This is a genomic window from Lacrimispora sphenoides JCM 1415, assembly GCF_900105615.1.
In the GTDB taxonomy this organism is placed as follows: Bacteria; Bacillota; Clostridia; order Lachnospirales; family Lachnospiraceae; genus Lacrimispora; species Lacrimispora sphenoides.
The window spans coordinates 1,730,142-1,960,827 of the sequence record NZ_LT630003.1; the positions used below are offsets into that span (position 1 = coordinate 1,730,142).

Here is a 230,686-nt window from a genome sequence, read left to right on the forward strand (position 1 = left end):
TCAGAGCCGGTAACAAGAAGAGGCCACATATACATGTTCCAGGCATTGATAAAGGTATAGACTGCCATGGCCCCGATTGCTGATTTGGTAAGAGGAATCAGGAGGCTGTAAATAAATCTTAAGTTGGAACAACCGTCAATTCTTGCGGACTCATATAAGGATACAGGAAAAGATTTATAAAACTGCCGGAATAGAAAAATTCCCATGGCTGAGGTAAGATAAGGAATAATCAGCACCTTATAGCTGTCAAGCCATTGTAACCCGCTTACGGTCAAATAATTAGAGATGATGGTGGCCTCTCCCGGGATCATCATAGTTGCCATGACAATCATGAACAGCAGATTTTTCCCCTTAAAGTCCAGAAAGGAAAAAGAAAATGCCGCCAGGGAACAGGATAAGATCTGTCCGAATGTGATACAGCCTGCCACAAAAAAGGAATTGACAATAAACCGGTTTAAGGGGATTTTAACCATGGCCTGACGAAAGTTCTCAAGGGTCGGATTCCCTGGGATTAAGTTCATATCAGTTGTGAACAGTTCACTGGAAGGCATGAATGCAATGCTCACCGCATACAAGAGCGGAAGCAAAACAAAGATGGACACGGCCAGGTTTATGATTACAAGAGCCAGCTTACCCGCCCTTCTGCGGAAAAGGGCCTTCTGATTGGCAGACTGTTTCAGTTTTTCCAGCTCATCCCGGTTCATATCTTTGGAGGCTGCGGTGATAATGGATTCCATCAATAGCTTACCCCCTTCTTTTCCAGGCGGAACATACATAAGGTGAGGATCATGATGAGGAGGAACAACAGCACGGACTGAGCGGCTGCGCTGCCGAAGCGGTAGTTAAAAAAGGCATCCCGGTAAATGGAGTAAACGATCAAATTGGTAGATTCTCCGGGCCCGCCCTGAGTCAGGACCTTCACCTGGCCAAAGGACTGGAATGCCTGAATGATGTTGACTACCAGGGTGTAAAACATGATAGGGCTTAAGCCAGGGAGTGTCAGGAAGAAAAATCTCTGAACAGCATTTGCTCCATCCACAGAGGCTCTTTCATAAATGGTCTCATCAATGTTGCTGAGCCCGGCGCTGAAATAAAGAAAGTTGATTCCGCTGTTCAGCCAGGCGGTCAACAGGGCGACACAGACCAGGGCATACTTGGGATCACTGATCCAGTTGATATGGAATTCCAGGATCTTATTAACGATTCCGATGGAAGGATGAAGCATGATTTTAAATATCATGGCAGCGGAACTGGAAGCAATGGCCATTGGGAGTGCGTAAGCAGTGCTGAAGATCCGGATCCCGGGAAAGGTTTTGCTGCAAAGAACTGCGGCAACGAGCCCTAAAAGCATGCTCACTGACACGACAATTATGACAAATACTGCGGTTACCAGAAGGCTGTTGAAAAAAGACGGGGAATTTAAAAGGTCCTTATAGTTTAAAAGACCTACAAAAAGCTTGGCCTGGCCCATTTTATTGGTTTTATATAGACTTAAATATATCGTTTTGAAAAACGGGAAAAACAGGAATACAGCAAATACTGCCATTGCCGGGACCATATAGGCATAAGGCCCTGCTTTCTTTACAATTGTTCTTAGGTTCATAAGAAGGCTCCTTAAACGTATAATATATTTTGCTCCGTATCCATATCGAACAGCTTGATTCGGTCCATATCCGCATAAACCGGTAAACGGCCGCCGGATTCTGCTTTAACATTGGGACTTAACCGTACACATATCTCCTCCCTGCTAATTCGGCCATGGAAAAGTATTTCCGCCCCAAGGACTTCTTTCATATCCACATCCAAAAGAAGCTTCTGTTCTTCTGGTCCTTCTTCATGGAAATCCTCAGGCCGGATTCCCAGGTACACACGCCTTCCCACATAACCGCCTTCCACCAGCCGCTTCGCGCAGATTTCATTGGCAAAGAGTTTGTTTTTGCCAAATTCCAGGCAGATCTTCTCTGCTCTCCGCTCTACCCAGACAGGCAGGAAGTTCATGGAGGGGGAACCGATAAAGCCTGCCACAAATTTATTGACCGGATTCTGGTAAATGTCATTTGGAGCTGCGGCCTGCTGGATCACCCCGCTGTTCATGACTACGATCCTGGTACCAAGGGTCATTGCCTCCACCTGGTCATGGGTAACGTAAATGATGGTTGCACCCAGTTCTCTGTGGATTTTAGCAAGCTCTACACGCATCTGTACCCGCAGCTTTGCATCCAGATTGGATAGAGGTTCGTCCATCAGATATGCTTTGGGCTGGCGGACAATAACGCTTCCGATGGCAACCCGCTGCTTCTGCCCTCCAGATAAGGCAGAAGGCTTCCGGTCAAGCAAGTGGCTGATATGAAGGATTTCCGCCGCGCGGCCGACTCGTTTCTCTATTTCTTCCTTCGGGACTTTATGTACTTTTAAGCCGAAGGCCATATTCTGGTAGACCGTTAAGTGGGGATAAAGAGCGTAAGACTGGAATACCATGGATAAGTCCCTGCTTTGGGGGCTTGTCATATTCATGAGCTGTCCGTCTATCCACAACTCACCGGAAGAAATGTCTTCAAGCCCTGCGATCATGCGAAGTGTCGTAGACTTCCCGCAGCCGGATGGTCCGACCAGGATCAAAAATTCCCTGTCTTTAATATCAAGATTAAAATCCTTTACAACGGTGAGTCCGTTTTTATAGGTTTTGCACACATTTACAAAAGACAAACTTGCCATAGATCACGATTCCTTTCTGTATATCTAAAACTCATTTTATAGAATTGATGTAAAATGAAAAAGAAGCTTTTCGTAAAATGAATGTAAATCATAGTATTGACGCACAAACGATCAAAGGCTATAATAAACTAGATTTATGAAGGAGGCATAAATAACAATAGCAAAGCTAAGCGCCATGCACCAGTTGATGCGATCGTGAACATTTTTCCATGGAAAAATGGCATCAAGGGTTGACGAGGTGAAGGGTTATCGAATATTCGGCGGATGCCCTTCCATGCCCTCCGGGCGTGTATCCTACGTGAAATATGCAGGTAACTGCAAAACAAACGCGTTGGAACCGGGGACTTAAAACAGAATGTAATAAAACAGCTGCCGTTTTTAAAATTTGGAGCCAGACGGCTTGTTTTTTGTTTACCATTTTTAAGGACGAGTGCAGACATAAAATGAAAATTTAAGGAGATTGTGAAACTATGTGTGGAATTATTGGATATACAGGACCATTAGACTCTAAAAGAATATTGCTTGATGGATTGTCCCAGCTGGAATACCGGGGGTATGACAGCGCAGGTATTGCTCTTTTTATGGAGAATTCTCATACCCGTCTGATCAGACATATAGGAAAAGTATCTAATTTAAAGGAAGAATGCAAAGGAATCACAGAGGTATCCCATTGCGGTCTTGGACATACCAGGTGGGCAACCCACGGAGGTGTAACGACCCAGAATACCCATCCCCATCAGGCCGGGCGGATTACCCTCGTTCATAATGGCATTATAGAAAATTATCATCAGCTCACTCTGGATTTTCATCTTGAAGGAAAACTCCGCTCTGAAACAGACAGCGAGGTGGCTGCCTGGGTTCTGGAGAGCATTTATCAGGGAGATCCGGTGGAAGCTATTTCAAAATTTGCTGCTTATTTAAAAGGCTCTTACAGCTTTTGCGTGATGTTTGAGGATCATCCCGGTGATATCTTTGCAATCCGTAACATCAGCCCCCTGGTAGTTGCCTATACAAGATCCGGTTCATTTGTAGCTTCGGATTTAACTGCCCTCATTCCATATACCAGGCAGTATTTCGTGGTTCCTGAGAATCATATTGTAAAACTCACCTCCTATAAGGTACATCTCTATAACCTGGAACAGCAGGAAGAAGTACCGGAGCTGATGGAGGTAAACTGGAACATGGATGCAGCCATGAAGAACGGATTCCCCCATTTCATGCTGAAAGAGATCCACGAACAGCCGGAGGCCCTAAAGAACACCATATTGCCGCGCCTGGTTAAGGGGCTGCCGGACTTTGGCGATGACGGCATACCGGATACAGTGCTGAAACAGTGTAATCAGGTTCATATCGTGGCCTGCGGCACCGCCATGCACGCAGGGATGGTGGCAAGGGCTCTTATGGAGCCGCTTCTTCGGATCCCTGTTACAGTTTCCATTGCTTCTGAATTCCGATATGAAGATCCGCTCATTGATCGTAACACTCTGGTCATCATCATATCCCAGTCAGGGGAGACCATTGATACCCTGGCGGCTTTGCGGCTGGCGAAGGCCTGCGGTGCTGCTACTCTTTCTGTGGTCAATGTAAAAGGATCTACCATTGCCAGGGAAAGCGATTATGTTCTATATACTCATGCAGGCCCGGAAATTGCGGTTGCCAGCACCAAAGCATATTCTGTTCAGCTTGCAGCCCTTTATATGGTATGCTGCCGGATGGCCTTTGTCCGGGGAAATTATGACCATGAGGAAGCCGAAGACTTTATAAAAAAGCTGCTTGATGCCATACCGGCCATGGAGGCTATGATTGAAAAAAGGGAAGAGGTAAAGGCCTTAGTAACACACTTAATCAATAAGCCGGACGCCTTTTTTATCGGGCGTGGCCTTGACTACGCCTTCTCATTGGAAGGGGCCTTGAAATTAAAAGAAATTTCCTATATTCATGCGGAAGCCTATGCTGCAGGGGAATTAAAACACGGGACTATCGCTCTTATAACAGATCAGATTCCGGTTATAGCCATTGCAACACAGGAGAAGATTTTTTCAAAAACCATCTCCAATATCCGGGAAGTAAAAGCAAGAGGTGCATTTGTGATTTTATTAACAAAGGAGAGATCAAAGATTGAGCCTGGGATTGCTGATGTTCAGATCAATATTCCGGAGATCGGCGACCGGTTCACGGTATTTCCAATCGCAGTTGTTCTTCAGCTTATAGCGTATTATGCTTCTGTAGGAAAGGATCTGGATGTGGATCAGCCTAGGAATCTGGCGAAGTCTGTGACGGTTGAGTAATCTCATGGGAAAAGAAAAAAACATGAGGGGTGCGGCCTTAGCCGTATCCCTCATGTTTTTATGGAGTTAATCTAATATTTACAACATGATAAAGCTAAATTCTTTCCCATCAGTTTTTAAGAACCGGCAGAAAGGATTCACCGTTTTGCGGAGCGTCTGTGCTAAAATAATCACATACGGTTGCGCCAATATCAGACAGAGTTTTTCTCCTTCCCAGCCTTCTTCCTGTTATTCCTTTTTTATAAACGAGAAGGGGGACGCACTCCCTGGTATGCTTACTGTGACCGATACTGGGATCATTTCCATGGTCGGCCATGATCACCAGAATGTCCTGGGAAGTCAGCTCCGGTATAAGCCTGCTGATTCCCTGGTCTGCGATTTCTAAGATCTTTTTATAAACCATGGTGGACTGGGAATGTCCGGCTAAGTCTGTTTCCTGCACATTGGTGCATAAAAAGCCCTGATTCATGGCTACTGTTTCCCGAAAGGTAAGGTCCATCACTTCCTGTGTTGGTACGCCGGAAATGCTCAGCCCTCTGTCATTGGATACAATGTCCGCTACTTTTCCAATCAGAGTACAGTCATACCCTGCTTTTGTGAGAATCGTGGGGGCCTGTACATTTTGATCCACTCCATAGCCTAAGTGTCTGCACTGGTAGCCATGGTCGTAGGACTTAGATTTTGCAGATGCAATACCGATGAAACGGCCTTCTTTCACCTCTTCGGCATTCCAGAGGTCCTCCATGGTATTTCCGGTTCCGCCAAACACAATCACACGGCCTACGGTTACTACTTCCCTTACCTTTTTGGCTATGGCATACTCCTCTTCAAAGGAGATCAGATCCAAAGGAGCCGTTACATTGTAACACATCCCTAAATCCGCTTCCAGATTATCTGCTACGGTTACGTAATGGTCTACCAGTAAATAGCGCAGCCCCTGCCGTTCTATGACCTGTACCTGATGTCCATTTGACTCCAGGTGTGCTTTTACTGTATCTGCTTTCTCCTGAAAGGGATGGACTTCTGGTTTCTTTGGAAGTGTTCCCATTATTTCCTGATGGCCCATAAACGTATCTGCCCCAAAATGCATGAGCTCGCAGCTTCCGAAATTGGCTTCAGGTGAGAATTTCATGAAGGCACTTTCCTCTCCGTAGGCATTCATGAGCCCCAGCCTTTCCAGTGCCGGGAGTTTTAGATCAGGGTAGTCTTTCAGAATGCTTCTAAGGGTATCAGCCTTTTCATCTCCCGGCCTGGCAAGACGTGCATCTTCCATAGCTCCAATGCCGAATCCATCCAAAACGATGACAATCAATCTTTTTTTCATAACTTTTTCCCCATGCTGTCATATATTCCAACAATTTGCGGTTTTTTCTTTTTCAATCCTTCTATCAGCACCACATCCGACCGGGTGACAAAGATCTGATAACGGAATGCCATGACCACAGTATCTCCTACCGTTCCTTCATTCGTCAGGCCGAAATGGTAATCAATGCTTTCATTGGAAGGCGGAATAACATCCATTTTTGTATAACTATCAAAAGAGGTCCCAACCAGAGCAGACGTTACATGGGAACGCCGGTAATAGCCGCCGCCGTAACAATAAGCCTGCCCGTTAAAATTATGGGATATCTCACTTACATAAGTAACACACGGGATTTCCTCCAGCATATGGTATGCATGTATAGGAGTTGTACCGGTCAGGCCATGGCCCGGTTCTGCACAGTTTCCTCCCATTTCTTTGATCTTGCTTAGAGCGTAGGTACAGGTGCCGGAAGGCGTATTGATGATGGTTACGGGAACTCCGCACTCCTTTAAAATATTAGCTGCATGTATTACGGTATCCATGTTATTGGTAGGGATCAGGTCATGGGCGGCTTCTTCATATAAAAAGCAGGGGAAAGATGTGACACCTGCAATTTTTACACAGGGATACTGCGTTTCGACCCGTTCTGTAAGATCTTTTAACACATCAATATGGAACCCTGCAGTCTGCCCCGAATAGATCATATCCGAATCGTTAGTAACACGGAGAATGATCTCCTGGGAAAGCCCCAGTTTCTTTGCCGCCTGATGGATCTGACTGATTTTTTCTTCGGAATATACCGTGATCATCTGAGGCTGGTATGCTACGATCTCCTCTACCTGGGCAGTAGGAATCTGTACCAGATGCCCGACGTTTGCGATCGGGATCTGGTGATCCATCATAACTTTAGCTTCTTTATAATCCACTACAACGGCCCCTTCGTAGCCCAGTTCTACCAGTTTCCCTGCCAGATAGGGATTTCTTCCGGCCTGCTTCAGCATGAAGAACAACCGGACCTCCTTCTCCTTTGCTTCTTTTAACATGAAAGATGCATTATCCAGAAAGGTATCCACGTCTATCACATAAGAATCCGGTTGGATCAGCCCGCTCTGATGAAGCTCAAAGGAGGCTTTGATCAGTTCCGGGTTTCGCTTTAAGGTCTGCTCTAAAAACATTTATATCACTCTTTCTACAGCTTCTTTTATAATGTGCATAATGGTATCCGCCCCGGACCGCATCGGGTTGATCCGGATCATGCGGCTTTCCAGTGTTGGATCCGCACTCCGGAAGGTACCGGATACCCGGTAAAACATGGGAACCAGCTCATATTTTGATTCTGCTCCCACTGGATTCGGTGCTGCTCCCAGCTTTTCGGCTTCCCTAAGTACTTTTTCTGCAATGTTTTCATAAAACTCAACCAAAAGTACTTTTGACTGGGCATTTGCCAGAAATGCCTGTTTTACCTGAGGAATCTCACCTGCGTTCAGCCGTTTTACACATGCTTCATTTACCTGGGCCTGGATGGCCAGGGCCACAGGCGCATAGACAAGGCCGTGGAGCACATCCAGGGCTTCATGACCCTGAACCTTCATGCCTCCCGAATAACTTTCTTTCACTAACTTTTCAATATAACATGCCTTTCCTACGATAATGCCTACGCCTTCCGGGCCCAACAGCTTAAATGAGGAAAAGCAGGAAAGGTCCGCGCCGCACTGGATGCCGATCCGGCTCACTTTCATAGCGGCATAGTTATCATCGGTTAATATGGGAATATCAATGCATTCCTTAATTGTTTCGATCACCTGGGCTATGTCATAACTGTCATCCGGCTTTTGCCTTGTGTATTGGATGAGAGCGCCTTTCATATCATTGTTTTCTTTTATCACCCGGCGGATATCGTCCGGATCATTATAATCTGCCTCTACAGTCGGAATGTATAACATTTCCAGAGATGTGGCAGTCGTGCTGTAAACAGGAGCCTTGTGTACCAGGATTTTTTCTGCCGGTTTTAATATGCTGTGGAGTCCCATTCTTATAGCCCCGCTTCCGGCTCCTCTTACCAGGATACAGGCTTCCCCATCAAACAGATCCGCAATCACCCGTTCCGCTTTTTTTGTGGTTAACGGCTTATTAAGCCCCGGAACAACCCCTAAATCTCCACGATTTAAAATCTCGCGGCCGCTGAATGATTTTGTGATACAATCAATTACTTTAAACTGCAGTCTGGCGGCCTCCTCTACTGAGATGCTGGATAACGGATAGGTCTGCATTTTATCTTCCTCCTTATTTCAAAATCCGGTCCGGATTATTAATCAGCAGCATATCGATTTGTTCCTCGGATAATCCATAATCCCGAAGCATGGGAAGAAAGGTTTCAAACAGATAAGCATAACCCAAACCTCCCCATGCCTTTAAATGAGATTTTCTGGTAATATCCATAGATAAAACCACCTGCCCCAGGAAACCTTCTTTTGTGATTCGCTTTAACGTTTCTGCGCGGAACCGGTCTGGACAGTAATTATTTTTTCCTACAGTATCAAATCCGATATTGACGCCTTCCTTCAGAACAGAAAGAATGTAATCCGTGTCCTGGGAAAGGTCTAAATGGCCGATAATAATCTTTTCCGGCCGTATCCCGGCATTTTTTAAATATATGGCCTGTTCCAAAGCCATTGTTCCAAGGGTTGTATGGGTAGTTACTACGGAACCGGTGCGCACCGCTGCCAAAGCCATGGAATGAAACACCTTTTTTTCCATATCCGTCATGGTGCTTTTGCTGGTCCCAAACTCTCCTATGACCCTTGCTTTGATGCCGGAATCCCCTATTCCTTCCGTCAATTCCTTCTCTGCCATTGTGGCAAGCTCTGTTTCCGACATGGAATACACAAAATCCGGAAGAAACGGCTCTTTATAAAAACCGGTCGACTGCAGGATCCGGATGCCGGTGGCTTTTTCCATACGGCTCACGTATTCCGGATTCCTTCCCATACCCATATTCGTCACATCCAGAATGCGCCTGACTCCTAGCTGATACAGACAGCAAAGCTCGCTTTTCGTTTCCTCAAAACAGTCCAGCCGGCAATCCTGGTCTTTTTTTACCCCGGATAAGTCTATGGTAATGTGTTCATGCATCAAAGTATAACCTTTTTCCATGTTTTGTCTCCTAATGATTCAAGGGGATATGCTTGCATATCCAGTTGATACCCAGTTAAGCGGGGCAAGCTGTTCATAAACGCAAGGTTGAAAGACATTTTTCTTTTAACCTTTGCCTTAAAGGGACAAAGGGAGAATTACTCTCACTTTTGGCCCGTCGTTTCTTCACTAGAAATACATATCAAAATTCATAAAGTACCGTTCGATCAGCTGGGATCTTTTACAGACCAGCAATCTTACCTTTCGGAACATTGCTTCAATGTCCTCCTTTTTACTTTCACAGATCAGAACGGTACAGCACCCCAATTCAGTGGAAGGAACGGTCAGTGCGGATTTTCCGCACATATTGACCACCCGCATCAGCCCTTTTCCTGAACGAGCCTGGCATTTTTCTGTTTCCTTATCAAAATGGCCGTAAATGCTGTCTCCCATGGCATTCACATCCACCGGTCCTTCCCTTGAGATCAGGATGGTTCCCGGCCTTATGATTCCGTTTAAGTATTGGATCAATGGTTCCCGGCCCCCATAAATATCCGGCTGGCCATCGTTTGGTACCTCTTTCCATTCCCAACCGGCATTCTTATCATCGGAATCCTCTGTCAGGCTTATTCCAAGCAATGGGTCCAAAACCTGTTCCAGGGTCTTTAAATCTCTGGTAATGGCCCCAATGCTGGGGGAAAATAGGATTCCATCAGTGGAAGCTTTGGAATGCTGCCTCATATGATCCTGCTCAATTAACGGAGAGATAAATCCATAAAGATTGAGCGCAGCGGCAGGTGCCAGTACACTGCCGCCGCCGTCTGTTCCGATTCCGGCATCATTGATTCCATAGAATACATTGAGGGCCGTACCGCTGCTGGAGCCGGTCATCCATTTTCCTGTAATGGGATTGATAAGCTGTAAATCCACCGCTCTTCCGCCTAAAGCCATTTTATCGGCGGTATGAAATAAAAAGCCATTTTCATTAAGACGTTCTTTTAGTTTCCCGGGAATGACCGGAGTATCCTTGATACCGGTATACCAGGCAAACCCATATTTTTTCTGAGCTGGAGCAACCAGGTCAATGACGCGGGGATTTACCTTGTTTACAGTGCAATAGGGATTTTTAAGTGCCAAAAATGTTTTCTTTGCATATGTTTCAAGTCTTTCCATATCAATTCCCAGCTACTTTGCCACCGGGACTGCAATGAGACCGATAATGAGAAGCAGGTTCAGCAGCACTCCGAATGCGATACAGGCCACAGGACCGACCGCCAGGTCAACAATCGGTTTTTTCGCTTTCTTATTTAAAAGGAAGGCCCCGATTACAAACAGTGCTCCGATTCCAGTGTACCCGGAAGAGGAAACAGCCATTTTTTCAGCAGCAACGATACCGCCTGCAAGCAAAGAAATTTCCAGAACCTTGTTCATGGATGTTCTCACATACTCTCCCATATCTTTGACTCCCGGGAATTTATCCATGTATTTTGCAAAAATGTTGATCAGGAAAATCTCTGCCACCATGACTGCAAATCCGAGTACAAAGGCAAAAAACGGGTTTCCATGGAGGAACAGTCCGACTACAAATACAAAGGTACAGCCAGCCGCACCATACACACCTGTCACAATGGCTGTAGTAAATACCAGAGGTATGAAACCAATGGCTCTTGCGAGTGCGGTTAATCCGGCGTTGCTGTATTCCTGGTTAGCTAAAAGGGCCAGGGAAGCGGGATCGCCGGCGATAATGGCAAGGCTGGTTCCGGATGCGATCAGACCGCCCATAACAGCCAGCAGCAGCCAGTTTTTACGAATTCGTAAAATGTTGCCCTCAAAACCCTGGATCAGCCCTTCATTGGCATGCTCCGTACCTTTCTGCTGAGCAGCATAAACGATCATCATTATCATACCTGCAAGCATTGCCATGCCTTCTGCATTTAAAGAAACCTTGCCTGCTCCAATAGGAAAGGTACCGAATTTTTTTACAAGGAAATATACAAGTAAGGTTATAATTGCGGCGGTCAATCCTTTTTTAAAGCCATGCTGGTAAGCGATGCCCACTGCCGGGAATATGGCAAATGCAACTGTTATATAGCCGGAAACACTTCCTAAGTCACTGGTGAAGTTATATGGCATATAGCTGAACAGTTTTACAACAAACTCAAGACCGGCCAGAATCGCCAGGCCGTAAGCGGCTCCAATGACAGCGGAAAGGATCATCCCGTTCCTGCTGTTATTGCAGAAAGATCCGATGATATCAGTAGTTAACAGCAGGCAGTGGATCAAAATAATGCTTGCTGCAATGGATGTCGGTATACCAAAACCGATGACCAGGCCGAAACTGATGGCAAAACTCATGGCCGCCAATTCTTTTCGGTTGATCTCGCCGTTAAAATACTGCCCCACAATTGGCCGGAAACCGTCATTAAATACTGCAATCCCCTGATTGGATAAAACGGAAGCCAGCGCCCCAATTAATGCAATAACTATGTATTTCATACCTATGAAACCTCCTCTTTCTCAATGATTGCCTGAAGCAAAATAGGAAGGACCTCTTCTTTGTGCTGTGCTGTAAATCCAAATGCTTTTTTCCCCTTTTGTACCTCTTCCCTGATAAAATCTCCGCTCTTTACATTTCCTGGCATGGAAATCGTAGAACAAAGCCCGGAACCCAGCATGGCCATAGCCATAGCCAGCGCTCCGCCGCCGCCAGTATTACAGGCACCTACATAATAATCATACGTTCCGTTTTTCACGCCCAGTGCAGCATCCAGATCCCCCTTGATCTCGATTTCTGCCCGGCCGTTCATCTGCAGGGATACCAGTCTGGCAATTTCTTCCTTGTCAATCTGACCACCAACCACAATCTTCATTGCTTCTATCCTCCTTTTATCCTTGTATCATTTCTTAAAAAGACCATTCGGCCCTGATACCTTATTATGAAAGCAGATTGCATAGATGAACGGTCAGGAAATTCCGCTCTGCTTCCGGGAACTGGATATCTGTTTCCTTTAACAGTTCCTCTTTTAACACTTCCGCTCTTTGGTAAACCGGCTCCTTTTTTATTCCATCGAGGAGCGTATTATCCAGAGGGTGCTCCACAACCCCGTCTAAAACTCTTTGTCCTGCCATGGCCAGATGGGTAATGAACATTGCCGCCTTATCTTCCTCTGTGTCAGGTTTTTCTTCCAGGATCCGTTCCACTGCTTTTCTGGAATAATCCGCAACCTTTTTGCAGATCACATGATTTTCCTCCAGAATGTCCAGACGCTGGTTTAACATATCTCTTAAATCCATTGGATTCCCTCCCAATCTCAATATACATTATTTTGTACTTTGCTTTAAAAAAGACAACTTTTAAAAATATGGTTCTCTTTTTTTCTCCCTTACCTCCCGGATGATCTCCACAACCTTCGGTACACTGACATACTTTTCTAATAGTGCCTTTAGATATTCATCCTCCTTTCTGATAACCATTACAGCCGTTGAAAACAGGTTGTTATAATCAGATTCGTCTAAGAAAACTACGTTCAGCGATTTGTACTTATGCTCCAGAATATCGTCATAGTTCCATACACCTGCATCTATGATACCATCCATCAAGGCGCCTACGGTCTGCTGGGTCCGGATTGGAACCAGAGTAACCTTTTTGCCGTGTATAATATTTTTAGTAATGCAGCTCTGGTCAATGGAGCTGCTGTCATATGCGACCCGCATACCATCCTGAATGCTTTCATATTTGGAATCCCCTAAAAGAAGCACGTGCCTGGAAAGAAAGCTGCCCGGGCCAAAATTAATTGCCGCTTCAATCTGCTTTCCTTCTCTTATGGATTGTTCCGCCGCATACTGGGAGCAGATAGCAAACTGGTAGGTTCCTGATTCCACCAGATCAATACGTCCTACTGCACCTCTGGCGTAAGCCATATTAAAGTTAAGCGGTGCAAACTGGGTATACATGGCCGTGGCGAAACCTTCATAAGTCACGGAATAGGGAAGAGGCATGATCCCTAGAATTTCTTTGCGCATACAGTTTTCCTGCAGCTTCTTGTAATCAATCTCTTTGATGCAGGTTCCCTGATGCCCATGATTCTCCAATGTCACAGCATTGCACTCTTTTAAACAGGCAAATGCGTTCTGAATGGTCCCCCTGGATACCCCGAATTTATCCTGATACTCTGAGATCGGCAGAATCCGGTCTCCTGCATTCCGGGACATTAAATCCAACGCCAACAGATTTTTTACCAGACCTATTTTTTGATATAGGTTTCCTGCTTCTAAACAATTGTTTTTCATGAGTTCACTCGCTTTTACCAATTTACATTATTTTGTATATTCAAACAATATCATATGATATGTGCAATGTCAACAATATTATTTCTTGTATTTTTATTTTATGTACAGAAAACACAAATCAAGGTACAAAAAAGGCGGGCATTTCCGTTGTATCATAGAAATGTCCGCCTTTATTCAATTCAATAATAATACATCTGCTATAAAAGGAGATTAATCCGTTAACGGTTCGCCTTATTCCATTCCATTTTTGCATCAACAAAATTGTGGATCAGCTTAACGGTTCCATCTATCCCTACGGAGCTTCGATTAATGCATAAATCGTAGCTTCTTACATCTCCCCATTTTTTATTGGAATAGTAATTATAATAGCTGGAACGTTTTTTGTCCGTTTTGACCATAATATCCTTGGCTTTGGTATCGTCAACATGATAAAGTTCTTTTAAGGACTTAACCTTGTCTTCTTCATCGGCAGTAATAAACACGGAAACAAGGTTGGGATAATCCGCCAGAGCATAATCGGCACATCTTCCAACGATTACACAGGATTCTTCATCCGCCAGCTGTTTGATGGTATCAAACTGTGCTAAAAAGATCTTATGATTAATTGGCATATCCATGTAACCAGAGGTCGTGAATCCCATGGAATATGTATCCATCACAAGGGAATACAGAAAACTGTTGGTTGGCTTTTCATCATGGGTCTTGAATAATTCTTCACATAACCCACTGTTTTTTGCTGCAAGTGCCAAAAGCTCCTTGTCATAGCATTTAATGCCCAGTTCTTCTGCCAATTTCTGTCCGATGATTTTTCCAGAACTTCCGCATTGTCTTCCAATTGCAATTACTAAATTTCCACTCATATAGACAGCTCCTTCCGGTATCTTATAGTTATATTATACCTTAAAATTTCTGAAAAATCTAGATTTATATTTCGATTTAACTGTTTTTTAGAAGATGTCTTATGGTTAGCCTGTTAAGTTAACCGCAGTTTTCTCAATAGTTCTTCAAAATAGTCGGGAAGAGGCGCTGTAAATTCCATATATTCACCGCTTCTGGGATGGATGATTCCCAATACGCCGGCATGAAGCGTCTGTCCGGTAAGACGGAATGGGCACTTTGCGGGGCCATAGACAGAATCACCTAAAAGAGGATGGCCTATGCTTGCCATATGGACGCGGATCTGATGAGTCCGGCCCGTCTCAAGCTGGCATTCAATATAGGTAAACTGCCGAAACCGTTCAAGGACGCGGTAATGGGTTACCGCTTCTCTTCCATTTTTCTCATTGATGCTCATCTTTTTCCGGTCTATGGGATGGCGGCCAATGGGGGCGTTGATCGTCCCCTCGTCATCCTTTAGGACTCCGTGTACGATTGCAGCATATTTTCTGGTAATAGAATGTTCCTTCAGCTGCTCGGAAATGGAATTGTGAGCCATGTCATTTTTACATACAATAAGAACCCCGGTGGTATCCATATCGATCCGATGGACGATACCAGGGCGCATAACTCCGTTTATTCCGGATAACTCACTGCGGCAATGAAACATCAGTCCATTGACCAGTGTTCCGCTGTAATGGCCTGCAGCGGGATGAACTACCATCCCTTTTGGTTTATTAATGAGAATGATATCCTTATCCTCATAGACAATATCAAGGGGGATTTCCTCCGGCATGATTTCCGGTTCCCTTATTTCAGGAAGGGTCAGGGAAATCCGGTCCCCTGCATTTACTTTATAATTGCTTTTTACCGGTTTTTCTTCAACCAGCACGGATTGTTCCTTTAAAAGCTTCTGAAGATAGGAACGGGAAATGTCCTGGCATTGGTCGGATAAATACCGGTCGATCCGGACACCGGCTTCCTCAGGAGCGACAACAAACTCTTGACTCAACCCAGCTCCTCCTTTTTATGAAAGGAAAGACAGGATAAGTCCTCCTCTTTGTAATAAAACAGAAACAGGAGCATGAAGGCGAACATGGAAACCGTAACGTAACAATCCGCAACATTAAAAATCGGAAAATCGATCAGCTTGAAATATAAAAAGTCTACCACATAGCCTCTTAAAAAGCGGTCGATCATATTTCCCACCGCTCCTGCCGAAAGAAACATGGCAATAAGGTGCAGCGGCAGGTATTTTCTATCAGCAGGCATACGGCTGACCGCAAAAGCCGCTGCTGAAAGCACTAACAAGGCAACCAGCAGGAAAAACGCCTGTTTTCCCTGAAGCATTCCAAACGCTGCCCCCCGGTTTTCGGAATAATAAAGTTCAAATACTCCATTCCAGATGACTAAGGGAGGACGATTCATGAGATGCTTAACAACAAGAAGCTTTGTCCATTGATCCAGTCCAATGGAAAGAAAGAAGCCGATGATCATCCCAATGATCAGTTTTGTTTTTTGATTCATGAAAATCTCCTTAAGTTAAGATATGGCGAAGCGATTCTGCCATTTCCGTATCAGTGACAGTCTTGCAGGTGAAGGCTTTACCAATCTGTTCTAACAGAATAAACCGGATGGTGCCGGAATCCATTTTTTTATCACTTTTTGTTGTGAGTACAATAGTTTCAGCAGAAAGCCCGCTTACAGAAACAGGCATGGCAAATTGCTCCATAACTGTTAAAAGTTTTGGAAGTTCTTCTGAACGGATCATTCCTCTATTGATGGAAATCGCCATGGCAGCGATGCAGCCAAGTCCTACACAGTGGCCGTGCACAAGCCGAAAATCCGAAAGCTTTTCAATGGCGTGTCCCAGGGTATGGCCCAGATTTAAAAGAGCGCGCTCTCCCTGTTCTGTTGGATCCTTTTCCACCACATCCCGCTTGATCTTGTTGCTCACAAGAACCATTTCGCTTAACACTGTTAAATCCCTGCTATGGATTTCAGCGGCATGCTCCATAAGCCATTGGTAATAGGAGGCATCTTTGATCAGTCCATGCTTGATTACCTCTCCCATTCCTGAGGAAAATTGTTCTTCTGAAAGAGTTTTTAAGGTGGCGGTACTTGAATATACCAGCTTCGGCATATGGAAGGCTCCTACCATATTTTTGTAGGAATCAAAATCAACGCCGGTTTTTCCGCCGATGCTGGAGTCAACTTGAGACAGCAGGGTTGTAGGCACCTGAATAAAGGATATTCCCCGCAGATAGGTGGCCGCCCCAAAACCGCATAAATCTCCCACAACTCCTCCGCCCAAAGCAAGCAGATAGTCATGGCGGTCAAATTGTTTTACAATAAGGGCTTCATATAAGTTCCTGACGGTATCCAGATTTTTGTTTTCTTCTCCGGCAGGGAAAATAAAATGTTCTGCTTTTTTGCAGCAGGCAGAAACAATCGATTCTACTTCCTCAAGGTAAAGAGGTGCCACATTGGAATCCGTGACAATACAAACCTTGCGTTCTCCCAGGTTAAGCTTTTTCAGTTCTTCTTTTAGTCCGTCAAACCCAGTTTCCATGACAATCTCATAAATGAAGGCACCGTTCATGTGTACCGGAATTCTATATCCCATGGTATTTTCCTCTTTTCTGACTGTTTTTTGAACATCCAGGTATGCTGCAGGCGTTCCTCTTTTCTGTCCATGTTTTTTGACATCCGGGTATGCCCGCAGGACATTTTACTGCTGTATTATTTTTCTCCTATATCATGGAAGAAAGCAAACAATCTTCCGTCCCGTTTCCTGCATTGCAATGCTGCAACGATTTGAGGAAACGTGTGATGTGGAAAATCGTCTGCTTGTACCATTCAAAGAAATGTATGATGTCTTGTACGGAACATCTGTTATAGGCGTAAATTCATTCCGCCCATATCCAGGCTTCCATTATTTAACAGATCTTGAAAATCACCGGAGAGCTCTACGGATTCCGGGGTCGCTATGAATATGTAATTTGATATTTTCTGTAAATTACCATTCATGGAATAAGTGGCGCCTGAGGTAAAGTCGATGATTCTCTGGGCGACTTCTGTATGGATGCCTTCCATATTGAGGACAACAGCCTTTCCGGCCAGCATATGATCGCAAATTTCCTTAGCATCTTCAATGGAGGTTGGTTTCACCATGGATACCTCCATAATGCGGGACTGCTTCATGGGCACTACTTTAGGGGACCGGGATAGGAAACGAGGCTTTTGATCAAGCTCGTCCTCTTCCTCGTAGTAATCCTCTTCATTCTTTTTTGAGAAAAGGGTTCTCTTAGCAGGTTTATCGCTTTCATCCTCGTAGTCGTCATCTAAATAGTAATCGTCATCATCTGTATCGTTTAAGCGCATGCTATCCATCAGTTTGCCTAAAATGCTCATACTTTATTCTCTCCAATCTTATACCATAGTTCCTGAGTGAAAAAAAATCTTTTCAGGGCCCAGGCATATATTCTCACTTAATTCATGCCCAATCGTGCGGGTAAACGTTACTTCGCATCTCCTTCAATCATTAAGTGTTCATATAATATCTTGTACCGAAAATTCCGGTACCGACTCTTACCAGAGTAGCACCTTCTTCTATGGCAATCTCATAGTCTCCGGTCATACCCATTGAGAGCATATTCATACTAACATTATCAACGTTTTTGCTTTGCATGTCAACATAAAATTGTCTTAATTTTTTAAAAACGGGACGATTTTCCTCAGATTTTTCTACAAAAGGTGCAATAGTCATAAGACCTTTTATCTTTACATGGGGAAGGCTGGCGATTCTACGAAGCGCGCTTTCCGTCTCCCCCAATTTAAACCCATATTTGCTTTCCTCTTCTGCCACATTCACTTCCAAAAGGATGTCCACAATTAAGTTTTTTCTGGCTGCTTCTTCTTCGATCTGCTCCGCCAGGCGGATAGAGTCTACACTGTGGATCAGCACAGTTTTGTCAATAACCTGCTTGACTTTGTTTCTCTGCAAATGTCCAATCATATGCCAGCGGATATCTTCCGGAAGGGCAAGGTGCTTTTCACAAAGTTCCTGCACTTTATTTTCTCCAAAATCCCGGGCACCGGCAGAATATGCTTCTGAAATCATGACAGCGGGTTTTGTTTTGCTTACTGCTATCAGTGTTACTTCTTCCGGATTTCTTCCTGCCCTCTTACAGGCGGCTAATATCCGGTTATTTACTTCTTCCAGATTTTCCCTAACCAAATCAATCACCTCTTATCGATAAATTAATTCCCCTTCATTGACAGTTTCTGCATTGAGAACGATATGATCATATACCGCCAATCCATAGGTCATGTTCTTTTTCACTGTGTAATATTCATCATTGGAAGCCTGCACATCAATCTGTTTAAAGACAGCGTACCCTTTGTTTATATTATAGACGCCCTGAAGGGAAGCGCTTGTCCCAATTTGATAACGTTCCGTGGAATTAGGCTTTACAATATAATCTCCGGCTTTAAAGCCGTCTTCCGTTCCCATTTCGATATAGTAATTATCCCCTTCGGAATAGTAAATCTCGGTAGGGACAAAAACGACTGAGGTCCCGGACCCGGAATACACTTCTTTGTTGAAACCGGTGGACTGGCTGTCTCCGCCCTGGGTAATATAGTCCATGGGGACCAGGTAAAAATCTTTTTTTGTAACAGATGTTACTGGAATCTTTAATCCATCTACCCGGTCGGACACGATTTCAAAATCAACGTACCGGTCGGATGCAAATTGAACCATATATTTATCAAAGTCCAATTTTCCAAAAGATTTTCCATCTGTTCCGGAAAACACGGAAAAGTTTCCAGAAGCTTTTAAATCCCGTCCGGAAAATTCTACGGTTAGGTTTGTTTTGTCTCCATAAGATTTGGCATCTTCTTCCGCCATTGGGAACACAATCGACCATAAATCGGAAGTAATGACTTTATAAACTGGCGAGCCCTTTTCTATAAGGTTTCCTGATTTTGTAAAGGTTTTCGTATAGTTGCTGCGGTTAAACACGGCTTCTGAAACTCCCGATGGCTGAAGTCCTTCATAAGAATCCACTCCATAGGAGACGATGCCTGCCCGGTCTGCTTTTACCTGCTCAAAATTAATACCTGCCTGATCCATCTGGGCTCCAAGGTTGTCCAAAGCATTAAAATTCATATATTCCATGACCTCGGCCTCTAAAGCGTATTTGGCATCATATACAGATCGAAACTGGTCATTGTCATAAGTAAGGCTGAATGTGGTCAGCTGCTTTTTCAGCTCAGCAAGATTTTCCGGGGTCAGTGTAATCTTATCCTCTGAATTCTCCGCCAGAAATGAAGTGAGATTTCCTGTCTCATCAATGGAATAGACCCGGGTGCCGTTCGAAGCCCGTTTTCCTTCCCTTACGTAGTAATTAACATAGCCGGATCGGTCTGCATTTTTAACTTCTTCCTGCCGGAGGATAATTCCTGTGTAATTTTTATTATTGACGATGCTGCCTTCTTGTACTTCATAAAATTGTATCTTATCTCTACGAACATAGGCGAATACACTGAACACCATATAAACAAAGATCAACGCAAAGATGATCATGCCAACATTAATATTCAGAGGCCGCCGGTACCGGATGATTTTTTTATTCTTCTTTGGATGTGCAGCCCGTTTTAATGGCTGCGCTGCCTTTTGTTTAGCCAACCTGACGCCTCCTTTCCTTATTACTGCCCATGCACTCTGGGCATAAAGGTATGCCTTAGGGCGTTTCTTTTAGTATTATAAGAGGAAATACCAAAAAATTCAAGCAAAACAAAGGGGACTGCCGTGCAGCCCCCTTATCTTCATGTATGATTATAATGAAACAACCACATTAGCCCTGGCATTCTCAGGCATATTCTCCGCATCTATGGAAACACTGAGAACAAAGGTTACGTGATACTTTTCACCGATTTTTTCCAAAGTTGCAATGGTTTCAGATATATCTTCCCCTTCAAGGCAGGCCAGCTTTAAAAAGCTATCAAAGAACATCATCTCTAAATCATGATCTTGAGATATAATACCACAGATAAAACCTATAAATCCTTCGCTTGATGTAATCGGATACTCATTGACATTAATGAGGCGGATCTTGTTGCTTAATTCGTACATGTGCTTGGAACTTTTGTCCAGGTAGGCAATAGAACCTGTTGATTCTTTAACAATAGAATTGGCTCTGTCTAACAAATGTTTTGTTTTCCCCTTACCCTTTTTTCCTGCTATTATCTGCACCATAGCAATCTCCTCCTTGCGTTATATAATTTGTATAAAAAGTCTATTCGGATTAATATAATTATAGTACAAATCCATAAGAAAGGCAATGACTATTCTACAATTTTATTCAATATATTTGTCATATTATCGTAAAGGCCTGCATGATTCGGTGCCTTTAAAACAACGGTAATATATTCCCGCTTAGAGGAATCCGAGCTTCCCATGATCAGGCAGCTTCCGGCCGCCTTAGTCGTACCTGTTTTTCCGCCCAGGACGGTAAGTCCTTCCGGCATCTGGCGCTCTCCTGTCATATACCAGTTGGTGCCTTTCCAGGTTGCATTTACTGGTTTTCCCGCTCCATCCTGATAGGTGGTGGTGTACTCAGTTGTACCAACGATCTTGCGAAATTCGGGATACTTTAAAGCTTCATTAAAGATTAAATACAGGTCATAAGCTGTGGTATAGTGATCATCATCGCTTAAACCGTGAGGATTAAGGAAATGAGTGCCTGTAGCTCCAACATTCAACGCTTCATCATTCATCATCTGTGCAAACTGGTCTATCCCTCCGGCCATATGGGTTGCAATGGCAGACCCGGCATCATTTCCGGATGGGAGCATAAGACCATATAAAAGCTGTTCCATAGTCAGCTTGTCTCCTGGCTTTATCCCACATAAAGTAGCCCCGGCTTCCGTAATGACAGCATCTTTGGTCACCGTGACTTCATCTGTTAAATTTCCGTATTTTAAGGCAATAAGAGCTGTCATGGTTTTTGTGATGCTTGCAGGATATAAACGCTCAAAAGGATTCTTTGCAAACAGGACTTTCTTATCCGTTAAGTCAAAGACTGCGGCAGCTTCGGCAGTGACCGCATTGTCCTGGCTGGAAGGATCCTCTGAAACGATACAGAGATCATGAGCAAAGGGTTCTGCTCTGCCAGATACTGCACTGGACTGGTAAAGGGCGGTTCTTTCCGAATACACATAAGGATTGTCCAGTCCCTTCAGACCGGCGCAGCCTGTCAGAAATACGGTACATAAGGCTATGCAGCCTGATTTTACAAAAACTCTTTTTTTCACGGAATCTACCTCTGCTATTTATACATCTCACGCCATTCCATGTCACCGCGCTCCAGAGACTTGATCAAAAGCTCTGCGGTAGCCAGATTGGTTGCAAGAGGAATGTTGTGCATATCACAGGTGCTCATGATGTTTACGATATCCGGTTCATGGGACTTGGGTGTAAGAGGATCCCTTAAAAAGATAACCAGATCGATCTCATTGTGTTCAATCTGGGATCCCAACTGCTGCTCCCCGCCCAGGTGTCCGGCCAGATATTTATGAACATTTAAGTTTGTCACCTCTTCGATCAGACGTCCGGTGGTTCCGGTAGCATATAACATGTGTTTACTTAAAATTCCCCTGTAGGCAATGCAGAAGTTCTGCATAAGTTTTTTCTTTGAATCGTGTGCAACTAGTCCTATATTCATGACGATATACCTCCTTATTAATTACCGATTTTGCGCTGCAGTCCAACATTTAGCACCAGTCCCATACCCATAAAGATGCTGATGAGCGAACTGACTCCCGAGCTGATAAAGGGGAGAGGAAGGCCTGTATTGGGAAATATCTGCGTTGCCACGGCGATATTGGCAAAGGCCTGGAAGCCGATCAAGGCTGCCATGCCGGTACAAATCAGTTTTCCTGACATATCTTTGGTCTTGGATGCCAAATAAAGGCATTCAAATACAACCAAACCAATAAGAACAATGACGATAACGCTGCCTCGAAATCCCATTTCTTCGCCGATAATGGCGAAAATAAAGTCGGTTTCCCCGGCTGATAAGAAGTTTCCATCTTTCACCGATGCAATGGTTGTATTAAAAAGTCCTTTCCCTTGAAGCTGTCCGGAACTGATTGCCATAATTGAATTTTTTTGCTGATACAGATTCTCCGCATACTGCTCTGCATGGGGATAAATCCATGCAAGGATCCGCCGCGCTTGATAATCGTGTATAAAAGGGATCAGTCCTTTGGTCAGCAGAAATATGAAAAGCGCTCCTGCCGGTATTGCAACGGCAAGGACGCCCCCGATCCAGCGGTAACTGATTCCTGCGGAAAATACCATACACAGGATAATAATGGAAACCACAAGGCTGGTGGATAAATTCGGCTCTGCAAAAATAAGGCCGATGGGTATGGCCGCAAGCAAAGCGGCCAGCCCTATCATAATCGGTGTGTTTAACCTTTCCTGGTATTTGTTCCAATACCAGGAAAAGAACACAATTAAACCGATCTTTACGAATTCAGATGGCTGTATCCGTCCGATACCAGGAATATTGATCCATCTGGTGGCTCCTCCAGCCGTATGTCCCATAACAAGAACAGCTCCCAGCAAAATAATGCAGCCCGCATAAATCAGAGCATAAAGCTTGATAATTCTATGATAGTCTATGATGGAAAGCCCAATAGCCAGGGCAAATCCCACCATTACGCCGATAATCTGTTTTGTCACTGTACTGGAATCCTGGTTGGAGGCGCTGGCCACCACAAGAATTCCGATAACGGACAGCGACATCATGTACAAAACTAACCGGTAATTATAGTATTTAAAATTGTAATCAGAAAACATAATCAGTATATCCCCTTATCAGGTACGTCGCGAATAGGGATGTTTGCATAAAGAACCGGAATAAAGCGTTCGCAATCCGGCTGTTTAAGCTTCTTCATCTGTATCTCTATTCTGTCGGAATCTATATCCATGTATCTTGAAACAACACGGACCATATCGTCTTTTATCATCTGCATGATCTCAGGAGAACAATCTGCCTTGTCCGCAACCAGCAAAAGTTTCAGACGATTTCTTGCAATTTCTCCTGAATTCTTCTTGCGGAATACAGGAAGCAGGCTCATGTCACACCCTCCTATGCTCTCTTTAAGAGATGGGAGAGTTTAAAGAACAGGCCTTCACGTACTGCTGGGTTCTGAAGCGGTACGTTTTCCCCGGTAATCCGCCTGCAGATATCCATATAGGCCTGTCCGGCCGGGGTTCCCATACCAACGAGAGGTTCTCCCTGGTTTGTGGAAATGACGATGTCCTCGTCATCCGGCACAGCGCCGATAATATCAACGGCAAGGATGTCCATGACATCGTCCAGAGACATCATGTCTCCCCTTTTCACCATATCCGCACGGATCCGGTTTACGATGAGTTCAATGGCTCCCATGTCAGCGGCATCTAAAAGCCCGATGATCCGGTCCGCATCCCGGATTGCAGAAACTTCCGGAGTGGTAACAACAATAGCTCTGTCAGCGCCTGCAATGGCGTTTTGAAAGCCTTGTTCAATTCCTGCAGGGCAATCCAGCAGGATGTAATCAAACTCTTCTCTTAAATCATCAACCAGTTTTACCATTTGCTCGGGAGTGACTGCCGTCTTGTCCCTGGTCTGGGCTGAAGGAAGTAAAAATAAGTTCGGGTATCTTTTGTCTTTTATCAGGGCCTGCTTCATACGGCAGTTGCCCTCTACCACGTCTACTAAATTGTAGACAATGCGGTTTTCCAGACCCATAACAACATCCAGGTTCCGAAGTCCTATATCAGTATCGATCAGGACTACTTTTTTACCCAGAATCGCAAGTCCGGTACCAACATTGGCAGAGGTTGTTGTCTTGCCTACCCCGCCTTTTCCAGAAGTGATTACGATAATCTCGCTCATACCATATCCTCCTGATTTTTAGGGATAACTTCCTTTTTATATTCTACCTTAGTTTTTGGAATATTTCCACACTTTTTTTCATTGGTTTAATTATGACCTTGTTATTTTCCATGTAAGCCTTCATAGGACCTCTTCCCAGGCGCTTTCCTCTTCCGTCAAGGCCTGAGGTGCAATCTGCGATGCGCAGCTGGATTGGAGCCATATCCAGGGCAGTAATGAGCGCTCCCCGGTTGCCTGCTACACCTGCACATACCGTTCCGGAAAGTTTTCCAAGAACGATCACATTGCCTTTTGCCAAAACCTTTGCACCTTTGTATACATCACCGATGATCACAATGCTGGCTTCGGATTCCAAAGTCTCTCCGCTTTGTAGATTGCCCTTGAAGAACTGCCCTGTCTGGCAGGACAGCTCCATGAGTTTCTCGTTCAGTGCTTTTTCGCAGCGCTCCATACGGTTTATATCCGTATCAACCAGGCAGATGATCTCCACATTGGAGTTTTCCGTGATCTGGTTGATGATTGCGAACTCTTCCTCGGAATTCAGTTCCCGCCCTTCCAGGGTCAGGGTCATTTGTACGGATCCCCAGAATTTCGCATGATCCCCGAATTTTTTCCCAATATCAGATAGAAGCTGAGGGAAGGGGGTGTCTGGGTCCAGGATGACAGTCATACCTGCTCTGTTGCTTTTAATTACTACGGTATTATGCATCATATCACCTCTTATCCTAGTTAATCGCGAATGTTGACCTTCGCTGCATCCAGGGCACCGGCATTTATAATGGATTCTAAGTCCGTATAGCCGTAATAATACTTATAGACGTTCTTCGCAATATTGGCGGCGTTGGATGATGAATAGCCATACGGAATATTCACGGTTACACAGATTTCCGGATTGTCATATGGCGCATAAGAAATAAAGAATGCGTGATTGGGCTTGTTGCGGGCCTCCTGTGCAGTACCGGTTTTAGCGGCAATTTCCACTTCAAGGTCGGTAAACAACCTTTTACTTGAACCGTTTGCAATCACTTCTCTCATCCCCTGTTGTACAGTATCCCACGTTGAAGCCGCCGCGTCAATATGAGAAGAAATCTTAGGGGTATAATCTTGTATCAGATTACCTTCAGAATCGGTTGTTTTGTCCAATAAGCTGAGTTCAAATACAGTTCCCCTGTTTGCGATGGCAGACACGTATCTGGAAAGCTGGACATTGGTGTAAGCATGGCTTCCCTGTCCCATTGCAGAACGCTCTGGCGCTTCCTTTGAAATCTGTGGATCAAGCTCTGCGATCTCTACCCCGGACTTATGATCCAGTCCAAACATGGTTGCATATTTCCGCAAAACTTCTAGTCCCTGGTCAGGAGAATATACTCCATTGGCATCCATTGACAAGCGGTGCCCCAGATCCGCAAAGAAATAGTTACAGGAGTTCCCAATTCCTCCTACAATGTTTAGAGGTCCATGCTGGCCTGGATAAATCCAGCACTTAATGGGCGGTTCTACATCCGTATAAATACCGGTACAGGTAATGGTTTCATCCATTGTGACGACATGCTCTTCCAGAGCTGCTACCGCAGTAATGGGTTTAAAGGTGGAACCAGGTGCTTTTCTTGTCTGGGTCGCATTGTTGTATAACGGAAGGGACATGTCTGCCTGCAGCTGGCTGAAATAGGTTCCGTCACCAATCCTGTTGTTGTCATATCCAGGATAGGATACCAGAGCAAGCACTTCTCCTGTTTTGTCGTTAGTAACCACTACTCCTGCATTACAGGGGGATAATGCCAGCTGGGCTGGAGTGATCTCCAGGGATGATAGCTTTTTAATCAAGAAGGAGTAAGCATCACCTGTTGCCCTTAAATCTGCCGCATCCTGACCGTTGTCTATTAAAACTCCCTGGTCATATAAAGCAAGGCATAGCTCCTGCCCTGTAATGACATCGTCATTAATCAGATACCGGTATATTTTTTTCGTAAAATTCCGGTCATCTTTAAGCTTGTCCAGAGCATAAGCCACAAGGGCTTCAAAGGTGTCATCCGCATTTGAATATTTGGAACCGGTTCCCAGCTTGGTGGTGTCCACCCAGCCATTGGCGATTCCATAATACAGATAGTCTCTTAAACTGATTTCATCCGCTTTCCATGCCTGATATTCCCCGCTGGAGGTATCAATGGCATCTTCCTTAATAATTCCCACGGTAGGACCGGAAAGATAAGTATATATATAAAACATATAGGCCTTTAAGTCTTCTGAAAGATCCTTCATTGGCGTGGCGTGGGCGCTCATCAGCTCATTGTTTAAATTGGTAAAGATCTGCTGTTGGGAAGACATATATTTCCGGTATATGTTTTTTTCGGTTTCAGAGGCATCCTCCCCTTCCATTTCCTTCAGGGAAAGGACATTGTTGTTGATCAGCTGGTAATAGGCATCCTTAACAGGTATCTTCATATTGGAGCCATCTGTGGAGCCGCTTGTATTGAAATCACTATTTACAATGGTCTTAATGAGAACTCCGGCTAACGATTGTTCAATCAGATGGTAAATGCCCTTCTGAAGATCCGCATCCAGGGTCAGATACACATCGTTTCCTGCGGAAGCATCGGTTTCATCTTTTGTTTCCCGTACTCGTCCTACACTGTCCTTGTAAATCGTTTTTTTTCCTTTTGTCCCCTGAAGCTCGTGTTCCATGGTATATTCAATTCCAGCCCGTCCTACGATGTCATTAATGTCGTAGTCGTCTTTCCTCTTTTGAAGGCCCTCTAACTGATCCTCCGGGACCTTTCCGGTATAGCCAATGACCGGAGCTAAGGAAATGCTGTCGTTGTAAGCGCGGATTGTTGTTTCCTCCACATTTACACCCTGCATTTCACCGATATGCTCCAAAATATCCGCTACGGTTTCATCGGCTACCTGGCTGGCAACCGTAGTGGCTTCATATTTGCGGTAGGACATGAGACGAAGGGCGTACTTGATATTGATGATATCAAGGGCTTCCTGGTCTGTCAGGGCAACAGGCTTACCATTCTGATCTTTCATATCTGTAAGGCCATTGTCCTTGCAGGCCTTCTCAAACAGCTCCCTTGCACTTAAATTAGAGGGATAGGCACCTTTTTCATCATCTAAGTCTTCCACCTTTTTCAGACCATAATAGTCCCGCAGAAAGCGTTTTCTGGAGGACTCGGAGGAGGAGGTGTATACGATGTCACCGTTGGAATCAATAGCGACTTCAAATTTTCCCTGTATGGTTTCCCCGTGCTTTTCAAGAATCTGTACCAGCCTTAAATACATGTTATTTCTGGCGGCTGCATTCTTGTACACGCCGGTATCCTGTACCGTAACGGAATAAGCCAGCTTGTTATAAGCCAGGACTTTGCCGTTACGATCATAGATATTACCTCTTGTTCCGGCGGTTGTAATGGTCTGCTCCGTAAGCTGCATGTATTCGTTAAGGGCTTTCTCTCCATTAACGATCTGCATGTTAAAAAGTTTATTAATTAATCCGGCATACATGAAAAAGCAAATGATTCCAAGTATAAAAAGCCGTGATGATATGGTTTTTTTCAAAAATTCCTTTAAAATGTCAAACAAATCACTAAACAATTGCCGAATCACCTCTTTTTCCTATCTCCTCCAAGTGCCGGTTCAAAATCAGGAATACCCGATAAAGAAGCAGGGTCGTTACAACGGTAAAAATGATTTCCGGAAGCATCAGATTGATAAAATAATACCCAACTCTGATTTTCTGACGAATCAGGAACCGGAAAACATAAATATACAGATTGTAAGCCAATTCATTCAGTACACTTAGGATCAAGGGCAGCGTAATGTAATCTTCATAATAATATTTCGTACAGATTCCGTTGATATAGCCTACATAGATAAAAATCAGGGTGTAAAAGCCAAAAGGCCCGCTGTAAAATAAATCCATGAGAAGCCCGGCCAAAAGCCCGTAATACATCCCGGCCTCTTTTCCATGCATAAAGCCAAAGGAAAAGGTGAGGATTAAGAGCAGGTTGGGAGAAGCCGACAAAAACGGCAGCAACGGAAAAAGGCAATTTTGAATCGTAAATGCAAGAATTATCATCAGCACATTAAAAAGTATCCGTCTCATGTTACTCCTTTCCTCTTTCTTGTCCATGGTTTCTGGACATAAAGGTATACCCGCAGGGTGTTACCTCTTTCCTGTCCATGCTTTTTTGGACACAAAGGTATACCCGCAGGGTGTTACCTCTTATTGAGAAGCGCTTTCTGCTGTTTCTGTTTCAGAGGAATTCGTCTCCTGGGGAGCGGTTTCCTCCTGAGAAGCTTCTTCCTTCATCATATCAGCTTTCAGTTTTGTGATAACCAGAACCTCCTGCAGGCTGTCAAACTTTGCTGCCGGAATTAAATACCCTGATTTGGTAACGTTATTGGTATCATTGGTAATGCCGGAGGCATAACCAACCAGGATGCCGGGCAGGAATACGGAGCTGATGTTGGATGTTACGATCTTATCTCCGTCTTTTACATCGCTTTCCTTTAACACGTTGGTGATCCGGAGCCTTCCCTCTTTAAACAGGGTCAAGTCGCCGGCAACGATACAGCTGTTTCCGGACTGCATGGCCATGCCGCTCACACGGCTGGAATCATCAATAATGGAACGGACGGTTGCATAATTCGCTCCCACATCCGTGACAATGCCCACCAGACCGCCTCCGGCCACAACATTCATATCCGGGGCAATCCCATCCTTTGAGCCTTTGTCGATTCGGAATATCTGGAACCAGTTGCTTGAGTCATTGGCAATGACCCTGGCTCCCACCTTTGTATACTGACCATAATCCTGATCCAGGCTGTAAAGCTGGCGAAGCCGTTTTAACTCAAATTCTTCCGCCTGAAGCCTGGTGTTTTCCTCGGTCAGCTGTGTGATGATTTCTTTCATCTCTTTATTCTCATTCAGTGCGTCATGAAGCTTTGTATAATCAATAATTTCATCATAAATGGCCGAACCAACCGCATTGACACCCGATTGCACCGGAATCAGAAAATATCCTACCCCGGTCCTAAGGGGCGTAAGCCATTCGTCATGAATGGAGGTCAACCCGATTAACAGGACACAAAATACTGTTAAGGCAATAAGAACATATTTGCTGCGTTTTGATTCCATCTATAAAATTCCCCGTTCCTTCAAACTGATATAGGAATTATCTCCTATGATAATGTGGTCCAATAACCGGATGCCAACCAGATCTCCTGCTTCCCTTACCCTACGGGTAAAGCTTAAATCTTCCCTGCTGGGAGACGGATCTCCGCTTGGATGGTTATGAACCAGTACCAGACTTACGGCATGATATTTCATAGCCTCAATGAAAATCTCCCTGGGAGAAACAGCGGATGTGTTCACTGTTCCCTGAGAGATCAAAATGTCCCTTATCAGGGCTCCTTTTGTATTCAGGAGCACGATATAAACCAGCTCCTGTTCTTTATGGCGCATGTCCTCCACAAAGTAATTAACAATATCAAGGGGGTTACGGAATGACACCCCATCGGAGCGGGCGGTTCTTTTCCAGATACGTCTGGAAAGCTCTCCCACGCATAAAAGCTGGGCGCCCTTTACGGTCCCGATTCCCTTAACCTGCATAAGTTCCGGCATTGAAAGATGCAAAAGCCCTAAAATACCCTCTTTGGGATAATTTAAGGCCAGTATCTTCTGTGCCAGCGTCAGGGAATTATTCTCCCTGGAACCTGTGCGGATGATAATAGATAAAAGCTCCGCATCGCTTAAGCCTTCCGGACCTTCCTTTAAACACTTTTCATAGGGCCGTTCATCCGCAGGAATGTCTTTCATCGTTATTCGTTTCATATGCCTCCTGACCGTTACTCTCCAGGCACGTTAAAAAGGACATATGTATGGCAGAGCGGATATTGAACGCATGCGTTCAAATTAACCGATATGTAATGAGGGCTGCTGCCACTCCTATAATGCCAGCCATGGTAATTTTAATGTTAATGCCAAAGGTAATTACCAGAATGCCTAGATTGACGATCAGCGGGGTATCAAATCCAAAGGATTGTCCCGCGTTCAGCCAGGACAGCCAGGAAATTCCCCGGGTCAGATCTCCGACAAAGCCCCCGAGAACTACGCCGGCCAGCATTAGAAGAAGCAGTACCCAGCAGTTTTTGTATTTCATCTGCTTTGCTACCCCTTTTGTTTTATGACAGGATTGTCCATACCTATCAAATCATTCTAACATAGTTTTGCAGTTGTGTATACCGTTTTTTATAATTTGCCTTCAAGGGAAAAACGCAAGAGCTTATTCTTTCATTAGCCCCTAGCACGATTGTGAAAAATTTATTTATCAAAAACGGATCAAACTGGCCTCCAAGAGCTTTTGTGCCGACATTAATATTCCCAGCTTTGCGTGGTACCAGGTAAGACCTCCCTGGAAATAAACCGCATAAGGCGGTTTGATAGGACCATCTGCGCTCAGCTCAATGGATGAACCTTGTACAAACGCACCGGCTGCCATGATGACAGGGGCGTCATACCCCGGCATATCCCAAGGTTCCGGTGTAACAAAGCTGTCAACAGGGGCAGCCGCCTGAATTCCCTGGCAGAAGGCAATGACTCCTTCCGGCTTTCCAAAGGTAACGGCCTGAATAATATCATGGCGGGACTGGGAACCGTCAGGTACCACAGAAAAGCCCAGCTTTTCATAGACATTGGCAGCGAATACAGCACCTTTTAAAGCCCCTGCCACTACGGTAGGAGATAAAAACAATCCCTGGAAAAAGGACTGGTTAAGGCCCAGAGTGGCCCCGACTTCCTTTCCAAGACCAGGTGCTGTCAACCGGTAGGAAGCACGGTCAATGCAGTCTGCCCTTCCCGCAATGTAGCCGCCGATGGGGGCAATGCCTCCTCCTGGATTCTTTATGAGAGAGCCTACCACCATATCGGCTCCCACTTCTGACGGTTCAATTCTTTCAACGAATTCCCCGTAGCAGTTGTCAACCATACAGATCACATCCGGCTTTATCTTTTTCACGAAGGAGATCAGCTCGCCGATCTGGGAAACGGAAAAGGTAGGGCGGGTATCGTATCCTTTGGAACGTTGGATCGTAACCAGCTTTGTTTTTTCATTCACCGCTTTTCCAATGGATTCGTAGTCAAAGGTTCCATCGTCAAGAAGGTCCACCTGCCGGTATACGACTCCGTATTCTTTTAAAGAACCTGCACTGTCCCTGATGCCGATCACTTCTTCCAGGGTATCATAAGGCTTTCCCACCGGTGATAGAAGTTCATCCCCTGGGCGGAGATTCCCGGAAAGGGCAACGTTCAGGGCATGGGTTCCGCTGATCAGGTTCGGTCTTACGAGAGCGCTTTCCGTATGGAATACGCTGGCATAAACTGCTTCCAAAGTATCACGGCCCAGGTCGTTGTAGCCATAGCCAGTAGTTGCCGCAAAATGGATGTCACTGACCCGGTTATCCTGCATGGCCTTAATGACCTTCATCTGATTAAATTCGGCCGTTTCATCGATTTCTTTAAAACGTTCCATTAAAGCCTCTTCGATTTCTTTCCCGAAATCCATTACCTGTCTGCTGATTCCCAGGCTTTCGTACATTTCATTTATTTCCATTGTTTATTATTCTCCAATTCGTACATCTCATTTATGTCCTGCAACATTTTTATAAGCATCTGATCCAGGTCATTGTTAAAATCCGGAAGATCCAGCCATCTTACATCACGTTCCCGTTTAAACCAGGTGATCTGTCGTTTTGCAAAATGCCTGGTGTCGCGCTTTAAAACATAAATGGCCTCTTCCAGTGTATATATTCCCTGTAAATAATCCAGGATTTCCTTATACCCAAGGCCCTGCATAGAAACCATGTCCCTGGTTAAGCCCATATCCTTTAAGTGCATTACCTCTTCCACAAGCCCCTGCTTAAGCATTAAATCCACACGCCGGTCAATTCGTTCATAAAGGCGGGCCCGGTCTGTATTTACTACATAATAGAGGAAATCATAAGGAGATTTCTTTTGTCTTTCCCGTTTGTTGTGCTCAGAGATCCGTTCACCGGTCTGCCGGTAATATTCAATTGCGCGGATTACCCGTTTCATATTATTTTCATGGATCTCATCCGCGGAATCCGGGTCAATGTCCCGAAGAAGGTTATGGAGAAACTCCGCTCCCCTCTCCTGGCCCAATTTTTCCAGTTCCATACGTATGGAGGTGTCTTCTCCATTTTCCGTAAAATCAATATCATAAAGAAGGGCCTGGATATAAAAACCGGTTCCGCCGGCCACAATGGGAATATGACCGTGGGAATAAATCTCTTCCACGGCCTCTTTCGCCATTTTCTGAAAAACTGTCACATTAAATTCCTCTTCCGGATCAAGGACATCGATCAGGTAATGAGGAACTCCGTCCATTTCTTCCTTTTTGATCTTTGCTGAACCGATATCCATATGGCGGTATACCTGCATGGAATCAGCACTTATAATTTCTCCCCCGATAGCCTTCGCAAGACGGACCGACAAGGCGGTCTTTCCCACTGCCGTCGGCCCGGTAATAATAATCAGCGGTCTCATCACACGATCCTCTTAAATTTCTTTTCTAACTCATATTTGCTCATGGAAATGATCGTTGGCCTTCCGTGAGGGCAGGCATAGGGATTTTCCAGGCTTAAAAGCTGGTCAATAAGCTCGTTGGCTTCCGCTGCTGATAAGCGATGTCCTCCTTTGACCGCTGCCTTGCAGGATAAGGATGCGACCCGTTCATAAATCATATCCGGGTTATGGGAAGAGCCATCCTCTGACAACCCATCGATCATCTCAATCAGAAGTTCTTTTTTGGCAATGGAAAAAAGATTGGCTGGAACTCCTCTGACCGCATATTCCTTGCCGCCAAAGGGTTCGATTTCAAAACCCATATCTGTAAAATATTTTAAGTGGCGTTTTAATAAAATTTCTTCATTCTGGTTTAAAGTCAGGATAATGGGAGGACTTACCAGCTGGGAAATAGATTCCATCGTCTTAAGTGTTCCCATGGTTTTTTCATATAAAACCTTTTCATGGGCCGCATGTTGGTCAATAATAAAAAGCTGTTCATTAAATTCAACCAGCCAGTAAGTATCAAACAGCTGTCCAATGAGCTTGTGCATGGACCGGGCCTTTGGTTCCAGTAGTTTTCCATCAAACAAATCCAGTTGTTCCGGCCCCTTTTCCACCTTGGAAACCTCATTACTTATTGGAACTTCCGGCAGTTTTTCCATGGCTGGGACCTGATGCTTTAGCCAGTTATCCGCCAGATCATCCCTTTCTTTTACAAAGGAAGGCTGGGGCGGAGTTAATCTTTTAGGAAAAGCATAGGCCGTATCTTTCTTTTCTTCTGTGGCAGCCTGCTGCTCCATAGCCATAAGCCTGCGTCTTTCAAAAGGCTCTGGGCTGGGCCCGTGTCTTTTTTCGGAAAAGTTCTGCTTTACCTCTTCCTTTTTCTCTAACTCCACCTCAGGGATCAGTTCTTTGTGGGCCAAAGCGCTTGATACTGCCTGATACACCATGTGATAGACCATTTCCCCATCCCGGAACCGAAGCTCCATCTTGGTGGGGTGGACATTTACATCAAGCATCTCTGATTCAATGGAGAAATGAAGCATGGTAAAGGGATATTTATGCTGCATCATAAATGGCCGGTAGGCTTCTTCTATAGCCCTGGAAATAATGCTGCTCTTTATGTACCTGCCATTGATGAAATAGTTTTCGTAATTCCGGTTGCCTCTGGCGATCACCGGTTTTCCGATGTAGCCATGAATGGAAACCTGAGGCTTATTCACCGTAACCTCCAAAAGGTTTGATGCGATTTCCCGGCCAAATACTGTGTATACAATATCCTTTAAATTGTGATTTCCGGAGGTATGAAGCTTGTTCTGGTTGTTCTGGATAAAGCGGATGGATACTTCCGGATGAGACAGAGCCAGCTTTTCCACCAGCTCAGCCACATGTGCACCTTCCGTGGAAGGTGTTTTTAAAAACTTCTTCCTGGCCGGAGTATTGTAAAATAAGTTTCTGGCGATAAAGGTGGTTCCTTCAGGCGCTCCGATCTCTTCCAGGGACCGTTCTTCACCACCCTCAATCTGAAATCTGGTACCGGTAAGCCCAACGCTGGTCTTAGTAATCAGCTCTACCTGAGAGACAGCGGCGATGCTTGCAAGAGCTTCTCCCCGGAATCCAAGAGAGGAAATGGTAAACAGATCCTCTACGGATTTGATTTTGCTAGTAGAATGACGCAGAAAAGCCAGAGGGACTTCCTCTTTGGGAATCCCGCATCCATTGTCGGTCACCCGGATAAAAGAGGTTCCACCTTCTTTGATCTCCACAGTAACTGCGGTGGATTTGGCATCAATGGCGTTTTCTAAGAGCTCCTTTACAACGGAGGCCGGACGTTCTATGACCTCACCTGCCGCTATTTTATTGATGGTATTTTGATCCAGTACGGTTATATTCGGCATAGCACCTGCTCCTTTCCACTATCTTGCCCATGCTTATTTCTACTGCCAACGGTTCTTTAGCTTTGTCTGCAGACGGTACAGGGTATTGAGCGCATCAATGGGAGTCATATTCCCCAGCTCTAAATCACCCAATTCCTTGATGATATCATCATCCTTTACAGTATCAAAGATGGACATCTGCTGTAAATCCACTTCGTCTGGCTTTGGAACAGCCGTTCTATGGGTGATATTGGCGTTGATTTCGGCAATTTCCCGGGCTTTGGCTGTGATATCCGCGTCCCTTAATTCTTCCAGCAGCTCCTTGGCCCTGATAATGACGGAGTCCGGGACGCCGGCCAGCTTTGCCACCTGTATGCCGTAGCTTTTATCGGCTCCGCCCTTTATGATCTTTCTTAAGAAAACAATGTCATCGCCCTGTTCTTTTACTGCGATGCAGTAATTATTTACACCGCTCATGGTCCCTTCCAGCTCGGTCAGCTCATGATAGTGTGTCGCAAACAGGGTTTTTGCTCCCAGGATCTTCGGATTGCTGATATGCTCTACCACAGCCCAGGCAATGCTGAGTCCGTCAAAAGTGCTGGTACCGCGTCCGATTTCATCTAAGACAATCAAACTGTTTCTTGTGGCGTTCCGAAGGATGTTGGCAACCTCCGTCATCTCCACCATAAAAGTACTCTGGCCGGATGCCAGATCATCGGATGCACCTACCCGGGTAAAAATCCGATCGCAGATTCCAATGCTTGCTTCCTCTGCAGGAACAAAGCTTCCGATCTGGGCCATCAGAACAATTAACGCAGTCTGGCGCATGTAGGTAGACTTTCCTGCCATGTTTGGGCCGGTGATAATGGAAACCCGGTTTTTCCCGTTGTCCAGATAGGTATCATTGGAAACAAACAGATCATCCCGCATCATTTTTTCCACTACCGGATGGCGTCCGTTCTTAATATCGATCAGTCCCTTTTCATTAACCTGGGGCTTTACATAGTTATTTCTTGTGGCAACAGAGGATAAGGAGGCAAGGACATCGATCCCTGCTATGGCCCTGGCAGTCTTCTGAATCCGGAGAACCTGGTCTGCCACAGAATCCCGGACCTGACAAAATAAACTGTATTCCAGAGAAAACAGCTTGTCCTCAGCTCCCAGTATTATATTTTCAAGTTCCTTTAACTCGTCTGTGGTATAGCGCTCTGCATTGGCAAGTGTCTGTTTACGGATAAAGTAATCGGGTACAAGATCCTTAAAGGAATTGGTCACTTCAAAATAATAGCCGAATACCTTATTAAATTTTACCTTCAGGTTTTTGATCCCTGTTTTTTCTTTTTCCCGTAATTCCAAGTCAGCAAGCCAGTTTTTTCCCTCTGTTTTGGCACTTCTCAGCTTGTCGGCTTCTTCATGAAAACCATCCTTAATGATCCCGCCGTCCCTTAAGGTGATAGGCGGATCGTCAATAATGGCACGGTCAATCAATTCCCTGACATCCTCTAAGGGATCCAGTTCCCCCCACAAGTCCTTTAGCATGTCGCTGGTGAATTCTGCTAAAAGATTCTTGATGTGCGGAAGCATTTCCAAGGAGCTTTTAAATGCGATCATATCTCTTGGATTGGCTGTCTTATAACTGATCCGTCCGATCAGACGCTCTAAGTCATAAATCGGGTTTAAATATTCACAGATCTCTTCCCTTGATATGAAATTCATATTCAGCTCTTCAATGGCGTTCTGACGTTTTATAATCTCTGATTTATGGATCAAAGGCTGCTCTATGTAGGTGCGCAGCATTCTTGCGCCCATGGCTGTTTTCGTCCGGTCCAGGACCCAGAGAAGGCTTCCCCTCTTCTGCTTTTCCCTTAAGGTCTCCAAAAGCTCCAGATTCCGCCTGGTAGAAGTGTCAATAATCATGAACTGCCCGGTGGAATAAGGAGTGATGGTGGTTATATGGGAAAGGCTGTTTTTCTGGGTCTCGTACATGTACTCCATAACTGCCCCGGCAGCTATGACTCCGGTGTCATAATCTTCCAGCCCGAGTCCTGTGAGTGCGCCTACCTTGAAGTGTTCTTTTAGAATTTTCCGGCAGACTTCATCGGAAAAGAAATGATGATCCAAAGATGAAATAACCGCATGGTGACGGTTCTTTATTTCTTCCACATCCACTCCAGAAACATAAAATGCTTCGTTGCAGATGATTTCAGAGGGGGTAAACTTATTGATCTCATCCATCAGTTCCCGCTCCGATTCTACCTCTGTTACAAGAAAATCGCCGGTGCTGATATCCGCTACTGCGATTCCAAAGGTTTCACCGATATAGACAATTCCCATCAGGTAATTATTCTTTGTTTCATCAAGAGCCTGTGCGCTTGTGATGGTTCCAGGTGTTACCACACGAATAACCTCACGCTTTACCAGTCCCTTGGCAAGCCTGGGGTCTTCCATCTGTTCGGCAATGGCAACTTTAAAGCCTTTCTGAACAAGACGGTTTAAATATGTATCAACGGCATGATAGGGAACACCGCACATAGGTGCCCGTTCCTCCAGTCCGCATTCTTTTCCGGTTAAGGTGATTTCCAGCTCTCTTGATACGGTAACCGCATCTTCAAAAAACATTTCGTAAAAGTCTCCCAGCCTGTAAAATAAGATACAGTCCGGGTATTCCTTCTTTGTTTCCATGTAATGAGCCATCATTGGTGATAATCCAGCCATGCTCTTTTACTTCCTCTTTTCTGTATACCGCCCATGTTTTTTGGCAGAGCCCACCGCATTACCAGGTGTAATGGTATGCCTGCAGGGCGTTTCTTTTGTAATTATCGGAAGTAAAGAATACTTCCGATAATTGGATGGACGGGCTAAAAAGCAGCCCATACTATGGTCTTAAAGTTCCCATGTAGTAAAATCCTTTGGATTCATCCAGATATACGTCCACAATTTTTCCGATGAGAGAAGAATCTCCCTTAAAGTGAACGGTAGTGTTATTACTTAAGCGACCGGTTAAAAGGCCTTCCTCATGATCATTCACTTCTTCTACAAGTACCTTTTGAACGGTGTGTTCCTCTCTTCCGCAGACTTCGGAGGAGATTTTCTGGACTTCAGCCAGCAGACGGTCAAAGCGGTTCTTTATCGCATCTTCCGGGACCTGCTCCTCCATCTTTGCTGCCGGTGTTCCGGTACGTTTGGAGTAGATAAAGGTAAAAGCGCTGTCAAAACGAACCTTTTTTACCACATCAAGAGTTTCGTTAAAATCTTCTTCTGTCTCTCCGGGGAAGCCTACAATAATATCTGTGGTCAGGGAAATATCCGGCATGGCTGTCCGGATTTTTTCTACAAGTTCCAGATACTGCTCCTTGGTGTATCTCCGGTTCATGATTTTTAAAATCCGGCTGCTGCCTGACTGAAGAGGCAGGTGAAGATGCCGGCACACCTTTTTGGAATTTTTCATAGCTTCGATCAGATCGTCTGACAAATCCTTAGGATGAGAAGTCATAAAACGAATCCGCTCCAGTCCTTCCACGTGATCGATCTGGGTCAGAAGTTCTGCAAAGCTTACGGGTGTTTCCAGAGTCTTTCCATAGGAATTGACATTCTGCCCTAAAAGCATAATCTCCACAACTCCGTCATCTGCAAGCTGTTTTACCTCTTCCAGAATATCTTTTGGGCTGCGGCTCCGTTCCCTGCCCCGCACATATGGTACGATGCAGTAGCTGCAGAAATTGTTGCAGCCAAACATAATATTAACGCCGGATTTAAAAGGGTATTTCCGATCCGTAGGGAGATCCTCCACAATCCGGTCCGTTCCTTCCCAAATATCTACAACCATCTTTTTCTCTTCCAGGCGTTCATACATAAGCTCTGCCAGTTTAAAGATATTATGAGTACCAAAAATAATATCCACAAAGCGATAGCTCTTTTTAATCTTTGCAACTACTTCTTCTTCCTGCATCATGCAGCCGCAAAGAGCGATCATCATATGGGGATTTTTCTTTTTTAAACTGTTTAAATATCCAAGACGTCCGTAGACTCTGTCATTGGCATTTTCCCTGACGGTACAAGTATTATAAAGAACAAAGTCAGCCTCTTCCGTGTCATGTTCCACAAATCCGATGGCTTCTAAGATCCCTTGAAGCTTTTCGGAATCTCTGGAATTCATCTGGCAGCCGAAGGTGGCAATATGAAAGGTAAATTGCTCCTTTCCTGAGGCTTCCTTTAATTTTTCCAGAATATCCTGGCAACGTTCTATAAAAAAGTATTGTCTTGCAGGTTCTTCCTGGGGGGCATGGCTGAGTGCTTCTTCATAAGTCATATTTATATCATTCATTTACATAACCTCTTAATTTTTTGATTGTTGCATATATCCGCAGTGAACAGTATATCATAAATCCTTTTTATTGCAAATACCAAAAAAATTTACCAGGGTAGCTTGCTCCTATCTAAAATAATCTTCCTGTTCCGAAACAATTTCTATTGGCTGCTGAGAATCAAACTCCTTCATCTTCTGAATAGCAAGTACAATGTACAACACGGAAAGACCGAAATTAATGATTCCAAACATCGGTAAGGTAAACGGCAGAAATGACATAATTGCTTTAATCAATAAAGGTAATGTCCTTGCGTAGACTCCCAATAGATACAATTGGCCAAAAGTTAGTTTATACTTCATGCAGGAAGCGGCTATCATCCCAAGAAGAGCTACAATCAGTACCCCAAAGAAAAAGAATGCTGTCATGAATATAAAGGCCGCAACCATAACCCCCGCTACGATTAAGTAAGCCTGCGGTACGTACTCCATAAGTTTATTTCTGCTGAATTCTATGCCTAGATCCGAAAAATATTGGCCCTGAATTTGGCCTTTGTTCTTCACAATGACTTTTTCTGAATCTATGAGGAATACTTGGTAATAATCCGAAATATATTTACCGATTTCATCTGTATCATAAAAAATGTTATCCGGTTCTGAAGTGATATGAATATAGGTACCATCTCCCTCATATTCAATCGGTTTCTCAATCCAAAACACTCCATTACTCAGCTTAAAGTCAGGAATATAATCCTCTATAATCTTTACAAATCCGCCTGTTTTAACCTGAAATTGAACGAACGGAACGATCATGGTCAGAGCAAAGTATATAACCATAAGAATAAATCCTGCTAAAAAAACTTTTCGGCGTTTATTATTTAAAAATTCCCTATAACTTTTAAAATCGTAAACCGATATTATAAGTTCCTTGAATACATTCATAAGTTTACCTCCCATCTCATTCTCTTTTCCGTTTCTTCATTAACAAGGATCTTGCTTGAATTCAGCTTAATCTGATACTCCTTTTTTTCAACTTTTACATACCATACTTTACCCATTTACTTATATCCTTTCTCTTAAGTATTTTTAATACAAATTAAGCTTATCATATGGCTGTATTTAAGTAAAATATTATTTTATATCGGCTTATGTGATATACTCTGGACCAAAACGGCTTTTAAGTTCTTTTTTTCAATGGAAAAGAGCCGCTGTGCCATAGGTGATTACATTCCTATTTACAACGACCCTTTTATGAAAATCAAGTAAAGTCTTCTCCGTTTGCTTCAATTACGTCTTTAAACCAATCAAAGGAATCTTTTTTTACCCGTTCCATAGTTCCTTCCCCATGATCATCCAGGTCGACGTAAACAAATCCATAACGCTTACTCATTTGTCCTGTTGTGGCACTGACAAGGTCAATTGGTGCCCATGTCAAATAACCAAAACAATCTACCTGATCGATTTCAACTGCTTTTTTTAGCTGGGTAATGTGTTTTTTTAAATAATCAATGCGATATTCATCATGGATTTTTCTATCTTCCGTTAATTGGTCTACCGCACCGAGTCCATTCTCTGTAATGATAATAGGGATGCCATATTTACGGTAAGTATAATTTAGTAAATACCGAAGGCCCACAGGGTCAATGGTCCAGCCCCATTTGCTTGCTTTCAGATAAGGATTTTGCAAGCCGCCAAACAGGGCACTTTTTCCTTCTTCTGCCCCTTCATATTCGGCAACTGACGATGCGTAATAATTCATCCCTATGAAATCAATGGTTCCATCGTGAAAAGCCTGGCTATCTTCCTCGCTGACAGCAATTTCAATTCCTTGAGATTGGTATTCCTGGATTTTATAAACCGGAAACAGGCCGTTGCACATGGCGTCAATCTGATAAAAATCCCGGTCCATTTGTTTAAATGCATTCATCACATTGATAGGATTGCAATCGACAGGATAAACCGGTTCGATTCCAAACACGCATCCGATCTGGTTGAGCGGGTCTATGGTGTGGCCCAGCTTAACAGCTAAACAGCTTGCAAGTGTCATGTTGTAACCGATTGTCGCAAGGGTCTGCTTTTTATTCTCCAATTCAGAGTATTTTAATCCGGCAATAATATAGGTAAAGATATCACTTGCTTCTGTCTGTGGATCCAGATGGTTCATTTCATTAAAAGTGACCCAATATCTTACTTTTCCTTTCAATGCTTCAAACATTGTCCGACAGAATGTTAAATAACAATCAATAACCGTCCTATTCACCCAGGAACCGTAGGTCTTTACCAGATGAACAGGCATTTCAAAATGATACAACGTTACAATAGGCTCTATTCCATATTTTATTAATTCATCCACAACATTTTGATAGAAGCGGATTCCTTCCTGATTTGGGATTTCCTCATCTCCATTGGGATAAATCCTTGACCAGTCGATGGATAGCCGCAAGGCTTTAAATCCCATTTCCGCAAAAAGAGCAATATCCTCTTTGTATCGGTGATAAAAATCAATTCCCTGATGAGAAGGATAATGGGCAGATCCGGATAACTGTTTATGGATTTCCCTTGGTTTTCCATAGGCTCCCACTGTCACAAGATCCATGATCCCTAAACCTTTACGTCCCTCATCATAAGCACCTTCGCATTGGTGGGCGGCAATGCTGCCGCCCCATAAAAAATCATCCTTTATTCTCATAGTTATTTACTTTGCTCCTGTTCCAAGACAATATTCATAATCAGATCATCTATATGAACTTGTTTACTTCCTTCAGGAATTACATCTAAATAATCATTGGTATTTGTTATGATAACAATTACAGTGGGATCATAACCATCATCTACGATGCTTTCAAAGTCTACGGTCGCCAGCTTTTGTCCTCTTTTAACAACGTCTCCCTGATTAACCATTACCTCGAAATGTTTTCCTTCAAGTTTCACAGTATCAATGCCGATATGAATCAAAACTTCTTCGCCCTGGTCACCTTTAATTCCTATCGCATGTTTTGTAGGAAAAACGGCAGCAACTTCCCCGTCAACTGGTGCATAGATGGTATCCTTTTTCGGGATGATTCCCACCCCTTTCCCTAAAGCCCCAGTGGAGAATGCCTGATCCTTTACTTCTGTTAATTGTACTAATTGGCCTTCGGCGGCAGTTGATAAAGAAATTGTTCGAAAATTAGGGTTCTCGCCTGTTATTTCACTTGGACTTTCTTTTTCAGCACTATCATCTTCAGATGGCACGCCTAATATATAGGAAACAATCGCTGCTCCCACGAAACTAATAATAACTGCTGAGACCATCAGCCATAAATTTTTGAAATCTCCGGTACCAATGTAAGCTGGTAAGCCAAACAGGCCCCATGCGATGGAATAAGCCTTAACGCCTGTAATTCCTGCAAACAGTCCGCCTAAACCGCCGCCGATCATAACCGCTACAAACGGCCGGCGAAATTTAACAAAAACACCATAAATAGCAGGTTCCGTCACGCCTAAGATAGCAGACAGTGTCACAGTTCCGAACAGCTGTTTTTGCTTGCTGTTTTTTGTCCGTAAAAAGTACCCTAGCATCGCACCGCCAACAGCTATATCAGAGATCGTACAAGAAGAAATAAACGCAGGATCATAACCATTAGAAGCAATAAGGGAAGCGACAACCGGCATAATAAAATTACCTGCCCCCAGCATGATAATAAATGGCTGCAATGCAGAGTAAAGCATCATAACAAACCAGCTGCCCACGTATTTCATCAAAAGATTAAAGAACGCAATGATTCCTTCTCCCAGATAAAATCCTAAAGGTCCAAAGACCAACAAGGTTGCCGGAAGCATAACAATCATAATCAGCAAAGGCGTTAAAAAGTACTGTAAGGCAGTTGGAACTATCCTTTTTACAAATTTCGTTACATATCCCATAAACCAAACAGCTAATAAAATAGGTATAAAACTATTGGAGTACGTAATTTGAGGCAATGGAATGGTGAATAAGCTCAGTCCTTCTACTCCATTAATTGATCCGGATAAAATAGTTGCCGCTAAAGCCACTGCCAGGTAAGGGCTTACCCCTAATCTTTTGGCACAGCTCATTGCCATAAAAATAGGCAGGAAATAGAAAACGGCATTTCGTAATGCATCAAAAATTTGATATGTGGGACTCTCAGGTGAAATCAGTCCTGTAAGGGAAACAATGGATAAAAACGCAGCCAGTAATCCTGCACAAATAATTGGTTCCAATATCGGGTTCATCGATTCAGAAACAACATCCAAAGCAGCCTTCACAAAATTTTTATTTTTGCGTTTTTGGGAATCCTCTTCGCCAGTACTGATGCCTAGCATATCGATCAGTTCTTTGTATACGTCATTTACGTGAGTTCCCACTATAATCTGATAAGCAACATTGTTATCAACTACATCGATAACACCCTTTAAATTTTTAATTTCCTCTGTCTTAGCTTTCCTTTTATCTTTTAAAGTAAAACGTAAACGTGTCATACAGTGTACAACTGCCTGTATGTTGTTTTTGCCGCCGATTAAGTCAATAATCTGCTGGTTAAACTCTTGGTATTTCATGATTCATTTTCCTTTCTTTCCAAAATGCGATTAATGTGTATCATTAAATACGCATATTCATCTTGCGATAAATACTGATTAAACTTTTTCTTTACGTAAATATCAATTTTTTCTACTGCGGTATAAGCATAGGGGTAAATCTCCTTTACCTGCTGATATAAAATTGAATCACTTTGTCCATGATTTTTTTCTTTTCTTAAGCGTTCAATAAAATACTGAAGATGGGTTACTAACCGCATATAGTTCATTGAAGATTCATCAAAAGAGATGTTAAAATGATATTTAATAATGTTCAGAATATCCTGCAGCGTTTCCATATCTTTAATTTTTTCATCCAGAAGAGATTTTTCTTCCTGGATATTCACAAAGTGTAAGGCGATAGAAACGGCTTCATCATCAGGAAAATCAATTTGATAGCACTCCCTCATCATCTGCAGAGTATGGAGGCCGATTTTATAACAAACCGGATAAAACTTTTGAACCTCCCAGGATAAAGGACTTCGGATAAACTGATTTTTCTTTCCCCGTTTCCAGGCAAAAGTAATATGGTCGAGCAAGGCCAGATATAAATAATCATTCGCTTTTTGTTCCAATACTGTTTCACCATAATGAACCAGATCATTGATCAGTCCAATGGTTTTCTCATCGGTATTGGTGAGTAAATAGCTTAAATGCTCAAGGCGGTCTTTTGAATCTAATACATACGTCTTTTCAATTTCGGAATCTGTAATTTGTTGGCCAACTTTTTTTTTGAACGAAATTCCTGTTGAATAGACGATTGATTCATGGCCACCTTTTTCAACTATAGCAATGTTATTATTCAGGATCTTTTTTACCCGCACCGTGTACTCCTTTCAAGAAAAAAAACTCAGATTACATACCAATTAACCCAGTAAAAATGGGCTGATTAATATGGAATCTGAGTTCTGCCTGCTTATCAGTAACATAACTCAAGAAATAACTACTTTGTTATTCCTGATTTTTTCTTTCTTACACTACAGGTATAATATCACTAATTTATTCCTATGTCAACGCCTATTTTTTGTATAAATAGAGCAATTTATAACTCTACTGCTCCAGTTGCCACCTTCCTGGTAAATGCATCATCATGTTCCACAAGCAGCATGGTCGGCTGGAACTTAAGGATCAGATCCTCGATTTGGATCCTGGAATAAACATCAATGAAATTAAGCGGTTCATCCCAGATATACAGATGGGCCTGCTCACAAAGACTGCGGGCAATAAGAACCTTTTTCTTCTGTCCTTCACTATAAGATTCCATCGGTTTTTCCAGCTGCTCCCTGGAAAAGTCCAGCTTGCGCAGGAGTGCCTTGAACAGTGAATCTTCGATACCGTTTTCCCTGGAGTATTCCGTCAGGCTGCCTTTTAAAAATGAAGTATCCTGAGATACATAGGATATCTTAATACCGCTTGATAATTCCATGTGCCCTTCAAAGGAAATATTCTCTCCAGTAAGATCACTGCCAACCACCAGCTTCAATATGCTGGATTTTCCGCAGCCATTTTTCCCCTGCAAAGATATCCTCTGTTCCTGTTCCAGTGTGAAGCTGACGGGCTTACAGACAGGTCCTTCATAGTAAGGAACAACATCTTTTAATGAAAGAATTCTGGATGAACGGTATTTTAAAGGATAGAGCTTAAGATCTTCAGCCTCTTCTATATTTTTCAAAAGCCCTTTTTTATTCTCAATGGCATGGTTCTGCCTGTTTTCCAGATTCTTTCTGCGCATCTGCATCCGCCTGGACTTTTCGCCTACATAAGCCCGTGTGTCAATGGATTTTTCGCGGTTCATGGATTTTTTCCCGATCTTTGTGGACTCCACCTGGTCCGCCCATTCCCCTGACTGTCTTGCGGCTGCCTCCAGATGACGGATGTCCTTTTTTAACCGCTCATTTTCGGACCGTTCATACTGATCCTGCATTTGTTTATTTTCATACCAGGAGGTAAAATTGCCTCTCTGAACTTCAATACTTGTTTTGTTTATGGACAGGATATGGTCCACGGATGCATCCAGGAACTTCCGGTCATGAGACACCAGGATAAATCCCTTTTTGCTATTTAGATACTGACTTACCAGTTCTCTGGCCTCCCGGTCAAGGTGGTTGGTGGGTTCATCGATCAGCAGGAAGTGGCCTTCTCTTAAGAACAGGGCTGCTAAAAGAACCTTCGTCCTCTCTCCGTTTGAAAGTGTATAATAAGGCCGGTATAGCACATCCTCAGAAACCTTTAATTTAGACAGCTCTCTTTGAAGTTCCCAAAACGGATATTCCCCAAGAATGGAATTCAGAATTTCCAGAGTATCCAATTCTTCATCCGGCACAGGAAAAGGGAAATAGTCAAACATGACATTTGAAATAATAGTTCCTGTGTAGTTATAACGGTTCATCAATAAATTTAAAAAAGTGGTTTTTCCTCTCCCGTTTCTTCCTGTAAAGCCCAGTTTCCAATCCGTATCAATCTGAAAGGAAACGTGTTCGAAAACGGGATCTGGGCTTCCTTCATAGGTAAATGATAAATCAGTGACTTGTATTAATGACATAGAGATTCCTCCATTCAGGCAGAAAATAAAATTTCCGCACAAAAAAACGACTGCAAGAATCCTTTATCTCACAGCCGTTCGCATAAAATAAGCCCATAGGGCTAATAGTTTGCATGATCCATGTCATTTTATGACATAAATAGAGCTTGAGAATGAAATACTATTCTTGCAAAAACAGGCATGACAAAAAAAAGACAATGTCTCTTTTCCTTCTCGTCATGCAGTTACCTTAGCAAGAATTATTATTTCATCCTTTCACCTCATTTCGTTTCATATATCCGTAGCCTATCATAAATAGATAATATTGTCAAATAATCATCATCGGAATATGGGAGTTTTCCAAAGTATGTACGATTCCTCCCTAATTAGCCCGTCCCGTTATGGTAATTTCTACCCGGCGGTTTTTTGCCCTTCCATCTTCCGTATCATTGGAGGCAATGGGATTGTAATGAGAATTCCCCTCAATGGACATTTTAGACGGTTCCAATCCCATAACGGTCATCTGGTTTAAAACTGCTACTGCCCGGTTTACGGACAGCTGCCAGGAATCCGCCTCATTGGCCGCATCATAGTGGCCTAAATCCGCTGTATTGCCTGTAATCGTAATGTGGTTGATGTCGCCGTAAATGGCCTCAAGACTGCTGCTGATTTCCTGAATGACCGGCTTGCTGTCCGGAAGCAGGATTGCTGTATCCGGTTTGAACAGCATAGCATCTTTTAAATGTATGCTTACAGCGGAACCGCTGGAAGAAACATCGATCATGTTCCCCAGGTCACGCTCTGCAATATAAGCTTTCAAAGCCAGATAAACATTGTCCAGATTATCTGCAGAAACGGAAATATTGTCTCCTATGACAGAACTGTCTGCCTGGCCTGTATGGTTTAAAACCTTCTCCAGACCATGGGACATCTCTTTTAGCTTCATCGTATCAACCGAGCTCATGCCGTACAGGATGATAAACAAAGCCAAAAGCAATGTAATCATATCAGAATATGTAAGAAGCCAGCGCTCCGAATTGTCTTTTTCTCCTTCTGTTTCCAGGATTCTTCTGCGCATCCTTTGTTCCTCCCAATTTTAGTTTTCAATACCCTGTTTGTACCGTTTGGCTCCATCTGAAAAAGCCTGGAAATAAAGGGCGAGTTCATTTTCAATATTTCGGGAGGTATTACCGCTGGCAATCATGCATACTCCGTCCACGATCATTTCTTTTTGGATATGCTTTCTCTTAAGCTGTGTTTTTAATTTGTTCGCAATTGGCATGTAAATGAGATTGGCGAAACACACACCGTAAAGGGTTGCCACAAACGCAGTACCGATGGAACCTGCAAGCTCTGAAGGATCCTCAAATCCGGAAGCAAGTACCATGATCAGTCCCATAACGGTACCGATAACTCCCATGGTAGGAGAAAATCCCGCAGCGGCCTCAAATACACTTGCCTCAATGCTTTTTTGCTGAACATAGGCTCTGATATCAGATTCCAGGGTGTACTGGATGGATTCCGGTGTCTTCATTTCCTGTATAAGAACCAGGCCTTCCTTAAGAAGCAGATATTCCTCCTGATTCAGTTCCGGATCCCTGCTTATATTTTCCAGGCAAGTGACTCCTTCCGTCCGGTATCGGGTCGCGATCATTGATATCTTGGCAATCATTTTTTCCATACTGGCGGAATGGGGATGTTTAAAACTTCGAAACATGGCCCGCAAAGCCATTGCTATGTCATTGAGGGAATAAGATGCAATGACAGCGCCAAAGGTTCCTCCTACCACGATGATGAAAGGGCTTAAAAGGAACAGAGAGTATATGGCACCTTTTTCCAAAACAAAACCTGTTAAAAGAGCACCGACTCCGATTATGATACCAATAAGCAGTGAAAAATCCATAACTTTTCTCCTTTGTAACTAATATTTGTAACATCATAATTCTATCATATAATAATGAATTTCTGATGCTAAAAAAATGCTAATATTACAATGAGATTTAGTTATGGATTTTTGTATGATAATGCTGCAATGCCTTAGGATAGATGTATCTGGCTACTTTTCATTTTACCGCTCATTGATTAGTTTGATGAAATTCAGTGCCTCATCGGCCGGAACCATCTGGGCCGTAATTGCAACTCCCCGTTCCGACAGATACAGAAAATCTGCAATATCTTCTTCTGATACACTTACGGCTTTCTTTAACATTCGGGTGTTCTGCTTTCCTCCCATATTTCCCACATTTACCTGATCCATGTGGAAGCCCGCATCATAAAGCCTGCATATGGTTTTTGGGCTTTTGGCAACCAGGAAGACCCTTTCCCCTTCGTATTTTTCAGCGCACAGATTCGCAGCAGCCTTTTCTACGGTAAGAATTGAAAGCTTGCACTGCTTCGGACATGCCAGCTTGAGAGCCTCCTTATTGATTGTATCCTTTACAACCTGATCATCAACCACCATAATCCTGGTTGCTCCTGTAACCTGGCTCCAGACAGTAGCTACCTGTCCATGAATCAGACGGTCATCAATCCGGACATTTACAATCTCCATCATTAAATAGTCCCCTTTCCTTATTCTTTTACAGTTATAAACACAGGTGAGGTCCAGGCGGCATCTCCATTTTTCTGCCAGATGCGAAGCCGTAAATTTCCGCTTTGCTCCATCCGGATCTTTCTTTTCCCGGTGAGTTTATAGGAGCTTTCAGGATATGCCTTGCCAATGCGGATTTTATAGGCATTGTGCCACCATGGATCATTCCGGTAATGTGTAATCTCACCCCAGTTTTCCTTTGTCAGGCAGTTCACTTCATCCCAAAGTGCCATAACCTGGGAGCTGTTAAGTAATTCCCTCACTGGAAGGAGATATTCCTTTCCATTGACGAGCAGGCGCAGAACGCTGTCCACATCCGCTTCCACTTCAAAAATAAAGCCCTCTGTTGCAGCCTTTTCCGACCCCATCCATTTACCGGAAGCCGGAGACTGATATGTAGTCATGGTAAAACTGCAGCTCTTGTCATCATCCTGAATAATTTCCTGACCATAGTGATTCCAGCACGGTTGGGCAGAAAGCAGTTTTCCGTCCGTTTCCAGGCGTCCTTCCCAGTCTTTCCTTAGGTGGTTATGGTAGACCCTGGTATCCGGTCCCCAGCCAAGCTCCAGACGGAATTTGAACCGGATCAATCCAACCTGCTCCTCCCGTTCCCATGTGCCTGAATGCACAACCATTTCCTCTAAGACATTATCTCTTAAAATCTCCACCCTGTCTACCGCTCCGGTCCCTTTTATCTGAAATTCTAATTCAACTTCTTTGCCTGCTTCAATTTCAGATCCCATTGGTGCTGAGTTCACATAATAGTCAACTTCTATCCTGCTCCGGGATACCCCGTAGGTTCTCCGCTTTGTCAGTCCTTCCCAGATGGATTCCTTTGTACCTTCCTCTGCAAGCACACACATGCTTCCATTTTCAAAAACACCGGGAATACTATGGTTATCACCTGCAGCAATGATGCCGATTTTATACCCTCGTTCAAGGCCTTTCTCATAGGTCGTCTCTCCTGTCCGCGGCCCCATATGGACATGGCGGTCCATAGACAGAGGCCCATCGTCATTTTCACTGGAGCCATGGCTGGAGTAAATTTCTGCGATAGGAGAAAACATTTCGTTATGGGAGTCCCAATTCTTACCTCTGGAGCCAGGCTGGTATGCCAGATGGTGAGGGATTCCAATGACCTCCTGCCCCTCATAGGCGGCGGCCAGGTCCTGGTAGCGCATCGGATGCTCCTGCTTTCCGTTATTGTGAAGGAAAAACACATTATGATCTCCATCCAGACCGGCTCCCTGCCATTCATAACCCATGAACATTGGATATCCCTGTCTGTTGGCTTCCTCGGTAAAGCTTCTTAACAATTCCCAGTCCCTGGCAACTTCTTCATCATCGTACCGGTCTTCGACCCCAAGCCCTGACGGTGTGGGCCGCATGTAAAACGGATAATAAGCCACAGGCCAGAAATCCATCTGTTTTTTTATATGTTCATACCACACCGGGAGCTCATTCATTTGCTCATGGTGAATATTACTATGCATATCTGTCCAAAACTTATTGTATTTCATGGAGTCCTCCCAACTATTCTCTTGGATTTATGAGTGTGTTTTTATCTATTTTCATGGTTGCCCACTCTTCCGGCTCTTTCACCTGCCCCCATGCTTTTAATCTCCGCTGCCCATCTCTGGCTTCCCTCTCCCGGTCAGTTAGATACTGAACCTTAAGTTTACTCAGGAAGCCGCCGCTTTCTTCTATCTGTATTATAAGCTTTTTTAATAAGCCCTCCCTCGTCATTGACAGATCATGTTCTTCATCGGGATCTTCCTGTAAGTCATATAGACATATGGTTTCATTTCCGGACTTAACTAGTTTGTATTGTCCCAGAACCACTGCTTCTATGAACTGCGGGCTGTCATCACTTCCCACCATCTGCTGAATTCTAACGAGTCTGGATTTTTCACTCCGGGAACCACTGAAATCAAGCCTCTTTCCCTGATGCCAGGAGTAATTTTCATTCCTTCCAGTTTCTTCCAAAAGTGTGCGGGATACATCCAAAAGCCCTGCAGGCTCTTTTGAAATACCCGGAGCTATCCCTGTGCCTGCTGCCAGAAGAGGTATACGGACCGCAGCTTCATACATGGTCTGCTTTCCGAACAGTTTCCGTTTTCCAAGCTGTTCCCCGTGATCAGAGGTGTAGAGAAATAGATATTCCCGTCCGGCTTCGACCGTCTTGATTTTATTATATAATTCCCCTACATACCGGTCTAACTGTTCCACCAGACCGCAATAAGCGGCCTTGCAGTTTCTCATATGCTCTGGTGCACATTCCTGCTGGAATTCATGATAAGCAGAAGAAGAAGGGATCCTTGCCTCTTTCTCACATTCCTCTATAGTAAAGCGGCTTTGGTACTTAAGGTAATCCTCATTTCTGCAGGTAAAAGGAAAATGAGGGCCATAGAATCCAATCACCAGAAACAGCGGTCTTCTATTTTTCTTCTTTTCCCAATCCTCAAGAAAATCCATGGCTGAGCGGAAAACCATTTCGTCAAAAAGCATAACCGGGGAAATCCCCCCTCCGACTGCATCCAGGCAGTTTTTCCTGTTCGTGGTTCCGGCATACATACCAAAATCCAGGCGCTTTTTTCCTCCGGTTCCCCAGAATTGAGAGGTAATATCTCCGCAATACCGTTCATCAAAACCATGCTTCTGGTCTTCCCCTTTAAAATGCATCCGGCCGGCCAGAACGGTCTGATATCCCAGACGTCCCATCTCATGGGCAATGGTGGGCACATCTCCGCCAAGAGCGGCATCATTATTAAAAATACCCAGTTGTGAGGGTAATTTTCCAGTTAGAAATGACATGCGCGAGGGAACACAAAGAGGCGAATTGCAATAGCAGCGTTCAAACAGCAGACCTTCCTCTGCAATCTTTTTAAGACCCGGCGTATCAATCCGTTCCTCTGCAAATCCTGTGTAATCCCAGCCATGCTGGTCTGACATTATTAAAACCATATCCTTCATAAGAAAATCTCCTCTGGTCCGGCCGTTTCTGGTCATCCTGCATTTACATGATTCCTAAAAATACCATAACAGCCGTAAATGCAACGATGCCGAGAATAATCTTTGTGGCAGACCACTTCTTCTTATCCATCAGATACCACACTGCCAGAGTAAGCAAAAGGGGAAGTATCCCAGGCATTATCTTATCAAAAATCTGTTCCTGTAAAGAAAGAGACATTTCACCGCTGACAAACTGGTAAACCACATTTGCTTTTACAGTTGTTGCAGCAACTCCGCCTATTACGATCAAACCCATCATAGTGAGTCCGGTAGTAATTTTATCTGCAAGGGAACGGTTGGTGAAAAACAGGTTTGCCGCACCGATTCCCATATCATATCCTTTATGGAACAGATACCACTGCAGGCCAACCACACTGGTAAGCCATACCGCACAAAAGAACAGGGGACCAACGGGATTTCCATCACTAATGCACATGCTCATGGCAATACTTAACAGAATCGGACTGTAGGTACCGATTAACATAGAGTCTCCAATTCCGGCAAAAGGCCCCATAAGCGCATTTTTGGTATTAACAATCAGCTCTTCGCTGACATCTTCCCCCATAGCACGGGCTTCCTCCATGGCAATGGTAATGCCGGGAATCAGGGCACCAAGCTGAGGCTCTGTGTTAAAAAACTGCATATGTCGCTGAAGGGATTTTTTGTACTCACCGGAATCATTTTTATAGAGTTTCTTTAAAATCGGTTCCAGCACATGACAAAAGGCAAGTCCCATCATACGTTCAAAATTCTGGGTTGCCTGTATAAAGAAAATATAAGACCAGGCAGCCTTGTTAATATCCTTTTTGTTAAGTAATGAGTTTTCTCTTTTATTCTTCATAACAGCCATCCTCCTCTGTGCTTTGTACCGGAGCCGGTACGGCCGCTTGTGTTCCGCCCTGGGCCATAACAAAGATAAATGCAATTGCAGTTGCAAATACAGCCAGCGCAGTAACAGACATATTGGTAGAGCCGATCAGGATCCAGCCCATCAGGAACAATACAAGCATCCATTTCTTTGAAAGGGACTGCTTAAGCAGCATGGCAAATCCAATGGCCGGGAGCATCTTTCCGGCTACCTCAAAAAAGTGCAGGATTCCCTGTGGCATACTGGTGATCAGGAATTCTGCCAGGGGCGTTCCAAGATAACAGATCAGCATGGCAGAGCCGGCCCGGAGAATAAAGCTTGGAGCGGCTGCCAGATAAGTAGCTCGGTGAATTCCGGCCCCATCTCCTTTTTCTGCGGCGAGATCTCCCATATGAGGAAAATATGCATTGATCGTCATAATAAAATTAAATAGCCCAAGTCCCAGCATGCTGAGAGGAACCGATAAGGCCACTGCCTGTTCTCCGGTACCTCCGGCTGCCAGTGCCAACGGTATCCCAATATAGGCTGCCCAGTTCACATCCGCCGGCATCGCACCTCCGGGCGTGATCTGTCCGATAAATAATGCCTGAACCATAGCGCCTGCAATGACGCCCCCTCTTACATCCCCTAAGATCACGCCAACAATCAAGCCGGCTACAAGAGGACGCCCAATCATATTCCACCCTCCGGTTACCCCAAAAAACCATGGTGTACGCTTACTTCCAAGATAGGCAAATATTCCAATCAGTAAAGCTTGTAAAAAAGTCATACCTTATTCCTCCATTTATTATTCTTCGTAATCCCCTTCCGCGACAGCAGATTCTTCAAACTGTACCATTGCATTTTTACCCGCTGTCAAGCTCTCTGCGGCAATTTCAGAAACACTTTCCATGGAGCCTCTTGCCATATACCCTTCCAGTACTGCCGGAAGGTTTGCTCCGCCGATTACCGCTATTTTGCCAGGCCGTTCCATTTTCAAACGAACGGAGACGTTAAACGGGGATCCACCGGTCAAATCCGCATAAATCAAAATTCCGGTGCACTGGGAAAGTCTTTTGGCCGCTTCTGCTAATTTTCCGGTTAGAATCTCCAGAGAATCATCCTCCAGGAAATCCACCGGTTCATAATTCTCCGGCTCTCCAGCCAGCAGTTTCAGTCCGCTTGTGATTCCTGTGGCATAACTGCCATGGCCGGTTACAATCATACCTATCATCCTTTTCCTCCTTTCATTTTCCAAAACTGACATAATCTTCTGGATTTTTTGAACTTGCGGTCTTACACTCCTTCCTGTTTATTTTCCATTCTGGTTTTATTATAATTTCCCCTTTCAGAATCGGATCTCCTGTCTCTTCCTGATAAACCAGTAATCTCTGGCTCATTTCTTTCAAAACCGAAGCGTAATCCCCGTTATGTGCCAGATTATTGCGTTCTCCCGGGTCATAAAGAAGATCGTAAAGAGCTTCTTCGTACTTTGTCTGGCCTTCCAGATCCTGCTTCAGAAAATAATCTTTTGTCAGAGATTCATCGATGTTTGACTGGTTAATCTTCAAATAGGTTGTATCATAATAGCGGATATATTTGTAACGCTTCGTGCGTACACAACGTACCGGCTCATAGGAAGTGTGGAAATTGATTTCGGCAAAGACATCGGATCTGATTTCCTCTTTTTCCCCTGTCAGCAGAGGAACCAGTGATTTTCCTTCCAGGTATTCCGGTTTCTCCAGTTCAAGGAGCTCACAAAGCGTAGGAAATACATCCATATGGGAAACCAGACTGTCCGCAACGGTTCCATTCGCCAAAGCTCCCGGTGAACGTATCATCAGATTCACACCGATCCCGCTGTCAAACAAAGTACATTTTGAAAAGGGATTTGGCAAACCGTGATCTGTTGTAAAGAGTATAATGGTATTTTCCCACAACCCCTCTTCTTTTAAGCAGGTAATCACCTGGCCAAAACAGGCATCTGCGCATTTGACGCTCATCAGGTAACCGGCAAAATCGTTACGGGTTTCCCTGGTGTCCGGAATCGGATAAGGGGGAAGGGCATATTCAGGGTCAATATCTTCATCAATCTTATCAGGAAACCGTCGATGGGTTGCGTACATTCCGTAAGAAAGGAAAAAGGGTTGTTCTTTGTTATAATTTTTCAGCCACCGGCAGACCTTACTTGCATTTTCCTTATCCCAGTCCACCAGCTCTTCCTGAGAATATCCGGAATTATCTGTGGTCAGTTCATCCTGATAGCCAATCTCTGCCGCTCCCAGTTTCCGGTCCAGATACCAGCCTGCTTCATGCTGGATTCCGCAAAGTGCGGTATAGTAGCCATTCCCGTTCAGATAATGAACCAGATGTTTGCTGTAATCCATGGTAAAGCCTCTCTGGGCCAGACCTAACATGCCATTCTGATGCGGATACGTACTTGTCAGCATTGCTGCCCGGCTGGGGGAACAAGTTGGACCTGCACAGTACGCATTCCGAAACACGGCTGCTGTCCTGGAAAAGGATTCCATATTCGGCGTGGGAACCTTATAACCATAGGGACTTAATATCCGCCCGGAATCATGGGTATGAATATACAATACATTTTTCACTAATTGTACCTCCTGCTGTTAAAATGTATTTATTTCCGTTTAATATGTATTATCATTTCTGTACATAATATACTACAACTACATGTCAATGTCAATACATTTAATTTAATTGTATTATCATGGATTATGCAGAATCCATGATTAATATGCTGCGTTGTTTACATATTAATTCAAATATGTATTGTCATTTATTTCAAAGTATAATACAATTAAAGAACTGGATTTATAAGAAAATGAGGTGATAATTATGGCAGAAAAAAGAATTGCACAATATAAACAGATTGAAAATGACTTGCTTCAGAAAATAAATTTAGGTTATTACAAGAAAGACGATCTTATACCCACAGAGCTGGAGCTTTCTAACACCTATCATGTATCAAGGGTGACCGTCAGAAAAGCCACAGATAATCTGGTTGCAAAGGGTCTTTTGACAAGAGTTGCCGGAGTAGGTACATTTGTGTGCCACCCTTCTGTTACATTAAACCCCAGTTCTATCCAGGGATTTTCAGAAGTAATGTGTGAACAGGGGATTTCCGTCCGGACAGAAGTTCCCACCTTTATGATTCAGAAAGCACCTTCAAATATTGCTTCCATCTTAAAGATTGAGACAGGGGAACCTATTTATTTTATCGAAAGAATCCGGTATGCAAACGATGAAATTTTTCAGTTTGAAACAACCTATATGTCCAGCCGGTTATATCCCGATATCTCTATGCAGGTACTTCAGCAGTCCAAATATCAGTACTTTGAAAAGATAAAGGGAATGAAAATCGCATACAGCGACCATACGGTAACCCCCCTTCATCCTTCAAAAAGTATTGCAGACATGTTTGGAATTTCTTTGGATACTCCTATACTGAGAGTTGCCAATACTACTTATCTGACCAATAATCAGATCATGGATTATACAGAATTAACGCTTAACTCACCGAAATACCAGTTGACTTATGTCAAAAGCTGATATCCGGCTTATTCATAAGAGGGAAGGATTCGCGAACGATAACTTTAAGTTTAAGAGCCAGTCTGGATGGTAGAACACCATATCAGCTGGCTCTTGAATCTTTTATACAGTCACTCTGCTTTAAGTAGGAATACCAGAGACGTATATTTTTTCTTATATAGCAGGTTTACCCTCCCCTGTGATCTTGACCGTATATTCGAAACAACAGTCATCCTCACACCACATCTTGAAATTTGTTCCCCATTTATTATTATATAAATTATAAGAGAATCCCTTCTTTATATCCGGAAGATTCTGGTAATCACCGTACATCCATTTGCCACCCACGCTGACGAGAGGGGAATGGTGGTTTATAACCACGATTTTTCCGTCTGCACCGTGATAGGAGAGTTCCTCCACACAATGCTGTCTTCTGTTACCTCCCCGCACTATTTCAACCGGAGAAATAAGATCTCCCATCTTCTTCAGCCTCCAGCAGTATGGATTTTCTACATCAAAGCAAACATCAAACCAAAGTGCTTCCGGCATGCGGTTGGCATCCTTCCCGGACCAGCAGAGCCTTACGTCAATATCTCTCCCAAAGGTATAGGTAATAACAGCTTGCTTCGGGCAGCCATATTTTGTATTCGCCTCTTCATTGCCTTTTAGCATAATGTGAATTTCATTACCATCTGCTCTTATTTTCTTTGCACCAAATACGTAATTCCGGTTCTCTAAAACCTCTACGAACTCAAGGCCCGGCTTAGAGAAATCTCCTTCCGACCAGCACTGATTTTGACGGAAGGCCCGGTTATAGCTGTAATAATTCTCCACACAGTTCCTGGCATTATAAGTTTCATAGGATAGCCTTCCAAAAACCCCATCCGTAATCCACTTCTTTTCACCTTTCTTCAAATACACCATAGTACCGCTGCCATCAAATGATACAGTCCATTCTCCTATAACCACCCGCTCATAAGGATATATTGTTCTTCCGTCCTCTCTCTCCGCCATATCACTGCAGTTAACAGTCAGACGGTCAAGTTCCTTTTTTGCCTCTTCCTTCAGTTCACCCGGAAGGGTATCGACAGCCTTCCAAATGTATTCCATCTGCTCCGCATGGGAACTTTCATATATTTCATAGGATCCATCGAATTTCCCGCCGCGGTACTTATGGAAATCCTCCTGTAAGACCTTTAACATACCGGCATTGCGGTTTGTTAGGAAATCCAGTGTTGTCACATCCGCTTTTCTGGCCGCCTGGAAACTAGTTTTTTCCCAATTTGTAAAATCAGCCAGGTATTTTTTATAGTCTAGTCCCCACGTATGCTCTGCCACCAGAAGCAGGTTTTCCATGAAGTTTCCATAAAAACTGTCTCCCCGGCATAGTCTTCCTTCCCTTTCCATACGGTCCTTCCATTCTATCAGTCCGCGATAACGAGTAATCTTAAGCGGATCGGAGGCAATGCCATGAATCCAGGTATCCCCTATTTCTTCTACTACCACGGGAAGGTGGTCTTTATATTGAAGCAAGCTCTCTGCGTACTTGTCCATGGTAGAAGCTTCGATTTTAGCCTGAGGATAAATGGTCTGTATCCGGTCCATCTCAGCCTCTACCGCTTCCACCGACTGAGGTCCTAAGTTATCACCGGTATGGGCGAATTCCAGTACCTCATCCATTCCTTCCACGTAACAAGGCGCACCGTATTCGATAGAGTACTGGATGATAATCTCCTTATCTCCCGATTTCCAGCGGTAGGTCAAGGGGACTTGAGGGACCATTGAAGAAGGATTGACACCGATGTGCATGTAAACCTTGCCGTGATCCGTCATAGGACCGATGATGGCTTTCGTATGGCCTGGAACATCTGTCATCTTGGCTGAAATGGTATTCTTTCCGAACCGCTTATCCAACTTGTCGGAAAGGCTTAAATCGTATTCAAAAAGTTCTTTATCCAATAATTCCGTATGTGTAGTGCAAGCCAGTCCATGCCAGCAGATATCTCCCCGGCGAATTGACGCTTCAAGCCGTTTGCAGGCCTCCTCTCCAGCATGTCTGAAATAGTAATCTATGAGATAGGAACCGACAGTCCAGATAAACCGTTTTTCTTTTTCCTTATTTATCTGTATGGCTAAGTTAATGGCAAGCGGAATATAATGATTCACATATTTGTTCAGAACATTCTGCCCTAAATCAGTGAATCCGATGTCGAGATGGGTCTTAAATACCACGTGTACCTTTTTAATCGCTGATTTATCCATATGCTTTATTTCCTCCATTATTTTCGGATTGCTGCAATTATCATCATGCACATACCATTACCAGGTAAGATCCGGTATTCTCCTACGCTTGCAGGTACGATGACTGTTTCCGCATAGTGGATCTCAAAGGGTTGAAAGGTTCCGTCTACACTTACGATACTGGCAGATTCTCCCTCTACCAGGTTCATCATTTGAACGGAATCCTCCATCTTAACGGAAACCGGTTCCGTGAATGTATAACGGAAGGTATTGATGAATTCCTGGTTATGAAGTCCGGTCCGTTCCAATTTCATACCCTCCCTTTCTTCCAGAATCTGATCCTGATGAACGATTTCGTTATAGATCCAGTCTGTGTCCCGTTCCCATTGAATATTCTTTAGCCCGTGATCCACATGAGTGGGACGGGGGATCCCATCCAAACCGACTCTTCCCCAATCCCACAACTTAAATGTAAAGATGTAGGGAGTGGCACTGATCTCAAGTACCATGGTATTTTTACCGGAGCAATGGATGGTTCCCGCCGGGATCAATATATGGTCATGTTTCTTCACCGGTATTTCATTTATATATGTTTCGGCAGGAAACTGGATTTTACCAATCTCAGCTTCACGCAAATCCCGTGCCATAGCATCTTTGTCCACACCCTTTTTTACACCTAAGTAAACATATGTATCCTCGTCTTCATCTGTATCCAGCAAGTAATAACTTTCATCCTGAGTGTAATGCATTCCGAAAGCGTCCTGAATATATTCCGTCATGGGATGAACCTGAAGGGATAAATTCCCCCCTCCCATGGTATCCAAAAGATCAAAACGGATAGGAAATTCTGTGCCGAAACGGCCATACACCCGCTCTCCTAAAAGATCCTTGGGGCAGTAGAAAACGAGATCAATGGCAGGGAGTTTTACCTTCACTTCTCCAAAGACCAGATTTATGGCATTTTCTTCCGGTACTCCATCAAAGCTCCACGCGAAATTTTCTTTCTCTTTATCGAGATTGAAGTGCTCCTTCATCCAGTGACCGCCCCAAACCCCCGGATCAAAGTAAGGTTCTAAACGGAAGGGGCGTCTGCTTAGTTCCTTCAGGCCTGCCCGGAATGCCTCACCCGTGATCAGCTTTGGATTTCCCTTTTCTTCCGTTTCCAGTATGTAATCAAAGCTTTCAAACCGTTCCTTCTTATACCGGTCGGCTAGTCTCCACTCGATGAAAAACCCTCTTTTATACTTTTCCAGATTCGGTGCATCGTAATTGGTACAGTGCCAGTTAGGCATACCTTCACGGTAGCGAAGCTGAACCTCCCATCGAGTGATATCACAGTAAACCGTGATATCACATTCCCTTAAAAGCCCTGCCCCAACGCCTGCAATCACCACAAGCCCATTTTTTTGTATGGAAAGCTGCTGCCTGGCTGCTGCCATTTTTTCCAAATCGAAAAAGTCCTCCAGCCGCTTATGGCACATGATTCCAAACACCCGGTCGTCCGTAATAAAATCACGAAATTCCCGGTTTAATACTTCCTCACTTTTTGCTAGTTCTTCCATATCAATGAGAATATCCGGCTTTAATTTCCTTGCCAAAGCAAGGATTTCTTCCTTATTCACACCCGGATAGAAGTCAAAACATACCACGGCAGATTCCTTTTCCCCGATATTCTGTTTCAATTTAGATATCACCGAATCGTAATCTCCCCATGCATGGTCATTGTACCCATTAATTTCAGTATACGGTTGTAGTTCATAATTGTTATATTTGTTTTTAAATATCATATTTGCCTCCTAATGAAACAAGCGAATATGCCTGTATATCCAGTTGTTTTGCAAATGATTTATAACCCCAACGTTGAATGATGCTTTTCTTTTCACCTTCTTATAAATCCACAGAATACTTGTACCGGTTGCCTGGATAATAGCAGTCAGAATATTCAAATATTTCTCCATCTGCTAAAAATGTCTTTCTGATCCTCTTAAATAAAGGCAGCTGAGGATCTACTTTTAAAAAATCCTGGATTTCCTTAGTGGATAACACTGCTTCTAAGGTATCCTGTCCTCTCACAATAATGATTCCATGGGTTTCTTGAAGATATTTATATAAGGATTCCATATAATATTCCTTTTCCATAGGCAGTTCCACGATCTCCTTCAAATACGTTACGGAATAGACCATAGGGATTTTATCCACACATCTCACTCTGGTAAGGCAGTAACATTGCTTCGTCTCAGGAATTCCAAGTACCATGGCTACTTTCTTCCCCGGCCTGACTTTTTCCATTGTACAGTAGGAGGTACTCATGGTGATGTTATGCTGCTTCATTTCGTCTGTAAAGCTGATGACGCTTTTTAAATGTTCGTCAATTTTTTCATATATTACTGTGGTTCCGATTCCCCTGGAACTTTTGATGTACCGGTCCAGTGTCAGCGCAGCCAAAGCCTGTCGTATCGTGACCCGAGATACATTGTACTCTTCCATCAGCATCTTTTCAGTGGGAAAAATATCCCCCTTATTGAATTCCCCATGCTCAATCTGCTTCTTTAATATTGTTTCCAGCTGGGAATATAAGGGCTGCGCCCCTTTTTCGTGATTCAGCATTCTTTACACTCCTTCCTTCATGGAAACAAACAGTCCCAGCATTGCCAGTCCCGATGTATCGTCTTCTATGAAAATCTCGATATTCCTATCCTGGCATTCTTTTTGGATGCCGTCTCCAAAGTAGGCGAAACTTTTTGATATCTGCCCCCCCATAACCAGTGCATCAGGTTTAAACTTATCTAAAAACGGCATCATAGCGTCTTTTAAGTTATCCCCGAATACCTGGAACGTAAGCAGTGCCTTCTCTACTCCCTGAAAGGACCGGTCGTAAAGTTCCTTACCGGAAATACTGCTGCCATAAATTTCACCGGCAAGTGCTGCTAGACCTCTGACGGATACGTAATCATCAATTATTCCGTCACGATAAGGAGTATTGTAAAGCCAGCCATTTTCCGGCACTCCGTCCTTTTCTTCCTTTTGCACCTTTTTTGCTTTTACAAAAGCGGAGCCTGCTCCAGTGCCAATACAAAGACAAATGATTTTTTCCTTATCTGCAGCTTTTCCAAACCTGCTTTCCCCCACAGCAAACGCTTCCACATCATGAAGGAATTGAAACGGAATATCTGTCAGCCAATCCAGACGCTTTTTCAATTGGGGAACGAGAGGAATTCCATAGATGGAATCGTACTTATCTAGCCCCTTCATCAAACTGATTCCATGAACGTAATCGAACGGTCCCGGAAACGCCATGGCTATGCCGGCAATGGGATTTCCCCCGGCCATCTTCTTCATCTGATCGATCAGGAAAGAAAAATTGTCAAAGATAATCCCGCTTTCTTCCTTTGCTAAGGCCGGAAAACTCTCCGGTTCTTTATAAAACATCTGTCCCGTTTGGTTTGCAACCGCGTATTTTATCTGCGTACCGCCTACATCCAGAAGTATATAACTGCATTCCGCCTTCACACTCATCTCTCCTTTGTCAATCTGTATAACAGGCAATCAGGCCCTCGTTTTCCGCCTCACATTCTGCATACATTTCCGCCTCGCCGCATGGCTCATGAACCATCAGCGTATAGAAAAATTCATAAAATCCACCCAGATTCACTTTGAAATTTGTCTCCCAATAGTTGTTCATCACCCAGGAGTAAATCGGGGAACGGTTTCTTCCAATATCCTTGCAATTACATAAGACAATTGGTCTGGCTTCCAGTCCGCCAAGACTAATGAGAGGCGCATCTTTCGTGATAATGGCAAGATTTATGTTGTCTGATTTTAATACTACACCATTCTGTATCAGATAGAAGTCCTGACAGCTTCCCGGCAGCTGATCAATTCCCGGCCGGATTATACAACCTGTTTTATCAAAATAAACCGTTGTGTCTTCTCCGGCAGTAAACGGAAGGGCTACGTATAAGTTTTCTGGCTCCCACACACTTTGTTTATGGACTCTTACCATTACCTCCAGCTTAGGCTGATGCTTATATGCCTTTACCAATACCGTATAGAATCCGGTTCCTTCCAGTTGATAATCCAATTCAATTGCCGCGTAAATCGTTCCGTTTTCCACGATTCTCCGATCCTTTAACATGCTTCTGTATCTTCTGGTAGCTGTGGACTTTCTGTTGCGTCCCATTCTTCTTCTGGTTTCACAGGCGGATTCCGCCATATCCGTCACCTCGTATACACCGGCAAATGCGCCGTCCACACTGTCATTACGGATCAGTTCTGTGTGATCTGCTTTATTTATAATGGAAGTAATTCCCTTTTCTCCGTCTAAAGTAAGAATTAAATGGTCAGTCTCAATCCGGTCTGCATCCACCCTGTTATCCTTTTCTGAAAGCAGGTCCTCAATGCCTTCCGCCCCGATGTGGGCGTGATTTTCAGTTGTCTGATACTTCCGTTCATCAAGAGTAATCATCACCAATTTCTCTTCCTTCGGTTTCAGAACAATTTCGATTTCTATCTGGGTAGCCCTGGCGATCCGTTTAACCTGGCTTGGGACCGTCTGTCCGGTTTCACAATCCACCACCCGGATCGGAATGCTCTCATCATAACGTACACCTTGGATGTACTCCCAGAACTCAATATAAAGGCAGGCTTTTGTGTGAAGCGCTACGTCATGTGGATTGATAATCAAATAGTGCTGAGGCTTATCCTGGCGTATTGTCACTTCCCCTTTGGCTGCCATAATCTGATCTAAATTCTTTGCCACGTGAGTATTGGAGTTAGCCGCATAAGCACCTTTTTTCAGTTCCAGCATCCCTACCAGACTTTCCCACGGTTCAGAAACGCTGGAGGAATACCCCCAGGTATGTTCCGCATACAGCATTTGCTCCTTTGCCGTTTTCTCCATCAGTTTCTGATTTCCAAGCAGGCCATGGGGATCCAGTTTCCTGCAGAGGTCATATTTTCTCATAGCATCCCGGTATACCTTCACCTCAGCCGGTGTTGAGCCGATTCCGTCGGCCCACCAGTCGGTCCAGTCTCCGCGAAAGACGGGGATATCGCTGCAATGATTCCTTACAGCATCGAAGAACTGCTCCAGGGTCACCATGCGGAAAGATATGCGGTCTTTGTATATCTTGTTTAATTCATTGACCCGTCTTGCAATGCCGGCACTGGGCGGTGCATTATCGGTAATTGCTCCAGAAACCATGAACGGTACGATATCGTAGGGATAACCTTCCTCATTGAGATTATCTAGATACCTCTGGATTCTGATCTTTACGATCTTCATCTCGTTCTCGTACGTGTCCTCTGTGTTCTGGTTAAGAATGAAATTCTTCCGGATTCCCGGTGAAAATTCATCGTTTATCATGTACGTTGTTCCCCCATGTGGAGCTAGAAACATCTCATTCCCCAGGTGGTAATGATCTCCGTTCCAGACTAATAGCTGGTTTCCTTTGGGGCTTTCCCAGTAGAACGGAAGTGATTTTTTATAGAGAGGGAACATTCCGTGATGGGGATGGAGGCAGGAGTAAAAATCCCGGATTCCATAATCGTAAAGTGCATCAGCATATCCCCATGCCATTCCGTTGATATCAGCGCACATACCAGCTGTAATCGGATGCCCGATTGCTTTTCCATACTGCTGCGCTTTTTCTATTGCGTGTTCCAGAACCGGCATGCTTACCAGTTCAGTCATGTTTAAATAGTTGCCGCTTAACCCGATTTCGCCGCTTTTTACGTAGGTCTCAAATTTTTTCCTTGTGGCTTTGTCTGCTATTTCATAAAAATTCTCCACCTGCCAGTAATTTTCGCACTGCCATACAAAACCGTCACACCCTGTGATTTCTCCGCTGTGGATTCCATCAAGAATATCCATGGCCTGGCGTATAAAGTCGTAATGGTACCGCATGATCTTATCCTGTCTTTCCGTATAGCCAATATCTGTATGGGAATGCTGTATTAAATAAATATTCCACTTTTTTTCCATATTCATCTTCGTCCTCCTTATTCCTTTTATTTACTGGTGTAAGCCATACCCGCCTCAAAATTATTCTGAAGAAATATGAACAGAATAATGGTTGGTATGGACACCAGTATACAAGCTAAAAACAGTGCCGGTGCATTACCTTTGCTTAACATGGACATGCTTGCCATGACCGGTCTGACATTGGTTGATTTTGTAAAAGTAAGCCCGAACATTAAGTCGTTCCAGGACCAGGTAAACTGTGTAAGGAACAGAATGGATAAAGGTGCCTTTGCCATTGGTACGAAGATGTGTAACAGCGTTTTCCAATCCGATGCCCCATCGATCTTTGCCGATTCGCAGACCTCTTTAGAGATACCAAGGAAAAAGTTGCGAAGGACAAACATACAGAAAGGAATACAGATTGCCGTATAGAACAGTACCATGCCCAGATATGTATCGTAAAGTCCCAGCTTAAAGTATCCTTTGTAAACAGGAATCAAATAAACCTGAAACGGAAAGATTGTTCCGCTGTAGATAAAAAGGAACCAGAACATTTTTCCACGAATCCTTAAATGAGTGAGGGCATAAGCTGCCAGAAGGCCGATAAAAGCGGAAAATCCCGCTCCTAAAACGGCGTATAAAAGGCTGGCTCCTATGGAACTTAATATCCCGCTTTCAATCACAGTTTTTATATTGCCCACCAAATTGAAACCTTCTGGTAGCTGCCAAAAGCTTCCCATGTTATATTCCTGCTTTGTCTTTACGATATTCAGTACTGTAAAGATCAAGGGGGTAATCCACACAAGGCCAAGAACGGACAGTATGGTATTAACAATGACTGTTTTATTTGTTTTCTGTGCCATGATGACCTCCTTGTCTAATCTTCCTTGAAAGTATTCCTGATATTAAAATAGGATACTATGAGGATTACGATAGTAAGTACGACTGCAACCGCAGCGCCAACGCCGAAATTGTTATAAATAAAGGATTCCTCGTACATGGTAAGAGCCAGAGTCTCAGATGTCCTGTATGGACCGCCTTTCGTCATAACCCATATGCCGTCAAATACTTTAAAACTGTTTACAAGGGCCATTAAAAGCACAACGATGATGGTCGGTTTTAAAAGCGGCAGGATCACTTTTGTGTAAAGCTTGATGGAACCTGCACCTTCAATCTTGGCGGCCTCAATGGGAGACGAATCCATGTTCCTGATTCCTGAAATGAACAACAGCATGTTTAGACCGATCCCCTGCCATACGCCGGTCAGGATCATGATAAAGGTATTCACATAAGGAATGGCTAGCCAGTCTCTCGCCAGTTCCGGCTTCCCAAGCCATAGGAAAATCTGAGGAAGTCCATAGGTGGATAAAAGAGTAGCCATGATCAAGCCTCCGACCGTGCCGGAAAGTGCTGTTGGAAAATAGAATATATTTTTAAAGAGAGTTAATGCGGAACTCCTTGTAATCAAAATCGCAAACATTAATGGAACAAGCACTGACGTAACCATGGAAGAAACTACCCAGATGAGAGTATTCATCACTGAAGTCTTGAAATTTTTATCCTGAAACAAATTGATATAATTATCCAGACCTCTAAACGTCACTTTTGAAAAACCATCCCATTCAAAGAAGCTAAGCCGGACCGTATAAAAAATGGATGATACAAAAAAAATACCGATAAAAAGGACTGCCGGAAGTATATATAAATAATCCTTCCAATATATTTTTTTATTCTTTGTTTCTATCGTCCTTGCCATACCAGATGCTCCTTTCTAATAGCAGACTCGGAGAGCGGATGTCCGCTCTCCGGTTCCTGACCTTTTCCTGACTATTTTCCAAATACTTCAGATGCTTTTGCCTGGATTGTATGTAATACATCATCCACATCTGCATCGCCAAGTTCAAACTTCATCAGTTCGTCCAACGCTGTATTACGAATTTCTTCCGGCGTATTTTCGTAGTAGCGGAGGAGCATCTGGTAATTATCTGAATCTGAAGTAAAGGCAAGCGTATCCTGGATGCATTTGTTATCAACCTGTACTTCACTGGTATTTACAAAGTTTGCGACTTCTGTCAGAACCGTCTGATGCTCTTTCTTAAACCAGGACCGCAACACTTCTTTTGCAGTTTCTTTATCTGTGCTGGCCTTGGCGACACATAATGGAGCCACTTCATAGAAGATAACCTTCTTATGATCATTCATGGAAGGAAGGACGAATACACCCACAGTTTCTCCGGCTACCATGCCGTATTCTTTAATCAGGGAACCCACTTCATAGTTTGGCTCCAATTCCATGGCTACGGTACCTTGTGCTAAAGATTTATCCATATCTTGAATCTTCATGGGCATGGTGAAATATCCCTTGTCCAGCATGTCTTTCCAGATGTTCATTACTTTTACTACGTCCGGATCCGTATAGTCTTTTGTTCCGTTACAGATATCCATATAAAGCTGCGGTTCATATGCACCAATTAAGGCCTGGAACCAGATGAAGCCTGCCCATGAGTCGTTTTTCAATGCGATCGGAGTGATGCCGTTGTCCTTTAACGTTTGGCAGACAGCAAGGAACTCATCAAATGTTTGGGGCTCTTCAAGATTAAACTGTTTGAAAATATCCATATTGTAAACCATGGTATTATAGATAACACTATATGGCACCGCATAGACCTTGCCATCCACAGTAAACGCATCTGCCAAGTCCTTTGATACGCCGTTTGGAACAATCACTTCATCCCAAAGGTCTGATAAATCCTCTAGCAAATCATTCTTGGCAAGTGTTTCTAACTGAGGTCCGCTCCACCAGGTAAATAATCCTGGTGCCTTCTTATCGCGGATGGATTGCTGCATGGCTGTCTGATATGCTGCCGTATCCGGATACGCAATCTGTTCTACTTTAATTCCGCTTAATTCCGTAATACTGTTCATGATTTTATCTACATCAGACTTTTCCGAATTGGCAAATTTGTCATTCCAAAATTCAACTTTCATTCCTACTGCTGCGCTTCCCCCTGCCGCTGCTCCTGATGTCTCTGATTTTTCCCCTTCTGTTTTCACCGTCCCGGTGTCAGCGTTCCCTTTTGTACTGCTCCCACATCCGGCCAATGTTCCCATAATCATTGCCGCTGTCAGCGTCGCCGCTACAAACCTCTTAGTTTTTAACATAACGATTGCCTCCTTATTTGCTTATCCTGTGCCACTTGCGCAGGCATGTAAAAGTTATAACATTACAATATACTAATATTATCAATAAATCAATTCATTTCATGCAAATGATACAAGTTTAGTAATTATATTTAATACTTTTTATGCAAAATGCATAAAATTTATTTATAGTAAGTTATAATGGAGGATAAATCAAGTGATTTCAATTATTTTTTCCTTATTTTTATCCAGTAATGCCTCTTTAGATAATACATTTTAATAGGTGATTTACGATTTTTTGCACAATAAAAAACAGGGTGTGCACATTCCTGTAGCATACTCCCTGTTTTTCCTTATATGTTTTAACCTAGCTATGGACGTACGTGGCCATCCCCATATATGATATATTTTGTGGTCGTCAGTTCTTTAAGCCCCATAGGACCTCTTGCATGGAGTTTTTGGGTACTGATCCCGATCTCAGCGCCAAAGCCGAATTCGTATCCATCCGTAAAGCGTGTGGATGCATTGACATAAACGGCTGCTGCATCGATCTCATTTAAAAACTTCTGTGCGTTATTATAATTTGATGTAATGATCGCTTCGGAATGCTTGGTGTTATAACGATTAATGTGGGAAATTGCTTCATCCACAGAGCCAACAATCTTTAAGGACAAAATATAGTCCAGGTATTCACTGCCCCAATCCTCCTCGGTTGCAGGGACAAATCCCTCTGCCATGGTACAGGCTTCTTCATCCGCCCGGATCTCTACCGATTTCTGAGCGAGCCGCTCTTTTAATAAAGGCAGGAACTGAGGGGCAATTGTTCTGTGGATGACCAGGGATTCGCAGGCATTGCATACTCCGATCCTCTGGGTCTTTGCATTAAATATAATATCTAAGGCCATATCAAAATCAGCGGATTCATCGACAAAAATATGGCAGTTTCCGGTTCCTGTTTCAATGACCGGAATGGTACTGTTATCCACAACAGTTTTTATTAATCCAGCGCCTCCTCTTGGGATCAATACATCCACATATTCCCTAAGACGCATGAATTCCTTTGTTACTTCTCTGTCAGTATCAGTGATGAGCTGGATGGCATCCTCCGGAAGGCTGGCATTCCTAAGGCCGGTACGGATCCATTTAACTATGGCCATATTGGATTCCAAAGCATCGCTTCCGCCCTTTAAGATCACAGCATTTCCTGATTTAAAGCAGAGTCCAAAGGCATCGGCGGTCACGTTGGGCCTGGCTTCATATATAATACCTACAACGCCCAAAGGAACGCGCTTCTGGCCGATGGTCATGCCATTGGGGCGTATCTTCATGGAAAGCACTTCTCCCACCGGGTCATCCAGCGCAGCCACGGATAAAAGTCCGTCAGCCATGGCTTCGATTCTTGCAGGAGTCAGTTCCAGGCGGTCAATCAGTCCGGCGTTCATTCCGGAAGCAGCAGCTTTTATTACATCCTCCTGGTTTGCGGCGAGGATTTCCGCTTCTCCTTCCAGCAGGGCTGCTGCCGCTGCCTTTAAGCCTTCATTCTTTCTTGCTGAGCCCTGGATCCCTATAATTCCGGCTGTTTCTTTTGCTTTTTTTCCGATTTCAGTAATCGTCATAAAAGGTTCCTCCAATCTTTTCCTTATGATTGCCCTTAAACTTTGGACTGGGCCCGCCCCGCTCTATCGGGTGTAAAGGGATACCCGAAGGGTGTTCTTAATCAGTATTTCTTTTTTCTTGCTCTTAAGGGAATCCCTTAAGGAATGATAATCCGGTCCATGCGTTTGTCATGTGGTTCCGTAGGAATATGGTCAAAAACCTGGAAGCCGTAGGCTATGGCAATGCGGGGATGGTTTGGTTCTCGTTCAAAGAACCGGTCATAATATCCGCCGCCGTATCCGAGCCGGTTTCCCGACTTATCAAAAGCAACTCCCGGAACAATCACAGGTGCTTCCGGATCATAGATTTTTAAGCAGGTTGGTTTGGGCTCCATAATACCCATGACGCCTTCTTCTAAATCTGCTTTTCCGGAAATGGAATAAAATTCAAGATCCCTTCCAACGACCTTTGGTACTGCTATGTATTTTCCCTGTTTTAATAATGCTTCCATAAACTTCCAGGTACCAGCCTCCTGGCGAAAGGATACATAACAGTATACACAATATGCCCGAAGGATATCATCAAGGCTTAAAAGCTGCTCGCAGATGGCATCGTTCCATAGACTCTCGGTAACCGTTTCCAAGGTCTTTCGCTGCTCCTTTATCAATCGCCTGATATCATTCTTCTCCAACTTTTCCATACTTTTTACCCAAATCCGTTACGGATCCGTCTTCCTCCTGAATGGAAATGTTGTTTAAATTTCCCCGTAAGCTATTGCGGATGGATTCGATATACTCTCTTCGTAAAGCAGCCTGCTCCGCCTGTTCTTCTTCCGATAATCCTGTTGCTTTTGATTTATGATAAAGTGTATTGATTCTGTCGATCTTATCCTGATTCATAGGGTTCTCCTTAATATTCGTGATTAATATAGTCCATTAAGTCAAAGTCATGGTTTGGATGGGCCAGGAACAGGGTTCCTTTTTCTTCGCCTGTTACGATCTGCTCAATGACCTCTACCTGGTCACCGTTTGCAATGACCATATCGGAACCGCTGTCCGTAGCAATACGGGCGGCAGCAAGCTTTGCAGCCATGCCTCCGGTGCCCACATCGCTTCCGGAAGTGGATTTTCCCATATCGAGCAGCTTAGGCGTGATTTCTTTTACCAAGCCGATAAATTCTGCCTTCGGGTTTTGTCTGGGATCATCGGAATAAAGGCCGTCAATATCCGATAATAAAATCAAAAGATCTGCCCCGATCAATGCGGCAACAATGGCGGAAAGCCGGTCATTATCACCAAAATTATCTACCAGAGGAATTTCAGAGGTGGATACGGTATCGTTCTCATTGACAATGGGGATGGTCCCAAGTTTTAAAAGTTCATCAAAGGTGTTCTGGGCATTATAACGGCTGCTGTCATTAACCATAGTATTTTTGGTTAAAAGAACTTGTGCCGCTATTTGATTATATTCAGCAAACAGTTTTTGGTACACCATCATGAGCCTGGCCTGGCCCACGGCGGCGAATGCCTGTTTTTCTGATATGGTAACAGGTCTGGTATGGTACCCAAGAGCCTGACGTCCTGCTGCAATTGCGCCGGAGGAAACTAAAACCACCTGCTTTCCCTGTCCTTTTAAATCGCTGATTACCCGAACCAGCTTTTCAATTTTCATCAGATTCAAATCCCCTGTGTAGGCATGGGTTAAGGATGAGGATCCGATCTTTATCACAATCCTTTTTTTATCCTTTAGTTTCTCTCGTTCTGAGACGTTCATCTTCATTATCATCTGCTTTCTGTATTTCTTTTTGTTTCATATCTTACATCATTTTTGTGGTTTCGTCAATTTATAAAGAAAACCTGTCAAATCTGGAAGCAATGGCTTCCGCCACTTTTAAGCCGTCCATTGCAGCAGAGGTGATCCCTCCAGCATAGCCGGCGCCCTCTCCGCATGGATAGATTCCGTTGATACTGCATTCAAAGGCTTCGTCTCTTGGAATGCGTACCGGTGAAGAGGTTCTGCTTTCCACACCAGCCAGGATGGCGTCCTGCCTGGAAAAACCGTGAATCCGTCGTTCAAAGGATTCCACTCCCTGGATCAGGGATTCTGATAAGTATTCAGGAAGAAAGTCTCTCATGTTGGCAAAATCATATAAACCTTTAAAGGCCGGTTCTACATCGCCAAATGCCTTTGAGGGCTGATTCTTTTTAAAATCCCCGTAAAGCTGGACTGGAATTTTACCGCTGCTGCTTAAAAAGGCTGCTTCTTCCAGCCGTCTTTGATAAGCGATTCCGGCAAGGGGAGTTGCTCCGCCAAAATCCTCTGGTGTTACGGTAACAATCAGAGCACTGTTGGCATTTACGCCATCCCTCTTGTGATAGCTCATACCGTTTACTGCAAGCCTGTGCTCCTCTGAGGAGGCATTGACTACATATCCTCCGGGACACATACAGAAGGAATATACACCTCTTCCGTTTGTACACTGATGGGTCAGCTTGTAATCCGCCGGGCCCAGTATCGGATGGTCTCCAGTTCCATACTGAGAACGGTTTATGTTTTCCTGTGGATGCTGGATTCTTAAGCCCACAGCAAAAGCCTTTGCTTCCATTGGAATGCCTCTTTTATCCAAGACTTCAAACGTGTCCCTGGCGCTGTGTCCGATAGCCAGCACAAGAATTTCTGTGGGAATCTCTTTCTTTTCATCGACCACTACTCCCTGCAGCCTGCCGTTTTTTACGTTAAAATCGGTCACACGGCTGTTAAAACGGACCTCTCCTCCAAGATTTATGATCTCCTCCCTCATTCCTTTCACGATGCCGCTTAAAACATCGGTGCCGATATGAGGCTTATTTACATAGAGAATAGAGGGATCAGCTCCAAATTCCACGAAAAGCTCCAACACCTTCCGGTTCCTCATAAGAGGATCTTTCACAAGGGTATTAAGCTTTCCATCGGAAAAGGTGCCTGCGCCTCCCTCTCCAAACTGTACATTACAATCCGGTTTTAATGTCCCGCCATTCCAGAATAAGTCCACTGCCTCCCTGCGCTTTTCCACGGACTCTCCTCGTTCCAGAAGAAGGGGATGGTATCCGTGTCTTGCCAGCATGAGCCCGCAAAAAAGTCCGGCCGGTCCGGCACCGATGATAACCGGCCGGCTGGTCATTCGTTCAGTACCCGGCTTTGGAAAGGAATATTCTTTTTTCTCTGATATTCCAATATCTCCGCTTTTTGCTTTATGTATCACATACTCTTCTTTTGTAGTTTCCACATCGATGCTGTAAGTAAAATGGATTTCCTCTTTTTTTCTTGCATCAACAGACTGTTTGATTATTTGAATGGAGCGGATTTCCTTTACCGGAATTTTTAGTGTTTTTGCTGCCTTCGCCCATAAGGCCTCTTCTGTGTGATCCACCGGCAGCTTTAATTGATTAATTCTGATCATTACGTTCCTCATTCCTGCCCCGAAGGACAGCCTTTCCTGCACTAGTACCTGCCAGTATGCCGCAAGACCACGCCCACTGAAGGTTATAACCTCCGCAGATGCCGTCCACGTCAAGAATTTCCCCAGCCAGGTAAAGTCCGTTCATTAGTTTTGACTCCATGGTATTAGGGTCCACATCCCTGGTATCAATGCCTCCGCTGCACACCTGAGCCTGATCAAAGGAATTAGTGGCTATGATTTCTGTTTTAAGTCCCTTTAAAGCAGAGGCCAGCTTTTTAATCTGCAGGGTTGTGATATCTTTAACAAAGCCTTTCTCTGGGATCCCGGCTTCCTTTAAAAGAATCCGGGCAAGCTTGTGATTTAATACGCCATTTAAAAATTCTTCCGCCGGCCGGTAACGAAAGCGCGTTGCCCTTTCCGAAAGAAGCTGTCTGGTACTGTTAAAATCCATGGAAGGTAATAAATCCAGCTCTGCCGTCACCTGCCGGCCTGCATCGATTCCCCCGGCAGCAAAACGGCTGACCTGGAAAACCGGAATGCCGGAGATTCCATAATCCGTGAACTGAAGTTCCCCGCGGTCTTCTGCTGCAGTTTTTCCGTCTATTTTGAGCGTCACAGAAGCCTCTGTCCTGACACCGGCTGCCTGTTTGTACCACTTTTCCCTGCACTTTAGCTGTACCAAAGCAGGCAGCGGCTTAATAATGCGGTGCCCCAAAGCCCTCGCCAGCTGATAACCGCTTCCATCGGATCCTGTTTTTGGTGCCGCCATGGAACCTGCCGCTAATATGATGGCATCTGCCTTTTTCTTTCCTTTGGAAGTCATCAGGGTTAAATCCTTCCTTATCTCCTCAACCTGACAGTCAGTGATGATGGAAACGCCCAGATGGTTAAGTTCAAAAAGTAGCGCTTCTAAAACGGAGACAGCTTGTCCGGTATTGGGATAGACATATCCATTCCGGTCTGTAAGTACAAGACCCAGGTCCTGGAAAAATTCCAATGTCTGTTCCACCGTTATGTGATCCAGCACTTTTTTAATAAACTCCTGCTGACCTCCCCGGTAAGCGCCATCAGGGGTCATTCGATTGGTTAAATTGCATTTCCCATTACCGGTGGAAAGAAGTTTTTTTCCCGGTTTGGCTGTATGTTCTAAAACGGTAACAGAAGCACCCTGTCTGGCTGCCTGGATAGCCGCTGCCAGACCGGAAGCTCCTGCTCCTACGATGAATACCTGTTGTTTCATAAAATCCTCCTGTATCCTCAGACAGACTTATTGTATCCAGTTTGCCTCTTCATTTCAAGTATTTCTTTAGCTTGTATAGGATTCCAGGTAATTAAATACCTCGATCATGGAAGAAAACCATATGCCATCCATTAATTTCCCACGCTCTTCCTCGGGAAAGTCAGTGACGGGCATATGGGTATAAAGGCAGATGGTTGTTTTATCCTGGTAGAGGACGAGAAGATATCCGTCCTCTGAGACAAGATAAAATTTTTCTTTGCCTTTTGCATTTACGGTTTCAACCTCTTCCTGGTTTATAACAATCTGCGCTTCCGTTACAGTTTCTGTTTCTATGGTTGCCCCCGGCAGAGCCTCCTCATGCCTTACGCTGTCCTTTGTAATGGCAAATCCAATTCCTAAGCAGATGGCGGATGCCGCTACGAACAAAAGAAAGCAGAACATATACTTCTTCATGAGTTGATACCTCCTTCATGTAAGTATAGTATCTGCCTTCTTCCTGGGTTTTAATCACAAAAGATGGAATTTTCTTGCAATGCGCACCAGCTTCTTCCCTCCGGGAACGCTTAAAAGCTCTGCTTCATCTACACAGCGCAATTTTAAAAGAAGAATTCCATAAACCACCACAGCTATCGCTATAGCGGCAAGAACACTGAATACATTACGCTTTAAGGTCAGATGCACAAGGAAATAGGTGCCGTAAGCAGCCGCTCCCATAACTCCCGATGCAAGGATAGGAATAATAAATGTTTTCTTGATTTCCTGCCTGTAATTTAAAAATCGATTGATTGCGGCTCCGTTTAAGATACACATGGTAAGGGCAAATAGGATGTTGGAGTAAACCACGCTGTAGATTCCCATCCGGAATCCGAAAAGCATGATACACAGGATGATTACATGAAGGATCAGGGAAATGATCGCATTCTTTAAAGGGGTCTGCATCCGGTTGATCCCCTGTAATACTCCATTGGTCACTGTGGAAAGGGAGAAAAACATGACTGCCACAGATCCGTACATCATCATCTTAATAAGAGACGAGTTGTCATTCCTACTGAATAACAGGTTGCAGATAGGTCCTGCCAGTACGGTAAGGCCGACCGTAGCCGGTATGGCGATGAGCATGGAAAAACGAATCACCATGGAAACCTTGCTTTTTAACTGTCCTCTCTGACCTTCTGCCATTGCTCTTGAAAGGGATGGGATAAGGGCGGAGGAAAGGGAATTGGCAATTGCCACCGGAATGTTAAAGAGAAGCTGGTACTTCCCGATTACGCCCCAGTTGGAAGCAATCTCCGAAGCGCCCATGCCCATAGCCGTCATGCCGTTTCCATAGATGCTGTTGTCAATCACTGTACTGATGTTATAAGCCACGCTGCTTAAAACAATGGGAAAGACTGTCATGAAAAGAACGCCGGAAAGTTCTCCATAGGATTCCCGACGCCTTGTCCTGTCCCTTCTTGCCTGTTTTCTCATAATTGGCCTGTAGCTCAATAAAATAAACAGGAGAAACAGCAGGGCAGCCACAGCTCCTGCTCCTGTACCAATCGTTCCTCCCGCTGCTCCAAGAGCAAAGGAGTATTCCGTTGATCCGTGAACCAGATTGGACTTAAGCCCTGCCTGAAACAGCCTGGAAGCTGCGTATACACTAATAATTGCATTGACGATCTGTTCAAGTACCTGGGATATGGCTGTTGGAAGCATGGTCCCAATCCCCTGGAAATAGCCCCGAAATACGCCCAGATAGGCAATCACCCAAATGGTGGGGGCAAGTGTCTTTAAGGCATAAAAGGTATAAGGCATCTTTAAAAAATGGCTGGCAAACAGATCCGCTCCAAACCAAAGCACAGCAGCTCCCAGTCCTCCTACAACCGTACCGTAAAACAGGGAAACCTTTAACACCCTTATGGAATTGCAGTACTCCTTTCTCGCCAGCCTTGTGGCAATCATCTTTGATACTGCCGTAGGCAGGCTGTAAGATGATACAATCAAAAGGAGGGAATAAATGGAATAGGCAGAGCTATAATATCCATTTCCTTCATTCCCTAAAATATCCGCCAAAGGGATGCGGTAAAACATTCCAATGATCCGTACGATGATGCCTGCCACCGCAAGGATAACTCCCTGGATCAGGAAATTGGAAGATCCCCTTTTTACCTGTTTTTTACTTGTCCTATTCTTTTCCATATAACTTTACATTGGGAGAATCCTGTGCGGAAATAATGCATACCCAGGTTTTTCCCTGGTTCAGGATAATCTCGTTATTCTCCATGTCGTAATAATGTGTTGGGCCGAATTCTCCGTCTTTGCTCCATTTAATGGGGATGGAACGGCCTTCTGTCACGTAACAGCCATAAGAGTCATCCTGTACGTTGATGTTTAAATATTCTGTCGTTGCATAATGGGCGGAAGGACAGTACTGAAGGATGATATTCTTAACCTTGATCTGGCCTTCATTTCCCTTGTGGGGAGCCCCGTACTGAAACCGGTAATAAAGCCCGTCCTCTTCATGGTACTCAAACCACGGCTTGTTGAACACATAGCCTGGATAGACCTTATAGGCATCGCCCACGCCATTTGCTCCTTCAAGAGTCACCTTCCTTCCATCTTTCGCAAAACGGTAATGACCGCGGTAGGACGGGTCGTAGCTTTCTGAGTATCCCAACTGAAGGATGGATTTGTTTAACCTTTCTCCGCTGGTATATGCATTGTGGGGAGTTTTCCGGTCTTTGGTACGGAAATATGCCACCGTACCGATGCCGTTAAGCCCGTTGATGTTATCCACATTGGCCAGATAAGGCTTTGCAAAGGTGCTCTGCCCGTAATGAGCATAGATCGCATCAAACTCGCGGGCAAAATATGTATAATAGGTGCGGCAGCTCCTGACGGAGCCGATCCGGTCCAGATCATCATAATTTTCCAAAATAGCCATATAACGGTTCATCCCACCTTCTGCCGGTGCTTCATAGACCACTCCGGCACGGTTGATTCCGTATTGAGGAAGAGCTTCTTTGTCATTGCTCATCATCACTGCCACCGGCCTCCGGTTTCCGATAGCGGAATCCACCATCTCCCCCGTAAGGTAGCTGCGTATCTTACCATCTTTTTCGGTACGTTCTTCAAAGGTATAGTATTCACCGGAATTCGCTTCTGTCCCATCGTCTGCTGACTCACTGCTGTTTATTTTAATTTCTTTTGTTTCCGCCTGGCCGGTTTCCACCGATTGATCCGGAATCCATACCTTTTCATATTTTTTACCGCAGCCGGATAAAAAAGCGGCAGACAGCATGACGCCAGCGAATCCCAACCATACCTTTTTCATCATCTCGTATATCCTCCCCGGCGTAAGATTTCCTCTTGCTTCCTTTCCATGATCTCCCGTTCATCCTCTTCCATGTGATCATATCCGCATAGATGAAGCATGCTGTGAGCGACTAAAAAGGCAAGCTCCCTTGTTTGGGAATGGCCGTATTTTTCAGCTTGTTCTTCCACCTTATCGATAGATATGACTATATCTCCCAGCAACAGCTCCCCTGTTTCCGGATGAAAGCAGTCGTCCGCCGCTTCTTCTAAATGTTCAAAATCCGAAGGCCTTTCATATTCAATCATGGGAAAGGAAAGAACATCTGTAGGGTTGTCTATCTTACGGTATTCGTTATTGATCTGGCGGATATCCTCATTGTCGGTAATGAGGACATTGACCTCTGCCTCATATGGGCAGTCTTCATAATCCAGTGAATCTTCCACTACCCTTGTAATGATATCTTCGTATGGGATATCCAGCTTTTTTTCGGCCTCATATTCAATATTAATCGTCATAACGCGCCTTTCTGCCGCCAATGGCTTTTGTCTTTCGTTCCACTGGCTTTTTCTTCGACTCATAATCGTCGTAAGCCTGTACGATTTTCTGCACCAGAGGATGACGAACCACGTCGCTGCTGGTTAGATGGCAGAAACCGATGTCGTCAATTCTCTTTAATATTTTCATGGCCGTATCAAGTCCTGATAAACTTCCAGTAGGAAGATCCTTTTGTGTTAAGTCACCAGTTACAATTACCTTTGATCCAAAGCCGATTCTGGTGAGGAACATCTTCATCTGGGCCGGAGTGGTGTTCTGGGCTTCGTCAAGAATAATATAGGCATTGTCCAGGGTACGGCCTCTCATATAAGCCAGAGGTGCTACTTCTATCAGGCCTTTCTCCGCATTGTGAAGATAGCTCTCTGCTCCCATAATCTGATAGAGTGCATCATATAAAGGCCTTAAATAAGGATCTATTTTGCTTTGTAAATCTCCCGGGAGAAATCCTAGCTTTTCTCCTGCCTCAATAGCAGGTCTGGTCAGAATGATCCGGTTTACCTCTCCGTTTTTAAAAGCCTGGATTGCCATGGCCATGGCAAGATAGGTTTTTCCAGTTCCTGCAGGACCGATTCCGAATACGATCATCTTCTTTCTGATCTGGTCCACATACTGCTTTTGTCCGAGGGTCTTTGGCTTTACCGGCCTTCCCGTAATGGTTCTGCAGATAATGTCCTTGTCGATTTCTAAAATCTGACTGTCGCTTTCAGAAAATGACAAAGAAAGGGCATAATCTACATTTTGTTCTGTGATGGAATTTCCCCGTTTGGAAAGCTCAATCAGATTACTAAATACACTCTTTGCTTTCTGCACCATTTGCTCTGATCCAATGATCTTAAGGGCGCCATCGCGTCCAATCATGGTAACATGCAGGGTCCGTTCTATTTTCTTTAGATAGCTGTCAAACTGTCCGCATACATTTTTTTCGTGTTCAGCTGGAATGTCTATGATTGTCTCAATTACGCTCATTTGAATGATTTGTCTCCTCCGGTTCCTCTGATCTTTGTATCTTCAACGCCTCCCGCCTTCCTAAAGGCTCCTCTACCACGAAATCCATGGCAACCTGGCATAAAGATTCATTATCTAGTATTTTAACATGATTTTCCAGAATTTGTACCCCTTTTTCTATTAAATTTTTTTTGTACCTTTCGTTGATATCCTCAGACAGCAGCTTTTTCTCTTCTTCTGTATAGGGGCGCTCGTAGGATATATACTCTTTCCCTGTTATTTTGCCAAAGTAAATGGGAAGATAAAAATTCTGGAATAAATGAAGCTGCTCTTCTTCCATGGTCCTTTTCCAGGAAGTTCCCTCAGGCCGGGGACGGATAAGCATGAAGGAAAAGCGGAAAGCCTTCATATAGTATCCATTCCTCTCTTTCCCTGTTTCTACGTCGATTTTCCGAAAAAGAGGCATCTGTCTGGTAAAATGATATTCTGTCCTGGCTGTTATATCCGCATCAGAGCGTATAAAGTGGGTATTTATCACTGTTTCGCTGTCGTCGATAATGGGAAGGGCGCCGCTGACCAGTATCTGTCCTTCTTCTACCGTATCACCTATGGCTGCCATTGGAACGCCGCTGCGAACGATCATGGAGGTGATTACACCGCCTTTTTCCGCTATGATGTCACAGGGAGTTTCATCCTTTACAGGAATCTCCGACAACACTTCATTTTCTTTTATTTTAACCAAAAGGCGGGTTCCTGATACCCTTGCCGATACCCAGGTTATTTCAGGAAACTTGGTTCGAAAAGATTCTTCCAGAACATCACAATCAATTTTTGATTTTTTCATACCATATCGGATTTCTTCCGATTCGCAGAATTTTAAAAGAGTGTCGTATGTATACATCCGGTTCCCGTCAAATTCAATGTCCCAGATAAACAGGGAAAGGGAATAGAGGATCAAAAAAAAGCTGATGAACCCGGCTGCATATAGTTTCCGTTTTTTGTTCCGATGTAAAAAAAAAGGAAGTCCAAACTTTTTTAAAATCCTAAGTCTGACCTTCGATTTACGCACAAGGGGCTTCACCTTACGGAACCCTTGTACCGTCATGAAAAGCTGATAGGAATGTCCGCAATTTACGACTTTCCACAATTCAATTTCATGTACGTTGCACATGTTAAGAAAACGTTCCGGGGAAAAACCGGTCATTTCTATAGAAAGATAACCGAATAAATAATGATTCAGCCATGCGAGCATTTTATTTCACCTCCAGTACCCTTTTTATTCAAATTCCAGGGATTTTATATAACCGTTGATTTTCATCTCCTCATTGGTGTAGTATTCAATCATCAGCCTGCTACCGCCAATGATCACCCGACAGTTTTTTGCCTGAAGTTTGATGGAACAGTCTGTATACAGGATAATGCTTCGGTAATTTTCTATTACAACGCTATGACGTCCAAGAAAAGATACAAGCACTTCTCCCAGAACCACGTCCTTCGGGAGTTTTAAGGCGGAAGCTGCTTTTTCCTTTGATTCCTCAAACATAATCCCTTTTCTGCCCCTCTCTTTTTATTTTTGCAAATCAATTTGGGGATTTAACCCCTTTATACTATATGCAAAAAAGATGCGGAACATTCTACGGCATTAAAAGTCGAAAAAACCCCTGGTCACATAGAAATGGGACCAGGGGCTCATCTTTTAACTATTAGTTATATTTACGTTTTCTTGCAGCTTCAGACTTTTTCTTGCGTCTAACGCTTGGTTTCTCGTAATGCTCTCTCTTACGAATTTCCTGCTGGATACCTGCTTTTGCACAGTTTCTTTTGAATCTGCGTAAAGCACTATCTAAGGTCTCGTTGTCTTTAACGATAACATTTGACATAGCTCACACCTAACCTCCCTCCAGTTGTGTACTTGTGCATAATACAACTGTTTGGGTATTTTATAGCACTGATATGATTATAGCATAATTTTGCCATTCGTCAAGAAAAATTTTATATTTTTCTTAATGTTTCCCTGATTAATTCAGCTGTTCTGCAACAACTTCCGCAACTTTTTCAAGGCATGCATCCACTCCTGCCGGATTCTTTCCGCCTGCCTGAGCCATATTCGGACGACCGCCGCCGCCTCCTCCGACTAAGGAAGCAATGGCTTTGATCAAGTTGCCTGCATGAGCTCCCTTCTTCTGTGCGTCCTCCGTCACAGTAGCCATCAGATTTACTTTATCATCCTGTACAGAGGCGATTACAATGACTCCATCGCCTATCTTATCTTTCAGCTGGTCGCCCAGATTGCGGAGTCCATTCATATCCACATCAAGCACCTTTGTGGCAAGAACCTTAACTCCCTTAATCTCTTTCACCTGATCCATTACATTACCAAGAGAGTCTTTTGCAAGTTTGCTTTTTAACTTTTCATTCTCAGAATGCAGGGCTTTTATTTCTTCTAAAAGGGACTCAATTTTTGCCGTCAGGGAGGATGGTGTTGTCTTGACAGCCTTTGCTGCTTCAAGAAGCTCTTTTTCTGTTTCCTGATAATAATGCATCAGGCCGTCTCCGGTCAGGGCTTCGATTCTCCGGACTCCGGCTGCGATACCGGTTTCAGACAGGATCTTAAAAGAGCCGATCACTCCCGTATTGTTAATATGGGTGCCGCCGCAAAGCTCTGTGGAAAAGTCTCCCATTTTCACAACGCGGACCGTATCGCCGTATTTTTCCCCAAACAGTGCCATAGCACCTGATTTTTTGGCTTCCTCTAAAGACATGATTTCCGTTTTTACAGGAAGAGATTCCTTGATTTTCTCATTTACCAGGGTTTCCACCTGTTGGATTTCCTCAAGTGTCATGGCTGAGAAATGAGTAAAGTCGAAACGCAGCCTGTCTCCGTCAACTAAGGAACCGGCCTGCTCTACATGATTGCCCAGAACTGCTCTTAAGGCTTTCTGGAGAAGATGGGTTGCACTGTGGTTTTTTCCCGTATTCTGGCGGTTATTTTCACAAACCTTTAAGGTAACCACATCTCCTGTCTGCAGCATTCCCTTTATCATTCTGCCCACATGGCCCACTTTTCCACCCTGTAAATGGATGGTATCTTCCACCTTAAATTCGCCCATATCACTTACGATTCTGCCTACATCGCCCTGCTGGCCTCCCATGGTTCCGTAAAATACGGTCTGTTCCGTCACAATGGTTCCGGTCTCTCCGTCGGTAAGCGCCTCCACTAAGTCTGTTTCCGAAGTGAGAACAAGGATTTTGGAATCACAAACCAGCTTATCATAGCCGATAAACTCCGTTGTAATGGCAGGATCAATGGACTGGTAGACAGTGACATCAGCCCCCATGTAATTGGTGGTCTTTCTGGCATTTCTGGCTGTTTCCCTCTGCTTTTGCATAGCAGCTTTAAAGCCGTCTTCATCCACACTGAAATTCTTTTCTTCCAGAATCTCCAGAGTCAGATCCAGAGGGAATCCGTAGGTATCATATAATTTGAAAGCATTCTCACCGGAAAGGATGGTGATCTTCTCTTTTATCATCTCCTCTTCCAGCTCGCCAAGTATTGCTAGGCCCTGGTCAATGGTCTTGTTAAACTTGTCTTCCTCCTGGGTCAGAACTTTTAGAATCATAGCTTTCTTTTCTTCCAGTTCCGGATATCCATCCTTAGATAAGTCAATCACGGTGGCGGACAAGTCTGCAAGGAACTTTCCTTCGATTCCCAGAAGTCTTCCATGGCGGGCAGCTCTTCTTAAGAGGCGGCGGAGAACATAGCCCCGTCCCTCATTGGAGGGCATAATGCCATCGGATATCATAAAGGTACAGGACCGGACGTGATCTGTGATCAGCCGAAGGGATACATCCACATCAGGATCCTTCTTGTATTCTGTCCGGGCCAGTTCAGCCACACGGTTTAAAAGAGCTTTAATGGTATCTATATCAAAAATGGAATCTACATCCTGAACAACTACGGCCAGACGTTCCAGTCCCATGCCGGTATCAATGTTCTTCTGCTGTAATTCCTCATAGTTTCCATGGCCGTCATTTTCAAACTGTGTAAATACATTATTCCATACTTCCATATAACGGTCGCATTCACAGCCAACGGTACAGTCTGGCTTGCCGCAGCCGTACTTCTCTCCCCTGTCGTAGTAAATCTCAGAACAGGGGCCGCAGGGACCTGCGCCGTGCTCCCAGAAATTGTCTGCCTTTCCCAAGCGGAAAATACGCTCGGGCGCAATGCCGATTTTCTTATTCCAGATTTCGAAGGCCTCATCATCTTCCAGATATACGGAGGGATACAGCCTGTCCGGGTCAAGGCCGACTACCTGGGTCAGAAATTCCCATGACCAGTGAATCGCCTCATCCTTAAAATAATCCCCAAAGGAAAAGTTTCCCAGCATCTCAAAGAATGTGCCGTGGCGGGCTGTCTTGCCAACGTTCTCAATATCTCCTGTCCGGATACACTTCTGACAGGTAGTCACCCTTTTTCTTGGCGGGATTTCCTGGCCTGTAAAATATGGCTTAAGGGGAGCCATGCCCGAGTTGATTAACAACAAGCTGTTATCATTATGCGGAACCAGGGAGAAGCTTTTCATCGCCAGATGTCCCTTACTCTCAAAAAATTCAAGGAACATTCTCCTCAGTTCATTCACACCGTAGTTCTTCACGTTACTGTCCTCCGTTTGCTATTTTGTCTCTTTCGTCGCATTGCCGCTGTTTACGGCATCTTTATGGTCTCTGTATTTCTTGCCGCATACGATACCGCCCCATGCAAGAAACAGGAAGAACAGAAATTTTATTGCGGTCTCCAGTAAACTTGCAAATATTGCTGTCATATTTTTTTCCTCCCGAAAATTCATATAGTATCACTCATTTTACTATCCTATCATATGGGATTTTATTTATCAAGATGTTGGTATGTAAATTTTTTCTCTCAAAATAAAAAAGTACGGTAAAAACCGTACTTTTTACTGATCATCTTTTAAAGAGAGAACATCCATGTATTCTGTTACCAGATCATAGGCCCGCGCCCTCGTGGACTCTGCCATGGAAGCAGTGTACTCAACCTCTTCCAGGCTTCCGCCGCTGTATTTTTTTGCGGCCTCCTCTGCCTTTGCATCCCTGCTTTTGATCCATGCCTGCTGTGAAGTTTCAAGGGTTTCCTTATCTTCGTCAGCCAACCCTTCTATAATAGCGGTATAAATCGCATTCTGTTCCCTGTTCCACAGCTTAAATTCTTTATCTACCAGGGCTTTCATGGAATAGGTATTGGAATCTCCTGATTCCTCCCGCATCTTTTTGATCTGGGCATCCAGTTCCAGCAAATGCTTTTGATAATAGGCTGCCCCCTCCGCAGGAGCGGCTGCATACGCCTGCCGGCTTTTTAAATCCGGACTTATGGGTGAAATTACGGTTTCCTCTATGGAAGCCTCGTTAGAGTTTTCCTCTGCCTGGGGAACCGGTTCTGCCTGGTCAGAAACTGCAGCACTTTTCATCCGAAGTTCGGCATCTGCCGGCTGGGATCTGTTCTCCGCTGCGGTTTCAGTATTGGGGGTGGCCGCCGGACCGGCTTTTCTCATCTTTGATTCCTCTGCAGAAGCAGGCGCTTCCTGGGGAGCCGCCATATCCGCTGAAAACAATTCCGGCGTTCCGCCATAGCCTTTTGCCTCTGCTTGGTCATCCGGAATTTCGGAGTTTGAAAGCCCAGTGATTCCCAAAGGATCCGAAACATTTTCCTTGCTTTTTATAAACGTGGATGTGGCAAGGGTTATGAGGATCCCGATGACCAGAATGCTTCCAATTACAATCCAAATTCCTCTATTTTTATCCATGAAATATCATCCTAACCTATTTGATGAAAATAACATAGCACAAATAAAAAAGAAAGAAAATAGGAATTCGCAATTAGTAAGACATTGTAAGAGATATGTAAGTTTTTGGCATTTTCCAATGCTTGCCATATCATATCCCTTCGTCGACCTGCAGATCATCTCCATCTGCAGCGCTTGTGGCCAGCACGTCACACCGCTCATTCTGAGGGTGGCCGGCATGTCCCTTTACCCAGTGAAAAGTCACCTGATGAGGTTCTATGGCCTTTAACAGCCTTTCCCATAGGTCAATGTTCTTTACAGGGCCGCTTTTGCCCCTCTTCCAGTTGTTTTTTACCCAATTCTCAATCCAATGCTGATTAAATGCGTCTGTCACATATTTGGAATCAGAGTATAGATCTACCTGACATGGCCTGGTTAACGCTTCCAGACCTGCAATGGCCGCCATAAGTTCCATACGGTTGTTGGTGGTTTTTACATATCCCCCTGACATGGTTTTTTCGTGGAGCTGCCCTTTGGAATCAGTAAATTGCAAAACCGCGCCATAGCCTCCTGGCCCGTCAGGGTTTCCTCTTGCAGCTCCGTCGGTAAATAATTGTACTTTCGTCACTTTCTTTTGTTCTCCTTATCTATCCCATTTATCACATAAAGAATTAATTTGATCCGCAAATTTGGCAAGATCTTTATTGGCTCCGCCTTCGTTATGACGGATAACCTGCAAAAGCCTTTCGCCGGCAGCAAAAAGCCTTCCATAAACACCCACTGGTTTTTTTGAGATTTCCGGTCCTTTGACAACTGCAACGCCCTCTGTCTCATCCAGCCATCTCCCAAGGGAAAGATCATAAACAGAACCGGAGTGAGGGGCTTTAACCCTGTATCCGTAATCCTTCTCTAGGAGCTGCTCAAAGGAGCTGCAAACCAGATCATCACCGTGTACCAGAAATACTTGTCGCGGTTTTTCTTCAAAAGCGTTCAACCAGGCAATCAATCCTTCCATATCTGCGTGGGAACTCATTCCCTCCATCTGTTCTATATGGGCTTCCACCTGAATGGTTTCGCCAAACAGCCTTACTTCACTGCAGCCTTCGATCAGGCTCCTTCCCAAGGTTCCTATGGACTGGTATCCGGTGAAAACGATCGTACAAGACCGTCTCCATAAATTATGCTTTAAGTGATGGCGGATACGGCCTGCATCACACATGCCCGCCGCTGAAATGATCACTTTTGGTTTCGAATTAAAATTAATGTTCTTGGATTCTTCACTGGTAACCGACAGCTTTAAGCCTGGAAAGGATATGGGGTTGATGCCTTTCATGACCAGTTCCTTTGTTTCTTCATCATAGCAGTCTACCAGATTATCTTTAAAAATTTGGGTTGCTTCCACTGCCAAAGGGCTGTCGACATAAACCTCAAACCCATCATGACCGGTGACCAGCTTCTCTGCCTTGATTCGGCGGAACATATAAAGGAGCTCCTGGGTCCTTCCCACTGCAAATGCGGGTATTACCACGTTTCCACCACTGTCAAGGGTCTTTTGGACAATGCCTGCAAGAATGGAAACATGATCCGGTATCACACCGTGAAGCCGGTCTCCGTAGGTGCATTCCATAACCACATAATCCGCCTCTTTTATGTAGTGAGGGTCACGGATTAAGGGCTTGTTCTTATTGCCGATATCACCGGAAAATACGATTTTTTTAGAGATTTCGCCTTCTGTGATCCAGATTTCAACAGAGGCGGAACCAAGAAGATGGCCTACGTCTATAAAGCGGATAGTAAAGCCATCCTCCAGTTCCACCTTTTCGTTGTAATTGTAGGAATGAAACAGCTCCAATACGCCCATGGCATCATTGATTCCGTACAGGGGTTCTTCTTCCGGGAGGCCAGCCCGCCTGGCTTTTCTGTTCTTCCATTCTGTTTCAGACTCCTGAATATGGGCGCTGTCCTTCAGCATAATTCCGCAAAGGTCGGCGGTTGCCACGGTGGAGATCACCCGTCCCCGGAACCCTCTTGCATAGATAAAGGGAAGCATTCCTGCGTGATCGATATGGGCATGGGTCAAAAGAACATAATCAAGTTCCGCATAGCTGACTGGCAGATCCACATTTACAAATTTATCAATCCCCTGCTCCATACCGCAGTCCACAAGGATTTTAAAACCGGCAGCTTCCAGATAATGACAGCTCCCGGTTACCTCGCGGGCTGCGCCGATGAACATTAATTTCATAAAGCCCTCCTGTTGTACCTGTTTTTTGTATTATACCATTAATTTAGATAATAATGCAAATCATACCGCCATTACTATCGTTAATTATTTTTTGGAGGGTGTCCTGAAGTTTTATTTGACAGTCTTCCGTAAGCTGGGAAACTTTCTGCTGAATGCCGTCTTCCACGATCTGTTCAATGGATTTTCCAAAGATATTGGTGTTCCATATTCCGTCTTCGCTATCTCTTGCATTTTCTTTAATGTAAGCGATCAGATCTTCTGCCTGCTGTTCGCTTCCGACAATAGGAGCGATCTCTGTCTGGATATGGGCTTTGATTAAATTAATGGAAGGTGCTTCTGCCCGCATTTTTACTCCGTATTTATTACCGTGCTTAATGACTTCTGGTTCATCCAGAATAATTTCGGACCGTTCCGGAGTTACGATTCCATAACCTTTGAAACGAACCTGGCTCATGGCCTGATTGACCTTTTCGTATTCTGCCTTCATTTTTGCAAGCTCACTTAAGGTTTGCATCAACTGGTATTCACCCTCTATCGGAAGCCCTACATAGTCGCTTAAAATCTGATAATAATAACTGTCATCCACATCCATGACAACGGATACGCTGCCGTCGGCCATATTTAAGTTCTGGATCTTAATGGACCGGACGCTTTCTGTTGATCCGTCAAATAAGTCTGATGATACATCCTTCATGTGGGATACTTTTTTTACCATATCTTTTGCAGCCTGGATTACCTGGGCTTTCAGCCAGTGGGTGGCAGGGAGGATCTCAAGCCATTTGGGAATGAAGAAATCCATTTCTGTTACAGGGAATTCCTTTAATACCCGTTCAAGGATGTTATTTACGTCATCCTTCTTTAACTGTTCACAGTTAATGGGCATGACCGTTACCCCGTATTTCTGGCTTATATCCTTTGAAAGAGCCGCTGTTTCCTCAGAATACGGCCTTGCAGAATTGAGCAGAATAATAAATGGTTTCCCAAGGTTTTTTAATTCCTGTACGGTGCGCTCTTCTGCAGCTATGTAGTTGGGACGCTTCAGTTCGCCGATGGAACCGTCTGTGGTTATGACTACGCCAATGGTAGAATGGTCATTAATGACCTTTCTGGTTCCGATTTCTGCCGCTTTCGTAAAAGGGATCTCGTAATCAAACCAGGGTGTTTTCACAAGCCGCTCTTCATCATTTTCAATGTGGCCGGCAGCACCGTCTACCATAAAGCCTACACAGTCGATCAAGCGGACTTTTGTTTCGATCTCATCTCCCAAACGGATGGTTGCCGCTTCTTTGGGGATGAATTTTGGTTCTGTGGTCATGATGGTTTTTCCTGCCGCACTCTGGGGCAGTTCGTCCCTTGTCTGAGTTTTCTGGTGTTCATCCTCCATGCCCGGCAGAACCATTAATTCCATAAAACGCTTGATAAAAGTAGACTTTCCTGTTCTTACCGGCCCCACAACTCCAATGTAGATTTCTCCGTTGGTTCGGGCTTTGATATCATTGTATACGTTATAATTGTCCATAAAGATTCCCCCTTCTGTGCTGTTATACTATATGCATGGGAGAAAGGATTATTCCCTTTTATTTTTCACGCCGCTTCTCTTTTATCATCGCATTTGGACTGGTGAAAAAGGAATAAATTAAGGATGGCAAAGCAGCTTTTACACTTCATTTGCCATCCTTTAAAAATCTGGTATTCTGCGAAATCCACATGATTATTCGCTTAAATATGCCTTCTTTACCGAATCATTATTCATCAGTTCATGGGCATTGCCGCTTAACACTATGGCCCCTGTTTCCAGAACATAAGCGCGGTTTGCAATGGACAAAGCCTTTTTAGCGTTTTGCTCCACCAACAATACCGTTGTTCCTGACTTGTTTACTTCCTGAATAATATCAAAAATCTCATTCACGTAAATCGGGGAAAGGCCCATGGAGGGCTCATCAAGCACAATCACCTTTGGATGGCTCATCAGTGCTCGTCCCATGGCTAACATCTGCTGCTCTCCGCCGCTTAAAGTTCCCGCAGGCTGGTTCTTTCTCTCCAGAAGCCTTGGGAAACGTTTGTAGATCATCTGCAGGGTTTCTTCTATCTCATTCTTATCCCGTCTTGTATAAGCACCCAGCTTTAAATTTTCATAAACGCTCAAAGCTGCAAACACCCGCCGTCCTTCCGGTACATGAGCCATACCCATGCCCACAATTTTATCGCCCCGGATTCTTGTGATATCCTGGCCGTCAAACTGGATGGTACCGGAGGCCGCCTTTAAAAGGCCGGTTATGGTATGAAGGGTCGTGGTTTTTCCAGCGCCGTTGGCGCCGATCAGGGCTACGATCTCACCCTCGTTTACTTCAAAGGAAATATTCTTAAGCGCCTTGATGACGCCATAATATACTTCTAAGTCTTTTACTTCAAGTAGTGCCATTCCTTAAGCCTCCTTATTCTCCCAGATATGCCTTGATTACTTCCGGATCATTGAGCACATCCGCCGTTTTTCCCTGGGTAAGCACCTGGCCGAAATTCAGTACGGTCAGCCTTTCGCAAATGCCGGAAACAAGCTTCATATCGTGTTCAATGAGCAGAATGGTCATATCAAAATTATCCCGTACAAAGCGTATGGTATCCATAAGCTCTGTGGTTTCATTGGGATTCATACCGGCTGCCGGCTCATCCAAAAGCAAAAGCTTAGGACCTGTGGCAAGGGCACGGGCGATCTCCAGCTTCCTTTGTTTTCCGTATGGAAGGTTGGAAGCGAGGATATCCTTTTCTTCATCAAGGCCAAATACTTTTAAAAGCTCTATGGCCCGCTGATCCATCTCTTTTTCCACTTTAAAGTACTTAGGCAGGCGGAGAATTCCTGTGACCGTCCCATAGGAATAGGCGTTGTGAAGACCGGTCTTAACATTATCAAGAACCGTTAATTCCTTAAACAGACGGATATTCTGAAAGGTTCTTGCGATTCCGGCCCTGTTGATATCCACTGTCTTTTTCCCTGTTATGTTTTCTCCGTCCAAGAAAATAGTACCTGTATTGGGTTTATATACACCAGTTAAAAGGTTAAAGATCGTGGTTTTACCGGCTCCGTTTGGGCCGATAAGACCATAAAGCTGTCCTTTTTCAATGGTGATGCTGAAATTATCTACGGCGCGCAGTCCGCCAAAGGATATTCCAAGATTCTTGATTTCCAGTAAAGCCATGGTTATGCCCTCTCCTTTTCTGCCCTGTTCTTATGAAAATACCGTTTCCTGAGATCAATTAATTTAGGACTCCAGTTAAATATCATCATGACAATCAGGATGATGGCGTAAATCAGCATCCGGTAGGTATTTAAACCTCTCAAAAGCTCCGGAAGCAGAGTTAAGAGAACTGCAGCGATCATGGAACCACGGATATTACCGATTCCGCCGAGAACCACAAATACAAGAATCATGATGGACTGGTTATAGCCAAAATTCTTCTGTGTCGCAGTAAGTGCAGAAAGGTTATGGGAATACAGAACACCGGCCACGCCTGCCAGGGAGGCAGAAATGGTAAAGGCCATTAATTTGTATTTTGTAATGTTAATACCAATGGATTCCGCCGCAATGCGGTTATCGCGTACAGACATGATAGCCCGGCCGGATCTGGAATGAATTAAATTCAGAACGATTACCAGCGTAATCAAAATAAGGATAACTCCAATGGCAAAGTTGGAATTTTTAGGTGTTCCTGTAATTCCCTGGGCACCGTTTATGATGACTGTCCCCTCTTTTGCCATATTGAGAGCTCCTGCGTTTTTTAAGGAAAAGTGAAGCCCGTCAGCATCTTTTCCAATGTAAACCACGTTTATCACATTTTTAATGATTTCTCCAAATGCCAGGGTCACAATAGCCAGATAATCGCCCCGAAGCCTTAAAACCGGAATTCCAACCACAATACCAGCCAGCGCTGCCGAGAAAGCACCAATTAAAATTGCGAAAAAGAAACGGATTCCCGCGTTTGGAATGGTCTCCAGCATGGCAATGGAAAACAAGGCACTGGAAAAGGCTCCCACACACATGAAACCTGCATGACCCAGACTCAGTTCTCCAAGGATCCCTACGGTTAAGTTCAAGGATACTGCCATAATGGTATAAATGCACAGAGGCACCAAAAGGCCCTTCATCAGGTTGCTCACCTGGCCTGCGTTTACCAGAAGCTGTACGATAATATAGGCGGCGATCACCAGCCCAAAGGTTATTATATTGCTTTTTAATGTCTTATTCAGACGGAAATTTATCTTCATACTTTTTTCCATATCGTCCACCTATACTTTCTCGTTGATCTTCTTACCCAGGATTCCGGTTGGCTTTACAAGAAGAACGACAATAAGGACTCCAAATACGATGGCATCGGAAAGCTGGGAAGAAATATAAGCTTTGCTTAAGTTTTCAATCACACCCAGTAAGAGTCCGCCGATTAACGCTCCCGGAATGGAGCCGATCCCGCCAAATACGGCAGCCACGAATGCCTTAATGCCTGGCATGGAGCCTGTATAGGGGGTAAGAGTCGGATAAGCGGAACAAAGAAGCGCACCAGCCACAGCAGCCAGAGCAGAGCCAATGGCAAAAGTAAGGGCAATGGTTCCGTCCACATTAATTCCCATGAGCTGGGCGGCTCCCTTATCTTCCGACACGGCAAGCATGGCCTGTCCTGCTCTTGTCTTTCTGATAAACATCGTCAGACCGATCATAATGATGATACAGCTGATGATCGTGACAATGGTCTCACCGGAAATGATCAGCTTTCCCTGTGCAAGCTTAAGGGCCGGAACTGTTACGACAGAAGTAAAGGATTTCGGATTAGAACCAAAAACGAGCAGTGCGATGTTTTGGAGCAGGTAGCTCACACCGATTGCCGTGATCAGAACCGCAAGAGGGCTTGCCATACGGAGAGGACGGTAAGCGACCCCCTCAATGACAACACCAAGAACCGTGCATAGGATCACTGCAAGAAGTATGCCGGCAACCGGACCTAAGCCCATTGTGCTGACAACTGTGAACACCACGTATCCTCCGATCATAATTACATCGCCATGAGCAAAGTTAAGCATCTTGGCAATGCCATATACCATGGTATAACCCAAGGCAATGATCGCATAAACACTGCCCAGACTTAAGCCATTAATAAAATAGGATATGAAACTCATCATACCATCGCACCTCATTCGTTGTTTATTTTAAAAGAAGAGAGTCGTCCTCTGGACGACCCTCTATTGGGTCATTTACCAAATGAATGAAATTCAGTAATTACATCGCTGTGTAAACACCATTTACGATCTTAACTGCTTTTGGTGCCTTATCCGGTTCTCCGTCTTTGGACCACTTCATGTTCTCGCCTGTTAAGCCGTTTACAGAAACTTCTGTCATAGATGTCTTTAACGCGTCGCAGATTGCAGAAGCATCCATGTCTGCTGTAATTGCAGCCTTTTCAGCAGCAGCCTTGATGGCGTAAACCGCATCATAACCATCGGCAGCAAACTGGTTAGGTATTTCGCCGTACTTCCCTTTGAATGTAGTAACAAACTTCTGGGTAAGTTCATCCTTTGCATCAGCAGCAAATGGTGTCAGAAGCATTACGTTTTCAGCTAAGGAAGTATCAAAATTTTCTACGGTTAAGAGTCCGTCAAGTCCGTCACAGCCAAAGAACTGTGGCGCGTATCCCATCTGCTTTGCCTGTGCAAGGATTAAGGCAGCCTGGGAATAGTAAATCGGAAGGAATACAAGCTCAGCGCCTGAATCCTGTGCCTTCTGAAGCTGTACGGAGAAGTTGGTATTGTTGTCTGCGGTAAATGCCTCATCAGACACAATTTCAATTCCCTGGTTTGCTGCTTCAGAGAGGAATTTATCATGGATACCGGATGAATAAACATCGGAGCTGTCATAAATAATAGCGACCTTGGTAGCCAGTTTGTTCTCACCAATGTACTGTGCGGAAGCTGCTCCCTGGTTTGGATCAGAGAAGCATACACGGAACTGGTTGTCAAATTTAGCGCAGTCTACGGCTGAACCGGAAGGAGTGAGCTGGAAAATGTTATCATTACTGGATTCCGCACCTACTGCGATACAGGGAGCGGAGGTAACAGTACCGACTAACATCTGCATACCCCAATCCTTTAAGGTATTGTACGCATTTACTGCTTTTTCCGTATCGTTTTCATCATCCTGGAAGCTGTACTCAATCTGAGTCCCATTGATTCCGCCGTTAGCGTTAATCTCGTCAATGGCTAATTCCGCACCGCGCATAACAGCCTGTCCGTAAATCGCTGTGCTTCCAGTGATCGGTCCGATACCACCGATTTTAAAGGAACCTTCTCCAGAAGCCTTTGCTGCTTCTGAGGACTCTCCCGATGCCGCTTTTTCCCCGGCGGTGGTTTCTGAAGTCTTGCCGCTTCCGCAGGCAGTTAAAGATGCTGCCAAAGCAACTGCCATGACAAGGCTCAGTAACTTCTTCATAGATTTTTTCATAATCCATTCCTCCTCATAAAACGTTTTATATATACGTTTCGTTGGTAATATTTACTTGATAAAGGCAGGCAATGCACACCGGAATCCAGCAAATCTTCCGTTCGATGAGCCAGGGGCTGATCGAACTTCGTTGACGTATACATAGTCTTTATAATAAAATGGCTTTTAAAAAAAGTCAACTGATTTTAATTTAATTATAAAAAAATCGACATGTTTCTTTTTTCCTGCCTGCACATGAGGAATGTTTCTCCATTAATCCCACGGCAGATCAGAACTTTCAATGGTCTTATCCCTAAGCATTAAATCTTTAACAGCTTCGGAGGCTGGTTTATTATTAAATAAAACTGCATTTACCTGCTCCACAATCGGCATGGATACGCCGTATTTTTCCGACAGGGCCAGAGCGGCTTTGGCAGAATAAATACCTTCTACCACCATCTTCACTTCCTTTGTGGCTTCCTCCATGGTTTTTCCCTGGCCAATCAGGATTCCGGCTCTCCGGTTCCGGCTGTGCATACTTGCACAGGTTACGATCAGATCTCCGATTCCGGATAAGCCGCAAAAGGTCTGAAATTTACCGCCCATTTCCGTGCCAAGCCTTGATATTTCGGCAATGCCCCTTGTGATCAGAGCTGCTTTTGTGTTATCACCATAGCCAAGTCCATCTGCGATACCAGCAGCAAGGGCGATGACATTTTTGATGGAGCCTCCAAGCTCAATTCCCAGGATGTCAGGACTTGTGTAAACCCGGAAAACCTCACTCATAAAAATTCCCTGAATGTATTCTGCTGTCTTTCTGGTACGGGCACCTGCCACGCAGGTGGTGGGAAGGTTTTTGCTCACCTCTTCCGCATGACTTGGTCCGGAAAGGACTGCCACATCTGCCATGGGAAGCTCTTCTTCCAATATTTCGGAGAGGGTCATAAGAGAGGATTCTTCAATTCCCTTTGCAACGTTGACCACTACCTGGCCATATCTGCAAAATGAATTCATCTTTCTTGCCGTTGAACGGACATAAACGGAAGGAACTGCCGTAACAAGAAGATCCCTCCCTGTCATAGCTTCTTCTAAGTCTTCCGTAAAAGTCATATTCTCAGTCAGCACCAGATCCGGCAGGGTATGATGCCTGTGGGTCGATCTCATCTCCGAAATTTCCTCAGGAAGAGCAGACCAGACAGCCACCTCATGCCCATTATTATATAGAAGAGCTGCAAGCGCTATTCCCCAGCTCCCAGATCCGATCACTCCGATTTTAGCCATTTTCTTCACCTCATGTTATTTTTTTCCTGATCCAAAGGAAATTTTATTCTCTCTGCCGCGGACAAGGCGTCCGATATTTGCCCGGTGGCGCCAGAAAGCCTGACCGCTTATCAGTGCTGTCACTATGTAGAATTCAGGCAATAATCTTTGATCAAGACCATATGCGCCCATCATTCCAAAGAGGAACAGCCATATTAGAAAAATTGTTGCGACTACCAGAGAACCAAGAGAAACATATCTTGTAACAGCAACGATCAAAACAAATGCCACCAGGCATAAAAGCATCATTCTTAAATCAGTAGCTACAATCAGCCCGGCTGTGGCAGCAATGCCCTTGCCGCCTTTGAAATTAAGATAGAACGGGTAATTATGGCCCAGGATTACGCCAAAACCAGTATACAATATCAGAAGATAAATCATCTCCGGCTGGGACCGGAACAGGACACGGATCATTAAGCAAGGCAGCAATGACTTTAAGAAATCACCTAAAAAGACCACTGCTCCTGCCTTTGGCCCCATAACCCTTAGGGCGTTGGTCGTGCCGGAATTACCGCTTCCGTGGTTGCGGATGTCAATTTTATGAGCCTTTCCGTAAAAATAACCGGACTGTATGAGTCCGAATAAATAACCTGCAATAAGACAGATGATTCGCTCCATACGATTATTCCTTTCCGCTTCTTTCTCTGTATATAAACTTAAGGGAGGTTCCCCGGAAACCGAATGCTTCCCGGATCTTATTCTCTAAATACCTGGTATAGGAAAAGTGAGTCAATTCCTTATCGTTTACAAAGATTACAAAAGTCGGAGGCTTAACAGCAACCTGGGTGATATAATAGAGTCTTAATCGTTTGCCCTTATCGGACGGGGGCTGCTGAAGGGCCACGGCTTCTGACATGATTTCATTTAGAACTCCAGTGGCTACCCGAAGAGTCTGGTTCTCCCGAACCATATCAATCACCTCGAACATTTTATTCATCCTTTGACCGGTTTTTGCAGAGATAAATAAGTATTCTGCATAAGGCATAAAGGATAAAGTATTCTTGATCTTGTTTGTATATTCATAGATGGTCTTATCGTTCTTTTCAATGGCATCCCATTTGTTGACTGCAACAACGATGCCCTTTCCACGCTCATGGGCAATACCCGCAATTTTTGCATCCTGTTCGGTTACGCCTTCTTCCGCGTCAATGACCACTACCACCACATCGGCCCGTTCAACTGCCGTAACGGTACGGATGATGCTGTAGCGCTCCAGTTCCTCTTTGATCTTACTCTTCCGTCTCAGACCTGCCGTATCAATGAACACATATTCCGTGCCATTATGAACGATCTCCGTATCCACCGCATCCCTGGTAGTACCTGCAATATTGGAAACAATGACCCGGTTTTCTCCCAGGAGCTGATTTATAATAGAAGATTTGCCGACGTTTGGCTTTCCTACAATTGCAATTCTCGGCCTGTCATCCTCTTCTTCCTCTGTATCAAAGGTGCTAAAATGCTTTGCCACCTCATCAAGAAGCTCTCCAAGGCCCAGTCTGGAAGCAGCAGAAACAGGGACCGGATCCCCGATTCCTAAGTTATAGAACTCATATACATCATTCCCGAACTTCTGGAAGCTGTCCACTTTATTGACAGCAAGAACGATGGGCTTTTTGGATTTACGAAGCATGTCAGCGACCTTGGAATCAGAGTCCACAAGTCCCTGACGTACATCCACGATAAAAATGATGACATCTGCGGTGGCAATGGCGATCTCCGCCTGTTCCCTCATCTGGGACAGGATGATGTCGCTGCTGTCCGGCTCAATACCCCCTGTATCAATCAGGGTAAAATTCATATCCAGCCAGGTACAGTCTGCATAGATCCGGTCCCTGGTAACGCCTGGTGTGTCCTTTACAATAGAAATGGTGTCACCGGCTAAAACATTAAACAACGTAGACTTTCCCACATTGGGGCGGCCTACGATGGCAACTACTGGTTTACTCATATGTTATTTCCTTTCTCTATTCCGCCCATGCATTTGGTACATAAAGGTATGCCCGCATGGTGTTTCTTCCTCTCGACCACGTTTTCCGCGCATTAAGGGATACCCGAAGGGTATTTCCCCTTTTCTGCCGGATGTTCCGGTTATGAGGGTATACCCGTAAGGTTGTTTAATTCATACCCTTCATAAGAAGCTTCATTCTCTTCTACCGGCATAAGAACTGCCTGTACAAAATCCTGACCGCTTGATTTTACAATATCTACCTGTACTTGTAAAGCATTTTGTACATCCTGACGGGTCAGGTCATCAAGAAATACCTCTTCTCCGCTTCGGAACATGCATTCCGGAAGCAACAACCGTCTGCCCAGTGCCTGTCCCTTAAGCTGTCCGATTAAATCCTGGCCGGTGATTAGGCCTGCCACTGTGATTTGCTCCCCGAAAAAGTCATTGGTAATAGGGTAAACGTGAATGATCCGCCCGGGAAATTTTTCCTGTACCAGTTTTGCATGTCTACCAATATAAGGGGCGGCAAGCCTGCCTGTTGCGATTGAGATCTCTTCAGACTTATGGTCATCTTCCAAAGTTTCCAGAGCGGCCCTAATCTCCTCATCCAAAAGCCTCAGCATGCCTACGCCGTTTTCCAGCTGAATATATCCGTCGTAACGGCTCTCTTCCGGAAAAGGCAGCCCTGCCAGGATATAAAGCTCGTCACTGGCATGAATGAAATGGGTTCCATGGGTTTTATAAAGCTTATTCTGCCATCGTCCGATGATCTCCACGATCTCTTTTGCATCCTCAGCCGTAAAGGGCTGTAAAGGATAAAGACCATCCCGGTATTTTGACATTCCAACAGGGACAGCGGATACGCTCTCCATATATGGGAGGTATTCTGATAAATCCTCTATGGTCCTCTCCAGCTCCTTTCCGTCATTGACGCCCTTGCACAGCACAATCTGTCCGTTCATGGGAATCCCTGCCTCATACAGCCTCCTGATTTTATCCAGAGCTTGGCCTGCAAACCGGTTGTGAAGCATCTCGCACCTTAAAGCAGGATTGGTGGTGTGAACGGAAATGTTGATCGGTGCCAGTTTAAACTTTATGATTCGGTCAATGTCATGATCGCTCATGTTAGTCAGTGTCACGTAGTTTCCCTGTAAAAAGGAAAGCCTGGAATCGTCATCCTTAAAATACAGGGTCTCTCTCATTCCAGGGGGCATCTGGTCTATAAAGCAGAAAATGCATTTATTCCGGCAGGATCTGTATTCACTCATGAGTCCGTTTTCAAAAGTAATCCCCAGATCCTCGTATTGGTTTTCTATTTCCAGTTCCCATTCTTCCCCGTCTTTCTTTTTCACGGTCATGAGAATGGACTCGCTGTTAATGTAATACTCATAATCAAAAATGTCTTCCAGTTCATGACCATCTATGGACAGGACCGTATCCCCTGGCTCCAGTTCCAGCTGATCTGCTATGGAGCCGGAATCAACTTCTTTTATGATATGTCCTCTTTTGCTCATCTTAATTTTACCTTTCTGTAGCTGTCCCATATATCATAACAAGATTGTCACTCTTTGTAAAGGAAGCCTTTTTTGTTTTTTTCCTGGAAATACGACCGAAGCTATTGACGCATTCTGTCATTCAATGGTATAAAAGGGTGTAAGATTAAAAGCAGGCAGTCTTACGACTGGCTGTTGATTTATTATGGAGGAATCTTTGTCATGGCAAATGATTATGTATTTAACGACCAGCTACCTGTTGCTCCCTTAAAGATTGCAGCGCTGGAAAGCTGCCGGGAATTGGCCGGGAAAGTAAACGACCACATCGTAGGTTTCCGCAGAAATGATATCCAGGAGCTTATACGCCGAAAAGCTGATCTTCACTATCGCGGATATGATGTGGACTCCTATCTTCTCAAATGCGAATGCCCACGTTTTGGAAGCGGAGAAGCAAAAGGCATTATCAGGGAATCTGTCCGGGGCACGGACGTATTTGTGATGGCAGACGTCACCAATAACAGCATAACCTATACCGTCAATGGTTATACCAACCACATGTCTCCTGATGATCATTTTCAGGATTTAAAAAGAATCATTGGCGCCTGCAGCGCAACAGCCCATAGGGTAAGTGTTATTATGCCGTTTTTATATGAGAGCCGCCAGCATAAGAGAACCAAAAGGGAATCTTTAGACTGCGCCATGGCTTTGGAAGAACTGGTTCACATGGGAGTCAGCAACATCATTACCTTTGACGCCCACGATCCCAGGGTCCAAAATGCCATCCCGTTAAATGGATTTGACAATTTCATGCCCACTTACCAGTTTGTCAAGGCAGTATTGAGGAAGTGTCCGGATTTAAAGATTGATAAAGAGCATTTAATGGTAATCAGTCCGGATGAGGGTGCCATGGACCGTGCCGTATACCTTGCAAACAACTTAAGCGTGGACATGGGTATGTTTTATAAGAGACGGGATTACTCCAAAGTGATCGATGGGCGGAACCCTATTGTCGCCCATGAATTCTTAGGTGCCTCCGTGGAAGGTAAGACAGTGTTAATCGTAGACGATATGATCTCCTCCGGGGAGAGCATGCTGGATACGGCAAAGGAATTAAAAGAGCGGAAAGCAGATAAAGTGATCGTTTGCTGTACCTTTGGCCTATTCACCAACGGACTGGCTAAATTTGACGAATATTACAGCCGTGGCTACATAGACTGTGTCGTTACTACAAATTTAAATTACCGTCCCGTGGAATTGCTGGGAAGGGAATGGTATGTAGAAGCAGACATCAGCAAATACATTGCGGCAATTGTAAATTCTTTAAATCATGATGTACCCATAAGTACTGCTCTTTCTTCTACAGAGAAGATCCAGAATTTGTTAAAAAAATATCGGGCGTAAAAATATGCCCTGCCCCTGCAAACGCAAAAGGGTTCCTCTTCGTTTTAACAAAAAAGTGAGATGCTGCTATTTTGCAGCATCTCACTTTTTTTGAACGAATGAATTATAAACGTCAAGCGTATTTTTATCCATTGTTTTTTTCAACAATCCCTAAAAATGCCGCCAGATTCCCTCTCTCATTCCCGGTCGTCCGGTGGGAAAATAAAAAATCCGAATTACAATGGGTGCAGATATCCGTAACCTGGATGTTTTCCTGCTTTATCCCTGATTCCAGCAGTACAATTTCATTCGCCCGCCAAAGATCCAGCATATATTTTCCATCTTTCTTTTCAGATAATATATCGCCCCAATACTTCTTATCGAACCCTTTCATAAACTCCTGAGCCACTTCGCCTCCCACCTCATAACATTCTTTGCAGATGCTGGGGCCGATGCAGGCAATCACATCCTCTGCCTTCGTTCCAAAGGCTTCCTCCATTTTTTTGACCGTAACTTCCCCCATGCGTTTCACGGTTCCCCTCCAGCCGGAGTGGCTAAGCCCTATGGCCTGATGGATAGGATCCAGAAAATAAAGGGGCACGCAATCTGCGTAAAAGGTAACCAGGGTAATTCCAGGAATATTGGTGATCAATCCATCCACATCTTCATAATCCCGTTCCTTTACGATTCCTTTCCCCGCATCCTTTTCCGTTACCAGACGGACATTGGTTGTATGGGTCTGAAAGGACAAAACCATCCGCTCCATATCAACTCCCAGGGCATTTCCCATCCTACGGTAGTTTTCCATAACATGGTACCGATTATCTCCCCGGGTAAATGTAAAATTCATCGTAGCATACTTTCCCTGGCTTACGCCTCCCAGTTTCGTTGAAAATCCCTGCTTCACTAACCCAGTTCTTTCTAAAATAGGAAAGGACAAATAAGGTACCTTTTCCACTGTCTTATAATCCATTCCAATAACACTAGCTTTACGCTTCCACATATTTTCCATCACACCCTTTGTTTAAAATGCGTCTTTAATCAGCCGGATTTCCTGTCCAAGGATTGCCACCACATCAAACCGGCAGGGAATGTCCTCTCCCAGATGGCACCGGTACAAATATCTTTTGGCAGCATCCCTTATTTTCCTCTGCTTCGAAACATGGACTGCTTCCGCCGGATCTCCTTTTTCCAGATTCCGCCGGTACTTTACCTCAATAAAGACGAGTTCCTTTCCATCCTTTGCGATAATATCAATTTCTCCCTTACGGTCTCCAAAATTCCGTTCTAATATAACATATCCTTTACTTTCCAGATATGCGGCAGCCGCATCTTCAAACGCACTTCCAATCTCCCGATTGTTCTTCAAATACAACCTCCTACGAAATTCTTAATAAAGCTGCGTCTATGTATGGGACAGGGACCAAATTCCTTTAAGGCATGAATATGAGCGGCCGTTCCATATCCCTTATGCTTTGCAAAACCATATTCAGGAAATAATTTATCATATTCTTCCATCATATGATCCCTGGTCACTTTTGCCATAATGCTTGCAGCGGCAATTGATACGCTCTTTGAATCTCCCTTGACAATAGGAACCTGGGAAGCGGTGACTCCCGGGATTGTAACCGCATCATTTAATAAGACTTCCGGTTCTGCTCCCAATTTTGCTATGGCAAGCCTCATCGCTTCATAAGTAGCCTGCAGGATATTTATTTCATCGATCCGGTCTGCTCCGACCACTCCAACTGCAAAAGCGGAGGCTTTTTCCTGGATCTCTTCAAAAAGGGCTTCCCGCCGTTTCTCTGACAGCTTTTTTGAATCATTTAAAAAAAGAATTTCGCAAGCCCTGGGCAGAATCACCGCACCTGCTACCACAGGTCCTGCCAGAGGTCCGCGTCCAGCCTCATCGATTCCGCAGACCAGGATATGATCCTCATACTGGCGTTCAAACTCTTTCATTATCTCCAGGCGATCCTGTTCCGCCTGAAGCTTTTCTTCTGTTAATTTTCTCATTTCTTTAAGCTCCCATTTTTTGATTGAAAAACAGGGTCTTGCTCTTTTTCCAAAAAGCAAAACCCTTTCATTTAATTCTGGTTATTGCGCAGGAAGTTCCAGAGTCATACGACCCAGCTTTCCGCTTCTGAAATCGTCGATCAAAAGATTCGAAGCCTTTACCAGGTCCAATTCACCGCCTTTTGCAAGACAGGCCCTGGCCTGTGCCACCTGCATTAATGCCTCCAGGGCATCTTCTGTTTCTATTCCATATCTTTCAGAAAGAACTCTGGGATATTTTTTTGTCAGGAAACGGATGAGTTCCATTGCCAGTTCATCCTTATTCAATATCTCATCATTGACAGATCCAATGAGAGCAAGCCTGATTCCCACCTGCTGATCCTCAAATTTCGGCCACAAAATACCGGGGGTATCAAGAAGCTCTAGGCTCTTATTAAGCCTGATCCACTGATTCCCTTTCGTCACTCCCGGTCTGTTTCCTGTTTTTGTGCATGCTTTTCCCGCAAAGGAATTGATAAAGGTAGACTTTCCCACATTGGGAATTCCCACCACCATAGCTCTCACCGGACGGTTTAAAATTCCTCTTCTGCGGTCACGTTCTATTTTCTCCTTGCATGCCTCCTGAACAACACCGTTAATCTGCTTTAATCCTGCCCCGCTCTTGGAATTCACCTTTACAACGTAGCAGCCCTTGGCTTCAAAATATGACTCCCAGGCACTGTTGCAGCGTTCATCCGAAAGATCGGATTTATTAAGCAGAACGATACGTGCCTTTCCGGCTCCTAATTCATCAATATCAGGATTCCGGCTGCTTAAGGGTACTCTCGCGTCCACCAGTTCTATTATCAAATCAATTAATTTGATATCTTCCTTCATAGCCCTTTTGGCTTTGGTCATATGACCTGGATACCATTGTATATTCATAACATTCCTCTACTTTGAACGAATTAGTTCCATTTTTATAAAAGGCATCATCCGGAACCATACCTTGCCCTGGATCTGGCCTCTGCTTACATTTCCGATATTTGCAAAACGGCTGTCCTCGCTGCTGTCTCTGTTATCACCCAGCAGAAAATATTCATCACTCCCAAGCTTGACCGGCTTTTCCGCGAGCCCGGCAAGTGAAATACGGCCAGAGCCGGACGGCTCTTTCAGCTTTTCGCCGTCAACAAAGATTTCATCGTTTTTTATCTGCACGGTTTCCCCTGGCAGGCCGATGACCCTCTTTACATTCATTTTCTGATCTTCTCTTTGAAATACCACAACATCAAACCGATCCGGGTTTCCAAAATCATAAGCCAGCCGGTCCATTAAAACCACATCATCCGAAGCGAGAAGAGGAAGCATGGAGTGCCCTGCAATCACGATCTGTGTTCCATAAGCATAGACCAGAAACCATGCTAAGGCAATCACTACTACAATATCAACGACCCAGTTGACGATCTGCCGGAGTTTATTATTATCTTCACTGTGATAAAAATCCATGTATGAAACCCCCCATCTATTATAAGGAAGTTCGCTTCGCTTATCTTCATTAAGTAACTCATGTCAAGAAAGGGACAATTTGCATTGTCCCCCTCACCTGATCCGGAATTATTTAACTGATTCTTTGACCTTAGCAGCCTTACCAACTCTGTCTCTTAAGTAGTAAAGTTTTGCTCTTCTTACTTTACCTCTTCTTACAACTTCAATGTTGTCTACAGAAGGGGAATGTAATGGCCAGGTCTTTTCAACGCCGATGCCGTTAGAATTCTTTCTTACGGTAAATGTCTCTCTGGCGCCGCCGTTCTGTCTTTTAATAACGGTTCCTTCAAAAATCTGGATTCTTTCGCGGGCACCCTCTTTGATCTTGTTGTATACCTTAACGGTATCGCCAACGTTGAACTGAGGAACTTCCTGCTTTAACTGTGCTGCTTCAATATTCTTAATAATTTCGTTCATTGTGTGAACCTCCTTGATATTATTTGATGTTCTTAATACTTCATTTTCAAATCCGTAACAGAGGACCATCGCCTTTTCATCACAACGTTTTTCATTTTATCATAAAGAAACTTGGATTGCAAGTCCTTTCTTCCTTAAATTATTCCCGTTTTTCCTGCTCATTTTCAAGCTTTTTTAAATATTCTGCTTCTTTTTTAGACAGGCTGGCATCCGCCAAAAGATCCGGCCTGCGTTCCAGGGTCCGTTTAATGGATTGTTCCCTTCTCCAGGTATCAATATTTTTATGATGACCGGATAAAAGGATATCAGGAACCCGGAGTCCCCTATACTCTTCCGGCCTGGTATACTGGGGATATTCCAGAAGATTGTCGTGGAAGGATTCAAATTCTGCAGAGGTATCGTTGTTTAAAACCCCTGGGATCAGCCGGGAAATGCAGTCAATCATAACCATGGCCGGAAGCTCTCCTCCTGTAAGCACATAGTCACCGATGGAAAGATAATCCGTGGCAACAAGTTCCAAAGCTCTCTCATCAATTCCTTCATAATGGCCGCACAGGAAAACAAGGTCTTCTTCCTTTGCCAGTTCCTCCGCAATTCTCTGGTTAAAAACCCTCCCCTGGGGAGTCATGTAGATAACCCGGGGCTTTTTCCCAATCTTCTCACACAAATCATCATAGGCCTCGCAAATAGGCATCGGCTGCATGACCATTCCGGCTCCGCCTCCATAGGGATAATCATCCACATGGCGGTGCTTGTCCGTTGAATATTCCCGGATATCTATAGCTTCAATAGAGAGCAGGCCCTTTTCCGCCGCTCTCCCGATAATGCTGGTGTGGAGGCCGTTTAGGACCATCTCAGGAAACAGGGTTAGTATGTGATAATTCATTGTCTATTTCCACTCCTCTATCTTAATCCAGAAGTCCATCCATGATGTGAACGGTAACAGTTCCTTCTGTTAAATCCACATTTAACACGCATTCCTTGATTGCCGGAAGCAGGACTTCCTTCCCTTCTGCCGTCTTTACTTCATAGACATCATTGGCTCCGGTCTTGATCACATCGGTAAGGGTTCCAAACTCTTCTCCATCCTCAGTGACTACGCGAAGTCCAATTAAGTCAACAATGAAATTTTCATCCGGTCCCAGCTCTACCGCCTGGTCCCTGGTTATAAGCAGATCTTTTCCTTTATATTTTTCAATGTCATCAATGGAATCATATCCTTTAAACTTAAGGATCACCATATTCTTAAAAAACTTTACTCCCTGGATTTCCAGATCCATATGCTCCCGGCCTGTATCCAGAATTACATTCTTTAGACTTTTAAAACGATTTACATCGTCTGTGGTTGGATAAACCTTCACTTCTCCTCTCACCCCGTGAGTGGATGAAATTACGCCAACTCTTAACAAATTATCCATCTGTCTCTCCATATTATGCAAAGGAAATCTGCTTCCCTTTGCTCATCGAACCATATCAAAGAAACCGGATATCACTATCCGGCTTATTTTAAGCATTTGCACAAAGAAAATAATACCAAAAGGACCGTCGTCCCGACAGGCCGGCGGTCTTTTACGGTTACTGGATTTCTACAGTAACCTTTTTGTCTTCTTTGGAAGCTGCTGCTTTTACAACAGAGCGGATAGCTTTAGCGATCCTGCCCTGCTTGCCAATTACCTTACCCATGTCGGAAGGTGCAACCGTAAGTTCAAGGATTATCTCATCGTCTTTAACGGTTTCAGTAACAACAACCTGATCCGGGTTATCAACCAGTGCTCTTGCAATTACTTCTACTAATTCCTTCATATGCTTCACCTCTCACTACTGGATACCGGCGATCTTTAAAAGCTTGCTTACAACTTCAGTTGGCTGAGCACCTGCAGTTAACCACTTCTTTGCGTTCTCTTCGTTAAACTTGATTACGCTTGGTTCTGTGGTAGGATCATAGTAACCAACCTCTTCGATGAATCTGCCATCTCTTGGAGATCTGGAATCTGCAACTACAATTCTATAGAAAGGAGCCTTTTTCTGACCCATTCTTTTTAATCTCATTTTTACTGCCATTTTGAAATTCACCTCCTTAAATCTTGGATTCTGAAACTAATTTATAGCGAACGCAGAAATCTGCTTTGCTAACGTAAAAGAATAAACTAAAACGGTAACTTCATCTTGCCGAACAAACCGCCGTGACGCTTTCCGCCGCCCATCATGCCGGGAAGCTGTTTCATCATCTTCTTCATCTGATCAAACTGCTTGACTATGCGGTTTACTTCTGTGATATCCACGCCCGCACCCTTTGCTACACGCTGCTTTCTGGAAGCATTTTTCATAAGCTCAGGATTCAGCCGTTCTTTATTTGTCATGGAAAGGATGATCGCTTCCACCCGGTCCATGGCTTTTTCATCAAAATCCATATCCTTCATCTGGCCCATACCTGGCATCATGCTTAATATGCTTGCCATGCCGCCCATTTTCTTTACCTGGTTCATCTGGTCCAGAAAGTCATTGTAATCAAATTCTGCCTTACGGAGCTTTTGAGACAACTCTTTTGCTTTCTCTTCATCAACCTGGGTTTCGGCCTTTTCAATAAGGGAAAGGATATCGCCCATACCAAGAATTCTGGAAGCCATACGGTCCGGATAAAACTGCTCCAAATCGGAAAGTTTTTCTCCCATACCTACATAAAGAACCGGTTTACCGGTTACTGCACGGATCGAGAGGGCTGCACCGCCCCTTGTATCACCGTCCAGCTTGGTAATGATAACGCCGTCAATGCCAATTTTGTCATTGAACATTCCTGCTACATTTACCGCATCTTGTCCTGTCATGGCATCCACTACTAATATCGTCTGATGAACATCTACCGCATCTTTAATTTCAATCAGCTCGTTCATCATGTCTTCATCAATATGAAGACGGCCTGCCGTATCCAGAATGATCACATTCTGGTCATTCTTTGCCGCATAAGCAACAGCGGCCTTAGCAATATCTGCCGGTTTATGGTTTTCTCCCATGGAGAAAACGGGAACGCCCTGCTTTTCCCCGTTGATCTGCAGCTGCTTGATGGCAGCCGGACGGTAAACGTCACAAGCAACGAGAAGCGGCTTTCTGCCCTTTGCCTTAAGCTTTCCGGCAATTTTGGCAGTGGTTGTCGTTTTACCGGCACCCTGAAGACCTGCCATCAGGATGATGGTCATATCGCTGGCAGGCTTTAACGAAATTTCAGTCGTCTCAGATCCCATCAGCTTTACCAGTTCTTCATTTACAATCTTTATTACCATCTGTCCGGGAGTCAGACTATTCTGGACATCCTGTCCAATTGCCCGCTCCTGTACAGCGCTTATAAACTGTTTAACAACCTTAAAGCTTACATCGGCTTCCAGTAAAGCCATCTTCACTTCTTTAAGGGCTGTTTTCACATCGGCTTCGGACAAACGTCCTTTGCCTCTTAAGCTCTTAAATACATTCTGTAATTTATCGGATAAGCTCTCAAAAGCCATCTAACGCCCTCCTAATGAGCTTCCAGCTCGATGATTTCGCCCGATATCTCCTCAATGCGATGGATCAGATTCATATCGTTCGTACCGGCAAACTCTTTTGTCAAACTCTGGATCTCTCTGGCCAGTTTTTTTGTCTGCTCAAACTTTTTTACCAGATGAAGTTTTTCTTCATAATCTTCCAGGATCTTATTGCACCGTTTAATGAGGTCATGGACACCCTGACGGCTGATTCCCTGTTCTTCTGCTATCTCACTTAAAGAAAGGTCGTAAAAAACCACATCTTCGTAGATATGCCTCTGATGCTCTGTTAAAAGAGCGCCGTAGAAATCATATAATAAGACCTGTCTTGCAATCCTCTCCATATCATCACCTGGGTTATCATACAATATTTTTTATAAGGTGTCAAGTGTTTTTTCTTTACACCCCTGATTTATTTAACCGAATCAAGGAAGCCCCACTTCAAATGAGAAAAGCTTTACGGGGCACGCCGTGATCAAGTAGGGTCACGGATTGCGAATGTCCGCTTTATTCTTCTCCCGGAATTGGTCGTTCAAGAAATTTCTTCATGTAATAATAAAGTTTTCTGCTGTGTACGATATAACTGCCATGCCCTTCTCCGGGAAGGATTTTAAGGCAGCTTCCTTTAATTTTCGAGGCAAGATAACGGGTATGGGATTCACGGACCATATCCCGTTCACCTGCCAAAAGAAGGACCGGAACAGGAATGCTCTCCAGCTCATTGACCGTTATCTGGGGTTCTTTCAGCATCATTAAAAGCTTTGGATCATGATTTATGGCTTCCAACAGACCGAATAGTTTAAGCCAGTACCATTTTAAACCCTGAGGATAAGCATTGGCACCACATAACACCAGCTTAGAAAAAAGCTCCGGATACCGGACGGCTGCAAGAATCCCGATGATCCCGCCGTCGCTGAATCCACAGTAACAGGGTTTTTCAAGCTTCAGCTTCCTGACAAATTCAGCCACGTCTTCCGCCATTGCCTTATACCCCAGTGTTTTCACTCTGGAACTTTTTCCATGATCTCTGGAATCCAGGGCATAAACGGTATAATTTTCTCTTAAAAGCTCCGCTGTATCATTAAAAATACTATGATCTTCTCCATTTCCATGGACAAGAAGGATCGCTGGTCCGTTTCCTGACACCTCATAGTATAACGTGACTCCATTTACTTCAATATACACGGCTTCTCCTTATCTGGTTGGAACAATCTCGATCCAATAGCCGTCAGGATCACTGATGAAGTAAATGCCCATGGCAGGGTTTTCATAACAGATAACACACATTTCCTTATGCTTTTGATAGAAGCTTTCATATTCATCCGTTTTGAATGCCAGATGAAATTCACATTCTCCCAGGTTATAAGGCTCTTTTCGTTCTGTTAAGTAAGTCAGTTCCAGGGTAAAATCACTTTTTCCATCACCTAAATATATCAGTTTAAAGGAACCGTCAGATGCTGTTTTTTCACGCACAGGGTTAAGTCCCAGTGCATCCTTATAGAATTTTAAGCTCTTTTCCAGATCAAGTACATTAAAATTAAAATGGTTAAATGTAATCATACCGCTGTCACTCCTTTTCATTTTTCGTATCGGCTGCGTTTCCTCTTTTATTGGATACGCAACAGTCTTTCGTCTTATCCATCATACCATACGTATGATCCCTCTTGTCAACTGCAACCGAATAACTTGTGCAGGAAATGTTAAAAGGTCCGGCCTTTCAGAAAAAGCCGGACCTTATTATAATCCTTATTTTTTCGGCATAAGTGCTTTCGTGCCTCCCATATAGGGCTGTAAAGCTTCCGGAATCTTCACGGTTCCATCTGCCTGTAAGTTGTTCTCCAGGAAAGCGATCAGCATTCTTGGAGGAGCAGCTACGGTGTTGTTTAACGTATGGGCAAAATACTTTCTTCCTTCGTCTCCAGAAACACGGATTTTAAGTCTTCTTGCCTGGGCATCGCCTAAATTAGAGCAGCTCCCCACTTCAAAATACTTTTTCTGTCTTGGGGACCAGGCCTCCACATCCACTGATTTCACCTTTAAATCCGCCAAATCTCCGGAACAGCATTCCAGAGTTCTTACCGGGATATCCAGGGAACGGAATAAGTCAACTGTATTCTGCCATAATTTATCATACCAATCCATGCTTTCTTCTGGCTTGCAGACAACGATCATTTCCTGCTTTTCAAACTGATGGATCCGGTACACTCCACGTTCTTCCAAGCCATGGGCACCTTTCTCCTTACGGAAGCAGGGAGAATAACTGGTTAAGGTCTGAGGAAGCTTTTCTTCCGGAAGGATGGTATCAATGAATTTTCCTATCATGGAATGCTCGCTGGTACCGATCAGATATAAATCCTCTCCTTCGATCTTGTACATCATGGCATCCATCTCGGCAAAGCTCATAACACCGGTAACCACTTCACTGCGGATCATGAAGGGCGGAATGCAATAGGTGAAGCCACGGTTTATCATGAAATCTCTTGCATAGGAAAGTACGGAAGAATGAAGCCTTGCAATATCACCCATCAGGTAATAAAAGCCATTGCCGGCCACTTTTCTTGCACTGTCAAGGTCAATGCCGTCAAAGCTTTCCATGATTTCTGTGTGATAAGGAATCTCAAACTCAGGAACAACAGGCTCGCCGTAACGCTCTACCTCTACATTCTCGCTGTCATCCTTACCGATGGGGACGCTGGGATCAATGATATTCGGAATGGTCATCATAATCTTTTTGATTTTTTCTTCCAGCTCACGTTCCTTTTCTTCCAATTGAGCCAGATGTTCGGAAGCATCGGTCACTTTCTTCTTCATTTCCTCTGCTTCTTCCTTTTTTCCCTGTCCCATCAAGGCGCCGATCTGTTTGGAAAGTTTGTTGCGTTCAGCTCTTAAAGCATCACCTTCCTGCTTTGCTGTACGGTTCTGCTCATCAAGTTCAATCACCTCATCAACTAACGGCAGCTTGCTATCCTGGAATTTATTTTTAATATTTTCCTTTACAATTTCAGGATTTTCTCTTACAAACTTTAAATCTAACATGGTATTCCTCCTGGTTTTTCCTCAATATTCTCTGCGAAAGTTGTCCGCATAATAGTCTGCCGTTGATTATACTACAAAAAAAGGGCAAAGAAAAGCCCCTTTCCTAAAATTCCCCATCCTTCGTCTCATTCTTTCACCGGATCAGCAAAGAAAGGATTTCTTCAAAGCACACTCCGTTTTTTATCGGGACATGCAGCTCATCGGATTTTATTATACTGGCCTTTACAAAACTGGCCGCTTTTTTCACTGCTTCTGTTAATGGAATCCCTTTCACGGTTTGGGCTGCAAGGATGCTGGAGAACACATCTCCGGTTCCCGGCCGTTCACTGCCGACATGAAGAGAACGCAAAAAGTGGGGTTCCCGGTCCTTCTCCGCCACTACATTGGTCACATAGTTGCCTTCCCTTACGCCAGTGATCACTACGGAATCCGGTCCCATATCCCATATCTCAGCAGCCATAGCAAGAAGCTCTGAACGCTTCCAGCCTGATGGCCGGTATTGTCTTCCGGTCAGGATACAGGCCTCTGTCAGATTGGGGGTCACAATATCACCATAGCCCACCAGTTCCTTCATGCGGCTGCACATCCGCTCCGTATAGGTCTGATAGGCTTTTCCGTGATCTCCCATAATGGGATCCACCAAAACCTTAGTTTCCGGTGTGCTAAAATCCTTAATCATGCCAATGACAATTTCAATCTGTTCCTCGGAACCTAAAAATCCGCTGTAAATCCCGTCAAAGGACAGATCCAGTTCCTTCCACTGTTCAATATATAAAGGCATTTTCTCCGTATAATCATCAAAAAAGTAGGTGGAAAATCCGGTATGGTTCGATAGTATGGAAGTGGGAACCGGACAGCACTGTACCTTTAAGGCTGAAAGAATAGGAAGAGCCACTGTGAGGGAACAGCGGCCATATCCCGACAGATCTTGAATAACAGCAATTTTTTTCTGATGTTTTTCTGATGTCATAAGAGCTCCTAACAAATTTTAATAAATAAACCGGACCTGATCAGGGCATTTCTAAGAGGCATGTAGATGAGGACGGAAACAATGGCGGAGGTGATTGCATTAATAGAAGTAGATGCAACGTTCCATGCCAGTGCCAGTTCTGCCGCCGGTTTTCCCAGGATCAGAAGCTTGTAAAAATAACCGACCAGAGGGTCAAAGATCACATTGAACAACAGTCCTCCTGCCACTGCTGTGATGGTCCAGGTCAGTATATGCTTTTTGTCAGAGGATTCATTGATCTTTCCGATTCTATGGGCCAGAAATCCGGTAATAAGGCCGATGCACAGTTTTAATAGAAAGGTCTTTGGCGCATATACCACATAAACCGGATCAAAAAGATCTCCGATGGTCATGCCGATAGCGCCGCCTAAGCCGCCGTACAGCCCGCCTAATAGAAGTGCTCCCAAAACGCAGACCGCATTCCCCAAGTGGATGGAAGTTGCATCCCCTCCCGGAAGTGTAATCTTAAATTGCAGGAATGTAAATACTACATAGGACATAGCGGCAAACAGTCCTGTCAGTGCGGTTTTATATATCCTGTTGTCTGTTTTACTCATTGGTAATTCCTCCCTTGCTGCTCTTGTTGTTCTTTATCTTAGCACGCAAGTGGAGTGATATAAATATCCAGTTTCGATATATTAAATCATACCAGTTTAGTCATGAGACTGGATACAAATCAGGGTTCCGGACGCGAATTCAATCGAGCCCTCTTCACCGGTCAGCTCATTGCTGATACACAGGCTGGTTCCTAAATCAATGTCCTTTTCATAAAGAGGATATTTGAAGCCGGTCAATGTGATTTTCTTCACTTCATTGCACAGAGGGAGGAAGGAAATATATTTCCCCCATAATGTTTCAGCCTGAAACGTCCTTCCCTCTTCAATCACTGTGATCCAGTTTTTTTCATCAACAATGGCTGCTTCCACACCCTTTTTCAGACAAGCATAAAGAAGATGAAGATTACCGATAAAATGGTCCATCCTTCCTCCTGTTGCCCCCAGCAGGACCAGCTTTGAACAGCCAAGTCCTATGGCGGTATTTATGGCAAGTTCTGTATCGGTTTCATCCTTTTCCGGTTTATGAATTTCCCAGGTGATATTATCTGAACTGTTTTTATATTCGGACAGGACCTCTTCTGCCACCGTGTCAAAATCTCCAACAATGGCATCCGGTTTTAACTGCAGCCTGGAAAGAGCTGCAAGCCCCCCGTCTACTGCGATGATTTTATCAAACTTTCTATTTTCCAAGAATTTGCCGGCAAATCCATAATCCATGGTTCCCCCGGTAACGATCAAACCTGTAGTTTCTTCTTTCACCCTTCATATTCCTCAAATATATTTAAGAATGCTTTTGTATTGTCAGCCGCATTGCCTTTAAATACAGCAGAGCCAGCCACAAATACATTAGCACCTGCCTCAATCAGTTCTCTCACATTTTCACAGGTCACGCCTCCGTCAACCTGGATATCTGTCTCTAAATTCCGCTCCCTGCAGATGCGCCTTAAGGCCTTAACCTTATCCAGGGTATACGGAATGAACTTTTGTCCGCCAAAGCCTGGGTTTACCGTCATGATTAAAACCATGTCCACTTCCGGAAGAATGAAATCCAGGACTGATAAGGAAGTTGCCGGATTAAGGGCCACTCCGGCCTTTAGGCCAGCTTCCTTGATTTGATTTATGGTACGGTCTAAATGGGTACAGGCCTCCGCATGGACACAGATGAGATCAGCTCCCGCTTCTTTGAAATCATTGATATATCTTCCTGGTTCCTCAACCATCATGTGAACATCGAATATCAGGTCCGTACAGCTCCGCAGGCTTCCGATGACCGGCATTCCAAATGAAATACTGGGCACAAATGCACCATCCATCACATCCAGATGAATGTACTGGGCTCCTGCCTCCGACACTTCAGCTACCTGCTGTCCAAGAATTTTAAAGTCTGCCGCTAATATGGAAGGGGCAAGTTTAAGCATATTAATATCTCCTTTTCTCTTTTAGATCCTGATATAAAAGCCGGTAATTTTCATATCGGCCCCGGTTTATTTTTCCTTCTTCTACCGCATCCTTTATGCCGCAGGTTTTTTCACCGATGTGCACACAGCCCAGAAACCGGCACTCGTCTTCATAGGGTTCAAACTCCGGAAAATAATCCTTCAGTTGACTGCACTCTAAGTCTTCTAAGTACATGGAACTAAATCCCGGCGTATCCATAAGATACGTATCCCGTCCGATGCCAAAAAGCTCCGAATGCCTGGTGGTATGCTTTCCTCTCTGGATTTTCTCGCTGATATTTGCAGTCTCCATCTCAGCCTGTGGATAAAGGAGGTTCGTTAAGGAGGACTTTCCCACTCCGGAAGGTCCTGCCAGAACCGTGGTTTTCCCACGCACCAGATCTCTGATTTCCTCAATTCCCTGATCGTCGTAGGTACTGGTAAAATACACAGGATAGCCAGCCGCCTCATAAATTTCTAAAAGAGCCAGCTTTTCTTCACTGCCTGACAAATCAGTTTTATTAAAACAGACTTTTACAGGAACCTCCTGAACTTCCATCATAACCAGAAAACGATCCAGCAGATTTAAGTTGGGCTCCGGATGGGTAATGGCAAACAACACCAGTGCCTGATCCACATTGGCTACGGCCGGACGAACCAGGACGTTTCTCCTAGGCAGGATTTGTTCGATGTTTCCTTTCAGTTCTATACTGTCCAGAACAGAAAATTCCACATCATCTCCAACCAAAGGTTTCACGTTTTTATTGCGGAAAATACCCTTTGCTTTGCATTCATAGATGTTTTCGTCCGTGCCGTGCACATAGTAAAAGCCTGCAATTCCTTTCAAAATTTTCCCTGTCATATATTGTTCCTTACGATTGTGGTACCGGTATAAATGTGATGTAATAAGAATTAATCACATCGCCGGTCTCTACATTTACGATCTCTACGTTCCCGCCGCTAACGCCGTAAGCGCCTTCTATATTTTTAAATGATACGGGAAGCAACTGGTCGCCAGCCATGGTAACAGGTCCCATTAGCTCTCTGATTTCGTCTCTCCCATTCACCGACTGCCTCAGCTGTATCTTTAAAGTAAGCTGGGTGCTGCCGGAGCCTGGTCCGATAATGTTCTGCAGTGGATAAGACTTATCAATGGAAGCCAGATATTTGACTTTGGCCTGCTGGGCAGTTCCGCTGCTGATAACATAATTCACAGCAGTTCCCGTCTCTACCTGGCTGTCAGCGGTTAAGGACTGACTGATGACATTGCCGCGGGGAACTGTCTCAGAAGCCGCTTCCGTAACCGTTCCCTGAACCAGTCCCACGTCAGCTAACATTTCCACGGCTACCTCCTGGGTCTGGCCGGTGATGTCCGGAACAGTGACCGGATTGACAAGAGCCGGACCGCTGCTTATAACCAGAGTCACGGTTTCTTCTTCTTTTGCCTTATCAGGGCTGTAACTGATTACATATCCTGCTGCTATGGTATCGCTGTTTTTCTGTTCCTCATTGACTTTCAGACCTTTGCCCTCCAGTGCTGCCTTGGCGGCAGCGCCATCCATCTTCTCCAGACCAAGCGTTGTTAAATCAAAGGTTTCGTGTTCCGGTCCTTTGCTGACCACCACGTAGACAGCAGAATACTTATCAATTACCGTACCCTCTGCCGGGTCCTGGGATACAATATCCCCTTTGTCTATGTTGTCATCAAATACGTAATCACTTACTTTCATATACAGGCCGCCGTTATCCTTTAACTTCTGCTCTGCAATATCCGTAGCCAATCCCACAACGCTGGTCATTTTTACTTTTTTGTCGCTTAAGGTTTCTTCCGTAGAAATCTCCGCAGTTGATTCGGTTTCCTTGGGAGAACCGGAACGGAACAAACCTCCTACCTTAGAGAACACAATGACCAGTACGATCACAATGAGAATGGCAACGACAACACCTGCCGCAGTCAGAAGCCTTTCGATTTTAGGATTGATGTCATCCTCTGAATCCTGTTTTCTGGCTCTGCCGTTTCCTGGCTGTCCGCCCGCATTTTTTTCCGGACGGCGTTCCGGGCGCTGCTCCTGATTTCTGTTTCCATTCCGGTTGGCAATAGGATCTGCCTGGATCTTCCGGCCGGAACGAATCTGTTCCAGCTCCGGTTTTCCGATAATAACCGTCTGGGAATCATCCACCTGGGAATTATACTGTACAAAATCTCCGTCAGGATTGACAAGTGCCTTCCGTAAGTCGGATATGACCTCTTGCATGCTGCCATATCGGTACTCCGGTTTCTTTTCGGTACATTTTAAAATAATATTTTCAAGCCCTACCGGAATGTTCTCATTATAATAGCTTGGCGGTGTGATAGGGTCTTCCAAATGGGCCAGGGCAACAGTTACTGTATTATCGCCCTGAAACGGAACTCTGCCAGCCACCATTTCATACATGGTGATTCCCAAAGAATAAACATCGCTTCTCACATCGCTGTAACCGCCTCTTGCCTGTTCCGGAGATATGTAATGGACAGAGCCCACTGCGGTCGCACTTAAGGTCTGAGAAGAGGCGGCCCGTGCGATTCCGAAGTCAGCCACCTTCACTTTTCCATCCCTGGCTATGATGATATTCTGAGGCTTGATATCCCGATGTATGATCCCTTGTTCATGAGCAGCTGCAATTCCCTGTGCAACGGAAATTGCTACACCGATGGCTTCTTTCACATCAAGACAGCCTTTTTTATTAATATAATTTTTTAACGTGATTCCTTCAATCAGTTCCATGACAATGTAATGGAGATCCCCTTCATCTACTACATCATAGATGTTTACGATGTTTGGATGGGAAAGGCGGGCAGCCGCCTGGGCCTCCATTTTAAACTTGCTGACAAAACCGCTGTCTGAACTGAATTCTTCTTTTAAGACTTTTATGGCTACAGGGCGGTTTAATTTATGGCACAGGGCCTTATATACATCTGACATCCCGCCGGAACCGATCTGATCCAATATTTCATATCTGTCCTGTAAAAATGTCCCCGGTCTTAAGATCATAAGCTTACCTCCCTGCCAATTTGCGGATCAATTAAAACAACAGCTATATTGTCTTTCCCGCCATTATCATTGGCTATTGTAATCAACTTTTCTGCCTTTTCCTGCAGTTCCAGTTCTGAGCATATAATTTCTTCTATCTCAGCGTCCTCAACCATATTGCTGAGTCCATCGGAACACATGAGCACATAATCTCCAGGTTCCAGACTGACTTCAAAAAAATCAACCTCCAGCTTATCCTCTGTACCAACCGCTCTTGTTATAATATTCTTTTTTTCCAGATAATCCCGGCTTCCGCGTTCCAGTTTGCCTAAAGACACCAATTCTTCCACGTAGGAATGGTCCTTTGTAATCTGTTGCAGCCGATTATTATTAACCAGATACAGACGGCTGTCTCCAACATTAGCCACATACATGGTAGTATCTTCGATCACCGCCGCCACCAAGGTGGTTCCCATACCGTTTAACTCTGTACTTTTCATGGATTCCTGATAAAGCATTCCGTTGACCTTCAAGATTTCATCCCGAAGAAGCGGAACAATACCAGACGAATCCGCCTGTTTTAAGTGAGCCACCAGACTTTCGGCAATATATCTGGAGGCATAATCTCCGGCCTGATGGCCGCCCATGCCGTCTGCAACTAAAAAAAGATTGGGCAGTGTGCCCAAAGGCTCTGCCTGGGCATAGACATAATCCTGATTGGCCGTACGGACTCTTCCGATGTCCGTCATAGCGCAAGCCTTCATCGTTTCATTCTCACTTCCTCTTTATTTCTGTAAGCAACGTGCCAGATGCGGGAATGCCTGCATTCCTTTATCCGGCGAATGCTTCAAAGGTCAATTTGTCTCCTGATTTAAAAAGCTTTTCCTCAGCTGTCCGCAGGCACCGTTAATATCTCGTCCCATTTCTCTTCTTATAGTAACATTTATTCCGTTTTTTTCAAGAAGATTTTTAAAGGCTTCTATTGCCTTCCGGTCTGACTGCACGTAATTGCGCTCCTTAATAGGGTTTACCGGAATCAGATTTACATGCCCATGCTGGCCCTTTAAAAGAGCCGACAGGGCGGATGCTTCCTTTAAATTGTCGTTGACACCGCTCACCAGGCTGTATTCAAAAGTAAGCCTTCTCCCTGTTTTATCAAAATACATTTGGCAGGCATCCAGCACATCCTTTAGAAGGAATCGATTGGCAACGGGCATCAGGGTTTTTCTCACCTCATCGTTTGGTGCATGAAGAGACAATGCCAGGGTAATCTGCAGATCCTCTTCCGCCAGTCGAAGAATTCCAGGAACGATGCCGCAGGTGGATACCGTTATGTTGCGCTGGCTGATATTCAGTCCGTTTTCATCAGTAAGAAGGCGAATGAATTGAACCAGATTATCATAATTGTCTAAAGGTTCTCCGGAACCCATGACAACCACATTGGAAACCCGTTCACCGGTAATTCTCTGGATCCGGTATATCTGATCAAGCATTTCAGAAGGGGTTAAATTTCTTTCCAATCCGTCAAGTGTGGAAGCGCAGAACCGGCAGCCCATGCGGCAGCCTACCTGGGATGAAATGCAGACAGAATTCCCATGCTTGTATTTCATCAAAACGCTTTCAATCACATTTCCATCGGAAAGGGCAAATAAGTATTTTCTTGTTTCATCTATTTTCGAAATCTTTTCCTCAACAACTGTAAGGCAGGTGAATTCTGTCAGCTGCATAAGCTTTTCCTTCAGTGAATTGGGCAGATTTGTCATTTCATTAAAATCAGAAGCCAGCTTCTGGTGCAACCATTCATAAAGCTGTTTTGCTCGGAAGGGCTTTTCTCCTATGGATACCATATAGGATGTCAGGTGTTCCATATCCAGAGATTTTATATCTATTTTATCCATTATCCATTTCCTCTATTCTGCCCATGCTCTTCGGCAGGGCCCACCCCGCTTTACCGGGTGTAAAGGTATGCCTGTGCTCTACCTTTTTTGAAATGCCGCAATAAAAAATCCGTCACAGGGATGGATTCCCGGCAAAAGCTGTATAAACTCCCGGTTTGCGGCGGCTGAATCCAGCCCTTCCCCAAGTTTTCCCTCCAGACTTATGCAGTCAAAAGGAAAATGCTCAAGAAACCACCGGGCATTTTCTTCATTTTCCTTTCGATTTATGGTACATGTACTGAAAATCAGGCGTCCGCCCGGTTTTACATATGCCTGGACAACCGACAGGATATTCCGCTGGAGCGCAGCCAAAGAATCCAGGGCTTCCGGCGTCATGCGGTATTTGATGTCCGGCTTTCGTCCAATGATCCCAAGCCCGGAACAAGGCAGATCGGCAATGACTATATCCGCCTTTTCCACTGAATCCGGGTCAGCCACAAGTGCATCCTGGACTTTTGTGCGGATATTTAAAAATCCGCATCGTTTCATATTTTCTTCGACCATATTTATCTTTAAGAGGCTTAGGTCCCGGACCTCCACCATGCCCGTCCCGTCAAGCTTATCTGCTATATGAATGCTCTTTCCTCCCGGTGCGCCGCAGACGTCAATGACGTAATCTCCCTTTTGAGGATCAGCGATTTCACCTACAAAACTGGAACTTAGATCCTGAACCTGGATATATCCCTTTTGGAATGCTTCCAGACCTTCCAGATAATCATATTTTTCAATGCAAAGCACTGCTTCTGAGATTCCGGACTCACTTACTTCTGTCCCCTGCTTTTTAAGGCTCTGAAGGATTTCTTCTTTTGAAGCCTTTGCAAAATTGCAGCGGACGGTGGTTTTTTTATTTTTTAAAAAGGATTCCATCATGGTGACTGCTGTTTCCCTGCCATAGGTTTCTTCCCACATGGATACGATCCATGCCGGCATAGAATAACGGACAGAATCATCGGGCCAGCCCAATCCCTCTTTATTTCTGGAAATATTCCTAAGCACTCCATTGACAAATCCCTTTAATCCTGTAAATTTCCGTTTCACGGCAAGTTTCACCGCTTCGTTGCATACGGCAGAATCGGGAACACGGTCCATATAAAGAAGCTGATAGACCGACATGCGCAAAATAGTGCGTATTACCGGTTTCATCTTTGAAACTTTTGTACTAGAAAAGGAATCAATGATATAATCGATCTGAAGCAGGTATTCTACAGACCCCTCTACGATTCTGGAAATGAAGGCCCGTTCCGATTTATCCAGATACTGATACTTATTCAGAGCCTGGCGCAGGATGATATGGCTGTAGCCACCCCGCTCCAGAATCTCTAACAGGATATCCAGTGAGATTTCCCTGCTGTCTGTCTCTTTAGTCATCATTCCTTCTTCCTCCAAACAAAATAACCAGCCTTAAAAGCTGAAGTACGGTTGCAGCAAGTGCTGCCACATAGGTAAGGGCTGCCGCACCAAGCACTTTTCTGGTATAACCTAATTCCTGGTCACCTAAAATCCCCACCTGGCCCAAAAGAGTGACCGCCCGGCTGGAGGCATTGAATTCCACAGGCAGGGTGATCAGCTGGAAAATTACCGCCAGAGAAAACAGGATCAGACCGATATTCACTAAGGGAGAACCGATTCCCCCTATAATTACCCCAAGAATAATGAGAGGCAGTGCTGCCTTGGAGCCAATATTGGCTGCCGGCACAATGGCTGCCCGGAGTTTCAGAGGAATATAACCTGTGTTGTCCTGCATCACATGTCCGCATTCGTGTGCTGCGACACCGATTGCCGCCACTGATGTGGAACCATAAACAGAGTCAGACAGGTTAACAGTTTTGGTTCTGGGATCATAATGATCCGTAAGCTGCCCGCCTACAGACCTTACCTGAACATCATAAATGCCCTGGGAATTTAAAAGGCGCTTTGCTGCTTCTGCCCCTGTCATTCCGGACATGCTTCTTACTTTTGAATATTTATTAAATGTGCTGTTCACCCTCGCAGATGCCACCATGGACAGAACTGCTCCGATGATGACCAGGATCCAGGTCGGATCCCAATAATATCCCATCATTCCGCCATAATACATAATCAGACTCCCCTTTCTTCTTTCTTGCCCACGTTTTCTGTGCTTTTAGGTATGTCCGCAAGCCGCTCCAAAACGGTGCCTTTTGCAATGGGATATCCGCGCAGAAACGCGTCAATATCCATGCATTTTTTCCCTTGCAGCTGAAGTTTTCGGATGGATAAGCCGCCTTTTCCGGTTTTTATGACCAGGCAGTCCCGGCTAACCTCTGCCACCTGGCCATAACCCCCTTCATACTCCTTATCCACTACTTCTGCTTCCCATAGTTTCATCACTTTTCCATTCCAGACTGTATAGGCGCTGGGCCATGGGTTTAATCCACGGATCAGGCGTTCAATGGATACTGCATCCATAGACCAGTCAATATCTCCCATAGACTTTTTTATCATGCCCACATAGCAGGCCTTGGAATCATCCTGGGGGATACGTATGGCAGTTCCATCTTCCAGTTTGTCTATGGTTTTTAAAATAAGCCTGCCTCCCAGCCTGCTCAGCTTATCATGAAGGCTGCCGAAAGTTTCTTTTTCATCCAAAAATATGGCTTCCTGGTCCAGCATATCTCCGGTATCCAGAACCTCAGCCATCATCATGGTTGTGACGCCGCTTTCCTTTTCCCCGTTAATGACCGCATATTGTAAGGGAGATGCACCGCGGTACTTAGGGAGCAGAGAAGCGTGGATATTCACACAACCGTATTTGGGAATATCCAGTATGGACTTTGGCAGTAGCTGTCCGAAAGCGATCACTAAGATCAGATCTGGTTCCAGATCCGAAAGAATTTTGACAAATTCCGGATCCCTGGCTTTGACCGGCTGGTAAACAGGGAGTTGGTATTCCAACGCCTTCTCCTTTACCGGAGTCATCTGGACTTCCTTCCCTCTTCCCTTGGGTTTATCCGGCTGGGTAACTACCGCAAGGATCTCATGTCCAGCCTCTTTTATAGCCTCAAGAGCGGGAACGGAAAAATCAGGTGTTCCCATAAATATGATACGCATAATTATTCTTCAACCTCTCCTTCTTCATCCTCATCCAGGGAGACATCCTCCAGCTCGCCTTCCACTTTGTCTACGTATAAATCGCCGTTTAAATGGTCGCATTCATGACAGATTGCACGAGCTAAAAATCCTTCTCCTTCCAGTTCGAACGGCTCCATGGAAGCATCAAAAGCTTTTACCCTTACGTAATCGGGCCTGGTAACCGTTCCGGATTTTCCGGGAACGCTAAGGCAGCCTTCCGGCCCGGTCTGACTTCCTCTTGTTTCCACGATGTCCGGATTAATAAGTACATACTGGTTGCCATCATCTACATCTATAACTACGATCTGTTTTAAAATTCCCACCTGGGAAGCTGCAAGGCCAACTCCATTTGATTCATACATGGTTTCAAACATATCTACGATCAACTCGGAAATCCTTGGTGTAATCTCTTTTACAGGTTTGCAGTGCTTTCTTAAAATTTCATCTCCAATGGTTCTAATCTTTCTAATTGCCATTTTCTTTTATCCTCTCATTTATGAAAAATCATATTGAATCATCACCTGATCAAACAACTGCCGATGGTTTTCTGAAAAAACATCGATTTGATCCCTGATTTTTATTAGTATATCATAGTTTTCCTGTTTCAAGTATAAAATTTTTCTATAGATATCATTAATTTTGTAAACGCTCGCATCTACCGGGCCGATGACCTGTACTGCTTCCTGTTCCGCAAGGGGGTCAATAAACCCGGCTGTTAAAGCCGCTGCTTCTTTTAAGCAATCTTCCTGTCTGGAGGAAAACTGAACGGTTAAAAGGCCGCTTGCCGGAGGGTATTTCATCAGGCGCCGATATGCCATTTCCTGTTGGTAAAACGCCTCATAATCCTGATTTGCGGCTGTTACAATGCTGTAATGCTCCGGACTATAGGTCTGAATGACCACGTCACCGTTTCTGGAATCCCGTCCGGCTCTCCCTGCCGCCTGGGTTAATAGCTGGAAGGTACGTTCTGCCGAACGGTAGTCCGGGGTATTCAAAGACAGGTCTGCCGCCAGCACCCCTACCAGAGTTACATTAGGGAAATCATGCCCTTTTACGATCATCTGAGTTCCGATAAGGATGTCAGCCTCTCCCTCAGAGAAAGCGGTAAGTATCTCCTCATGTCCTCCCTTTTTGGAGGTGGTGTCCAGATCCATTCGCAGGACTCTGGCAGCTGGGAACATCTTTTTTGTCATTTGCTCTATCTTCTGGGTTCCCACTCCGAAATTGGCAATGTAAGGAGAACTGCATGCAGGACAGCGGTCTGGCATGGATATGGAATAACCGCAATAATGACAGACAAGACGGCTGTTATTATGAAGTGTCAGGGTAACGTCACAGTGTGGGCAGCGAATGGCTTCGCCGCAGGAACGGCAGGAAACAAAATTTGCATAACCGCGCCTGTTGATAAACAGCATGGCCTGCTCCCGCTTCTCCAGCCGGTCCTCGATCAGTGTCTGTAAATTCCTGCTGAAAATGGATTTATTGCCTTCTTTTAGCTCCTGCCTTAAATCCACCACTGATACCGCAGCCAGACGGCTGTTTTTTTTGGCCCGTTCTGTCAGGCGGAAAAGCCGGTATTCCCCATGAAGGGCTTTTGTATAAGCTTCCAGGGATGGAGTCGCCGAACCTAAAACCAAAGATGCCCCCTGCATGGAGGCCCTTTTCTCAGCCACCTCTCTGGCATGGTATCTTGGAGATACCTCACTTTTGTAAGCCCCCTCATGCTCTTCGTCTATCAGAATCAGCCCCAGACGGGAAAAGGGAGTAAACAGGGCCGAGCGGGGACCGATCATAATATCAATATCTCCGTTTCTTGCCCGTTCAAACTGGTCGTACCGTTCCCCTGCTGACAATCTTGAATTGATGATGGACACCCGGTTCCCAAATCTTCCGTAGAACCGCAGGACGGTCTGGTAGGTCAGGGCAATCTCCGGTATGAGAACGATCACCTGCTTCCCATCCTCTATGACCCTTTGGATCAGTTCCATGTAAACTTCCGTCTTTCCGCTTCCCGTAATGCCATGGATCAGATAGGTCTTTCTTAACGATTGGGAATAATCCAGGCTAAAGCTGTCTGCAATGGCCTGCTGTTCCTCATTTAAAACCACCTTACTTCTTTCTTTTGCATCTGTTTTAACAGGATTTCTGTAAACCTCTTCACGATCAAGGCTTACGTATCCTTTTTCTATCACCGGCTTTAAGGTGGCAGCAGAAAGATTCATCTGGTTGACTGCAATTTCGTATGGGATGACAGGATTTTCCATAAGCGCCTGAAAGAGTCGCGCTCTGGCCTTATATTTCTTTTTTTCCGCTTCCTCTAAAGCATTGATAAGCTGAGAATAACCCAAAAGGCTTTTAATCACCTTTTTTTCCTTTGGCTTTACCTTTTGCTTTACCGGAAGAACCGTTTTTAATGCCTGGTTCATGGTGGAGCCATACCGTTCTTTCAGCCACCATGCCAGGGAAATGAGCAGGGATTCCGCTGATACTCCATCCGTTACGATCCCTGCTATTTCCTTAATTTTATCCGGATCATAATCCGCATGGGCGGCAATGCCTACCACATACCCTTTCCGCATGGAATTTCCTTTTCCAAAAGGAATCAAAACCAGAGACCCCACAGCCACTTCATCAAGAAGCCCGGCCGGAATCCGGTAATCAAAGGTTCTGTCAACTTTTTCATGGGAAATATCAATAATAATCCGGGCATATCGTTCCGTCATTGTTTTCCTCTTTTCTGCCCATGCTATTTGGGCATAAAGGTATACTCGTGAGTGTTTCCTCTTTTCTGCCCATGCTATTTGGGCATAAAGGTATACTCGTGAGTGTTTCCTCTTTTCTGCCCACGTTCTTCGGTCAGGGCCCACCCCGCTTTACCGGGTGTAAAGGTACGCCTTATGCGGCATGAGCTCTTGAAGGCTGTCAAGGCCGGTAAAATTTCTCTGCCACAGGGCCTAGATTCATGCTGTTGGAGCCCTTAAACAGCACGCAGTCCCCTTCCTTTAACTCCTTATTTAAATAAGATACCAGCAGCTCCGGTTCCATAAATTCTTTAACCGTAATATGAGGAGCGTGTTCCTTCACCGCTCTGGCGATCTCCCCTGCCAATTCTCCTAAAGTCACCACCTCATATACCGGATGTTCTGCAATGTATTCTCCGATTTCATAATGGTATTCTGGGGATTTTTCTCCCAGCTCCTTCATATCAGCCAATACAGCGATCCTTCGTTGCGCCTTTGTTATAGAACCCAAAACCTCCAGACCTGCTTTCATGGAAACCGGGCTGGCGTTATAGGTATCATCGATGATGGTCATACCTGCCACATGATAGATCTGCTGACGGTTTTTAAAGCCGGTGAATTCCTGAAGGCATTTTGCGGCTTCTTCCATAGGAATGCCGCACTCAGAAGCTACCGCAAGAGACACCATGGCATTTAACACGTTATGGCTTCCCATAACCGCCAGCCGTATAGGAACCCTCTTCTGGCCAAAAGCTGCAGTAAAGGCCGGAAAGCCCTCCTCCAAATGGACATCCAAAGCCCTGTAATCACAATTTACCCCTGTTCCGTAATAAATGGTCTTACAGCCTTCTTTTGCCTTTGTTGTTTTTAAAAGCGGGTCATCCCCATTTAAGAACAGGATACCGCCTTCCATAAGGCCATCCTGGATGGTCATTTTTTCCCTGTAAATATTTTCTTGGGATCCCAGCTGCTCGATATGGGTTACTCCAATATTGGTAATCACAGCCATCTGGATTTTTGCGATCCTGGCAATGACGGTCAGCTCTCCCGGCTCACTCATTCCCAGTTCAATGACTCCGATTTCATCCTCGGCTGTAATCTCCGATAAGGTAATGGGCACCCCCACCTGACTGTTGTGGTTTCCTGGGGTTTTATAAACGGAATATCGGGCAGACAGGGCGCAAGCGACCATTTCCCTTGTAGTGGTCTTTCCTACGCTTCCCGTAATTCCAACAAGAGGAAGTTTTAAACGGTCCCTGTAATAGCTCCCAATAGCCTGAAGAGCCACTTTTGTATCCTCAACCCGGATCCAGGGTTTCGCCAAGTCCATGGCGTCATGCTCGCTGGTAAGCGTCGCTGTTGCTCCATTGTCAAAGGCCTGCCCGATAAAACGGTGAGCATCCTGCTTTTCTCCAATGATAGGGACAAACAGATCATTCCCCTTCATTGATCTGGAATCAATACTGATGTGCTCTAAGACTGTATTCTCGTTTCCGCAAAGAAGCCTTCCTCCTGTAGCTGAAAGTATTTCCTTTACTGTCATATTTACCATTGCTTCCTCCATTCCATCTACCGTGGAAATGCCGAAAGCCGCACATCCCTACGGCTTCCGGCATTTTATTTATCGTTGTGCCTTCCTTTTAAACTTCCTCTGAAAGCTGGGCCTCCACCGCTTTTAAGACCTCTTCCCGGTCTGAAAAATGATGGCGGACTCCGTTCATCTCCTGGTAATCCTCATGCCCCTTTCCTATAATGGCAATCATATCACCCGGTTCGGCATGTATGATGCTGTAGCGGATCGCTTCTCTGCGGTCCGGAATTTCTATGAATTTTCCTCCGGTCTTTTCAAGACTTCCGCGAATGTCTGCAATGATATCTTCCGTTTTTTCGTATCTGGAGTTATCCGCAGTGATAATCGTAAAATCTGCCAGACGTCCCGCACTGTCACCCATGGTAATACGCCGGTCCTTGGAACGGTTTCCTCCGCAGCCAAAGACGCAGACAAGGCGTTTTGGATGGTAATCCCTTAGGGTTGAAAGCAGGCTTTCCATACTGACCGCATTATGAGCATAATCTACGATTACCGTGCATTTCTCAGAGGCATATGCGATTTCCATACGTCCGTTCACGTTTAAATGTTCCAGCCCATGGCAGATATTCTCTTTGGGAAGCCCTAAAAAGCTTAAAAAGCTGACCGCAGCCAATGCATTGGCAACGTTAAAGCGTCCCGGAATATTCACCCGGACAGATAGCTCGCAGGTCCCTTTGATGTCAAATTCCAATCCCACAAATTCCGGTTGGGCGATATATCGGATGTCTTCTGCTTTAAAGTCCGTTCCCTTTTTATCCATGGAGAAAGAATAGAGTTTACAGGTGGCATCCTTTACCACTTCATCCCAGTGCTCGTCATCGCCGTTCATGATGCCCACTTTAGAGCAGCAAAAGATCCGGGATTTGTAAAAAAGATATTCCTCAAAATCCTTGTGCTCATCCGGTCCGATATGATCAGGAGAGAGATTGGTAAACAGACCGTAATCAAAACAGATTCCATCTACCCGGTGCATCTTAAAGGCCTGGGAGGAAACCTCCATCACCATATATTCGCAGCCAGCCTCCACCATATGGCTGAAGGCCTGGTGAAGTTCATAGGACTCGGGAGTTGTATTCATCGTAGGCGTTACTTCCTGACCGATGACAATACCTGTGGTTCCGATCATTCCCACTTTTTTCCCGCAGGCTTCCAGAACTGTCTTGATCATGTGCGTGGTTGTGGTTTTTCCCTTGGTTCCGGTCACTCCAATGGTCACCATCTTTTCCGCCGGATAGCCAAACCTGGCAGCTGAAAGTAAAGCCAGCGCCTCTCTGGCATTATGTACGAGAACGGCAGTTACGCCATCCGGGATCTTTGTCTTTTGCTCTACTACAAGGATCTTAACCCCGGCGTCCACCACCTCAGGGATAAATTCATGGGAGTCGGTTCTCGTTCCCTTCATGCAGACAAATACAACACCCTTTCGGGCCTTTCTGGAGTCATAAATGACATCCTCTGCATCCACGTCCAGGCTACCCTGCAATACTTCATATTTTAAGTCCTTTAGCCATTCTATAAACTTCATTAAAACCTCCAAATCAGAATAATCCGGTGATTACTCCATCTTCATTTACGTCAATATTATCTGCGGCCGGCTTCTTTGGAAGACCTGGCATTGTCATAATGGCTCCGGTCAGAATGACTACAAATCCGGCTCCGGCAGATACATAAGCATCCCGTACATTAATGTCAAAGCCTTCCGGTCTCCCAAGCTTTGTCTGGTCATCAGATAAGGAATACTGTGTCTTTGCCATACATACAGGAAGGCTGCCAAAGCCCATTTCTTCAAATTTTCTTATGGCTTTTAAAGCTGCAGGAGCATAGGTCACCCCAGCTGCGCCATAGATTTCCTTTGCAATTGCGGCAATCTTATTTTCCAGCCCCATTTCATCAGGATAAATGGGTGCAAAATTGCTTTCTTTATTTTCCAGGGTATAAAGGACTTTTTCGGCCAGTTCTATGCCGCCCTCTCCTCCTTTTTCCCACACCTGGGATAAGGCGAATTCACAGCCTCTCTCCTCACAAAACCGTTTTACGAACTGATGTTCTGCCTCTGTGTCTGTGATAAAGGAATTCAGGGTAACAATGACCGGGACGCCGTATTTCATCATATTTTCAATGTGCTTCTCCAGATTAACAATCCCTTTTTCAAGGGCAGTAAGGTTTTCTTCCTTTAACTGGTCCTTGGGCACTCCGCCGTTGTATTTTAAGGCTCTCACCGTTGCCACCAATACAATGGCATCAGGCTTTAATCCGGCTTTCCTGCATTTGATGTCCAGGAATTTTTCCGCGCCTAGATCCGCACCGAACCCTGCCTCTGTCACAACAACATCAGCCAGCTTTAAGGCGGTCTTTGTTGCACGTACACTGTTACAGCCATGAGCGATGTTTGCAAAGGGCCCGCCGTGAATGATGGCACCGGTATGCTCCAGCGTCTGGATCAGATTGGGCTTTAACGCATCCTTTAATAAAGCCGCCAATGCTCCTACTGCGTTTAACTGGGAGGCAGTCACAGGCTCTCCGGCATAATTATATGCTACGATGATTCTTCCCAGCCGATCTTTTAAATCTTCCATATCATTTGAAAGGCAGAGGATAGCCATGATTTCCGATGCAACCGTAATTACAAAGTGATCCTCTCTCACAAAGCCTTCTGCTTTGGAACCAAGGCCGACCACAACGTTTCTAAGGGCACGGTCATTCATGTCCAGGCAGCGCTTCCAAAGAATCTGACGGGTATCGATTCCCAAAGCATTCCCCTGATGGATATGATTATCTAACAGAGCTGCAAGCAGATTATTGGCTGAGGTTATAGCATGGAAATCACCGGTAAAATGAAGATTTAAGTCTTCCATAGGAACTACCTGGGCATATCCGCCGCCTGCCGCGCCGCCCTTAATTCCAAAGCATGGTCCAAGGGAGGGTTCTCTGAGGGCGATGATCGCCTTTTTTTCCATTTTCCCCAATGCCTGACCAAGACCTACGGTAGTGGTGGTTTTCCCTTCTCCTGCAGGAGTAGGATTAATGGCGGTTACCAGAACCAGTTTGCCGTCCGGACGGTCCTTTACCCGCTCCCACAATTCATCCGTCAGCTTCGCCTTATACTTTCCGTAAAGCTCCAGCTCATCCTCACTGATCCCATAGGATGCAGCCACGTCTTTAATAGGAAGCATTTTGGCCTCCTGTGCGATTTCAATATCTGTTTTCATTCTCCAATCCTCCTTTTATGTATATAACACGTTCTATTATTATCGGTATTTCCGATAATCGGATGGACGGGCTAAAAGGCAGCCCTTTTATCTTCACTTGCGCTGCAAGTTCCGATACGTTATATTATGGTCTCAAAGACATGACCATAATCAGATGGATGGCGCTGAAAAACAGCGCCTTTTATCTTCACTTGCTTTGCAAGTTCAGATAAGCCATATTAATAACCCTGGGAAAGTATTTCATCGAATTCCTCCAGGCTCATCAGTACCTTACGGGGCTTGGTGCCTTCCTCTTCTCCTACTACTCCGGCTTCTGCAAGCTGGTCCATGATACGGGCTGCCCGGTTAAAACCGATTTTAAACATTCTCTGAAGCATACCAATGGAGGCTTTATCCTTTTCAATGATAAATTTACCGGCCTGGACAAAATATTCATCCCTGTCATTTCCGCCGCCCTTTATCTCTCCTCCTGCAGGTGCAGAAGCGATCATGTTTTCTACTTCCGGGTTGTAATCTGCAGTCATCCCCTGCTCCGTTAAGAAATCCACAACCTTGGAAACTTCGGAATCCGATACAAAGGCGCCCTGAACGCGCATTGGTTTCGGATATCCCGCCGGGTAAAAGAGCATGTCGCCTTTTCCAAGAAGCTTTTCCGCACCGTTCATATCAATAATGGTCCTGGAATCTACGCCGGAGGAAACCGCAAACGCTACCCTGGATGGAACATTGGCCTTAATGAGACCTGTTATGACATTTACCGACGGACGCTGGGTGGCGATGACAAGATGGATACCCGCAGCTCTGGCAAGCTGGGCCAGACGGCAGATGGAATCTTCCACTTCTCCTGGAGCTACCATCATCAGATCCGCAAGCTCGTCGATAATGATGACGATCTGAGGCATCTTTTTGGGCTTATCTTCATCCTCAATATCTTTTATACTCTCAACCTTTTTATTATATCCCTTAATTTCCCTGACATTATACTGTGCGAACTTATTATAACGGTCCGTCATCTCCGCCACCGCCCAGTTTAGGGCTCCGGAAGCCTTCTTGGGATCAGTGACCACAGGGAGCAGTAAATGGGGAATTCCATTATAAACACTTAATTCCACCACCTTGGGGTCTACCATGATCAGCTTTACATCCTCCGGGTCCGCCTTAAAAATGATGCTCATTATCAAGGTGTTGATGCAGACAGATTTACCAGATCCAGTGGCTCCGGCGATCAAAAGGTGAGGCATCTTAGCAATGTCCGTGACAACCACCTGGCCGCCGATGTCTTTGCCCACCGCAAACGCAATTTTGGAGGAATGTTTCTGGAAGCTGTCTGCCTCCAGAATATCCCGTAAGTATACCATTTGGTTTTCTTTATTGGGCACCTCGATACCCACCGCAGATTTTCCCGGGATAGGAGCTTCAATCCGGATATCAGCGGCTGCCAAGCTCAATTTGATGTCATCTGCCAGGCTTACGATCTTACTGACCTTTACCCCCTGCTCCGGATGAAGTTCATACCTGGTTACGGAGGGTCCGCAGCTTATATTGGTAACAGTAACCCCAACCCCGAAATTCTGAAGGGTCCGCTGAAGCTTGATGGCAGTATCTTTGTATTCCCGGTCGGAAAATACCGCTGATTTTCCTTTTTTAAGCAGGGAGAGAGGCGGAAACTTATATTCCTGTTTCACAATCTCCTGTTTTTGCTTGATTTCAAGGCTGACACTACCCCCGTCTTCCTTTGCTGCCTCTTCCCGTTTCTTTTCCAGTTTTTTCTGAAGAGCTTCTGTATCCGTTTCTATTACCTTGCCGGAAGCGGTAACCACCTGTTTTGGCTCCTCAGGAATGGCAAAGGTATCATTTCCTTCCTCAGGATAGAAATCCTCTTCCACAAACTCCAATTCCTTTAAGGTCTTGATCTCTTTCTTCATATATATGGAAGGTTCTTCCAGGGCCTCAGCAAACGGTGTCCCTTGCACATCGGGGGCAAAGGGAACACTATCCTCATCATCTTCCAGCACAGGTGAAAAACTGCCCCGGAAAATATCAGCAGGATTGAGTTCGTCTTCTTCCACAGCAGTAACGGCAGACAGCCGTTTCGCCTGGACCATAATATCATCTGCAAGATTGTCAGGAGCTTCCTCAACCTGCTCTTCCACATAGCTTTCTTCCTGGGCTTCTTCTAACTTCGTGGCCTCTAAATTGACTCCCCGAAGCTTTTTCTCTTCCAAAAGCTGTTTGCGGGCTTCCTGGCGCATGGCATGGACTTCCATATGCATGTCCATATTTTCCCTGGCATGGCGGTATGCTTTTCCGCTTCCTTTTTTCACAATATCTACAAACGATTTCTCCGTAATGCAGACTAAAGATATGACAAGAAGGACTCCTATCACCAGATAGGCTCCCACTACGCCGATTATGGAGGCAAGCCCTCCAGCCAGAAGGCCGCCTATAATGCCGCCTCCTATTCCGCTTACGGAAGCTTCAAAATAAATGTCGGCAAGTCCTATTCCCTCGCCGGCCTTTGCTCCAAAAAGGAGCTGTAAAAATCCACACAAAGAAACCAGCGCCAGAATAAAAGACGCCAGTTTAAAAGCAGCCCTGGGATTTCCCTGGTTGGAGATGTAAAACGCTGTTCCTGCAAACAGCAGCACAGGCGCGACATACCCCACACTTCCGAATATGCCTAACTGTAAGCTCCGCAGAAAATCCCCGACCACGCCGCATAAATGAAAGTTGCTAAAAAACAGAATGGCCGCAGCCAAAAATGACATAATGATCACGACTTCTGAATGGATAAATTCCGGTTCCGGTAAAATCACATTTTTTTTGGCGGCGGTATTTCTTGTTCTCCCGTTTTTTCCTTTTTTTGCTGTTGTACGTTTCTTCGTTGTCTCAGGCACAATAACTACCCCCTTCTATCCGTTGGTAACAGTATACAAAAAAATCGGGAGAATTGCAACGATTAACGGGAAGCAGTTTCCATCAGTTCATATAATTTTTTTAGAGCATCCTTGATTCCGCCCACTTCATTAATGAGTCCTTCTTTTACCGTTTCTTCGCCAACCAGCACGGTTCCCAAGTCTCTGGTAAGCATTTCCGTATTCAGCATAAGACGTTTTAACTGGTCGTAGGCGATCTCTGCGTGGGTGGAAACAAAGCTTAAGATCCGGTCCTGTATCATTTCAAAATATTCATAAGTCTGGGAGGCGCCAATCACCATTCCTGTCATTCTTACGGGATGGACCATCATGGTTCCAGTGGGTACGATAAAGGAATAATCCGTGCAGACTGCTAAGGGAACTCCTATGGAATGGCTTCCACCAAGAACCAGGGATACGGTTGGGATGCTTAAGGAAGCGATCATCTCCGCTATCGCGAGGCCTGCATCCACGTCACCACCGGAGGTATTTAATAGAACCAAAAGCCCTTCCACGGAATCATCATCTTCAATCTCGGCCAGTTTCGGGAGGATATGATCGTATTTTGTAGCTTTGCTGTTACCGGATAAATTCTCATGGCCTTCCACCTCTCCGATAATGGAAATCAGATGGATTTTCCGCTTGTTCGCATTATCATCCAGGGTCATCTGGCCATATTCTTCCAGCTTTTCATCCTCTTTTTGTTCTATATCCTTTTCCGTCTTTTTTTCATCAAGGTTTTCCTTGCGCGTATTGCCGTCAGGCCGATTCTGTCTTTCCTCCGGATCTTCGTTCTTCCCATTATTATGCTGATACTCTCTCACCTTAAAAACCTCCTGTTTCACTGTTAATTTGGTAGTTTCACTTTTCACTCTAACCCACGCGTTCCAGGCAGAATCTGTCTCTTTCCATGCTGCAATGGAATATTCATGGGGTATTTCCATATGATGTGGAGAAAACCATAAAAATATGCTTCCTATCAATGCCAGTCTTCAACCTTACGCAATTACAATATTTTAATTGTGATTATAACAAGTTATTGACTTTGATACTTCCACATGGTAAACTACCAAACAACATAAATTAAGTCACATTCTTGCCAATGGAGGCAGCGCCGGAGTAATCCTTTTGCGCTGCTTTTCTATAAACAGATACCTGACTTTTTGGCTGTGGCTAAACTAAAAAAAGGAGAGATCGTCTCATGAACAACTTTTTTATCGCTCAGACCTTTGGCAAATCCTCTAATTTCACGGATATTCCAAACAATTTATTTAAGGAACACAATGTAAAAAAAGGGCTCCGCAACGAAGACGGCACCGGAGTACGGGTTGGCTTGACCCGCGTATCTGACGTAGTAGGCTATGAAATCGAAGACGGAAAAAAGGTCAACGTTCCCGGTAAGCTCTATTACCGCGGTATTGAAATCGGCGACCTGGTAAACGGAAAGAATAATGAACGTTACGGTTTTGAAGAGACCTCATTTTTACTCCTTTTTGGCTATCTCCCCTCAAAGAAGGAATTAAGAGAGTTTACATCCACCCTTAGCCAGAACTACCATCTCCCTGATGAGTTTCTGGAAAAGAATATGCTCCGCACCCCTTCCCGCAATCTGATGAACAGCCTTCAGCAGAGCATCCTGGCTCTATACGATTATGATGAGGAGCCAGATAATGTGGATCCCTATGAGACACTTTTAAAGGGAATCAACATCATGGCAAAGCTTCCCTCTCTTTCCGTCTATGCATACCAGAGCAAGGTTCATTACTATGAAAGAGACAGTCTGATCATACATTATCCAAAGCCGGAATATTCCATGGCAGAAAATATTCTCTACATGCTGCGCCGTGATGGGGTCTTTACCGAGCAGGAAGCGAATCTGCTGGATGTGATGCTGATGATCCACGCAGACCATGGCGGCGGAAACAACTCCACCTTTACCAATGTAGTCATATCTTCCACAGGAACCGATATCTATTCGGCCATCTCCGCTTCCATCGGCTCCTTAAAAGGACCAAAGCACGGCGGCGCCAATATATGCTGCAGTGAAATGATCAAGGCCATTGAAAAGGAAATCGGTCTTAAGGCGACCGAAGTCCAGATGAAGGGAGTGATCCAGAAGATCCTCGCAAAAGATTTCTATGACAATTCCGGTCTTGTATACGGGCTTGGCCATGCAGTTTATACAGTTTCCGATCCAAGGGCGGATTTATTAAAGGTCTGCTGTGAAAAGCTTGCCAAACAGAAAAACAGGGAAGATGAATATGAGTTCCTGACAAAATTTGAAAAGGTTGCCAAAGCATGCCTTGCGGGCAACGGAAAAACCCTGTCAAACAATGTAGACTTCTACAGTGGTTTCGCTTATAATATGTTACAGATACCGGAAGATATGTATACGCCTTTGTTTGTCTGCTCCCGTATGGCAGGCTGGCTGGCACACAATATCGAAAACAAGCTGTACGACGGAAGAATCATGCGTCCGGCGACAAAATACGTAGGAGAAACTATTTCCTACAAAAAAAAGAGAGGAACGATAGCATATGGTTAAATTGTATGACGGCGGAGCTTATCTTGTACATGGAACGGAACTGGTTCCGGATCAGGAAGCAGAAAAAGTTGCTGCCCTTACAGGAAAAGCTGCAGATAAGGCTGAGGCAAAAAAAGGTACCATCGCCTATTCCATTTTAAAGAATCACAACACTTCGGATCAAATGGATCATCTAAAGCTCCGTTTTGACTCCATGGCCTCCCACGACATTACATTTGTAGGAATTATCCAGACTGCCCGTGCATCAGGGCTTAAAGAATTTCCTATTCCATACATTATGACCAACTGTCATAACTCTTTATGCGCAGTTGGCGGTACCATTAACGAGGATGATCACGTATTCGGACTTTCCGCTGCTAAAAAATACGGCGGGATCTTTGTTCCGCCTCATATTGCGGTCATCCATCAGTACATGCGGGAAATGATGGCCGGCTGCGGACGCATGATCCTCGGATCTGACAGCCATACCCGCTATGGCGCCCTGGGAACCATGGCCATCGGAGAAGGCGGCGGGGAATTGGTAAAGCAGCTTCTTTGTGATACCTATGATGTGGCTTATCCCGGCGTTGTGGCCATTTATCTTACCGGAAGCCCTGCTCCATCTGTTGGTCCTCACGATGTGGCCCTGGCCATTATCGGAGCGGTCTTTAAAAGCGGCTATGTAAAGAACAAAATCATGGAATTCGTAGGACCCGGTGTTTCTTCTATGGATACGGACTATCGGAACGGTGTGGATGTTATGACAACGGAAACCACCTGCCTTTCCTCTATCTGGAGAACCGATGAGGACACAAAAGCCTATCTGGACCTTCATGGCCGGGGAGATGCCTACAAAGAATTGAACCCTGAAGAAGTTGCTTATTACGACGGAGTAGTATATGTGGACTTAAGCACCATTAAACCTATGATCGCACTGCCCTTCCACCCAAGCAATACCTATGAGATCGACGAATTAAATAATAACCTTGGAGACATTCTGCGCACTGTGGAACAAGAAGCAGAGCGCATTGTGGGAAGTTCCAAAGCAAACCTTTCCTTAACAGATAAGATCGCGGACGGAAAGCTGATGGTTCAGCAGGGAGTGATTGCAGGATGCGCCGGAGGAAACTACTCCAACGTTATGGCTGCGGCCAATATTCTGACCGGTAAAAACTGCGGAAATGACATCTTTAATTTATCTGTATACCCCTCCTCCCAGCCGGTTTATATGGATCTGGTGAAAAAGGGAGCCATCTCGGAACTGATGGCAGCCGGTGCAACTGTCCGGACGGCCTTCTGCGGCCCATGCTTTGGCGCAGGGGATACACCTTCCAACAACTCCTTAAGCATCCGCCACACCACAAGAAACTTCCCCAACCGGGAAGGCTCCAAGCCAGGCAGCGGACAGATTTCCTGTGTCGCCCTTATGGATGCCCGCTCCATTGCTGCAACAGCGGCAAACGGCGGCTATCTCACATCTGCGGAAGGTTATGGAGAGGATTACCAGGTTCCTGCCTATGAATTCGATCCATCTTCCTATGAGAGACGGGTATATCAGGGATTCGGAAAGGCTCAGCCTGAGGTACCCCTGATTTATGGTCCAAATATCAAGGACTGGCCGGCTATGAGTGCCTTAACGGATAACATCATATTACGAGTATGTTCAAAGATCATGGATCCGGTCACTACTACCGATGAACTGATCCCTTCCGGAGAAACCTCTTCCTACCGTTCCAACCCACTCGGACTTGCGGAATTTACCTTGTCCCGCCGCGATCCGGAATACGTGGAACGCTCAAAGAAAGTAAATGAGCTGGAGCAGGTAAGGAAAGCCGGTTCCTGTGCCTTAGAGGCTGACCGGTCACTGGAATCTGCATTTAAGGCCCTGGCCGCTTACTTAAACCAGCCGGAACTGAATGTAAGGGAAACAGAGATTGGAAGTATGATTTACGCAGTAAAGCCGGGTGATGGTTCTGCCCGTGAACAGGCAGCCAGCTGCCAGCGAGTCCTGGGCGGCTTAGCTAATATTGCAAAAGAGTATGCGACCAAACGCTACCGTTCCAATGTTATGAACTGGGGAATGCTTCCCTTCCTTCTTGAGGCAGAGCCGGATTTTGAAGTAGGGGATTTTATCTATGTACCTGGAATCCGCAAAGCTCTAGACGGAGATATGAACCACATTCCAGCTTACGTTGTGAAAAACGAAGAAGGAAATCCGATTCATGAGATAGAGCTGCACATTGCTGATATGACCCCGGAAGAGCGGGAAATCGTAAAAGCCGGATGTCTGATTAATTATAATAGAAACAAAAACCAACAGCAGTAAATAATACCCCCGGACATGGAACTGGTATAAAAGCCAGATTCCAATCCGGGGGTTATATTTTTTATTTTAAGATTTTATCTACCTGTGTATCATCAAGAGTCACATGATAAAACAGTTCGTAGAAGTCCTTTACTTCATGTTTTATATCAACGCCATACTGTTCAGGATATACAAGATTGCCCAGCCACAAAATCCCGATCATCCGGTTGACAGAAGGCGGACTGCTCATAAAGCTATATGGAACGGAAGGTATCTGAAAGACCTTCCCCTCTTTTACAGCATCTAATTCTCCCCAGACCTTATCTGTTGTTATGGTTTGGTACAGGGCTTCAGAATCTGCGATGATAACATCCGGCTGCCACAGAAGAAGCTGTTCAAAGGATACTTCGCTTCCGCCGCCGCTTGATACCATTTCAACTTTAGCTGCATTTTCCGCTCCTATCTGCTCGATAACCCGGGCATGAATGGAACCCTCTGCATTGGTGTGAAGTCCATCATCTCCAACAGCGAAATAAACCGATTTCTTTTCTGACAGCTGTTCCCTGGCTGTTTCAGACGTTTTCAGTATGTAATTGCAATCGTCCGCCAGTTTCTTTGCCTGATCGGTATCTCCGGTAAGCTCTCCCAGCTTCTCATAAGCAGAACTCATGGTATCTAAATCTGCCTCTATAAAGATGACTGGCATATTTAGTTGCTCCTGAAGGGCATCCATATCTTCTTTTACACTTTTTTTCGCTTCTCCGATATCAATGATTGCATCAGGACTTTCTGCAATTAGAGCCTCCATGTTCAGATTTGCATTCTTCCCATAAAATTGGCCGAATTTAGGAAGTGACCAATATTTTTCGTCAATGTACTGCTTTGCACCTTCGGAAAAATCAGAAGAAAGTCCGGACAGCTTATCCGGACAAAGAGTGTAAAGCACAATCTGTGCCAAAGGCCCGGAAGGAGCAATCTTTTTTATTTCCTTTGGCAGTGTAACTTCCCTTCCTGCTGAATCCGTGAATACTCTGGCGTCTGATTGCACCCCTGCTTCACCCGCTTTTTCTGTTTCTTCCTGCGTTTCTGTTTTTACAGATGCAGTTGACTCTGCCTGACTGGCAGGAACCTCCTTACCGCTTCCTTTTTGGCAGCCATTTGCCAGTACTGCAGCAGCAAGGAATGCAGCCAGTACCAGACCTTTTCTTATTTTTTTCATATGATCCCCCTATTCTGTCGCTTTTGCGGCATATATTTATTATTTAGAAAGCCTTACCGGCAATCCGGAACGGATTACCGCCTTGTGCTCACCTTTTTTCACTAATTCCTCTGTAAGCTTTTTATCCGTTATAAGAGTACCCGCTAACTCCCACACGCCAAAGTTAAAAAGATCAGGAGCGAGAGCCACGCTGGGTCCCACTAATATAACTTTGGCATTCCGCGACAGCTCTAAAAGTCTTGGAAGAGTTTTATTTACCAGGGTAAATCCAGTGATAAAAACATAGTCTCTGTCTGAAAGTATATATTCACAGGCACTGTCCGGATAATCGCCTTCCATTGGATTGCGCTCCAGGATTACACAGGATTCTGCTTCTTTTAAAAATTCCTCTGCAAAGCAGAAATGTCCGATGGTCGCCACCTTTTTTCCTTTGATATCCTCTCGATAGGCCATAAAAGCATCTTCCTTTGACAGCTGTCTGATTGCACCTTCCTTTTCCAGCCTGCTGATCCGGTCCGGCTGATTATAATAGGCATTCACCGCTGCCGCACCGATGCTTGCTTCGGTAAAATTCCATGATTTTATCAGCCCAGCCGCTTCCTTCCATGACATATCCAGTATATTTTTTTCAGTCCTCCTAATGGTCTGAAGCGGATTTGTCGCAGCTGCACCGGTATATCCGCAGACAGTCACTGAAGTCCACTGGATTCCTACAAAATAATCTTCTATCTTTACATCATCTGGTATTGGATCTATCAGACGGTCATACATTTCCCACATATCCATCACCTTCCCCCAGGCATACACACCTTTTTTCCGCTTTTTAAATCCTCATAGATCTCAATAGGCACCTGGTATACGCCTTCCAAAAGCTCTTTTGTAAGGATCTTGTCCGGCTCGCCGAAAGCCGCTATCTTTCCTTCCATCATCACCAGCGCCTTATGGGCAAAATAAAAGACATGCTCCGGATTATGGGTGGATTGTACAATTAAATATCCCTTTTCTGACAGGGTCCGCAGTTCCTCCATAACCCGGATCTGGTTGCCATAATCCAAGCTGGAACATGGTTCATCCATAACCAGTATCTTTGCCTCCTGGGCGATGGCTCTTGCAATCAGTACAAGCTGCTGTTCGCCGCCGCTGATCTGCCCAAATATACGGTCCTTTAGACCGGCAATCTTTAAAAGCTTCAGAGCATTCAATGCCCTTTCTTTTTCTTTCTGTCCCGGGCTTGCAAAGCGGGGCAGCGAGGCCGTCGTTCCCATTAACACCATATCCAGAACCGAAAAAGAGAATGCAGTATCATGGTTTTGGGGTATGTAGGCGATCCTTCCGGCCAATTCCCGTTCTGAGAAGTGCCGGCGTTCTGTTCCATCGATCAGAATCTCTCCATGGTACCCCTTTAGCAGACCTAACATGCACCGAAAAAGCGTGCTCTTGCCTGCACCGTTTTTTCCAAGGACGCAGACCAGTTCTCCTTTGTTGAATGAAAAATTGATCCCCTTTAATACCGGAAAACAATGATATCCGAATTCCAGATCTTTTACTGTCAGCTCCATACTTCCCCTCCTTTATAACCGGTTTCCTTCCCGCAAAATAAGATATAAAAAGAACGGAGCACCAATAAATGCAGTCAAAATACCGATAGGGATCTCACTGGTGGCCAAAAGCCTTGCAAAATTATCCACGATCAGCAGAAAGCTGCCGCCCATAAGCAGTGAGGCCGGCAATAGCCTGCGGTAGTCGCTTCCTACCAGCATTCTGGCAAAATGCGGGATTACCAGCCCTACCCAGCCGATATGTCCGCTTACTGAAACTGCTGCTGAGGTAATTAAAGTTGCGCTGACTACAATGATAAAACGGAGCTTCTTAGCATTGATCCCCATGCTCTTCGCTTCATCTTCCCCAAGGCTTAAAACATTGATCCGCCACCGAAGAAGGTAAATCGGAATTATTCCTATGAGGATCCATGGTGCAGCAAACATAACGTCTTTCTGCCGGATGGATGCCAGGCTTCCCATAAGCCAATAGGTAATGACAGGAAGGGTGTTGGTCGGATCCGCCACCAGTTTTAAAAAAGAGACCGCTGCGGAAGCAAGAGAGCTCACCATCATGCCGGACAACACCAGTCCCAGCACGGGATTATACTTTACCCGGCTGCTGATGAGACAGACAATCCCTACCGCGCCAAGACCAAAAAGAAAAGCGTTTATTGTTACTCCGTTATAACCGAACGAAAAAAACAATCCCAGAGCAGCACCTAATCCCGCACCAGAAGATGCACCAAGAACATCCGGTGATACCATGGGATTTTTAAAGATCCCCTGATAAGCGGCGCCTGCACAGGACAATCCTCCTCCGATCAATGCAGCCATAAAAACTCTTGGCAGGCGGACCTGGAAAACAACCGTCTCTGCCTGGGCCGGCCAAGTGGATTTTATGGGAAAAATCCCAGAGAGAAGGATCTTTAAGAGCGTGTCAGGGTATACCGGGTACCGTCCAAGCAAAAAGGAGCAAAAAAAGCAGATAATAAATAAGAGCACGATGATTCCAAAACGTCTTTTATAGATCCAGTCCCTTTCTACCATGGGTTTCCTTTCCTTCCTTTTCCGTACATTCTCTCAAAAATTCCATAATTTCCGTCTGAATGTATTCTCTTTTTTCGCGTTCAAACGTAAGAATTCGTCCATTTGACCGTTTTACAAGCTTTTCTTCCAAATCCCGAAGAAGCTTGTCCGGGTCCGGCTCTGTGGGAACTCTGGTTCTCATGGCCTCCAGATTTTTCCGGCTTTTCATAACTCCGATGCAGGGCACCTGGCTATCAAGGCAGCAAAGAACCTCTTCCATAAATTCCGGTACAAAAAGTTCTATCCCTCCTATTTCATCCAAAAGGCAGAATTCTTTACGAGTGTAAGAACGAAGAATTTCTATTCCACCGGTTTTAAAGAACTGAAGATTTTTTTGAAATCCATGTTCAGTCCATTCGATAAAGACATTGGTCATTCCTTTTTTATAGGCAGCTGCCGGAATCCATTCTTCCTCTGCCGGGACCATACGAAATCCCATGGTCATCCCATCTTCATTTAACAAACGTTGGGAATAAAATCCTCCAACCATTGGGTGCAAGGACTTTAAGCATTCAAAAAGCAGGGTTGTCTTGCCTTCTCCGGAATCACCTTTTAGAAATAAATATTTTCCCATTACTTTTTTCGCCCTTCCCGAAGAGCCCTAGTAGCAATTAGTTCTCCTGCCACGCTGATGGCAATTTCAGCGGGTGTTTCTGCGTAGATTTCCAAGCCGATGGGGCTGTGACAGCTGTCGATTTGTTCTCTGGTAACGCCGTCTGCCATAAGCTTTTCAGTCAACGTTTCCAGTTTCCTGCGGCTGCCAATCACACCGACGTAGCAGGCATTTTTCGTAAGGACCTGTCTCTGGACAACATAATCCGACTGATGCCCTCTGGTCATAACACAGACATAATCGCATTCCCTTAATTCGAGGGAATCAAAAATCCTTTCATAATCCCCAACAATAGTCCTCTCTGCCAGGGGAAACAGTGTTTTATTGGCAAACTCCGGCCGGTCATCAAAAACAGTACACCGGAATCCTACATGCGCCAGAACAGGCACCAATTCCTGTGCCACATGTCCGCCTCCAAAAATATAGACGCAGCCGGCCCGGACCAGAGGCTCACTGTAATACTTACGTTCACCAAAGTTTTTTTGAACCGCCTTATGTTGAAGAAGGATTTTTCTATCTTCTTCATCAATTCCCGTTATTCCAGTTAATCCCGCGGATTTACTGTAGATACCCAGCCCCCATGTGGTTTCGTTGGTAATATCCATAAACAGCCAGCTGTCTTCATCCTTGTTATAGGCTTCTTCTATCTTCCTGCATAAGTCCTTAAATTCCTGATTTTCATGATCCAGATACTGGAAGTAAACCACTACATCACCACCGCAGATCATACCCAGATCAGCTACCTGCTCCTTTCCAAGTACAAAGCTGTGCATATAGGAGGTCTTTTCCTCAATCGCTTTCTGTGACCGTTTAATGGACCGGTATTCCACCGCTCCGCCTCCGATGGTTCCTTCGGTGGTTCCATCCCGCCTTACCAGCATATGGGATCCTGCACCTCTGGGAGTGGATCCAGAACTTGCAATAATGGTTACCAAAACCCCATCTTCGCCTTTTTCCAGCGTTTCTAGAACTGTTTTGAACAGCTTCCTCATTTCAATACCCCCTCAAAATATTTTATAAAACTGTAACATTTATGCCCTGCCGCAAAAATGACTGCACTTGTCTTCATATCGGATCCCACCTTTCCGTTATATTTTTAAAAATACAACGGCTTTGTTTATTATAATCCTTTTTCCAGAATTTGTAAACCTGATAAAAGTAAAATACAAAAGGTCCCCGGATTGAAATTTAATCAAACATCAACTAAATTTCAATCCGGGGACCTTGTATCAATCACCGATCATGTTACGGATTTTTACCGGTGTCCGGTAATTCCATGTGGAAATTTTAATACCGCTTCGTCTGCTTGCCGCATGGACGATCTGTCCGTTGCCGATATACATGGACACATGGTTAATGGTCCCTTTGCTGTCTGCATAATAGATCAGATCCCCAGGCCTCATTTCGCTGGATTTTACTGCCTTCCCCTTACCTGCCTGAGAGCCGGAATAATGAGGTAGTCCAATGCCAAAATGAGCATAAACAGACATGGTAAACCCAGAGCAGTCGGCTCCCTTCGTGAGGCTGGTTCCGCCCCATACATAAGGATTCCCCAAAAACTGCAGGGCATAATTGACGATCTGCGCCCTAAATGATGCCTGGGCATTGGCTTTTTCCTCTAAAGGAGAAAATTTGATTGCCTCAGGAAGAGCATACCGGACATCAACGTAATCTGTGGATACATAGGCGCTGCTGTTTTCCTCCAGCTCGATCTGTATCCAGCCGTCAATCTGCTTTAAAACCGGATACCGCTCGTTATTTGATATCTGTGTCCATATCTTTGATTCAGTGGAAGGCTCGGTCCTTGCGTTTAACATATCCGTGTTTACGATGGCCATCAGCTCTGCAACCTGCAAGGCCTCATCCTTTGCTGCCTGTCCTGTCAGGATATAATCGGACTTCACATAGCCGGTAATGTTACCGGACTGAATCTTATACCAGCCATCCGTCGTCTCTAAAATATTTCCTGCGGCCTTGCTTGGCATCTTTGCAATAATCTTGCCGTTTTCATTCGGCTCTTCTCTTACGTTCAAATAATTATCCACGTCGGAAATACCGATGTTCTTATAGAGATTAAATATCATGGCCTTTAGATCCAGTTTTCTGGCTTCATTCAGTCCATATTCCAATTTAACGTAATCCGCGGATAAATACCCGGCCGGGATCTGTACCCAGCCCTCAGTCTGGCCTAAGACCTCATACCGCTCATTGGAAAGCGCCTGGCCTACCACATCTGAACTGGTGGAGGGTTCCTTCCTGATATTCATGCTATCGGTCTGAACGATAGCTCTTAACTTCACCAGATCCATTGCTTTCTTTTTTGCGTCTTCCCCTGTTAAAACAAATTCGGAATTTATATATCCTTCAATCCCGCCGGAAGATATTTTGCACCAGCCGGATTCCGTATTCTCCAGGATATCGCAGGCACTGTCTCCCTGGAGTTTTCCGATTACATCCTCCTCGGTACCCGGCGCTTTTCTCACGTTTAAGTATCCTGATACCTGAATGATCCCTAAATTCTTGTAGGAATTTACAACCTTTTCTTTTTCGTCCTTTTCCTTTGCTGCCTGAGCTTCGGACTCGGCCTCTGCATTTATGCCTGCTGATTCCTCCAGTTTTATTGCTGTGGCCTCGGATCCTGTTGCAAGCCCTGCAGGTTTTGCAGAGAGGTGATTCTTCACCGCCATTCCCACTGCAGAAATAACTGCTACGCAGAGAACCGCTGTACCTCCCATTGCCAAAAGTTTCTTATAATCATTCTTACTGCGTTTTTTTCTTGCCTTATCCAAACGAATTATATAATCTTTTTTCTCGTTGTTATTTTCCATCCTGTACTTTCTCTCCATATTCCTGTTTTCTAGCGGAAAGCCAATTCAGACTAAAAGTCTATCTGCCTAAGTATAGCATAAAATGTCATTATTTGCGATATAACCATAGCAAAAAATTATTAAGATTATGTTACATATATTAAGAAAGATACATCCGGAAAAGGCAGATTTGAATCATAAGCCTACAGGCATGAGAACAAAAAACAGGACAGAAAACCCTATAAAAGGTTCCATGTCCTGTAATTTCAACGGCTATTTCGCCAGAATCATTCTGTCATTAGAAAATTCCTCACCGCTTGCCTCTTCGAATTTCTTAAGAAGATCCTCAACTTCCAGTTTCTTTTTTTCTTCCCCTGACACATCATATATGATGCGGCCTTCATGCATCATGACAAGCCTGTTGCCGATCTGGATCGCATCCTTCATGTTATGAGTGATCATAAGAGTCGTGAGATTTTGCTCTTTCACAATCTCCTGTGTAATTTCCAGAACCTTTTTAGCAGTTTTGGGGTCAAGTGCAGCGGTATGCTCATCAAGAAGAAGCAGTTTTGGCTTTTTTAAGGTCGCCATCAACAAGGTAAGCGCCTGTCTCTGGCCTCCGGAAAGAAGCCCGACCTTATTGGTCATACGGTCCTGAAGCCCAAGACCCAGTTTTTTTAGCGCCTCATGGTAAAAAGCTTTTTCGCTGGTCTTAATTCCCCAGGCAAGGCCTCTTCCCTGTCCCCGCCGATAAGCCAACGCCATATTCTCCTGTATTTCCATTCCGGCGGCAGTTCCCAGCATAGGATCCTGGAATACCCTTCCGATATATTTAGCCCTTTTATATTCCGGGTCCCTGGAAATATTGATCTCATCAATCTGGATCTTACCGGAATCAATCGGGTATACTCCTGCTATCATGTTTAACATTGTGGATTTCCCTGCTCCGTTACCGCCGATCACCGTAACAAAGTCACCCTCATTCAGATGGAGGTCAATGCCATTCAATGCCTTTTTTTCATTGATGGTGTTCCTATTAAATGTTTTTCTGACATTCTTAATATACAGCACGGTTATTCTCCTCCTTCTGTATAAGATTTCCTGATGCGCCATTTATTCACCATGACTGGCACGCAAAGCGCCACTGCAACGATCGCAGCCGACAAAAGCTTCATATCATTGGCATCCATACCCATTCTTAAAACCATGGCACGGATCACGAAATATATGACAGAACCCACGACTGCCGAGATAAGTTTACTTGCAAAGGAACGAAGTTTCCCCATCAGCACATCACCAATAACAATAGCCGCAAGGCCAATGACAATCGCACCGGTACCCATACCGATATCCGCGTATTTCTGGCTTTGACAGACCAGTCCTCCGGAAAGTCCTACAAGTCCGTTGCTGATGGTGAGGGCCAAAAGCTTTGTCCAGTTTGTATTGACGCCCTGAGCGCGTATCATTGCCTGATTATTCCCTGTAGCACGCATGGCACTGCCGATTTCTGTTCCAAAGAACCAGTAAAGAAAGAAAATCATTACGATAGCCAGGCCGATTCCGATGATCATTGCGGCGGCCTGCTTGCTTAACCCGGTTACCGCTATGAATTTAGACATAATTGTATCAGTCTTTAAAAGCGGTACATTACTCTTTCCTCCCATAATCCGGAGATTTATGGACCAAAGACCGATCTGTGTCAGGATTCCTGCCAGTATCGCCGGTATTTCAAAGATCGTATGCAGCAACCCGGTCACTGCCCCGGCTGCCATCCCGGCCACTGCCGCAATCCCTAAGGCAATCCAGGGATCAACGTTAAAATTTAGTATCATAACGGCGCATACACAGCCGCCCATGGCAAAGCTTCCATCTACCGTCAAATCGGCAATGTCCAATAGTTTGTAGGTAATGTAAACTCCTAAAACCATAATCCCCCATAAAACCCCCTGAACAACTGCATCCTGAAGGGATACCAACAAACCACTCATCAATCATTCCTCCGCGTATTTTCTCGTTTCATATTTCCTGCAATGCCCAAAGGGCTTTCATAGACATAAATGCCTTACATAAAGAATGAAAGCCCATCCTTTATGTAAAGCATCTATGGCCGGCAGGCGGACCATTCAAACAGGTCCCGCCTGCCGCTCATTTCTTAACCCCCTTATTTAAGGCTGGAAATATCAATTCCCAGGGTCTTTGCTGTTTCCTCATTGACAGTCAGCTTACACTTATCCAAAGGAAGGTATTCAATCGGCATCTTGGAGATATCCGCACCCTCTGTCAGGATCTTTACAGCCTGCTGTCCGGTTAAGTAACCCAGTTCATAATAATCAATGCCATATGTAGCAAGACCGCCGGCATTTACCATACCTTCTTCTCCGCAGATTACCGGAATGCCGTTTTCATTCGCTACCATGCTCACGGTTGCCATACCTGCTGCAATGGTATTATCGGTAGGAGTATAAAGTGCATCTACTTTGCCTACCATGGAGGTAACAACCGTCTGGATCTCGTTGGAGTTGGATACGGTGTACTCTACCGCTGTCATGCCTTCCGCTTCAATTGCATCTTTTGCCATCTTAGCCTGGATTTCAGAGTTGGATTCTGCAGAGCAGAAAAGAATACCCACGGTTTTTGCATCAGGGAGAATCTTTTTTAGGAGAGCTATCTGCTCTTTTACAGGAGTTAAATCAGAGGTACCGCTTACATTTCCTCCTGGGTTATCGTTGCTCTCAACCAGATCAGATGATGCCGGATCAGTGACTGCTGTCAAAAGAATCGGGATATCGCTTGTGGCTCCTGCCACAGCCTGAGCCGCCGGTGTTGCGATCGCAAGGATCAAATCGTCGTTGTCATTAACCAGCTTGCTGGCAATGGTCTGGCACGTAGGCTGGTCACCGGAGGCGTTCTGCTGGTCAACGGTATAGTTAAGACCTGCATCATCAAGCGCCTGGATAAAGCCTTTATTGGAGGCGTCTAAGGCTGCATGCTGTACAAGCTGGAGAACCCCGATTTTATACTGCTTTCCATCCGCTGTCTTTTCTCCTGTGGATTCTGCTGCTTCACTTGTTTTTTCTGTTGCAGTCGTGGTTTCCGGAGCTGAGGTCGCCGTGTCTGGTGCTTTGCTGCCGCATGCTGTTAAGGACAACATCATGGCGCCGGCAAGAACCAATGATAAAACATTTGCTGATTTCTTCATAATCTTCTCTCCTCTTCCTTCCAAAATTTCGTCCTTTTTGGAACTTAATTCGTATCATACTACAAAAAAGATTAGCCGTCAATTTTATTGCTTTAAATTTATGCGTTTTTAATGTGCTAAAGTACATTTTTGTAAAAAATGACGAAAGCTGGTCCCGCATTTCCTGTTCTAATCATTAAAAAAACCGGAGAATCAATGTTCTCCGGTTTTTTTTAATTGGCAAGAAATCCTTTTCCTATTATTTCGCTGGAATTAGATATCAGTATAAACGCTGTTGGTTCCACAGTACGTATATAATTTTTTAGCTTAAGTGCCTGTGAACGCTTCATGGTTGTCAGGATGACTGTCTTTTTATGATGGCTGAACGCGCCCTGTGCCTCATAAACCGTGGCACTCCGGTTAAGTCCATGAATGATATAATCACAGATGGGCCCCGGATCATCACAGATGATGCTGAAACACTTGCACAGATTAATGTTTTCGATAACATCGCCAATCACAAGGGATTTGGCTAATAAACCAAGGGAAGAGAATAACCCTGTCTCCGGTCCAAATACAAAGTAGGCCATAATGACTCCTGTCACATCCACCAGCAAAAGCACGGTTCCAATATTAAGGCTGGTGTACCGTTTCAGAATCATGGCGATAATATCCGTTCCCCCGCTGGAAGCTCCGGTGTTAAAAAGGAGCGCAGAACCTACGCTTGGCAAAAGAATCGCAAAGATCAGTTCCAAAAGTGGTTCCCTGGTAAGAGGCCTTGTAATCGGATACAGCCGTTCCAAAAAGTAAAGAAATAGGGACATCATGAGGGTGGCGTAAACCGTTTTAATCCCAAAGCTCCGTCCCAGGAAGAGAAAGCCAGCCACCAGTAAAACTGTATTCACAATGGTTGTGAACTCACTGGCCGACCAATGGGTTAATGCACTGATTACCGTCGCAAACCCTGTGACACCTCCGAATGCAAAATTATTGGGGAATTTGAAGAAATAAATCCCCACTACCATAATCCAGATACTGAACGTGATCAGTCCATACTCTGCAAGCGTTCTCAGTGTTTTGTTTTCTATCTGCTTCATGACTGTTTGTCTATCTCCCTCCGGCTCCTTTAAGCCGGTTCTGTACGTTTTTGAGTGAATTTATAGTTTCCTTTCACTCCCACTCGACTATACCTCAAAGGGGCGGTAATTACAAACACAATTCCATCTGATATTCTCACAGTCTTTCTATTGTGAACAAGAAGTAAATCCGACACTGGCAAGGAACCGTCCAAATCCATTCCGTCCCTGCTCATCGCATTTGTATACGCCGGAATCCTCCAGAACCCGTTCAAATACCAGGCCAACTTCCTTCTTTAAAATTTCATCCACATTATCTTTTGTCACTTCTTCATATTTTACAAGGAAAGCCTCCGCCCAATCTGCGTGCTTTTCAATGGCGTTTTCGTCTCTTATGCTTTTTCCTTCCACAATGCACTGAGCCAGCAGGTTCAGCTCTTCCTTCAGCCTGGAAGGCAGGACAGCCAATCCCATGACTTCAATTAAGCCGATATTCTCTTTCTTGATATGATGCAGCTCCTGATGAGGGTGGTAAACTCCAAGAGGGAATTCTTCTGTGGTAATATTATTTCTTAAGACCAGATCAAGTTCGTATACGCCATCCCGCATTCTGGCAATAGGGGTGATGGTGTTGTGAGGCTCTCCGTCCGTTTCCGCAAAAATAAAGGCTTCCTCGTCCGTATAAGCCCTCCAGGCATCAAGAATCTTAGTTCCAAGGGCGATTAGGTCCTCCGGATTTTTGCTTCTGGTGCGCAGCACGGACATCGGCCATTTCACGATTCCGGCTTCCACTCCCTCAAAGCCTTCCAACCGGAAACATCTCTCCATAGGGGCCTTTGCCATGGCAAAATCATAATTTCCTCCCTGAAAATGGTCATGGGACAGGATGGATCCTCCTACAATGGGAAGATCTGCATTGGAACCAAGGAAGTAGTGAGGAAACATTTTGACAAAATCAAACAATTTTACAAAGGTATCTCTCTCTATCTTCATGGGAATATGCTTTCCGTTGAAAACGATACAGTGCTCGTTATAATAAACATAGGGGGAATACTGAAAGCCCCACTCACTGTTATTGATTTCAAGACGGATGATTCTGTGGTTATTTCTGGCCGGATGATTGGTCCTTCCGGCATAGCCCTCATTTTCCATACAAAGCTGGCATTTGGGATAACCACCTTGTTTTGCAAGCTTTGCTGCGGCAATCGCCTTTGGATCCTTCTCAGGCTTAGATAAATTCACCGTAATATCCAGGTCACCGTACTTGGTAGGGGTCACCCACCGCATATCCTTTTTAATCCGGTACCGCCTGATATAATCGGAATCCTGGCTCAGTTTATAATAATATCCTGTTGCAGCCTCAGGTGACTGGCCCTGATACAGCTCCCAGAATGTTTTTTCTATTTCGCTAGGTCTTGGCATCAGACAATTCATCAGTTTTGTATCAAACAAATCCCGGTATGTAACACTATCTTCTTCTATGATTCCGGCCTGGCATGCATAATCAAGTAATTCCTGCAAAACAGCTTCCAGATCTATATCTTCCGGTACTCCTTCTGACTCCTCATACTCGTCCATCATCATTACATCAAGGATTTGGTTAAGGGCATAATACCGGTCCGCTTCCCCGATCAAGCCTGTGTTCCGTCCATACTGTACCAGTTTCTTAATTGCCTCGTAAATCATTGTGATGTTCCTCCTGGTTTTTTTATCCTAATATACCTCTCCCATTATACATTTCCAAAAGCGGCAAAACAATATCCTATATTTTGTTTTTATTGCATTTTTTTTATAAAATTACTGATCCTGCTTATAATCATGCCGCCCAGGATCCCTATGATAAGTCCGGCGGCTGTACCGGCGATCAAAAGAAAGGGTAGATAAAAGAATACTCCAGCCTGTTTGACCACAAGGGCAGCCACGCAAACCTGTCCGATGTTATGCCCCACGCCTCCAAGAATACTGATTCCCGTTGTGCCCATCCAGTTTTTTCTCTTGCAAAGAACCATTAGAAGCAGGCTTAAGCTCCAGCCTCCCAGGCTGTAGAGCATGGCAAACAAGTTTCCAAAGGTAAATCCGGTGAGAACGATCCGCAAAAGTGAAATGACAACCGTCCCGCCTGTCCCAACCGTATAGAGCCCCACAACCGTGACCAGATTGGCAAGCCCCAGCTTTACACCCGGTATTCCAAGGGAAATGGGAATCAGGGTTTCTACGAAGCTGAGAACAAATGCCAGTGCAATCAGCATTCCGTACAACGCTGCCACATGTGCTGAATTTTTTACTTTCATAAGAGCTCTCCTTTTTCCTGCATTCAGCATTTATCTTATCACACTTTGGCATTTATGTAAAAGAAAATCCCGGAGAGCATTCTCATTATTATGAAAGTGCTCTCCGGGACCAGAACTAATCTGTTCTTTTATCACCCCAGAAAAATAATGCCACAGTACCAGGTCCGGTATGGGAGCCGATGACTGCACCAATGCTGTTTAACAGCACCTTTCCGGAAAGCTTTTGGAAGCGTTCCTCCACCAGGGCCGCTACTTCCCTGGCATCATTTTCACAGGCGGAATAGGAAAGAAAGCATTGGCCGCTATAATCTCTCCCGCCCTTTGCATGGGCTTCCATTGTGTTTATGATCTCCTGGATGGCCTTTTTCTTGGTACGGATCTTCTGCTTTGGAATCAAATGTCCCGTGTTGTCAATGCTCATGAGAGGGCAGATATTAAGCACCGTGCCAAGCATTGCGGATGTGGCTGAAATCCTGCCTCCCCGCTTAAAACTGGTCAAATCTGTGGAGAAAAACCAGTGATGCACGAATAATTTATTATTCTCGGTCCATTCGGCGGCCTCTTCCAGGGAAACCCCATTATCCCTTAAGTCTGCCACGGAATCGGTCAGAAGACCATAGCCGGAAGAAGCGCCCAGGGAGTCCACAATGACGATCTTTCTATCCGGATATCTGGAACTCATTTCCTCTCTGGCTACGCATGCAGAATTGTAGGTTCCTGAAATACCGGATGAAAGAGTGAGGTGCAGTATATCCTTGCCTTCCTTTAAAAATGGTTCAAAAAAATCACAATATTCTTCCACATTTACCTGGGAAGTCACTGGGGTCGCGCCTTTGGCAATCCGGTCATAAAACTCAGGAAAGGGAATGCTCTGCCCTAAGTCATCCGGATAGGTAACGCCATCCATTGTATAGTGAAAACACACATAAGGAATCTGGCGCTGCTCAAAAAATTCCTTCTTCATATCTACCGTAGAACAGCAGGTTAAAATAAAACGTCCCATATCTGCACACCTCCTATCATTTACTGAATCAATATTATCATATTTTCTCTTGAATTGGAATCTTTACCATAAATTCCGTTCCCATATCAAGCTCTGACCGAACGGTAATGGTCCCATGATAGAAATTAACAATGTGTTTTACAATGGATAGTCCAAGGCCTGTTCCGCCCTGTTTCTTGCTCCGTCCTTTGTCTACCCGGTAAAAGCGTTCAAAGATACGGCTTAAGGATTCTTTTGGAATACCCATTCCATTATCCTTCACACGGATTATTACATTGCGGTCTTCTTCTGTCACCGTGACCCAAACTTCGCCACCAGGCTTATTGTATTTTACTGCGTTGCTTATGAGATTTCCAAATAGTTCCTTCATTTGCTGTCCATTGGCGTAAATACAAAGTGGTTTGCAATCCACATGGACAGTGACTTCATGGGATGCAGCCAGTGGTTTTAAAGATTCTACGATGTCGCCTACAAGAATGGACAGGCGCACATCATTTTTTAATACTTCTGCTTCTTTAGCCTCAAGCCGGGAGATCATAAGGATGTCATTGATGAGATGATTCATGTTGACCGCTTCCTTTTTGATGCGTCTTATGAAATCCATCTTTTGTTCTTCATCCTGAATGATCCCGCTTTCTAAAAGCTCCGCATAGCCCTGAACCGATGTGATCGGGGTTTTTAACTCATGGGAAGCATTACTAAAAAATTCCTGGCGAATTTGTTTTTCAAGCTCAATCTGGTTTAAATATTCTTTTACGTTCTTAGACATCTCCGTTGTCGTTTCCGCAATAATATTAATTTCCGGATACTGGTATTTTTCAAAAGAGAGATCTGTATAATCCCCGTTTACTTTTAACATCTCCTGAGAAATTTCTTTTAACGGCCTTGTAATGGATTTTGAAAAGCTGTCCGCCGAAAACGCGGAATACATAATGGCCATCAGAAAGCTGAGCCAGATCGAAGGTAATAGAAGCATCAGGTATTCTTTCATGCCGGAATAGGGAATTGCCATACGAAGAATATAATCCGCCCGTGAGGAGCGGATCGCTACATAAAGCATATTTACCTTAAGGGTCTTGGAATAGCGTCTGGCTGTGCCGGTTCCCTCCACAAGAGCCTCCTTCACTTCTTCCCTGTCCAAATGATTATCCAGGGAAGCGGCCGGTACATTCCCAGTATCGGCCACAATACTTCCATCCATGCGTATAATTGTAAAACGGCTCTCATTCTCACTAAGTGCCTGCTTTAAATCCCCTATTTCACCGGCAAGATTACTGGAATAATCCAGAATCTCATCCATAGCTCTTAAGGTGTATGTCATGTCTTTTCTGGAATTTTTAAGCAATGCGCTGCTGGAAGCAATATAAAATACAGAACTGCTTAGTATCAGCACTACCAGAATGATCTGGATAAATTTTTTAAAGATCACGCTTCTCATAGATTCCCTCATTCTGCGGATACAGCCAGACGATTGTTTGTCCTACTCTTCCGTCTTAATAAAACGATAGCCTACGCCGCGGATTGTCTTAATGCAGGAACCGCCGTTTTCTCCCAGCTTTTGCCGGAGCGTACGGATATGCATGTCCAGAGTCCTGGTCTCTCCATCGTAATCATACCCCCAGATGTGGTTTAAAAGCTCATCTCTGGTAACAACCTTATTATGGTTCTCCATTAAATACTGCAAAAGCTCAAACTCTTTTAACGTCAGTTCAACCTTAACGCCGTCACAATAGACCTCTCTTGTTTTTTTATTTAAACTTAAGCAATATTGATTCAATTCGTTTGCGTTCGCCTCTCCCCTGGTGCTCCGCCGCAAAAGGCTCCGGATTCTGGCTGCCAGTTCCATGACTCCAAATGGCTTTGTCATGTAGTCGTCAGCTCCGCCGTCAAGTCCTGCCACCTTATCAAACTCCCTGTCTTTCGCGGTAAGAATAAGAATGGGAATATCTTTTAAAGACTCATTTTTCCGAATCCTGCGAATGGCTGTCAGTCCGTCCATACCTGGAAGCATCAGATCAAACACAGCCAGTGCCGGTTTATCTGATTCAATATGCCTTAAGGCATCTTCCGCCATCTCAAAAGCGGATACTTCATAGCCAAAACCTTCCAGGGCAATTTTAATTAAGTCCCTGATGTTGTCATCGTCTTCAATTACATAGATACGTTCCATATATTCTCCTTTCCTTTTTCCTGCCCAAGCTTTTTGGGCATAGAGGAATGCCCGCAGGGCGTTCTTATTTCCCGCCCACGCTTTCTGTTACATTTCATCCCTCACGTAGCCGGCGATATTATGGGCATGGTCTGAAATACGTTCCAGATTGCTCAGTGCGTCCAAAAAGATAATTCCATTTTCCGGTTTACATGTCTGAGCGGATAAACGTTCGATATGACGTTCTCTTAATTCCTCCTCCAGGCTGTCCACACGTTCTTCGCTCTGAATCACTGCGCGGACCTCTGACATGTCTCCAGTTTCCCTGGCTTTTATGGCATGCTCCAAAGAGGATCGGACTTCCTTAAGCATTTCCTTGATTTCATTTTCTGCACCATTTGAAAAAATTATGTTCCGGTTGGATTTTTCTATTGCCAGCTCAGATAAGTTCTCACAATGATCGCTGACCCGTTCAAAGTCACTGATTGTATAAAATAAGTTTTTAACCAGAAGATGCTGCTCCTCATTTAAGGACTGGTTATTAAGTTTTATCAGATAATCTGTGAGTATCTTTTCATAATCATTGATTTTCTGTTCCATTTTTTCCACCAGCTTTGCCTCTGCTTTGTTGTTGCCAAGAAGAGCCGCCGCCGCAAGATCTAAGTTTTCCATGGCAGCATATCCCATACTTACAACTTCATGATTCACATTCTCGATAGCAAAGGAAGGGGTTTCTAAAATTCTTTCATCCAGGTGACGTTTCATCTGGGTATCAGAATCAATCGGTGATTCTTTCTGATCTTCCCGTACAAGCAGACCGGAAGCCTTTACCAAAAGCCCGGCAAAGGGGAATAAAATAATGGTATTGCTCACATTAAATATCGTATGGAAGATGGATATTCCCACACTGCTGATCCGTGAAGCCGCGAAAACCGGATTCAGTTTAAACACGACAAACATGACGCAGCCGAAAATGATTGCACCCACCACATTAAAAAGAAGATGAATGACAGCGGCACGCTTTGCGGTTTTGTTAGCTCCCACGCTGGAAAGCAGGGCGGTAACACAGGTACCGATATTTTGTCCCAAAGTGATAAATATCGCAGACTGCCAGTTTACGATACCGTTGAGAGCCAGTGTCTGCAGAATTCCTACAGATGCTGAGGAGCTTTGAATGATACCGGTAACAACAAGGCCCGCTAAAATTCCAAGAATAGGATTTCTTCCTAAAACGGAAAAGGCCTGGCTGAAAATAGGTGCGTTCCGGTAAGGCGTAATGGAGTCTGACATGAAGGAAAGTCCTATAAACAGAACACCAAAGCCTACCAGAATTTCTCCAACCTGTTTTTTCTTCCCGCTTCCGGTAAAAAGGCTTAAAACAGCGCCCACGCCTACCAGTGCAGGAGCAAAAAACTCGGGTTTCATCATCTCTCCCCATTCACTCATGGATACAATCCAGCTGGTGACGGTGGTTCCGATGTTAGCACCCATTATAATACCAACAGCCTGCTGCAGATTGATGATCCCGGCGTTTACAAAGCCTACCACCATGACTGTGGTGGCCGAGCTGCTCTGAATGATGGCAGTAATTCCGGTTCCCAAAAGCACACCCATGAGCCGGTTGCTGGTAAGGACTCCTAAAAGCTGCTGCATTTTATGACCTGCTGATTTTTGCAGCCCATCAGCCATAGCATCCATTCCATAAAGGAACATTCCCAGTCCCCCGATGAATTTAAATAGCATTTGTAAATCTGCGATTGACATAGCATCCTCCGTTTTTCATGATAATACATTTTTGTAAATACTATATCAAATCTATGTAAAGTAAAATGCACATAAATGTAAAATTTATGTAAATTCTTGTCTTAATGTAAAATTTCTTTGTAGACACGAAGGACATTTCCATAAAAGACTGCCTCAATTTCGCTTTCCGAAAATCCTTCTTTTTTCATATAAACTTCCAATAGGGGTAAGTCTTCCGGAGATTTCATTTCCAAATTTCCCCCGATGCCGTCAAAATCCGATCCAAGTCCAATACACTGGATGCCTCCCACCTTTTTCATATGCTTCATATGTAAAACCATATCTTCCACCCGGCTTAAGGCTCCTTCCCCCTTCTTCCAGTCATGAAGAAAATCAGCGCAATAATTGATTCCGGTCACGCCGCCTCGTTCCGAAAGCTTTCTAATCATATCGTCCGTTAAGTTTCTTGGGTTGGAGGCAATGGCTCTTGCATTGGAATGGCTGGCCACAAATGGCTTTTCCGTATACCGGAACATATCTTCTATCCCGGCATCCGACAAATGGGAGACATCGATAACCATTCCCAGCCGTTCCATCTCCTGAACAAATTCGATTCCCTTTTCCGTAAGCCCATGCTCCATCTCCGGTTCAAAAAAGGCCTCTCCGTTTTCCTCCCAGATCCGGTTGGGATGCCCCAGTTCATTTTTATAGTTCCATGTAAGGGTGGCCATCCGGACTCCCAGACGGTAAAAACTTCTTAAGAATGCCAGTTCTCCCTGGCAGACGCCTCCTTCTTCTATGGTAAGCATGGCAGACATCTTTCCATTCTTCCGGTTTTCTTCAATATCCCTGTAGCTTTTTACAATACCTATGATATCTTCGTATTTCTCCAGCTCCGTATAAAATAGGTCAACAAGCTTCATACAATATTCAAACGGATGCTCCTGCCTGGCGAGATTTGTATACAAAGCAAAGTTCTGTAAGCAATAATCGCCTTTTTTCATTCGCTCCAAGTCAATATGACAGTCATTTTTTAAGATGGAAAAGACCTTTCCCTCTTCCCTCCGGTAAAAAAGCTCTGAAATGGTATCACAATGCATATCAACAACTTTCATAATTTCTTCCCTTTCTCTTAATTCACTGAAATTACTCTACGCAAAAGGAGCAGCCCAAAAATGAGCTACTCCTTTGGTAACTATGCAAATAGTAACACCAATATGATATATTTGCAAGAAAATATTAGATATTTACTCGCTGCGCAGAGCGTCAATAGGATTCAAAGCAGCAGCCCTTCTGGCAGGCATATAGCCAAATAAAAGGCCGATCCCCACGGATACGCTGAAGGAAACCATGACGGCACCGGGTGTTGGTGTGGCATTCATTCCCATAGCAGTTCCAATGATGGTAGTTGCCACGGAGCCCACCAGGATACCAACAACCCCGCCAAGAGAGCTGGTAACTGCGGCCTCTATTACAAACTGCTGCATGATGTTGCGTTTTTTTGCCCCCAGTGCCTTCCTGATTCCGATTTCTCTGGTACGTTCCGTTACGGACACCAGCATGATATTCATAACTCCAACTCCGGCAACTAAAAGGGAGATCCCGGCGATTCCGCCAAGCATCATGGACATCATGGACATCATGGAATTTAAAGAGTTTAAAAGCTCACTCATAGCAGTAATGCGGTATAAGTCTTCATCCTTGAAAATCCCATAAAGAAAGGTATTGATGGCCTCTTTGGCCTCTGCGGAGTGGTCCATGTCGGCAGTAGCAAAGACATAACTGTTTATGTCTGCAGTGTTGTTCAACTTGGCGGAACTGCTGTAGGGAAGGTACAAAACGTCGTCTGAACCGCCGGCCTTTAGCTCATCCTCATCCTGTCTGGATACCACACCAATAATCTGGTATGCATAACCGTTTATTTTTATGGTCTGTCCAATGGCTTCTTCTGCTCCTCCATATAATTCCCAAGCCACATAATAACCTGCAACACAAACTTTTTGTCTGGATAGGACATCGGAATATTGGAGGAACCGCCCTGAATCCAGGGTCTGATCCTTCATTTCCAGATATTCTTCGCTGACACCGGATACCGTAGTATTGGTCAGGGATTCCGTACCGTTTTTTAGGGTAGAGGACAAGGAAACCTTTGGCGTCATCTGAGAAAAAAGATTTTTGTTGTCTTCATAAAACTGATACATCTGATCCACGGTTACGGACCTGGATGAAAGATTGGTTACGTTCACATTGATCTGGTTGGTACCCATGCTGGTAAATTGTTCCGTCATATAGGACATTTGTCCGTTTACAAGACTCACCAGAATGATAACCGATGCCACGCCGATAATGATTCCAAGCATGGTGAGAAAGGAACGCATCTTATTACCCCAGATGCTCTTTAAAGCCATTTTAAAGGATTGCAGAATATTCATTTACGTCTCCATCGAAATTAATTTTACCATCGTGTACCCGGATCACCCGCCTGGCTTCCTTTGCAATGGCGCTGTCATGGGTGATCATGACGATGGTATTTCCCTCATCGTTCAGCTTTTTTAAGAAATTAAGGACTTCCCGGCTGGTTTTTGAATCCAGAGCCCCCGTAGGCTCATCGGCCAGAATCAGGGAGGGATCTCCTGCCAGCGCCCTTGCAATGGAAACCCTCTGCTGCTGGCCTCCGGAAAGCTGATTGGGAAAATTTTTCCACTTTTCCGCCAGGCCAACCCGTTCCAGAGAGGCCATGGCCCGTTTGTTCCGTTCATTGGTTCCTGCCCCTGCATATAACAGGGGCAGTTCCACATTTTCAAGAAGATTCAGTCTGGGAAGCAGATTGTACTGCTGGAAGATAAAGCCAATCATCTTATTCCGTATCCCGGCCAGCTGGTTATCCGACATCCTGCCCACATCCTCACCGCCCAGAAGATATTCTCCTGACGTGGGAACATCCAGTGCGCCTATAATATTCATGAGCGTGGATTTTCCGCTTCCCGACTTTCCTACAATAGCCACGAATTCCCCGTGGCAGATGGTCAAAGACACGCCGTTGTTTGCACGGACCTCCTCCTCTCCCATCTGGTATATTTTATAGATATCTTTTAATTCAATCAAGGTATTTTCCAAGCTATATAACCTCCTTGCGGCCCTTATGGCTGACGGACGCCGCTGCCGGAACCGCCGCTGCTGCCTTCACTGCGGTACCTGACTCCAGAACCGGAACCTGAGCCGCCTGGGCCTACATTTATGCCGCCCATGCCTCCCGGCATCACAACATTCATTGATGTGCCTACAGTAGTTTGTGCAACGTAAACCTCCTGATTCTCTTCCAATCCGCTGTTAATTTCCACATAATCATCATTGATCAGGCCTGTGGTAACTTCTACCGCCCGAAAGCCTGCCGGAATGTTCCCCTGAGGCTCCTTCACCGAATCATCCTTTACATAGACCTGATTTCCCCGCATAAGCGCATCGGCCGGTACGGCAAGGACATCGGCCGCTTTATCCAAAATGATTACCCCATCTACGTTCATGCCTGGGAGAAGCTCATCCATACCATCGTTTAAGGTGATAGTAACAGGATAATTGGTGACCCCGTTGGAAGTAGAGCTTTCCAGGCTTACATTGGTAACTGTGCCGGAAAAGGTTTTACCAGGTACGGCATCGGCAGTAATATTCACCTCCTGGCCTACTTTCACGGACTTGACATCCAATTCATCCACAGACATTTTAAACGTATAGCCCGACATATCGTATATGACTGCCAGGGTTGTGCTTCCGCTGGAGCTTTTGGTGATCTTATCTCCCGCTTTCACGGTTTTTGTAATGACCTTTCCGGATATAGGTGCGGTAATGGTATAGTTATCATAAGTATTCTCGGTACTCTCCAGTTTGCTTTTTGCTCCTTCCAGAGTTTCCTGGGCCTTTTCCATCGTATCTTTATATGTGCGAAGCAGTTTATCCGCAGACTTGCTTTCCATTGTAAATAGAGGAGTTCCCTTCGTTACATAATCACCTTCATGCACCAGCAGGGTTCCTACCTCCACGTTGGAGGATAAGTCCGCTTTCATGGTCGACTCAAGCTTGGGTTCAAATGTTGCTTCCACACTGCACACATAATCGCCTATCGCTGCCGTAGCCGGGGTATCCGTGGTAAGACCGCCTGGATTTGTAACTTCAATGGTGACATAACGAACGATACGCCCTCCAGTTAAGGTTACATCCATATTGCTGACAGAAGTGACTGCACCCTGAATCTGCTCTCCTGTATCGGTAAGGGTAAGAACCGCCGCCTGTCCGGCCGTTATCTGGGCTGCCTCTCCGGAGAGGAATGGAAGCTTGATCTTCATGGTTTTATCATCATAAACAGAGGCAATTTCCGTATTGTTTCCTACTTTATCACCTTCCTTAATGGAAAGCGATTTTATGTACCCGCTCTCTGTGGATTTATAGGTATTTCCGCTGTAATCACCTAAAGCAGAATTGTAATCATCCAGCGCAGTTTGATAATTTTCCTGAGCTCTGGACAGGGAGTTGTTCACCGATGTCATCTCCGATTCCATGGATGATGTATCGATCCGGTAGAGGATCTGTCCCTTTTCTACCTCGTCTCCCTCTTCAAAATCTGCTGCAATGACTTCTCCTTCCACCAAAGAGGTAATGTCATAGGTATTCTGAGGAGAAATGGTTCCAGAGGAGGATAGCTCAGAAACAATGTCCTGCTTCGTAACTTTTGCAGTTCTTATGCTCTTTGATTCGGCGGATGCTTCCTTTGATTTTTTAAAGCTTGCCGCCGCCATCACTCCTGCCAGCACCGCAAGGATTATGATAAGAAGGATCAAAATCTTTTTTCCCTTTATCCGTCCTTTTCTTTTTTCTTTTGAAAATAATTTCTGAATGACTTTTTTCATTCCGGCTTCTCCTGTTAATCTTCTATTCTATATAATCAATGACAGTCCGGGTTTCATTTCCATCGTTATCTACAGACAGGGTATAGACCAGATTCACGGTATCACCTACCCGTAGATCCCCATAGGAAGAAAATGCAAACTTCATCTCAGTGCTGGTAAGCTCGTAGGTGTTGCCGTCATCCAGTATGATTGCTCCCGGTGTCATTAAATCCGAAGAATCATAAACAACGTTTGTGATTTCCCCAAATACGGCGGAGCGTCCGTTTTCATTTTCGTTTCCAATGGTATAAAGCCACACGGTTTTAGAAATGGTATGATAATATACCAGAACTCCGTCTTCGCTTTCCAAGGAAACATCAATTGCATTGCTGGAATTATTAACAGGTTCTCCATCAAGATAAATATTGGCTTCACTAAGCTTAAAAGGTAATATGGATTTGAGCCTGCTGCTGCTTTTTGCGATCTTCGGTCCCTTGATACTGTTGTCGACCATTGAAAACGGATCGATCTCCCCATCACTGGTCAATTCGCAGTTTAAGCTTTTTCCAAACATGGTTCCAGATTTCGTATCTGTTTTTAACAAATTATAAAACAGGTTGATGCAGTCTTCTTTATTTAAGACTTCCAAAGCCTCTTTATTCAGATTTTCATCCAGTTCCAGAAAATGATATTTGGAAAGCCTGGAACCGGTCTGGTCACCGGTAAAGTCAGAATTTGCATAGCCCAAAAGTCCTAAAACTCCTTTTACCCCTTCCTGAAGTGTTATGGAATCGTCTGGTTTAAAATTTCCTCCTAAATATCCGTTCATCCACCCCTGTTCCGCTGCAATCCTGATTTGGGCTGCATATTCATGGTTTCTTGGAACATCGGCAAATACGGAAGTGTTACTGGTCTTGCCGGCCGTGCTTCGATAGGAGGATGCATTTACCAGCATGCTGGCAAATTCTCCCCGCGTCACCGACAGATTCAGATTCCCGGTGTTCATGATTCCCGAAACTCCGACTACCTTTTTCCTTAAATCAAAACTACTTGATGCCTCAGTTATCATAGGGCTGACTGCCGTCGCGGCCATTACAAAAGCCAGGGAAGCCGCTATTTTACGTCCGTTCATCCAGTTTCTCCTCTCATCATTCAAATCTGAAGCTTATTTTAACAGGCGCTTATGTCTGTTTTGTGACAGTAAGCTGAAATTAACCTGAAACTTGGTATTTCTGACGAAAAGTTCCTTGTATTCTTTATACCATAGCAGACCCTGGGTATGGTATTTCAGCTTATTTTAAGCTTAAACCCTTATGATTAAGCTTAGAAAATTTCTTAACTGCCGCGGCACCCCAATGAATAAGCGGGCAAATTCGTACGCACAAAAATGTAAGATTGCCTAACAGGCAGTCTCAGCTTATAATAGATGACAACAGGTTCATAATAATAAGTATAGGAGAATCGAATCATGAAGGTATTGATTGTAGAAGACGAAGTAAGGCTGGCCGATGCTTTGGGACAGATTATGAAGGAACAACATTACCAGGCTGATATTGTGTATAATGGTACTGACGGTTTGTCCTGCGGTCTTTCCGGGGAATATGACGTCATTGTTTTAGATGTCATGCTGCCGGGAGAAAATGGTTTTCAAGTGGTGAAAAAGCTGAGAGAGGCCCGCATCCAGACTCCTGTTCTCTTGCTGACCGCACGGGATGACATTCAGGATAAGGTAACCGGACTTGACAGAGGAGCTGATGACTATATGACAAAGCCCTTTATACCGGAAGAGCTGTTAGCCCGCATCAGGGCTCTCTCCCGCCGTCAGGGAGAAGTAATCGTAGAAGAAATGAAATTCGGAGACTTGACACTTTCTCTCTCTGGCAATGATTTATGCTGCGGCACCAAATCCATTCATCTTGGATATAAGGAATTTGAAGTGTTAAAGATCCTTATGAGCAATTCCGGAAGGATCGTTTCAAAGGAAACTCTCATCTCAAGGGTATGGGGCAGCGATTCCGACGCAGAGGACAATAATGTTGAGGCTTATATTTCCTTTTTACGCAAAAAGCTGAATTTTGTGGGTTCAAGGGTGGAAATCAGCACTCTCCGAAAGGTCGGATACCGCCTGGAGGAAACAACATGATAAAAAAATTAAGAAGACGGTTTGTTTTAGTTAACATGATTTTTGTAATAACCATTCTTTCCGCTGTTCTTGGTATCTTTTACTACGCCAATTTTAAACGCATCGAGCGGCAGACCGTCATGGCTCTTTACCAGGCCGTCGACCGAAACCAGCCGGACCATCTGCCGGATAAGGTAGAAATCACCCGCAGACCTCAAAGGAACCTGCCGCCTCTTGTCCCTATTTTCGTGGTTAATTTAAACAACCGCAACTCCATAGAAAACATAAGGGAAAACAATTTAACGGTTACCAGGGAGCTGGCTTCCACCCTGGTGGAGCTGGCAAAAGCGAATGACTCTTCCCAGGGGGAACTTAAGGATTATTCTCTTCGCTACCTTAAAGTTTCTTCCATAGAGGGTACGAAAATAGTATTTGCAGACCAAAGATATGAACGGGATAATTTAAAAGCCCTCCTGATCAATTGTCTGCTGATCTTTCTTGCGGCGGTTTTTCTTTTTTTGATCCTGAGTATTTTCCTTTCCCGTCTGGCGTTAAGGCCTGTGGAAACCGCATGGCGGATGCAAAACCAGTTCATTGCCGATGCATCCCATGAACTTAAGACACCTCTTACTGTAATTCTGGCCAATTTACAGATTCTTTCCCTTCATAAGGAATGCACCATCATGGATCAGCAGAAATGGCTGAACAACACAAAAGAAGAGGCAGAACGCATGAAGCAGCTTGTGGAAGAACTGCTCTTTTTGGCCCGCTCCGATACTGGGGCCGTCCAGGCCTCCCAGATGGCAATGGCTCCTCTTGATTTCAGTGACATCGTATTAAACGGTGTCCTGCTTTTTGAATCCGTTGCCTTTGAAAATAAGGTGAACCTGGAAAATAAAATTGATACCGGTATTATCCTGGAAGGCTGGGAAGTCCAGCTAAAGCAGGTAATCAACATCCTGCTGGACAATGCCTGCAAATACGCTGGTAAACATGGTTCCGTATCTGTCAGCTTAAAAAAATCCACCCATAATGCCGTCTTGACCGTTCAAAATACGGGAGACCCTATTCCCGAAAAGGAGCAGATCCATGTCTTTGAACGGTTTTACCGGACGGATGAATCAAGAGCCCGTAAGGATGGAGGCTATGGACTTGGCCTTTCCATTGCAAAGACCATTGTTGACCACCATAAGGGAAGGATTAACCTGACCAGCAGCCTTGAAACAGGAACTATTTTTACTGTCAGCTTTCCCCTCTCTTCCCGCCAGCACATAAACAGAACATAAAAAAGGAGCAATTGCAGGTTTTTACCTCAATTGCTCCCTTCTCTTATTTATTTAGAAACTGCAATTCCATGATCCTCAATTCTCTTTCTGATACCCAGCATTCTTTCGTCGGTCTGTGCGATCACATCCGCACACTCCCGCAGTTCTTCGCTGATTTCCTGGGAATACTCTTCCACTTCTTTTTTATATTTTAATTGGTGGTCCAGACTGGCCCAGAAATCCATGGCAATGGTACGGATCTGGACCTCTGCCCTCATCCATTTTTTCTGGTCGGAAAAGAACACGGGGATCTCTACGATCATATGATAGCTGCGGTAACCATTTTTTTTGGGGTGGCGGATGTAATCCTTAATGGCAATGATATGTACATCATCCTGGCGGGCCAGCATATCTGCCACAGCATAAATATCATCAAGGAACGAGCAGATCACGCGGATTCCTGCAACATCATCCAGATTTTCCATCATGGATTCCAGGGAAACCGGCAGCCCTCTGCGCTGCAGCTTTTCCACAATGCTGATGGGCTTCTTTACTCTTGATTTAACCATTTCAATTGGGTTTCTGGAGTTCCTGACTGACAGTTCATCATTTAGGACCTCCAGCTTTGTCTTGATCTCCCGGATGGCACAGGTATACATCATCATAGCTTCCTGAAACTGGTATGCCTGCTTCATAAGCGGGTCCGGAACCTGAACCAGATTGGGAACATTCACAATGGACTGGTTCAATTCACTATTGGGGTTCATGCTAATATTCATTCTTATCCCTCGAAACTTACATTACTTTAAGCTTTCTCTGCTGCCGAAACTGCCTCGTTAAGCCAGTTCACCTCTAAATACTCGACCGTACCGCCATCCACTGCGGCTGCGATCTGTGGATCAATGGGGATTTTAGCCAGAACAGTAAGACCATTCACTTTGGCTGCTTCATCCACGCGGCTCTCCCCAAATACTGAAATCTGCTTTCCACAGTCCGGGCAATTCAAATAACTCATGTTTTCCACCAGTCCCAGAATCGGTATGTTCATCTTTTTCGCCATATTTACCGCTTTTTCAACAATCATGGTAACCAGCTCCTGAGGAGAGGTGACAATGATAATTCCGTCCACAGGAAGGGACTGGAACACGGTTAAGGGCACATCTCCGGTTCCCGGAGGCATGTCCACGAACATGTAGTCAATATTATCCCATAGGGCCTCCTGCCAGAACTGTTTCACAGCTCCTGCAATGACCGGCCCCCGCCAGATGACAGGATCCGTCTCATGATCCAGAATCAGATTCGCTGACATCACTTCAATTCCTGTTGCCGTGGTAGCCGGGATCATAAGGCCATTAGGCGTCATGCCCACACCGTAATCCGAAAGGCCAAAGGCCTTTGGAATGGAAGGGCCGGTGATATCCGCATCAAGGATTGCCGTTTTATAACCTTTCCCGTTCATACCTACAGCCATCAGGGACGTTACCAGGGATTTACCCACGCCGCCCTTTCCGCTTACAACCCCAATTACCTTTTTTACTGTGCTGGCAGGGTTAAGGGGTTCTAAAAAACTTACCTGTTCCTCTCGGCTGCCGCAGTTCTCCTGGCAGGTATTACAATTATGAGTACAATTTACCTCACTCATTGATGATTCCTCCTAATGAATTATAGTCTAATATATGGAAGACGGCTTTTTTTAAGCCATCTGTTTCTATCGAATCCGTAACATAACCGGCTGCACTCTTTACCTCGTCAGAGGCATTTCCCATGGCAATTCCAAGGCCCGCACCGGTTATCATGGAAATATCATTATTGCCGTCGCCAATGGCAGCCATCTCACCGGCAGAAAAGCCGTAATGCTCTGCCATCTTCATGATCCCGTTCCACTTACTTCCGCCTGCGGGAATCACATCACAGCCCATTTCGTCATGCCAGCGCATGAACTCGCAGCCGCAAAGATACTTCTTCAGCTTCTGCTCCATGTCGTAGGATACATAAGGTATTATCTGGTAAATACGCTGGTTTTTGGCCCGTTCTACATTAAAAACCGGAGGAATCCTGGTTCCGATATCCGACTGGACCTTTTCCACCACATGATTCACCATATTGATGTACATGCGGTCCCCTTCCATAAACATGCAGGGAAATGGCTCTTCCTCCAAAAGCATTAAAGTTCTCTCAACTTCACCAGGATCTATGGGAAGATCATAAATGATCCTGTCTCCGCAATAGCAATACTGGCCGTTTAGCGTCACATAGCCGTCAAAGGGAATTCCCTCCAGAAGGTTTTCTTCTTCCATTTCAAGCTTATGGCGCCCCGTTGCAATAAACAGCAGGATTCCTGCCTTTCTGGCTTCCAAAAGTGCCTCTTTTGTACTGTCCGGAATCCGTTTTGTTTGAAAATCCCGAAGCGTTCCATCAATATCAAAAAAAATGGCCTTTATCTTCTTTTCCACTTTTCCATCATTCCTTCTCAATCTGATTATTCTTATCTGTGCCCGTCACAACATGCAAACACTTAAGATTATAATATATCTTATCTGAACTTGCAACGCAAAGGAAGATAAAAGGAGGTTGCAGTGTCGCAGATTGCAAATATCCGATTGACTTGGCAAAAGGCCTGTGCCGTCATCAATGACGCTACAGGCCTTTGTTTTTTATTTTGTTCCCGCAGTCCAAACATTACGGATAGTTTTAAAAACCCCCATGGTATCCAGCGCTTTTGACATGGAATAAAAAATCATGGAATCAATCGGCCACATGACCAGGTTTTTAAGTGCCCTTGCCGGAAGAAGTACCATAAAGCCCTTTCCGTACAGGATAGAAAGACACATGGTATTAAGTATTACGTTACATACCAGCATGACTAAAAGCTTGGAAACCAGGACTCTTCTTAAGGTGATCGGCTTTCTGTAATACATGCAGCCATACATGATACCTGCCAGAACAGTTACCAGGGTCAGTCCCGGAAAAAATGCTCCCGTAGGCTTTAAGAGGTATTTAAGCACATCCATACTTCCGGAAAAAAGGCCTCCTACTACCGGGCCAAACAGGTATGAAACCATTCCATTGGGAATGGAAGAAAAACTGATCCGGATGTAATTTCCCATGTTAATGGAAAACATGCCCAAAACAATTGCTACTGCGCCAAACATGGCGGCTGTGGTAATGGTTCTTACAGACTTCAGCTCTCTGTAAGAATCGGTGAACAAAGTGACGAATTTTTTCATAAAAAATACCTCCTTTGCAGACCTCTGACTACAACCGGAGATAATATTCCTATCTTCTGATGCAGCGGGATGCGACCGGTGTACCGCAAGAAAATCTTTTCGTCCGGCTGACAACTCCCTGTTCAGCTGGCACTTAACGCACACGGGTCTACTCTGCGACTATTAAATTGTATTTTGTAACGCCATCAGTATATCATAGATTTCCTGGAAAGCAAATATTTTTTTTAGATTTTCTTCCTTTCTCCACTATGGAATGAACAAAAAAAGCGATCAAAACGCCAAGAATCAGCCCTCCCAGTACATCGGTGGGAAAATGAACAAACAGATACATTCTGGAAAAACCGATAAGCGCTGCCAGTATCAGGGCCGCAGTTCCCCATTTCCGATTGTAAAGCCAGATGCTAACAGCTCCTTCAAAGGATGCCAGGGTATGCCCGGAGGGGAAGGAATAGTCTCTTGGATTATGAATTAAAAGGGGCACGCTGCTGTCGATCCAACAAGGCCTTTCTCTGGCAATCACGTTCTTAAGGAACGTATTTCCAACCAAAAAGCCGGCTGCCAGGGATAAAATAACACAAAGTCCCACAATTCTTGTCTTTTTAAAACACAGCAAAATAACTCCGGTGAGGATCCAGAAAATCCCGTGATCTCCCAGACTGGTTATCTCCTTCATAAGCACATCCAGCCAGGGAGTATGTAACGATTGTAAAAAATACAGAATACCAAATTCCGTACCAGCCATCATGATTTTTTACTCCTTTTCATTCATGCGTCTATTATACCAAGCAATGAGCCAACCACCACCTTAGCGGCATTTGGTGAATGCAGAGAAATATTAGGCACTAGTATCTATTATACATTGTTCTCCTTAAATTTACCAACAAAAAAATCGCCATGATAATAAAACCATTTGACAAGCCCTAAATTTAAGTTTAGGATAAACCATAGTTGAAAAGTCAGGAAGGACACTAAGGAGGCTATTTAATGAAATACATCAGACAATTCACTATAATTCTATTTATATCTCTGGCAGGAGAAATCATACATCTGCTGGTTCCTCTTCCGGTTCCCGCAAGCATCTATGGTCTATTGATCATGCTGATCGGGTTAAGGAAGAAATGGATTCCATTGGAGGCAGTCGAGGAAGTCAGCATATTTCTCATAGACATCATGCCATTGATGTTTATTCCGGCGGCCGTCGGACTTCTGGATTCCTGGGGAGTACTTCGCCCCATTTTAGTTCCTTTTCTGGTCATCACCCTGCTTTCCACAATCATCGTGATGGTAATTACCGGAAAAGTGACCCAGCTATTTATTAAAAACAACAGAAATGGAAAGGCAGAAAAAAATGAGTAATACAGTAAGTGATTTTTTGTTTTTTGGTGCAGTGCTCAGTCTCTTAAGCTATGAGCTGGGACTCCGTTTAAAGAAAAAATTCAAATGGGCTATCTTCAACCCTCTTTTAATATCCATCTGTATTGTCATGGTATTTCTGTCTGTATTTCATATTGATTATGAGGTGTACGATAAAAGCGCCAAATACATCAGTTATCTTTTAACGCCGGCCACCATTTGCCTGGCAATCCCTCTTTACCGCCAGATGGAACTGCTTAAGAAGCATTCCAAAGCCATTATAGCCGGAACCCTGACCGGGGTTTTCACCACAATGACCACCGTACTGCTTCTGGCTCTGGTCTTTGGTTTAAATCATCAGGAGTATGTTACATTTCTGCCAAAGTCCATTACCACAGCCATTGCAATGGGAATTACGGAGGAAATGAAGGGATATGTGACCATAACGGTAGCCAGCATCATCATAACCGGCATCCAGGGAAGTATCATTGCGGAAGCTGTGTGCAAGATATTTAAAATTACGGACCCTATTGCCAAGGGCATTGCCATCGGTTCCGCTTCCCATGCCGTGGGAACTACAAAAGCCTTGGAAATGGGGGAAATCGAAGGGGCTATGAGCAGCCTTGCCATAGCAACCTCCGGACTTTGTACCGTTATATTTGCTTCTGTATTCTCTGGCTTCCTGTAATATCCTCTCCCATCCCAAAGAGTTCTGCTTGAGAAGGGATTGACTTGCAAAGATAACAGGAGGTTAAAAAGCTGATTTCAAAAGTTATGCTTTTCAAACCTCCTGTTATCTGATCTGTTAATTCTATATTTGATTAACCCTAAAGCATCTGAAGAATCTCCTCCAGACCAAAGCTTTTATCCGTCCGGAATATTCGTTCCATTTCATTGAGGTTCACATCCGAATGCTCTGCCTCTCGGGAAAACCGGTGGGACAGATGAACAAATTCCTTAAAATCCAGGCTGCTGTCATTTCTTTTAAAAGCAGCCTGGGCTATTTCCTGAATAAGAATAGTGCTCACTGCGGCAAGCTTTACTTTCACATAGGGTTGTTCGTCATAAACAGCTCCGCAGAAATAGGTGAAGATAAAGTATACCATAAGCTGTTCGTTCCACTGCGCCCATTGACGCTTACGGCCTTCATCCTCCATTAAATACCGGTGAAAAGCTTTCCTGTTATCCTCATAGCTTTCTGCGCCGGCATCAAACAATATCCTTTTAAGAGTACCCAAATATTGTGGCCAGCTCTCATTAAGTACTTCAAGCTTCCCAAACAGAGAAAACCACTTCTTCATCTTTTCATAACGGATCCTGTCTTCTATCCTGCGAACAGCCATTTTCTTTTCTACCATCTCGGCTCCGGCCGTCCCTTGATACCGTTTCATCAATTCATCCAGCTCATATAATTTCTCCTCATTGATTCTACGTTGCATATCATGAGAAAACCCCAGTGCCATGGCAGTGCGCAGACTGCAATCCATGTCCCGGTTTTGCAGGAAGGATAAAATCAGGTCCCTTGCATCCATAAGCTTGGTAAACAATAAAAAATCAAAATCAGGATAGGACTCCTCCCTTTCATCCTCTTTTGTAAGAAAACGGACAGGTTCTTCACAGCCAAGAATCAGACCGGAAGCTTCCTCACAGGATAAGGACAGAGAAATTTCCCTGACCCCTTCGTATTCTTCTATATGCCTTGGATAATCCCGGCAGGTTTTGCAAAGCATTCCCGGGCCGGCTTCTTTATAGATATCGCATAGATTGTCCTTATTTAGGAACGCGCACCGGCCGTCACACTGCTTAAAGGAGCCATTTTTCCAGTCAATCCACTGATTAAGCCTTCTGCCAAAAGCATCCTTTCGCATTTGGTATCGTCTCTTAGTATGATCATCGATCATGATGGCCCAGCCTGCACAGCAGGTATCCGGGCACTCTCCGGCCACACAGCGGAATTTATTATAATAATGAGGTATTGTATACTGCATAAATGATTGCTCCTGTTTTTGATAACGATTATACCGCAAATAAAAATGGGGTGCAACCCATTTAAATGAGCGGAACCCCATTTTAAAATCAGATTATAATTTCCCAAATGCCAGGAACAAAAACAGTATACCGCTGACCCAGGTCAAATCCCAGCCTTTTAATGCTGCAATCTTATGCCCCAGAAATAGGCCGATATACATGACGGCAGTACCCACAACCATGGCGGAAAGGGCCGTAAGCCCCGGTGGAATCATCAGAAATCCGGATAAAGCTCCAGCTACCAGACTGTCCAAGGACATGGCCAGGGAAAACATGATGGTTTCCTTCCAGGACAGAGACTTCGAGTGATCCCAGTCTGCCGCCAAAGGATTCCCGTATATATTTATGATGATGCTCAGGCCGGAAATAGAGAATGTAAGATTCTTTTGAACATTTACATGGTTGTTAATATATTTTTTAATGGTATAATCCAGAAGCTTTATTACGCCCAGAAGAAACAGGCAGGAAAATGCAACCCCTTTTGCAAAACTTTCCGGTACCAATCCGCTGATCACGCTTCCAAATATAAGAGCAGCTCCCAGACAGCCGCTGCAAATCAAATTTACTGCGATAACCTTTCCGCAGGAGATCTTCAGACGGTTGGCCCCGTAGGCAATGCTGGCAACAAAGGTGTCGGTGCAAAGCGCCAGCACAAGAATTAATATATCACGCATATCCTGGCAAACTTACCTTTTTATTTTAATATATTCATTCATGGCCTGTCTGGGACCCCGGAAGCGATCGAATTACCACCCCTATACAAGAATAAAAAAGCAGGGGCTGAAATTTGCCCCTGCTTTTTGCCTGTTAATTACTGGCACAGCTTCTTAAATTCATCTGCAACAAACTGCACCTGGGTTCCTACGATGACCTGTACGCTGGTCTTACCTGGTCTGATGACACCGGCAACGCCTGCGGATTTGATCTTCTTTTCGTCTACCAGAGTATAATCTATGATCTCCAGTCTTAATCTTGTAATACAGTTATCAATGCTGGTGATGTTATTCTTACCGCCAAGTCCTTCCAGAAGAATGGAAGCAACTGCCGTATAGTCATTATTAGAAAGAGTGACTGTGTTTTCATCTACATCATCATCTTCCCGTCCCGGAGTCTTAAAGTTAAACATTAAGATTGCAAGGCGGAATACGAAGTAGTAAACAGCTGCATAAACAAGGCCCAGCGGGATAATAAGCAGCGGATTTACAGCCATAGGAGCCTTAAAGCTCAAGAACCAGTCAACGAAACCTGCACTGAAGTTAAAGCCTGCACGTACGGGAAGCAGGGCGCAGATCGTTAAGGAAATACCTGTTAAAATTGCATGGATTAAGTAAAGGCCTGGAGCAAGGAACATAAAAGCGAATTCCAGAGGTTCCGTTACGCCTGTAAAGAAGGAACAAACTGCTGCTGCAAGCAATAAACCATATGCATTTTTCTTTTTACCAGGTTTTGCGGTATGATACATAGCCAAAGCTGCGGCCGGAAGACCGAACATCATAACCGGGAAAAATCCTGTCATGTACTGACCTGTCTGGCCCAGGACACCATTTCCTGACCAGAAATTACCAAGGTCGTTTACTCCTGCAACGTCAAACCAGAATACGGAGTTCAGTGCGTGATGGAGACCTACCGGGATCAGAAGACGGTTGAAGAAACCATAAATACCAGCTCCTATTGCGCCCAATCCCAGGATGCCCTTACCAAATGCAACCAATCCTGAATATACAACCGGCCATATAAAGAATAAAACAAGGCAGGCTACCAAAGAAACAAGTGCGGTGACAATGGCAACAGACCGCTTGCCGCTGAAGAATGCCAACGCATCAGGAAGCTTGGTATTCTTAAACCTGTTGTAGCAGCTGGAACCGATAATACCGGATACGATACCGATAAACTGGTTTCCAATCTTACCAAAAGCAGGATTTACTTCGCTGACATCAATTCCTTTCAGCATGGCAACCACTCCAGGTGAAAGAATCGTCTGAATCATCAGCCAGGAAACAATGGCTGCAAGTGCTGCGGTACCCTCATGGTCATCTGCCATACCAACGCCTACACCGATTGCAAACAGAACTGCCATGTTATCGATGATGGCGCCTCCTGCCTTAATTAAAAAGGCAGCAATGGCACTGTTAGCCCCCCAGCCGGTGGGGTCAATCCAGTAACCAATTCCCATCAGGATGCCTGCCGCAGGCAAACATGCCACCGGAAGCATCAATGACTTACCTAGTTTTTGCAAATACTTCATCATAATAAAGAAACCCCTTTCTTTTTGTCCTACTGGACATTTTTTATCCATTCCTGCTGCCAAGCAGGTTCAGATCACATTTCTTCCAAAACGGTGCAAAGCGCGGTCATGGCCGCCGCCTCATCCTCTCCGTCAAACCGGAATCGGATGATGCTTCCTCTTTTGGCTCCAAGCCCCATTAATGCCAAAAGGCTTTTACAATCCGCTTTGTCTGATTCCCACTGGGCTTCTATGCTGCACGAATATTTCCTTGCTTCCATAAAGATCATGGAAGCCGGCCTGGCATGAAGTCCCAGGGGATCTTTTAATTCATACAAATACTCCCTCATTTTAATACCTATAATTCGATGATTGGTTCCAGTTCCTTTACCTGCATCCCTGTATGGCATACCATATCCGGATAATTCGGCGTATTACAGACGATAACCGGAGTAATCACCTCATATCCTGCTTCCTTTATGGCTGCCATGTCAAATTCAAGAAGAAGCTCCCCAGCTTTCACTTTGTCTCCTTGCTTTTTATGAGCAGTATAATGCTCCCCTTTTAAATTGACCGTATCAAGTCCAACATGGACAATGATCTCAGCGCCTTCCGGAGTCGTAATGCTTACAGCATGCTTTGTCTCAAACACCACTGTCAGGATTCCGTCGGCCGGAGCCACAATTCTACCTTTAGCCGGAATAATGGCGACACCTTTTCCAAGGATCTCCTGGCTGAATGTGGGATCATTCACTTCACTTAAGGGTACTACTGATCCTTCAACCGGGGCCAGAATTTTTTCTCTTTCTTTTTCTCCCCCTCCACCGAATATTTTTTTTAATGAATCAAACATATCATGATTCTCCTTTCTGCTATAGCCTCATTCTCTTGATGTGAACCGCCAGATATGCGGTCTCTTCTTCCGTTACATCGTGATGGTATGTTTCCATGATATAATCCTTAATTTTTAAACTGCACCTATATTCCTCCGGGTACATCTCGGATATCAAATGGTTAAATTCAACATTCCCGCTGTTTAACAGCTCCTTTGTAACGATTCTTTGTGCCAGAAACCTTAAATGGGTAACAAACCGCTGATAATTTAAAGACATTTCATCAGGTTCCATTGAAAAATATTCTTTCACAATCCCTACGGTATTCTGGATCAGGTTTGTGATATCAATGGTATCACGCATGGCGGTATTAAATTCCGCATTGACGATGTGAAATGCAATGAATCCCGCCTCGTCAACAGGAAGGGATATTCCTATCCTCCGCTCAATTAATGCGATGGCGTATTCACCGATTAAGTATTCCTCTTTGTAAAAGGTTTTTATCTCATTAAGCAGAGGGTTTGAAAATTTCATCTTCTGCTTAAATCGGTGAATGGCAAAATTGATGTGGTCCGTCAGCGTTATGTATATGTTTTGATTAAGACTCCTGTTTAATACGCTTTTCGCGTAATTTATGATTTCCGTAGAAACCTGGATGTGTTCAAGGGGAAGGTTCACCAGCAATTCTTTAAATTTGTCAACATTGTTCTGGCTGTCCAGACGGAATACTTTTTCAACTGCGCTCTCCGGAATCTCTTTTCCCGGCTTCATACCGAAACCGATTCCCCTGCCCATGACTATAATTTCTTTTCCATCCGGCTCCAGCGCACTGACAATATTGTTATTGATTATTTTGTCAATTTTCATACAATGTCCCATCCTATAAAATAAAAAACCAACTTCGACCACGAAAATAAAATTTCATTTTCCATAATCAAAATTGGTTTTGCCTGCTTTCCAGTAACAATCCACTTTATATATCCTTGCTATAACTATACCAGTTATTTCAAAAAAGTCAACAAAATTTTATACATTATTTATATTTTTTATAATTCCTCGATTTTTCAGCCTAAATCCTCTCTCCTTTAATTTCCCGAAGGATCAAAAGCATCTCTTAAAGCGTCTCCGATGAAATTAATACTGACGACCAGCAATATGATCATCAGTCCCGGCGGTACCCACAACCATGGCTTGGAAGTGAGGATGGAGATGGATTGAGCTCCGTTTAACATATTGCCAAGGCTGGACTGTGGCGGTTGAATTCCCATACCAAGAAAGCTTAGGGCTGCTTCATCTAACATCGATATGGCGATAACCGAAGTCGCATATACCAGAATGGGTGCGACCGTATTGGGAAGTATCTCAGAAAACAGGATATAACGCTTTGGCATTCCTGCGACGCGGTCCCCCTGAATAAAATTCATCTCCCGGATGGATAAAACATTCCCTCTGACCAGCCGGGCAATTCCGGGCCAATCAACAAAACCGAGAATCAGAATAATATTTAAAAGGCCCGGGCGAAAAATCGCGGCAGAAACTAATACAAGCAGGATATAAGGGAAGGACATGACCATATCAGTAAACCGCATGATAACCATATCAAGGATTCCTCCGAAGAACCCGGATACCAGGCCCAAAACCACACCCACAACCGTGGATACAGCAGTAGCGGCAAATCCTACCAACAATGAGATTCGGATGGCGTACAGCATTCTGCTTAATACATCCCTTCCCACCTGGTCGGTTCCAAGCAGATGCTTTATGGAAGGCGGATCGCTGAATCCACCGACCACCTTATTCGGGTCATAAGGCGAAAGAACCGGCGCCAGCAGCGCACATAGGAGGATTATAGCCAGGAACACGGTGCTGGCCACAGCCAATTTGTGTTTTAAGAACCGCCTCATTACCGTATTGCGGTATGCATTATCTTCACTGATTATTGTTTTATCTCTATTCATACTTTTTCTCCTGCTTTTAATACGTAATCGTCGGATCTACCAGTGCGTAGATGATATCTGTCAGCAGGTTTGCCACCAGAACAACAATGGCGGACATCAGACAGACGCCCATAATGACCGGATAATCTCTGCTGATAATTGCACTCATGGTCATCATGCCGAGCCCTGGCCAGGAAAATACCTGTTCTATGATGATGGCTCCGCCAAACAAGATCGGTATATGCATCCCGAATACAGTAATGACCGGAATTAACGCATTGCGAAGCGCATGCTTATTAATCACCAGAAAGCGGCCAATTCCCTTTGCCCTTGCCGTTCGCAGATAATCCATCCGTAGTATCTCAAGCATGGCGCTGCGGATATAACGGATATTTGTCCCCGCCATGGAGGTCGCCAATACAATCACAGGCATGATCATATGCCTGAGGACATCAATGGCACTTTTCTGCGCTCCCAGGGTATACATACCGCTGGAGGGCAGCCAGCCAAGCCTGACGGTAAAAAGATAAATCAGCACCAATGCCAGGAAAAAACTGGGGACACTGCTTCCAAGAAAGGATAGTGTAACTACAGTATAGTCCTGGGGTGTATATTTGTGGACTGCGCTGTAGATTCCCGCCGGTACCGCAATCAGCATACTGACAAATAACGAGACGGACATGAGCAGTAACGTTGGTCCGATATAGGCTTTAATCATTTGGCTTACCGGCTGGAAACTCTTCATGGAATATCCCATGTTGCCCTGAAGAAGATTTGTCAGCCAGATCCAGTATTGTACATAGACAGGCTTATTAAGGCCTAGTGCAATTCTTTTCGTTTCGATGGCCGCCTCGGACACTCTGGGGCCCTGGAGCAGTTCCAATGGACTTCCTACCATAGTCATGATCAGAAAATCGATTACGGTTATGCCTATCAGGACCGGGATAGCGATAAGAATACGCTTGATAATATATTTAAGCATCCGCACCCTCCTTTGGCCGTTTACCCAGGGTCAGCACCGGACAGGCCGCCAGGTGCCCGCTTCCTGGCTGGACCTGGATCAGCGCCGGTTCCGATCGTTTGCATTCCTCTATGGCATAGGGACACCGGCTGTGAAAATGACAGCCGGAAGGAAGATCCTTATTGGAAGGCAGTTCCCCCTGCAATATTACTCTTTTTCTGCCTCTGGCCTCAGGATCGGGAATCGGTGCTGCACTGCATAATGCCTGAGTATAAGGATGCACCGGATTATCAAACAGTTCCTTTGCATCCGCAAGCTCCACAATTTTCCCAAGATACATGACGGCAATCCGGTCACTGATGTATTTGACCGCATCCAGACCGTGGCCAATAAACAGATAGGTAAGCTTTAGCTCCTTTTGCAGATCACGAAGCAGATTAAGAATCTGAGCCTGTATTGATACATCAAGGGCGCTGACCGGCTCATCACAGATGACCAGCCTGGGGTTAAGAGACAGTGCTCTTGCAATCCCAATCCTTTGCCGTTGCCCGCCGGAGAACTCATGAGGATAACGCCCTTTCGTATTCTTCGGAAGCCCCACCATATCAAGCAGGCGGTCAACCTCCCTATGGACATTCTGTTTAGTAGTGACGCCATGATACAGCATTGGATAGGATAGAGTTTCAAAAATACGTTTTTTCGGATTAAGGGAGGTATAAGGATCCTGAAACACCATCTGTATCTGGGTGCGGATTTGCCTCATTCCAGCCGCCGACCGGTCCGTGAACGGCTGTCCTTCATAGATAATGCTGCCCTCTGTGGGAGTTTCTAACGCTGCCAGCTGCCGCCCTATGGTTGATTTGCCACAGCCGGATTCACCTACCAGTCCCAGAGTTTCTCCCGGATATAGTTCAAAATCCACACCATTCACAGCATGGATGAACCCAACTGTATGTGGAATAATACCGTCGCGAACCGGATAATATTTTTTTAATCCCTTTATCTCTGCCAGAGGTTGTCGTTCCTTTTGCATTTGTTAATTCCTTCCTGACGCCTGCGTCTTCTTCTCCCGGATTTCTTCTGCCCGCCAGCATCTTACCCCGTGACTATCTTCTATTTCAACCAGACTTTGCTCCAGATCACAGCCATCGGCCATATATGGGCAGCGGTTTGCAAAGCGGCAGCCGGTGATCTCACCGTAATGCTCTGGAACAGTACCCTTAATCGTCAGCAGTTCTCTCTCCTCTTTATCTCTGATACTGGGAATGGATTTCAACAGAGCCTGTGTATAAGGGTGTCCCGGCTTTTTAAACAAATCGAGAACGCCTGCCTCCTCCACAATCTGTCCGGCATACATAACCATAACCCGGTCCGCCATTTCAGCAACCAGTCCCATGTCATGGGTAATTAAAATGATTGACATATGAAGCTCTTCACGTAAGTTCCTTAAGAGTTCCATAATCTGTGCCTGAATCGTAACATCCAGCGCAGTGGTTGGCTCATCCGCAATGAGAAGCTTCGGATCACAGGCAAGCGCCATGGCGATCATTGCCCGTTGCCGCATTCCTCCAGACAGTGTATGCGGATATTTGTTCATAATAGAAGAAGGATCCGGAAGCCCCACCTTATCCAGGAGGAGCAGTGCCCGTTCCTTCGCTGTTTTCCTGTCCAGGTTCATATGAATTCGCATAGCTTCCATGATCTGGTTCCCAATGGTGAATAACGGATTTAAGCTGGCCATGGCATCCTGAAAGATCATGGTCATCTTACTTCCGCGAATACGGTCCAATTCCTCCTCCGGCAGATGAAGCAGCTCCTGCCCGTCAAAGACCACCTTGCCTCCTGTGATTTTACCATTTTCTCCAAGCAGACCCATGACCGACAGAAGCGTAACGCTCTTGCCGGAGCCGGATTCCCCAACGATGCACAGGATCTCACCTTGATTTACATGAAGGCTGACCCTGTCTAGGCATTTGATATCTCCGGCACCGGTAGAGAACGCCATTTCCAACGAATCTACTTCCAGCAGCGGTGTCATTGTGTCACATCCCATTGGTGGATATTATTAAAAGAGCCATATACATCCGGCGTTGCATTCTCCACTCTTTTATTCACAGCTCCGATTGCACTTATGATATAGGCAGAAATCATTGGGGCCTCCTGCTGCATGACGGTATCGATCTTTCGATATTCCTTCTTGATTTCACTAATGTCACTGGTAGCCTGGGTTGCCGCCAGGGCCTGTGTTACGGTATCATTCACATAGCCGGTCCAACCGTCCGCAGATAATAACCAGTTAACGTCCGGATAAGGATCTACCGGTGCATAGGTATACTGCACTGCCAGCAAATCAAAATCCTTACTTCCCGCTTTGGTCATTAAGCTGGATAAGTCCACGGTTGTCACCTGAATCTTAAGTCCGATTTCCTGCAGCTTCGCAGCGATATAATCTGCGGCCTGGCAGAAAGTGGAATCTCCACTGTTTACATAGAAGTTCAATGTCCTTGAAGCATCCCAGCCGTCTGCGGCTGCCTGGGCGACTAATTCCTTTGCTTTTTCCGGATCGTAAACAGTGGGCGTCAGTCCCTCATCATAGAAAGGTCCCGCACTGGACAGGAAACCGTCAACCACTTCGCCTTTTCCGTTTAAAAGCCCTGTTATTATGGATGGGCGGTCAATTCCATAAAGAATCGCCTGACGGATGCGGGGATCCGTAACCGTGGTGGTATTAAAAAAGATCGACTGGTTGATAACAGGAGCACCATAGTTGACCGTCACATTCGCAAGGGCTTCTACGCTGGCATAATCCTCCTGCAGGATGTTGCCGGTGGTCTGCTGCACAAAATCAATCTCTCCTGATTGCAGCCCGGTCAGTAATTGTGCCGCAGGTACGATCTTGATATTTAACCTGTTAATCTTTGGAGCGCCCTTCCAGTATGTATCATTTGCCTCATAGGACACATAATGCTGCAAATCAACGGAAGTGATGCGGTAGGGTCCGTTAACTACCGTCGGAGCGTTGAACCAGTCATAACCTGCCAGGTCCTCATCCGCTACACTCTCAAGAACATGTTTGGGCAGTGTCAGTATATAGCGTCCATATGTATTCTGGAAGGTGGTAAGAGCCATCTGATATTTGGTCGTGAATTCGACGGTTTTATTGTCGATTGCCTTAACACCGGATATCTCCGTCGCTCCCGCCTCCGAAAAACCATCGTCGCCCACGCCTTCAATGGCATAGAGCGCCATGCTTGCATTGGCACGGACAGGGCTTGACAGCTTAAGAACGGTGTATACGACGTCATCTGCAGTTACTGCCTGACCGTCGGACCAGCTTGCGTTCGGATCAATATTCACTGTAAAATGAATATTGTCCTCCGTAGTAATAGAAGAAGCCAGCATACCCTCAAACTCCAGATTTCTGTTTAATTCAACAAGAGGCAGGAATTCCAATGCCGTGGAGGTCTTCATGATCTCAGTTGCATCCATCAACAGAGGGTTGACGCTGCTGATAGAATCGGTCATTCCAATATTAACGATCTTATCCTCCGTACTCTCACCTTTTGCGGAATTATCCTCTGCCGCATTTCCCTTAGCCGGATTCTCAGCTCCCGGATTGGAATTTGGTTTTGCACAGGCCGCAAGAGATACTACCATGCCGAAAACAAGCATGGATCCAATTACCTTATGCAGTTTTTGAAAGACTACTTTTTTCATAATTGTCCTCCTCCTTAAATAAACATAATTTTCTCAGATATTTGTCCTGCGCATTGTACGCATTTCTTATATTAAAGAATACATATATGTTTAGTATGAAATATCCTTTTTTACATAGTATTATGATTTTGTTTTTTTGTCAACCATATTAATCACAATCTGCAGCAAGTCCTTATAAGAACACCCTAACCGCCTTACACACTGCTTCATGACAGCAAAGAAGTCCGGAACGCCCTGTTTATCGGGCCTCCCAGACTTTTTACTCAACCATCAGAGATGGGATAATTTAATAATGCTTCTTTTTAAATACAATTCTTTTTAAGTTCGTCTCTCAACCGCTCCAAAGCCTTTTTTTCCAGCCTGGATACGTAGGATCTGGAGATTCCCATGACATCCGCGATCTCCCGCTGCGTATACTCTTTTCCTCCATGCAGACCGTACCTCATTCCGATTATGGTTTTTTCATTTTCCTTAAGACAACTGTCAAAGGCCTCATACAGTTCCTTAATATCCTGTTTTAAAATAATAGATTCCAGAGTCTCCTTATTTTCCATTTCAATGACATCTACTAAACTTACAGTCTCTCCATCCTTGTCTACGCCGATGGGTTCAAACAAAGAAACCTCTTTTGAATATTTCTTGTTCGCACGAAGAAGCATTAGGATTTCATTTGCTAGAGTCACCTTGCGGCTCTGGTAATTCAGGCACCTTCGAGCCAAACAGGTACAGATGAACATTCTCTCCATCCCATATGACCTTATCCACAAATGTACGGACTGCCGCCCGTCTTTGCCGGACATCCATAAGGCCGATCACCTGTTGAAAGGAAGACAGGGTCTGCTTAATGAACTGTAATTCTGTATCGGAAAGCTCTTTATTTTCTGTGTTAAGGGAAAGCTCCCATAACCGCCGCTCCATTTCCCCTTTTCTTTTATGGAGTCCTTCGATTTGCTGTATGATATATCCTTCTGCCCCGGTTCCTCCGGCTTTTCCAAGGGAGGCCGCCAGTCCGGTTATTTCTCCTTCCATATTCTTCAGTTCATCCTTTAAACGGGATATATCCCATTCCGCTTCCTCCTTGCTTTCTTCCACTGCCTTTTTGCTCCGGCAAAGCTGCTTTTGAAATTCACTCCAATCCACAGATATCTTTTTGATTTCCTCCAAGACCATCTGATCCAGCATATTTCCATTAACATTCTTCATTCCGCAGCATTTCATACGACTTTTTTCCTTCATGGTGCATAAATAAGAATAGATCTGTTCCCCTTCGTCATTGTACCGGCCGGACAGCTTTGGCCGCATATAACCGCCGCAGCCGCCGCAAAAGAGGATTCCAGACAGCAACGCCACATTACTGCGGGGTTTCCGGTAATTTTTTGATTTATTCTGGTCCAGCTGCAGCTGAACCTTGACCCACATGGAGCCAGAAATCACTCCTTTATGCTTTCCAACTGCCACGATCCATTCTTCCATATCTTTCAACTCGTGAGTTTTTCCGGCCCTTTGAAGGGTACGGTTATACGCAATCACCCCATGGTTTCCGTCAAAGGCTTCTCTTTCTGCAAAAAGATCCACGTTCTTTTCCCTTAAATACTCATAGGCTTCCTGATCTGCAATCATATAAACCGGATTGGTCAATATTCCTTTTATCGCAAAACGGCTGAATAAGCGGCCATATTTTGTCCTATGACCATTCTGGAGCAAATAGGTTTCCGTCTGAGTCAGCGATCCTGTCTCTAAGAATTTTTCGTAAATCACCTTGATTAGATTTGCCTCATCCGGAATCATCTTAAGCTTAAATGCTTTTTTCACCTTCCCGTCTATGGTCACAGAGGACACGCTCTCCGACGTATAACCCGTAGGAGTATTTCCTCCCAGCCATCTTCCGCTTTTGGAGAGCTCCAGCATATTATCCCGGATGCGTTCCGCGATTGTCTCTCTCTCCAACTGAGAGAAAACAGAAGCAATGTACATCATGGCCCGCCCCATGGGAGAGGATGTGTCAAATTGCTCTTTTATGGAGATAAAGGAAATATGAAGTTCATTAAGCTCTTCAATCAGATTTGCAAAATCACCGATATTACGGCTTATCCGGTCAAGACGGTAGCATACCACCGCCGTAAATTTCTTCTTTTTTGCTTCCTGCATCATGACTTTAAACTGAGGCCGTTCAAGGTTTCCTCCGGAGAACCCCTCATCCTCATATACACAGGCGCTGTCAACGAAACACGCTCCATAATGTGTGGTAATGTATTGTCTGCACAGCTCGATCTGGTTTCCGATGCTCTCTCCTTTTCCGGTAAATTTTGATTTTCTTGAATAAATTGCAAACCGCTCTTTCCCGGCTTCCACTTAGCCCTTCCTCCTTACTAAAGCATAATGCTGCGTTTTGCCCCTTTAATCCTAAACATAGAGGACATGGGAGGCAACATACATTATAATAACAGTCTATATCAGGTCCGTTTATGAATATGATCGTATATCAGCCCAAAACAGAAGAAGACAGAAAAGAATTGAGAAAAAAAGCTGCACTCCTGCATAGTCAGGCTGTCCTTCAATATATCCAGCAGCTTTCCTGCCCGAATGACCAAAAACAGGCTCTTATGGAAGAGCTTCACACAACCTGAATTGTATTCATATACTTCCCGCTTAAGAAAACATGAGTAGCGCAGGACACGCAGGGATCAAAAGACCGTATGATCCTTCCGATTTCCACAGGCTCTGTTACATCTTTTACAGGTGCCCCCATCAGTGCCTGTTCTCCGGTTCCCTTCATTCCATTTGTCTGTGTTGACAGATTCCACGCAGACGGGGTTATGATCTGGTAAAAGGCTATCTTACTGTTGTCAATATACAGCCAATGGCCCAGGGCTCCCCGTGTCGTATCCACCAGTCCTTTTCCCGATGCCTGAACAGGAATCTCATACTCCCTCTGCATGGATACTCCCGGGATCAGATGATCGATAAGGGTCTGCATAATTTCCACAATTTTCTTAGCTTCCAGCACTCTTGCAATGGTCCGGTCCATGGCAGAGATCCCGTTTCTGTACTCGCCGGAGAGCCACTGCCTTGCCAACGGCCCTACCTCATAAGGGATATTATTGTATCTCGGCGCTTTTATCCAGGAATATGCCTGGGGTTTATTTCTGTCCGGTTCATCATTTTCGTTGAACCAGGCGTATTCGTCTTCCTGAGTTATAAGGGCAGGATCAAAGGGGGATGTCTGTCCATTAGAATAAACCAGAGGATCCACATAGAGCGTTCCTAAATTTTTATAATGGTTAAAGCTCCCATAGGAAAGTAAGTTGCCGTAGCCTCCGCCGTAATGATAATACTCCGGATAAAAGGTTCCGATTGTGTATACGTCCGGAACCATTTTTTCAATGATAAACTGTCCAATGTCATATAGGATAGATTTTATGGTAATGATCTTATCTGCTGAGATCGGCGAAGTGATCCCTCCAATGAATATTCCGTGATTATGAGGAACTTTTCCTCCAAGAATGGCCAGCATCTGATGCGCAGCCCTGCTGAACTGAAGGGATTCAAAGTAATCGTTTACCATTTTATCGTTTATGTCCTTTGGAAGCCTGTAATCATTGTGATCGGTCTTAAACAGCGGATAATCCTCAGGAAGCTTTACAAAATCCGGCAAGGTAAACTGGTAAAAATGTCTTAAATGATTTTGAAGGAACTCGCAGGCATGAAGAAGGTCCCTTAAATACCTTCCCTGCTCAGAGGGGACAATGTTCAATGCTTCTTCCAGGGCAAGAGCAGAAGCCATGGAATGTGCGGTTGAACAGATACCGCAGATGCGCTGTGTAAAATAAACAGCATCAAAAGGACTTCTGCCCTGAAGCATTTTTTCAAATCCACGGAACATCAGGCCTCTCATTTTAGCATCCACCACTGACCGTTCTTCAATATCGGCATCAATTTCCATGAAGCCGCTGATACGGGTCACAGGATTAATGGTTATTCTCTCCGCCATATTTACTCCCCTCTCATGGTGTCATAGGTGATAAAAGGCTCCATTGCATCAGGAAATCCAAACTGAGCACAGCCGATGCAGGGCGAATCGCCTCCTATGGGCCAGTTGACATGCCCGTTCCATTGGCGAATGGGGCAGTCGATCTGGGTAACCGGACCTTTACAGCCCATCATAAACATACAGGTTTCCTGTCCGAGCTTCGTTGCAAAGATGCCGCTGTCAAAATATGATCTCCTTGGACATCTGTCGTGAATGGTAATGCTGTAAAACATCAAGGGACGGTCCCTGCTATCAAGCGGGGGTTCCCCATATAATATCAGATATGCCAAAGTGCCCATAAACCAGTCCGGATGACATGGACAGCCTGTTAATTTAATCACTTTTCTCTGCAAAACCTCCTGCACTCCCACACACTGAGTCGGATTGGGCCTTGCCGCCGACACGCCTCCGTGGGAAGCGCAGGCTCCCACGGCAATCACATGGGCCGCCTGTTCTCCCAGTCTTTTAACCGCCTCATATCCGGTAATCTCCCTGCCGTTGTGCCGGCCGATGACGTTATAAGAACCATTGTCTTTTAAAGATACTGCACCTTCCACAGCAAGGATATAATCACTGCCTATCACATCGAACAACTGATCCATGGCCTTGCTTCCATAAGAATTCATCAGGCTGTTGCTGTATATAAAATTGGTCATTTGAGTGAGCAGATACTTAAAATCCGGATTTTGCCCGTCCAAAAGGGAGATGGTATTACCAGTGCAGCCATTTAATTCAAGCCAGACAAGATTCCGCTTTTGCCGCGTCTCACCGGCGATTTCATCCCTTACCCTGTTCACAAGACTTTCCGTTGTTTTCAGCCTGCTTTCCTGATAAGGACATTCAAAGCTTCCGTAATCCAAATGTTTCACCAACTTTACTCTGTAGCCAAATAGCCGATGATCGGTAATCTGGTCAGGACCAATGCTCCCGGATGACATGTTGCAAAATTAACTGATAAATCATTTCCGGGATTAAGACCAAAATGGCTGTCTCCTTTCCAGACGGAATTATTTGTCACGTCATACACCACTCCGTTTACCGCTACATAAGCCGGAGCTCCGTTTTTTCCATTGTATCGGGATAACTCTTCCAGGGTAAAGTATCTTGGAACTTCCTCCTCAGCTTGATTTGCATGGATGTTCTGATATGGATACTGTGTTTCTTCCATATCCGCTTGATTTGACTGGCTAAAATATTTGATATGACTTTCCAGCATAAACACTTCACTGCTCAAATGATCCAACACAACGCTATTGTTGTACTGGTTGGAATGAAGTCTCTCTATATCCTCGTTCATGTGCTTGATGCAGTTCCCGATATAATTCAAAAACATATTTAATTCCATGAAATAACCTCCCATAATAAAATACTGAATGATTGATATTTTTACCGGACAACAGTCAGGCCTTTCTCATTGCGATATCTCACCTTCAATTTCATCTATAACCGCAGTAAGCGGCTCTATTTCCCGTTTAAGAACCTGTATGTTTGTCCAGTCTCCAATCAGCGTATTATTTCTTTCTGAAAAATAGTCACGGATGCTGTCTTCACTTATATGGCTGTTTGTATGTACTGTAATTGTCAAATAAAAAATCTTCTCAATGAAATTCTCCCCGCATATTTCGACAATTGCTTCATATATATTCTGATTTAGGAACGTATCATGCATTAGTGATTTCCTCCGATATGATTTTTTTTATTGCGCATTCAATTACCCTGCAGATCTGGGGCAGTTTATCCCTTAAAACAGTGCTTAGTTCCTGGCCAAAGCCGATTTCGCAGATTTCTATGCCCATCAGGTACCCTTTAAATGGACAGCCATATAGCTTCATGAGTTCCACCATACTCAAATCATGCTGCATGGAGAATAAGGAAGGCTGTGACATCACATCTTCAAGGCTGGTCAGATGAACGCTTCCCGGCTCCGCTCCAGAAGAAAGTGCATCAAGGATGAAAATAAAGTCACCCTTATCTAGTAAATAAAAGCAGTTTTGAAAATCGGTTTCACCAATGATCACATGAATATCCTGGCGGATCAGCCGGTCTTCCAAGATTTCGGCAGCTTTAATTGCTATGGCGTCATCCTTCATAAAACGATTGCCGATAGCAACTAACTTCACCATACCCTTGCCCCCTTCTCAAAATTGTTATTTATCAATATATATGTTGGACAAATTTAAATATTCTTTTCCGGGGGATTATTGGCGGAAAGGTAACTGCATTTCTGATTCATGACTGAAAAATATGGATGATTATGCTTTGCTCACATAAACTTTAGATATTGCAAAGCAGAATTCAACTGCAGCCGGGGAGGTCAACCGGTCTATGGAGGAGGAAGCCGATGTGTTAGAAGAGATTACAGCTTCCAGCGACATTTTATCCGGTCTCGCCGAAGATTTACATGATATGATCTTAGAATTTAATATATAAACGTCAGGAACCGGTGTATGCTCTGCTGCTGCAGGCATACACCGGTTCCTTGCTTTCGCCTCGTATGGAGCCGCTATGATAGGATACCATTCTCCACACACTTGGCCGCATAAGTGGCTAGTCTGGAGCCTCTGTCCGGGTGAAAGGTATTGACGGCTTTTATAAGTCCTATGGTACCTACGGAAAGAAGATCTTCCATATCATAATCTGTATTCTGATATTTTTTTGCCACATGTGCCACCAGACGCATATTTCGCTCGATGAGTGTGGCTCTCGCCTCCTGATCCCCTTCCTGGTATCGTTCCAGACACTCTCGTTCTTCTCGCGCAGTTAAAGGTTTGGGAAAAGTTTTCAAAGAAAGCCACCTTAAACTTACTTACTCTCATTTTATGCCGGCCTTCTCTTTAAAGTGCTTTTACAAAAAATATAGGCTGGTACTTATTTTCCTTTCCATTAATGATGGAACAGACGAAGCCCTGTAAAAGCCATGGCCATCCCATAATGGTCACAGGTTTCAATTACCTGGTCATCACGGACCGATCCCCCAGGCTGGGCCACGTACTTTACACCGCTTCTGTATGCCCGGTCAATGTTATCGCCAAATGGGAAGAAAGCATCAGATCCCAGAGAAACCTCAGTCAGCCGACTAAGCCAGGCCTTCTTTTCTTCTCCTGTAAATACGGCTGGCTTTACCCTGAAAATATTTTCCCATCTGCCGTCAGCAATGACATCCATATAATCTTCTCCAATGTAGACATCAATGGCGTTGTCCAGGTCCGCACGGCTGATGCCATCCACAAACGGCAGCTCCAAGACCTGTGGCGCCTGGCGAAGAAACCAGTTATCCGCTTTATTTCCAGCCAGCCTTGTGCAGTGGATGCGGGACTGCTGACCAGCCCCGATCCCAATCGCTTGTCCGCCCTTTGCGAAACAGACAGAATTGGACTGGGTATATTTTAAAGTAATAAGGGAAATAATCAGGTCAATTTTTGCTGATGGAGGGATATCCTGGTTTTTTGTCACCACATTCTTTAAAAGATCCTCATGAATCACCTCTTCATTTCTTCCCTGCTCAAACATAATTCCAAAAACCTGTTTTCTCTCAAGCGGCTCCGGCTGGTAATCCGGGTCAATTTGAATGATGTTGTAATTGCCGTTTTTCTTTGACTTTAAGATTTCCAGGGCTTCCGGTTCATACCCTGGGGCGATAACGCCGTCCGACACTTCCCGTTTGATTATTCTGGCAGTATCCGTATCACAGATATCCGACAGGGAAATGAAGTCTCCGAAAGAAGACATACGGTCAGCACCTCTTGCCCTTGCATAGGCACAGGCCAGGGGGGAAATCCCTTCCATATCCTCTACCCTGTAAATCTTTGCAAGAATCCGGTCAAGAGGCAGTCCCACTGCGGCTCCGGCCGGAGACACATGTTTAAAAGAAGCCGCCGCAGGAAGGCCGGTTGCTTCCTTTAATTCTTTTACCAGCTGCCAGCCATGAAAGGCATCCAGGAAATTGATATATCCCGGCCGGCCGCTTAGGACCTTAATTGGAAGCTCTTTCCCATCTGGCATAAAAATCCTTGAGGGCTTCTGATTCGGGTTACAGCCATATTTTAATTCCAGCTCGTTCATCTTTTGTACTCCTGTCATTGATTTTTATTTACAATCCGGGTTTCATAAGCTCCGGATTCTATGTCAATATATCTTACAAAGAGAGAAATCTTATTCTCCTCATGGAGGCTTTCCCATAGCATGGCAGTAAATTCATCCAATTCATCAAGGGTCGCTGCCAGTTTTGGTTCCCCTTCAAAGCTTGGCAATGGACTTCCATCATGCATATAGGTATGAATGAAATGGGCTTCACCTGCCTCCGGATTATCATAGGCAAAGGTATAACGGTTGCAGGAGTCCGGATTCCCATGATTGCTCTTTATGATGGACATGGCGTAGTTGAAGCGCCCGCCTTCTATATGCATGATCCCGGAAATACGGGGCGTATAATTAGGACTATCCGGTTCAAATTCCCGGCAACGTAAGGACTGTTCAAACGTCAGCTGTATATCCATTCCCTCGTAAATGGTATCGGTTTGATCTCCGTTTGTCACGATAGTCTTATTCCCCATAACCCGCACCGGAGCGTAAATAATAAGGCTGGGGTCTGTGACCTTTGAGGGATCAAAGGCCTGGGTACGGATTCCTTCCCCTTCCTCTACGAATACGCGGTTACGGCTGTTGTCGCTTCTTCCCATAATAAAATAAGCGGCAACCGCCTTTGTTCCATCCGGTGTTTTTCCCATAATAATGCCTCTTCCCGGATAGGAATTACTCTTTAAATCGTCTTGTAAAGAAATCAAACTCATCAGATCTGGTCTCCTTTCTGAATGAAACACAATGAACTCATTTGGCTCGTTGCTCACGCAAAAAACCGCCTGGGCATCCCATAGGGTGCCCAGGCGGTCGGCTTTTTACGTATCGTGCTCCCCGTGGTAGAAATCCACTTATCCGCCAGTCGCACGTACCTTGTACATCATCATATAATATTCTCTGAAAAAAAGCAACCCTCTTTTTTAACCGAATCAAGTAAGTCCCTTACTTCAAATGCGAAAAGCATTAAGTATGGGTGGGGACTTGCTTTTCATTAGTTATTCATTCCTTATGGCTGCAAGAGGACTTAACTTCATGGCTCTTAGGGCAGGGAAAAATCCTGCGGCCATTCCTACAAAAACAGCAAAACCAACGGCTGTTAGGGAAAGCCAGGGAGGAATCCTGGAAAGATCGCCAGGCATATTTGACATAAAACGGCCCGAAAGGAACCTGTTAATAAGGAATGAAACCCCATAGCTGAACAGGATTCCCGTTATGCCTCCTAAAAATCCGATAAAGCCTGACTCCAGCAGGAACATGTTCCTGATATTGTTCATATCGCAGCCAAGGACCTTTAAGATTCCGATTTCCTTTGTTCTTTCGTAAATGGACATCATCATGGTATTGGCGATACCAATTGCCGCTACAAACAGGGATACTGCTCCGATTCCTCCCAAAAGAGCCTGAACCATCTTGGCCTGCTTCTGAGACTGCTCCAGCCACTCCATGTTGCTGTTGGCCTGAAAGCCCATATCTGTAATCGCTTTTTGTACCGCTGTTACATTGTTCATATCATCAACTTCCACAACCGCCTGCTGATAAATAAAATAGTTGTAGGGTTTTCCCTTTTTATTGGTTGGCTGGTTTGGAATGGGTTTCTTTTTAAAAATCTGTTTTAACTGGGCCTTTAGCGCATCTAAATCCACATAAACGCTATAACTGTAGTTATTCCAATCCTCCGGCCCGCCTTCCACCAGGCCGGCCGTTGGTATGAGATACTTTTTGGGCGGTTTGACGGTTGCCCCGCCTTCCCCAGTTCCCCCGTTTTGGGACTGATAATAGGCATCCATATCAAAAATCACAAACATAGGCCTATTTATAAAATCAATGTCAGGAATGCTGGAGGGATCATCATAATAGTTGTTACGATTGCTTTTAGGGTTGCTGAAATTCCTGGCAACCATATTCCCTACAATCATCTGTAAGTCTCTTTTTCCCGCTTCTGGAATTTGCCCTTCCTTTAAGGGAATATTTTTCATATACTCCTGGGTGACACCGATCAGGTTGATATATGCCTGGTAAGCCCCCTGAGTCATCAAAACACTGGTTTCCAGAAGGGGGGAAGCAGTATTCACATGATCAATCCGTTCAAACTGTGCAATCACATCATCCGTCATGTAATTAGGATCCTTGCTGCTTTCATTTCCTCCCCACATGGCATTGGAATATACGGAAACTTCCGTAAGGCTTCCATAGGAAGCGATCTGTTCCATGGTAAGTTCATTAAAGCCGATCCCCAAAGACACCATGACAACAATGGAAGCCGTACCGATCAAAACTCCCAGAACCGTTAAAAATGTCCTTAGCTTCCTGCGTCTTAAGTTATTTACACTCATGGAAAGCAAATCGCTAAATTTCATTGTCTTTTTCCTCTTCTAGTTCTTCCAGTGCTTCCTTTTTCTTTTTACGTCTTTTAAGCACATATACGGTTCCAATGGTTCCTATCACCAGGACGGCAATCACCGCTGGAATGATGATCTTTCCATATTTAGAAGTACCTTCCGGCTCTGTTACTGCCGGAAATTCTCCTGATCCATCCATTCCGGGATCTAGGTCCTCCTGCTCTGTTACCGTTAAACTTATCTCTTTTTCAACGGGATCGCTGACTACCCCGTTTTCATCCTCATAGGTGATCATAATCTTAATTTTTCCATCATCCGTGGTAGGCGCTGTTCCGCTGATCATGGCATCCACATTTCCAGACTCTCCTGGCTTTATATTTCCTACATAGCTGTTGGTCTGCTGGATGGAATCTCCCACAAATGCCACCATTACATTGTAGAGGAGGACTTTTCCCGTGTTATTGATGGGAAACATCACATTTGTCTCTGAACCTACGGAAATCATATCCGGCATTACCTCGATCGTTCCCGTGTTCAACCTGGAAACCTGCTTAACAGGAATGTTTACCGTCACCTTTTCTTCTGCGTTTTTAAATTCAGGGCTGTCGTACTTTTCGTTGATAGTGATGGCATAGGTTCTTTGATCCACCCATGCTCCCGCCCGAAGCTTTAACTTTATATCCGTTGTCTGGCCTGCGGGAAGAGAATTCACAACAATCGATGAGGAACCGGAATCCATGGTAAATACCGCGCTGTCTGTAACTTTTTCTGATTCCAGGTTAAAGAGGAGGTTGCTTGCCGCCACGTTTTCGGAGGCGTTCTTCATATGGAGGATCATTTCAAATTCCTCCCCGGCATAAACTGTCTCCGGGTTCGTCTGGAACCCATCTACAATGATTCTTGCCTTTGTTCTGTCATTGGCATTGAAATCACCGGTCTCCTCTTCCTTGTCTTTATTCTGAACCTTGACATAGAAGGTCTCTTCCGCTTTCTGGATATCTCCGTCCGAGCTGTCACGGTATTCAATGGTAAAGGTGATAGGATAGTATCCGCTGTAAACATCCTTGCGGATATTCATGCTGTAGGGAATCTCTACCGTTTCACCACCGCCCATGCGGTCATAATGCCTGGTGTAGTTTCCATCGTTAATATCAAAGGGGAACTTTGTGCTGTCCTGGTCCAGCTTCATACGGACATTCACATCAAAAGCCGTAACTTGTGAGGCATTGCGGACGTTCATATTAAAATTCATGGTTTGGGGATAGATGCCAAAAGGCGTATTCTGGTTTTCGCCCAGTTCAAACTGGATCGTCCCTTCATCCTTCCCGGATTCCGTGGTTGATGAGGATTTTGTGATCCAGATATTGACCTTTTCGTAGCTGGAATGGGCACCGTCATCCTTTTTTGATGCATCCGTTACGACTTCCAAAGGTACCAGGTAATAGCCCTCTGCAATATCTCTTCGAACCCTTCCAGTAAGAGAAATACTCTTAGATGACCCGCTCTTTACTGTTCCCAGCTTTTTGTTGTCAAAAGTACTGGAAGTGATCTCAAAAGGAAAGACTGATCCAGTATATTTCGAATCTTCATCTGCGTCTTCCGTTGCCCGGTACTCCTGTTCCGCCAGATCCCGGTCAAACCTCACGGCCACATTGTTTAAATCATTGCCGCTATTATTCGTAAAAACCATATTAATGGTAACGTTTTCCCCGGTCTTTCCTGATGGAGTCTTCTTAACATCTATGTAAGTGTTTTTGCTTAGGTCATACTGGGCAAAAGCCGCACCGGGCATGGCTCCTATGATCATAAAGGCCGCAAGCAGCCATAAAATCCCTTTCCTAACCTTCTTCATATCCCATGTCCTCCTTCGTAACCTCATGATGCTGTTCCTCATGATGCTGTTCTTCGATTTTAACAATCTTTCCATCTACTATATGGAATTGTCTGTCTGCAAACTTTGCAATATAATTATCATGTGTAACCATGACCAGAGTCTGATTCTGCTCCCGAACGATTTTCTGCATTAAACTTAAAATTTCCCTGGTGGTCTTGGAATCTAAGTTTCCAGTTGGCTCATCCGCAAAGATGATCTTAGGATCCACTGCTAAAGCTCTTGCAATGCCGACTCTCTGCTGCTGACCTCCTGACATCTCATTGGCCATATGCTTCATCTGTTTCTCAAGCCCCACCAGCTTTATGTATTCCTTTGCCTTTTCATTTCTTGTTTTCTTCGGCACTCCCCGAAATGACAGAGGCATAGCCACATTCTCCACCGCATTCATAGTCTGTAAAAGATTATAGGACTGAAAAATAAAACCCACGTGCTTTCTGCGGAATGATACCAGCTGATTTTCCGAAAGCTTTTCTATATGGTTCCCGCCAATGACAATCTCTCCCTTTGACGGCTTCTCAAGGCCGGCCAACATATTTAAGAGAGTGGATTTACCGGAACCGGAGGGGCCCACGATCGCACAGAACTCTCCCTTATATATAGTAAAGTCCACGCCGTTTAACGCATAGACCTTTGTGTTTCCCACTTTGTACACCTTGTAGAGATTCTTGACCTGAATCATAGGTGACTTTTTTTCCGCCAAAACAGACACCCCCTTTCTTTATTTTTGCAAGCAATGAGCCAGGCACAGGAATACAGGCATTCTTTTATCTGGCGAATGCTGCTAGTGTCAACGATATTGTACCTGTTGCAGGACACTTGACTTTGCATACACATTATACAACAAGATATTTCCATCGGTCATTCTTTATTTTCTTACGCTTCCTTAAATATTCCTTACAGGAGGGAAGCTGTTAATTTCTGGAAAAATAGCATACGAAAAGATTATATCATAAATTTAAAAAAAGTGTGGAAATTTTCTTACGGATACTGTATAATAGATGGGATAGAATTTTAGACCATAATTTAGTGGATAAAGGAGATTCTTATGAGACATTTACTTAACCCGTTAGACTTTAGTGTGGAAGAGACAGGACAACTCTTAGACCTGGCGAAAGATATCGAAGAAAATCTTCCAAAATATTCTCATGTATGCGATGGAAAAAAATTAGCGACATTATTTTATGAGCCAAGTACAAGAACTCGTTTGAGTTTCGAGGCTGCCATGTTAAATCTGGGCGGCAGTGTACTAGGCTTTTCTTCTGCCGACTCCAGTTCTGCCGCAAAAGGAGAAAGTGTTGCTGATACCATTCGGGTTCTCTCCTGCTACGCAGACATATGTGCCATGAGACATCCAAAGGAAGGGGCTCCACTGGTAGCTGCCAACCATTCCAGCATACCGGTCATCAATGCCGGTGACGGAGGCCACCAGCATCCGACCCAGACCCTTACTGATCTGCTTTCCATCAATTCTTTAAAAGGCCGTTTGAATGATCTGACCATTGGCCTCTGTGGCGACTTAAAATTTGGCCGCACGGTTCACTCTCTGATTAATGCTCTTGTACGTTACGAAAACATCAAATTCATCTTAATTTCCCCTCCAGAGTTACGGGTGCCTGAATACATCCGAGAAGATGTACTGAAAGCCAACAACATTGAATTTGTAGAAATGGACAGCCTTGACGATGCCATGCCTTCTCTTGATATCCTCTATATGACCCGCGTTCAGAAGGAACGCTTCTTCAATGAGGAAGATTACATCCGTTTGAAAGACTGCTACATTCTGGACAAAAAGAAAATGAAGCTGGCGAAAGAAGATATGTATGTTCTTCACCCTCTTCCAAGAGTCAACGAAATCTCAGTGGAGGTTGACGAGGATCCCCGAGCCGCCTACTTTAAGCAGGCACAGTACGGCGTGTATGTGCGTATGGCTCTTATCATGACATTACTGGAGGTAGAAAAATCATGTTAAATATCAGCGGATTAAAAGAAGGAATCGTATTAGACCACATTGAAGCCGGCAAAAGTCTGGAAATCTATTATAACCTGGGTCTGGACAAGCTGGACTGCCAGGTCGCCATCATTAAGAATGCAAGAAGCAATAAGATGGGAAAAAAGGACATCATAAAAATTGAAGGCGGCTTAGACCACATTGATTTAGACATCCTGGGATATATTGACCATAACATTACGGTTAACATTATTAAGGATAACCTGATTGTGGAAAAGAAGACTTTAAGCCTTCCTAATAAGATCACCAACGTGATACAATGCAAAAACCCCCGCTGCATTACCTCCATCGAGCAGGGGCTTCCTCATGTATTCTATCTTGCCGATGAGCAGAAAGAAGTTTACCGTTGCCGGTATTGCGAAGAAAAATATTCTAAATAATTCAAAAACTGCCTTCCCCGAATATAAGGAAGGCAGTTTTTTATTCTTTCCATATGATCTGCTCTGATAAGGAACAGAGACATTGCATAGTATCCACTTCTCTAAGTTTTGAGTAAGACGATAAGCCGGGTTATGTCATTGAATGGCCATCTATCTAGGCCTGCCGTCGCCAGCAGGCTCAAGCGACCTACCCGGGAGCAGACGGGCCGCCTTATGCTCCCTGTTCGGTCTTGCTTCGGATGGGGTTTACATGGACCCCTCCTGTTACCAGAAGGGCGGTGGTCTCTTACACCACCTTTCCACCCTTACCGCATGAAGCGGCGGTATATTTCTGTTGCACTTTCCCTGGAGTCGCCTCCGCCAGACGTTATCTGGCATCCTGCCCTGTGAAGCCCGGACTTTCCTCACCTGCAGCCTTTCGGCTTCGCAGCTGCGGCCATTTGTCTTACTCAAAACTATATTATGAAAAAACTGTTTTCATAATTGGATAGACGGTGCTAAAAAACAGCACCTTTTATGAAAAGCGAAAAGACAGCTTCTCATAAGCTATATTAACATATCATACATTTCTTAATTTGTAAAGCTACTTTCCGATTTAAACCTTAAAACAGCTTCCTCCTATAAATTCTCTGACAATGGAATTGCGCGGGATATCCTCACAATTGACTCCAAGAAAATAATCCAGGAATTTTAGCAGGCGCTTTGCTTCCATATATTCCGGGGATTCTCTGGGAATGCCGAATAACAGAGGTTCTGCATACTGCTTCAGCACAGCCAGTTCATAGACCGTAGCCGAGTTGAACATCATATCCGCAGATTCCTGGAAGGGGAAAATATATTCTTCCTCTCCTGCTCTCACCGCCGGCCACATGCGTATGGTGTCCTGCGCGGAAGCGCCCCTTGTTCTGGCATCCCGTACCATCCGCCGGATCAGGCGGCAATCGGTTGTTGGAATCCGGTTGTGTTCATCAATATTCAACTGAGTCAGTGCACTTACATATACACGGAATTTACTATCCTTTGGCAGGGTATAGGAGAGCCTGTCATTTAAGCAATGGATCCCTTCGATCACCAGGATATCGTCTTTTCCCAGTTTGAGATAATCGCCTCGGTACTCCCTGACCCCTGTTTTAAATTGGTACCGCGGCATTTCCACTGTTTCTCCGGCCAGAAGAGCCGTCATGTCTTTATTAAACTGTTCAATATCCAGACTTTCTAAAACCTCATAATTGTAGCTTCCGTCCGGATTTTTCGGACTGTCTACCCGATTGACAAAATAATCGTCCACGGCAATGGGATGAGGGATCATTCCCTGAGCCTTTAGCTGAACGGACAGCCGGTGGGAAAAGGTGGTTTTTCCGGATGAGGACGGTCCGGCAATCATAACAAATTTTTTACTCCTGTCGGCACCAATTCGTTCCGCGATCTCAGCAATTTTCTTTTCCTGTAAGGCCTCCTGAATTAAAATCAGTTCATTGATATTGCCCGATGCAATCTCTTCATTCAGGGCGCCTACATGGGATACATTCAGCCGTTCCCCCCATTTTACACTCTCCTTCAGCACACGGAACAGCTTCTTCTTCTTTTCCGGCTCGAATACAGGTACTTCTTTGGGGTTTTCCTTCTGGGGCAGCATGATCATAAAGCCCTCATCATGTAATATCAGGTCAAAATACTTAACATATCCGGTATTCTGAACCATATATCCATAATAGTAATCTTCAAAGCCGCCTATGCTGTAGATATTGACACGGGAAACCCGGCGGTAGCGAAACAGTCTTTCTTTGTCATACATCCGGTGCTTGTGAAATAAATCAATGGCATCGTCCGTGTTTACACTCCGTTTCATAATCGGGATTTTTTGGCTCACATACTCCTGCATGCGGGCTTTTACCCGGGAAAGCAGTTCCTCAGTCAGTCCAATCTTTCCGTGAGCCTCTATATAATAGCCTTTTCCAAGAGAAAAATCCACAGTCACTTTTTCAATATTTTCTGCGCCAGCCACATCGTAAAAGGCTTTCATCATAACAAATATTGCGCTTCTGTGATAAGTCTGGATTCCGGGCTGGTCTTTCCCTGTAAAGAAACGAAGGCTGCAGTCGAACTGGACTGTTTTATGGAGCTCACTTAATTTTCCGTTTATGCTTACCAGTAAGATATCATTTTCATATTGGGGCTGATATTCTTTTGCAATCTCTTGATAAGACGTGCCAATTGGGTATTGCTTTTCTACACCGTTTATAGTAACAACTGCCATTCGCTTCCTCCTTATATGAATGTTTCAGGAAATTCCACTTCTGCCTTGCAGATTTCTAAGTCCTCCCCTACTTCTTTCTTCAGATACTCTTCCAGAAAGTCCAAAAACAGATATTCCAGGCCGTAATGGCCGGCATCAATGACAGCCATATGGTTTGCAGCGGCATCAATCCCACTGTGGTGGCCGATATCGCCTGTTATAAAGACTTTCACACCTGCAGCCAGAGCCGGTTTGATCATACTTCCTCCGGATCCAGGACTTATGCCTACAAAACGTACGGTCTCTCCTGGTGCTGCCTCTCCATAAACAGTGACAAAGGGAAGATGAAACCGCTCCTTCACAAGAACAGCGATCTCCTTTACTGTCATCTCTTCCTTAAGATACCCCGTTTTCCCGATTCCATATACTATTTCCCTGGAACCTTCCGTTGTTTCTTTCAGCATCACGCCTTCTTTATCCAGCACGTTTAAATCTGTAAGCCCAAGCTTTTGTGCGGCTGCATCAGCCATACAGCCAGGAGCGGCATCAAAGTTTGTATGCATGGCATAGTAAGAGATGTCATTGCGGATCAGGCTTATAATACGTCTGGATATAAAATCCTTGTCATTAATTCTATTCAAAGGCTTGAAAATAAGGGGATGATGAGTAATCAATAAATCTGCTCCCCACCGTACAGCATTTTCCACCACCTCGTCAGTAGCATCTAAGGCAATAAAAACCTTTTTTACTTCTTTATCACTACGGCCTGCTAAAAGGCCCACATTATCCCAATCACAGGCACAGACTGGCGGCGCCAGCTGTTCCAGTTTTTCTATGAGTTTATCGCACTGCATCCTGTGCCTCCTTGTTATAGGCTAGTTCCAGCTTCAGCTCTTCCATTCTTCTGACCGCTGCCTCCGTCTGGCTCCCGGTAAGCCCACTCATGATCTGCTCCAGCTGCTCTTCTTCCTTTTTTAAATAATCCTTTAAAACAGGATCTTTGGATTCCAGCAGGCTTCTTCCATAGCGGTAGGAAATCTCGCGTTCATCTTTATCACCTGTTTTTATCTTTCTGCTGATTCCCATTACGGAATAGAACTTTCCTTCTTCTTTTATCATAGTCTCCCGCTCAATAAAAAATTCCTGTTCTTCCAGGAATCTGCGCACCTTGTCCAGTTCTGAGTGAGGGGATAGGACCCAGTAGGAAATGCCTTCCCATAAATTACGGCCTTCCTCAAGTATATGTATGATCAGCTCACCGCCCATGCCAGCTATGACCACACAGTCTGCTTCGTTCTGCTCTAATTTTAAAAGTCCGTCGCTTAAACGGACTTCCACATGGGCTTGCAGACCTGCCTCCTGGATATGGGCCTGGGCCCTTAACAAGGGGCCCTTCCGCACATCCATGGCAATGGCATATTTTGCTTTTCCTTCCTGTACCAGATGGATAGGAATATAACCATGATCCGTCCCAATATCTGCAATTCTGCTTCCTTCCGGAACAAAGGAAGCAATCGTTTCCAAACGCCTTGATAACTTCATCTTAAACTCCGTCTTGTATCTTTAATCATCCAGATAGTCCTTAAGCTTCTTGCTTCTGCTGGGATGGCGCAGTTTACGCAATGCTTTTGCTTCTATCTGACGAATTCGTTCTCTCGTTACATTAAATTCTTTTCCTACCTCTTCTAAGGTTCTGGGCCGGCCGTCATCAAGTCCGAAACGCAGCTTTAAGACCTTTTGCTCCCGTTCGGTCAGGGTGTCAAGCACCTCCATTAACTGTTCATGGAGCATGGTAAATGTGGCGGCATCGGCCGGAACAGCAACTTGCTCATCCTGTATAAAATCTCCAAGATGGCTGTCCTCTTCCTCTCCGATTGGTGTCTCTAGGGATACCGGTTCCTGAGATACCTTCATGATTTCTCTGACCCTGTCGACCTGCATATCCGCTCTGGCTGCTATCTCCTCCGGCACCGGCTCTCTGCCCAACTCCTGTAAAAGCTGTCTGGACACACGAACCAGGCGGTTGATGGTCTCAACCATATGAACCGGAATCCGGATGGTGCGGGCCTGGTCCGCAATGGCGCGTGTGATGGCCTGTCTGATCCACCAGGTCGCATAGGTGCTGAACTTATAACCTTTCCGGTAATCAAACTTTTCCACAGCCTTAATAAGTCCTAAGTTTCCTTCCTGGATCAAATCTAAAAACTGCATTCCCCGCCCGACATAACGCTTGGCAATGCTGACCACCAGACGCAGATTGGCCTCTGTCAGCCTCTGCTTTGCATCATCATCACCCAGCTCAATTCTCTTGGCGAGCTCGATTTCATCTTCACTGGAAAGAAGAGGCACCTTGCCGATCTCCTTCAAATACATGCGGACCGGATCTTCCACACTGATACCTTCCGGAACGGATAAATCAATACTTTCCATATCGATTTCTTCTTCATCCTCGATATCTTCTTCTATGAACAGATCCTCATCAAGATCCAGTTCCTCACCGCCGATTTGAAGCACATCTACCTTATTGCTTTCCAGAAAATCATAAATTTGATCCAGCTTATCCGAGTCTAAGTTCTCTCCCACAAAAAAATCCAGAACCTCCTGGTTTTCCAGCACATTCCGTTTCTTTTTTGCAAGGAGAAGAAGCTGATTTAATTTCTCCTCAAATGCAGCGGCTGACTCCAAAGCCTTAAGCTCTGCAGCCTGTTCCTCTTCCGTTTTTTTTGACCCCACCATTTTATCTGCTGCCTTCTTCACATTCTCGTCCATGTTCTTCCATCCTTCCACAGCCTGCCTATAGTGTACACCCTAATCCAGCGAAATATGCAAATCCTTTAACGCAGCCTGTTCCTTTATAATATTCTGCAGTTCCAAAATCCCCGCTGCATGACGGCTGGCATAATCCAGACTGTTTTTTTTCACTTTCATAATTGTTTCCGAAAACGCCTTTTTTTGCTCTTCATTATCTAGGGACTCTTTTAAGCTCGCATGAAAAAGACCTGCGACTGCCCGGTATTGACCTTCATCATGAATGAAATGATTTAAGATCTCGGCCGGATTCAATGTTCCGGCAGCGTGTCCGTCAAAAACCATCCGTGCCACCTTGTGATACAGTTCTTCTATAAAATCATCAGGAGTAACAACTCCTTCAATCTTATCAAATAATAATGGATTTTCAATGAGCCAGGTGAGAAGCAGCCTTTGGGACTGCTTTACACCATCTTCCTTTTCCTTTTTCCTCTGATTTTTTAAGTTTCCCTCTTCTTCCCTCTGAGCTAAAACCGATGGTCCAAAAGAAGCGCCTAAGCGGTTGACCAGACGTTTTAAATCATCATAATTGATAAAATATTCCCTGGATACCGCCTCCAAATAATTCTCACGTTCCAGTGCTTCCGGGAATTCCAGAAGTTTCCTGGCCACCTGATTATAAAATTCTGTTTTCTGCTCCGGATCATCCATTTTATAATTCTTTTTCAGCACATCAACTTCAAACAGGAAGCTGTTGCGGGCCTCATCGATCCGTTTACGGAATTCTTCTGCCCCCTGATTCTTTATGAACTCATCCGGATCTTTATATGGCTGCATGTTAAGCACGCGGATGGAGATTCCCGCTTCCTTAAGAATGGGAATGGCACGGAGGGCAGCCTTAACGCCTGCGCCGTCGCTGTCATAGGTGAGAACCACTTTATCCGTATACCGTTTTAAAAGCTGGGCATGCTGGGTGGTAAATGCCGTTCCCAGAGAAGCCACCGCATTGGTAAAGCCGGCCTGGTGCATCGCGATCACATCCATGTAGCCCTCGCAGATCAATATGTACTTTTCCCGTGAAAGCCTGGCATAATTAAGACCATATAAATTCCGGCTTTTGTCAAAAAGCTTTGTCTCCGGCGAGTTTAAATACTTTGGTTCCCCGGCTCCCATGACCCTGCCGCCGAAACCTATGACCCGGTTGTTCACATCCATAATAGGAAACATGACCCGGTTCCAAAACTTATCATAGGTCCCCCGTTCCTCTATGGTCACCAGTCCGGTCTGCTTTAACAGACTATCGTCATATCCCTTGCCCTTTAAATACCGGTAAAGATCATCGCTGGTTTTATTGGAGTAGCCAAGCCCGAACCTTGTGATGGTCTCGTCGCTTAACTGCCTGTCCCTTAAATAGCGGTAGCCGGTCTCACCCTGAGGCTTTTTAAGCTGGTAATAAAAGTAACTGGCGGCCAGCTTATTGATTTCCAAAAGAGTGGACCTAAGATCTTCCTGCTCTCTTGCTTCCTTGCTGTACTCTGCCGCAGGAAGCTTCACGCCTGAACGGTCTGCCAGAACTTTTAAGGCCTCAGAAAAGGAATAGTTTTCATATTCCATAATAAACGTCAGTACATTTCCTCCTGCACCGCAGCCAAAGCAGTAGTACATCTGTTTAGCGGGAGATACGGAAAAGGAAGGGGACTTTTCATTGTGAAAAGGACAGAGACCAAAATAGTTGCTTCCCTTCTTCTGCAGCTTGACGTATCCCGAGATCACATCCACGATGTCATTCTTCATCCGGACCTCTTCAATTACTTCTTCCGAATATCGCATGAAGCTTCATTTCTCCTTTCCTTTTTTCAGGCCATGTATTTTGGCCATGAAGGTATACCCGCAGGGTGTTTCTCCTTTTCAGTTTCATTTGCTTTAAACCATTTTCCAGGCTTTTGGGACAAACAGCTCTTCAAATTTATCAATGGCAAATCTGTCACTCATGCCTGCAATGTAATCGCAGACCGCCTGTTCCCTGCTTTCTTCCCCTTCCTCCATTAAGGTGCGGTATTCCTCCGCTAGCTTGTCCGGGTGTTCCATATAGTAATTAAAAAGCATGACGATGAGATGTTGTGCTTTCCCTTCTTCTGCTTTTGGGATATCACTTTTATAAACGTTTTCAAACATCCAGGTGCGCAGCCCCTGCATGGCCTTCTCCATATCGGGAGACATTATGATCTCCGGCTTTCCATAGCTGTTGCGGATAATATCATGGATCAGATTGTTAAGTCTTTCACGAACGCTGTGACCCAAAACGCCCGTATAGCACTCCGGCAGATCCTCCTCCACAAACATCTTTGCCCTGATGGCATCGTCAATGTCATGGTTGATGTAGGCAATCTTATCCGACAGGCGGACAATGCCCCCTTCTAATGTGGAAGGGTGACCGCTGGTGCGGTGATTTAAGATTCCATCCCTGACCTCCCAGGTGAGGTTTAAGCCCATGCCATCCTTTTCCAAAACTTCTACTACCCGTACGCTTTGCTTATAATGGGCAAAGCCCTGGGAGCAGATCTTATTCAAAATTGCTTCCCCGGAATGGCCGAATGGGGTATGGCCCAGATCATGAGCCAAAGCTATGGCCTCTGTTAAGTCTTCGTTCATGCGCAGAGATTTTGCTATGGTTCTGGCTATCTGGGATACTTCCAGGGTATGAGTCAGTCTGGTTCTGTAGTGATCCCCTTCCGGGGACAGAAAAACCTGGGTTTTATGTTTCAGCCTGCGAAATGCCTTGCAGTGAATGATCCGGTCCCGGTCCCGTTGGTAGGCAGTCCGGATATCACAAGCGTCCTCTTCCCGCTCTCTTCCTTTACTGTTCTTACTGAAAGCGGCATAAGGACTTAAATATGCTTCCTCCCATTGTTCAGTGGATTCCCTGATATTCATACAATCACATCCTTCGCCCAAAGTTATGGTACATTATATCATATTTTCAGTAATTATAACACCCTATATTAAAATAATTGCATTTCCGTCATCTGCCTGCATCCAGGTGTTTCCTGTATTCACTGGGAAGACAGCCATACCGCTTCTTAAATGCCTTGGAAAAGGCTCTGCTGTCCGGAAATCCATGCTTCATGGCGATCTCACCGATCTCACCGCCGGTCCCTACCAGTTCCCGGACCGCATACTTGACACGCAGGTCAATAAGATAGGTACGGTAATTGACCTGCGCATATTTTTGAAAGATTCTGGACAGGTAGGTAGGACTGAAGCCAAATCGCCCTGCCACCTCGTCAAGCTTTAAGTCCTGGTCATAATTTTCTCTCATATACTGAGTCACCTTTGACAGCTTGTCGAGCTGCTTTTTCTGGCGGATGACCTCCTTATCCATGGCCTCCGCTTTAAATTCCGTAACCAAAAGATACAGAAGTTCATAGAACAGGCTTTTTACCTTCAGGCTATAACCATATTCCTGTTCCTCATATATGGAAAACATGGAAATCACCAGCTGCGTCAGTCTCTTGTTTTGGACCTCATCCTTTTTCTCAAAATTCACATAATTTTCTTCTCCCATGTACTCCTCAAAGGATTCCGCCGGTATTTGAAGAACTATGGTGATATTAGGATTTGGGCATTCAATGGAATGGACTTCATTAGAATTGACCAGCACAAAATCCTGTTTTTCAAGGGATAGGTGGCTGTTGTTGATATAAAAATCAATCCTGCCTTCCTGAACCAGAAAAATCTCAACGGAGTGGTGCCAGTGTTTCGTGACCTTGTAATTTCCATCCCTCCCCTCAAAAATAAACAGCCGGAAAGGCAAATCATCATTGGGAATGACCAGTTCATGTCTGACTTCCATTTCACACCTCCCCAAAAGTACTGATTCTATTATGAAAACAAAAGATGTTTTCATAATCGGATGGACGGGCTAAAAGGCAGCCCTTTTATCTTCACTTGCGCCGCAAGTTCAGCTAAACTATATTATAAATCATTTTGTATATTTTTCCAATGGCTTTTCATCTTCCTGTCAGGGCGTTCTTCCCATGTTATACAGGAAGGCTGTCGCTCACGCATAAAGCGCCGTATCCAAGCTCAGGATTGGGATATTTCGTAATTCCGGGCAGAGGCCTGGCACCGCGAATAAAATAAGCCTTAACCTTTTCCCCGAACAGAAACGGATCCCTTCCATCCACAATTCCCCACTGCATCAAAAGGGCGGCGCTGCCGGTGACAAAAGGAGTTGCAAAGGACGTACCTGTTACCGACTCGTATCCGCCTCCGGCCCTTGCCGCAATGATCCCCACTCCTGGAGCAGCCAGATCCGGTTTTACCAGATTGGTTCTTCTTGTAAATCCTCTGCCGGAAAAATCCGCATAAGACTGATAAGTATCATCATAAGCCCCCACGGATATGACCTTGTTTGCTGTAGATGGAATGGTCAAAGTGGTTTCAGGCGTGGCTCTTAAAAACCTGGTAGACTCGCTCAGCACTCCGGCAGATGGGAGCCAGAGATCGTATTTGCCTTCCACGATCTGTCTGGGAGTCAGGCGGAATTTCCATATCCCGCTGTCAATATAGGTATCGAGAGGAAGGAAATCCATATAAATTTCCTGTGCCACACTGTAAGGTCCGGGCTTCCCATAGTACAACAAAATTCTTGTATTTCCATAGTTTATGGTTTGAGGTCCCAGGCTGCTGCTGATGGGTCCGATCACCACTCCGGAAGGTGTTATAATGCTGATGTCAAATAAATCCGCATAAGATTTCCATAGCTGTACACTGAAGCTTCGCTGGTATTGTCCCACGCTCAGCTCAATTTCCTCGGGATTTGACATTGTCAGGGCTCCGGAAATATGGCCGCCAGCCACCCCTTCGTTACCTGTTCCTACCACAATCACTGTCTTCCCGTAATTGGATAAGTCATCTAGAAATGTCTCTAAAAGGCTGGTGCCGTCATGGGATCCATAAGTATTGCCAAAGCTTAAGTTAATGGCCAGGGGCATCCGCATACTTACCGCTTGCTGTACTGCAAAATTGACCGCACGCATAAGTTCTGTTGTCCTGGGAAACCCGCCTTCCTGAGGAACTCCAAGCTTTACAACTAAAATCGGGCTTTCAAAAGCGATTCCCCGGTATTGTCCCCTGTTTTCCCTTCCGTTTCCGACCGCTATGGATGCCACGGCTGTACCATGGCCGGAGATATCTACGCTTGGAACCAGCCTTCTGGCCTCTGTCCTGCTTCCGGTAGCCAGGGCGGCATTGATATCTTCTGCAGTGAACACCCGGTCCAGTGTCTGATCCCACAGCGCTACGATCCTGGTCGTACCGTCATCATTCCGGAAATCAGCGTGGTAATAATCAATCCCCGAATCAATGATGGCTACCAAAACTCCCCTTCCGGTAAGAGGATTGCTTCCCTGCTGGACCAAATTGACACAAGAGGCCGACTTTGCCTGGTTGATGGCAAAAAACAGCCTCTTTGGTTTTTCAACATATTCGATTTGAGGCAAGGCACTTAACTGGTCAATAAGGGATTCCGGAACTGTAAGTATGGAGTATTCGTTTACCATTTGCTCCACCCGGATTCCAATAAGGGAAAGATTGCTTATATCCCCGGAATGCTTAACGATCACATCCCATGTTTTTTCCTCTGGATTGTATCCTACATTTAAATTGCCTGATTTTTCACGCTCTTCAGGAGTTGCGCTGAGGGCAAGATTTAACAGGACTTCCAGCTTTTGATCTTGCATACGACATTCCTGTGTTTTTTCTATCATCCTACGCTGGAACTGTCATTCTCATTCCTTACTCTGCTCTGCTTCCCGCACTTCCGTGTCGTGATAGAAGAATTTTAAGATATCCTCAAAGTTCTTCCCGCTCTTTGCCATGGCCTGAGCTCCATTCTGGCTCATACCAACACCATGCCCAAAGCCTCCCCCGTAAATATGAAAGGTTGTAATGTTATTGTCATCAACGCCCTGATTTTCTATTGCAATATAGGCACTGGGAAGGGAGTCAAAATTCTTCATGAGCGTACCATCAAGCTTTGTAATGGTCATATATTTATTTCCAAGCTTTGCCCTTACCTGTCCTTCCCCATTGATGGTCATGACGCCGTCGGATCCTTCGACCCTTAGTTTTTTAACAATTCCGCCTACTCCACGTTCTGTTACAGTAATGTTCAGGATTGATCCGACTTCGGTGATCTCTTCCTCCAGCTGCCGGTTCGTGACGGTGGTTTCCCATCGGTACATGGGGAATCCTGAATCAAAGGCCGGATAATCTTTTTTCTTTATAAATTCATCAAAATCAGAATTTGTCGACAGATTTAATACTCCCCTGCTATCCTGAAGAAGACTGCCATCCAGATATGGTAACTGAGCCGGATCGCCTCCCCATATGCTCCCGTCGGTCGTATGTCCGCAAGAAGTGGAGAAATAAAAGGCTTCTATAGGTTTATCATTATAAAACAACAGCTTTCCATAAGTCTCACGTACCGCTTCTTCTGTTTTTGATGCGGACTGCAGATTGTTATAAACCTGGAATCTGGTGCTGTCATCCACATGGGCACCGTATTTGCTGTAGGTGTTGCTCTGGATCTGACGGAACGCATAGGTTCTGGCACAGACAGCCTGAGCTTTTAAGGCTTCCTTTTCATAGCTGTCAGGCATCTCACTGGGAACAACCTTTGTCAGATAATCCTCCAGGTACAACTCATTGACTAAAAGCAGCCCATCGGCTTCCTTACGTATCTCAATCGTACCGTCATAGGCCGGGGTGCCATAGGACCTCTGGATGGAATTAACGGTAATGGAGTCTCCTTTTTCTAAAGGTGCGATTACAATCCGTCCATCCTTTAGCCGCTCATCTGAGGTATCAATAATCACTTCTGCCTTTGGAGGTATTTTTACCGCCTTCTCGCCATAGGTCAATAACAGGCCGCTTTCAGCAGACAGGGTTACAGACGGATGAAAGATCGTTTGGAAATTGGTGGACATCAAAAGGACACGAATGCTCTTTGCATCAAATTCCCTTACCAGCAAGGCAGCACATATCCTGCCATGGGCAACAACAAAATCCTGTATATCATATCCTACCAGAATATCGGAGACACTACGTTCTTCAAGCTGACCGTATAACCGGTATACTTTAAAATCTTTATCCAGTTTTAAGCTGCCATACCCCTCAACCTCAATAGAATCATCCTTTACCGCAAGAACCTTTCCCGATATCTTCTTTTTCTTCAAGGTAACCTTTTGAAGGCTTCCTCTTTTTAAACTGATATCCGCAATATTATTGGCAAAATCCTCCGGCTGCCCCAAAGAGGCCTCAAGGGGGAAGGTACGCTCCACTGACCCTAAGTATACACCGAACGTTCCTCCCGTTCCTGTGGTCAGCCAGACATTTTTATAGGTTATGGAATCTGTCACCGCTTCTTTTAATGCAATGATCTCATTGCCCTTTACCAGGAACTTTAACTCCCAGTCTATGTAAGAATCCAGGCTGATGCCCTCAAATTGAAAATTCCCTTCGCTGGTATAGGCAGTCCAGGCTGTTGCAGTTTTTACATTGGTAGGAGTGCCATAAAGAAACACGTCAAGCACTCTGATCGTTCCTTCTTTATCCAGTGCCTGCCTCAATTCTTCATACAAATACCACCATTCATCAGCAGGAAGCTTTTTATTTTGTTTTTTGCTGCTTTCATGGATCTTCTTTCCCGATCCGGGAACCAGAGCTTCCGCCAGGCTTTCCGCCTCTTTGTAGGTCAAAAAGCCTTCCGCAGTATCACTTTTTGCCGGAATTTCATGGGGGTCAAGATAACCGCCTGCATACAGGTAATTCATGTATTTCACATACCAGTTATTCTGTTCCTTTTCAGGAAAGTATTCCTGGCTATGTTCCTTCAGCATTTTTTCACAGTTTTCTCTATCGGTAAGAAGAAGAGCAGCTGACTTATATGCTACCCCCCTTGATATTCCCTCCGGTTCCGGTTCATTAACCAGAATAATAATAATGAGAATCAAAACCAAAAGAGGAATACCGACTATAAATCCGATAAATGTCTTTTTATTCATGCGCTCCTCTTATCTCATATAAGTTTTTTTGTTTTCATCAATCCGCTCCAGGTCAAAATAGTCCACCGTTTTAAGAGAGAGATCCTTTTTCCTCAGGGAACGGTTCACCAGCCTTGAAACTACGCTGTAAAACACCGCAAAGGTCGGCACCGCAATGATCATTCCCACAAAACCAAACAGTCCGCCAAAAAGCAGGATGGAAAACAGCACCCAAAAGCTGGGAAGACCCGTGGATTGTCCCAATATTTTCGGACCCAGGATATTTCCATCAAACTGCTGGAGCAAAAGAATAAATATCAAGAAATACAGACACTTAATAGGGCTGACCAGCAGGATTAAAAATGCACTGGGAATGGCTCCGATAAACGGACCGAAAAAGGGAATCACATTGGTCACTCCCACAATCACGCTTACTAACAGTGTGTAAGGCATATTCATAGCGTTCAAAAGGAAAAAACACATAATCCCGATAATCAGGGAATCTAAAATCTTTCCCGTTATGAACCCGCCAAACACCCGGTGAACAAAACGGATTTCATCGATTGCCTGATTAGCCGTTTTAATAGGAAATATACTGTAAATGATCTTTTTACCCTGGGCAGAAAGCGTTCCCTTTATGTTCAGGAGATAAACCATTACGATTACACCGATCAGTATATTCTTTAGAACCAGTACCACGCTTAGCAGTCCGCTGGAAAGGCTGCCGATCAACATGGACATGTTGGGGACCAGGTCAGAGGTCATCCAGCTTTGCAGCTGGCCTGTCAGCCGGCCATATATGGGAATGACCGCCCGTTCCACAGAAGGATTATCCTCAAGCATCTTCTGAAGCCACAAAGCCAGATCATTCATATTCTCGCCCAGTGATTCCTGGAGTCCCATGACACTTGTATAAATCTGGGGGATGATCATCCAGAAAAGTCCGACTACTATCACAAACAGAAAAATTAAACTGACCACAGTTGCCGCGGCCCGGGATATGGACTTTACCCCATTCCTATTTTTCCATCTGGAAGAAAGCAGGCGTACCGTAATGTCTCTGGACTTGTTATATACCGGCAGTAAAAGATATGCGAGGACTGCCCCGTAAATGACAGGCATAAGAATCCCCACAATTATTTTTACCGTACCCTTCACAGCCTGGAATCTGGAAAGAAAAAAGGCAAAGGTTATGCTCAAGGCAATAACGGAAAGTGCTGTGACTCCCCAGCATAAATAATTCCGAAATTTTGTCTCTTTCATAAAAATTCTCCTAAGTTTTTAAGATTGACTAATGTCTATCCTATACTCTACCATACTTTTACATAAAATTAAAGCAGCGATTTCTCGCTGCTTTTTTCTTTGGTAACCCCAAAATGCCGTTTCTTACTTATTGACGCCTAGCCTTGCTAGGTGGGCAACCTCACTCAAGTTTCTGCCTTCCACTGCAAACGGAGGCTTGACATCCACCTGAAAATATCGGAATCCCATGAGTCATAATGTAGGTTCAAAAAAGGTAAGAGTGTCGCACATTTCAGGAATTACTTTCCCATGTTTTCTATGGTCTTAGTATACACTACTTTGTTTTGTTTTTCAAGTTCCTTTTCCTGTCAGTTTTGATTTTAATCTATTGGATCAGACAGCAATATGTTTGCTGTTAAGCAGTCTTCCATGCTCTACATACAGTTCCAGAAGTCTTAAAGGAGAGTCGCTGGAGTCTTCTTGAATGATCAGTTCCAACCCTTCCGCAGTGGCCAAAGACAGCACAGAAAGCAACGATTTTGCGTTTACCGTTCTTTCTCCGCAGGCCAAATTTATTTTTTCTTTACACGCTCCCGCAATTGAGACAAATTCCAGGATGGACTCAACTCCCCAGAATCCGATCTCCACCTTTTTCATCTCTTGTATTCCTCCTGCTTAAAATGTTAGAGACCAAGTATAACATACTATAATAGATTCTGCAAATCAAAAATTGTTTCTGCCAGAACATCCGCTCCGGCTTCTGTAAGTTCCTGTCTGCTTCCGTAACCGTACAACACCCCAACCGATGCTATTCCAATTTCTTTTGCCCCCAGAACATCATGCTTCCTGTCTCCGATCATCACCGTCTTGTCCAGATCGGTAATTCCGCATTCATTTAAAACATAACGGATCACATCTGCTTTTTTTACCCTGGTTTCATCCATGTCGGCACCTCCCATAAATAAAAAGCAGGAATCCAACTCAAAATGTTTAAGGATCATCCGGACAAACACTTCCGGCTTAGAGGAAGCCACATAAAGCTTTTTCCCTGCCTTAAGAAGAGACTGCAGAACATCCAAAACTCCTTCATAGGCTTTATTTTCATACAATCCTGTTTCCGAAAAATATTCCCGGTAAATATCAATGGCCTTTCTTGCCTGTTCCTCGCTAAAGCCATAATACTCCATGAAGCTGTCCTTTAAAGGCGGCCCGATAAAGCAGCAAAGCTCATCTAAATCCTCCACCTCAATCCCAAAATGCCGGAGGCTATACTGGACAGACTTCGTTATGCCCTCTTTGGGGTCCGTAAGGGTTCCATCTAAATCAAACAACAAATATTCTTTATTCATGGTGCCTCCTGTATGGTGAAATTAAGAAAAACACGCTTTGCGGATTTTTCTTAACTGCTGCGGTATCCGAGCAAAAACAGAGACGAAAAAGGAAAGCTCCTTTTTCGTCTCTATGGAATTTTTACTTTAATTCATCAACAATTTTCTGAAGTGCTGCCAAAGCATCATCCGGAAGCTTGTCATAACCTTCCTTAACTGTGGCGATATTGGAAACGAATTTCACCCGGTCTTCCATACGGGCCTTTAACTGCTCCGCATAAGTGGCATCATGAAGATCAGGAACAAATCCTTCCCACTCAAAGATTTCGATATCTGAGAAAGGTCCCCACTGTTTGAACTGGGCAGTCTTATCCACAATGGCTTCCAGGATGCCTAAGGTATCCTTTGGCTGAACCTTCTTGCCCATAAAATCACCGGTGTTGATGATATAGCAGTCTACGTTCTTCTCTTCTACCAGTTTTTTAAATTTCTCATAGTCATTGGCCAGAGGATAGGTTCTGAATGGGTTGGCATAAGGCACAACCACCAGAGCATTGGGATCAGCTCCCGGTGCCAGTCTTTCCGCTGTTGATCTCTTTGTTGCAAGAGTTGCTCCCATAACAGATGCCAGGGAAGCGCCTTTTAATTTTACTACCGGCGGAATGGTAGGATCCTTCATGATCCAGAAAATCGCATTGACCGGTGCTTCGATCTTATCCACACGGTTAGGTGACCACAGTTTTGATTTGATGGCACGTCCGTTGCCGTTTCTGACATCCTCTGTTACCAGCTGGATCTTTCCGTCTTCGTCTAAGGTACAGGAACAGTTCTGGGCCGTTAAGAGATATTTATTATCATCACAGCCAGTCGGGTAATCCTGTGTTTTATCAAAGTATGTAGGTTCTATTGCCACAGAGGAGCAGGTGTCGGTATTGATAATGAATGCATCGTCATGGAGAACGGTAACATCATATTTTCCGCCATGTTTTGCATGGGTAATGGTGGATTTACCTGAGCCGGATAAACCAAATACAGATGCAACATATTTGGATCCATCGGTTAAGTTGTATTCTTTCTGTCCGCCGTGGCAAGAAGCATATCCATTGCGGTTAGCAAGGGCCCAAACCATAGTAAGGGTGCCTTTTTTGTGCTCTCCGAAGTATCTCATACCCAGGATTGCCGCACAGTTCTGGTCCGTATTAAAGTAGCATAAACATTTTGGATCGCTTAAACAGGACAGATCTACTCCAGGACGGTCGGAACCGTTCCACTGAGGATCAGAGAAGATATAGATATCTGCTTCTTTTCCATCACCGACTGGTTTAGAAGCTTTATACATTTTCGCATACTCATCAGACATATACTGGAAATTCAGCATCCAGTTATACAGAATATTTTCTTCGCCTTCCGGAATAAGGAGATGTGCCTTCACCATGAATTCAGGATCAAGTCCGGCATAAACCTCTGCATGATACATTGTTTTCCAACGGGTTTCATAAACTGCGTCCATAACAACTTTGTCAAGAGCTCCGCAATTTACACCGGGTTCTCCTGCGATTCTTCTTGCAGTCGCATAGCGTCCGGTAATCGCGCCATCATTAAATAAGAGAACCTTGGCATCTTTATCAAGGCCAAATTCCTCTCCCCTGTATACAGGCATGTCCGTTACCACGGTTCCTGGTGAATTCTTCGCCAGTTCATATGCTTCTCTAAGTGTAGTAACCTTAATTACGTTGTTTCCATAAAACGGAGCTTCAATGATCGAACGCGTAGTTGCAAAACCTGGTTGGCCTTTTCCAATTTCATTAATTGGATAATATGCTTTAGTTGACATAGAAAATTCCTCCTTTTATAAAATCCAAATTTGTCACTATTATCTCACTTTGTTAAGAAAAAGTCAATGATTTTCATTGCAATTTTCCAAAAAAATGGATATATTATATATATATTATGCATTTTGTGTACAATAAGCAAAAGAAAGGATAATTATGATTCATATTTCAAAAAATGGTACAGGAGATTTTAAAAGCATTGGAGAGGCACTTCGTTCTCTTCCCTCTGATCATACGAAGGAACAGGTCCTATACATACACAAGGGATTTTATGAAGAGCAGATTGCCGTAACGGTTCCTCACGTAACTTTTGTTGGGGAAGATGCAGAAAGCACCATTCTCTCTTACGGCCTTTATGCCCGCATGACCATGGAGGATGGGATGAAGCGCGGCACCTTCCGCACCTATTCCTGCCTGATCGATACCCATGATTTTACCGCTAAGAATCTAACATTTGAAAACAGCGCGGGAATTGGTACCGATGTTGGACAGGCGTTGGCTCTTTATGCCGATGGAGACCGGTTGTTCTTTGAAAACTGCCGTTTCTTAGGAAACCAGGATACTCTTTTTACAGGCCCCCTTCCTCCAAAGGAAATCGAACCCAATGGTTTTATCGGACCGAAGCAGCATTCCCCCCGGATCAATGGACGGCACTATTATAAAAATTGTTACTTAGAAGGGGATATTGACTTTATTTTTGGCAGCGCAACCGCTTATTTTGAAGGCTGTACCTTCTTTTCCAAATATACGGGAATGGAGATCAGCAGCTATGTAACTGCCGCCTCCACTCCAAAGGGACAGGAATATGGCTATGTCATGGAAAATTGCCGCTTTGAAAGCAACTGTCCCGCTGGCAACGCTTACCTTGGCCGTCCATGGAGAGAGTATGGGAAAACCGTGCTGATCAACTGCTTTCTGGATGACCATATTTGCAAAGAAGGCTGGCATGACTGGAATAAGGAAGCTGCCCATGAACATACCTTCTACGGCGAATACGGCAGTTACGGCCCTGGTGCCGTGATGGAAAAACGACCGGACTGGATTCACCGGCTGACAGAAACTGATCTTAAAAGATTCTCAAAAGAAGCAGTTCTGTCCGGTTCGGACAACTGGAATCCATAAAACGAAAACGGGAGCTGATCCCTTGTAAAAAGGATCGGATCCCGTTTTTAATTTAGTTCTCTTTGATCTTAACAATCACTTTTTTAATCAAAGCCGGTTCACCTGCAGCTGCTTTTGGCTTATGACCATCCCAGGGATTGAAAATCATATATTCTCCAGCTTTTACTACTACTTTTAAGCCTGGATTTTCATTGTCGTAAAATACAACATCTTTTTCTTCGTTATAAGGTACCTTTTCATTCAGTTCATCGATCCGTGCATATGTCATGGTTTCAGAACCGGATATCACATATTGAATATCTGTGTAATTATGGTGAGCTTCATACTTGGCTTCCTCCCAGGGAACCGTTGTATACTCTGTTACATTCGCAAAAACATTCTTGCCGTCAATCTCATATTTGCCTGGCGCCAGGCTCACTAAATCAGTGTTCTTAAGAAAATCAACTGCCTTTTCGTATCTTCCGTCCACTCCAAGGCCTCTGTAAAAATCAAGGTTTTTTGCTGAATCAAAAATCATAATCCTACTCTCCTTTTATGTATCGTCTAGTTTGGCCGCAGATTCAAGGGGTACCTGCTATGCACATATAGTATACACCTAAAGCAGAATATTCTACAATGTTTTTATTTAAAAAATTCATGGTTGCCATGCTGAAACAGATAAGTCAGATGGGAATCAAACCAGCTGATAGCACCTCTTCTGGAGCCTCCCCGATACATAAAATACAGGGCTCCGTCGGAATAATCCTCTCCTGCCAGCGCACGGTCAACACACTGTTTCGTATCATCTGTCACTTTTACGGAATTAATACTGCCGTTTGATACCGGTGAAAACTGGGAGGGTTCGTAAACGACTCCTTTCACCGTGTCGGGAAATTTTCCGCTCTTTACGCGGTTAATTATAACATTGGCCACAAGGATCTTACCCTTGTCATCGCAAATACCGGCTTCCGCCTGCACGATCTTTAACAAGACCTGATAATCGTCCTGATTCACCGACGTTGAATGGGCGGCCTTTTCTTTCTCTGCCTTCTTTGCTGCCTCTTCTGCAGCTTTCTTTGCTTCTTCCGCTGCTTCTTCTGCCTGGCGTTTAGCCTCTTCTTCCATGGCAATTTTCGTATTGATTCGCTCAATCTCTGCCTTGGACTCCTCCGCCTGTTCCTGTTTCTGGATCACATCTTTCTCCAGGAAATCACCGGCCAGCTGTTGAGCCTGCATTCTTACTTCCGTAAGCTTTATTTGGGCTTTTTCCTGGGTAACTGTTTCTTCTTTCGCTGTTTCATCTTTCACATCTTCTTTATCCGTAGAGTCTTCTGACTCCGGCGTTTCCGCAAATGCTGTTAAAGCATTTCTGCCGCCGCTTCCAAATCCTGCTGAGGTAAACGCCACAACAGTAATAATTGCCGCACCCGCCATAAAAACTGCGGAAGAACGATACATCCGCTTTGTGACCTTAAAGGACATCCCTCTGAAAAATTGACAAATCTGCTGAAGGATAGAGCGCAGTGTAAGCATATATACACCTCTTTCTCTTATATCACTTGCCTGGGCTGGGTTACATTCCACAGCCGTTTCCTGGTGACGTCCGTAATTATAGAAGAAGCCTGCCAAAAAAGTCAATGGTCATTTAACATTTTTGTGATATTTTAATTTCTAAATTTTCAGTTCCTTTTTTCTTTTGTATATTTTGCACTATTTTCCCCTACGGGCATCCCGGTTTTTTATGCTATTATTGCACTCATATTTTACAATAGTGTTACATTTATGTTAATTATTCAACTTCCCCCGTATGACTTGTCCACAGCATTTTTGATGTTATGTAAACTAATTGTGGGTAAGAGGGGCAAAACTGCCCTTTATAAACGCAACAAGGGCTTGGGGAGAAATGACGATTTGATGTCCTCTTAAGCCTCCGCTGACGACAATTTCCTCATAAGAGCAGGCTGTTTCTTCGACAAACGTAGGAAATTGTTTTTTCATGCCGACAGGAGAACAGCCTCCGCGTATATATCCTGTGATTCCCTGCAAATCCTTCATAGGAATCATCTCTACCTTCTTATCTCCGGCAGCCTTCGCCACTTTTTTTAAATCCAGTTCCCCATCAACCGGAATGCAGCAGACCAGATATCCTATTTTTTCTCCTTTTAATACAAGAGTTTTAAATACGCTCCCATGATCCGCCCCCATCATATCCGCCGCATGGCTGCCGGATAGGTCCTGCTCGTCCACTTCATATTCCCTGGTGGTATACTCAACCTTTGCCTTGTCAAGCATCCTCATTGCATTTGTCTTTACCATATAGATCAACTCCTTGAATTTTTTCTAATTATAATACGCATTTCTTTTATTGGCAATGCCAGAATACCCCACAGCAAAAAGGTCCGCAACTGTCAAATACAATTCCTGACAGTTACGGACTTATTTTCCATGGAAAAACAAGCTATTTCTTCTTATTAATATAGGGGAATAACCCTCCCGCTGAAATGATCTCCTGCATAAAGGGCGGAAACGCCTGACCCTCAAAGGATTCGCCGGTAGTTTTATTGGTGATAATGCCGCTGTCAAAATCAACCATAACCTCATCTCCTGCCTGAATGGCTCTGGCAGCTTCCGGACATTCTATAATAGGAAGGCCGATGTTAATTGCATTCCGGTAGAAAATCCTGGCAAAAGTTTCGGCAATCACGCAGCTTATTCCGGCACACTTGATAACAAGGGGCGCATGCTCTCTGGAAGAACCGCATCCAAAGTTTTTATTTGCGACAATAATATCTCCATTTTTTACATTGGTTATAAAATCCTTGTCAATATCCTCCATACAGTGCTTAGCCAGCTCATTCCCATCTGTAATATTCAAATATCTTGCCGGAATGATAACATCCGTATCCACATTATCTCCGTATTTAAAAACAGATCCACATGCCTTCATATTTACAACCTCCTATAATCCCAGTTCATCCGGCGCACATATATGACCGGTAATCGCACTTGCAGCAGCCACAGCAGGGTTGGATAAATATACCTCTGATTCCACATGACCCATCCGTCCTACAAAATTACGGTTGGTGGTAGAGATGCAGCGCTCTCCTGCCGCCAGAATACCCATATAGCCGCCAAGGCACGGACCGCAGGTTGGTGTGCTGACTACAGCTCCGGCTTCAATAAAGATTTCTAAAAGCCCCTCTCTCATGGACTGCAAATAGATTTCCTGGGTAGCTGGAATCACGATGCAGCGCACATTTTTTGCCACTTTATGTCCTTTCATGACAGCGGCTGCTATGCGCATATCGTCAAGCCGGCCGTTGGTACAGGAGCCGATTACCGACTGATCCACTTTAATCTCACCAAACGTGCCGATGGTCCTGGTATTTTCAGGAAGGTGGGGGAAAGAAACCGTTGGCTCTAATTTGGATAAGTCAATGATATAAACCGCCTCATATTCTGCGTCCTCATCCGCCTCATAAATTTTGTAATCACGCTTTGAATGATCCTTCATGTACTGGATGGCAAGGTCATCCACCGGGAAAATACCGTTCTTTCCGCCGGCCTCTATGGCCATGTTGCAAATAGTAAAACGGTCATCCATGGATAAATTCCTGATACCCTCTCCGGAAAATTCCATTGACTTATATAAGGCACCGTCTACTCCGATCATGCCTATGATATGCAAAATAACATCCTTGCCGCTGACCCATTTGGAGGGTTTCCCCACCAGTTCAAACTTAATTGCGGTCGGTACCTTGAACCAGGCTTTTCCAGTTACCATGCCTGCCGCCATATCCGTACTGCCTACACCGGTGGAAAAAGCTCCCAGTGCTCCATAGGTACATGTATGGGAATCCGCTCCAATGACTGCATCTCCTGCAACCACCAGCCCCTTTTCCGGAAGAAGGGCATGTTCGATTCCCATCTGCCCTACATCGAAATAATTGGTAATTTCGTGTTTGCCGGCAAAATCACGGCAGCATTTACAGTTTTCCGCGGATTTAATATCCTTATTTGGAATAAAGTGGTCCATGACCAGGGCAATCTTATCTTTATGAAAGATCGTATCTTTATCAAATTTCTCCATTTCCTTAATGGCAACCGGAGATGTGATATCATTCCCCAATACCAGATCCAGTTCCGCTTCGATCAGCTGGCCTGCCTTTACCTTGGAAAGCCCTGCATGGGCTGCCAATATTTTCTGGGTCATCGTCATTCCCATTGTCTGCGTCCTCCTGTTAATTTATCACCATTACAGTTTAAATTGTAACATCTTTTTCTCGCTTTACATTTTAACACACTTTTTGGTATAATAGAAATACATAATACGAATATTTAATATAATAGTTAGTTATAAAATGGAACAAAAAGTATCGTTCAATGAGAGGAAGACTTAATATGGATCATAACCTTTCCCAATATAAGATATTTTATGAAGTTGCCAAAGCCGGAAATATCTCAAGAGCGGCCAAAGAACTTTATATCAGCCAGCCTGCCATCAGTAAATCCATCAGCAAGCTGGAAGACAGCCTGGAGGTAACCTTATTTACTAGAAATTCAAGAGGCGTCCAGCTTACCGAAGAAGGAAAGCTTCTATATAATCATACAAAAGCGGCCTTTGAAGAATTAAACCGCGGGGAACTGGAACTGAAGCGGGTGAAGGACTTTAATATCGGACACTTGAAAATAGGTGTCAGCAATACTCTTTGCAAATATATTCTTCTTCCTTATTTAAAGGGATTTATTGAGAAGTATCCTCATATTAAGATTTCCATTGAAAGCCAGTCCACTTCCCATACGATCACTATGTTGGAACAACAGCGGATTGATCTGGGTCTGATTGCAGAGCCAAGCAACCGGCGCCCTCTTTTGTTTCAACCGGTTATGGACGTCCAGGATATTTTCGTGGCGACAAAATCTTATCTGGATAACCTGTATTTAAGAGAAGGGCCGGATACAGATTTCTTTCAGACAGGAAATATCCTTCTTTTGGATAAGAACAACATGACCAGAAAGTATATTGACGAATATATGAAAGAAAATCAGATTGTGCCAAATCAGCTTTTGGAGGTCACTACCATGGATCTTCTGATCGAATTTGCCAAAATCGGACTGGGGATCGGATGTGTGATCAAAGAATTTGTCCAGGAGGAACTGGACCGGGGGGATTTGGTTGAGATTCCCATGGAAACAGCGATTAAAAAGAGAACTGTTGGATTCGCTTATAATCCCAATGGATTATCCACGGCTATGGAGAACTTTTTTGATGCCATGAGAGGGGCCGGTTCATTGCTCAAGTAAATAAAAAGCCCGGAAAAAGATTTGCTTTTTCCGGGCTTTATTATTTAACAGGCCTATTATATAACTTAGTTATCAATCAACTTTCCGCCATCGTTCCAGCTGTAAAGCTTGCGGAGCTCGCTGCCTACCTTTTCTAACTGGTGGGAAGCTTCTTTCTTTCTAACCGCATTAAAGTGAGCGCATCCGACCTGGTTTTCAAGCAGCCAGTCCTTAGCAAAGTTTCCATTCTGAATATCGGTAAGAACCTGCTTCATCGCCTTCTTGGTCTCATCGGTAACGATCTTCGGTCCTGTGATGTAATCACCGTATTCAGCAGTATTGGAAACAGAATATCTCATGCCTGCAAAGCCGCTTTCAAAAATCAGGTCTACGATCAGCTTCATCTCGTGAATACATTCAAAATAAGCATTCTCAGGAGCATATCCTGCTTCTACCAAAGTTTCAAAGCCTGCCTTCATCAGAGCGCAAACGCCTCCGCATAATACAGCCTGCTCGCCAAAAAGGTCTGTTTCTGTCTCATCCTTAAAGGTTGTCTCCAGTACGCCGGCTCTTGCTCCGCCCAGGGCCAATGCATAAGCTAAAGCCTTGTCCTTTGCCTTGCCTGTATAATCCTGATGAACAGCAACCAGACATGGAGTTCCTCTGCCTACCAGATATTCATTTCTTACGGTATGGCCGGGAGCCTTTGGTGCGATCATGGTAACATCAACATTCTCAGGAGGAACGATCTGTCCAAAATGAACGGCAAAACCATGGGCAAACATCAGCATGTCCCCATCCTTTAAATTAGGCTCTACAGATTCCTTGTACATAGCGGCCTGCTTCTCATCATTGATTAAGATCATAATGATGTCAGCCTTCTTTGCAGCTTCTGCTGCTGTATAAACGGTTAAACCCTGTGCCTCTGCCTTTGCCCAGGAACTGCTTCCCTCATAAAGTCCTACAATGACATCGCATCCAGACTCCTTTAAATTAAGTGCATGGGCATGGCCCTGGCTGCCGTATCCAATAACTGCAATGGTCTTACCCTCCAATAAGGATAAGTTGCAATCTTCCTGATAGTAAATCTTTGCCATCTTTTATTTCCTCCTCATATACTGACTCTTGATATATTTTGTTAAAGGAACCATGCCGACGGCTCACTGTCCGCCTTTGGCAATAACCTCTAGCTTACAAATCCTGACTTCCTAAGGCAGATACCGAATATCGTCAGAGCCTCTGGATAGTCCTGTGAGACCAGTTCTGGCAAGCTCTAAAATTTCGTAATCTTCAAGCAGGTTAAGAACTGCATCAAGCTTGGACTGATCTCCTGTAAGCATGACGGTTACGGAATCTTTGCCAACATCAACAATGGTAGCTCTGAAAATATCAGCAATGGCACAAATCGCCTGACGCTGGCTGGCATTCGCATGTACCTTGACCAGAATAAGCTCCCTATAAACAGAATGGCCTGGCTTTAATTCTTTGATATCCCTGACATCTTCCAGCTTTCTCAGCTGTTTTTCAATTTGGTCTAAAATCTCCTGATCGCCTGTGGACACTACCGTCATTCTGGAATATCTCTCATCCGCAGTCACACCCACCGTAAGGCTTTCAATATTATAGCCACGGCGGCTGAACAGTCCGGCTACACGGCTCAAAACGCCGGAAGTGTTATCAACCAACAATGATAATACGATTCTCTCCATCCATATCCCCGCCTTTTTGTATAGTAACTTAAATGATAGCAATCCAACATCTATTTGTCAACTAATTAATAGGAATGTGTATTATAATTTGAGGTTATACCTGAAAATAAATAAAGAGGGCCGCGTCTTATCAAACGCAGTCCTCTTTATTTCTGTTTCTTCTATTTTATATATTGAGTGTTACGGATTCCCAGGATACTCTATAATATAATACTCATAGGCATTTACAACCTTTGTGCAGCCATACTGGTCTTCCCTCTTAAAGCTCTTTCCATAATTGGCATGGACATGTCCATGAAGAAAATATTTGGGAGAATACTTGTCCATCAGTGCCTTAAAACAGGTAAATCCCTGATGAGGCAGGTCCGGTAAGTCGTTGAGTTCAAATGCCGGAGCATGGGTGACAAGAATATCAAAACCTTTGTTCTTCTTAAGCTTCCACCACATCTTTTTGATTCTCCGCTCCATTCCCCGTTCCGTATACTGGTTCGGCGAGCCTGGAATGTACTGCATGGAACCGCCCAGCCCCATAATCCGGATTCCCTTATAGGTTATGATATCATCTTCAATGCAGGTACAGCCTTCAGGTGGACAGTCCTCATACCTGCAATCGTGGTTACCCCGGACATAATAGACCGGGGCATGGGAAAAAGTTGCAAAAAACGTTAGATAATTCGCTCGTAAATCTCCGCAGGAAATAATTAAATCAATGTCCTGCAATTTTTCCGGTGAATAGTATTCATAAAGTGATTTTGACTCATGGTCAGACAGTACCAGGATCTTCACGCTGTTCCTCCATATCCATGTTCTCGTATATTGTCTGTCCCTGGAGACGTACCAGAGACCGAGCCTCTTCCGTAAGCTCATCAAATTCCGGAATCTGTCCCACCACATTTTCTGTCAGCCAGTTCATGGTGGTTATTTCTTCCGGAGTAAGATTTTCGTTTTCCCCGCACTGGATTTGTCCGTCCTGAGAATAAATGATTCCTTCAAAAGGCTGAAAGCTTCCAGCCCGTATGGAATTCCTCAAAAATGTAATCAGCCGGCTGGTTCCGTGAGGCAGATTATGAGAGCAAATGACATCAATCACATCTGCCGACATCCCCCACCAGTAATTGATGGCCTGTTTCCCCTTCATTTCCTTCCTGCCGAAATCCCCATGGCATATGATATTAACAATTCTTTCGTAAAACTTTCCCCAATGCCAGATGGGAGTCGCCAGATTTTTCAGGCTTCCATCTGGATGCTTCTGGTAAAGCCCGTATTCTCTGGTGGGCGTCTGAGGAGTTATCATGTCATCACCTGAAATAAAGGCAACTTTCTCTTTTTCCAACTCCACATGAGCATCCCGGTCCTTTACCCTTGACCATTCTAAGTACACCTTGGCATAAGGATTGATCATCCTGGCTCCCAGGGCAAAGGCATTGATATTGGCAATGGTGCCGTAGATCGGATAATCAGCAATATATCCGATCTTCTCAGCCTGGGACATGGAAGCTGCCAAGGCCCCCATAAGGAATTTCGATTCATACATTCTTCCATAATAGGTGCAGATGGATGAATAAGACATATTAACGGAACAGTTGAACACCTTTACTTCCGGATGATCGATTGCAGCTTTCACACTTAAATTGATCATCTGGGAGGCCGTAGTAAATATTACATTGCACCTGGCTCCAATGGCCAGTTCAATGGCATTAGCAATCTCCGGCTCAGAATCTGCGTTAAAAAATGCAATCGTTTGTATGGCTCCGTTAAAAGCCTGTTCTAAGTACATTCTGCCCAGCTCATGTCCATAAGTCCAGCTGGAAGTTTCTGCTGTTTTCGCATGGATAAATGCAATTTTTAACATTTCCGGTTCAATGGACTGGAACGGGCGCAGCCAATTAATAAGTTTAAGAGGACTATTATCCGATGATTCCTCTATTTCTTCCGGCTGTTCAACCAAAGTGATCTTATTGCCTCTAGAGGCCAGGAGTAGTTCATCCTTAATTCTGATCAAATCCTTTTTTATCTGCCCCTCAATCCGGTCTTTTACGATTCGGTATCCGAACAGTTCGACGTAAACAAGAAACGCGTCCGAACATGTCATATCGTAATCATCGCCGCCAAATGCATGGAATGCTTTGGAAAAACGGTCATAAGCGGATTTGAAGATGATCCTGTCATCCTCGCTCCAAGGCTCTCCCGGATTCTTATTCATGGCCTTTATCAGCTTGTCGTAGCTTCCTTCCTTGCTGAACCAGACATCGCAGTTAAAGGAAACCTGGTAAAAATCCAGGAATTCATAATAAAGCCTGTTATCTAAATCATCAGTCCTCTTTGGAATCAGGCGGGTGACAGAGGAAGAGATGCTGAAAGCACCTACATATTTTAAGACACTGACCCTTTTATTGCCTTCCTGAACGTAATACTGGTTCATAAATTCAAAGACTTCGATGGGATCATGAATCCCCTCTTCAATCTGATGGTCATATAAATATGCCCATTTCGCCCCAAATTCCGATTTCTCCGACAATAGAGGCATGAAATTACTGGCAAAGGCGCTGGTGCGTCCCTCCGTTTTCGTGCCTACCACCTTTTCAAGGGGAATATCCATGATTCCCAAGTTCACTTCTGAAACAATATCCGTATAGGACAGGATCTGATCCAAGACCGGCAGATACGGATATTCTCCTTTTGATACGGAAGCCTGATATTGCCTGCGGCCCCGCTTTAACGCCCCTACGTAATCATATAATGCCATCCGTTTTCCCTCCAACATTTTCTAAGGTTATTTTAGCATTAAAACAGCTTTCTGTACAGATTATTCAGGAGGCTTAAAGCGGCACTCTATGAAAGATTTCTCACCTTAAAGTCTCTTTCCAGTTCTCTTTTCTGATCCTTTTTCGCAATGTCATCTCTCTTATCGTATAGCTTTTTACCTCTGGCAAGGCCGATTTCCACCTTCACCAGGCTTCCTTTAAAATATACCTGCAACGGGACCAGGGTATAGCCCTTCTGGGCAATCTTTGCATCCAGCTTTCCGATCTCAGTCCTGTGAAGCAGCAGCTTTCTGACCCTCAGCGGATCCTTGTTAAAGATATTCCCTTTTTCATACGGACTGATGTTCATGCCGCAGACATAAACCTCTCCTTTATCAATTCTCACAAAGGATTCCTTGATGCTGCATTTGCCCATGCGGATGGATTTTACTTCTGTTCCGGCAAGTTCAATGCCTGCCTCGTATTTTTCATCAATAAAATAATCGTGATATGCCTTTTTGTTATTGGCAATTAATTTGAAACTCTCTTTCCCCATTTTCGTTCCTCCTGTTATTCCTCTTCTAAACTCTTCGCCGGAATAAAGTCGATGGTACGCAAAAGCTTATCCGTACCCAATACCATGACCCTGATAGGCTGACCTAATTTAAAGGTTTTCCTTGTCATTTCACCTACCAGCTCATAATGTTCTTCATCAAAATGATAATAATCATCCTGGAGCTGATTCACATGAATCAAACCTTCCACGGTGTTGGAAAGTTCTACATAAAGCCCCCAGTTTGTCACACCGGAAATCACTCCGTCAAACTCTTCCCCAATGTGTTTTGACATATACTCACACTTTTTAAGCTTAATGGTCTCCCGCTCTGCTTCATCGGCTCTCCGCTCCATGGCAGAAGACTGTACGGCTACCTGCTGAAGGATTTTATCATAATGGCTGATTCTCTTCCCGGCTAAGCCTGACCTTAAGTTCTCCTTAATAATACGATGGATCTGCAAGTCCGGATACCTTCTGATCGGGGAGGTAAAGTGGGTGTAATATTTAGCTGCCAGGCCAAAATGCCCGGTATTTGACACCGTATATTTAGCCTGCTTCATAGAACGCAGGGCCAGACGGCTGATCAGGGCTTCCTCTGGCGTATCCTCCGCATTGGCAAGCAGCTTTTGGACTTCCTTCGGGTAAACCTCACCATTGTGAAAACGGATGGAATATCCGAAATTATTAATCAGAGTTGCAAGACTCTTCATCTTTTCCGGGTCCGGGTTGTCATGAGTCCGGTAAAGGAAGGGAATCTCCTGCCAGAAATAATCCTCTGCAACCGTCTCATTTGCCATCAGCATAAAGTCTTCTATGATTTTAGTTGCTGCATTCCTCTCATAGGGCTTGATTTCCAAAGGCTTTCCCCGTTCATCAAGAATCACCTTTGTTTCCGGGAAATCAAAATCAATGGAGCCTCTCTTTTTTCTCTTTTCCCGCAGAATATCAGCCAGTTCCTTCATCTGATCAAACATGGAAATAAAGGCTTCGTATTCCTTCATAACCGCCTCATCCCGGTCCGTGATAATGGCGTTGACTGCCGTATAGGTCATTCTCCGGTCCACGTTTATGACGGTTTCTGCTATCCTGTGTCCCATTACATTGCCGTTTTCATCAATGTCCATCATGCAGCTTAAGGCCAGCCGGTCTTCTCCATGATTTAGGGAACAAATTCCATTTGACAGCTTATGGGGAAGCATGGGAATTACCCGGTCCACAAGATAAACGCTGGTTCCCCTTCTTAATGCTTCCTCATCCAATGGACTGTTTTCCGTTACATAATTCGTAACATCAGCGATGTGAACGCCTAAGGTATAGACACCATCTTTTTTTGATAAAGTAATTGCATCGTCAAGATCCTTTGCGTCTTCACCATCAATGGTAACTGTCTGTAAATTTCTTAAATCCAGACGGCCCTGCATATCTTTACCGGTTACTTCATCAGTTACTGCTTCCACCTGCTTCATTACGCTGTCCGGGAATTCCTCCGGAAGTCCGTATGCTCTAACAATCGAAAGAATATCCGTACCAGGGTCATTGACATGGCCAATTATTTCCGTTATCATTCCTTCCGGTTTCCGTTCCGGCCCGCCGAAATCCGTAACCCTAACCACCACCTTGTGACCGGTCACGGCTCCCATGTCCTTGCCCTGAGGAATGAACACATCCTTTGAAATTTTCTGGTTGTCCGGAATAACGAAACCAAAACTCTTATTTTTCTGATAGAACCCTATGATCTGCTCATTTGCATGGACCAGCACCTTGATTACATGGCCCTCAGCTCTTTTTCCGTTTCCTGGCTTTGATTCGGCAGATATCAGTACGGTGTCACCGTGAAGTGCTCCGCCTGTCTTGTCTTCCGGTATAAAAATATCCTGATCCAGCCCTTCTACCGCTACAAACCCAAAGCCCTTGGAGTGTCCGGAAAACACTCCGGCAATGGAGCCGATATCCGGCTTTCCATATTTTCCTTTTTGTGATATACCAATCTTTCCTTCTGCCATAAGAGTATCCAGTACTTCTTTTAAATCTTCCCTCTGATCCTTTGGAATATCAAAGAGAATGGCTAACTCTTTTAATTTCATAGGTGCATAGGCAGGATCATTTATCAGCTGGAGAAGCATGGCTTTTCTTTGCGTTAACTGTTCTTCTGTCATTGTCTTCCTCTCTTAATTATCATTTTTATCTATTTCAATTTTTTCTATATTATCGGAAGGAAGAAACACTTCCGGTAATCGGATGGACGGGCTGAAAAACAGCCCTTTTATCGAAACTTGCTTTACAAGCTACGATAAGCCATAATATATTATCTGCACTTTACCAATAGGTATTACGAAACTTCCCCATAATGCGAAAAAAACACCCTTGTTGCCATATCACAAGAGTGTTTAATCTTTACAGTATATTCAGATTCAGTACCAGCGCCAGAATGAAAAACAGGACTGCACCGTATTTTGTGAATTTCTCCAGTTTTCCTTCCATGGAACGGCCTTTATTTCTGCCCCAGTAGGTATCAGCCATACCGCCGATAGAACCAAGGCCCTGACTCTTTCCTTCCTGTAAAAGGATTATTGCTGATAAAGCAACACATATGATAACAAATATGATTGATAAAATAATCCTGATCACGTTTCCCACCTCCTATAGTCAAACAAAGGATATCATACCATAATTTTTCTGAAAATACAATATATTTTTATATTTTTATATTCTATAGTTGATACGCCCTTTGGTAACAATCATGTTTCATCAAGAAGCCCTCTCTGTTTTTTTAGCTTATTATATATAGAAGCTTCATTCTCAAAGCTGCAATGGCTCTTGCAGCGCCACCATTTACAGAAACATGCAGAACATGGTCCCATGGCGGATCCGACCCGAGGGCAAGGCAGGGTTTTGGCAATGCTCAAAATGCAATCTGAAATCAGCACAAAAGACCTGTCTTATCTGCTGGGCATTCGGATACAATCTCTTAACGAGCTTCTTAACAAACTGGAGAAAGGCGGTTATATCACCCGCACCCCTTCGGAAGCTGACAGACGGGTCATGCTGGTACAGCTAACGGAAAAAGGAAAGAATGAGCAGCAGCCCCGCCCGGATTTTGTAGATATTTTCAGCTGTCTAAACGAGGAGGAACAAATAGTCTTCGGTGAGTATCTCGACCGCGTTGCTGCGGCACTTGAAGCACAGCTTGGGGATGATGAAGACGACGAAAGGCTTGAATGGATGCGCTCTGCCCGCGAAAGACTGGGTGATGAAAGGTTTGAAATGATGTTTATGCGCGGCGGCCGGCCTCCTTTTGACCGCAGAGAAGGCTTACATGGCTGTCCAGACAGAAGACCGAAAGGTGCGCACGGCGCCGGACATTTTGAACCGGGTCACAATGATCCAAGGTTCAACGGACACGGTTCCAATTGCTTTGGCAGACGTGGGGAAGGCAGGCATATGCCTCCGCATCCTGAAGCTCCTCACGATGACGATAAATAAGCAACAATATCCTGCTAATAACAGCATTGGCGCTGTCTTGGCAATTGGGGAGAGAAAAAAGGCAGCGACTGTAAAAACAACCGCTGCCTTTTTCATGCAGTTCCAGACACTACTGCTCTTTCTATTCCTTTAGCCAGTCAAAAAGAATATTCCATGACTGCCCGTCCAAATTTTCTGTAAAAATCTTCAATGCGCAGAAGTTCATTGTATTTGGCGGTACATTCTCCTCTGCACGGTGCTCCGCTCTTCACATAATCAGCACCGACAGCTGCTGCCATATCCGCAAGGAAAGACTCTTCCGTATCCTTTCCATCACTGGCAATGATCACCTTATGTCCGGCTTTTCTTGCCTTCTCTACCATTTCCAATGCCCCGGTTACCGTCCCCGCCTGTTCCATACGGATGATCGTAGCATTCGCCGCAGCAAAATCATCGGACACCAAAAGCGTACGGTGTTCGAGGAGCTTCATCATTTGCTCTCTTCCCTCCATGTCTTCTTTCCAAAGTCCGTTTAGGACCGCACAGATGGGAAAGCCGTCTGCCAGCCTCAGATAATAGGCGAGCATATCCTTTTGCTCCCTGTTTATGGAGATTCCCCCCTTCCTGCTTTCCTTTGAAAAACAGTAAGTGCCATCTTCCTTTACGTACAGACGGTCTGCATCAGCATTGATGGCTACCAGCACATCTGTCCCCGGCTTATATCCGGTAAGCTTAAAGGAATCCATTAAATAATGCAGTGCTTCTTCTGAGTTTTTCATATCCGGTTCAAAGCCGCCGCCAACTCCTGTGGAGGTGCTAAAGCCGCTTATGGATAAAAGCCTTTTTAATGTCTGGTAAATCTCTACTCCCATGCGAAGTCCTTCCGAATAGGAATTTGCTCCCTGAGGCACAATCATGATCTCCTGGAAATCAAGACCTTTTTCCCCGCCTCCTCCGCTGATCATGCTCATCATGGGAACCGGCATCACAGGAGCTGAGGTTCCTCCAAGATAACGGTAAAGCGGCAGATGAAGTCCTGCTCCTGCCGCCCTTGCAGCCGCCATGGATATAGCAAGAACTCCCTGGTTCCCGTCTTCTTCTGCCCGGTTCTCCTCTGCCGCCTGGGAAAGCATCCGATCGATCCTTCCCTGGTCTGATGCATCCTCAAACAATATTGTTTCTGAAAGCCAGCCACCCACGAGTTCTGCCTGTTTCTCTGCTCTGCCGGTGTCTCCCAGGGAAACCGTCGCTCTTCCATGAGCGCCGTTTTCCAGGATCACTTCAGCCTCCACTCCGGGATACCCCCAGGAATCCCGGACAATCCTTCCTGTTATTTCTATAATATCAAGGCTGTTAAACATCTTTTTGCCTCCCTGTCCTTTCTTACATTCATAACGTAAGGATTGACGGAATTTACCACATCCATGCAGGTACAGAGAAAAAAGATGCCAGGAGATTTTTCTTTCATCCTGGCATCTTTCTTTGAAGATTTACTTGTAAAACGGCATTATTTATGCCCGAAGTTCAATTCCTAAACCCTGTAATCCGTTAAGGATCTTTTTCATTACAGCAAGAACCTCCTGCTCTTCTAAGGTGTGATCACCTGCACGGAAGGTGATGGAATAAGCGACGGACTTATATCCTGCTAAAATCTGGGTTCCTTCATAAATATCGAAAAGTTCATAGCTTTCCAGTATCTTTCCTCCCCGCTGTTCGATGATCTCTTCAATCTGTCCGACCAGAATTTCCTTTGGTACCACCATGCTGATATCTCTGGTAACAGCAGGATATTTTGCAATTCCGGTGTATTTCCGGTCAAAACTTGTAAACGGAATCATGGATGGCATATCGATCACAGCCACATAGGCCCGGTCCCCAATCTTATAGTTGTCAGCCACCTCCGGATGGACTTCTCCCAGATATCCGATGGTTACCCCATCATAAATGATATCTGCCTGTCTTCCTGGATGAAGGAATGTTTTTCCGCTCTTTGGATCATAATGAGGCCGTTTGTGCATTCCGGTTTTATCGAAGAATTCTTCAATCACGCCCTTCATATCAAAGAAATCGCCGTCACCGTAAAATCCCAGGGTAAACTGCATTCTTTCATCGGGAAGCTCGGTCAATGGAAGCGCCTTTGGAAGATAAATATTGGCCAGCTCGTAAAGGCGGACATTCTTATTGCGACGGTTGTAGTTGGTGGATAAGGAGTTTAACATTCCATGAAGTGGGGAGGTTCTCATAACGCTGAAGTCCTCTCCCAATGGATTTAATATATTCACTGTCACACGGAGCGGACTGTCCTCCGGGATCAGCAGACGGTCAAATACCTTGGGGCTTTCAAAGGAATAGGTCATTCCCTGGGAAAATCCAGAGAATTCCGCCACTTCTCTTGCCACCTCTTCTATTCTTAATTTGTATGACAGCTTGCCGGTCGTTGCCTCACCTGTGGGCAGGGATACGGGGATCTTATCATATCCAAAGAATCTGGCAACTTCTTCCGCCAGATCCGCCATACAGTCCAAGTCCTGGCGGAAGGTGGGAATAAGGATTTCATTTGCTGTCTCATTGTATTCCAAATCCAGCTTTTTAAAGTATCCAAGCATTGTCTCCGCTTCGATCTCAGTACCCAGAAGCCGGTTCATCTTTTCTGGCTCAAAAGGAAGTCTTTTCCCCTCCCGTTTCTCAGGATATATGTCAATCATGCCGCCTACGACTTCTCCTGCACCCAGCTCCTCAATCAGCTGGCACGCGCGGTTAATCGCTTCCTCAGCGTTGTTAGGATCAAGACCCTTTTCAAATTTACCGGAAGCATCGGTCCTTAATCCGACTTTTTTAGAAGAAAGGCGGATATTGGTTCCATCAAAGCAGGCACTTTCAAACACCATGGTCTTCACCTCATCGGTGATTTTGGAGTTTTCTCCGCCCATGATACCGGCGATTCCTACTGCCTTTTCTCCGTCGTTGATCATGAGAACGGTGCTGTCCAGCTTTCTTTCCTGTTCGTCAAGAGTCTGGAAGGTATCGCCTTCTCCCGCGCATTTTACAACGATTTCATGATTTGAAAGCAGGTCATAGTCAAAGGCATGCATTGGCTGACCATACTCTTCCATTACATAATTGGTAATATCCACGATATTATTAATAGGACGGATTCCGCATGCTGCAAGGCGTCTCTGCATCCAGGCCGGGGAAGGAGCAAGCTTGATATTTTTCACCATTCTTGCACAATAACGGGGACAAAGTCGGCTATCCTCTACGGAAATCTTTAAATAGTCATGGATATCCTCACTGTTTCCTGTTGCTGTTACCACCGGAGGTACAAAGGGCTTACGGAAGGTAGCAGCCGCTTCTCTTGCAATTCCTATTACACTGTAGCAGTCCACACGGTTTGAGGTGATTTCGTATTCAAATACGGAATCACGAAGGCCCAGCACTTCTATAGCATCAGCACCTATTTCCGTATCCTCAGGAAGAATGTAAATCCCGCTTTCCGGTGCATCCGGATACATTTCATTGGAAGAGCCCAGCTCTTCAATGGAGCACATCATGCCGCAGGATTCAATTCCTCTCAGTTTCCCCTTCTTGATCCGGATTCCTTCTTCCGGAAGGGCGCCGCCGTCATGGCCTCCTGCCACCTTGCCTCCGTCTAATACCACAGGAATTTTATCTCCGGTCTTTACATTGGATGCACCTGTAACGATCTGTACGGTTTCCGCTCCAACATTAACCTGGCAGATGATCAGTTTATCCGCATCCGGATGACGTTCAATGGATAATATCTGTCCAACTACTATTTTCTCTAAGTTTTTATCCAGGCAAACATAGCCCTCAACCTTTGATCCGGTAAGCGTCATAGCATCTGTATATTCCTGTGCCGTCACGTTTAAATCCGGAACGTATGCTTTAATCCATGATAATGGTGTATTCATTGATCTATCTCCCTTTCCTTAAAACTGTTTTAAGAATCTGATGTCGTTCTCATATAATAATCTCATGTCATCGATTTCATATTTTAACAGGGCAATCCGCTCCAATCCAACTCCGAATGCAAAGCCGGAATATTCATTGGGATCGATTCCGCTCATTGT

212 protein-coding genes, 2 other RNA genes, 2 pseudogenes and 2 riboswitches (2 of these 218 only partly in view) are annotated in these 230,686 nt (G+C 44.7%); of the genes and pseudogenes, 15 read left to right on the forward strand and 201 right to left on the reverse strand.

Going from position 1 to position 230,686, the window contains the following annotated elements:
* The 3 genes in view from BMX69_RS07680 to BMX69_RS07690 are tightly spaced (at most 32 nt apart) and all read right to left on the reverse strand, a layout consistent with a single transcriptional unit that may run on beyond the window.
* Positions 1-704: the 5' portion of a carbohydrate ABC transporter permease gene (locus BMX69_RS07680; RefSeq protein WP_408610338.1), read on the reverse strand. 172 nt of this gene lie to the left of the window's left edge; the window shows 704 of its 876 coding nt (coding positions 1-704); its start codon is at positions 702-704; its stop codon lies beyond the left edge, outside the window.
* Positions 705-736: 32 nt separating this feature from the next.
* Complete coding sequence (locus BMX69_RS07685; protein WP_100042030.1) at positions 737-1,603, reverse strand: carbohydrate ABC transporter permease; 867 nt, start codon at positions 1,601-1,603, stop codon at positions 737-739.
* 11 nt (positions 1,604-1,614) lie between these two features.
* On the reverse strand, positions 1,615-2,715 hold the full coding sequence (locus tag BMX69_RS07690) for an ABC transporter ATP-binding protein (protein WP_054790735.1): 1,101 nt from the start codon (positions 2,713-2,715) through the stop codon (positions 1,615-1,617).
* Between the two features lie 470 nt (positions 2,716-3,185).
* Here BMX69_RS07690 and glmS point away from each other — a divergent pair, with 470 nt between their 5' ends.
* A complete protein-coding gene (glmS, locus tag BMX69_RS07695) occupies positions 3,186-5,003 on the forward strand; it encodes a glutamine--fructose-6-phosphate transaminase (isomerizing) (RefSeq protein ID WP_100042031.1) in 1,818 nt (605 codons plus the stop codon).
* A 109-nt stretch (positions 5,004-5,112) separates the two neighbouring features.
* On the opposite strand, the gene BMX69_RS07700 is transcribed toward glmS, so the two are convergent.
* The 47 genes from BMX69_RS07700 to BMX69_RS07930 form a co-directional block, all read right to left on the reverse strand.
* Positions 5,113-6,327, reverse strand: coding sequence for a phosphopentomutase (locus tag BMX69_RS07700; RefSeq protein WP_100042032.1), 1,215 nt, complete (start codon positions 6,325-6,327; stop codon positions 5,113-5,115).
* Positions 6,324-7,481 carry an alanine racemase gene (locus BMX69_RS07705; RefSeq protein WP_100042033.1) on the reverse strand — a complete coding sequence of 386 codons (1,158 nt, stop codon included), beginning with the start codon at positions 7,479-7,481 and terminating at the stop codon, positions 6,324-6,326. The genes BMX69_RS07700 and BMX69_RS07705 overlap by 4 nt, the downstream gene beginning before the upstream one ends.
* Positions 7,482-8,576, reverse strand: coding sequence for an aminotransferase class V-fold PLP-dependent enzyme (locus BMX69_RS07710; protein WP_100042034.1), 1,095 nt, complete (start codon positions 8,574-8,576; stop codon positions 7,482-7,484).
* Between the two features lie 13 nt (positions 8,577-8,589).
* Positions 8,590-9,459: a phosphotriesterase family protein gene (locus tag BMX69_RS07715; RefSeq protein ID WP_100042035.1), complete on the reverse strand. Its 870-nt coding sequence runs from the start codon at positions 9,457-9,459 to the stop codon at positions 8,590-8,592.
* A gap of 168 nt (positions 9,460-9,627) precedes the next feature.
* Entirely contained in the window at positions 9,628-10,611 is a 984-nt protein-coding gene (locus BMX69_RS07720; RefSeq protein ID WP_100042036.1) for an amidase family protein, read from the reverse strand.
* A gap of 12 nt (positions 10,612-10,623) precedes the next feature.
* A complete protein-coding gene (locus BMX69_RS07725; RefSeq protein ID WP_100042037.1) occupies positions 10,624-11,934 on the reverse strand; it encodes a YhfT family protein in 1,311 nt (436 codons plus the stop codon).
* A gap of 2 nt (positions 11,935-11,936) precedes the next feature.
* Positions 11,937-12,308 carry a DUF2620 domain-containing protein gene (locus BMX69_RS07730; protein WP_100042038.1) on the reverse strand — a complete coding sequence of 124 codons (372 nt, stop codon included), beginning with the start codon at positions 12,306-12,308 and terminating at the stop codon, positions 11,937-11,939.
* Positions 12,309-12,372: 64 nt separating this feature from the next.
* On the reverse strand, positions 12,373-12,732 hold the full coding sequence (locus tag BMX69_RS07735; RefSeq protein ID WP_025233136.1) for a PRD domain-containing protein: 360 nt from the start codon (positions 12,730-12,732) through the stop codon (positions 12,373-12,375).
* 60 nt (positions 12,733-12,792) lie between these two features.
* Complete coding sequence (yhfZ, locus tag BMX69_RS07740) at positions 12,793-13,728, reverse strand: GntR family transcriptional regulator YhfZ (protein ID WP_100042039.1); 936 nt, start codon at positions 13,726-13,728, stop codon at positions 12,793-12,795.
* Between the two features lie 218 nt (positions 13,729-13,946).
* Positions 13,947-14,588: a cytidylate kinase-like family protein gene (locus tag BMX69_RS07745; RefSeq protein ID WP_100042040.1), complete on the reverse strand. Its 642-nt coding sequence runs from the start codon at positions 14,586-14,588 to the stop codon at positions 13,947-13,949.
* Positions 14,589-14,701: 113 nt separating this feature from the next.
* The gene (locus tag BMX69_RS07750) at positions 14,702-15,616 is read right to left on the reverse strand and encodes an RluA family pseudouridine synthase (protein ID WP_100042041.1); all 915 of its coding nucleotides are present in this window, start codon (positions 15,614-15,616) and stop codon (positions 14,702-14,704) included.
* Positions 15,613-16,131 carry a signal peptidase II gene (gene lspA, locus BMX69_RS07755; protein ID WP_054790734.1) on the reverse strand — a complete coding sequence of 173 codons (519 nt, stop codon included), beginning with the start codon at positions 16,129-16,131 and terminating at the stop codon, positions 15,613-15,615. Before lspA ends, BMX69_RS07750 begins: the two co-directional genes overlap by 4 nt.
* Positions 16,132-16,141: 10 nt before the next feature.
* Positions 16,142-17,230, reverse strand: a complete 1,089-nt coding sequence (gene aroB, locus BMX69_RS07760; protein WP_100042042.1) for a 3-dehydroquinate synthase — start codon at positions 17,228-17,230, stop codon at positions 16,142-16,144.
* 269 nt (positions 17,231-17,499) lie between these two features.
* On the reverse strand, positions 17,500-18,018 hold the full coding sequence (locus BMX69_RS07765; RefSeq protein WP_100042043.1) for a cell division protein SepF: 519 nt from the start codon (positions 18,016-18,018) through the stop codon (positions 17,500-17,502).
* Between the two features lie 130 nt (positions 18,019-18,148).
* Positions 18,149-18,844, reverse strand: coding sequence for a YggS family pyridoxal phosphate-dependent enzyme (locus BMX69_RS07770; protein ID WP_100042044.1), 696 nt, complete (start codon positions 18,842-18,844; stop codon positions 18,149-18,151).
* A 12-nt stretch (positions 18,845-18,856) separates the two neighbouring features.
* Entirely contained in the window at positions 18,857-20,194 is a 1,338-nt protein-coding gene (locus BMX69_RS07775; RefSeq protein ID WP_242941429.1) for a biotin/lipoyl attachment domain-containing protein, read from the reverse strand.
* A gap of 252 nt (positions 20,195-20,446) precedes the next feature.
* The gene (locus BMX69_RS07780; protein ID WP_025233145.1) at positions 20,447-20,866 is read right to left on the reverse strand and encodes a hypothetical protein; all 420 of its coding nucleotides are present in this window, start codon (positions 20,864-20,866) and stop codon (positions 20,447-20,449) included.
* Positions 20,867-20,955: 89 nt separating this feature from the next.
* Positions 20,956-21,924, reverse strand: coding sequence for a D-alanyl-D-alanine carboxypeptidase family protein (locus BMX69_RS07785; protein WP_100042046.1), 969 nt, complete (start codon positions 21,922-21,924; stop codon positions 20,956-20,958).
* Positions 21,925-21,938: 14 nt separating this feature from the next.
* Complete coding sequence (mgsA, locus tag BMX69_RS07790) at positions 21,939-22,334, reverse strand: methylglyoxal synthase (RefSeq protein ID WP_025233147.1); 396 nt, start codon at positions 22,332-22,334, stop codon at positions 21,939-21,941.
* A 17-nt stretch (positions 22,335-22,351) separates the two neighbouring features.
* Positions 22,352-23,476, reverse strand: coding sequence for an FtsW/RodA/SpoVE family cell cycle protein (locus BMX69_RS07795; RefSeq protein WP_100042047.1), 1,125 nt, complete (start codon positions 23,474-23,476; stop codon positions 22,352-22,354).
* A 2-nt stretch (positions 23,477-23,478) separates the two neighbouring features.
* The gene (minE, locus tag BMX69_RS07800; RefSeq protein ID WP_025233149.1) at positions 23,479-23,757 is read right to left on the reverse strand and encodes a cell division topological specificity factor MinE; all 279 of its coding nucleotides are present in this window, start codon (positions 23,755-23,757) and stop codon (positions 23,479-23,481) included.
* A gap of 11 nt (positions 23,758-23,768) precedes the next feature.
* Positions 23,769-24,560 (reverse strand): septum site-determining protein MinD, encoded by a 792-nt coding sequence (gene minD / locus BMX69_RS07805; RefSeq protein WP_038284319.1) that lies wholly within the window; start codon positions 24,558-24,560, stop codon positions 23,769-23,771.
* Between the two features lie 43 nt (positions 24,561-24,603).
* Positions 24,604-25,269 carry a septum site-determining protein MinC gene (locus BMX69_RS07810; protein WP_100042048.1) on the reverse strand — a complete coding sequence of 222 codons (666 nt, stop codon included), beginning with the start codon at positions 25,267-25,269 and terminating at the stop codon, positions 24,604-24,606.
* A 20-nt stretch (positions 25,270-25,289) separates the two neighbouring features.
* Entirely contained in the window at positions 25,290-28,154 is a 2,865-nt protein-coding gene (locus BMX69_RS07815; RefSeq protein ID WP_100042049.1) for a penicillin-binding transpeptidase domain-containing protein, read from the reverse strand.
* Entirely contained in the window at positions 28,147-28,665 is a 519-nt protein-coding gene (mreD, locus tag BMX69_RS07820) for a rod shape-determining protein MreD (protein WP_054790760.1), read from the reverse strand. Before mreD ends, BMX69_RS07815 begins: the two co-directional genes overlap by 8 nt.
* A 120-nt stretch (positions 28,666-28,785) precedes the next feature.
* A complete protein-coding gene (mreC, locus tag BMX69_RS07825) occupies positions 28,786-29,700 on the reverse strand; it encodes a rod shape-determining protein MreC (RefSeq protein WP_100042050.1) in 915 nt (304 codons plus the stop codon).
* On the reverse strand, positions 29,701-30,396 hold the full coding sequence (radC, locus tag BMX69_RS07830; RefSeq protein ID WP_100042051.1) for a RadC family protein: 696 nt from the start codon (positions 30,394-30,396) through the stop codon (positions 29,701-29,703).
* Between the two features lie 76 nt (positions 30,397-30,472).
* Positions 30,473-30,724 carry a DUF4321 domain-containing protein gene (locus BMX69_RS07835; RefSeq protein WP_025233156.1) on the reverse strand — a complete coding sequence of 84 codons (252 nt, stop codon included), beginning with the start codon at positions 30,722-30,724 and terminating at the stop codon, positions 30,473-30,475.
* 168 nt (positions 30,725-30,892) lie between these two features.
* A complete protein-coding gene (locus BMX69_RS07840) occupies positions 30,893-32,173 on the reverse strand; it encodes a methionine gamma-lyase family protein (RefSeq protein ID WP_100042052.1) in 1,281 nt (426 codons plus the stop codon).
* Positions 32,164-33,129 carry a tRNA (adenosine(37)-N6)-dimethylallyltransferase MiaA gene (gene miaA, locus BMX69_RS07845; protein WP_174715207.1) on the reverse strand — a complete coding sequence of 322 codons (966 nt, stop codon included), beginning with the start codon at positions 33,127-33,129 and terminating at the stop codon, positions 32,164-32,166. The genes BMX69_RS07840 and miaA overlap by 10 nt, the downstream gene beginning before the upstream one ends.
* Complete coding sequence (gene mutL, locus BMX69_RS07850; protein WP_100042053.1) at positions 33,126-35,045, reverse strand: DNA mismatch repair endonuclease MutL; 1,920 nt, start codon at positions 35,043-35,045, stop codon at positions 33,126-33,128. Before mutL ends, miaA begins: the two co-directional genes overlap by 4 nt.
* Before the next feature lie 39 nt (positions 35,046-35,084).
* Complete coding sequence (mutS, locus tag BMX69_RS07855; RefSeq protein ID WP_100042054.1) at positions 35,085-37,739, reverse strand: DNA mismatch repair protein MutS; 2,655 nt, start codon at positions 37,737-37,739, stop codon at positions 35,085-35,087.
* A 160-nt stretch (positions 37,740-37,899) separates the two neighbouring features.
* Positions 37,900-39,348: a tRNA (N6-isopentenyl adenosine(37)-C2)-methylthiotransferase MiaB gene (gene miaB / locus BMX69_RS07860; RefSeq protein WP_100042055.1), complete on the reverse strand. Its 1,449-nt coding sequence runs from the start codon at positions 39,346-39,348 to the stop codon at positions 37,900-37,902.
* 108 nt (positions 39,349-39,456) lie between these two features.
* Positions 39,457-40,269 carry a DUF1189 domain-containing protein gene (locus BMX69_RS07865; RefSeq protein WP_100042056.1) on the reverse strand — a complete coding sequence of 271 codons (813 nt, stop codon included), beginning with the start codon at positions 40,267-40,269 and terminating at the stop codon, positions 39,457-39,459.
* Between the two features lie 316 nt (positions 40,270-40,585).
* Positions 40,586-42,016 (reverse strand): family 1 glycosylhydrolase, encoded by a 1,431-nt coding sequence (locus tag BMX69_RS07870; RefSeq protein WP_100042057.1) that lies wholly within the window; start codon positions 42,014-42,016, stop codon positions 40,586-40,588.
* A 2-nt stretch (positions 42,017-42,018) separates the two neighbouring features.
* Positions 42,019-43,887: a PTS beta-glucoside transporter subunit IIBCA gene (locus BMX69_RS07875; protein WP_100042058.1), complete on the reverse strand. Its 1,869-nt coding sequence runs from the start codon at positions 43,885-43,887 to the stop codon at positions 42,019-42,021.
* Positions 43,884-44,729, reverse strand: coding sequence for a PRD domain-containing protein (locus BMX69_RS07880; protein WP_100042059.1), 846 nt, complete (start codon positions 44,727-44,729; stop codon positions 43,884-43,886). Before BMX69_RS07880 ends, BMX69_RS07875 begins: the two co-directional genes overlap by 4 nt.
* Before the next feature lie 218 nt (positions 44,730-44,947).
* Complete coding sequence (gene abc-f, locus BMX69_RS07885) at positions 44,948-46,447, reverse strand: ribosomal protection-like ABC-F family protein (RefSeq protein ID WP_100042060.1); 1,500 nt, start codon at positions 46,445-46,447, stop codon at positions 44,948-44,950.
* A 361-nt stretch (positions 46,448-46,808) separates the two neighbouring features.
* On the reverse strand, positions 46,809-47,504 hold the full coding sequence (locus BMX69_RS07890; protein WP_100042061.1) for an OmpA/MotB family protein: 696 nt from the start codon (positions 47,502-47,504) through the stop codon (positions 46,809-46,811).
* Between the two features lie 18 nt (positions 47,505-47,522).
* A complete protein-coding gene (locus tag BMX69_RS07895; protein WP_025233165.1) occupies positions 47,523-48,329 on the reverse strand; it encodes a motility protein A in 807 nt (268 codons plus the stop codon).
* 165 nt (positions 48,330-48,494) lie between these two features.
* A complete protein-coding gene (locus BMX69_RS07900) occupies positions 48,495-48,980 on the reverse strand; it encodes a PTS sugar transporter subunit IIB (protein WP_242941382.1) in 486 nt (161 codons plus the stop codon).
* A 17-nt stretch (positions 48,981-48,997) separates the two neighbouring features.
* Entirely contained in the window at positions 48,998-50,536 is a 1,539-nt protein-coding gene (locus BMX69_RS07905; RefSeq protein ID WP_174715208.1) for a PHP domain-containing protein, read from the reverse strand.
* 13 nt (positions 50,537-50,549) lie between these two features.
* Positions 50,550-51,989, reverse strand: a complete 1,440-nt coding sequence (locus BMX69_RS07910) for a sulfatase-like hydrolase/transferase (protein WP_157724400.1) — start codon at positions 51,987-51,989, stop codon at positions 50,550-50,552.
* Between the two features lie 43 nt (positions 51,990-52,032).
* The gene (locus tag BMX69_RS07915) at positions 52,033-52,869 is read right to left on the reverse strand and encodes a PTS system mannose/fructose/sorbose family transporter subunit IID (RefSeq protein WP_092249950.1); all 837 of its coding nucleotides are present in this window, start codon (positions 52,867-52,869) and stop codon (positions 52,033-52,035) included.
* Positions 52,859-53,665: a PTS mannose/fructose/sorbose/N-acetylgalactosamine transporter subunit IIC gene (locus tag BMX69_RS07920; protein ID WP_100042063.1), complete on the reverse strand. Its 807-nt coding sequence runs from the start codon at positions 53,663-53,665 to the stop codon at positions 52,859-52,861. Before BMX69_RS07920 ends, BMX69_RS07915 begins: the two co-directional genes overlap by 11 nt.
* Positions 53,666-53,683: 18 nt before the next feature.
* Positions 53,684-54,109 (reverse strand): PTS sugar transporter subunit IIA, encoded by a 426-nt coding sequence (locus BMX69_RS07925; protein WP_054790726.1) that lies wholly within the window; start codon positions 54,107-54,109, stop codon positions 53,684-53,686.
* 13 nt (positions 54,110-54,122) lie between these two features.
* The gene (locus BMX69_RS07930; RefSeq protein ID WP_054790725.1) at positions 54,123-55,487 is read right to left on the reverse strand and encodes a sulfatase family protein; all 1,365 of its coding nucleotides are present in this window, start codon (positions 55,485-55,487) and stop codon (positions 54,123-54,125) included.
* 247 nt (positions 55,488-55,734) lie between these two features.
* Between BMX69_RS07930 and BMX69_RS07935 the strand changes: the two genes are divergently transcribed.
* Positions 55,735-56,448: a GntR family transcriptional regulator gene (locus tag BMX69_RS07935; protein ID WP_054790724.1), complete on the forward strand. Its 714-nt coding sequence runs from the start codon at positions 55,735-55,737 to the stop codon at positions 56,446-56,448.
* Positions 56,449-56,601: 153 nt separating this feature from the next.
* On the opposite strand, the gene BMX69_RS07940 is transcribed toward BMX69_RS07935, so the two are convergent.
* The 37 genes from BMX69_RS07940 to BMX69_RS08115 form a co-directional block, all read right to left on the reverse strand.
* Positions 56,602-58,689 carry a DUF5054 domain-containing protein gene (locus BMX69_RS07940; protein ID WP_100043795.1) on the reverse strand — a complete coding sequence of 696 codons (2,088 nt, stop codon included), beginning with the start codon at positions 58,687-58,689 and terminating at the stop codon, positions 56,602-56,604.
* A 17-nt stretch (positions 58,690-58,706) separates the two neighbouring features.
* Positions 58,707-60,455 (reverse strand): class I mannose-6-phosphate isomerase, encoded by a 1,749-nt coding sequence (locus BMX69_RS07945; protein WP_100042064.1) that lies wholly within the window; start codon positions 60,453-60,455, stop codon positions 58,707-58,709.
* Positions 60,456-60,555: 100 nt separating this feature from the next.
* Positions 60,556-61,275: a GntR family transcriptional regulator gene (locus BMX69_RS07950; RefSeq protein WP_100042065.1), complete on the reverse strand. Its 720-nt coding sequence runs from the start codon at positions 61,273-61,275 to the stop codon at positions 60,556-60,558.
* Positions 61,276-61,278: 3 nt separating this feature from the next.
* Positions 61,279-62,184, reverse strand: a complete 906-nt coding sequence (locus BMX69_RS07955) for an ROK family protein (RefSeq protein ID WP_100043796.1) — start codon at positions 62,182-62,184, stop codon at positions 61,279-61,281.
* A gap of 10 nt (positions 62,185-62,194) precedes the next feature.
* The gene (locus tag BMX69_RS07960) at positions 62,195-64,657 is read right to left on the reverse strand and encodes a glycoside hydrolase family 38 N-terminal domain-containing protein (RefSeq protein WP_100042066.1); all 2,463 of its coding nucleotides are present in this window, start codon (positions 64,655-64,657) and stop codon (positions 62,195-62,197) included.
* A 20-nt stretch (positions 64,658-64,677) separates the two neighbouring features.
* Positions 64,678-65,493 carry a carbohydrate ABC transporter permease gene (locus tag BMX69_RS07965; RefSeq protein ID WP_054790718.1) on the reverse strand — a complete coding sequence of 272 codons (816 nt, stop codon included), beginning with the start codon at positions 65,491-65,493 and terminating at the stop codon, positions 64,678-64,680.
* Positions 65,494-65,507: 14 nt separating this feature from the next.
* On the reverse strand, positions 65,508-66,386 hold the full coding sequence (locus BMX69_RS07970) for a carbohydrate ABC transporter permease (RefSeq protein WP_100042067.1): 879 nt from the start codon (positions 66,384-66,386) through the stop codon (positions 65,508-65,510).
* A 71-nt stretch (positions 66,387-66,457) separates the two neighbouring features.
* Complete coding sequence (locus BMX69_RS07975; protein ID WP_054790717.1) at positions 66,458-67,792, reverse strand: ABC transporter substrate-binding protein; 1,335 nt, start codon at positions 67,790-67,792, stop codon at positions 66,458-66,460.
* 350 nt (positions 67,793-68,142) lie between these two features.
* Complete coding sequence (locus BMX69_RS07980) at positions 68,143-69,387, reverse strand: glutamate-5-semialdehyde dehydrogenase (protein ID WP_100042068.1); 1,245 nt, start codon at positions 69,385-69,387, stop codon at positions 68,143-68,145.
* A 137-nt stretch (positions 69,388-69,524) separates the two neighbouring features.
* On the reverse strand, positions 69,525-70,067 hold the full coding sequence (locus tag BMX69_RS07985; protein WP_054790715.1) for a 5-formyltetrahydrofolate cyclo-ligase: 543 nt from the start codon (positions 70,065-70,067) through the stop codon (positions 69,525-69,527).
* Positions 70,045-70,266 carry a DUF896 domain-containing protein gene (locus BMX69_RS07990; RefSeq protein ID WP_054790714.1) on the reverse strand — a complete coding sequence of 74 codons (222 nt, stop codon included), beginning with the start codon at positions 70,264-70,266 and terminating at the stop codon, positions 70,045-70,047. Before BMX69_RS07990 ends, BMX69_RS07985 begins: the two co-directional genes overlap by 23 nt.
* A 10-nt stretch (positions 70,267-70,276) precedes the next feature.
* Positions 70,277-71,140, reverse strand: a complete 864-nt coding sequence (proB, locus tag BMX69_RS07995; RefSeq protein WP_054790758.1) for a glutamate 5-kinase — start codon at positions 71,138-71,140, stop codon at positions 70,277-70,279.
* 70 nt (positions 71,141-71,210) lie between these two features.
* Complete coding sequence (locus tag BMX69_RS08000) at positions 71,211-72,806, reverse strand: NAD(P)/FAD-dependent oxidoreductase (protein ID WP_100042069.1); 1,596 nt, start codon at positions 72,804-72,806, stop codon at positions 71,211-71,213.
* Positions 72,793-74,046, reverse strand: a complete 1,254-nt coding sequence (locus tag BMX69_RS08005) for a BaiN/RdsA family NAD(P)/FAD-dependent oxidoreductase (RefSeq protein WP_100042070.1) — start codon at positions 74,044-74,046, stop codon at positions 72,793-72,795. The genes BMX69_RS08000 and BMX69_RS08005 overlap by 14 nt, the downstream gene beginning before the upstream one ends.
* A gap of 66 nt (positions 74,047-74,112) precedes the next feature.
* Positions 74,113-74,499 (reverse strand): hypothetical protein, encoded by a 387-nt coding sequence (locus BMX69_RS08010; protein ID WP_054790712.1) that lies wholly within the window; start codon positions 74,497-74,499, stop codon positions 74,113-74,115.
* 54 nt (positions 74,500-74,553) lie between these two features.
* Positions 74,554-76,227, reverse strand: coding sequence for a putative polysaccharide biosynthesis protein (locus BMX69_RS08015; RefSeq protein WP_100042071.1), 1,674 nt, complete (start codon positions 76,225-76,227; stop codon positions 74,554-74,556).
* Positions 76,214-77,365 (reverse strand): DUF3048 domain-containing protein, encoded by a 1,152-nt coding sequence (locus BMX69_RS08020; protein ID WP_100042072.1) that lies wholly within the window; start codon positions 77,363-77,365, stop codon positions 76,214-76,216. The genes BMX69_RS08015 and BMX69_RS08020 overlap by 14 nt, the downstream gene beginning before the upstream one ends.
* Positions 77,362-77,859: an rRNA maturation RNase YbeY gene (gene ybeY / locus BMX69_RS08025; RefSeq protein ID WP_025233183.1), complete on the reverse strand. Its 498-nt coding sequence runs from the start codon at positions 77,857-77,859 to the stop codon at positions 77,362-77,364. Before ybeY ends, BMX69_RS08020 begins: the two co-directional genes overlap by 4 nt.
* The gene (locus BMX69_RS08030; protein WP_025233184.1) at positions 77,849-78,865 is read right to left on the reverse strand and encodes a PhoH family protein; all 1,017 of its coding nucleotides are present in this window, start codon (positions 78,863-78,865) and stop codon (positions 77,849-77,851) included. The genes ybeY and BMX69_RS08030 overlap by 11 nt, the downstream gene beginning before the upstream one ends.
* Positions 78,852-80,096, reverse strand: a complete 1,245-nt coding sequence (gene yqfD / locus BMX69_RS08035) for a sporulation protein YqfD (protein ID WP_100042073.1) — start codon at positions 80,094-80,096, stop codon at positions 78,852-78,854. The genes BMX69_RS08030 and yqfD overlap by 14 nt, the downstream gene beginning before the upstream one ends.
* Before the next feature lie 24 nt (positions 80,097-80,120).
* Complete coding sequence (locus tag BMX69_RS08040) at positions 80,121-80,387, reverse strand: YabP/YqfC family sporulation protein (RefSeq protein ID WP_025233186.1); 267 nt, start codon at positions 80,385-80,387, stop codon at positions 80,121-80,123.
* 160 nt (positions 80,388-80,547) lie between these two features.
* Positions 80,548-80,724, reverse strand: a complete 177-nt coding sequence (gene rpsU / locus BMX69_RS08045) for a 30S ribosomal protein S21 (RefSeq protein ID WP_008975787.1) — start codon at positions 80,722-80,724, stop codon at positions 80,548-80,550.
* A 138-nt stretch (positions 80,725-80,862) separates the two neighbouring features.
* Entirely contained in the window at positions 80,863-83,469 is a 2,607-nt protein-coding gene (alaS, locus tag BMX69_RS08050) for an alanine--tRNA ligase (RefSeq protein ID WP_242941430.1), read from the reverse strand.
* A gap of 51 nt (positions 83,470-83,520) precedes the next feature.
* A complete protein-coding gene (locus BMX69_RS24405; protein ID WP_166433184.1) occupies positions 83,521-83,670 on the reverse strand; it encodes a hypothetical protein in 150 nt (49 codons plus the stop codon).
* A gap of 132 nt (positions 83,671-83,802) precedes the next feature.
* Positions 83,803-84,666 carry a lysozyme inhibitor LprI family protein gene (locus tag BMX69_RS08055; protein ID WP_100042075.1) on the reverse strand — a complete coding sequence of 288 codons (864 nt, stop codon included), beginning with the start codon at positions 84,664-84,666 and terminating at the stop codon, positions 83,803-83,805.
* A 130-nt stretch (positions 84,667-84,796) separates the two neighbouring features.
* Positions 84,797-85,273: a ribonuclease HI gene (gene rnhA, locus BMX69_RS08060; RefSeq protein WP_054790709.1), complete on the reverse strand. Its 477-nt coding sequence runs from the start codon at positions 85,271-85,273 to the stop codon at positions 84,797-84,799.
* 15 nt (positions 85,274-85,288) lie between these two features.
* Entirely contained in the window at positions 85,289-86,890 is a 1,602-nt protein-coding gene (locus BMX69_RS08065; RefSeq protein ID WP_100042076.1) for an MBL fold metallo-hydrolase RNA specificity domain-containing protein, read from the reverse strand.
* 43 nt (positions 86,891-86,933) lie between these two features.
* A complete protein-coding gene (gene spoIVA, locus BMX69_RS08070) occupies positions 86,934-88,409 on the reverse strand; it encodes a stage IV sporulation protein A (RefSeq protein WP_100042077.1) in 1,476 nt (491 codons plus the stop codon).
* A 192-nt stretch (positions 88,410-88,601) separates the two neighbouring features.
* Complete coding sequence (locus BMX69_RS08075; RefSeq protein ID WP_025233192.1) at positions 88,602-89,312, reverse strand: ABC transporter ATP-binding protein; 711 nt, start codon at positions 89,310-89,312, stop codon at positions 88,602-88,604.
* Between the two features lie 13 nt (positions 89,313-89,325).
* On the reverse strand, positions 89,326-90,084 hold the full coding sequence (locus tag BMX69_RS08080; protein WP_054790708.1) for an ABC transporter ATP-binding protein: 759 nt from the start codon (positions 90,082-90,084) through the stop codon (positions 89,326-89,328).
* Positions 90,085-90,086: 2 nt separating this feature from the next.
* Positions 90,087-91,163, reverse strand: a complete 1,077-nt coding sequence (locus tag BMX69_RS08085; protein ID WP_100042078.1) for a branched-chain amino acid ABC transporter permease — start codon at positions 91,161-91,163, stop codon at positions 90,087-90,089.
* A 9-nt stretch (positions 91,164-91,172) separates the two neighbouring features.
* Complete coding sequence (locus BMX69_RS08090; RefSeq protein WP_025233195.1) at positions 91,173-92,054, reverse strand: branched-chain amino acid ABC transporter permease; 882 nt, start codon at positions 92,052-92,054, stop codon at positions 91,173-91,175.
* Positions 92,055-92,154: 100 nt separating this feature from the next.
* On the reverse strand, positions 92,155-93,372 hold the full coding sequence (locus BMX69_RS08095) for an ABC transporter substrate-binding protein (RefSeq protein ID WP_100042079.1): 1,218 nt from the start codon (positions 93,370-93,372) through the stop codon (positions 92,155-92,157).
* A 252-nt stretch (positions 93,373-93,624) separates the two neighbouring features.
* Positions 93,625-94,632, reverse strand: a complete 1,008-nt coding sequence (locus BMX69_RS08100) for an NAD(P)H-dependent glycerol-3-phosphate dehydrogenase (protein ID WP_092250000.1) — start codon at positions 94,630-94,632, stop codon at positions 93,625-93,627.
* A 15-nt stretch (positions 94,633-94,647) separates the two neighbouring features.
* Positions 94,648-95,289, reverse strand: a complete 642-nt coding sequence (gene plsY, locus BMX69_RS08105; protein ID WP_025233198.1) for a glycerol-3-phosphate 1-O-acyltransferase PlsY — start codon at positions 95,287-95,289, stop codon at positions 94,648-94,650.
* 4 nt (positions 95,290-95,293) lie between these two features.
* Positions 95,294-96,619: a ribosome biogenesis GTPase Der gene (gene der / locus BMX69_RS08110; protein ID WP_054790706.1), complete on the reverse strand. Its 1,326-nt coding sequence runs from the start codon at positions 96,617-96,619 to the stop codon at positions 95,294-95,296.
* Between the two features lie 140 nt (positions 96,620-96,759).
* On the reverse strand, positions 96,760-98,133 hold the full coding sequence (locus BMX69_RS08115) for a DUF512 domain-containing protein (RefSeq protein ID WP_054790756.1): 1,374 nt from the start codon (positions 98,131-98,133) through the stop codon (positions 96,760-96,762).
* 201 nt (positions 98,134-98,334) lie between these two features.
* Here BMX69_RS08115 and BMX69_RS08120 point away from each other — a divergent pair, with 201 nt between their 5' ends.
* Complete coding sequence (locus BMX69_RS08120; protein WP_100042080.1) at positions 98,335-99,513, forward strand: ribose-phosphate pyrophosphokinase; 1,179 nt, start codon at positions 98,335-98,337, stop codon at positions 99,511-99,513.
* Positions 99,514-99,637: 124 nt separating this feature from the next.
* Here BMX69_RS08120 and pgeF read toward each other — a convergent pair whose 3' ends face one another.
* The 33 genes from pgeF to BMX69_RS08285 form a co-directional block, all read right to left on the reverse strand.
* On the reverse strand, positions 99,638-100,504 hold the full coding sequence (pgeF, locus tag BMX69_RS08125) for a peptidoglycan editing factor PgeF (RefSeq protein WP_100042081.1): 867 nt from the start codon (positions 100,502-100,504) through the stop codon (positions 99,638-99,640).
* A 12-nt stretch (positions 100,505-100,516) separates the two neighbouring features.
* The gene (locus BMX69_RS08130; protein ID WP_054790705.1) at positions 100,517-100,861 is read right to left on the reverse strand and encodes a YraN family protein; all 345 of its coding nucleotides are present in this window, start codon (positions 100,859-100,861) and stop codon (positions 100,517-100,519) included.
* Positions 100,858-101,508 (reverse strand): ribonuclease HII, encoded by a 651-nt coding sequence (locus BMX69_RS08135; RefSeq protein WP_100042082.1) that lies wholly within the window; start codon positions 101,506-101,508, stop codon positions 100,858-100,860. The genes BMX69_RS08130 and BMX69_RS08135 overlap by 4 nt, the downstream gene beginning before the upstream one ends.
* 81 nt (positions 101,509-101,589) lie before the next feature.
* Positions 101,590-102,432: a ribosome biogenesis GTPase YlqF gene (gene ylqF, locus BMX69_RS08140; RefSeq protein WP_100042083.1), complete on the reverse strand. Its 843-nt coding sequence runs from the start codon at positions 102,430-102,432 to the stop codon at positions 101,590-101,592.
* A 9-nt stretch (positions 102,433-102,441) separates the two neighbouring features.
* Positions 102,442-102,993, reverse strand: a complete 552-nt coding sequence (gene lepB, locus BMX69_RS08145; RefSeq protein WP_025233206.1) for a signal peptidase I — start codon at positions 102,991-102,993, stop codon at positions 102,442-102,444.
* Positions 102,994-103,101: 108 nt separating this feature from the next.
* Positions 103,102-103,449: a 50S ribosomal protein L19 gene (rplS, locus tag BMX69_RS08150; protein ID WP_025233207.1), complete on the reverse strand. Its 348-nt coding sequence runs from the start codon at positions 103,447-103,449 to the stop codon at positions 103,102-103,104.
* Between the two features lie 139 nt (positions 103,450-103,588).
* On the reverse strand, positions 103,589-104,335 hold the full coding sequence (gene trmD, locus BMX69_RS08155; RefSeq protein ID WP_029701737.1) for a tRNA (guanosine(37)-N1)-methyltransferase TrmD: 747 nt from the start codon (positions 104,333-104,335) through the stop codon (positions 103,589-103,591).
* A gap of 22 nt (positions 104,336-104,357) precedes the next feature.
* A complete protein-coding gene (gene rimM, locus BMX69_RS08160; RefSeq protein WP_025233208.1) occupies positions 104,358-104,867 on the reverse strand; it encodes a ribosome maturation factor RimM in 510 nt (169 codons plus the stop codon).
* Positions 104,868-105,024: 157 nt separating this feature from the next.
* Positions 105,025-105,252, reverse strand: coding sequence for a KH domain-containing protein (locus BMX69_RS08165; protein ID WP_025233209.1), 228 nt, complete (start codon positions 105,250-105,252; stop codon positions 105,025-105,027).
* 15 nt (positions 105,253-105,267) lie between these two features.
* The gene (gene rpsP, locus BMX69_RS08170; RefSeq protein WP_013272775.1) at positions 105,268-105,510 is read right to left on the reverse strand and encodes a 30S ribosomal protein S16; all 243 of its coding nucleotides are present in this window, start codon (positions 105,508-105,510) and stop codon (positions 105,268-105,270) included.
* Between the two features lie 86 nt (positions 105,511-105,596).
* Positions 105,597-106,946, reverse strand: coding sequence for a signal recognition particle protein (gene ffh / locus BMX69_RS08175; RefSeq protein WP_025233210.1), 1,350 nt, complete (start codon positions 106,944-106,946; stop codon positions 105,597-105,599).
* An 11-nt stretch (positions 106,947-106,957) separates the two neighbouring features.
* Entirely contained in the window at positions 106,958-107,308 is a 351-nt protein-coding gene (gene ylxM / locus BMX69_RS08180) for a YlxM family DNA-binding protein (RefSeq protein WP_025233211.1), read from the reverse strand.
* 163 nt (positions 107,309-107,471) lie between these two features.
* Entirely contained in the window at positions 107,472-108,149 is a 678-nt protein-coding gene (locus BMX69_RS08185; protein ID WP_054790704.1) for an alpha/beta fold hydrolase, read from the reverse strand.
* Positions 108,150-108,158: 9 nt separating this feature from the next.
* A complete protein-coding gene (locus BMX69_RS08190) occupies positions 108,159-108,524 on the reverse strand; it encodes a VOC family protein (protein WP_054790755.1) in 366 nt (121 codons plus the stop codon).
* 186 nt (positions 108,525-108,710) lie between these two features.
* Positions 108,711-110,000, reverse strand: a complete 1,290-nt coding sequence (gene serS / locus BMX69_RS08195) for a serine--tRNA ligase (RefSeq protein ID WP_025233214.1) — start codon at positions 109,998-110,000, stop codon at positions 108,711-108,713.
* Between the two features lie 133 nt (positions 110,001-110,133).
* Complete coding sequence (locus BMX69_RS08200; RefSeq protein WP_025233215.1) at positions 110,134-110,970, reverse strand: pyridoxamine kinase; 837 nt, start codon at positions 110,968-110,970, stop codon at positions 110,134-110,136.
* An 8-nt stretch (positions 110,971-110,978) separates the two neighbouring features.
* Entirely contained in the window at positions 110,979-111,566 is a 588-nt protein-coding gene (locus tag BMX69_RS08205; RefSeq protein ID WP_054790703.1) for an ECF transporter S component, read from the reverse strand.
* Positions 111,567-111,662: 96 nt separating this feature from the next.
* Positions 111,663-112,325: a thiamine diphosphokinase gene (locus BMX69_RS08210; protein WP_278280716.1), complete on the reverse strand. Its 663-nt coding sequence runs from the start codon at positions 112,323-112,325 to the stop codon at positions 111,663-111,665.
* Positions 112,322-112,984, reverse strand: coding sequence for a ribulose-phosphate 3-epimerase (gene rpe, locus BMX69_RS08215; RefSeq protein ID WP_054790702.1), 663 nt, complete (start codon positions 112,982-112,984; stop codon positions 112,322-112,324). Before rpe ends, BMX69_RS08210 begins: the two co-directional genes overlap by 4 nt.
* Position 112,985: 1 nt before the next feature.
* A complete protein-coding gene (gene rsgA / locus BMX69_RS08220) occupies positions 112,986-113,864 on the reverse strand; it encodes a ribosome small subunit-dependent GTPase A (RefSeq protein ID WP_054790701.1) in 879 nt (292 codons plus the stop codon).
* 10 nt (positions 113,865-113,874) lie between these two features.
* Entirely contained in the window at positions 113,875-116,034 is a 2,160-nt protein-coding gene (gene pknB / locus BMX69_RS08225) for a Stk1 family PASTA domain-containing Ser/Thr kinase (RefSeq protein WP_100042084.1), read from the reverse strand.
* On the reverse strand, positions 116,031-116,777 hold the full coding sequence (locus tag BMX69_RS08230) for a Stp1/IreP family PP2C-type Ser/Thr phosphatase (RefSeq protein WP_100042085.1): 747 nt from the start codon (positions 116,775-116,777) through the stop codon (positions 116,031-116,033). The genes pknB and BMX69_RS08230 overlap by 4 nt, the downstream gene beginning before the upstream one ends.
* A gap of 90 nt (positions 116,778-116,867) precedes the next feature.
* Positions 116,868-117,911 carry a dual-specificity RNA methyltransferase RlmN gene (gene rlmN, locus BMX69_RS08235; RefSeq protein ID WP_054790700.1) on the reverse strand — a complete coding sequence of 348 codons (1,044 nt, stop codon included), beginning with the start codon at positions 117,909-117,911 and terminating at the stop codon, positions 116,868-116,870.
* Between the two features lie 78 nt (positions 117,912-117,989).
* Positions 117,990-119,321 (reverse strand): 16S rRNA (cytosine(967)-C(5))-methyltransferase RsmB, encoded by a 1,332-nt coding sequence (rsmB, locus tag BMX69_RS08240; RefSeq protein ID WP_100042086.1) that lies wholly within the window; start codon positions 119,319-119,321, stop codon positions 117,990-117,992.
* The gene (locus tag BMX69_RS08245; RefSeq protein WP_054790699.1) at positions 119,311-120,027 is read right to left on the reverse strand and encodes a zinc metallopeptidase; all 717 of its coding nucleotides are present in this window, start codon (positions 120,025-120,027) and stop codon (positions 119,311-119,313) included. Before BMX69_RS08245 ends, rsmB begins: the two co-directional genes overlap by 11 nt.
* A 2-nt stretch (positions 120,028-120,029) precedes the next feature.
* Positions 120,030-121,019: a methionyl-tRNA formyltransferase gene (gene fmt, locus BMX69_RS08250; RefSeq protein ID WP_100042087.1), complete on the reverse strand. Its 990-nt coding sequence runs from the start codon at positions 121,017-121,019 to the stop codon at positions 120,030-120,032.
* A gap of 2 nt (positions 121,020-121,021) precedes the next feature.
* Positions 121,022-121,516, reverse strand: a complete 495-nt coding sequence (def, locus tag BMX69_RS08255; protein WP_025233226.1) for a peptide deformylase — start codon at positions 121,514-121,516, stop codon at positions 121,022-121,024.
* Positions 121,517-121,534: 18 nt separating this feature from the next.
* The gene (gene priA, locus BMX69_RS08260) at positions 121,535-123,763 is read right to left on the reverse strand and encodes a replication restart helicase PriA (RefSeq protein WP_100042088.1); all 2,229 of its coding nucleotides are present in this window, start codon (positions 123,761-123,763) and stop codon (positions 121,535-121,537) included.
* Positions 123,764-123,962: 199 nt separating this feature from the next.
* Positions 123,963-125,333 carry a UDP-N-acetylmuramoyl-tripeptide--D-alanyl-D-alanine ligase gene (locus BMX69_RS08265; protein ID WP_100042089.1) on the reverse strand — a complete coding sequence of 457 codons (1,371 nt, stop codon included), beginning with the start codon at positions 125,331-125,333 and terminating at the stop codon, positions 123,963-123,965.
* Positions 125,334-125,421: 88 nt separating this feature from the next.
* Entirely contained in the window at positions 125,422-126,897 is a 1,476-nt protein-coding gene (locus tag BMX69_RS08270) for a UDP-N-acetylmuramoyl-L-alanyl-D-glutamate--2,6-diaminopimelate ligase (protein WP_100042090.1), read from the reverse strand.
* Positions 126,898-126,910: 13 nt separating this feature from the next.
* A complete protein-coding gene (locus BMX69_RS08275; protein WP_100042091.1) occupies positions 126,911-128,581 on the reverse strand; it encodes a formate--tetrahydrofolate ligase in 1,671 nt (556 codons plus the stop codon).
* A gap of 218 nt (positions 128,582-128,799) precedes the next feature.
* Complete coding sequence (locus BMX69_RS08280) at positions 128,800-131,478, reverse strand: FtsK/SpoIIIE family DNA translocase (RefSeq protein WP_100042092.1); 2,679 nt, start codon at positions 131,476-131,478, stop codon at positions 128,800-128,802.
* 62 nt (positions 131,479-131,540) lie between these two features.
* Positions 131,541-132,440 (reverse strand): ClpP family protease, encoded by a 900-nt coding sequence (locus BMX69_RS08285; RefSeq protein ID WP_330387677.1) that lies wholly within the window; start codon positions 132,438-132,440, stop codon positions 131,541-131,543.
* Between the two features lie 257 nt (positions 132,441-132,697).
* On the opposite strand from BMX69_RS08285, the gene BMX69_RS08290 reads away from it, so the two are divergent.
* Positions 132,698-134,041 (forward strand): citrate synthase, encoded by a 1,344-nt coding sequence (locus BMX69_RS08290; protein ID WP_100042093.1) that lies wholly within the window; start codon positions 132,698-132,700, stop codon positions 134,039-134,041.
* Positions 134,034-136,346 carry a hydratase gene (locus tag BMX69_RS08295; RefSeq protein WP_100042094.1) on the forward strand — a complete coding sequence of 771 codons (2,313 nt, stop codon included), beginning with the start codon at positions 134,034-134,036 and terminating at the stop codon, positions 136,344-136,346. Before BMX69_RS08290 ends, BMX69_RS08295 begins: the two co-directional genes overlap by 8 nt.
* Before the next feature lie 61 nt (positions 136,347-136,407).
* Here BMX69_RS08295 and BMX69_RS08300 read toward each other — a convergent pair whose 3' ends face one another.
* From BMX69_RS08300 to BMX69_RS08405, 22 genes are all read right to left on the reverse strand, one after another.
* Entirely contained in the window at positions 136,408-137,544 is a 1,137-nt protein-coding gene (locus BMX69_RS08300; protein WP_100042095.1) for an ABC transporter substrate-binding protein, read from the reverse strand.
* A 39-nt stretch (positions 137,545-137,583) separates the two neighbouring features.
* The gene (locus BMX69_RS08305; RefSeq protein ID WP_100042096.1) at positions 137,584-138,330 is read right to left on the reverse strand and encodes a Rossmann-like domain-containing protein; all 747 of its coding nucleotides are present in this window, start codon (positions 138,328-138,330) and stop codon (positions 137,584-137,586) included.
* Positions 138,330-139,103 (reverse strand): ABC transporter ATP-binding protein, encoded by a 774-nt coding sequence (locus BMX69_RS08310; RefSeq protein WP_100042097.1) that lies wholly within the window; start codon positions 139,101-139,103, stop codon positions 138,330-138,332. The genes BMX69_RS08305 and BMX69_RS08310 overlap by 1 nt, the downstream gene beginning before the upstream one ends.
* Positions 139,104-139,115: 12 nt before the next feature.
* Positions 139,116-140,132, reverse strand: a complete 1,017-nt coding sequence (locus BMX69_RS08315) for a FecCD family ABC transporter permease (protein WP_100042098.1) — start codon at positions 140,130-140,132, stop codon at positions 139,116-139,118.
* Positions 140,107-140,745: a nucleoside-triphosphatase gene (locus BMX69_RS08320; protein WP_100042099.1), complete on the reverse strand. Its 639-nt coding sequence runs from the start codon at positions 140,743-140,745 to the stop codon at positions 140,107-140,109. Before BMX69_RS08320 ends, BMX69_RS08315 begins: the two co-directional genes overlap by 26 nt.
* A complete protein-coding gene (locus BMX69_RS08325) occupies positions 140,745-141,776 on the reverse strand; it encodes an XdhC family protein (protein ID WP_100042100.1) in 1,032 nt (343 codons plus the stop codon). The genes BMX69_RS08320 and BMX69_RS08325 overlap by 1 nt, the downstream gene beginning before the upstream one ends.
* Before the next feature lie 237 nt (positions 141,777-142,013).
* Positions 142,014-143,612 (reverse strand): C40 family peptidase, encoded by a 1,599-nt coding sequence (locus BMX69_RS08330; RefSeq protein ID WP_242941384.1) that lies wholly within the window; start codon positions 143,610-143,612, stop codon positions 142,014-142,016.
* Between the two features lie 252 nt (positions 143,613-143,864).
* Positions 143,865-144,662, reverse strand: coding sequence for an ABC transporter ATP-binding protein (locus tag BMX69_RS08335; protein WP_100042102.1), 798 nt, complete (start codon positions 144,660-144,662; stop codon positions 143,865-143,867).
* Positions 144,663-144,664: 2 nt separating this feature from the next.
* Positions 144,665-145,579, reverse strand: a complete 915-nt coding sequence (locus BMX69_RS08340) for an ABC transporter permease (protein WP_092250109.1) — start codon at positions 145,577-145,579, stop codon at positions 144,665-144,667.
* Positions 145,580-145,752: 173 nt separating this feature from the next.
* Positions 145,753-146,790 carry an ABC transporter substrate-binding protein gene (locus BMX69_RS08345; protein ID WP_100042103.1) on the reverse strand — a complete coding sequence of 346 codons (1,038 nt, stop codon included), beginning with the start codon at positions 146,788-146,790 and terminating at the stop codon, positions 145,753-145,755.
* Positions 146,791-147,002: 212 nt separating this feature from the next.
* The gene (locus BMX69_RS08350) at positions 147,003-147,866 is read right to left on the reverse strand and encodes a YitT family protein (protein ID WP_100042104.1); all 864 of its coding nucleotides are present in this window, start codon (positions 147,864-147,866) and stop codon (positions 147,003-147,005) included.
* Between the two features lie 147 nt (positions 147,867-148,013).
* Entirely contained in the window at positions 148,014-149,531 is a 1,518-nt protein-coding gene (gene galT / locus BMX69_RS08355; RefSeq protein WP_100042105.1) for a UDP-glucose--hexose-1-phosphate uridylyltransferase, read from the reverse strand.
* A gap of 89 nt (positions 149,532-149,620) precedes the next feature.
* Positions 149,621-150,136, reverse strand: coding sequence for a Gx transporter family protein (locus BMX69_RS08360; RefSeq protein WP_025233248.1), 516 nt, complete (start codon positions 150,134-150,136; stop codon positions 149,621-149,623).
* 115 nt (positions 150,137-150,251) lie between these two features.
* Positions 150,252-151,139 (reverse strand): DegV family protein, encoded by an 888-nt coding sequence (locus BMX69_RS08365; RefSeq protein WP_054792020.1) that lies wholly within the window; start codon positions 151,137-151,139, stop codon positions 150,252-150,254.
* A 37-nt stretch (positions 151,140-151,176) separates the two neighbouring features.
* Positions 151,177-152,577, reverse strand: coding sequence for a sensor histidine kinase (locus BMX69_RS08370; RefSeq protein ID WP_100042106.1), 1,401 nt, complete (start codon positions 152,575-152,577; stop codon positions 151,177-151,179).
* A 42-nt stretch (positions 152,578-152,619) separates the two neighbouring features.
* Entirely contained in the window at positions 152,620-153,309 is a 690-nt protein-coding gene (locus BMX69_RS08375) for a response regulator transcription factor (RefSeq protein WP_025233251.1), read from the reverse strand.
* Positions 153,310-153,396: 87 nt separating this feature from the next.
* Complete coding sequence (locus BMX69_RS08380) at positions 153,397-155,052, reverse strand: Na/Pi cotransporter family protein (protein ID WP_100042107.1); 1,656 nt, start codon at positions 155,050-155,052, stop codon at positions 153,397-153,399.
* Between the two features lie 101 nt (positions 155,053-155,153).
* Positions 155,154-156,146 carry a dipeptidase gene (locus BMX69_RS08385; RefSeq protein ID WP_100042108.1) on the reverse strand — a complete coding sequence of 331 codons (993 nt, stop codon included), beginning with the start codon at positions 156,144-156,146 and terminating at the stop codon, positions 155,154-155,156.
* Between the two features lie 132 nt (positions 156,147-156,278).
* A complete protein-coding gene (locus BMX69_RS08390; RefSeq protein WP_174715236.1) occupies positions 156,279-157,457 on the reverse strand; it encodes an ABC transporter permease in 1,179 nt (392 codons plus the stop codon).
* Entirely contained in the window at positions 157,441-158,100 is a 660-nt protein-coding gene (locus tag BMX69_RS08395) for an ABC transporter ATP-binding protein (protein ID WP_085961668.1), read from the reverse strand. Before BMX69_RS08395 ends, BMX69_RS08390 begins: the two co-directional genes overlap by 17 nt.
* 71 nt (positions 158,101-158,171) lie before the next feature.
* A complete protein-coding gene (locus BMX69_RS08400) occupies positions 158,172-159,932 on the reverse strand; it encodes an efflux RND transporter periplasmic adaptor subunit (RefSeq protein ID WP_100042109.1) in 1,761 nt (586 codons plus the stop codon).
* A gap of 22 nt (positions 159,933-159,954) precedes the next feature.
* Positions 159,955-161,043: an S-layer homology domain-containing protein gene (locus BMX69_RS08405; protein WP_100042110.1), complete on the reverse strand. Its 1,089-nt coding sequence runs from the start codon at positions 161,041-161,043 to the stop codon at positions 159,955-159,957.
* Positions 161,044-161,379: 336 nt separating this feature from the next.
* On the opposite strand from BMX69_RS08405, the gene BMX69_RS08410 reads away from it, so the two are divergent.
* Positions 161,380-162,054, forward strand: coding sequence for a response regulator transcription factor (locus BMX69_RS08410; RefSeq protein ID WP_054792016.1), 675 nt, complete (start codon positions 161,380-161,382; stop codon positions 162,052-162,054).
* Complete coding sequence (locus tag BMX69_RS08415; protein WP_100042111.1) at positions 162,051-163,319, forward strand: sensor histidine kinase; 1,269 nt, start codon at positions 162,051-162,053, stop codon at positions 163,317-163,319. Before BMX69_RS08410 ends, BMX69_RS08415 begins: the two co-directional genes overlap by 4 nt.
* 47 nt (positions 163,320-163,366) lie before the next feature.
* Here the strand turns inward: BMX69_RS08415 and BMX69_RS08420 are convergent, their stop codons facing one another.
* The 5 genes from BMX69_RS08420 to BMX69_RS08440 all read right to left on the reverse strand — a co-directional run bounded on the left by BMX69_RS08420 (position 163,367) and on the right by BMX69_RS08440 (position 167,267).
* Positions 163,367-164,077, reverse strand: a complete 711-nt coding sequence (locus BMX69_RS08420) for a GTP pyrophosphokinase (RefSeq protein WP_092250145.1) — start codon at positions 164,075-164,077, stop codon at positions 163,367-163,369.
* Between the two features lie 26 nt (positions 164,078-164,103).
* Positions 164,104-164,940 carry an Mrp/NBP35 family ATP-binding protein gene (locus BMX69_RS08425; RefSeq protein ID WP_054792013.1) on the reverse strand — a complete coding sequence of 279 codons (837 nt, stop codon included), beginning with the start codon at positions 164,938-164,940 and terminating at the stop codon, positions 164,104-164,106.
* Positions 164,933-165,751: a Cof-type HAD-IIB family hydrolase gene (locus tag BMX69_RS08430; RefSeq protein WP_100043799.1), complete on the reverse strand. Its 819-nt coding sequence runs from the start codon at positions 165,749-165,751 to the stop codon at positions 164,933-164,935. The genes BMX69_RS08425 and BMX69_RS08430 overlap by 8 nt, the downstream gene beginning before the upstream one ends.
* A 201-nt stretch (positions 165,752-165,952) precedes the next feature.
* Positions 165,953-166,525 carry a folate family ECF transporter S component gene (locus BMX69_RS08435; protein WP_100042112.1) on the reverse strand — a complete coding sequence of 191 codons (573 nt, stop codon included), beginning with the start codon at positions 166,523-166,525 and terminating at the stop codon, positions 165,953-165,955.
* Positions 166,526-166,585: 60 nt separating this feature from the next.
* A riboswitch (THF riboswitch) is annotated at positions 166,586-166,683 on the reverse strand.
* Between the two features lie 35 nt (positions 166,684-166,718).
* Positions 166,719-167,267 (reverse strand): phosphatase PAP2 family protein, encoded by a 549-nt coding sequence (locus tag BMX69_RS08440; protein WP_100043800.1) that lies wholly within the window; start codon positions 167,265-167,267, stop codon positions 166,719-166,721.
* Between the two features lie 242 nt (positions 167,268-167,509).
* On the opposite strand from BMX69_RS08440, the gene BMX69_RS08445 reads away from it, so the two are divergent.
* Together BMX69_RS08445 and BMX69_RS08450 are read left to right on the forward strand one after the other, a co-directional pair.
* On the forward strand, positions 167,510-167,881 hold the full coding sequence (locus tag BMX69_RS08445) for a CidA/LrgA family protein (protein ID WP_054792011.1): 372 nt from the start codon (positions 167,510-167,512) through the stop codon (positions 167,879-167,881).
* On the forward strand, positions 167,874-168,566 hold the full coding sequence (locus BMX69_RS08450) for an LrgB family protein (RefSeq protein WP_100042113.1): 693 nt from the start codon (positions 167,874-167,876) through the stop codon (positions 168,564-168,566). The genes BMX69_RS08445 and BMX69_RS08450 overlap by 8 nt, the downstream gene beginning before the upstream one ends.
* Before the next feature lie 139 nt (positions 168,567-168,705).
* On the opposite strand, the gene fliB is transcribed toward BMX69_RS08450, so the two are convergent.
* The 13 genes and pseudogenes from fliB to BMX69_RS08515 form a co-directional block, all read right to left on the reverse strand.
* Positions 168,706-169,866, reverse strand: coding sequence for a flagellin lysine-N-methylase (gene fliB / locus BMX69_RS08455; protein WP_054792010.1), 1,161 nt, complete (start codon positions 169,864-169,866; stop codon positions 168,706-168,708).
* Between the two features lie 93 nt (positions 169,867-169,959).
* On the reverse strand, positions 169,960-170,580 hold the full coding sequence (locus BMX69_RS08460; protein ID WP_100042114.1) for an MntP/YtaF family protein: 621 nt from the start codon (positions 170,578-170,580) through the stop codon (positions 169,960-169,962).
* A gap of 137 nt (positions 170,581-170,717) precedes the next feature.
* On the reverse strand, positions 170,718-172,154 hold the full coding sequence (gene nagE / locus BMX69_RS08465; protein ID WP_054792009.1) for an N-acetylglucosamine-specific PTS transporter subunit IIBC: 1,437 nt from the start codon (positions 172,152-172,154) through the stop codon (positions 170,718-170,720).
* A 71-nt stretch (positions 172,155-172,225) separates the two neighbouring features.
* On the reverse strand, positions 172,226-172,468 hold the full coding sequence (locus BMX69_RS08470; RefSeq protein WP_242883222.1) for an HPr family phosphocarrier protein: 243 nt from the start codon (positions 172,466-172,468) through the stop codon (positions 172,226-172,228).
* Positions 172,469-172,488: 20 nt separating this feature from the next.
* Positions 172,489-172,983, reverse strand: a complete 495-nt coding sequence (locus BMX69_RS08475) for a PTS sugar transporter subunit IIA (protein ID WP_100042115.1) — start codon at positions 172,981-172,983, stop codon at positions 172,489-172,491.
* Between the two features lie 19 nt (positions 172,984-173,002).
* Positions 173,003-173,830: a BglG family transcription antiterminator LicT gene (licT, locus tag BMX69_RS08480; protein WP_054792008.1), complete on the reverse strand. Its 828-nt coding sequence runs from the start codon at positions 173,828-173,830 to the stop codon at positions 173,003-173,005.
* 218 nt (positions 173,831-174,048) lie between these two features.
* Positions 174,049-174,942, reverse strand: coding sequence for an ABC transporter permease (locus BMX69_RS08485; RefSeq protein ID WP_408610339.1), 894 nt, complete (start codon positions 174,940-174,942; stop codon positions 174,049-174,051).
* Positions 174,938-175,882 carry an ABC transporter permease gene (locus tag BMX69_RS08490; RefSeq protein WP_100042116.1) on the reverse strand — a complete coding sequence of 315 codons (945 nt, stop codon included), beginning with the start codon at positions 175,880-175,882 and terminating at the stop codon, positions 174,938-174,940. Before BMX69_RS08490 ends, BMX69_RS08485 begins: the two co-directional genes overlap by 5 nt.
* Positions 175,875-176,894 carry an ABC transporter ATP-binding protein gene (locus tag BMX69_RS08495; protein WP_100042117.1) on the reverse strand — a complete coding sequence of 340 codons (1,020 nt, stop codon included), beginning with the start codon at positions 176,892-176,894 and terminating at the stop codon, positions 175,875-175,877. The genes BMX69_RS08490 and BMX69_RS08495 overlap by 8 nt, the downstream gene beginning before the upstream one ends.
* Before the next feature lie 3 nt (positions 176,895-176,897).
* Positions 176,898-177,899, reverse strand: coding sequence for an ABC transporter ATP-binding protein (locus BMX69_RS08500; protein WP_054792006.1), 1,002 nt, complete (start codon positions 177,897-177,899; stop codon positions 176,898-176,900).
* Positions 177,896-179,578, reverse strand: a complete 1,683-nt coding sequence (locus BMX69_RS08505) for an ABC transporter substrate-binding protein (protein ID WP_100042118.1) — start codon at positions 179,576-179,578, stop codon at positions 177,896-177,898. The genes BMX69_RS08500 and BMX69_RS08505 overlap by 4 nt, the downstream gene beginning before the upstream one ends.
* Before the next feature lie 302 nt (positions 179,579-179,880).
* Positions 179,881-180,252: pseudogene (locus tag BMX69_RS08510) on the reverse strand (sigma-70 family RNA polymerase sigma factor); the annotation flags it as partial.
* Entirely contained in the window at positions 180,245-181,930 is a 1,686-nt protein-coding gene (locus BMX69_RS08515; RefSeq protein WP_100042119.1) for a recombinase family protein, read from the reverse strand. The pseudogene BMX69_RS08510 and the gene BMX69_RS08515, both read right to left, overlap by 8 nt.
* A gap of 113 nt (positions 181,931-182,043) precedes the next feature.
* On the opposite strand from BMX69_RS08515, the gene BMX69_RS24075 reads away from it, so the two are divergent.
* A complete protein-coding gene (locus tag BMX69_RS24075) occupies positions 182,044-182,205 on the forward strand; it encodes a hypothetical protein (RefSeq protein WP_157724401.1) in 162 nt (53 codons plus the stop codon).
* Here the strand turns inward: BMX69_RS24075 and BMX69_RS08520 are convergent.
* The 11 genes and pseudogenes from BMX69_RS08520 to BMX69_RS08570 all read right to left on the reverse strand — a co-directional run bounded on the left by BMX69_RS08520 (position 182,193) and on the right by BMX69_RS08570 (position 192,597).
* On the reverse strand, positions 182,193-183,569 hold the full coding sequence (locus tag BMX69_RS08520) for a nickel-dependent hydrogenase large subunit (protein ID WP_025233280.1): 1,377 nt from the start codon (positions 183,567-183,569) through the stop codon (positions 182,193-182,195). The two genes, BMX69_RS24075 and BMX69_RS08520, sit on opposite strands and share 13 nt — an antisense overlap.
* A gap of 2 nt (positions 183,570-183,571) precedes the next feature.
* Positions 183,572-184,477, reverse strand: coding sequence for a hydrogenase small subunit (locus BMX69_RS08525; RefSeq protein ID WP_330387681.1), 906 nt, complete (start codon positions 184,475-184,477; stop codon positions 183,572-183,574).
* 5 nt (positions 184,478-184,482) lie between these two features.
* Complete coding sequence (locus BMX69_RS08530; protein ID WP_242941385.1) at positions 184,483-184,953, reverse strand: cytochrome b5 domain-containing protein; 471 nt, start codon at positions 184,951-184,953, stop codon at positions 184,483-184,485.
* A 66-nt stretch (positions 184,954-185,019) separates the two neighbouring features.
* A complete protein-coding gene (locus BMX69_RS08535) occupies positions 185,020-185,277 on the reverse strand; it encodes a hypothetical protein (protein WP_025233283.1) in 258 nt (85 codons plus the stop codon).
* Entirely contained in the window at positions 185,270-185,731 is a 462-nt protein-coding gene (locus BMX69_RS08540; RefSeq protein WP_054792181.1) for a hydrogenase maturation protease, read from the reverse strand. Before BMX69_RS08540 ends, BMX69_RS08535 begins: the two co-directional genes overlap by 8 nt.
* A 386-nt stretch (positions 185,732-186,117) precedes the next feature.
* A pseudogene (locus tag BMX69_RS08545) lies at positions 186,118-186,393 on the reverse strand (sigma-70 family RNA polymerase sigma factor); the annotation flags it as partial.
* A gap of 98 nt (positions 186,394-186,491) precedes the next feature.
* A complete protein-coding gene (locus BMX69_RS08550) occupies positions 186,492-187,670 on the reverse strand; it encodes a phosphoribosylaminoimidazolecarboxamide formyltransferase (RefSeq protein ID WP_100042121.1) in 1,179 nt (392 codons plus the stop codon).
* Positions 187,671-187,684: 14 nt separating this feature from the next.
* On the reverse strand, positions 187,685-188,398 hold the full coding sequence (locus BMX69_RS08555; RefSeq protein ID WP_100042122.1) for an IMP cyclohydrolase: 714 nt from the start codon (positions 188,396-188,398) through the stop codon (positions 187,685-187,687).
* A gap of 80 nt (positions 188,399-188,478) precedes the next feature.
* A riboswitch (ZMP/ZTP riboswitch) is annotated at positions 188,479-188,561 on the reverse strand.
* Between the two features lie 119 nt (positions 188,562-188,680).
* Positions 188,681-190,042 carry an ABC transporter permease gene (locus BMX69_RS08560; RefSeq protein WP_100042123.1) on the reverse strand — a complete coding sequence of 454 codons (1,362 nt, stop codon included), beginning with the start codon at positions 190,040-190,042 and terminating at the stop codon, positions 188,681-188,683.
* A complete protein-coding gene (locus BMX69_RS08565) occupies positions 190,032-191,876 on the reverse strand; it encodes a COG1361 S-layer family protein (protein ID WP_100042124.1) in 1,845 nt (614 codons plus the stop codon). The genes BMX69_RS08560 and BMX69_RS08565 overlap by 11 nt, the downstream gene beginning before the upstream one ends.
* The gene (locus BMX69_RS08570) at positions 191,863-192,597 is read right to left on the reverse strand and encodes an ABC transporter ATP-binding protein (RefSeq protein ID WP_054790989.1); all 735 of its coding nucleotides are present in this window, start codon (positions 192,595-192,597) and stop codon (positions 191,863-191,865) included. Before BMX69_RS08570 ends, BMX69_RS08565 begins: the two co-directional genes overlap by 14 nt.
* 366 nt (positions 192,598-192,963) lie before the next feature.
* Between BMX69_RS08570 and pyrB the strand changes: the two genes are divergently transcribed.
* Together pyrB and BMX69_RS08580 are read left to right on the forward strand one after the other, a co-directional pair.
* Positions 192,964-193,887: an aspartate carbamoyltransferase gene (gene pyrB, locus BMX69_RS08575; RefSeq protein WP_054790988.1), complete on the forward strand. Its 924-nt coding sequence runs from the start codon at positions 192,964-192,966 to the stop codon at positions 193,885-193,887.
* Positions 193,881-194,306 carry an aspartate carbamoyltransferase regulatory subunit gene (locus tag BMX69_RS08580; RefSeq protein WP_025233291.1) on the forward strand — a complete coding sequence of 142 codons (426 nt, stop codon included), beginning with the start codon at positions 193,881-193,883 and terminating at the stop codon, positions 194,304-194,306. Before pyrB ends, BMX69_RS08580 begins: the two co-directional genes overlap by 7 nt.
* Positions 194,307-194,411: 105 nt before the next feature.
* On the opposite strand, the gene rnpB is transcribed toward BMX69_RS08580, so the two are convergent.
* The 15 genes from rnpB to BMX69_RS08655 form a co-directional block, all read right to left on the reverse strand.
* Positions 194,412-194,758: RNase P RNA component class A (gene rnpB / locus BMX69_RS08585), an RNA gene on the reverse strand.
* Between the two features lie 143 nt (positions 194,759-194,901).
* Positions 194,902-196,563 carry a nucleoside kinase gene (locus BMX69_RS08590; protein WP_100042125.1) on the reverse strand — a complete coding sequence of 554 codons (1,662 nt, stop codon included), beginning with the start codon at positions 196,561-196,563 and terminating at the stop codon, positions 194,902-194,904.
* Between the two features lie 11 nt (positions 196,564-196,574).
* Positions 196,575-197,396 (reverse strand): Nif3-like dinuclear metal center hexameric protein, encoded by an 822-nt coding sequence (locus BMX69_RS08595; protein ID WP_100042126.1) that lies wholly within the window; start codon positions 197,394-197,396, stop codon positions 196,575-196,577.
* The gene (locus BMX69_RS08600; RefSeq protein ID WP_054790987.1) at positions 197,383-198,084 is read right to left on the reverse strand and encodes a tRNA (adenine(22)-N(1))-methyltransferase; all 702 of its coding nucleotides are present in this window, start codon (positions 198,082-198,084) and stop codon (positions 197,383-197,385) included. The genes BMX69_RS08595 and BMX69_RS08600 overlap by 14 nt, the downstream gene beginning before the upstream one ends.
* Before the next feature lie 21 nt (positions 198,085-198,105).
* Positions 198,106-199,311 (reverse strand): RNA polymerase sigma factor RpoD, encoded by a 1,206-nt coding sequence (gene rpoD, locus BMX69_RS08605; RefSeq protein WP_242941386.1) that lies wholly within the window; start codon positions 199,309-199,311, stop codon positions 198,106-198,108.
* Between the two features lie 39 nt (positions 199,312-199,350).
* A complete protein-coding gene (gene dnaG / locus BMX69_RS08610) occupies positions 199,351-201,120 on the reverse strand; it encodes a DNA primase (RefSeq protein WP_100042127.1) in 1,770 nt (589 codons plus the stop codon).
* Between the two features lie 93 nt (positions 201,121-201,213).
* Positions 201,214-202,224: a deoxyguanosinetriphosphate triphosphohydrolase gene (locus BMX69_RS08615; protein ID WP_100042128.1), complete on the reverse strand. Its 1,011-nt coding sequence runs from the start codon at positions 202,222-202,224 to the stop codon at positions 201,214-201,216.
* An 88-nt stretch (positions 202,225-202,312) separates the two neighbouring features.
* Positions 202,313-203,143, reverse strand: coding sequence for an AraC family transcriptional regulator (locus tag BMX69_RS08620; RefSeq protein WP_054790986.1), 831 nt, complete (start codon positions 203,141-203,143; stop codon positions 202,313-202,315).
* 187 nt (positions 203,144-203,330) lie between these two features.
* A complete protein-coding gene (locus tag BMX69_RS08625; protein WP_100042129.1) occupies positions 203,331-205,034 on the reverse strand; it encodes a S8 family peptidase in 1,704 nt (567 codons plus the stop codon).
* 48 nt (positions 205,035-205,082) lie between these two features.
* Entirely contained in the window at positions 205,083-207,359 is a 2,277-nt protein-coding gene (locus BMX69_RS08630) for a SpoIID/LytB domain-containing protein (protein WP_100042130.1), read from the reverse strand.
* Positions 207,360-207,368: 9 nt separating this feature from the next.
* The gene (locus BMX69_RS08635; RefSeq protein ID WP_100042131.1) at positions 207,369-208,601 is read right to left on the reverse strand and encodes an AI-2E family transporter; all 1,233 of its coding nucleotides are present in this window, start codon (positions 208,599-208,601) and stop codon (positions 207,369-207,371) included.
* Between the two features lie 101 nt (positions 208,602-208,702).
* Positions 208,703-208,882, reverse strand: a non-coding RNA gene (gene ssrS / locus BMX69_RS08640) — 6S RNA.
* Positions 208,883-208,973: 91 nt separating this feature from the next.
* Positions 208,974-209,237, reverse strand: coding sequence for an HPr family phosphocarrier protein (locus BMX69_RS08645; RefSeq protein ID WP_054790985.1), 264 nt, complete (start codon positions 209,235-209,237; stop codon positions 208,974-208,976).
* Positions 209,238-209,284: 47 nt separating this feature from the next.
* Complete coding sequence (locus tag BMX69_RS08650) at positions 209,285-209,929, reverse strand: HAD family hydrolase (protein WP_100042132.1); 645 nt, start codon at positions 209,927-209,929, stop codon at positions 209,285-209,287.
* 121 nt (positions 209,930-210,050) lie between these two features.
* Positions 210,051-211,742 (reverse strand): phosphoenolpyruvate carboxykinase (ATP), encoded by a 1,692-nt coding sequence (locus tag BMX69_RS08655; protein WP_100042133.1) that lies wholly within the window; start codon positions 211,740-211,742, stop codon positions 210,051-210,053.
* 154 nt (positions 211,743-211,896) lie between these two features.
* Here BMX69_RS08655 and BMX69_RS08660 point away from each other — a divergent pair, with 154 nt between their 5' ends.
* Positions 211,897-212,862, forward strand: coding sequence for a pectinesterase family protein (locus BMX69_RS08660; RefSeq protein WP_100042134.1), 966 nt, complete (start codon positions 211,897-211,899; stop codon positions 212,860-212,862).
* A gap of 52 nt (positions 212,863-212,914) precedes the next feature.
* On the opposite strand, the gene BMX69_RS08665 is transcribed toward BMX69_RS08660, so the two are convergent.
* The 5 genes from BMX69_RS08665 to leuC all read right to left on the reverse strand — a co-directional run bounded on the left by BMX69_RS08665 (position 212,915) and on the right by leuC (position 217,066).
* Entirely contained in the window at positions 212,915-213,379 is a 465-nt protein-coding gene (locus BMX69_RS08665) for a NanQ anomerase/TabA/YiaL family protein (protein ID WP_100042135.1), read from the reverse strand.
* Positions 213,380-213,483: 104 nt separating this feature from the next.
* The gene (locus BMX69_RS08670; protein ID WP_100042136.1) at positions 213,484-214,374 is read right to left on the reverse strand and encodes a cell wall hydrolase; all 891 of its coding nucleotides are present in this window, start codon (positions 214,372-214,374) and stop codon (positions 213,484-213,486) included.
* Positions 214,375-214,683: 309 nt separating this feature from the next.
* On the reverse strand, positions 214,684-215,157 hold the full coding sequence (gene ybaK, locus BMX69_RS08675; protein ID WP_100042137.1) for a Cys-tRNA(Pro) deacylase: 474 nt from the start codon (positions 215,155-215,157) through the stop codon (positions 214,684-214,686).
* A 142-nt stretch (positions 215,158-215,299) separates the two neighbouring features.
* Positions 215,300-215,788, reverse strand: coding sequence for a 3-isopropylmalate dehydratase small subunit (gene leuD / locus BMX69_RS08680; RefSeq protein WP_025233308.1), 489 nt, complete (start codon positions 215,786-215,788; stop codon positions 215,300-215,302).
* A gap of 12 nt (positions 215,789-215,800) precedes the next feature.
* The gene (gene leuC, locus BMX69_RS08685) at positions 215,801-217,066 is read right to left on the reverse strand and encodes a 3-isopropylmalate dehydratase large subunit (RefSeq protein ID WP_100042138.1); all 1,266 of its coding nucleotides are present in this window, start codon (positions 217,064-217,066) and stop codon (positions 215,801-215,803) included.
* A 176-nt stretch (positions 217,067-217,242) separates the two neighbouring features.
* Here leuC and BMX69_RS08690 point away from each other — a divergent pair, with 176 nt between their 5' ends.
* The gene (locus BMX69_RS08690; RefSeq protein WP_100042139.1) at positions 217,243-218,145 is read left to right on the forward strand and encodes a LysR family transcriptional regulator; all 903 of its coding nucleotides are present in this window, start codon (positions 217,243-217,245) and stop codon (positions 218,143-218,145) included.
* 65 nt (positions 218,146-218,210) lie between these two features.
* On the opposite strand, the gene ilvC is transcribed toward BMX69_RS08690, so the two are convergent.
* The 7 genes from ilvC to secG form a co-directional block, all read right to left on the reverse strand.
* Entirely contained in the window at positions 218,211-219,221 is a 1,011-nt protein-coding gene (ilvC, locus tag BMX69_RS08695) for a ketol-acid reductoisomerase (protein ID WP_100042140.1), read from the reverse strand.
* Between the two features lie 111 nt (positions 219,222-219,332).
* Positions 219,333-219,833, reverse strand: coding sequence for an acetolactate synthase small subunit (ilvN, locus tag BMX69_RS08700; protein ID WP_100042141.1), 501 nt, complete (start codon positions 219,831-219,833; stop codon positions 219,333-219,335).
* A 180-nt stretch (positions 219,834-220,013) separates the two neighbouring features.
* Positions 220,014-220,619 carry a metallophosphoesterase family protein gene (locus tag BMX69_RS08705; RefSeq protein ID WP_025233313.1) on the reverse strand — a complete coding sequence of 202 codons (606 nt, stop codon included), beginning with the start codon at positions 220,617-220,619 and terminating at the stop codon, positions 220,014-220,016.
* Complete coding sequence (locus tag BMX69_RS08710) at positions 220,597-222,579, reverse strand: BMP family ABC transporter substrate-binding protein (protein ID WP_054790982.1); 1,983 nt, start codon at positions 222,577-222,579, stop codon at positions 220,597-220,599. The genes BMX69_RS08705 and BMX69_RS08710 overlap by 23 nt, the downstream gene beginning before the upstream one ends.
* Positions 222,580-222,665: 86 nt before the next feature.
* Positions 222,666-223,133: an SsrA-binding protein SmpB gene (gene smpB, locus BMX69_RS08715; protein WP_054790981.1), complete on the reverse strand. Its 468-nt coding sequence runs from the start codon at positions 223,131-223,133 to the stop codon at positions 222,666-222,668.
* 14 nt (positions 223,134-223,147) lie between these two features.
* Positions 223,148-225,289 carry a ribonuclease R gene (rnr, locus tag BMX69_RS08720; RefSeq protein WP_330387684.1) on the reverse strand — a complete coding sequence of 714 codons (2,142 nt, stop codon included), beginning with the start codon at positions 225,287-225,289 and terminating at the stop codon, positions 223,148-223,150.
* A 238-nt stretch (positions 225,290-225,527) separates the two neighbouring features.
* Positions 225,528-225,761: a preprotein translocase subunit SecG gene (gene secG / locus BMX69_RS08725; protein WP_025233317.1), complete on the reverse strand. Its 234-nt coding sequence runs from the start codon at positions 225,759-225,761 to the stop codon at positions 225,528-225,530.
* A 189-nt stretch (positions 225,762-225,950) separates the two neighbouring features.
* On the opposite strand from secG, the gene BMX69_RS08730 reads away from it, so the two are divergent.
* The gene (locus tag BMX69_RS08730; RefSeq protein ID WP_278280718.1) at positions 225,951-226,616 is read left to right on the forward strand and encodes a MarR family winged helix-turn-helix transcriptional regulator; all 666 of its coding nucleotides are present in this window, start codon (positions 225,951-225,953) and stop codon (positions 226,614-226,616) included.
* Between the two features lie 137 nt (positions 226,617-226,753).
* Here the strand turns inward: BMX69_RS08730 and BMX69_RS08735 are convergent, their stop codons facing one another.
* The 3 genes from BMX69_RS08735 to pheS form a co-directional block, all read right to left on the reverse strand.
* Positions 226,754-227,956, reverse strand: coding sequence for a phosphopyruvate hydratase family protein (locus BMX69_RS08735; RefSeq protein ID WP_054790979.1), 1,203 nt, complete (start codon positions 227,954-227,956; stop codon positions 226,754-226,756).
* Positions 227,957-228,106: 150 nt separating this feature from the next.
* On the reverse strand, positions 228,107-230,527 hold the full coding sequence (gene pheT / locus BMX69_RS08740) for a phenylalanine--tRNA ligase subunit beta (RefSeq protein WP_100042142.1): 2,421 nt from the start codon (positions 230,525-230,527) through the stop codon (positions 228,107-228,109).
* Between the two features lie 18 nt (positions 230,528-230,545).
* On the reverse strand, positions 230,546-230,686 hold the 3' portion of the coding sequence (gene pheS, locus BMX69_RS08745) for a phenylalanine--tRNA ligase subunit alpha (RefSeq protein ID WP_100042143.1). It continues 879 nt past the right edge of the window; the window shows 141 of its 1,020 coding nt (coding positions 880-1,020); the start codon falls outside the window, past its right edge; its stop codon occupies positions 230,546-230,548.

What these genes read in the sequence shown, in the direction of transcription:
- BMX69_RS07685 (WP_100042030.1), bottom strand. Translation starts at nt 1,603, where the DNA reads ATGAACCTAAGAACAATTGTAAAGAAAGCAGGGCCTTATGCCTATATG.
- BMX69_RS07690 (WP_054790735.1), bottom strand. Translation starts at nt 2,715, where the DNA reads ATGGCAAGTTTGTCTTTTGTAAATGTGTGCAAAACCTATAAAAACGGA.
- glmS (WP_100042031.1), top strand. Translation starts at nt 3,186, where the DNA reads ATGTGTGGAATTATTGGATATACAGGACCATTAGACTCTAAAAGAATA.
- BMX69_RS07700 (WP_100042032.1), bottom strand. Translation starts at nt 6,327, where the DNA reads ATGAAAAAAAGATTGATTGTCATCGTTTTGGATGGATTCGGCATTGGA.
- BMX69_RS07705 (WP_100042033.1), bottom strand. Translation starts at nt 7,481, where the DNA reads ATGTTTTTAGAGCAGACCTTAAAGCGAAACCCGGAACTGATCAAAGCC.
- BMX69_RS07710 (WP_100042034.1), bottom strand. Translation starts at nt 8,576, where the DNA reads ATGCAGACCTATCCGTTATCCAGCATCTCAGTAGAGGAGGCCGCCAGA.
- BMX69_RS07715 (WP_100042035.1), bottom strand. Translation starts at nt 9,459, where the DNA reads ATGGAAAAAGGTTATACTTTGATGCATGAACACATTACCATAGACTTA.
- BMX69_RS07720 (WP_100042036.1), bottom strand. Translation starts at nt 10,611, where the DNA reads ATGGAAAGACTTGAAACATATGCAAAGAAAACATTTTTGGCACTTAAA.
- BMX69_RS07725 (WP_100042037.1), bottom strand. Translation starts at nt 11,934, where the DNA reads ATGAAATACATAGTTATTGCATTAATTGGGGCGCTGGCTTCCGTTTTA.
- BMX69_RS07730 (WP_100042038.1), bottom strand. Translation starts at nt 12,308, where the DNA reads ATGAAGATTGTGGTTGGTGGTCAGATTGACAAGGAAGAAATTGCCAGA.
- BMX69_RS07735 (WP_025233136.1), bottom strand. Translation starts at nt 12,732, where the DNA reads ATGGATTTAAGAGATATGTTAAACCAGCGTCTGGACATTCTGGAGGAA.
- yhfZ (WP_100042039.1), bottom strand. Translation starts at nt 13,728, where the DNA reads ATGAAAAACAATTGTTTAGAAGCAGGAAACCTATATCAAAAAATAGGT.
- BMX69_RS07745 (WP_100042040.1), bottom strand. Translation starts at nt 14,588, where the DNA reads ATGAGTGGAAATTTAGTAATTGCAATTGGAAGACAATGCGGAAGTTCT.
- lspA (WP_054790734.1), bottom strand. Translation starts at nt 16,131, where the DNA reads ATGAATCAAAAAACAAAACTGATCATTGGGATGATCATCGGCTTCTTT.
- aroB (WP_100042042.1), bottom strand. Translation starts at nt 17,230, where the DNA reads ATGGGATATAGAATTCCGGTACACATGAACGGTGCCTTCATTTATGAG.
- BMX69_RS07765 (WP_100042043.1), bottom strand. Translation starts at nt 18,018, where the DNA reads ATGAGCATTTTAGGCAAACTGATGGATAGCATGCGCTTAAACGATACA.
- BMX69_RS07775 (WP_242941429.1), bottom strand. Translation starts at nt 20,194, where the DNA reads ATGATCATCTTTGCGTTGATCTTTGTTTATATGGTGTTCAGTGTATTC.
- BMX69_RS07780 (WP_025233145.1), bottom strand. Translation starts at nt 20,866, where the DNA reads ATGGTGCAGATAATAGCAGGAAAAAAGGGTAAGGGGAAAACAAAACAT.
- mgsA (WP_025233147.1), bottom strand. Translation starts at nt 22,334, where the DNA reads ATGAATATAGGACTAGTTGCACACGATTCAAAGAAAAAACTTATGCAG.
- BMX69_RS07795 (WP_100042047.1), bottom strand. Translation starts at nt 23,476, where the DNA reads ATGTTTTCTGATTACAATTTTAAATACTATAATTACCGGTTAGTTTTG.
- minE (WP_025233149.1), bottom strand. Translation starts at nt 23,757, where the DNA reads ATGAGCCTGCTTCCTGTATTCCGCAAGAAGAATTCAGGAGAAATTGCA.
- minD (WP_038284319.1), bottom strand. Translation starts at nt 24,560, where the DNA reads ATGAGCGAGATTATCGTAATCACTTCTGGAAAAGGCGGGGTAGGCAAG.
- BMX69_RS07810 (WP_100042048.1), bottom strand. Translation starts at nt 25,269, where the DNA reads ATGCATAATACCGTAGTAATTAAAAGCAACAGAGCAGGTATGACTGTC.
- mreD (WP_054790760.1), bottom strand. Translation starts at nt 28,665, where the DNA reads ATGAGACGGATACTTTTTAATGTGCTGATGATAATTCTTGCATTTACG.
- mreC (WP_100042050.1), bottom strand. Translation starts at nt 29,700, where the DNA reads ATGGAATCAAAACGCAGCAAATATGTTCTTATTGCCTTAACAGTATTT.
- radC (WP_100042051.1), bottom strand. Translation starts at nt 30,396, where the DNA reads ATGAAACGAATAACGATGAAAGACATTCCTGCGGATGAACGGCCCTAT.
- BMX69_RS07835 (WP_025233156.1), bottom strand. Translation starts at nt 30,724, where the DNA reads ATGAAATACAAAAACTGCTGGGTACTGCTTCTTCTAATGCTGGCCGGC.
- BMX69_RS07840 (WP_100042052.1), bottom strand. Translation starts at nt 32,173, where the DNA reads ATGGAAATAAATGAAATGTACGAAAGCCTGGGAATCAGCAGACAGGTA.
- mutL (WP_100042053.1), bottom strand. Translation starts at nt 35,045, where the DNA reads ATGCCGAATATAACCGTACTGGATCAAAATACCATCAATAAAATAGCG.
- mutS (WP_100042054.1), bottom strand. Translation starts at nt 37,739, where the DNA reads ATGGCTGGATTATCACCAATGATGGCTCATTACATGGAAACAAAGAAG.
- miaB (WP_100042055.1), bottom strand. Translation starts at nt 39,348, where the DNA reads ATGAATGATATAAATATGACTTATGAAGAAGCACTCAGCCATGCCCCC.
- BMX69_RS07865 (WP_100042056.1), bottom strand. Translation starts at nt 40,269, where the DNA reads ATGAATGTATTCAAGGAACTTATAATATCGGTTTACGATTTTAAAAGT.
- BMX69_RS07870 (WP_100042057.1), bottom strand. Translation starts at nt 42,016, where the DNA reads ATGAGAATAAAGGATGATTTTTTATGGGGCGGCAGCATTGCCGCCCAC.
- BMX69_RS07875 (WP_100042058.1), bottom strand. Translation starts at nt 43,887, where the DNA reads ATGAAATACCAAGAGTTTAACCAGCAGATTATTGACTTAATCGGCGGC.
- abc-f (WP_100042060.1), bottom strand. Translation starts at nt 46,447, where the DNA reads ATGTCATTAATACAAGTCACTGATTTATCATTTACCTATGAAGGAAGC.
- BMX69_RS07890 (WP_100042061.1), bottom strand. Translation starts at nt 47,504, where the DNA reads ATGCGCAGAAGAATCCTGGAAACAGAAGGAGAAAAAGACAATTCGGAG.
- BMX69_RS07895 (WP_025233165.1), bottom strand. Translation starts at nt 48,329, where the DNA reads ATGGATTTTTCACTGCTTATTGGTATCATAATCGGAGTCGGTGCTCTT.
- BMX69_RS07900 (WP_242941382.1), bottom strand. Translation starts at nt 48,980, where the DNA reads ATGATGGAGATTGTAAATGTCCGGATTGATGACCGTCTGATTCATGGA.
- BMX69_RS07905 (WP_174715208.1), bottom strand. Translation starts at nt 50,536, where the DNA reads ATGAAATACAATAAGTTTTGGACAGATATGCATAGTAATATTCACCAT.
- BMX69_RS07910 (WP_157724400.1), bottom strand. Translation starts at nt 51,989, where the DNA reads ATGAAGGATATGGTTTTAATAATGTCAGACCAGCATGGCTGGGATTAC.
- BMX69_RS07915 (WP_092249950.1), bottom strand. Translation starts at nt 52,869, where the DNA reads ATGAAGAATAAAAGAGAAAACTCATTACTTAACAAAAAGGATATTAAC.
- BMX69_RS07920 (WP_100042063.1), bottom strand. Translation starts at nt 53,665, where the DNA reads ATGACTTTTTTACAAGCTTTACTGATTGGAATATTTGCCTATCTTGGA.
- BMX69_RS07925 (WP_054790726.1), bottom strand. Translation starts at nt 54,109, where the DNA reads ATGATAGGTATGATTGTAACCGGCCATGGCAGTTATGCCACAGGAATC.
- BMX69_RS07935 (WP_054790724.1), top strand. Translation starts at nt 55,735, where the DNA reads ATGGCAGAAAAAAGAATTGCACAATATAAACAGATTGAAAATGACTTG.
- BMX69_RS07940 (WP_100043795.1), bottom strand. Translation starts at nt 58,689, where the DNA reads ATGGATAAATCAGCGATTAAAAAGGTACACGTGGTATTTAAGACCCAT.
- BMX69_RS07945 (WP_100042064.1), bottom strand. Translation starts at nt 60,455, where the DNA reads ATGATATTTAAAAACAAATATAACAATTATGAACTACAACCGTATACT.
- BMX69_RS07950 (WP_100042065.1), bottom strand. Translation starts at nt 61,275, where the DNA reads ATGCTGAATCACGAAAAAGGGGCGCAGCCCTTATATTCCCAGCTGGAA.
- BMX69_RS07955 (WP_100043796.1), bottom strand. Translation starts at nt 62,184, where the DNA reads ATGAGTGTGAAGGCGGAATGCAGTTATATACTTCTGGATGTAGGCGGT.
- BMX69_RS07960 (WP_100042066.1), bottom strand. Translation starts at nt 64,657, where the DNA reads ATGAATATGGAAAAAAAGTGGAATATTTATTTAATACAGCATTCCCAT.
- BMX69_RS07965 (WP_054790718.1), bottom strand. Translation starts at nt 65,493, where the DNA reads ATGGCACAGAAAACAAATAAAACAGTCATTGTTAATACCATACTGTCC.
- BMX69_RS07970 (WP_100042067.1), bottom strand. Translation starts at nt 66,386, where the DNA reads ATGGCAAGGACGATAGAAACAAAGAATAAAAAAATATATTGGAAGGAT.
- BMX69_RS07975 (WP_054790717.1), bottom strand. Translation starts at nt 67,792, where the DNA reads ATGTTAAAAACTAAGAGGTTTGTAGCGGCGACGCTGACAGCGGCAATG.
- BMX69_RS07980 (WP_100042068.1), bottom strand. Translation starts at nt 69,387, where the DNA reads ATGACGATTACTGAAATCGGAAAAAAAGCAAAAGAAACAGCCGGAATT.
- BMX69_RS07985 (WP_054790715.1), bottom strand. Translation starts at nt 70,067, where the DNA reads ATGGAAAAGTTGGAGAAGAATGATATCAGGCGATTGATAAAGGAGCAG.
- BMX69_RS07990 (WP_054790714.1), bottom strand. Translation starts at nt 70,266, where the DNA reads ATGAATCAGGATAAGATCGACAGAATCAATACACTTTATCATAAATCA.
- proB (WP_054790758.1), bottom strand. Translation starts at nt 71,140, where the DNA reads ATGAACGTCTCAGAACGAGAGAAACTAAAGGATAAAAAAAGGATTGTG.
- BMX69_RS08000 (WP_100042069.1), bottom strand. Translation starts at nt 72,806, where the DNA reads ATGATCAGAATTAATCAATTAAAGCTGCCGGTGGATCACACAGAAGAG.
- BMX69_RS08005 (WP_100042070.1), bottom strand. Translation starts at nt 74,046, where the DNA reads ATGAAACAACAGGTATTCATCGTAGGAGCAGGAGCTTCCGGTCTGGCA.
- BMX69_RS08010 (WP_054790712.1), bottom strand. Translation starts at nt 74,499, where the DNA reads ATGAAGAAGTATATGTTCTGCTTTCTTTTGTTCGTAGCGGCATCCGCC.
- BMX69_RS08015 (WP_100042071.1), bottom strand. Translation starts at nt 76,227, where the DNA reads ATGGAAAAGAATAGGACAAGTAAAAAACAGGTAAAAAGGGGATCTTCC.
- BMX69_RS08020 (WP_100042072.1), bottom strand. Translation starts at nt 77,365, where the DNA reads ATGATGAAAAAGGTATGGTTGGGATTCGCTGGCGTCATGCTGTCTGCC.
- ybeY (WP_025233183.1), bottom strand. Translation starts at nt 77,859, where the DNA reads ATGACGATTAATATTGAATATGAGGCCGAAAAAAAGCTGGATATCCCA.
- BMX69_RS08030 (WP_025233184.1), bottom strand. Translation starts at nt 78,865, where the DNA reads ATGAGCGTAATTGAGACAATCATAGACATTCCAGCTGAACACGAAAAA.
- yqfD (WP_100042073.1), bottom strand. Translation starts at nt 80,096, where the DNA reads ATGCTCGCATGGCTGAATCATTATTTATTCGGTTATCTTTCTATAGAA.
- BMX69_RS08040 (WP_025233186.1), bottom strand. Translation starts at nt 80,387, where the DNA reads ATGTTTGAGGAATCAAAGGAAAAAGCAGCTTCCGCCTTAAAACTCCCG.
- rpsU (WP_008975787.1), bottom strand. Translation starts at nt 80,724, where the DNA reads ATGTCAAATGTTATCGTTAAAGACAACGAGACCTTAGATAGTGCTTTA.
- alaS (WP_242941430.1), bottom strand. Translation starts at nt 83,469, where the DNA reads ATGTTCCTTGAATTTTTTGAGAGTAAGGGACATCTGGCGATGAAAAGC.
- BMX69_RS24405 (WP_166433184.1), bottom strand. Translation starts at nt 83,670, where the DNA reads ATGACAGCAATATTTGCAAGTTTACTGGAGACCGCAATAAAATTTCTG.
- BMX69_RS08055 (WP_100042075.1), bottom strand. Translation starts at nt 84,666, where the DNA reads ATGGATAAAAATAGAGGAATTTGGATTGTAATTGGAAGCATTCTGGTC.
- BMX69_RS08065 (WP_100042076.1), bottom strand. Translation starts at nt 86,890, where the DNA reads ATGAAATTAATGTTCATCGGCGCAGCCCGCGAGGTAACCGGGAGCTGT.
- spoIVA (WP_100042077.1), bottom strand. Translation starts at nt 88,409, where the DNA reads ATGGACAATTATAACGTATACAATGATATCAAAGCCCGAACCAACGGA.
- BMX69_RS08075 (WP_025233192.1), bottom strand. Translation starts at nt 89,312, where the DNA reads ATGGCACTACTTGAAGTAAAAGACTTAGAAGTATATTATGGCGTCATC.
- BMX69_RS08080 (WP_054790708.1), bottom strand. Translation starts at nt 90,084, where the DNA reads ATGGCTTTACTGGAAATCAAGAATCTTGGAATATCCTTTGGCGGACTG.
- BMX69_RS08085 (WP_100042078.1), bottom strand. Translation starts at nt 91,163, where the DNA reads ATGGAAAAAAGTATGAAGATAAATTTCCGTCTGAATAAGACATTAAAA.
- BMX69_RS08090 (WP_025233195.1), bottom strand. Translation starts at nt 92,054, where the DNA reads ATGAGTTTCATATCCTATTTTATTAATGGCTTAAGTCTGGGCAGTGTT.
- BMX69_RS08095 (WP_100042079.1), bottom strand. Translation starts at nt 93,372, where the DNA reads ATGAAAAAATCTATGAAGAAGTTACTGAGCCTTGTCATGGCAGTTGCT.
- BMX69_RS08100 (WP_092250000.1), bottom strand. Translation starts at nt 94,632, where the DNA reads ATGGCTAAAATCGGAGTGATCGGATCTGGGAGCTGGGGAATAGCGCTT.
- plsY (WP_025233198.1), bottom strand. Translation starts at nt 95,289, where the DNA reads ATGGAGCGAATCATCTGTCTTATTGCAGGTTATTTATTCGGACTCATA.
- der (WP_054790706.1), bottom strand. Translation starts at nt 96,619, where the DNA reads ATGAGTAAACCAGTAGTTGCCATCGTAGGCCGCCCCAATGTGGGAAAG.
- BMX69_RS08115 (WP_054790756.1), bottom strand. Translation starts at nt 98,133, where the DNA reads ATGAGCAAAAGAGGACATATCATAAAAGAAGTTGATTCCGGCTCCATA.
- BMX69_RS08120 (WP_100042080.1), top strand. Translation starts at nt 98,335, where the DNA reads ATGGCAAATGATTATGTATTTAACGACCAGCTACCTGTTGCTCCCTTA.
- pgeF (WP_100042081.1), bottom strand. Translation starts at nt 100,504, where the DNA reads ATGGAAAATATGTGGAAGCGTAAAGCTAGTGTTATTGGAATGGATTAT.
- BMX69_RS08135 (WP_100042082.1), bottom strand. Translation starts at nt 101,508, where the DNA reads ATGAGAAAATTAACAGAAGAAAAGCTTCAGGCGGAACAGGATCGCCTG.
- ylqF (WP_100042083.1), bottom strand. Translation starts at nt 102,432, where the DNA reads ATGAATATACAATGGTATCCAGGTCATATGACCAAAGCCAAAAGGGCT.
- lepB (WP_025233206.1), bottom strand. Translation starts at nt 102,993, where the DNA reads ATGGATTTTTATCACAGTGAAGATAATAATAAACTCCGGCAGATCGTC.
- rplS (WP_025233207.1), bottom strand. Translation starts at nt 103,449, where the DNA reads ATGAACGAAATTATTAAGAATATTGAAGCAGCACAGTTAAAGCAGGAA.
- trmD (WP_029701737.1), bottom strand. Translation starts at nt 104,335, where the DNA reads ATGAATTATCACATACTAACCCTGTTTCCTGAGATGGTCCTAAACGGC.
- rimM (WP_025233208.1), bottom strand. Translation starts at nt 104,867, where the DNA reads ATGGATAATTTGTTAAGAGTTGGCGTAATTTCATCCACTCACGGGGTG.
- BMX69_RS08165 (WP_025233209.1), bottom strand. Translation starts at nt 105,252, where the DNA reads ATGAAGGAATTAGTAGAAGTAATTGCAAGAGCACTGGTTGATAACCCG.
- rpsP (WP_013272775.1), bottom strand. Translation starts at nt 105,510, where the DNA reads ATGGCAGTAAAAATGAGATTAAAAAGAATGGGTCAGAAAAAGGCTCCT.
- ffh (WP_025233210.1), bottom strand. Translation starts at nt 106,946, where the DNA reads ATGGCTTTTGAGAGCTTATCCGATAAATTACAGAATGTATTTAAGAGC.
- ylxM (WP_025233211.1), bottom strand. Translation starts at nt 107,308, where the DNA reads ATGGAGAGGATTGCAAGACAGGTCTTATTATATGATTTCTACGGCGCT.
- BMX69_RS08190 (WP_054790755.1), bottom strand. Translation starts at nt 108,524, where the DNA reads ATGATTACATTTAACCATTTTAATTTTAATGTACTTGATCTGGAAAAG.
- serS (WP_025233214.1), bottom strand. Translation starts at nt 110,000, where the DNA reads ATGTTAGATTTAAAGTTTGTAAGAGAAAATCCTGAAATTGTAAAGGAA.
- BMX69_RS08200 (WP_025233215.1), bottom strand. Translation starts at nt 110,970, where the DNA reads ATGACATCAGAAAAACATCAGAAAAAAATTGCTGTTATTCAAGATCTG.
- BMX69_RS08205 (WP_054790703.1), bottom strand. Translation starts at nt 111,566, where the DNA reads ATGAGTAAAACAGACAACAGGATATATAAAACCGCACTGACAGGACTG.
- rpe (WP_054790702.1), bottom strand. Translation starts at nt 112,984, where the DNA reads ATGCTTAAACTTGCCCCTTCCATATTAGCGGCAGACTTTAAAATTCTT.
- rsgA (WP_054790701.1), bottom strand. Translation starts at nt 113,864, where the DNA reads ATGACAGGGAAAATTTTGAAAGGAATTGCAGGCTTTTACTATGTGCAC.
- pknB (WP_100042084.1), bottom strand. Translation starts at nt 116,034, where the DNA reads ATGATCTTAAGACCGGGGACATTTTTACAGGACAGATATGAAATATTG.
- BMX69_RS08230 (WP_100042085.1), bottom strand. Translation starts at nt 116,777, where the DNA reads ATGAAGGCTTGCGCTATGACGGACATCGGAAGAGTCCGTACGGCCAAT.
- rlmN (WP_054790700.1), bottom strand. Translation starts at nt 117,911, where the DNA reads ATGGATAAAATAGATATAAAATCTCTGGATATGGAACACCTGACATCC.
- rsmB (WP_100042086.1), bottom strand. Translation starts at nt 119,321, where the DNA reads ATGATGACTAAAGAGACAGACAGCAGGGAAATCTCACTGGATATCCTG.
- BMX69_RS08245 (WP_054790699.1), bottom strand. Translation starts at nt 120,027, where the DNA reads ATGTATTATGGCGGAATGATGGGATATTATTGGGATCCGACCTGGATC.
- fmt (WP_100042087.1), bottom strand. Translation starts at nt 121,019, where the DNA reads ATGCGTATCATATTTATGGGAACACCTGATTTTTCCGTTCCCGCTCTT.
- def (WP_025233226.1), bottom strand. Translation starts at nt 121,516, where the DNA reads ATGGCAATTAGAAAGATTAGAACCATTGGAGATGAAATTTTAAGAAAG.
- priA (WP_100042088.1), bottom strand. Translation starts at nt 123,763, where the DNA reads ATGACGGAACGATATGCCCGGATTATTATTGATATTTCCCATGAAAAA.
- BMX69_RS08265 (WP_100042089.1), bottom strand. Translation starts at nt 125,333, where the DNA reads ATGGTAAATATGACAGTAAAGGAAATACTTTCAGCTACAGGAGGAAGG.
- BMX69_RS08270 (WP_100042090.1), bottom strand. Translation starts at nt 126,897, where the DNA reads ATGAAGTTTATAGAATGGCTAAAGGACTTAAAATATGAAGTATTGCAG.
- BMX69_RS08275 (WP_100042091.1), bottom strand. Translation starts at nt 128,581, where the DNA reads ATGAAAACAGATATTGAAATCGCACAGGAGGCCAAAATGCTTCCTATT.
- BMX69_RS08285 (WP_330387677.1), bottom strand. Translation starts at nt 132,440, where the DNA reads ATGGAAATACCCCATGAATATTCCATTGCAGCATGGAAAGAGACAGAT.
- BMX69_RS08290 (WP_100042093.1), top strand. Translation starts at nt 132,698, where the DNA reads ATGAACAACTTTTTTATCGCTCAGACCTTTGGCAAATCCTCTAATTTC.
- BMX69_RS08295 (WP_100042094.1), top strand. Translation starts at nt 134,034, where the DNA reads ATGGTTAAATTGTATGACGGCGGAGCTTATCTTGTACATGGAACGGAA.
- BMX69_RS08300 (WP_100042095.1), bottom strand. Translation starts at nt 137,544, where the DNA reads ATGAAAAAAATAAGAAAAGGTCTGGTACTGGCTGCATTCCTTGCTGCT.
- BMX69_RS08305 (WP_100042096.1), bottom strand. Translation starts at nt 138,330, where the DNA reads ATGGATATGTGGGAAATGTATGACCGTCTGATAGATCCAATACCAGAT.
- BMX69_RS08310 (WP_100042097.1), bottom strand. Translation starts at nt 139,103, where the DNA reads ATGGAGCTGACAGTAAAAGATCTGGAATTCGGATATCATTGTTTTCCG.
- BMX69_RS08315 (WP_100042098.1), bottom strand. Translation starts at nt 140,132, where the DNA reads ATGGTAGAAAGGGACTGGATCTATAAAAGACGTTTTGGAATCATCGTG.
- BMX69_RS08320 (WP_100042099.1), bottom strand. Translation starts at nt 140,745, where the DNA reads ATGGGAAAATATTTATTTCTAAAAGGTGATTCCGGAGAAGGCAAGACA.
- BMX69_RS08325 (WP_100042100.1), bottom strand. Translation starts at nt 141,776, where the DNA reads ATGAGGAAGCTGTTCAAAACAGTTCTAGAAACGCTGGAAAAAGGCGAA.
- BMX69_RS08330 (WP_242941384.1), bottom strand. Translation starts at nt 143,612, where the DNA reads ATGGAAAATAACAACGAGAAAAAAGATTATATAATTCGTTTGGATAAG.
- BMX69_RS08340 (WP_092250109.1), bottom strand. Translation starts at nt 145,579, where the DNA reads ATGAGTGGTTTGTTGGTATCCCTTCAGGATGCAGTTGTTCAGGGGGTT.
- BMX69_RS08345 (WP_100042103.1), bottom strand. Translation starts at nt 146,790, where the DNA reads ATGAAGAAATCAGCAAATGTTTTATCATTGGTTCTTGCCGGCGCCATG.
- BMX69_RS08350 (WP_100042104.1), bottom strand. Translation starts at nt 147,866, where the DNA reads ATGAAGCAGATAGAAAACAAAACACTGAGAACGCTTGCAGAGTATGGA.
- galT (WP_100042105.1), bottom strand. Translation starts at nt 149,531, where the DNA reads ATGATTTACGAGGCAATTAAGAAACTGGTACAGTATGGACGGAACACA.
- BMX69_RS08360 (WP_025233248.1), bottom strand. Translation starts at nt 150,136, where the DNA reads ATGAAAGTAAAAAATTCAGCACATGTGGCAGCGTTGTACGGAATGCTG.
- BMX69_RS08365 (WP_054792020.1), bottom strand. Translation starts at nt 151,139, where the DNA reads ATGGGACGTTTTATTTTAACCTGCTGTTCTACGGTAGATATGAAGAAG.
- BMX69_RS08370 (WP_100042106.1), bottom strand. Translation starts at nt 152,577, where the DNA reads ATGAGAAGCGTGATCTTTAAAAAATTTATCCAGATCATTCTGGTAGTG.
- BMX69_RS08375 (WP_025233251.1), bottom strand. Translation starts at nt 153,309, where the DNA reads ATGGAACGTATCTATGTAATTGAAGACGATGACAACATCAGGGACTTA.
- BMX69_RS08380 (WP_100042107.1), bottom strand. Translation starts at nt 155,052, where the DNA reads ATGTCAATCGCAGATTTACAAATGCTATTTAAATTCATCGGGGGACTG.
- BMX69_RS08385 (WP_100042108.1), bottom strand. Translation starts at nt 156,146, where the DNA reads ATGAAAGTTGTTGATATGCATTGTGATACCATTTCAGAGCTTTTTTAC.
- BMX69_RS08395 (WP_085961668.1), bottom strand. Translation starts at nt 158,100, where the DNA reads ATGGGAGAGGAGGAGGTCCGTGCAAACAACGGCGTGTCTTTGACCATC.
- BMX69_RS08400 (WP_100042109.1), bottom strand. Translation starts at nt 159,932, where the DNA reads ATGAAAAAAGTCATTCAGAAATTATTTTCAAAAGAAAAAAGAAAAGGA.
- BMX69_RS08405 (WP_100042110.1), bottom strand. Translation starts at nt 161,043, where the DNA reads ATGAACGGACGTAAAATAGCGGCTTCCCTGGCTTTTGTAATGGCCGCG.
- BMX69_RS08410 (WP_054792016.1), top strand. Translation starts at nt 161,380, where the DNA reads ATGAAGGTATTGATTGTAGAAGACGAAGTAAGGCTGGCCGATGCTTTG.
- BMX69_RS08415 (WP_100042111.1), top strand. Translation starts at nt 162,051, where the DNA reads ATGATAAAAAAATTAAGAAGACGGTTTGTTTTAGTTAACATGATTTTT.
- BMX69_RS08420 (WP_092250145.1), bottom strand. Translation starts at nt 164,077, where the DNA reads ATGAATATTAGCATGAACCCCAATAGTGAATTGAACCAGTCCATTGTG.
- BMX69_RS08425 (WP_054792013.1), bottom strand. Translation starts at nt 164,940, where the DNA reads ATGAGTGAGGTAAATTGTACTCATAATTGTAATACCTGCCAGGAGAAC.
- BMX69_RS08435 (WP_100042112.1), bottom strand. Translation starts at nt 166,525, where the DNA reads ATGAAAAAATTCGTCACTTTGTTCACCGATTCTTACAGAGAGCTGAAG.
- BMX69_RS08440 (WP_100043800.1), bottom strand. Translation starts at nt 167,267, where the DNA reads ATGGCTGGTACGGAATTTGGTATTCTGTATTTTTTACAATCGTTACAT.
- BMX69_RS08445 (WP_054792011.1), top strand. Translation starts at nt 167,510, where the DNA reads ATGAAATACATCAGACAATTCACTATAATTCTATTTATATCTCTGGCA.
- BMX69_RS08450 (WP_100042113.1), top strand. Translation starts at nt 167,874, where the DNA reads ATGAGTAATACAGTAAGTGATTTTTTGTTTTTTGGTGCAGTGCTCAGT.
- fliB (WP_054792010.1), bottom strand. Translation starts at nt 169,866, where the DNA reads ATGCAGTATACAATACCTCATTATTATAATAAATTCCGCTGTGTGGCC.
- BMX69_RS08460 (WP_100042114.1), bottom strand. Translation starts at nt 170,580, where the DNA reads ATGCGTGATATATTAATTCTTGTGCTGGCGCTTTGCACCGACACCTTT.
- nagE (WP_054792009.1), bottom strand. Translation starts at nt 172,154, where the DNA reads ATGATGAAGTATTTGCAAAAACTAGGTAAGTCATTGATGCTTCCGGTG.
- BMX69_RS08475 (WP_100042115.1), bottom strand. Translation starts at nt 172,983, where the DNA reads ATGTTTGATTCATTAAAAAAAATATTCGGTGGAGGGGGAGAAAAAGAA.
- licT (WP_054792008.1), bottom strand. Translation starts at nt 173,830, where the DNA reads ATGAAAATTGACAAAATAATCAATAACAATATTGTCAGTGCGCTGGAG.
- BMX69_RS08490 (WP_100042116.1), bottom strand. Translation starts at nt 175,882, where the DNA reads ATGCTTAAATATATTATCAAGCGTATTCTTATCGCTATCCCGGTCCTG.
- BMX69_RS08495 (WP_100042117.1), bottom strand. Translation starts at nt 176,894, where the DNA reads ATGCAAAAGGAACGACAACCTCTGGCAGAGATAAAGGGATTAAAAAAA.
- BMX69_RS08500 (WP_054792006.1), bottom strand. Translation starts at nt 177,899, where the DNA reads ATGACACCGCTGCTGGAAGTAGATTCGTTGGAAATGGCGTTCTCTACC.
- BMX69_RS08505 (WP_100042118.1), bottom strand. Translation starts at nt 179,578, where the DNA reads ATGAAAAAAGTAGTCTTTCAAAAACTGCATAAGGTAATTGGATCCATG.
- BMX69_RS24075 (WP_157724401.1), top strand. Translation starts at nt 182,044, where the DNA reads ATGAATATGATCGTATATCAGCCCAAAACAGAAGAAGACAGAAAAGAA.
- BMX69_RS08520 (WP_025233280.1), bottom strand. Translation starts at nt 183,569, where the DNA reads ATGGCGGAGAGAATAACCATTAATCCTGTGACCCGTATCAGCGGCTTC.
- BMX69_RS08530 (WP_242941385.1), bottom strand. Translation starts at nt 184,953, where the DNA reads ATGGAATTAAATATGTTTTTGAATTATATCGGGAACTGCATCAAGCAC.
- BMX69_RS08535 (WP_025233283.1), bottom strand. Translation starts at nt 185,277, where the DNA reads ATGCATGATACGTTCCTAAATCAGAATATATATGAAGCAATTGTCGAA.
- BMX69_RS08540 (WP_054792181.1), bottom strand. Translation starts at nt 185,731, where the DNA reads ATGGTGAAGTTAGTTGCTATCGGCAATCGTTTTATGAAGGATGACGCC.
- BMX69_RS08550 (WP_100042121.1), bottom strand. Translation starts at nt 187,670, where the DNA reads ATGAACGAGCTGGAATTAAAATATGGCTGTAACCCGAATCAGAAGCCC.
- BMX69_RS08555 (WP_100042122.1), bottom strand. Translation starts at nt 188,398, where the DNA reads ATGAGTTTGATTTCTTTACAAGACGATTTAAAGAGTAATTCCTATCCG.
- BMX69_RS08560 (WP_100042123.1), bottom strand. Translation starts at nt 190,042, where the DNA reads ATGAAATTTAGCGATTTGCTTTCCATGAGTGTAAATAACTTAAGACGC.
- BMX69_RS08565 (WP_100042124.1), bottom strand. Translation starts at nt 191,876, where the DNA reads ATGAAGAAGGTTAGGAAAGGGATTTTATGGCTGCTTGCGGCCTTTATG.
- BMX69_RS08570 (WP_054790989.1), bottom strand. Translation starts at nt 192,597, where the DNA reads ATGATTCAGGTCAAGAATCTCTACAAGGTGTACAAAGTGGGAAACACA.
- pyrB (WP_054790988.1), top strand. Translation starts at nt 192,964, where the DNA reads ATGAGACATTTACTTAACCCGTTAGACTTTAGTGTGGAAGAGACAGGA.
- BMX69_RS08580 (WP_025233291.1), top strand. Translation starts at nt 193,881, where the DNA reads ATGTTAAATATCAGCGGATTAAAAGAAGGAATCGTATTAGACCACATT.
- BMX69_RS08590 (WP_100042125.1), bottom strand. Translation starts at nt 196,563, where the DNA reads ATGGCAGTTGTTACTATAAACGGTGTAGAAAAGCAATACCCAATTGGC.
- BMX69_RS08595 (WP_100042126.1), bottom strand. Translation starts at nt 197,396, where the DNA reads ATGCAGTGCGATAAACTCATAGAAAAACTGGAACAGCTGGCGCCGCCA.
- BMX69_RS08600 (WP_054790987.1), bottom strand. Translation starts at nt 198,084, where the DNA reads ATGAAGTTATCAAGGCGTTTGGAAACGATTGCTTCCTTTGTTCCGGAA.
- rpoD (WP_242941386.1), bottom strand. Translation starts at nt 199,311, where the DNA reads ATGGACGAGAATGTGAAGAAGGCAGCAGATAAAATGGTGGGGTCAAAA.
- dnaG (WP_100042127.1), bottom strand. Translation starts at nt 201,120, where the DNA reads ATGCGATATTCGGAAGAAGTAATTGAAGAGGTCCGGATGAAGAATGAC.
- BMX69_RS08615 (WP_100042128.1), bottom strand. Translation starts at nt 202,224, where the DNA reads ATGAATATCAGGGAATCCACTGAACAATGGGAGGAAGCATATTTAAGT.
- BMX69_RS08620 (WP_054790986.1), bottom strand. Translation starts at nt 203,143, where the DNA reads ATGGAAGTCAGACATGAACTGGTCATTCCCAATGATGATTTGCCTTTC.
- BMX69_RS08625 (WP_100042129.1), bottom strand. Translation starts at nt 205,034, where the DNA reads ATGCAAGATCAAAAGCTGGAAGTCCTGTTAAATCTTGCCCTCAGCGCA.
- BMX69_RS08630 (WP_100042130.1), bottom strand. Translation starts at nt 207,359, where the DNA reads ATGAATAAAAAGACATTTATCGGATTTATAGTCGGTATTCCTCTTTTG.
- BMX69_RS08635 (WP_100042131.1), bottom strand. Translation starts at nt 208,601, where the DNA reads ATGAAAGAGACAAAATTTCGGAATTATTTATGCTGGGGAGTCACAGCA.
- BMX69_RS08645 (WP_054790985.1), bottom strand. Translation starts at nt 209,237, where the DNA reads ATGAAAAAGGTGGAGATCGGATTCTGGGGAGTTGAGTCCATCCTGGAA.
- BMX69_RS08650 (WP_100042132.1), bottom strand. Translation starts at nt 209,929, where the DNA reads ATGAATAAAGAATATTTGTTGTTTGATTTAGATGGAACCCTTACGGAC.
- BMX69_RS08655 (WP_100042133.1), bottom strand. Translation starts at nt 211,742, where the DNA reads ATGTCAACTAAAGCATATTATCCAATTAATGAAATTGGAAAAGGCCAA.
- BMX69_RS08660 (WP_100042134.1), top strand. Translation starts at nt 211,897, where the DNA reads ATGATTCATATTTCAAAAAATGGTACAGGAGATTTTAAAAGCATTGGA.
- BMX69_RS08665 (WP_100042135.1), bottom strand. Translation starts at nt 213,379, where the DNA reads ATGATTTTTGATTCAGCAAAAAACCTTGATTTTTACAGAGGCCTTGGA.
- BMX69_RS08670 (WP_100042136.1), bottom strand. Translation starts at nt 214,374, where the DNA reads ATGCTTACACTGCGCTCTATCCTTCAGCAGATTTGTCAATTTTTCAGA.
- ybaK (WP_100042137.1), bottom strand. Translation starts at nt 215,157, where the DNA reads ATGGTAAAGACAAATGCAATGAGGATGCTTGACAAGGCAAAGGTTGAG.
- leuD (WP_025233308.1), bottom strand. Translation starts at nt 215,788, where the DNA reads ATGAAGGCATGTGGATCTGTTTTTAAATACGGAGATAATGTGGATACG.
- leuC (WP_100042138.1), bottom strand. Translation starts at nt 217,066, where the DNA reads ATGGGAATGACGATGACCCAGAAAATATTGGCAGCCCATGCAGGGCTT.
- BMX69_RS08690 (WP_100042139.1), top strand. Translation starts at nt 217,243, where the DNA reads ATGGATCATAACCTTTCCCAATATAAGATATTTTATGAAGTTGCCAAA.
- ilvC (WP_100042140.1), bottom strand. Translation starts at nt 219,221, where the DNA reads ATGGCAAAGATTTACTATCAGGAAGATTGCAACTTATCCTTATTGGAG.
- ilvN (WP_100042141.1), bottom strand. Translation starts at nt 219,833, where the DNA reads ATGGAGAGAATCGTATTATCATTGTTGGTTGATAACACTTCCGGCGTT.
- BMX69_RS08710 (WP_054790982.1), bottom strand. Translation starts at nt 222,579, where the DNA reads ATGGCATTATATGATTACGTAGGGGCGTTAAAGCGGGGCCGCAGGCAA.
- smpB (WP_054790981.1), bottom strand. Translation starts at nt 223,133, where the DNA reads ATGGGGAAAGAGAGTTTCAAATTAATTGCCAATAACAAAAAGGCATAT.
- rnr (WP_330387684.1), bottom strand. Translation starts at nt 225,289, where the DNA reads ATGACAGAAGAACAGTTAACGCAAAGAAAAGCCATGCTTCTCCAGCTG.
- BMX69_RS08735 (WP_054790979.1), bottom strand. Translation starts at nt 227,956, where the DNA reads ATGTTTAACAGCCTTGATATTATAGAAATAACAGGAAGGATTGTCCGG.
- pheT (WP_100042142.1), bottom strand. Translation starts at nt 230,527, where the DNA reads ATGAATACACCATTATCATGGATTAAAGCATACGTTCCGGATTTAAAC.